194 protein-coding genes, 3 tRNA genes, 8 pseudogenes and 1 riboswitch (1 of these 206 only partly in view) are annotated in these 227,256 nt (G+C 73.2%); of the genes and pseudogenes, 92 read left to right on the top strand and 113 right to left on the bottom strand.

Annotated elements, in window-relative coordinates; all coding sequences use genetic code 11:
* On the top strand, positions 1–365 hold the 3' portion of the coding sequence (gene trxA, locus N8I86_RS32550) for a thioredoxin (RefSeq protein ID WP_073891116.1). 13 nt of this gene lie to the left of the window's left edge; only the last 365 of its 378 coding nucleotides appear in the window; the start codon falls outside the window, past its left edge; the stop codon is at positions 363–365.
* Positions 366–426: 61 nt separating this feature from the next.
* Here trxA and N8I86_RS32545 read toward each other — a convergent pair whose 3' ends face one another.
* Positions 427–1,440, bottom strand: coding sequence for a LacI family DNA-binding transcriptional regulator (locus tag N8I86_RS32545; protein WP_385326210.1), 1,014 nt, complete (start codon positions 1,438–1,440; stop codon positions 427–429).
* A 164-nt stretch (positions 1,441–1,604) separates the two neighbouring features.
* On the opposite strand from N8I86_RS32545, the gene N8I86_RS32540 reads away from it, so the two are divergent.
* On the top strand, positions 1,605–2,267 hold the full coding sequence (locus tag N8I86_RS32540) for a TetR/AcrR family transcriptional regulator (protein WP_263279384.1): 663 nt from the start codon (positions 1,605–1,607) through the stop codon (positions 2,265–2,267).
* A 188-nt stretch (positions 2,268–2,455) separates the two neighbouring features.
* Positions 2,456–3,607 (top strand): FAD-dependent oxidoreductase, encoded by a 1,152-nt coding sequence (locus N8I86_RS32535; RefSeq protein ID WP_263279383.1) that lies wholly within the window; start codon positions 2,456–2,458, stop codon positions 3,605–3,607.
* A 68-nt stretch (positions 3,608–3,675) separates the two neighbouring features.
* Here N8I86_RS32535 and N8I86_RS32530 read toward each other — a convergent pair whose 3' ends face one another.
* Entirely contained in the window at positions 3,676–4,359 is a 684-nt protein-coding gene (locus N8I86_RS32530; RefSeq protein WP_185091666.1) for a TetR/AcrR family transcriptional regulator, read from the bottom strand.
* 99 nt (positions 4,360–4,458) lie between these two features.
* Here N8I86_RS32530 and N8I86_RS32525 point away from each other — a divergent pair, with 99 nt between their 5' ends.
* The 6 genes from N8I86_RS32525 (at position 4,459) to N8I86_RS32485 (ending at position 11,473) form a co-directional block, all read left to right on the top strand.
* On the top strand, positions 4,459–5,022 hold the full coding sequence (locus N8I86_RS32525) for an NAD(P)H-dependent oxidoreductase (RefSeq protein WP_073891122.1): 564 nt from the start codon (positions 4,459–4,461) through the stop codon (positions 5,020–5,022).
* 252 nt (positions 5,023–5,274) lie between these two features.
* The gene (locus tag N8I86_RS32520; RefSeq protein WP_263279382.1) at positions 5,275–6,249 is read left to right on the top strand and encodes an alpha/beta hydrolase; all 975 of its coding nucleotides are present in this window, start codon (positions 5,275–5,277) and stop codon (positions 6,247–6,249) included.
* A 901-nt stretch (positions 6,250–7,150) separates the two neighbouring features.
* On the top strand, positions 7,151–8,575 hold the full coding sequence (locus tag N8I86_RS32500; protein WP_263279381.1) for an amidase: 1,425 nt from the start codon (positions 7,151–7,153) through the stop codon (positions 8,573–8,575).
* A 26-nt stretch (positions 8,576–8,601) separates the two neighbouring features.
* Entirely contained in the window at positions 8,602–8,820 is a 219-nt protein-coding gene (locus tag N8I86_RS32495; RefSeq protein ID WP_073891127.1) for a hypothetical protein, read from the top strand.
* A 145-nt stretch (positions 8,821–8,965) separates the two neighbouring features.
* Entirely contained in the window at positions 8,966–10,456 is a 1,491-nt protein-coding gene (locus N8I86_RS32490) for an SPFH domain-containing protein (protein WP_123440511.1), read from the top strand.
* A gap of 570 nt (positions 10,457–11,026) precedes the next feature.
* On the top strand, positions 11,027–11,473 hold the full coding sequence (locus N8I86_RS32485; RefSeq protein ID WP_263279380.1) for a type II toxin-antitoxin system PemK/MazF family toxin: 447 nt from the start codon (positions 11,027–11,029) through the stop codon (positions 11,471–11,473).
* A gap of 177 nt (positions 11,474–11,650) precedes the next feature.
* On the opposite strand, the gene N8I86_RS32480 is transcribed toward N8I86_RS32485, so the two are convergent.
* Entirely contained in the window at positions 11,651–12,481 is an 831-nt protein-coding gene (locus N8I86_RS32480) for a TIGR02452 family protein (RefSeq protein WP_263279379.1), read from the bottom strand.
* Positions 12,482–12,758: 277 nt separating this feature from the next.
* On the opposite strand from N8I86_RS32480, the gene egtA reads away from it, so the two are divergent.
* The 4 genes from egtA to egtD are packed head-to-tail and all read left to right on the top strand — an operon-like array spanning position 12,759 to position 17,171.
* The gene (egtA, locus tag N8I86_RS32475; protein WP_263279378.1) at positions 12,759–14,102 is read left to right on the top strand and encodes an ergothioneine biosynthesis glutamate--cysteine ligase EgtA; all 1,344 of its coding nucleotides are present in this window, start codon (positions 12,759–12,761) and stop codon (positions 14,100–14,102) included.
* Positions 14,099–15,436, top strand: coding sequence for an ergothioneine biosynthesis protein EgtB (gene egtB, locus N8I86_RS32470; protein WP_263279377.1), 1,338 nt, complete (start codon positions 14,099–14,101; stop codon positions 15,434–15,436). Before egtA ends, egtB begins: the two co-directional genes overlap by 4 nt.
* A complete protein-coding gene (gene egtC, locus N8I86_RS32465; protein WP_263279376.1) occupies positions 15,436–16,215 on the top strand; it encodes an ergothioneine biosynthesis protein EgtC in 780 nt (259 codons plus the stop codon). Before egtB ends, egtC begins: the two co-directional genes overlap by 1 nt.
* Positions 16,212–17,171: an L-histidine N(alpha)-methyltransferase gene (gene egtD / locus N8I86_RS32460; protein ID WP_263279375.1), complete on the top strand. Its 960-nt coding sequence runs from the start codon at positions 16,212–16,214 to the stop codon at positions 17,169–17,171. The genes egtC and egtD overlap by 4 nt, the downstream gene beginning before the upstream one ends.
* A 1-nt stretch (position 17,172) precedes the next feature.
* Here the strand turns inward: egtD and N8I86_RS32455 are convergent, their stop codons facing one another.
* On the bottom strand, positions 17,173–18,426 hold the full coding sequence (locus N8I86_RS32455; protein ID WP_073891139.1) for an extracellular solute-binding protein: 1,254 nt from the start codon (positions 18,424–18,426) through the stop codon (positions 17,173–17,175).
* Between the two features lie 211 nt (positions 18,427–18,637).
* Here N8I86_RS32455 and N8I86_RS32450 point away from each other — a divergent pair, with 211 nt between their 5' ends.
* Positions 18,638–18,850 carry a dodecin gene (locus N8I86_RS32450; RefSeq protein WP_073891141.1) on the top strand — a complete coding sequence of 71 codons (213 nt, stop codon included), beginning with the start codon at positions 18,638–18,640 and terminating at the stop codon, positions 18,848–18,850.
* Positions 18,851–18,862: 12 nt separating this feature from the next.
* On the opposite strand, the gene N8I86_RS32445 is transcribed toward N8I86_RS32450, so the two are convergent.
* A complete protein-coding gene (locus tag N8I86_RS32445; protein WP_263279374.1) occupies positions 18,863–19,354 on the bottom strand; it encodes a phosphatase domain-containing protein in 492 nt (163 codons plus the stop codon).
* Positions 19,355–19,463: 109 nt separating this feature from the next.
* Here N8I86_RS32445 and N8I86_RS32440 point away from each other — a divergent pair, with 109 nt between their 5' ends.
* From N8I86_RS32440 to N8I86_RS32430, 3 genes are all read left to right on the top strand, one after another.
* Positions 19,464–20,471 (top strand): LLM class flavin-dependent oxidoreductase, encoded by a 1,008-nt coding sequence (locus N8I86_RS32440; RefSeq protein ID WP_263279373.1) that lies wholly within the window; start codon positions 19,464–19,466, stop codon positions 20,469–20,471.
* Positions 20,472–20,569: 98 nt separating this feature from the next.
* Positions 20,570–20,758, top strand: coding sequence for an antitoxin (locus N8I86_RS32435; RefSeq protein ID WP_073891145.1), 189 nt, complete (start codon positions 20,570–20,572; stop codon positions 20,756–20,758).
* A 72-nt stretch (positions 20,759–20,830) separates the two neighbouring features.
* Positions 20,831–23,161, top strand: a complete 2,331-nt coding sequence (locus N8I86_RS32430) for an excinuclease ABC subunit UvrA (RefSeq protein WP_263279372.1) — start codon at positions 20,831–20,833, stop codon at positions 23,159–23,161.
* Between the two features lie 9 nt (positions 23,162–23,170).
* On the opposite strand, the gene N8I86_RS32425 is transcribed toward N8I86_RS32430, so the two are convergent.
* The 7 genes from N8I86_RS32425 to N8I86_RS32395 form a co-directional block, all read right to left on the bottom strand.
* Positions 23,171–23,701 (bottom strand): hypothetical protein, encoded by a 531-nt coding sequence (locus N8I86_RS32425; RefSeq protein WP_263279371.1) that lies wholly within the window; start codon positions 23,699–23,701, stop codon positions 23,171–23,173.
* A 28-nt stretch (positions 23,702–23,729) separates the two neighbouring features.
* Positions 23,730–24,290: a hypothetical protein gene (locus tag N8I86_RS32420; protein WP_263279370.1), complete on the bottom strand. Its 561-nt coding sequence runs from the start codon at positions 24,288–24,290 to the stop codon at positions 23,730–23,732.
* A 93-nt stretch (positions 24,291–24,383) separates the two neighbouring features.
* A complete protein-coding gene (locus N8I86_RS32415; RefSeq protein ID WP_263279369.1) occupies positions 24,384–25,193 on the bottom strand; it encodes a lysophospholipid acyltransferase family protein in 810 nt (269 codons plus the stop codon).
* Positions 25,193–25,957: a GNAT family N-acetyltransferase gene (locus N8I86_RS32410; protein ID WP_241840912.1), complete on the bottom strand. Its 765-nt coding sequence runs from the start codon at positions 25,955–25,957 to the stop codon at positions 25,193–25,195. The genes N8I86_RS32415 and N8I86_RS32410 overlap by 1 nt, the downstream gene beginning before the upstream one ends.
* Positions 25,958–26,261: 304 nt before the next feature.
* Positions 26,262–27,008, bottom strand: a complete 747-nt coding sequence (locus N8I86_RS32405; RefSeq protein WP_073891153.1) for a succinate dehydrogenase/fumarate reductase iron-sulfur subunit — start codon at positions 27,006–27,008, stop codon at positions 26,262–26,264.
* The gene (locus N8I86_RS32400; RefSeq protein WP_073891155.1) at positions 27,005–28,954 is read right to left on the bottom strand and encodes a fumarate reductase/succinate dehydrogenase flavoprotein subunit; all 1,950 of its coding nucleotides are present in this window, start codon (positions 28,952–28,954) and stop codon (positions 27,005–27,007) included. Before N8I86_RS32400 ends, N8I86_RS32405 begins: the two co-directional genes overlap by 4 nt.
* 1 nt (position 28,955) lies before the next feature.
* Positions 28,956–29,627, bottom strand: a complete 672-nt coding sequence (locus N8I86_RS32395; protein WP_073891156.1) for a succinate dehydrogenase — start codon at positions 29,625–29,627, stop codon at positions 28,956–28,958.
* Positions 29,628–29,746: 119 nt separating this feature from the next.
* Between N8I86_RS32395 and N8I86_RS32390 the strand changes: the two genes are divergently transcribed.
* Positions 29,747–30,631, top strand: coding sequence for a LysR family transcriptional regulator (locus N8I86_RS32390; protein ID WP_073891158.1), 885 nt, complete (start codon positions 29,747–29,749; stop codon positions 30,629–30,631).
* 206 nt (positions 30,632–30,837) lie between these two features.
* Here the strand turns inward: N8I86_RS32390 and N8I86_RS32385 are convergent, their stop codons facing one another.
* The gene (locus tag N8I86_RS32385) at positions 30,838–31,278 is read right to left on the bottom strand and encodes a hypothetical protein (protein ID WP_263279368.1); all 441 of its coding nucleotides are present in this window, start codon (positions 31,276–31,278) and stop codon (positions 30,838–30,840) included.
* Positions 31,279–32,415: 1,137 nt separating this feature from the next.
* On the opposite strand from N8I86_RS32385, the gene N8I86_RS32375 reads away from it, so the two are divergent.
* Positions 32,416–33,000 (top strand): hypothetical protein, encoded by a 585-nt coding sequence (locus tag N8I86_RS32375; protein WP_263279367.1) that lies wholly within the window; start codon positions 32,416–32,418, stop codon positions 32,998–33,000.
* A 74-nt stretch (positions 33,001–33,074) separates the two neighbouring features.
* On the opposite strand, the gene N8I86_RS32370 is transcribed toward N8I86_RS32375, so the two are convergent.
* Positions 33,075–36,866 (bottom strand): CHAT domain-containing protein, encoded by a 3,792-nt coding sequence (locus N8I86_RS32370; protein WP_263279366.1) that lies wholly within the window; start codon positions 36,864–36,866, stop codon positions 33,075–33,077.
* A 144-nt stretch (positions 36,867–37,010) separates the two neighbouring features.
* On the opposite strand from N8I86_RS32370, the gene N8I86_RS32365 reads away from it, so the two are divergent.
* Positions 37,011–37,406: a hypothetical protein gene (locus tag N8I86_RS32365; protein WP_093472782.1), complete on the top strand. Its 396-nt coding sequence runs from the start codon at positions 37,011–37,013 to the stop codon at positions 37,404–37,406.
* A complete protein-coding gene (locus N8I86_RS32360) occupies positions 37,403–38,320 on the top strand; it encodes a hypothetical protein (protein WP_123440493.1) in 918 nt (305 codons plus the stop codon). The genes N8I86_RS32365 and N8I86_RS32360 overlap by 4 nt, the downstream gene beginning before the upstream one ends.
* A gap of 60 nt (positions 38,321–38,380) precedes the next feature.
* Here the strand turns inward: N8I86_RS32360 and N8I86_RS32355 are convergent, their stop codons facing one another.
* The 4 genes from N8I86_RS32355 to N8I86_RS32340 form a co-directional block, all read right to left on the bottom strand.
* Positions 38,381–39,529 (bottom strand): tetratricopeptide repeat protein, encoded by a 1,149-nt coding sequence (locus N8I86_RS32355; RefSeq protein ID WP_263279365.1) that lies wholly within the window; start codon positions 39,527–39,529, stop codon positions 38,381–38,383.
* A gap of 90 nt (positions 39,530–39,619) precedes the next feature.
* A complete protein-coding gene (locus N8I86_RS32350) occupies positions 39,620–41,764 on the bottom strand; it encodes a putative bifunctional diguanylate cyclase/phosphodiesterase (protein WP_073891168.1) in 2,145 nt (714 codons plus the stop codon).
* Positions 41,761–42,573, bottom strand: a complete 813-nt coding sequence (locus N8I86_RS32345) for an SAM-dependent methyltransferase (protein ID WP_073891170.1) — start codon at positions 42,571–42,573, stop codon at positions 41,761–41,763. The genes N8I86_RS32350 and N8I86_RS32345 overlap by 4 nt, the downstream gene beginning before the upstream one ends.
* Positions 42,574–42,916: 343 nt before the next feature.
* The gene (locus tag N8I86_RS32340; RefSeq protein ID WP_073891172.1) at positions 42,917–43,882 is read right to left on the bottom strand and encodes an SCO0930 family lipoprotein; all 966 of its coding nucleotides are present in this window, start codon (positions 43,880–43,882) and stop codon (positions 42,917–42,919) included.
* 773 nt (positions 43,883–44,655) lie between these two features.
* Between N8I86_RS32340 and N8I86_RS32335 the strand changes: the two genes are divergently transcribed.
* Both N8I86_RS32335 and N8I86_RS32330 read left to right on the top strand, forming a co-directional pair.
* Positions 44,656–44,784 carry a hypothetical protein gene (locus N8I86_RS32335; RefSeq protein WP_256339405.1) on the top strand — a complete coding sequence of 43 codons (129 nt, stop codon included), beginning with the start codon at positions 44,656–44,658 and terminating at the stop codon, positions 44,782–44,784.
* Between the two features lie 32 nt (positions 44,785–44,816).
* Complete coding sequence (locus N8I86_RS32330; RefSeq protein WP_263279364.1) at positions 44,817–45,581, top strand: bestrophin-like domain; 765 nt, start codon at positions 44,817–44,819, stop codon at positions 45,579–45,581.
* Positions 45,582–45,704: 123 nt separating this feature from the next.
* On the opposite strand, the gene N8I86_RS32325 is transcribed toward N8I86_RS32330, so the two are convergent.
* Positions 45,705–46,676, bottom strand: coding sequence for an LPXTG cell wall anchor domain-containing protein (locus N8I86_RS32325; protein WP_263279363.1), 972 nt, complete (start codon positions 46,674–46,676; stop codon positions 45,705–45,707).
* Between the two features lie 333 nt (positions 46,677–47,009).
* Between N8I86_RS32325 and N8I86_RS32320 the strand changes: the two genes are divergently transcribed.
* Positions 47,010–47,687, top strand: coding sequence for a class F sortase (locus N8I86_RS32320; RefSeq protein WP_073891176.1), 678 nt, complete (start codon positions 47,010–47,012; stop codon positions 47,685–47,687).
* Between the two features lie 38 nt (positions 47,688–47,725).
* Here N8I86_RS32320 and N8I86_RS32315 read toward each other — a convergent pair whose 3' ends face one another.
* Positions 47,726–48,562, bottom strand: coding sequence for a polysaccharide deacetylase family protein (locus tag N8I86_RS32315; protein ID WP_263279362.1), 837 nt, complete (start codon positions 48,560–48,562; stop codon positions 47,726–47,728).
* Positions 48,563–48,652: 90 nt separating this feature from the next.
* A complete protein-coding gene (lysX, locus tag N8I86_RS32310) occupies positions 48,653–51,931 on the bottom strand; it encodes a bifunctional lysylphosphatidylglycerol synthetase/lysine--tRNA ligase LysX (protein WP_263279361.1) in 3,279 nt (1,092 codons plus the stop codon).
* A gap of 88 nt (positions 51,932–52,019) precedes the next feature.
* Here lysX and N8I86_RS32305 point away from each other — a divergent pair, with 88 nt between their 5' ends.
* Positions 52,020–52,490 (top strand): universal stress protein, encoded by a 471-nt coding sequence (locus N8I86_RS32305; protein WP_073891181.1) that lies wholly within the window; start codon positions 52,020–52,022, stop codon positions 52,488–52,490.
* A gap of 202 nt (positions 52,491–52,692) precedes the next feature.
* Positions 52,693–54,117: an amino acid permease gene (locus tag N8I86_RS32300; protein WP_073891182.1), complete on the top strand. Its 1,425-nt coding sequence runs from the start codon at positions 52,693–52,695 to the stop codon at positions 54,115–54,117.
* Here N8I86_RS32300 and N8I86_RS32295 read toward each other — a convergent pair whose 3' ends face one another.
* On the bottom strand, positions 54,118–55,311 hold the full coding sequence (locus N8I86_RS32295) for a CapA family protein (protein WP_263280185.1): 1,194 nt from the start codon (positions 55,309–55,311) through the stop codon (positions 54,118–54,120). It abuts the gene before it with no gap.
* Between the two features lie 216 nt (positions 55,312–55,527).
* On the opposite strand from N8I86_RS32295, the gene N8I86_RS32290 reads away from it, so the two are divergent.
* From N8I86_RS32290 to N8I86_RS32275, 4 genes are all read left to right on the top strand, one after another.
* The gene (locus N8I86_RS32290; protein ID WP_123440487.1) at positions 55,528–56,097 is read left to right on the top strand and encodes a sigma-70 family RNA polymerase sigma factor; all 570 of its coding nucleotides are present in this window, start codon (positions 55,528–55,530) and stop codon (positions 56,095–56,097) included.
* Between the two features lie 152 nt (positions 56,098–56,249).
* A complete protein-coding gene (locus tag N8I86_RS32285) occupies positions 56,250–56,765 on the top strand; it encodes a hypothetical protein (RefSeq protein WP_073891185.1) in 516 nt (171 codons plus the stop codon).
* 151 nt (positions 56,766–56,916) lie between these two features.
* Entirely contained in the window at positions 56,917–57,570 is a 654-nt protein-coding gene (locus N8I86_RS32280; RefSeq protein WP_263279360.1) for a zf-HC2 domain-containing protein, read from the top strand.
* Between the two features lie 78 nt (positions 57,571–57,648).
* Positions 57,649–58,233 carry a hypothetical protein gene (locus N8I86_RS32275; RefSeq protein WP_263279359.1) on the top strand — a complete coding sequence of 195 codons (585 nt, stop codon included), beginning with the start codon at positions 57,649–57,651 and terminating at the stop codon, positions 58,231–58,233.
* A gap of 8 nt (positions 58,234–58,241) precedes the next feature.
* Here the strand turns inward: N8I86_RS32275 and N8I86_RS32270 are convergent, their stop codons facing one another.
* The 3 genes from N8I86_RS32270 to N8I86_RS32260 all read right to left on the bottom strand — a co-directional run bounded on the left by N8I86_RS32270 (position 58,242) and on the right by N8I86_RS32260 (position 62,527).
* On the bottom strand, positions 58,242–59,105 hold the full coding sequence (locus N8I86_RS32270) for an Fpg/Nei family DNA glycosylase (protein ID WP_123440485.1): 864 nt from the start codon (positions 59,103–59,105) through the stop codon (positions 58,242–58,244).
* Between the two features lie 50 nt (positions 59,106–59,155).
* On the bottom strand, positions 59,156–61,222 hold the full coding sequence (locus tag N8I86_RS32265) for a SpoIIE family protein phosphatase (protein ID WP_263279358.1): 2,067 nt from the start codon (positions 61,220–61,222) through the stop codon (positions 59,156–59,158).
* 90 nt (positions 61,223–61,312) lie between these two features.
* Positions 61,313–62,527: a DUF6777 domain-containing protein gene (locus tag N8I86_RS32260; RefSeq protein ID WP_263279357.1), complete on the bottom strand. Its 1,215-nt coding sequence runs from the start codon at positions 62,525–62,527 to the stop codon at positions 61,313–61,315.
* A 127-nt stretch (positions 62,528–62,654) separates the two neighbouring features.
* Here N8I86_RS32260 and N8I86_RS32255 point away from each other — a divergent pair, with 127 nt between their 5' ends.
* On the top strand, positions 62,655–64,076 hold the full coding sequence (locus N8I86_RS32255) for a lipase maturation factor family protein (protein ID WP_263279356.1): 1,422 nt from the start codon (positions 62,655–62,657) through the stop codon (positions 64,074–64,076).
* Positions 64,077–64,110: 34 nt separating this feature from the next.
* On the opposite strand, the gene N8I86_RS32250 is transcribed toward N8I86_RS32255, so the two are convergent.
* From N8I86_RS32250 to N8I86_RS32220, 7 genes are all read right to left on the bottom strand, one after another.
* Positions 64,111–64,578 carry a DUF4231 domain-containing protein gene (locus tag N8I86_RS32250; RefSeq protein WP_073891194.1) on the bottom strand — a complete coding sequence of 156 codons (468 nt, stop codon included), beginning with the start codon at positions 64,576–64,578 and terminating at the stop codon, positions 64,111–64,113.
* A gap of 88 nt (positions 64,579–64,666) precedes the next feature.
* On the bottom strand, positions 64,667–67,690 hold the full coding sequence (locus N8I86_RS32245) for an alpha-mannosidase (RefSeq protein ID WP_263279355.1): 3,024 nt from the start codon (positions 67,688–67,690) through the stop codon (positions 64,667–64,669).
* Between the two features lie 29 nt (positions 67,691–67,719).
* Positions 67,720–69,753 carry an endo-beta-N-acetylglucosaminidase gene (locus N8I86_RS32240; protein WP_263279354.1) on the bottom strand — a complete coding sequence of 678 codons (2,034 nt, stop codon included), beginning with the start codon at positions 69,751–69,753 and terminating at the stop codon, positions 67,720–67,722.
* Positions 69,750–71,006, bottom strand: a complete 1,257-nt coding sequence (locus N8I86_RS32235; protein ID WP_263279353.1) for a glycoside hydrolase 5 family protein — start codon at positions 71,004–71,006, stop codon at positions 69,750–69,752. The genes N8I86_RS32240 and N8I86_RS32235 overlap by 4 nt, the downstream gene beginning before the upstream one ends.
* Before the next feature lie 34 nt (positions 71,007–71,040).
* A complete protein-coding gene (locus tag N8I86_RS32230) occupies positions 71,041–71,946 on the bottom strand; it encodes a carbohydrate ABC transporter permease (protein WP_263279352.1) in 906 nt (301 codons plus the stop codon).
* A complete protein-coding gene (locus N8I86_RS32225) occupies positions 71,943–72,830 on the bottom strand; it encodes a carbohydrate ABC transporter permease (RefSeq protein ID WP_123440477.1) in 888 nt (295 codons plus the stop codon). Before N8I86_RS32225 ends, N8I86_RS32230 begins: the two co-directional genes overlap by 4 nt.
* A gap of 6 nt (positions 72,831–72,836) precedes the next feature.
* Entirely contained in the window at positions 72,837–74,123 is a 1,287-nt protein-coding gene (locus tag N8I86_RS32220; RefSeq protein WP_263279351.1) for an ABC transporter substrate-binding protein, read from the bottom strand.
* A 256-nt stretch (positions 74,124–74,379) separates the two neighbouring features.
* On the opposite strand from N8I86_RS32220, the gene N8I86_RS32215 reads away from it, so the two are divergent.
* Together N8I86_RS32215 and N8I86_RS32210 are read left to right on the top strand one after the other, a co-directional pair.
* Positions 74,380–75,390 (top strand): LacI family DNA-binding transcriptional regulator, encoded by a 1,011-nt coding sequence (locus N8I86_RS32215; protein ID WP_382982964.1) that lies wholly within the window; start codon positions 74,380–74,382, stop codon positions 75,388–75,390.
* Positions 75,391–75,505: 115 nt separating this feature from the next.
* Positions 75,506–76,864, top strand: coding sequence for an amidase (locus N8I86_RS32210; protein WP_263279350.1), 1,359 nt, complete (start codon positions 75,506–75,508; stop codon positions 76,862–76,864).
* 200 nt (positions 76,865–77,064) lie between these two features.
* On the opposite strand, the gene N8I86_RS32205 is transcribed toward N8I86_RS32210, so the two are convergent.
* Positions 77,065–77,238: a hypothetical protein gene (locus tag N8I86_RS32205; RefSeq protein ID WP_123440473.1), complete on the bottom strand. Its 174-nt coding sequence runs from the start codon at positions 77,236–77,238 to the stop codon at positions 77,065–77,067.
* A 508-nt stretch (positions 77,239–77,746) separates the two neighbouring features.
* On the opposite strand from N8I86_RS32205, the gene N8I86_RS32200 reads away from it, so the two are divergent.
* Positions 77,747–78,142: a hypothetical protein gene (locus N8I86_RS32200; RefSeq protein WP_263279349.1), complete on the top strand. Its 396-nt coding sequence runs from the start codon at positions 77,747–77,749 to the stop codon at positions 78,140–78,142.
* Positions 78,143–78,228: 86 nt separating this feature from the next.
* Here the strand turns inward: N8I86_RS32200 and N8I86_RS32195 are convergent, their stop codons facing one another.
* The 6 genes from N8I86_RS32195 to N8I86_RS32170 form a co-directional block, all read right to left on the bottom strand.
* Positions 78,229–79,758 carry an SDR family NAD(P)-dependent oxidoreductase gene (locus N8I86_RS32195; RefSeq protein WP_263279348.1) on the bottom strand — a complete coding sequence of 510 codons (1,530 nt, stop codon included), beginning with the start codon at positions 79,756–79,758 and terminating at the stop codon, positions 78,229–78,231.
* A 641-nt stretch (positions 79,759–80,399) separates the two neighbouring features.
* Entirely contained in the window at positions 80,400–81,731 is a 1,332-nt protein-coding gene (locus tag N8I86_RS32190; protein WP_073891214.1) for a wax ester/triacylglycerol synthase family O-acyltransferase, read from the bottom strand.
* 148 nt (positions 81,732–81,879) lie between these two features.
* Positions 81,880–84,201: a GH92 family glycosyl hydrolase gene (locus N8I86_RS32185; protein WP_263279347.1), complete on the bottom strand. Its 2,322-nt coding sequence runs from the start codon at positions 84,199–84,201 to the stop codon at positions 81,880–81,882.
* Between the two features lie 124 nt (positions 84,202–84,325).
* The gene (gene glgC, locus N8I86_RS32180) at positions 84,326–85,546 is read right to left on the bottom strand and encodes a glucose-1-phosphate adenylyltransferase (RefSeq protein ID WP_263279346.1); all 1,221 of its coding nucleotides are present in this window, start codon (positions 85,544–85,546) and stop codon (positions 84,326–84,328) included.
* A 49-nt stretch (positions 85,547–85,595) separates the two neighbouring features.
* Positions 85,596–86,756: a glycogen synthase gene (gene glgA, locus N8I86_RS32175; RefSeq protein ID WP_263279345.1), complete on the bottom strand. Its 1,161-nt coding sequence runs from the start codon at positions 86,754–86,756 to the stop codon at positions 85,596–85,598.
* Positions 86,757–86,797: 41 nt separating this feature from the next.
* On the bottom strand, positions 86,798–87,577 hold the full coding sequence (locus tag N8I86_RS32170) for a (2Fe-2S)-binding protein (RefSeq protein ID WP_263279344.1): 780 nt from the start codon (positions 87,575–87,577) through the stop codon (positions 86,798–86,800).
* A 252-nt stretch (positions 87,578–87,829) separates the two neighbouring features.
* On the opposite strand from N8I86_RS32170, the gene N8I86_RS32165 reads away from it, so the two are divergent.
* Complete coding sequence (locus N8I86_RS32165) at positions 87,830–89,131, top strand: DMT family transporter (RefSeq protein WP_263279343.1); 1,302 nt, start codon at positions 87,830–87,832, stop codon at positions 89,129–89,131.
* Here N8I86_RS32165 and N8I86_RS32160 read toward each other — a convergent pair.
* The gene (locus tag N8I86_RS32160; RefSeq protein WP_073891224.1) at positions 89,121–90,314 is read right to left on the bottom strand and encodes a transglycosylase family protein; all 1,194 of its coding nucleotides are present in this window, start codon (positions 90,312–90,314) and stop codon (positions 89,121–89,123) included. The genes N8I86_RS32165 and N8I86_RS32160 overlap by 11 nt on opposite strands.
* Before the next feature lie 271 nt (positions 90,315–90,585).
* Between N8I86_RS32160 and gndA the strand changes: the two genes are divergently transcribed.
* On the top strand, positions 90,586–92,025 hold the full coding sequence (gndA, locus tag N8I86_RS32155) for an NADP-dependent phosphogluconate dehydrogenase (RefSeq protein WP_073891226.1): 1,440 nt from the start codon (positions 90,586–90,588) through the stop codon (positions 92,023–92,025).
* A 547-nt stretch (positions 92,026–92,572) separates the two neighbouring features.
* On the opposite strand, the gene N8I86_RS32150 is transcribed toward gndA, so the two are convergent.
* Positions 92,573–92,917 carry a GNAT family N-acetyltransferase gene (locus N8I86_RS32150; protein ID WP_073891230.1) on the bottom strand — a complete coding sequence of 115 codons (345 nt, stop codon included), beginning with the start codon at positions 92,915–92,917 and terminating at the stop codon, positions 92,573–92,575.
* Positions 92,918–92,949: 32 nt separating this feature from the next.
* Complete coding sequence (panD, locus tag N8I86_RS32145) at positions 92,950–93,369, bottom strand: aspartate 1-decarboxylase (protein ID WP_073891232.1); 420 nt, start codon at positions 93,367–93,369, stop codon at positions 92,950–92,952.
* Positions 93,370–93,624: 255 nt separating this feature from the next.
* Here panD and N8I86_RS32140 point away from each other — a divergent pair, with 255 nt between their 5' ends.
* The gene (locus N8I86_RS32140; RefSeq protein WP_073891233.1) at positions 93,625–94,038 is read left to right on the top strand and encodes an FKBP-type peptidyl-prolyl cis-trans isomerase; all 414 of its coding nucleotides are present in this window, start codon (positions 93,625–93,627) and stop codon (positions 94,036–94,038) included.
* Positions 94,039–94,081: 43 nt separating this feature from the next.
* Here the strand turns inward: N8I86_RS32140 and N8I86_RS32135 are convergent, their stop codons facing one another.
* The 4 genes from N8I86_RS32135 to N8I86_RS32120 form a co-directional block, all read right to left on the bottom strand.
* Complete coding sequence (locus N8I86_RS32135) at positions 94,082–95,053, bottom strand: antibiotic biosynthesis monooxygenase (protein ID WP_073891235.1); 972 nt, start codon at positions 95,051–95,053, stop codon at positions 94,082–94,084.
* A gap of 6 nt (positions 95,054–95,059) precedes the next feature.
* Positions 95,060–97,774 (bottom strand): molybdopterin-dependent oxidoreductase, encoded by a 2,715-nt coding sequence (locus N8I86_RS32130; protein WP_263279342.1) that lies wholly within the window; start codon positions 97,772–97,774, stop codon positions 95,060–95,062.
* A complete protein-coding gene (locus N8I86_RS32125) occupies positions 97,771–98,598 on the bottom strand; it encodes an FAD binding domain-containing protein (RefSeq protein WP_073891239.1) in 828 nt (275 codons plus the stop codon). Before N8I86_RS32125 ends, N8I86_RS32130 begins: the two co-directional genes overlap by 4 nt.
* Positions 98,599–98,936: 338 nt before the next feature.
* The gene (locus N8I86_RS32120) at positions 98,937–100,457 is read right to left on the bottom strand and encodes a catalase (protein ID WP_073892092.1); all 1,521 of its coding nucleotides are present in this window, start codon (positions 100,455–100,457) and stop codon (positions 98,937–98,939) included.
* Positions 100,458–100,773: 316 nt separating this feature from the next.
* Between N8I86_RS32120 and N8I86_RS32115 the strand changes: the two genes are divergently transcribed.
* Positions 100,774–101,364, top strand: a complete 591-nt coding sequence (locus N8I86_RS32115; protein WP_073891241.1) for a histidine phosphatase family protein — start codon at positions 100,774–100,776, stop codon at positions 101,362–101,364.
* Between the two features lie 42 nt (positions 101,365–101,406).
* Here N8I86_RS32115 and N8I86_RS32110 read toward each other — a convergent pair whose 3' ends face one another.
* The 11 genes from N8I86_RS32110 to N8I86_RS32060 form a co-directional block, all read right to left on the bottom strand.
* The gene (locus N8I86_RS32110) at positions 101,407–102,159 is read right to left on the bottom strand and encodes a CbtA family protein (protein ID WP_263279341.1); all 753 of its coding nucleotides are present in this window, start codon (positions 102,157–102,159) and stop codon (positions 101,407–101,409) included.
* A 20-nt stretch (positions 102,160–102,179) separates the two neighbouring features.
* Entirely contained in the window at positions 102,180–102,401 is a 222-nt protein-coding gene (locus N8I86_RS32105) for a CbtB domain-containing protein (RefSeq protein ID WP_073891245.1), read from the bottom strand.
* Positions 102,402–102,437: 36 nt separating this feature from the next.
* Positions 102,438–102,581: riboswitch (cobalamin riboswitch) on the bottom strand.
* Positions 102,582–102,686: 105 nt separating this feature from the next.
* A complete protein-coding gene (locus N8I86_RS32100; RefSeq protein ID WP_148088535.1) occupies positions 102,687–103,166 on the bottom strand; it encodes a hypothetical protein in 480 nt (159 codons plus the stop codon).
* Positions 103,167–103,251: 85 nt separating this feature from the next.
* Positions 103,252–105,621, bottom strand: a complete 2,370-nt coding sequence (locus N8I86_RS32095; protein ID WP_107423666.1) for a glycoside hydrolase family 65 protein — start codon at positions 105,619–105,621, stop codon at positions 103,252–103,254.
* A gap of 2 nt (positions 105,622–105,623) precedes the next feature.
* Positions 105,624–107,723, bottom strand: a complete 2,100-nt coding sequence (locus N8I86_RS32090; RefSeq protein WP_263279340.1) for a xanthine dehydrogenase family protein molybdopterin-binding subunit — start codon at positions 107,721–107,723, stop codon at positions 105,624–105,626.
* A gap of 19 nt (positions 107,724–107,742) precedes the next feature.
* Positions 107,743–108,738: an FAD binding domain-containing protein gene (locus N8I86_RS32085; RefSeq protein ID WP_123440440.1), complete on the bottom strand. Its 996-nt coding sequence runs from the start codon at positions 108,736–108,738 to the stop codon at positions 107,743–107,745.
* On the bottom strand, positions 108,735–109,274 hold the full coding sequence (locus N8I86_RS32080; protein WP_073891252.1) for a 2Fe-2S iron-sulfur cluster-binding protein: 540 nt from the start codon (positions 109,272–109,274) through the stop codon (positions 108,735–108,737). The genes N8I86_RS32085 and N8I86_RS32080 overlap by 4 nt, the downstream gene beginning before the upstream one ends.
* A gap of 72 nt (positions 109,275–109,346) precedes the next feature.
* Entirely contained in the window at positions 109,347–110,207 is an 861-nt protein-coding gene (locus N8I86_RS32075) for an SCO4651 family lipoprotein (protein ID WP_263279339.1), read from the bottom strand.
* An 87-nt stretch (positions 110,208–110,294) separates the two neighbouring features.
* Complete coding sequence (locus N8I86_RS32070; RefSeq protein WP_263279338.1) at positions 110,295–112,478, bottom strand: RICIN domain-containing protein; 2,184 nt, start codon at positions 112,476–112,478, stop codon at positions 110,295–110,297.
* 23 nt (positions 112,479–112,501) lie between these two features.
* Complete coding sequence (locus N8I86_RS32065) at positions 112,502–113,860, bottom strand: lectin (RefSeq protein ID WP_263279337.1); 1,359 nt, start codon at positions 113,858–113,860, stop codon at positions 112,502–112,504.
* A 175-nt stretch (positions 113,861–114,035) separates the two neighbouring features.
* On the bottom strand, positions 114,036–115,931 hold the full coding sequence (locus N8I86_RS32060; RefSeq protein ID WP_263280184.1) for an ABC transporter ATP-binding protein: 1,896 nt from the start codon (positions 115,929–115,931) through the stop codon (positions 114,036–114,038).
* A gap of 168 nt (positions 115,932–116,099) precedes the next feature.
* Here N8I86_RS32060 and N8I86_RS39105 point away from each other — a divergent pair.
* The 3 genes and pseudogenes from N8I86_RS39105 (at position 116,100) to N8I86_RS32040 (ending at position 118,668) form a co-directional block, all read left to right on the top strand.
* A pseudogene (locus N8I86_RS39105) lies at positions 116,100–117,073 on the top strand (lysylphosphatidylglycerol synthase transmembrane domain-containing protein).
* 97 nt (positions 117,074–117,170) lie between these two features.
* On the top strand, positions 117,171–117,935 hold the full coding sequence (locus tag N8I86_RS32045; protein WP_263279336.1) for a crotonase/enoyl-CoA hydratase family protein: 765 nt from the start codon (positions 117,171–117,173) through the stop codon (positions 117,933–117,935).
* 136 nt (positions 117,936–118,071) lie between these two features.
* Positions 118,072–118,668 (top strand): GNAT family N-acetyltransferase, encoded by a 597-nt coding sequence (locus N8I86_RS32040; RefSeq protein ID WP_263279335.1) that lies wholly within the window; start codon positions 118,072–118,074, stop codon positions 118,666–118,668.
* A gap of 74 nt (positions 118,669–118,742) precedes the next feature.
* Here the strand turns inward: N8I86_RS32040 and N8I86_RS32035 are convergent.
* The 3 genes and pseudogenes from N8I86_RS32035 to N8I86_RS32025 form a co-directional block, all read right to left on the bottom strand.
* Positions 118,743–119,705: pseudogene (locus tag N8I86_RS32035) on the bottom strand (NAD(P)/FAD-dependent oxidoreductase); the annotation flags it as partial.
* A 557-nt stretch (positions 119,706–120,262) separates the two neighbouring features.
* A complete protein-coding gene (locus tag N8I86_RS32030; protein WP_263279334.1) occupies positions 120,263–121,681 on the bottom strand; it encodes an NAD(P)/FAD-dependent oxidoreductase in 1,419 nt (472 codons plus the stop codon).
* 121 nt (positions 121,682–121,802) lie between these two features.
* Positions 121,803–123,233: an FGGY family carbohydrate kinase gene (locus N8I86_RS32025; RefSeq protein WP_263279333.1), complete on the bottom strand. Its 1,431-nt coding sequence runs from the start codon at positions 123,231–123,233 to the stop codon at positions 121,803–121,805.
* 258 nt (positions 123,234–123,491) lie between these two features.
* On the opposite strand from N8I86_RS32025, the gene N8I86_RS32020 reads away from it, so the two are divergent.
* The 3 genes from N8I86_RS32020 (at position 123,492) to N8I86_RS32010 (ending at position 127,453) form a co-directional block, all read left to right on the top strand.
* On the top strand, positions 123,492–124,484 hold the full coding sequence (locus N8I86_RS32020; RefSeq protein WP_263279332.1) for a hypothetical protein: 993 nt from the start codon (positions 123,492–123,494) through the stop codon (positions 124,482–124,484).
* Between the two features lie 126 nt (positions 124,485–124,610).
* The gene (locus N8I86_RS32015) at positions 124,611–126,143 is read left to right on the top strand and encodes an amino acid permease (RefSeq protein ID WP_073891268.1); all 1,533 of its coding nucleotides are present in this window, start codon (positions 124,611–124,613) and stop codon (positions 126,141–126,143) included.
* A gap of 185 nt (positions 126,144–126,328) precedes the next feature.
* A complete protein-coding gene (locus N8I86_RS32010; protein ID WP_263279331.1) occupies positions 126,329–127,453 on the top strand; it encodes a mechanosensitive ion channel family protein in 1,125 nt (374 codons plus the stop codon).
* Between the two features lie 47 nt (positions 127,454–127,500).
* On the opposite strand, the gene N8I86_RS32005 is transcribed toward N8I86_RS32010, so the two are convergent.
* The 10 genes and pseudogenes from N8I86_RS32005 to N8I86_RS31960 form a co-directional block, all read right to left on the bottom strand.
* Positions 127,501–128,931, bottom strand: coding sequence for an MFS transporter (locus tag N8I86_RS32005; protein ID WP_123440428.1), 1,431 nt, complete (start codon positions 128,929–128,931; stop codon positions 127,501–127,503).
* Positions 128,932–128,933: 2 nt separating this feature from the next.
* Positions 128,934–130,838, bottom strand: a complete 1,905-nt coding sequence (locus tag N8I86_RS32000; RefSeq protein ID WP_263279330.1) for a glycoside hydrolase family 15 protein — start codon at positions 130,836–130,838, stop codon at positions 128,934–128,936.
* Between the two features lie 22 nt (positions 130,839–130,860).
* Positions 130,861–131,292 carry a DUF7144 family membrane protein gene (locus N8I86_RS31995; RefSeq protein ID WP_073891275.1) on the bottom strand — a complete coding sequence of 144 codons (432 nt, stop codon included), beginning with the start codon at positions 131,290–131,292 and terminating at the stop codon, positions 130,861–130,863.
* 32 nt (positions 131,293–131,324) lie between these two features.
* Positions 131,325–131,795 (bottom strand): SHOCT domain-containing protein, encoded by a 471-nt coding sequence (locus tag N8I86_RS31990; RefSeq protein ID WP_263279329.1) that lies wholly within the window; start codon positions 131,793–131,795, stop codon positions 131,325–131,327.
* Positions 131,796–131,920: 125 nt separating this feature from the next.
* Positions 131,921–132,562, bottom strand: coding sequence for an HdeD family acid-resistance protein (locus tag N8I86_RS31985; RefSeq protein ID WP_073891279.1), 642 nt, complete (start codon positions 132,560–132,562; stop codon positions 131,921–131,923).
* A gap of 145 nt (positions 132,563–132,707) precedes the next feature.
* A complete protein-coding gene (locus N8I86_RS31980; RefSeq protein ID WP_073892104.1) occupies positions 132,708–132,905 on the bottom strand; it encodes a hypothetical protein in 198 nt (65 codons plus the stop codon).
* 125 nt (positions 132,906–133,030) lie between these two features.
* On the bottom strand, positions 133,031–133,549 hold the full coding sequence (locus N8I86_RS31975; RefSeq protein ID WP_263279328.1) for a hypothetical protein: 519 nt from the start codon (positions 133,547–133,549) through the stop codon (positions 133,031–133,033).
* Positions 133,550–136,222, bottom strand: a pseudogene (locus tag N8I86_RS31970) (LuxR C-terminal-related transcriptional regulator).
* Positions 136,223–136,339: 117 nt separating this feature from the next.
* Positions 136,340–137,545: a hypothetical protein gene (locus N8I86_RS31965; protein ID WP_263279327.1), complete on the bottom strand. Its 1,206-nt coding sequence runs from the start codon at positions 137,543–137,545 to the stop codon at positions 136,340–136,342.
* Positions 137,546–138,403: 858 nt separating this feature from the next.
* The gene (locus N8I86_RS31960; RefSeq protein WP_079192409.1) at positions 138,404–139,282 is read right to left on the bottom strand and encodes a YhjD/YihY/BrkB family envelope integrity protein; all 879 of its coding nucleotides are present in this window, start codon (positions 139,280–139,282) and stop codon (positions 138,404–138,406) included.
* A gap of 230 nt (positions 139,283–139,512) precedes the next feature.
* On the opposite strand from N8I86_RS31960, the gene N8I86_RS31955 reads away from it, so the two are divergent.
* The 4 genes from N8I86_RS31955 to N8I86_RS31940 all read left to right on the top strand — a co-directional run bounded on the left by N8I86_RS31955 (position 139,513) and on the right by N8I86_RS31940 (position 141,656).
* Positions 139,513–140,244 carry a GAP family protein gene (locus tag N8I86_RS31955; protein WP_263280183.1) on the top strand — a complete coding sequence of 244 codons (732 nt, stop codon included), beginning with the start codon at positions 139,513–139,515 and terminating at the stop codon, positions 140,242–140,244.
* A gap of 145 nt (positions 140,245–140,389) precedes the next feature.
* A complete protein-coding gene (locus N8I86_RS31950) occupies positions 140,390–140,848 on the top strand; it encodes a DUF6325 family protein (protein WP_263279326.1) in 459 nt (152 codons plus the stop codon).
* Between the two features lie 66 nt (positions 140,849–140,914).
* The gene (locus N8I86_RS31945) at positions 140,915–141,226 is read left to right on the top strand and encodes an SHOCT domain-containing protein (RefSeq protein ID WP_073891286.1); all 312 of its coding nucleotides are present in this window, start codon (positions 140,915–140,917) and stop codon (positions 141,224–141,226) included.
* A 16-nt stretch (positions 141,227–141,242) separates the two neighbouring features.
* Entirely contained in the window at positions 141,243–141,656 is a 414-nt protein-coding gene (locus tag N8I86_RS31940) for a DUF4186 domain-containing protein (protein WP_073891287.1), read from the top strand.
* Here N8I86_RS31940 and N8I86_RS31935 read toward each other — a convergent pair whose 3' ends face one another.
* The gene (locus N8I86_RS31935; protein ID WP_263279325.1) at positions 141,657–143,210 is read right to left on the bottom strand and encodes a M1 family metallopeptidase; all 1,554 of its coding nucleotides are present in this window, start codon (positions 143,208–143,210) and stop codon (positions 141,657–141,659) included. It lies immediately after the preceding gene.
* A 219-nt stretch (positions 143,211–143,429) separates the two neighbouring features.
* Here N8I86_RS31935 and N8I86_RS31930 point away from each other — a divergent pair, with 219 nt between their 5' ends.
* From N8I86_RS31930 to N8I86_RS31910, 5 genes and pseudogenes are all read left to right on the top strand, one after another.
* Positions 143,430–145,649, top strand: a complete 2,220-nt coding sequence (locus tag N8I86_RS31930) for an NADP-dependent isocitrate dehydrogenase (RefSeq protein ID WP_073891291.1) — start codon at positions 143,430–143,432, stop codon at positions 145,647–145,649.
* A gap of 230 nt (positions 145,650–145,879) precedes the next feature.
* Positions 145,880–147,199 carry a bifunctional o-acetylhomoserine/o-acetylserine sulfhydrylase gene (locus tag N8I86_RS31925; protein WP_263279324.1) on the top strand — a complete coding sequence of 440 codons (1,320 nt, stop codon included), beginning with the start codon at positions 145,880–145,882 and terminating at the stop codon, positions 147,197–147,199.
* Positions 147,200–148,335, top strand: a pseudogene (gene metX / locus N8I86_RS31920) (homoserine O-acetyltransferase MetX). It abuts the gene before it with no gap.
* Positions 148,336–148,432: 97 nt separating this feature from the next.
* On the top strand, positions 148,433–149,224 hold the full coding sequence (locus N8I86_RS31915; protein WP_263279323.1) for an N-formylglutamate amidohydrolase: 792 nt from the start codon (positions 148,433–148,435) through the stop codon (positions 149,222–149,224).
* Between the two features lie 99 nt (positions 149,225–149,323).
* On the top strand, positions 149,324–150,580 hold the full coding sequence (locus N8I86_RS31910; protein ID WP_263279322.1) for a cytochrome P450: 1,257 nt from the start codon (positions 149,324–149,326) through the stop codon (positions 150,578–150,580).
* 27 nt (positions 150,581–150,607) lie between these two features.
* On the opposite strand, the gene N8I86_RS31905 is transcribed toward N8I86_RS31910, so the two are convergent.
* The 3 genes from N8I86_RS31905 to N8I86_RS31895 are packed head-to-tail and all read right to left on the bottom strand — an operon-like array spanning position 150,608 to position 153,149.
* Positions 150,608–151,093 (bottom strand): hypothetical protein, encoded by a 486-nt coding sequence (locus tag N8I86_RS31905; RefSeq protein ID WP_123440415.1) that lies wholly within the window; start codon positions 151,091–151,093, stop codon positions 150,608–150,610.
* Positions 151,090–151,728: an RNA polymerase sigma factor gene (locus tag N8I86_RS31900; RefSeq protein ID WP_185091660.1), complete on the bottom strand. Its 639-nt coding sequence runs from the start codon at positions 151,726–151,728 to the stop codon at positions 151,090–151,092. Before N8I86_RS31900 ends, N8I86_RS31905 begins: the two co-directional genes overlap by 4 nt.
* Positions 151,725–153,149, bottom strand: coding sequence for a S8/S53 family peptidase (locus tag N8I86_RS31895; protein ID WP_263279321.1), 1,425 nt, complete (start codon positions 153,147–153,149; stop codon positions 151,725–151,727). Before N8I86_RS31895 ends, N8I86_RS31900 begins: the two co-directional genes overlap by 4 nt.
* A 76-nt stretch (positions 153,150–153,225) precedes the next feature.
* Between N8I86_RS31895 and N8I86_RS31890 the strand changes: the two are divergent.
* Positions 153,226–155,837 (top strand): annotated as a pseudogene (locus tag N8I86_RS31890) (CHAT domain-containing protein).
* A gap of 397 nt (positions 155,838–156,234) precedes the next feature.
* On the opposite strand, the gene N8I86_RS31885 reads toward N8I86_RS31890, so the two are convergent.
* The 4 genes from N8I86_RS31885 to N8I86_RS31870 form a co-directional block, all read right to left on the bottom strand.
* Positions 156,235–156,618 carry an SsgA family sporulation/cell division regulator gene (locus N8I86_RS31885; protein ID WP_263279320.1) on the bottom strand — a complete coding sequence of 128 codons (384 nt, stop codon included), beginning with the start codon at positions 156,616–156,618 and terminating at the stop codon, positions 156,235–156,237.
* A gap of 438 nt (positions 156,619–157,056) precedes the next feature.
* Positions 157,057–157,389: a hypothetical protein gene (locus tag N8I86_RS31880; protein WP_263279319.1), complete on the bottom strand. Its 333-nt coding sequence runs from the start codon at positions 157,387–157,389 to the stop codon at positions 157,057–157,059.
* A 151-nt stretch (positions 157,390–157,540) separates the two neighbouring features.
* The gene (locus N8I86_RS31875; protein ID WP_263279318.1) at positions 157,541–157,957 is read right to left on the bottom strand and encodes a hypothetical protein; all 417 of its coding nucleotides are present in this window, start codon (positions 157,955–157,957) and stop codon (positions 157,541–157,543) included.
* 298 nt (positions 157,958–158,255) lie between these two features.
* Positions 158,256–160,016 carry a LuxR family transcriptional regulator AbsR2 gene (locus N8I86_RS31870; RefSeq protein ID WP_263279317.1) on the bottom strand — a complete coding sequence of 587 codons (1,761 nt, stop codon included), beginning with the start codon at positions 160,014–160,016 and terminating at the stop codon, positions 158,256–158,258.
* Positions 160,017–160,111: 95 nt separating this feature from the next.
* Here N8I86_RS31870 and absR1 point away from each other — a divergent pair, with 95 nt between their 5' ends.
* The gene (gene absR1, locus N8I86_RS31865) at positions 160,112–161,197 is read left to right on the top strand and encodes a beta-glucuronidase AbsR1 (RefSeq protein ID WP_263279316.1); all 1,086 of its coding nucleotides are present in this window, start codon (positions 160,112–160,114) and stop codon (positions 161,195–161,197) included.
* A 213-nt stretch (positions 161,198–161,410) separates the two neighbouring features.
* On the opposite strand, the gene N8I86_RS31860 is transcribed toward absR1, so the two are convergent.
* Both N8I86_RS31860 and N8I86_RS31855 read right to left on the bottom strand, forming a co-directional pair.
* On the bottom strand, positions 161,411–162,292 hold the full coding sequence (locus N8I86_RS31860; RefSeq protein ID WP_263279315.1) for a glutathione S-transferase C-terminal domain-containing protein: 882 nt from the start codon (positions 162,290–162,292) through the stop codon (positions 161,411–161,413).
* A 76-nt stretch (positions 162,293–162,368) separates the two neighbouring features.
* Positions 162,369–162,491 carry a putative leader peptide gene (locus N8I86_RS31855; protein WP_256339413.1) on the bottom strand — a complete coding sequence of 41 codons (123 nt, stop codon included), beginning with the start codon at positions 162,489–162,491 and terminating at the stop codon, positions 162,369–162,371.
* Positions 162,492–162,653: 162 nt separating this feature from the next.
* Here N8I86_RS31855 and N8I86_RS31850 point away from each other — a divergent pair, with 162 nt between their 5' ends.
* The 7 genes from N8I86_RS31850 to N8I86_RS31820 all read left to right on the top strand — a co-directional run bounded on the left by N8I86_RS31850 (position 162,654) and on the right by N8I86_RS31820 (position 169,870).
* Positions 162,654–163,883, top strand: a complete 1,230-nt coding sequence (locus tag N8I86_RS31850) for an NAD(P)/FAD-dependent oxidoreductase (protein ID WP_263279314.1) — start codon at positions 162,654–162,656, stop codon at positions 163,881–163,883.
* Positions 163,880–164,182 (top strand): (2Fe-2S)-binding protein, encoded by a 303-nt coding sequence (locus N8I86_RS31845; protein ID WP_185091659.1) that lies wholly within the window; start codon positions 163,880–163,882, stop codon positions 164,180–164,182. The genes N8I86_RS31850 and N8I86_RS31845 overlap by 4 nt, the downstream gene beginning before the upstream one ends.
* On the top strand, positions 164,175–165,569 hold the full coding sequence (locus tag N8I86_RS31840; protein ID WP_263279313.1) for an FAD/NAD(P)-dependent oxidoreductase: 1,395 nt from the start codon (positions 164,175–164,177) through the stop codon (positions 165,567–165,569). Before N8I86_RS31845 ends, N8I86_RS31840 begins: the two co-directional genes overlap by 8 nt.
* A gap of 70 nt (positions 165,570–165,639) precedes the next feature.
* Positions 165,640–166,536: a dihydrodipicolinate synthase family protein gene (locus N8I86_RS31835; protein WP_263279312.1), complete on the top strand. Its 897-nt coding sequence runs from the start codon at positions 165,640–165,642 to the stop codon at positions 166,534–166,536.
* A gap of 15 nt (positions 166,537–166,551) precedes the next feature.
* On the top strand, positions 166,552–167,553 hold the full coding sequence (locus N8I86_RS31830) for a proline racemase family protein (protein WP_073891319.1): 1,002 nt from the start codon (positions 166,552–166,554) through the stop codon (positions 167,551–167,553).
* A gap of 21 nt (positions 167,554–167,574) precedes the next feature.
* Positions 167,575–168,261 (top strand): GntR family transcriptional regulator, encoded by a 687-nt coding sequence (locus tag N8I86_RS31825; protein ID WP_241840880.1) that lies wholly within the window; start codon positions 167,575–167,577, stop codon positions 168,259–168,261.
* Positions 168,262–168,457: 196 nt separating this feature from the next.
* The gene (locus tag N8I86_RS31820; protein ID WP_073891322.1) at positions 168,458–169,870 is read left to right on the top strand and encodes an amino acid permease; all 1,413 of its coding nucleotides are present in this window, start codon (positions 168,458–168,460) and stop codon (positions 169,868–169,870) included.
* A 53-nt stretch (positions 169,871–169,923) separates the two neighbouring features.
* Here N8I86_RS31820 and N8I86_RS31815 read toward each other — a convergent pair.
* Both N8I86_RS31815 and N8I86_RS31810 read right to left on the bottom strand, forming a co-directional pair.
* Positions 169,924–170,000, bottom strand: a tRNA-Pro gene (locus tag N8I86_RS31815).
* 45 nt (positions 170,001–170,045) lie between these two features.
* A complete protein-coding gene (locus N8I86_RS31810; protein WP_263279311.1) occupies positions 170,046–171,470 on the bottom strand; it encodes an MFS transporter in 1,425 nt (474 codons plus the stop codon).
* A 231-nt stretch (positions 171,471–171,701) separates the two neighbouring features.
* On the opposite strand from N8I86_RS31810, the gene N8I86_RS31805 reads away from it, so the two are divergent.
* Positions 171,702–172,280: a TetR/AcrR family transcriptional regulator gene (locus tag N8I86_RS31805; protein ID WP_073891325.1), complete on the top strand. Its 579-nt coding sequence runs from the start codon at positions 171,702–171,704 to the stop codon at positions 172,278–172,280.
* A gap of 46 nt (positions 172,281–172,326) precedes the next feature.
* On the opposite strand, the gene N8I86_RS31800 is transcribed toward N8I86_RS31805, so the two are convergent.
* Positions 172,327–172,842 (bottom strand): hypothetical protein, encoded by a 516-nt coding sequence (locus N8I86_RS31800; protein ID WP_073891327.1) that lies wholly within the window; start codon positions 172,840–172,842, stop codon positions 172,327–172,329.
* Positions 172,843–172,971: 129 nt separating this feature from the next.
* Between N8I86_RS31800 and N8I86_RS31795 the strand changes: the two genes are divergently transcribed.
* A complete protein-coding gene (locus N8I86_RS31795) occupies positions 172,972–173,316 on the top strand; it encodes a cupin domain-containing protein (protein ID WP_263279310.1) in 345 nt (114 codons plus the stop codon).
* On the opposite strand, the gene N8I86_RS31790 is transcribed toward N8I86_RS31795, so the two are convergent.
* Positions 173,306–174,313: a LacI family DNA-binding transcriptional regulator gene (locus tag N8I86_RS31790; protein WP_073891330.1), complete on the bottom strand. Its 1,008-nt coding sequence runs from the start codon at positions 174,311–174,313 to the stop codon at positions 173,306–173,308. The two genes, N8I86_RS31795 and N8I86_RS31790, sit on opposite strands and share 11 nt — an antisense overlap.
* A 143-nt stretch (positions 174,314–174,456) precedes the next feature.
* On the opposite strand from N8I86_RS31790, the gene N8I86_RS31785 reads away from it, so the two are divergent.
* Positions 174,457–175,617, top strand: coding sequence for a Gfo/Idh/MocA family protein (locus N8I86_RS31785; protein ID WP_073891332.1), 1,161 nt, complete (start codon positions 174,457–174,459; stop codon positions 175,615–175,617).
* Here the strand turns inward: N8I86_RS31785 and N8I86_RS31780 are convergent.
* Positions 175,581–176,189: a poly-gamma-glutamate hydrolase family protein gene (locus tag N8I86_RS31780; RefSeq protein WP_263279309.1), complete on the bottom strand. Its 609-nt coding sequence runs from the start codon at positions 176,187–176,189 to the stop codon at positions 175,581–175,583. The genes N8I86_RS31785 and N8I86_RS31780 overlap by 37 nt on opposite strands.
* Positions 176,190–176,199: 10 nt before the next feature.
* Positions 176,200–177,231, bottom strand: coding sequence for a LacI family DNA-binding transcriptional regulator (locus N8I86_RS31775; RefSeq protein ID WP_073891335.1), 1,032 nt, complete (start codon positions 177,229–177,231; stop codon positions 176,200–176,202).
* A gap of 110 nt (positions 177,232–177,341) precedes the next feature.
* Here N8I86_RS31775 and N8I86_RS31770 point away from each other — a divergent pair, with 110 nt between their 5' ends.
* The 3 genes from N8I86_RS31770 to N8I86_RS31760 all read left to right on the top strand — a co-directional run bounded on the left by N8I86_RS31770 (position 177,342) and on the right by N8I86_RS31760 (position 180,408).
* Entirely contained in the window at positions 177,342–178,508 is a 1,167-nt protein-coding gene (locus N8I86_RS31770) for a phytanoyl-CoA dioxygenase family protein (RefSeq protein WP_073891337.1), read from the top strand.
* Positions 178,509–178,511: 3 nt separating this feature from the next.
* Complete coding sequence (locus tag N8I86_RS31765; RefSeq protein WP_263279308.1) at positions 178,512–179,297, top strand: SDR family oxidoreductase; 786 nt, start codon at positions 178,512–178,514, stop codon at positions 179,295–179,297.
* A 106-nt stretch (positions 179,298–179,403) separates the two neighbouring features.
* Positions 179,404–180,408, top strand: coding sequence for a Gfo/Idh/MocA family protein (locus N8I86_RS31760; RefSeq protein ID WP_263279307.1), 1,005 nt, complete (start codon positions 179,404–179,406; stop codon positions 180,406–180,408).
* A 138-nt stretch (positions 180,409–180,546) separates the two neighbouring features.
* Here N8I86_RS31760 and N8I86_RS31755 read toward each other — a convergent pair whose 3' ends face one another.
* The 4 genes from N8I86_RS31755 to N8I86_RS31740 form a co-directional block, all read right to left on the bottom strand.
* Positions 180,547–180,747: a hypothetical protein gene (locus N8I86_RS31755; RefSeq protein WP_263279306.1), complete on the bottom strand. Its 201-nt coding sequence runs from the start codon at positions 180,745–180,747 to the stop codon at positions 180,547–180,549.
* A 139-nt stretch (positions 180,748–180,886) separates the two neighbouring features.
* The gene (locus tag N8I86_RS31750; RefSeq protein WP_263279305.1) at positions 180,887–181,798 is read right to left on the bottom strand and encodes an ATP-binding cassette domain-containing protein; all 912 of its coding nucleotides are present in this window, start codon (positions 181,796–181,798) and stop codon (positions 180,887–180,889) included.
* Between the two features lie 3 nt (positions 181,799–181,801).
* Positions 181,802–182,878, bottom strand: coding sequence for an ABC transporter permease (locus N8I86_RS31745; RefSeq protein WP_123440394.1), 1,077 nt, complete (start codon positions 182,876–182,878; stop codon positions 181,802–181,804).
* Positions 182,878–183,897, bottom strand: coding sequence for a sugar ABC transporter substrate-binding protein (locus N8I86_RS31740; RefSeq protein WP_073891346.1), 1,020 nt, complete (start codon positions 183,895–183,897; stop codon positions 182,878–182,880). Before N8I86_RS31740 ends, N8I86_RS31745 begins: the two co-directional genes overlap by 1 nt.
* 189 nt (positions 183,898–184,086) lie before the next feature.
* On the opposite strand from N8I86_RS31740, the gene N8I86_RS31735 reads away from it, so the two are divergent.
* The 5 genes from N8I86_RS31735 to N8I86_RS31715 all read left to right on the top strand — a co-directional run bounded on the left by N8I86_RS31735 (position 184,087) and on the right by N8I86_RS31715 (position 189,821).
* The gene (locus N8I86_RS31735; RefSeq protein WP_263279304.1) at positions 184,087–184,878 is read left to right on the top strand and encodes a GntR family transcriptional regulator; all 792 of its coding nucleotides are present in this window, start codon (positions 184,087–184,089) and stop codon (positions 184,876–184,878) included.
* 270 nt (positions 184,879–185,148) lie between these two features.
* Positions 185,149–186,462, top strand: a complete 1,314-nt coding sequence (locus tag N8I86_RS31730; RefSeq protein WP_263279303.1) for an ABC transporter substrate-binding protein — start codon at positions 185,149–185,151, stop codon at positions 186,460–186,462.
* A gap of 8 nt (positions 186,463–186,470) precedes the next feature.
* A complete protein-coding gene (locus tag N8I86_RS31725; RefSeq protein WP_263279302.1) occupies positions 186,471–187,448 on the top strand; it encodes a carbohydrate ABC transporter permease in 978 nt (325 codons plus the stop codon).
* Positions 187,445–188,332 carry a carbohydrate ABC transporter permease gene (locus N8I86_RS31720; protein ID WP_263279301.1) on the top strand — a complete coding sequence of 296 codons (888 nt, stop codon included), beginning with the start codon at positions 187,445–187,447 and terminating at the stop codon, positions 188,330–188,332. Before N8I86_RS31725 ends, N8I86_RS31720 begins: the two co-directional genes overlap by 4 nt.
* Before the next feature lie 109 nt (positions 188,333–188,441).
* Complete coding sequence (locus N8I86_RS31715; RefSeq protein ID WP_263279300.1) at positions 188,442–189,821, top strand: cellulase family glycosylhydrolase; 1,380 nt, start codon at positions 188,442–188,444, stop codon at positions 189,819–189,821.
* 37 nt (positions 189,822–189,858) lie between these two features.
* On the opposite strand, the gene N8I86_RS31710 is transcribed toward N8I86_RS31715, so the two are convergent.
* The 4 genes from N8I86_RS31710 to N8I86_RS31695 form a co-directional block, all read right to left on the bottom strand.
* Positions 189,859–191,331, bottom strand: a complete 1,473-nt coding sequence (locus tag N8I86_RS31710) for a sialidase family protein (protein WP_073891358.1) — start codon at positions 191,329–191,331, stop codon at positions 189,859–189,861.
* A gap of 240 nt (positions 191,332–191,571) precedes the next feature.
* Complete coding sequence (locus tag N8I86_RS31705) at positions 191,572–191,772, bottom strand: hypothetical protein (protein ID WP_260148880.1); 201 nt, start codon at positions 191,770–191,772, stop codon at positions 191,572–191,574.
* A 15-nt stretch (positions 191,773–191,787) separates the two neighbouring features.
* The gene (locus tag N8I86_RS31700) at positions 191,788–192,063 is read right to left on the bottom strand and encodes a hypothetical protein (RefSeq protein ID WP_093698146.1); all 276 of its coding nucleotides are present in this window, start codon (positions 192,061–192,063) and stop codon (positions 191,788–191,790) included.
* Between the two features lie 214 nt (positions 192,064–192,277).
* Positions 192,278–192,354: transfer RNA gene (locus N8I86_RS31695), tRNA-Pro, on the bottom strand.
* Positions 192,355–192,470: 116 nt separating this feature from the next.
* Here N8I86_RS31695 and N8I86_RS31690 point away from each other — a divergent pair.
* Together N8I86_RS31690 and cobF are read left to right on the top strand one after the other, a co-directional pair.
* Positions 192,471–192,743 (top strand): annotated as a pseudogene (locus tag N8I86_RS31690) (DUF309 domain-containing protein); the annotation flags it as partial.
* Between the two features lie 300 nt (positions 192,744–193,043).
* Entirely contained in the window at positions 193,044–193,817 is a 774-nt protein-coding gene (gene cobF / locus N8I86_RS31685) for a precorrin-6A synthase (deacetylating) (protein WP_263280181.1), read from the top strand.
* A 49-nt stretch (positions 193,818–193,866) separates the two neighbouring features.
* On the opposite strand, the gene N8I86_RS31680 is transcribed toward cobF, so the two are convergent.
* Positions 193,867–194,613, bottom strand: a complete 747-nt coding sequence (locus tag N8I86_RS31680) for a cobalt-precorrin-6A reductase (protein WP_263279299.1) — start codon at positions 194,611–194,613, stop codon at positions 193,867–193,869.
* A gap of 61 nt (positions 194,614–194,674) precedes the next feature.
* Between N8I86_RS31680 and N8I86_RS31675 the strand changes: the two genes are divergently transcribed.
* Entirely contained in the window at positions 194,675–195,454 is a 780-nt protein-coding gene (locus N8I86_RS31675) for a TIGR01458 family HAD-type hydrolase (protein ID WP_263279298.1), read from the top strand.
* Between the two features lie 35 nt (positions 195,455–195,489).
* On the opposite strand, the gene N8I86_RS31670 is transcribed toward N8I86_RS31675, so the two are convergent.
* The 3 genes from N8I86_RS31670 to N8I86_RS31660 form a co-directional block, all read right to left on the bottom strand.
* The gene (locus N8I86_RS31670) at positions 195,490–196,266 is read right to left on the bottom strand and encodes a sulfite exporter TauE/SafE family protein (RefSeq protein WP_123440388.1); all 777 of its coding nucleotides are present in this window, start codon (positions 196,264–196,266) and stop codon (positions 195,490–195,492) included.
* Positions 196,267–196,421: 155 nt separating this feature from the next.
* Entirely contained in the window at positions 196,422–197,936 is a 1,515-nt protein-coding gene (locus tag N8I86_RS31665) for a long-chain-fatty-acid--CoA ligase (protein ID WP_263279297.1), read from the bottom strand.
* A gap of 71 nt (positions 197,937–198,007) precedes the next feature.
* Positions 198,008–199,195, bottom strand: a complete 1,188-nt coding sequence (locus N8I86_RS31660; RefSeq protein ID WP_263279296.1) for a thiolase family protein — start codon at positions 199,193–199,195, stop codon at positions 198,008–198,010.
* Between the two features lie 147 nt (positions 199,196–199,342).
* On the opposite strand from N8I86_RS31660, the gene N8I86_RS31655 reads away from it, so the two are divergent.
* The 5 genes from N8I86_RS31655 (at position 199,343) to N8I86_RS31635 (ending at position 202,663) form a co-directional block, all read left to right on the top strand.
* Positions 199,343–200,152, top strand: a complete 810-nt coding sequence (locus N8I86_RS31655; RefSeq protein WP_263279295.1) for an alpha/beta hydrolase — start codon at positions 199,343–199,345, stop codon at positions 200,150–200,152.
* Positions 200,153–200,256: 104 nt separating this feature from the next.
* Positions 200,257–200,739, top strand: a complete 483-nt coding sequence (locus tag N8I86_RS31650; RefSeq protein ID WP_073891377.1) for a Dps family protein — start codon at positions 200,257–200,259, stop codon at positions 200,737–200,739.
* A 32-nt stretch (positions 200,740–200,771) separates the two neighbouring features.
* Positions 200,772–201,116 carry a DUF3140 domain-containing protein gene (locus N8I86_RS31645; RefSeq protein WP_263279294.1) on the top strand — a complete coding sequence of 115 codons (345 nt, stop codon included), beginning with the start codon at positions 200,772–200,774 and terminating at the stop codon, positions 201,114–201,116.
* A gap of 20 nt (positions 201,117–201,136) precedes the next feature.
* Positions 201,137–201,784: an endonuclease gene (locus N8I86_RS31640; RefSeq protein WP_263279293.1), complete on the top strand. Its 648-nt coding sequence runs from the start codon at positions 201,137–201,139 to the stop codon at positions 201,782–201,784.
* A gap of 66 nt (positions 201,785–201,850) precedes the next feature.
* The gene (locus tag N8I86_RS31635) at positions 201,851–202,663 is read left to right on the top strand and encodes an SAM-dependent methyltransferase (RefSeq protein ID WP_073891383.1); all 813 of its coding nucleotides are present in this window, start codon (positions 201,851–201,853) and stop codon (positions 202,661–202,663) included.
* Positions 202,664–202,739: 76 nt separating this feature from the next.
* Here N8I86_RS31635 and N8I86_RS31630 read toward each other — a convergent pair whose 3' ends face one another.
* Positions 202,740–203,960 carry an alpha/beta hydrolase family protein gene (locus N8I86_RS31630; RefSeq protein ID WP_263279292.1) on the bottom strand — a complete coding sequence of 407 codons (1,221 nt, stop codon included), beginning with the start codon at positions 203,958–203,960 and terminating at the stop codon, positions 202,740–202,742.
* A gap of 95 nt (positions 203,961–204,055) precedes the next feature.
* On the opposite strand from N8I86_RS31630, the gene N8I86_RS31625 reads away from it, so the two are divergent.
* From N8I86_RS31625 to N8I86_RS31615, 3 genes are all read left to right on the top strand, one after another.
* Complete coding sequence (locus N8I86_RS31625; RefSeq protein WP_263279291.1) at positions 204,056–204,649, top strand: TetR/AcrR family transcriptional regulator; 594 nt, start codon at positions 204,056–204,058, stop codon at positions 204,647–204,649.
* A gap of 118 nt (positions 204,650–204,767) precedes the next feature.
* A complete protein-coding gene (locus N8I86_RS31620; protein ID WP_263279290.1) occupies positions 204,768–205,250 on the top strand; it encodes an amidase domain-containing protein in 483 nt (160 codons plus the stop codon).
* Between the two features lie 40 nt (positions 205,251–205,290).
* Positions 205,291–205,758 carry a hypothetical protein gene (locus N8I86_RS31615; protein ID WP_263279289.1) on the top strand — a complete coding sequence of 156 codons (468 nt, stop codon included), beginning with the start codon at positions 205,291–205,293 and terminating at the stop codon, positions 205,756–205,758.
* A 129-nt stretch (positions 205,759–205,887) separates the two neighbouring features.
* Here N8I86_RS31615 and N8I86_RS31610 read toward each other — a convergent pair whose 3' ends face one another.
* A complete protein-coding gene (locus tag N8I86_RS31610) occupies positions 205,888–206,748 on the bottom strand; it encodes a Cof-type HAD-IIB family hydrolase (protein WP_263279288.1) in 861 nt (286 codons plus the stop codon).
* A gap of 162 nt (positions 206,749–206,910) precedes the next feature.
* Here N8I86_RS31610 and N8I86_RS31605 point away from each other — a divergent pair, with 162 nt between their 5' ends.
* The 6 genes from N8I86_RS31605 to N8I86_RS31580 all read left to right on the top strand — a co-directional run bounded on the left by N8I86_RS31605 (position 206,911) and on the right by N8I86_RS31580 (position 213,707).
* Positions 206,911–207,723, top strand: a complete 813-nt coding sequence (locus tag N8I86_RS31605) for an SAM-dependent methyltransferase (protein ID WP_263279287.1) — start codon at positions 206,911–206,913, stop codon at positions 207,721–207,723.
* A 40-nt stretch (positions 207,724–207,763) separates the two neighbouring features.
* Positions 207,764–209,167 carry a glutamine synthetase family protein gene (locus N8I86_RS31600; RefSeq protein ID WP_263279286.1) on the top strand — a complete coding sequence of 468 codons (1,404 nt, stop codon included), beginning with the start codon at positions 207,764–207,766 and terminating at the stop codon, positions 209,165–209,167.
* Positions 209,167–210,345 (top strand): amidohydrolase family protein, encoded by a 1,179-nt coding sequence (locus N8I86_RS31595; RefSeq protein ID WP_263279285.1) that lies wholly within the window; start codon positions 209,167–209,169, stop codon positions 210,343–210,345. The genes N8I86_RS31600 and N8I86_RS31595 overlap by 1 nt, the downstream gene beginning before the upstream one ends.
* A gap of 16 nt (positions 210,346–210,361) precedes the next feature.
* On the top strand, positions 210,362–210,889 hold the full coding sequence (locus N8I86_RS31590; protein WP_185091745.1) for an NUDIX hydrolase family protein: 528 nt from the start codon (positions 210,362–210,364) through the stop codon (positions 210,887–210,889).
* Between the two features lie 286 nt (positions 210,890–211,175).
* Positions 211,176–212,453 (top strand): PP2C family protein-serine/threonine phosphatase, encoded by a 1,278-nt coding sequence (locus N8I86_RS31585; RefSeq protein ID WP_263279284.1) that lies wholly within the window; start codon positions 211,176–211,178, stop codon positions 212,451–212,453.
* Positions 212,454–212,573: 120 nt separating this feature from the next.
* A complete protein-coding gene (locus N8I86_RS31580; protein ID WP_263279283.1) occupies positions 212,574–213,707 on the top strand; it encodes an MASE1 domain-containing protein in 1,134 nt (377 codons plus the stop codon).
* On the opposite strand, the gene N8I86_RS31575 is transcribed toward N8I86_RS31580, so the two are convergent.
* Positions 213,686–213,762: transfer RNA gene (locus N8I86_RS31575), tRNA-Pro, on the bottom strand. The two genes, N8I86_RS31580 and N8I86_RS31575, sit on opposite strands and share 22 nt — an antisense overlap.
* A 125-nt stretch (positions 213,763–213,887) precedes the next feature.
* Here N8I86_RS31575 and N8I86_RS31570 point away from each other — a divergent pair.
* Positions 213,888–214,595 carry a thiamine pyrophosphate-dependent enzyme gene (locus tag N8I86_RS31570; RefSeq protein ID WP_263279282.1) on the top strand — a complete coding sequence of 236 codons (708 nt, stop codon included), beginning with the start codon at positions 213,888–213,890 and terminating at the stop codon, positions 214,593–214,595.
* A 33-nt stretch (positions 214,596–214,628) separates the two neighbouring features.
* The gene (locus N8I86_RS31565; protein ID WP_263279281.1) at positions 214,629–215,555 is read left to right on the top strand and encodes a transketolase family protein; all 927 of its coding nucleotides are present in this window, start codon (positions 214,629–214,631) and stop codon (positions 215,553–215,555) included.
* Positions 215,556–216,064: 509 nt separating this feature from the next.
* On the opposite strand, the pseudogene N8I86_RS31560 reads toward N8I86_RS31565, so the two are convergent.
* The 12 genes and pseudogenes from N8I86_RS31560 to N8I86_RS39625 form a co-directional block, all read right to left on the bottom strand.
* Positions 216,065–217,362 (bottom strand): annotated as a pseudogene (locus N8I86_RS31560) (MFS transporter).
* 95 nt (positions 217,363–217,457) lie between these two features.
* Complete coding sequence (locus N8I86_RS31555) at positions 217,458–217,817, bottom strand: MmcQ/YjbR family DNA-binding protein (RefSeq protein ID WP_073891412.1); 360 nt, start codon at positions 217,815–217,817, stop codon at positions 217,458–217,460.
* Positions 217,818–217,847: 30 nt separating this feature from the next.
* On the bottom strand, positions 217,848–218,402 hold the full coding sequence (locus tag N8I86_RS31550; RefSeq protein ID WP_263279280.1) for a GNAT family N-acetyltransferase: 555 nt from the start codon (positions 218,400–218,402) through the stop codon (positions 217,848–217,850).
* Positions 218,399–218,971 carry a helix-turn-helix domain-containing protein gene (locus tag N8I86_RS31545; RefSeq protein ID WP_263279279.1) on the bottom strand — a complete coding sequence of 191 codons (573 nt, stop codon included), beginning with the start codon at positions 218,969–218,971 and terminating at the stop codon, positions 218,399–218,401. Before N8I86_RS31545 ends, N8I86_RS31550 begins: the two co-directional genes overlap by 4 nt.
* A gap of 46 nt (positions 218,972–219,017) precedes the next feature.
* Positions 219,018–219,920 carry a LysR family transcriptional regulator gene (locus N8I86_RS31540; protein ID WP_073891418.1) on the bottom strand — a complete coding sequence of 301 codons (903 nt, stop codon included), beginning with the start codon at positions 219,918–219,920 and terminating at the stop codon, positions 219,018–219,020.
* Positions 219,921–219,951: 31 nt separating this feature from the next.
* The gene (locus N8I86_RS31535) at positions 219,952–221,145 is read right to left on the bottom strand and encodes a glycine C-acetyltransferase (RefSeq protein ID WP_073891419.1); all 1,194 of its coding nucleotides are present in this window, start codon (positions 221,143–221,145) and stop codon (positions 219,952–219,954) included.
* Between the two features lie 48 nt (positions 221,146–221,193).
* A complete protein-coding gene (tdh, locus tag N8I86_RS31530; RefSeq protein WP_263279278.1) occupies positions 221,194–222,222 on the bottom strand; it encodes an L-threonine 3-dehydrogenase in 1,029 nt (342 codons plus the stop codon).
* 206 nt (positions 222,223–222,428) lie between these two features.
* Positions 222,429–223,004: a GAF domain-containing protein gene (locus N8I86_RS31525; protein ID WP_073891423.1), complete on the bottom strand. Its 576-nt coding sequence runs from the start codon at positions 223,002–223,004 to the stop codon at positions 222,429–222,431.
* A gap of 61 nt (positions 223,005–223,065) precedes the next feature.
* On the bottom strand, positions 223,066–223,665 hold the full coding sequence (locus N8I86_RS31520) for a GTP-binding protein (RefSeq protein WP_263279277.1): 600 nt from the start codon (positions 223,663–223,665) through the stop codon (positions 223,066–223,068).
* Positions 223,643–224,014 (bottom strand): DUF742 domain-containing protein, encoded by a 372-nt coding sequence (locus N8I86_RS31515; protein ID WP_073891427.1) that lies wholly within the window; start codon positions 224,012–224,014, stop codon positions 223,643–223,645. The genes N8I86_RS31520 and N8I86_RS31515 overlap by 23 nt, the downstream gene beginning before the upstream one ends.
* Before the next feature lie 2 nt (positions 224,015–224,016).
* Positions 224,017–224,451 carry a roadblock/LC7 domain-containing protein gene (locus tag N8I86_RS31510; protein WP_073891429.1) on the bottom strand — a complete coding sequence of 145 codons (435 nt, stop codon included), beginning with the start codon at positions 224,449–224,451 and terminating at the stop codon, positions 224,017–224,019.
* A 68-nt stretch (positions 224,452–224,519) separates the two neighbouring features.
* Positions 224,520–226,908 (bottom strand): annotated as a pseudogene (locus tag N8I86_RS39625) (ATP-binding protein).
* Positions 226,909–227,256 lie beyond the last annotated feature (348 nt).

Raw genomic sequence — 227,256 nt, 5'->3', positions numbered from 1 at the left:
TGGAGCTGACCAAGGAGAACTTCGACCAGACGGTCACCGAGAACGACTTCGTTCTCATCGACTTCTGGGCGTCCTGGTGCGGCCCGTGCCGCCAGTTCGCGCCCGTGTACGACAAGGCCGCCGAGGAGAACTCGGACCTGGTCTTCGGCAAGGTGGACACCGAGGCCCAGCCGGAGCTGGCCCAGGCGTTCGGCATCCAGTCGATCCCGACGCTGATGATCGTCCGGGACAAGGTCGCGATCTTCGCCCAGCCGGGCGCCCTGCCGGAGGCCGCTCTCGCGGACGTCATCGAGCAGGCCCGCAAGCTCGACATGGACGAGGTCCGCAAGAGCATCGCCGAGCAGGAGGGCGGCGCCGCCGAGTAGGCACGCGCCGTTCGTCACCGCTTGGCGGTCGTCCGGCGTGCCGCCGCCGGCGGGTCCCGGGTCAGCTGGACTCGCGCCGGACGACCGAGGCACCCAGCACCCGGTGCACCTCCGGTTCGCCGCCGGGGTCGCGTACGGCGCGGTCGACCAGTTCGGCGAGGTCGCGGCCGGAGGGCAGTTCGATGTGGACGGTGCTGAGGCGGGGCCGCAGCAGCCGGCCGAGCATCAGGTCGTCGGCGCCGATCACGGCGAGCTCCTGCGGAATGCGCACGCCCTCGTCCTGGAGCGCGCGCATCAGCAGCATCGCGTACTCGTCGTTGTAGGCGAACAGCGCGTCGAGCCCCGACTCCCGCCCTGGCACGGCGAGTCGGGCGGCCAGCCGGGCGGCCGCCTCCTCGGTGTAGGCGAGCGGCAGCTCGGTCACCGTCGCGTCCGTGCCCTTCAGTGCCTGGCGCACGCCCGCGAGCCGGGGCCGTGAGTAGGCCTCAAGGCCCGCCTCCTCGGGTACGACGACACCGATCCGGCGCCGGCCCCCTTCGTACAGGTGGGCGCCCGCGCACTGGCCGACGGCCTCGTGGTCCATGAGCAGCGCGTGGGCGCCCTCGACCCGGTCGGGGCCGAGGGTGACGACGGCCCGGGCGCCGGACCGTTTGAGGACGTGGACGCCCTGCGGGCCCAGCCCCGCACCCGGAACGAGCACGGCGACCGGCCTCAACTCGGCCCAGGCGCGGGCCGCTTCGTCCCCCTGGAGGCCGACGCTGCCGTACTGCACGACCGTGTAGTCGAGGCGGCCCAGCGCCCACTGGAGTTCGTTGAGGAACCCGCTGTAGAGCGGGCCCACCGGGATCGCCGGGGCGGGCATGAGGACCATACGGCTGTGTCCGGCGCGCAGGCTGCGGGCGGCGGCGTGGGGGACGTACCCGAGTTCCCGGGCGGCCTCGCGGACGCGCCGGCGCGTCGGCTCGCTGATGCGTACGGCGCTGGTGTTGTTGAGGACGTAGGACACGGTCGCGCGCGAGACGCCGGCCAGGCGGGCCACGTCGGCGCTCGTGGGCGTGTTCGGTATCTGCACCATGACAGAGCGCATCTTGGCAGAGGCGCGGCGGCGGGGCGCAGCCGGGGGAACGTGGTTCACCGTTGGACGAAATCGGGTCGAACGTACATTCCTCCGAACATGTTCGTCACGAACTTGTTCGTCACGAACTTGTTCGCAACGAACATGTTCGTTAACCTCCAGGCATGACCGCTGCTCCCCGTTCCCGCCGCGAACGTCCCGCCAAGGCCGCCCTGAGCAGGGAGGGCATCGTCGCCGCCGCCGTCGCGATCCTGCGCGCCGAAGGCCTGCGCAAGGTCACCATGCGGCGGCTGGCGCGGGAACTCGACACCGGACCGGCCTCGCTGTACGTCTACGTCCGCAACACGGACGAGCTGCACGCGGCGGTGCTGGACGAGCTCCTCGGCACGATCGGCCCCGCGCCGGCCGAGGGCGACTGGCGGGAGCGGCTGGAGAAGGTGCTGACCGGCTGCACCGCGATGCTCCTGGAGCACCCGAGCCTCGCCCGCTCGGCCCTGACCGCCCGCCCCAGCGGGCCGCACTACCTGCGTCTTGTCGAGACCCTGCTGGAACTGCTCCTATCGGGCGGTGTGCCCCGCGAGCAGGCGGCCTGGGGGGTCGATCTGCTGCTCCAGCACGCGATGGCGACGGCCGCGGAGCACGCCGGCGAGGAGTCCCCGGACGAGTGGCAGCCGGTGATCCGGGCTCTGCGCGAGGCGCCCGCGGACACCCATCCGCACATCGCCGCCTCCGCCGACGCGCTGCTGTCCGGCACCCCCGAGGCCCGCCTCTCCTGGGCCTTCCGGACCCTGATCCACGGCATCGAACGGACCGCCGTACCCGACTGACGACGACACCGGGAGGACCGCCGTACCCGACCGACCACGGCACCGCCCGGATCACCCCGCCTCGCCGGGCACCACTTCCGGCGGACCGCCGTGGCCCGACCGGCCACCGCATCGAACGGACCGTCGCACCCCGCCGATCACCACCTCCGGCGGACCGCCGTGCCCGACCGACCGGCCAGGAGGCCACCATGACCACCGCCCCCTCCCGCCCGCACCACCCCGTCGCCGTCGTCGGCGCCGGGCTCGGCGGGCTCACCCTCGCCCGGGTGCTGCACGTGCACGGCATCGAGGCCGCCGTCTTCGACCTGGACGCCTCGGCGGCTGCCCGCATCCAGGGCGGCATGCTGGACATCCACGACGACTCCGGGCAGCCGGCCCTGCGTGCCGCCGGGCTGTACGACGAGTTCCTGGCCCGTGTCCATGCGGGCGGCCAGGCCATGCGGGTCCTCGACCGGCACGGCACCGTCCGGCTGGCGGAGACCGACGACGGCACCGGCGGCCGCCCCGAGATCGACCGCGGTGAGCTGCGGGACCTGCTGCTCGACTCCCTCCCGGAGGGGACGGTCCGCTGGGGCGCCAAGGTGACCGGGGCGCGTCCGCTGGGCGGCGGCCGGCACGAGGTGACGCTCGCCGACGGCTCCGCCTTCACCACGGACGTGCTGGTCGGCGCGGACGGCGCCTGGTCACGCGTGCGGCCGCTGCTGTCCGCGGCCGTGCCCGCCTACACAGGCGTGTCGTTCGTCGAGGCGGACCTCTGGGACGCCGATCTGCGCCACCCGGTGAGCGCGCAGCTGGTCGGCGGCGGGATGCTGTTCGCGCTCGGCACGGGCCGCGGCTTCCTCGCCCATCGCGAGACGGACGGCAGCCTGCACGTGTACGCGGCCGTCGTGGCGCCCGAGGACTGGCTGGACGGCATCGACTTCACGGACGCCGAGGCGGCGAGGTCGGCGGTGCTGAAGGAGTTCGACGGCTGGGCGGAGAACCTGCGGGCGCTGGTCGGGGACGCGGACGGCACGCTGGTCCCGCGGCGGATGTTCGCCCTGCCGGTCGGGCACCGCTGGGACCGGGTCCCGGGGGTCACGCTGCTCGGCGACGCCGCCCACCTGATGTCGCCGTTCGCCGGCGAGGGCGCCAACCTGGCGCTGGCCGACGGTGCGGACCTCGGCCTGGCGCTGGCCGCGCACCCGGGGGACACCGAGGCCGCGCTGGCCGCCTACGAGGCCGCGATGTTCCCGCGGGCCGAGGCCTCGGCGGCGGACTCGGCGCACAGCGGAGAGCTGATGTTCCGGGCCGACGCGCCGCAGGGGCTGCTCGACATGTTCGCCGGGCGGCCGGAGTAGGCGGAGTAGGCGAACTGGGCGGACCGGACGGGTCTCCTCCGGGTCGGGGCCGGCCCGGACGACGGTCCCTAGCGGGGCGGTTCGGTGCGGGTCACCCGGGCGACCAGGTCGACCCAGCCGGTCTCCAGCCGCTCCATGGGCATACCGCACTGCCGTGTCAGATGGTGGACGAGTGCGGGGTCGAGCCAGGCCATGAGGGTGTGGGCCAGCAGCTCGCAGTCGTCGTCCGGCACGATCTGCCGGAGCAGCACCATGACGTGGCCGCGCAGCGCTCCGGAGGCGGGGTGGGAGTAGCGGCGGCACGGCTCCGGCTGGGCGGCCAGCTGGAGGTCGAGCTGCTCCGCCGAGCGGTACAGCACCGCCACGCCGAACGCCCGCAGCCGCTCCAGGGGCGAGGCTCCGGGGCCCAGCGGCGGCGGCCCGCTCATGAAGTCGGCCTGCAGCCGCGCGGCCGAGTGGTCGAGCAGGGCCGTCAGCAGTCCGGTGCGGTCGCCGAAGCGGCGGAAGACCGTGCCCTTGCCGACCTGGGCCGCGGTGGCCACCGCCTCCATGGTGACCCCGGCGACCCCCTGCTCGGCGATGAGCCGGGCGGCGGCCTCCAGGAGCCGGGCGCGGTTGCGGGCCGCGTCCGCGCGCAGGTTCGTCTCCTCGGGCGCAGCCGGACCGACGTCCAGCAGCCGGGGCGCGTCGAGGGGCTCCTGGGGCTGGGGGCAGGGCGGCAGAGGGCTGGACATGACGACAGCGTAAAGCATGGGGAAGAAAACTGGACCGTGGTCCGTTTAGGGTGGTAGAAAATTAACCGGACCACGGTCCGGATTGTGACGGCACTGTTTCAGCCCCTTGGAGTCCCCATGTCTGTTCGCATCCTCGCGCTCGTCGGCAGCCTTCGCGCCGGTTCCCACAACCGCCAGCTCGCCGAGGCGGCCGTGAAGCTCGCGCCCCAGGGCGCCGAGGTCGAGCTCTTCGAGGGCCTGGCGGACGTCCCCTTCTACAACGAGGACATCGACGTAGAGGGCAGCGTCCCGGCCGCCGCCGTGAAGCTGCGCCAGGCCGCGCAGGCCTCGGACGCCTTCCTGCTCTTCTCCCCGGAGTACAACGGCACCATCCCGGCCGTCCTGAAGAACGCCATCGACTGGCTGTCCCGCCCCTACGGCGCCGGCGCCTTCGGCGGCAAGCCCGTCGCCGTGATCGGCACCGCCTTCGGCCAGTACGGCGGCGTGTGGGCGCAGGACGACACCCGCAAGGCCGTGGGCATCGCCGGCGGCAAGGTCGTCGAGGACATCAAGCTGTCCATCCCGGGCTCCGTCACCCGCTTCGCCGAGACCCACCCGGTCGACGACGCCGAGGTCGCCGCGCAGCTGACCGAGGTGGTGGCGCGTCTGCACGGCAACGTGGGCGAGGTCGCGGCCGCCTGAGCCGTACGTTCCCCCGACGGGGCCGGAGCCTTCTGGGCTCCGGCCCCGTCCGCGTCGGGCGGCGCGCCACGACGGGCCGGACCCGGAGCGCGCCGCCGCGGGCCGGTGCCGAGGGGGCGGAAGGACCGGATGTCGTGTGCGGGGCGCGGCGTGCCGGCTCGGACGGGGTACGCGTCTGTTGCCGCGTGCAACCGTCGCGGTGTGTCGCCGGGCCGGCCGCCGTCGGCCGGACGAGTCCTCCGAGGAGAAGCCATGCCCCTGGTCCCGCCGCCGTTCGATCCGGAGCTCGCCGCCGCGCTGCGGCCGATCAAAGGGGTGGGCGGGCCGGGGTTCACCCTGGACGAGCTGGACGACGCCCGGCGGGCGGCCGGCCCGGAGCTGCTCGGACTGCTGGACCTCACCATGGACGGCGCCTTCGAGGTGGAGGACCGCACGGTGCCCGGACCGGAGGGCGCCCCGGACATCTCGCTGCTGCTGTGCCGGCCCGTCTCCCCCGCGTCCACGGCACCGCTGCCGGTGATCTACCACGTGCACGGCGGCGGCATGATGATGGGCACCAATCGGGCCGGCGTGGCCGAACCGCAGGACTGGGCGCGCGAACTGGGCGCGGTCGTGGTGTCGGTGGAGTACCGCCTCACCCCCGAACACCCCTACCCCGCGCCGGTGGAGGACGTGTACGCCGGTCTGCTGTGGACGGCGGAGCACGCGAAGGAGATCGGCGGCGACCCGGACCGGATCGTCGTCGCGGGCGCCAGCTCCGGCGGCGGCCTCACCGCGGCGCTCGCCCTGCTCACCCGGGACCGGCGGGGCCCCCGGCCGCTCGGCCAGCTGCTGATGTGCCCGATGCTCGACGACCGCAACGACACCGTCTCCAGCCACCAGATGGCGGGGCTCGGCGTCTGGGACCGCACCGCCAACGACACCGCCTGGACGGCACTGCTCGGCGACCGCCGCGGCGGCCCGGACGTCTCCCCCTACGCGGCGCCCGCCCGCGCCAGGGACCTGTCCGGGCTGCCTCCGGCCTACCTCGACGTCGGTTCCGCGGAGACCTTCCGCGACGAGGTCGTGGCCTTCGCGTCCGCCCTCTGGCAGGCCGGCGGCGCGGCCGAACTCCACGTCTGGCCGGGCGGCTTCCACGGCTTCGACTCCCTCGTCCCGGAAGCGGCGCTGTCCCGAGCGGCCCGCACAGCACGCGTGGACTGGCTCCGCAGACTGCTGACCCGCTGAACCACGTCCACGACCGGCCGCTCGGGGCAGCCGACGCCCACAAGAACCGAGCTCGGGCACTGGGTGCGCCGACAGAGCGGCGGCACGCCCGAAACCCGGCCCACCCGGGCGTACCCCACGGCTTCGACTCCCTCGTCCCCGAAGCGGCCCTGTCCCGAGCGGCCCGCACGGCACGCGTGGACTGGCTCCGCAGACTGCTGACCCGCTGAACCACGACCGCGACCGGCCGCTCGGGCAGCCGACGCCCCACAAGAACCGCGCTCGGGCACTGGGTGCGCCGACAGAGCGGCGGCACGCCCGAAACCCGGCCCACCCGGGCGTACCCCACGGCTTCGACTCCCTCGTCCCCGAAGCGGCCCTGTCCCGAGCGGCCCGCACAGCACGCGTGGACTGGCTCCGCAGACTGCTGACCCGCTGAACCACGTCCACGACCGGCCGCTCGGGCAGCCGACCCCCACAAGAACCACGCTCGGGCACTAGGGTGCGCCGACAGACCGGCGGCACGCCCGAAACCCGGCCCACCCGGGCGTACCCCACGGCTTCGACTCCCTCGTCCCCGAAGCGGCCCTGTCCCGAGCGGCCCGCACGGCACGCGTGGACTGGCTCCGCAGACTGCTGACCCGCTGAACCACGACCACGACCGGCCGCTCGGGGCAGCCGACGCCCACAAGAACCGCGCTCGGGAACTCGGTGCGCCGACAGACCGGCGGCACGGAATGGCCGCACCGATCACCGGCGCGCTCAACCGCCGTGCCGGTCCGGGAGTCCCGCGTGCCGGTGGTCCGGAGGCCGTCGACCCGCGCCGCCGAAGACACCCGTGCGAAAAGCGTGTGCCTGCCGGCCAACTGACGTTACCGTTCGGTAGACATCGTGCCCGGAGCCTCCCGGAGGTGCACCCCCCATGACGCCCGACCGTGCCGCAGGCCTCGCGGAGACCCGACGCGCCCTCGCCGACGGGGAGGTGACCTCCCGCGAAGTGGTCGAGCGGACACTCGCCCGGATCGAGGCCACCCAGCCCACCCTGAACGCCTTCCGGATCGTGCGTGCGCAGGCCGCGCTCGCCGAAGCCGACGCCGCCGACCGGCAGTTGGCGGCCGGAGACCGGAGCCCGCTGCTCGGCGTGCCGGTGGCGGTCAAGGACGACATGGACGTGGCGGGCGAGCCGACCGCGTTCGGCTGCGCGGGCGACTTCCCGCGCGTGACCACGGACGGCGAGGCGGTGCGGCGGCTGCGCGCGGCCGGTGCCGTGATCGTCGGCAAGACGAACACCTGCGAGCTGGGCCAGTGGCCGTTCACCGAGGGCCCGGCGTTCGGCGACACCCGCAACCCCTGGCACACCGGGCACACCCCGGGCGGTTCGTCGGGCGGTTCGGCCGCCGCCGTGGCCGCCGGGCTCGTACCGGCCGCCCTCGGCTCCGACGGCGCCGGCTCGGTGCGCATCCCCGCCTCCTGGACCCATCTCGTCGGCATCAAGCCGCAGCGCGGCCGCATCTCGACCTGGCCGCGCGGCGAGTCCTTCCACGGCATCACGGTCAACGGCACCCTCGCCCGTACGGTCGCCGACGCGGCCCTGCTGCTGGACGCGGCGAGCGGCAACCACGACCGGGACCCGCACCGGCCGCCCGCGCTCACCGTGTCCGACGCGGTCGGCCGCGACCCCGGCCGGCTGCGCATCGCCCTGTCCCTGAAGCCGCCGTTCACGGCCGTACCGGCCCGCCTCCAGCCGGAGGTGCGCACCCGGGTCCTGGAACTCGCCGCGCGGCTGGAGGCGTTGGGGCACACCGTCGAGGAGGCGGACCCGCCCTACGGCCAGATCGGGCTGACCTTCCTCCCGCGTGCCACCGCCGGTATCGCCGACTGGGTCCGGGAGACGCCCGACCCGGCGCTGCTGGACCCGCGCACCCGGGGCGCGGCCCGGTTCGGCCGCCTCCTCGGCGGGGCCCCGCTGCGGGCGGCCCGGCGAGCCGAGGCGGTCCTGCACCGGCGGATCGGCGCCTTCTTCGGGTCGTACGACGTGGTCCTCGCCCCGACGACGGCCGCTCCCCCGCCCGCCATCGGCGCCCTGCACAAGCTGCGCGGGTTCGCCACCGACCGCGCCATGATCGCCGCCTGCCCCTACGCCTGGCCGTGGAACGTGCTGGGCTGGCCCGGTGTCAACGTGCCCGCGGGTTTCGTCGGCGACGGCCTGCCGGTGGGCGCCCAGTTGCTCGGCCCCGCCAACAGCGAACCCCTGCTGGTCTCCGTGGCCGCGCAGTTGGAGGCGGAACTGCGCTGGCACGAGATGTGGCCGCCGCAGCGGACGGAGGCCGGCACTCCGGCCGCGTGAGCGCGTTCCGCCCTTACTCTGGGCCCATGGACGACGCGTCGTTGATCGGGCTGATGGGACGGGTGACGGGGACGGTCGGGCCCGGGCTGGTCGGCGAGGTGATCGTGCGGGTGCGCGGTGGCGCCGAGCACTTCCTCGCCCACCCGGCCGACGGCACGGCCCGGATGGAGCCGGGCACGGTGGTGATGGTGGTGGAGCACCTGCCGCCGAGGACGGTCTACGTCACGTCCGCGTACGACCGGTGAGGCACCAGGTGAGCACCCTCCGCCCCAGGTGAGAGCGGTACGCGTCAAGATTGCAACAAGAAACCGTCAGCGTCTTCTCGGGGGGTTCCGTAAGGCGCACACTCCCTTCGTTCGGTGCCGAGAGGGCACCTTTCCAAGGGGGCGTATGCCGATGGTTGTCGGCGTCGTTGCGGGGGCGGTCGTCGTTGCCGTCCTCGTGTTGATCGGTCTGTTCAAGATGATGTGGCGGGTCGCCGAGCCGAACGAGGCGCTCATCATCTCCGGGTCCAAGCACCGTACCGAGGGCATCGAGGAGGGCCTGGGATTCCGCATCGTCACCGGGCGCGGCACGCTGGTGGTGCCCGGTGTGCAGGCGGTGCGCAAGCTCTCGCTCGACCTGAACGAGACCGAGTTGCAGGTGGACTGCGTCACCCACCAGGGCATTCCGCTCAAGGTGCGGGGCGTGGTCATCTTCAAGGTGGGCGACGACTTCGTGTCGATCGCGAACGCGGCCCGCCGTTTCCTGGACCAGCAGAAGCTGATGTCCGAGCGGGTGCACAACGTCTTCGCCGGTCATCTGCGGTCCATCGTCGGCGGGTTGACGGTCGAGGACATGATCCGCGACCGGGAGAAGCTGACCGGGCAGACCCGGGCGGCCTGCGGTACGGAGATGGAGAAGCTCGGCCTGATCGTCGACTCGCTGCAGATCCACGAGATCGAGGATCCGACGGGTTACATCCAGAACCTGGCCATGCCGCACGCGGCGGCCGTGCAGCGGGACGCGCGGATCGCGCAGGCGGAGGCGAACCGGCTGGCCACCGAGGCCGAGCAGCAGTCGTTCGCGCGGATGGCCGAGGCCACCCGGGACAGCGAGATCCTGCAGGCCGGCTACCAGGCCGAGCGGGACAAGGCGGCGGCGAAGTCCCAGCAGGCCGGCCCGCTCGCCGCGGCCGCCGCCCGGCAGGAGGTGGTCGTACAGGAGACCCGGGTGGCCGAACTCGAGGCGCACCGGCGGGAGCAGCAGCTCCAGGCGGACGTCCGCAAGCCGGCGGACGCACAGGCCTACGAGAAGCGGACGCTGGCCGAGGCCGAGCGTGACGCGCGGATCTCGGCGGCGCAGGCCAAGGCGAAGGAGACGGAGCTGGCCGCCGCCGCCGAGGCGACCAGGGTGAAGGCGGCCGCGACCGCCGAGGCCGAGGCGACCAGGACCCGTGGTGCGGCGTCCGCCGACGCCACCCGGGCCACCGGTGAGGCCGAGGCCGCCGCCGCGCAGGCCAGGGGTCTGGCGGAGGCCGAGGCGACCAAGGCCCAGGGTCTGGCGGAGGCGGAGGCCATCAAGGCCCGGGCCGCCGCGCTGGCCGAGAACCAGGAGGCGGTCGTCGCCCAGCAACTCGCCGAGAGGTGGCCGGAGATCGTCCAGGCGGGCGCGTCGGCGTTCGGCAACGTGGACAACATGGTGCTGCTCAACGGCGCTGACGGCATGGGCGAGTTGTTCGCCAAGGCGCTCACCATGGGCGGCACGGGTCTGGGACTCGCGCGCAAGCTGCTGGCGACGACGGGCGACGGCAACGGGCAGGCGGTGAACGGCGCCTCGCCCTCCCTCAACGGCCAGGTTGCGCCTCCGCAGCAGCGAGTGCCCGTGGAGCACGAGGGCTGAGAAGGGGGTGTCGCGGCGCGGCCGGGGTCCCTCACCGGGGCCCCGGCCGCGCGGCGCACGGCGCCGGTCAGGCCGTGAGCAGGACGGCATCCAGCACGAGCAGGGCGACGACCTTGAAAATCTCCAGTCCCTCGCCACCGCGGTCCATGCCGGGGCGCGGGGCGCAGACGGTACGGGGCCGGCCCGGGTACGCCTCCGCCCGGCCTGCCCGGCGGACACCAGGGCGTCCAGGGGGAACCGGGCGGTGTCGGGGTGCAGGCCCCTCCGCGCGGCCGTCTCCGCGACGCCGAGCGGCGACCGCGCGACGCGCAGTACGTCCAGCACCTCACGGCGACGGGGAGGGCGCCCTGCGCTGGCTGCCGCACGGTTCCACCCGCGCCATCACCGCGGGCGGCAGCGGTCTCGCGTACCTCACGGTCCACGGCGGCCGCCCCGGCCTGCGGATCGGCCCCCGCCCCGGCACCTCGCCCGTACCGCCCGCCGACGACATGGACCCGGGGCACCCGCCCGCGTAACGGCCGGTGGCAGGGCGCCCGTTGCGTCCGCGTCGCCGGCCACTAGGGTGCCCCCGTGAGCACGTCTACCACAGAGAACGTCCCGGGCCGCCACGGCCGTCATGCCACCACGGAGGCCGACCCGCGCGAGGTCGGCCGGGTGCGCACCGAGTACTCCCCGGCCCACGACGGCGACCCGGACCCCGGGGAGATCGTGTGGACCTGGGTCCCCTTCGAGGAGAACGACGGCCGGGGCAAGGACCGCCCGGTCCTGGTCGTGGCCCGGGAGGCGGCGGGCACCTTCCTCGCCGTGCAGCTCTCCAGCAAGCGGCACGACGGCGACCGGGAGTGGGTGCCGATCGGCAGCGGCCCCTGGGACCGGTCGGGCCGGGACTCGTGGGTGGACGTGGACCGCGTCCTGCGGCTGCACGAGGAAGGCATGCGCCGCGAGGCCTGCGCGCTGGACCGGATGCGCTTCGATCTCGTCCGCCGGCGGCTGCACGAACGTTACGGCTGGACCTGACCCCGGCTCGGACCGGCGCTCCGCGCGACCACCACGGCGTCCGGGACCACGACGGCGGCCGCGACGACCACGGCGGCCGCGCCTCACGGCGTCCTGGGCCACCACGGCGTGGCCCGTCACCGCAGCACGCGCGCCCGCCCCGCCGCTTCCGCGGAGGCATCCGGACGGCGCCGCGCGCTAGGCGAACGCCCGCACGAACGCCGCCCGCACCTCCGCCCCGGGGGTCCGGTCCAGTACCCCGAACACCACGTGGTCGAAGGAGCGTGCGAACCGGGCACCGGGGCCGAGCAGCGCCCGGAAGGCGGCCGCGACCTGCGCCGGGTCGTTCTGGAAGACCCCGCAGCCCCAGGCGCCGAGCACCAGCCGCCGGTAGCCGTGCGCCGCAGCCGTCTCCAGCACCCGCTCGGCGCGCCGCGCCAGGGCGCCCGGCAGCTCGGCGGCGCGCTCGGGTGCCGTACGGCGTACCACGCCGGCGTTGGGCGCGGCCGCGGTCAGGAAGCCGGCGAGGTAGGGCTCCGGGAGCAGCCGCCCCCGGTCATCGCGGAAGACCGGGACCGCCGGTGAGTGGATCACCCGGTCCGTGTAGAACGGGTCGCGGTCGGCACGGTGGTGGTCGTAGAAGGCGCGGGCCGCCAGCAGGCAGGTGTGCAGCGCCGAGGCGCGGCACAGGGCCTCCTCCTGGGCCTGGGCGCCGTTGAGATATCCGCCGCCCGGGTTCCGCGCGGAGGCGAAGTTCAGGACGGCGACCGGGGCGCCGGCCAGCCGGCGGGCCGCCTCCAGGCTGCTCTCACCGGTGACCTCGACGAGGGTGCCGGTCCCGCGGACCGGGCCGCCCCCGGCCGGTGGCGGTTCCACGGTCACCGGCTCGGGACCGAACATCCTGGTGCCCGCCCGCGCGGCCTCGATCGCCGCCGCGAGCGGCACCTCCCGGCCGTCCGGGGCCGGGTACCGGCCCGCCGCGACGATCTTCTCCGTCTCCGTGGCGATTCCGCGCAGGCGCGCGCTCACGGCGCCACCCCCGTGGACGCCGTGCCCGCTGCCTGCGCGGACTCCCCCGTCGTGCTCATGGAGGCATCCTGAGTGATCCTGGTGATGCGGTGCAACGGAGTTTCCCACCCCCGGAACGGTCCCCGAACCCCCGCGGAAGCGGAGATGACCGATCCGGAACGCCCGGCGGGGCACTCTTGTGCGATTTGGCGCGAGGGTCTTGGGTGGGACGAGTGTCTGCCATCGGCCCACGACCCCGTGGGCCGATGGCATGGTGGAATCTCAGGAGGATCCCGACATGACCGACGCACAAAGCGACGGCGGCGACTGTACGGACCACCGCACCGCCGTCACCGAACCCGAGGTGGAGGCCCTGGTCCGGGGCATCTGCTTCAAGACGGGCCCGCCCCGCGTCCTCGGCGTGGAGCTGGAGTGGCTCGTGCACGACCTGCGGGAGCCGCGGCTCCCCGTGGCACCCGAACGACTCGAGGCGGTCTACGCCGCCCTGCGGGCCGTGGACCTGGGGTCGGCGCTCACCGTCGAACCCGGGGGCCAGCTGGAGCTGAGCTCCCTGCCCGCCGCCTCCCTGACGGAGTGCATCGGCACCGTCTCCGCCGACCTGGACGCCGTCCGCGCCGTCCTGGCCGAGGACGGTCTCGGCCTCGTCGGCATCGGCCACGAGCCCTGGCATCCACCGCGCAGGTTCCTGCACGAGCCGCGCTACGACGCCATGGAGGCCTGCCTGGACCGGAGCGGTCCGGCCGGCCGCCACATGATGTGCGCCTCGGCCTCCGTCCAGGTCTGCGTGGACGCCGGCCACGAGGAGCCGGGCCCGCTGGGCCACGCGCGCCGCTGGTGGCTGGCACACCAGCTGGGCGCGGTGCTGCTGGCCGCGTTCGCCAACTCCCCGCTGATCGGGCACCGGCCCACGGGCTGGATGTCCACCCGGCAGCTGATGTGGATGGAGATCGGCACGGGCCGGGCGGGCGGCCCCCGGCTGGACGGGGAGCCGCGGGCCATGTGGGCCCGGCACGTACTGGACTCGCCGGTGATGTGCGTCCGCGGCGACGGCGGGCCGTGGGAGGTGCCCGACGGGCTCACCTTCCGGGAGTGGACCCGGTCCCGGTCGCCCCGGCCGCCCACCCGGGCGGACCTCGACTACCACCTCACCACGCTGTTCCCGCCGGTCCGGCCGCGCGGTCATCTGGAGCTGCGCATGATCGACGCGCAGCCCGGGGACGACGGCTGGATCGTGCCGCTCGCGGTGACGGCGGCCCTGTTCGACGACCCGGAGGCGGCCGAGACCGCCTACCGGGCGGTGAAGCCGCTGGCGGAGCGGACGCTGAACCGGCCCGCGCCGCACAACCCGCTGTACACGGACGCGGCCCGGTACGGGCTCGCGGACCCGGAGCTGCGGGACACGGCGGCGGCCTGTTTCGCGGCAGCGCTGGAGGCCCTGCCCAGGACCGGCGCCACCACCGAGGTCACGGACGCCGTGGCGGCGTTCGTGGACCGCTACGTCGCCCGGGGCCGCTGCCCGGCCGACGACCTGCTGGACCGGCTGCACGACGGGGAGCCCCAGCACCGGCACGGCCCCGCCGGGGGCACGCCTCTCTCCCACGGGAAGGACATCCGCACATGACCGCCCCCGAAACCGACGCCACGACCGGCGAGATCGACTCCGAGGCCCTGCGCAAGCGGGCGCTGGCCTCGCTGATCACCGCACGCGACCGCACCACGCTGCTGACGAGCTGCGTCGACGACCCGGACCTGACCGCCCAGCACTCCCCGCTGATGTCGCCCCTGGTGTGGGACCTCGCGCACATCGGCAACCAGGAGGAGATGTGGCTCCTGCGGGCGGTCGGCGGCCGGGACGCGATGCGGCCCGAGATCGACACCCTGTACGACGCCTTCGAGCACCCCCGGGCCGAGCGGCCCTCGCTGCCGCTGCTGCCGCCCGCGGAGGCCCGGGGCTACGCGGCCGAGGTGCGCGGCCGGGCGCTCGACCTGCTGGAGGGGGCGGACTTCCACGGCAGCCGGCTGACCGAGGCCGGTTTCGCCTTCGGGATGATCGCCCAGCACGAGCAGCAGCACGACGAGACCATGCTGATCACCCATCAGCTGCGCAAGGGGCCGCAGGCCCTGACCGCCCCCGACCCCGAGCCGGTGCCGCTGTTCACCGGTCCGGTCGAAGTCCTGGTGCCGGGCGGCCCGTTCATGATGGGCACGTCCGCCGAGCCGTGGGCGCTGGACAACGAACGCCCGGCGCACATGCGGGAGGTGGCGCCGTTCTGGATCGACACGACACCGGTGACGAACGCGGCGTACCAGGCCTTCATCGCGGACGGCGGCTACGACACCGAACGCTGGTGGACGCCCGAGGGCTGGGCGCACGTCCGCAAGCACTCCCTCACCGCTCCCCTGTTCTGGCGGCGCGACGGCAACCAGTGGCTCAGGCGCCGGTTCGGCAGCACGGAACAGGTGCCGCCCGACGAGCCGGTGCTGCACGTCTGCTGGTACGAGGCGGACGCCTACGCCCGCTGGGCCGGGCGCCGGCTGCCCACCGAGACCGAGTGGGAGAAGGCCGCACGGCACGACCCGGCCACCGGGCGCTCCCGGCGCTACCCGTGGGGCGACGCCGACCCGGCGCCCGAGCACGCCAACCTGGGCCAGCGGCACCTCAGGCCGGCCCCGGCGGGCAGCTACCCGGCGGGCGAGTCCCCGCTGGGCGTGCGGCAGTTGATCGGTGACGTGTGGGAGTGGACGGCGAGCGACTTCCTGCCGTACCCGGGGTTCAGGGCGTTCCCGTACAAGGAGTACTCGGAGGTGTTCTTCGGGTCCGACTACAAGGTGCTGCGCGGCGGTTCGTTCGCCGTGGACGCGGTGGCCTGCCGGGGCACCTTCCGCAACTGGGACCACCCGATACGCCGGCAGATCTTCTCCGGGTTCCGCACCGCACGCTCGGAGACCGTCTGATGTGCCGTCACCTGGCCTATCTGGGGCCCGAGGAACCGCTCGGCCGGATCCTGACCGAGCCCCCGCACAGTCTGTTCCGCCAGTCGTGGGCACCGCGGCGGCAGCGGTACGGCACGGTCAACGCCGACGGGTTCGGGGTGGGCTGGTACGCCCGCGAGGACCCGGTCCCGGCCCGCTACCGGCGGGCCGGGCCGATCTGGGCGGACCTGTCCTTCGCCGACCTGGCCCGGGTGGTGCGTTCCGGCGCGGTGCTCGCGGCCGTACGGGACGCGACGCTCGCGGGCGCGGACGCGGAGGCCGCCGCCGCGCCCTTCGCGGCGGGCCGGTGGCTGTTCAGCCACAACGGGGCGGTCGCGGGCTGGCCGGACTCCGCGGCGTCCCTGGTCTCCGCGCTGCCCCCGGTCGATCTGCTGTCGTTCGAGGCCCGCAACGACTCGGCGTTCGTCTGGGCGCTGGTCCTGCACCGGCTGCGCAGCGGCGACGACCCCGCCCGCGCTCTCGGCGAAACGGCCCGCGCGTTCGCCGAGGCGGCCCCCGCCTCCCGCCTCAACCTGCTGCTGACGGACGGCGGGACGATCGCCGCGACCGCCTGGGGCGACACCCTCTGGTACCGGACCGAACCCGGCCGGGGCACGGTCGTCGCCTCCGAGCCGTACGACGACGACCCGCTGTGGCAGGAGGTCCCCGACCGCACCGTGCTCACCGCGAACAGCACCGGCGTGCTGCTCGCCCCGCTGGAGGACCCGGCGGCCGTCCCACCTAAGGAGCCCTGTTCGTGAGTCCCCTGCACGTCACCCGCACCCTCCCCGAGGACGCGACCGACGCCGCGCTGCGCGCGGACGTCCAGCACGGCCTCACCGCGAACCCCAAGTGGCTGCCGCCGAAGTGGTTCTACGACGCGCGCGGCAGCGAGCTGTTCGAGCAGATCACCGAACTGCCCGAGTACTACCCCACCCGTGCCGAGCGGGAGATCCTGGCCGCCCGCGCCGGGGAGATCGCCGCCGCGAGCGGTGCCCGCACCCTGATCGAACTGGGCTCGGGCTCCTCGGAGAAGACCCGCTTCCTGATCGACGCGCTCGCGCCCGGGGCGTACGTCCCGGTCGACGTCAGCGAGAGCGCCCTCACCCAGGCGGGCGAGGCGCTCATCGGTGAGCGTCCGGACCTCGAGGTCCACGCGCTGATCGCCGACTTCACCGCTCCGCTGGCCCTGCCGGCCACCCCGGGTCCCCGGCTGGTGGCCTTCCTCGGCGGCACCATCGGCAATCTGCTGCCCGCCGAACGGACCGCGTTCCTGGCCTCGGTACGCGCCCTGCTCTCCCCCGGCGACGGGCTGCTGCTCGGCACCGACCTGGTGAAGGACGAGCGGGTCCTGGTCCGGGCGTACGACGACGCGGCCGGGGTGACGGCCGCGTTCAACAAGAACGTGCTGGCCGTGGTGGACCGCGAGCTGGGCGCCGACTTCGATCCGGACGCCTTCGACCACGTGGCCCTGTGGAACGCGGAGCACGAGTGGATCGAGATGCGGCTGCGCTCCCGTACCGCGCAGACCGTGAAGGTGCCCGCGCTGAACCTCGCCGTGGACTTCGCGGCCGGCGAGGACCTGCGCACCGAGGTGTCGGCCAAGTTCCGCAGGGAGGGAGTGGCGGCTGAACTCGCCGCCCAGGGACTGGAGCTGACGCACTGGTGGACGGACGAGCAGCGGCGCTTCGCGCTGTCGCTGAGCGTGCTGCGGTGAGTCAGAGGTCCGGGGTGAGCGACTCGGTGATCTTCCGGGAGGCACGCCGGGCCTCGGTCGCCGGGTCCGCGCCCTGGAGCACCCGGGTCATGTACTCCTTGATGGGGTTGTCCGCCTCGACGTCGGCCCACTGAGGGGTGTGGGGGGTCGCCCTGCCGTGCGCCGCGCCCGCGGCCATGGCGGCGACCCCCTCCTCGTCCGCGACCGCGCCCGCCAGAGTGGTCTTGTTGGGCACGTAGTTCATGGTGCGGGCGAGTTCGGTGTCCCACTTGGCACCGGTGAGGGCGCCGACGACGGCGGTCGCGGCGAACTGGTCCCCGGTGTTCTCCGGCACGACCAGGTCGGAGCCGCCGGTGAACACGGTGCCGGGCCGGGCCGCGGTCCTGCCCGGCACCGGGAAGAAGCCGAGCTTGCCGCGCAGGTCCGGGTTCCGCCGCACGATCGCCTGGGCGAGGCCCGGCACGGCGACGATCTGCGCGACCTTGCCGGCCGCGAACACCCCTGCCTGGGGCGGGTGTTCCTCGTCGGCGTCCACGGGACCCCCGCCGAGCGCCTGGAGCCGCCGGTAGAAGTCCATCCCGCGCAGCGCGGCCGGGGTGTCCAGGGTTCCCCGCCACTCGTGGTCCTTCTCCCGGGCGAGGTCGCCGCCCTCGTCCCAGATGAACCCGGAGAGGGTGTACCAGTCCTGTCCGGCGAGGTAGATGCCCTGGTCGCCACCGGAGTCGAGCTTCTGCGTGTCGGCGAGCCATTCGTCGCGGGTGCGCGGCGGGCGGGCGATCCCGGCCTGCTCGAACAGGTCCTTGCGGTAGATGACGACGCGGTTGGCCGCGTACCAGGGGACGCCGTACTGCTTGTTGCCGTCCTTGCCGGGCTGGGCGAGGCCGGGCAGCCATTTCTCCTTGCCCCAGTCGCGCATCGACTCCAGGGTGAGGTCGGCGAGCCGGCCGCCGTCCGCGTACAGCGGCACCTGGGTGTTGCCGACCTCGATGACGTCCGGGCCGTCGCCGGAGCCGGGCTCGAGGGCCTTGCGGACCTTCTCGACGATGCCGGTCCATTCCTGGATGCGGATGTCGAGGCGCAGGTCGTCGTGGGTCTTCTCGAAGTCCTCGGTGAAGCGCTGGAGGAACTCCTTGGAGGCGCTGTCCTTCATCAGCCACACGGTGACGGTCTTCCGGTCGTGCTCGCCGGGGAGCATTCCGCAGGCGCTGACGAGGGATCCGGTGACGCAGAGGAGGGCGAGCAGGCGACGTCTCACGAGGGGTCCTGTTCTGTCTGGCAGGGGCTGCGGACAGGGCTGGGGGCCCGACGTGGGGGGACGAGCGCGGGCGCTCGTACGGGTGTGCTGGATTTTGGTATGGACCAATGCGAGGGGTCAAGGGCTACGCACGGTAGGCGTGCGATCGCCGTGCGGTCCGGGCGCGGATGGGGCACCGTGGAGTACGCCGCGACACGAGAGGAGCACCCCCATGTCGAATCACACCTACCGGGTCACCGAGATCGTCGGCACCTCGCACGAGGGCGTCGACCAGGCCATCCGCAACGGCATCGCCCGAGCCGACCAGACCCTGCGCAACCTGGACTGGTTCGAGGTGACGCAGGTGCGCGGGCAGATCGAGAACGGCCGGATCGAGCACTACCAGGTGGGCATGAAGGTCGGCTTCCGCCTCGAGGACGAGTGACCCGTCCGGACCTCAGGTGCGGCCCTCCCGCTCCTGCGCGTCCTCCAGCGCGGCCGACTTCGCGGCCCAGCGGGCCCGCACCACGTCGAACCCCGCGCGTTCCGCGTCGTCGCAGACCAACTCGTCGTCGTCGACGAGGAACCGGACCTCGCGGTCCCGGGCGAGCCGGCGCAGGGTCGCCGCCTTGGTGAACCGCGCCGGCCTGCGGTCGGCGTCGCGCCGCATGTGGAGGCGGCCCTCGGGCAGTCCCTGGGCCGCGAGCCACTCCAGGGTGTCCCGGCGGCACCGCTCGGGGCGGCCCGTGAGGTAGACGACCTCGCAGTCCCGGGCGCTCTCCAGGACCAGCGCCACCCCCTCGGCGAGGGGCGGGTCGGCGGGCGCGGCGGCGAAGAAGCCGTCCCAGTCCTTGGGCCGGCTCTCCAGGAAGTGCTGGCGGTGAGCGGTGTCGGCCAAGGTGTTGTCGAGGTCGAACACGGCGATCGGGCGCCCGCTGTCGTCGGTCATCCGGCCACCCTAGCCAGCCGCCCGGCAGCCGGGCGACGGGTCCGCCGGGTCCGCGCGCCGACCGTTCGGAACACGGGAATCCCGGGCGCTTCAGGGCGTTGAATCCTGCGTGAGCAGCACAGTGATCTCCCGGACCCGGTTCTCCGTCCTCGACCGCTCCCGCACCCGCGAGGGGCACCCGCCCGCCGAGGCGCTGCGGGACACCGTCGCACTGGCGCGGGAGGCGGAGGCACTCGGGTACCACCGCTTCTGGGTGGCCGAGCATCACGGTGTGCCCGGCGTCGCCGGTTCGGCGCCCACCGTGCTCGCCGCCGCGGTCGCCGCCGCGACGCGGACGATCCGGGTCGGCACCGGCGGGGTCATGCTGCCCAACCACCGGCCCCTGGTCGTCGCCGAGCAGTTCGGGGTGCTGGAGTCGCTGTTTCCCGGGCGGATCGACATGGGCCTCGGCCGCTCGGTGGGTTTCACGGACGGGGTGCGCAGGGCCCTCGGCCGGGACAAGGAGGACGCCGGGGACTTCGCCGCGCAGCTCGGCGAACTGCTGGAGTGGTTCGCGGGCACGTCACCGACCGGGGTGCACGCCCGCCCGTCGGAGGGCCTGCGGGTGCCGCCGTTCGTGCTGGCGATGGGCGAGGGGGCGCGGATCGCGGCCCGGGCGGGCCTGCCCATGGTCATCGGCGACCTGCGCGGCCGCGAGAAGATGCTGCGCGGCATCGACGAGTACCGCTCGCTGTTCCGCCCCTCCCCCTGGACGGCCGAGCCGTACGTGGTGGTCTCGGGCACGATCGCGGTCGCGGACACCGAGGAGGAGGCCCGGCGGCTGCTGGTCCCGGAGGCCTGGTCGATGGCGTACTCCCGGACGCACGGCACCTTTCCGCCGCTCGCCCCCGCCGAGGAGATCGAGGCCCGCACGATGACGGCGAAGGAACGGGAGTTCTACACGGCCGGTCTCTCCGGTCACCTCGCCGGCACCCGGGAGCAGGTCGCCCACGAGCTGGAGACGGTCCTGAAGGAGACCGGGGCCGCGGAGGTTCTGGTCACCACCAGCAGTCACGACCGTACGGCGCTGCTCGGCTCCTTCCGCCGGCTGGCCGCACTCTTCGCGCCGGCGGGCTGAGGCCCGAGGGCCGAGACACGGGCCCATGCGCCGAGATGCGGACCCGGCCCGCGGCGGTGACCCTGGGAGGGAAGCCGCAACCGATGAGGAGGCTTGCCATGTCCTTCATGGACAAGATCAAGGGCATGCTCAAGGGTCACGAGGGCATGGCCGACAAGGGCATCGACAAAGGCGGCGACTACGTCGACCAGCGCACCGGCAGCAAGTACCAGTCGCAGGTCGACACCGCACAGGACAAGGTGAGGGACGAGTTCGGCACCCGCCAGGACCGGCCCCCGCAGTCCTGAACCGGACGGGGGGCGGGCTAGAATCGCGGGGTTTGTCCCCGCCCCGGCAGGCCCGTACGGAGTGTCCCCCCGATGTACAGCCCCCATGACCCGTACGTCCGCGTCCGTGGTGCGCGCGAGCACAACCTCAAGGGCGTCGACGTGGACGTCCCCCGTGACGTACTGGCCGTGTTCACCGGCGTGTCCGGCTCGGGGAAGTCGTCGCTGGCCTTCGGCACGATCTACGCCGAGGCCCAGCGGCGGTACTTCGAGTCGGTCGCGCCGTACGCGCGCCGGCTGATCCACCAGGTCGGCGCGCCGAAGGTCGGCGAGGTCACCGGCCTGCCACCGGCGGTGTCGCTGCAGCAGCGCCGCTCGGCCCCCACCGCGCGCTCGTCGGTGGGCACGGTCACCAATCTCTCCAACTCCCTGCGCATGCTGTTCTCGCGCGCCGGGGACTACCCGCCGGGCGCGGACCGCCTCGATTCCGACGCGTTCTCGCCCAACACGGCGGCCGGCGCCTGCCCCGAGTGCCACGGCCTCGGCCAGGTGCACGGCACGACCGAGGAGTCGCTGGTCCCGGACCCCGCCCTGTCGATCCGCGAGGGCGCGATCGCCGCGTGGCCGGGCGCCTGGCAGGGCAAGAATTTGCGGGACATCCTCGACACACTCGGGTACGACGTCGACCGGCCGTGGCGCGAACTGCCCGCCGAGCAGCGCGAGTGGATCCTGTTCACGGACGAGCAGCCCGTGGTCACCGTCCATCCGGTCCGCGACGCCGACCGGATCCAACGGCCTTACCAGGGCACGTACATGAGTGCCCGGCGGTATGTGCTCAAGACGTTCTCGGACACCAAGTCACCGACACTGCGGGCGAGGGCGGAGCGCTTTCTGACCAGTGCGCCCTGTCCGGCCTGCGGGGGCACCCGGCTGCGGCCCGAGGCTCTGGCGGTGACCTTCGACGGCCGGACCATCGCCGAGCTGGCCGCGCTGCCGCTGGGCGACCTCGCCAGGCTGCCGGAGGGCGGCACCGAGGCGGCCCGGGTGCTCGTGGCGGACCTCAGGTCCCGGATCGCACCGGTCGTCGAACTGGGCCTCGGCTACCTCAGCCTCGCGCGCTCCACCCCCACCCTGTCGGCGGGCGAGCTGCAACGCCTGCGGCTCGCCACGCAGTTGCGCTCCGGCCTCTTCGGCGTGGTGTACGTCCTGGACGAGCCGTCGGCCGGGCTGCACCCGGCGGACACGGAGGCCCTGCTGACCGTGCTGGACCGGCTGAAGGCCGCGGGCAACTCGGTGTTCGTCGTGGAGCACCACCTGGACGTGGTGCGCGGCGCCGACTGGCTGGTGGACGTGGGGCCCGGCGCGGGCGAGCACGGCGGACGGGTGCTGTACAGCGGACCGCCGGCGGAGCTGGCGTCCGTCGAGGAGTCGGCGACGGCGGCGTTCCTCTTCGACGAGTCCCCCGGGCCGGCGCGCGAGACCCGCACGCCGCGCGGCTGGCTGCGGGTGGGCCCGGTGACCCGGCACAACCTGCGGGCGGTCACGGCCGAGTTCCCGCTCGGCGCGTTCACCGCCGTCACCGGTGTCTCCGGCTCCGGGAAGTCCACGCTGATCGGCGAGCTGACGGAGGACCTGGCGGGGGTGGACCGCCTGGTCCGGGTGGACCAGAAGCCGATCGGACGCACCCCGCGGTCCAATCTGGCCACCTACACGGGCCTGTTCGACGTCGTGCGCAAGGTGTTCGCCGCCACCGAGGAGGCACGGGCCCGCGGGTACGGCGTCGGCCGCTTCTCCTTCAACGTGGCCGGCGGGCGCTGCGAGACCTGTCAGGGCGAGGGGTTCGTCAGCGTGGAGCTGCTGTTCCTGCCGAGCACGTACGCGCCGTGCCCGGACTGCGGCGGCGCCCGCTACAACCCCGAGACGCTGCGGGTGACGTACCGGGGGCGGAACATCGCCGAGGTGCTCGGTCTGACGGTGGAGACGGCGGCGGAGTTCTTCGCGGACATCCCGGCCGCCGCCCGCAGCCTGGGCGCGCTGCTCGACGTGGGCCTCGGCTACCTGCGGCTCGGCCAGCCGGCCACCGAGCTGTCCGGCGGTGAGGCCCAGCGCATCAAGCTGGCGAGCGAGCTGCAGCGCGGCCGCCGGGGCCACACCCTGTACCTGCTGGACGAGCCGACGACCGGACTGCACCCGGCCGACGTGGAGGTGCTGCTGGAGCGGCTGCACGGGCTGGTCGACACGGGGCACACGGTCGTGGTCGTCGAGCACGACATGACGGTCGTCGCGGGCGCCGACTGGGTCGTCGACCTGGGGCCGGGCGGCGGGGACCGGGGCGGCCGTATCGTGGCGGCCGGGCCGCCGGAGCGGGTGGCCCGGGCGGAGGGCGGCGCGACGGCCCCCTACCTGGCCCGGGTCCTGCCCTGACGGGGCCGCTCAGGTGCTGAGCAGCCGGTTGAAGAAGGAGCGATAGCGGCGCAGCGCACCGCGCAGCTCCTCGGTGTCCACCTTCTCCCCCTGACCCCACTGGCCCTCCAGGTCCTTCTTGTGCTGGGCGAAGGTGGAGGCGAGGGTCTGCATGACGTCCGCGACCAGGGTGTCGGCTTCGTGCACGGCCTCGCGGGGGTCGTCCACGAACCTGCCCTGGATCTCCTGCCAGCGGTCGCGGAAGCCGCGTTCCTCGTCGTCCGTCAGCAGCTGCGGCATCTCGTCGTCCGGGGCGCCGGCGGTCCGTGCGGTCCCGGCCCCGGCCAGGGAGTCGGTACCGGTGTCCCCGGCGGCCGAGTCGCCGTCCGGGCGTTCGGCGTCGGCGGGCGCGGTGCTCTCGCCCGGGTAGACGGGGGCCCCGGTGGGGGCGCCTCCCGGTCCGCGCCGAGGCCGCCGGCGGCGGGCCGGGCGAGGTCGTCGGTGGACAGGCCACCGGTCGTGCGGTCGGTGTCCTCGTTGCTGGGCATGGGTTCCCTCCATGCGGGGATGGGGTCTGTGTCAGGCTGCGTCAGGTGCGGGAGTGCTGGGCGCGGCCCCCGCCGTCGGCCAGCAGCTCGTCGAACAGCGCCCGGTAGTGCACCATGGCGCCCCGCAGTTGCTCGGTCGTCGCGCGGCTGCGCGTGGAGAGGCCCTCCACCTCGTGCGCGGCGCGGTAGTGCTCCAGGGTGCGGCCGTGCTCGACCGAGAGGTCCCTCATCTGCTGCTCGAACCCCTCGGTGGGATAGCCGCGTTCGTGCATGAGCGAGGTCACCAGCCGGTCGGCGTCGTGCACCGCGTCCTCCGGACGGTCGACGAACTCCTGCTGGACGCCGGTCCACTCCTGTGTGTAGCGGTCCCGGGCCGCGTCGGGCAGCGGCTTGATCTCCAGCGCGTCGTGGCGCCTCTCGCGCGACCTGAGCTCCCGCTCGGCGGCGAGCCTGCTGTCGGATCCCTCGACGGTCCGCTCGTACTCCGGGCCGAAGCGCTCACGGAGATGACTGCGCCGCCTCAGCATCGAGACCGCGACGGCGACCAGGACGAGCACCACCACGATCGGGATGATGATCGCCAGAAGCGTTCCTGTTGACATGGGCACACCCTCCTCGGGGAGTAGTGATGTGCCCCGTACAAGTGCCCCTTTGGTGAGGATCTATCCATATATGGTCTTTTCTGTGGTCGGGGGTCAGGCGACCAGTGCCGTATGGGTCCAGGTGGGTTCCGCGGGGGTGCCGGGTGCCGCCGCGCGGGCCAGCGAGCGGCGGTCCGGGTGACCGGCGGCCGGGATCAGGGGGCGCACCTCCACCTCGGCCACCAGTCCGCGGGCCGTCGCGACCCGCCACAGCGAGGCGAACAGGGTGTCGTCGCCGACGAACGCCGCCGCGGTTGCCGCCCGGCCCTGCGCGGTGCGGTAGCTCAGGCGGACCGGCTGGACCGGGACCCCGGCGTCGAGGGCGGCCTGGAAGACGGCGCGGCGGAAGTGCCCCTGGGCCCGGCCGCACCAGGTGCTGCCCTCGGGGAACGCCGCGACGGCGGCACCGTCCCGCAGTGCCCCGGCGACCCGGGCGACCGTCGCGGGCAGGGCGCGCAGCCGGTCCCGCTCGATGAACAGGGCCCCGCCCCGCGCGGCCAGCCGGCCCGCCACGGGCCAGCGCCGGATCTCGGCCTTGGCCAGCATCCGGGCCGGCCGGACCGCGGCGAGCAGCGGGATGTCCAGCCAGGAGATGTGGTTGGCGACCAGCAGCACGCCTCCGTCCGGCGGGGCCGCCCCGGTGACGCGGACCTGCACGCCGATGGCGCGTACGACCGTCCGGGACCATCTCCGCACCCAGTCCGCGGGGATCCGCGCGCCGAACGGGGACAGCAGGACACCGGCCAGCAGCAGGGCCACGACGGCGGTCAGCCGCAGCACCGCGCGGGGTACGGCCGCGGCGGCACGGGCCTGCTCCACACAGGCGCCCGGGGTGCAGGGCGCGCTGGGCAGCCAGACGCTCATCAGGCCGGGACGAGGGAGAGGAAGTGCCGCAGATAGCGCGGGTTGACCCGGCGCATCGACAGCAGCACGTACAGGTCGGCGACCCCGAAGTCCGGGTCGTGCGCGGGCTCACCGCACACCCAGGCGCCGAGGCGGAGGTAGCCGCGCAGCAGGGCCGGCAGTTCGGTGCGCCCGGCCGGAGCCTCGGCGTTCGGGGTCCAGGGCAGCAGCGGCCGTACCCGGAACTCCTCGGGCGACAGGTGCTTGTCGCGCACCCGGTCCCAGGTGGCCGTGGCGAGCGCGCCGCCGTCGGCGAGCGGCACCGAGCAGCAGCCGGCCAGCCACTCGTGGCCCCGGTCGACCATGTACCGGGCTATGCCGGCCCAGATCAGGCCGATCACGGCGCCGTCGCGGTGGTCGGGGTGCACGCAGGAGCGGCCGACCTCGACCAGCCCGGAGCGGACCGGGGAGAGCGCGGAGAGGTCGAACTCGCCCTCGGAGTAGAGCCGGCCGGCGACGGCGGCCCGCTCCGGCGGGAGCAGCCGGTAGGTGCCGACGACCTCGCCGGTGCCGCCGTCCCGGATGAGCAGGTGATCGCAGTACGCGTCGAAGGCGTCCATGTCGAGGCCCGGTTCGGGGCCGTCGAGCCGGGCGCCCATCTCCCCGGCGAACACCTGGTGGCGCAGGCGCTGCGCGGCCCGGACGTCGTCCTGGTCCCGGGCGAGCGACACGAGGTATCCGGAGCCGTCGGACGGGCCGGCGAGGGCGGGGGGCGAGGCGGGCATGGCGGTCATGGGGGTCTCCTGCGCCGAGCGGATGCATGACGAGATCTGCACCTGCTTTCTTCCGCGACAGGCTGGCCTCGGCGTGACCGGCGCGGGACCCGTGGATGTGCGGCTGCTGAATGACGGACGACGCACCACGCGGCGACGGGGCGCGGTCCGCTCGCCGGAACCGTGAGGATGCCTGGTGGGACCGGGTCGAGCACCTGACCCGGTCCCACCCGCCCGCCCTGGCGGCGAACGTCTCTCCTTCGGCCGTCCGCCGGGGCTCGCTCACGGGCACCCGGGGACGGCCGTCTGGGCAGGGCTACCGCCTCACCTTGCGGTTGGCCCGCAGCCACTCCTTGTTCATGCTGGTGATCGACATCAGGGGGATGCCCTTGGGGCAGGCCGTCGCGCACTCCCCCGTCAGCGTGCAGCCGCCGAACCCCTCGGCGTCCATCTGCGCGACCATGTCCAGCACCCGGGTCTCCCGCTCCGGCGCGCCCTGGGGCAGCACATTGAGGTGGTTGACCTTGGCGGAGGTGAACAGCATCGCCGCGCCGTTGGGACAGGCGGCCACGCACGCCCCGCACCCGATGCACTCGGCGTGCTCGAACGCGAGGTCGGCGTCGGCCTTCGGCACCGGCGTGGCGTGCGCCTCGGGTGCGGAGCCGGTGGGCGCGGTGACGTACCCGCCGGCCTGGATGATCCGGTCGAAGGCGGACCGGTCCACCACGAGGTCCTTGATCACCGGGAACGCGGACGCCCGCCACGGCTCGATGTCGATGGTGTCGCCGTCCCGGAAGGACCGCATGTGCAGCTGGCAGGTGGTGGTCCGCTCGGGGCCGTGCGCGTCGCCGTTGATGACGAGCGAGCAGGCGCCGCAGATGCCCTCGCGGCAGTCGTGGTCGAAGGCGACGGGTTCCTCACCGGACAGGATGAGCCGTTCGTTGAGGACGTCCAGCATCTCCAGGAAGGACATGTCGGGCGAGACGCCGTCCACCTCGTAGGTGGACATGGCTCCTTCTGCGTCGGCGTTCTTCTGCCGCCAGACGCGCAGGGTGAGCTTCATGCGTAGCTCCGCTGGGTGGGGTGGACGTACTCGAAGACGAGGTCTTCCTTGTGCAGGACGGGCGGCTCGCCGGTGCCGGTGAACTCCCAGGCGGCCGCGTACGAGAACGCGTCGTCCCGGCGTGCCGCCTCGCCGTCCGGGGTCTGGGACTCCTCACGGAAGTGACCGCCGCAGGACTCGGCGCGGTGGAGCGCGTCGAGGCACATCAGCTCGGCCAGTTCCAGGTAGTCGACGATCCGGTTGGCCTTCTCCAGCGACTGGTTGAACTCCTCGCCGGTGCCGGGCACCTTGATGCGCCGCCAGAACTCCTCGCGGATCTGCGGGATGCGCTCCAGGGCCTTGCGCAGTCCGGCGTCGGTGCGCGCCATCCCGCAGAACTCCCACATCAGCTCGCCGAGTTCGCGATGGAAGGAGTCCGGGGTGCGGTCGCCGTCCACGGCGAGCAGCAGGTGCAGCCGGTCCTCGGTCTCGGCGAGCACCTCCTGCACCGCGGGGTGGGCGGCGGTGACGGCCTCCTGGTGCGGGTTGCGGGCCAGGTAGTCGTTGATGGTGGCCGGGAGGACGAAGTAGCCGTCGGCGAGGCCCTGCATCAGCGCGGACGCGCCGAGCCGGTTGGCGCCGTGGTCGGAGAAGTTGGCCTCGCCGATCGCGAACAGGCCGGGGACGGTGGTCTGGAGGTCGTAGTCGACCCAGAGTCCGCCCATCGTGTAGTGCACGGCCGGGTAGATGCGCATCGGCACCTCGTACGGATCCTCGTCGGTGATCCGCTGGTACATGTCGAAGAGGTTGCCGTACTTGGCCTCGACGGCCTTGCGGCCCATGCGCCGGATCGCGTCGGCGAAGTCGAGGTAGACGCCCTGTCCGCCGGGGCCGACCCCCCTGCCCTCGTCGCAGACGTTCTTCGCGGCGCGGGAGGCGATGTCACGCGGGACCAGGTTGCCGAAGGACGGGTAGATGCGCTCCAGGTAGTAGTCGCGCTCGTCCTCGGGGATGCGGTGCGGCGGCCGGTCGTCGCCCTTGGCCTTCGGTACCCAGATACGGCCGTCGTTGCGCAGCGACTCGCTCATCAGCGTCAGCTTGGACTGGTGGTCGCCGGTGCGCGGGATGCAGGTCGGGTGGATCTGGGTGAAGCAGGGGTTGGCGAAGTGGGCGCCGCGCCGGTGCGCCCGCCAGACGGCGGTCGCGTTGGAGTTCATGGCGTTGGTCGACAGGTAGAAGACGTTGCCGTAGCCGCCGCTGGCGAGGACGACGGCGTCGGCGAAGTACGTGTCGATCCTCCCGGTGATCAGGTCGCGCGCCACGATCCCGCGGGCCCGGCCGTCGACGACGATCAGGTCCAGCATCTCGGTGCGCGGGTGCATCTCCACGTTGCCCGCGGCGATCTGCCGGGACAGCGCCTGGTAGGCGCCCAGCAGCAGTTGCTGGCCCGTCTGGCCGCGGGCGTAGAAGGTGCGGGAGACCTGGACGCCGCCGAAGGAGCGGGTGTCGAGCAGGCCGCCGTACTCGCGGGCGAACGGCACGCCCTGCGCCACGCACTGGTCGATGATCTCGACGGAGATCTGCGCGAGCCGGTGCACGTTCGACTCGCGTGCCCGGAAGTCGCCGCCCTTGACGGTGTCGTAGAAGAGGCGGTGGACCGAGTCGCCGTCGTTGCGGTAGTTCTTCGCCGCGTTGATGCCGCCCTGCGCGGCGATGGAGTGGGCCCGCCGCGGGGAGTCCTGGTAGCAGAACTGGACGACGTGGTAACCCTGTTCGGCGAGCGTGGCGCCCGCCGAGCCGCCGGCGAGTCCGGTGCCCACGACGATGACCGTGTGCTTGCGCCGGTTGGCGGGGTTGACCAGCTTCGCCTCGAAGCGGCGCTTGTCCCAGCGCTCGTGGACCGGCCCGGAGGGGGCCTTGTCGTCGACGGCCGGTGTGCCGGTCGTGTAGTGGACGTAGTCGGTCATGTCAGCTCACCACTCCGGTCATCACGCCCACGGGTACGGCGATGAAGCCGGCCGTGAGCAGCAGCGCGAGGATGTCGGCGACGGCCTTGAGGGCGCGGTCGCGGGCGCGGCTGCCGACGCCCAGGGTCTGGGCGGCGCTCCAGAAGCCGTGCCGGACGTGCAGGCCGAGCGCGAGCATCGCGACGATGTAGACGGCGTTGCCGTACCAGGTGGAGAAGGTGTCCACGACGTTCTGGTACGGGTGGCCCTCCTGGAAGCCGCCCGGGTGGGCGGTGCCCGTGGTCAGGTCCAGCAGGTGCCAGACGATGAACAGGCCCAGGATGATCCCGCCCCAGCGCATGGTGCGGGTGGCGTAGCTCGCCCTCGGCTTCCTGTGCACGTACTTGGCCGGCCGCGCCTTGATGTCGCGGCGGCTGAGCTGGTAGGCGGACGTGGCGTGGGCGACCACGGCGGCGACCAGGACGACCCGGATGAGCCAGAGCGTCCACTCGTAGTGCATGAACGGTTCGCCGACGGTGCGCAGCCAGTGCGCGTAGTGGTTGAACTCGCCCGCGCCGAAGTAGATCTTCAGATTGCCGATCATGTGGGCGACCAGGTACAGCAGCATGATCACGCCACTGACGGCCATCACCGTCTTCTTGCCGACGGTGGAGTCCCACACCGTGCGCGCCATGGACGGCCGTCGGTCCGTCCGCGTTGCCAGAGCCATGGCAGTGACGCTAGGCCTCCGGAACTCGATCGGTCCAAGACATGGTCCGGCTCGTTTCCATAGGCGGAGGCTATCCTGGCTGGATGCAGTTCCAGCAGCTCCAGTATTTCGTGGCCGTCGCCGAGACCCGGCACTTCACGCGGGCCGCCGAGCTGGTCCATGTCGCGCAGCCGTCGCTCTCGCAGCAGATCAAGGCGCTGGAGCGGGAGCTGGGCGCGGATCTGTTCCAGCGCGCCCGGGGCAACATCACGCTCACCGACGCGGGCGAGGCGCTGCTGCCGCTGGCCCGGCGGATCCTGGCCGACGCGGACACCGCCCGGTACGAGGTGCAGGAGCTGGCGCAGCTGCGGCGCGGCCGGGTCCGGCTGGGGGCGACGCCGAGCCTGTGCACGGGTCTGCTGCCGGATGTGCTGCGCGCCTTCCACGACCGGTATCCCGGGATCCAGCTGCTGATCGAGGAGAGCGGCTCGCACGACCTGGTGCGGGAGCTCGCCCGGGGCGCCCTCGACCTGGCCCTGGTGGTACTGCCGCTGCCGACGCCGTCGCCCGCGCTGACCACGGTGGAGCTGCTGCGTGAGGACCTGGTGGTGGTGTCCTCGCCCGAGGCGCCTGCCCCCGGCCGGGGCGGGCGGTCCGTGCGCATCGCCGATCTGGAGGGTGAGCGGCTGGTGATGTTCCGGCACGGGTACGACCTGCGGGAGCTGACGGTGGCCGCGTGCCGCGCCGAGGGCTTCGAGCCGGACTTCGCGGTGGAGGGCGGCGAGATGGACGCGGTGCTGGGGTTCGTGCGCGCCGGCCTCGGCCTGGCCGTCGTACCCCGCATGGTCGCGACCGGGTCGGGACGCGGACTGCGCGTGACCCCGCTGGCCCGCCCCGGCCTCCACCGCACGATCGCCCTGGCCCACCGCAGCGACGTGGCTCCGCCCCGGGCGGCCCGGGAACTCCAGCGGATGCTGGTGGAACGGTGAGGCGGGACGCGCGCCGGTAAGCCGGCCGTCGCCCCCTCGGCTGCCGGTGTGGGCGCCTGCAGGGAGCCGGGCACCCGCACTCCAGCCGTGGTAATCCTGACGGGTCCCTTGATGTCCCGCGCGATGATCACGGCCTCTGGCCTGCCCCCGGACACCTCTCCCTGGAGATCGCCACTGCCAGACCGGTCAACAGCCACGACAGGAACTCAGTCCTCAGCCAGGTGAGATTCGTCAGGCCGGTCGGGCCGGGCCGACGGCGCACCGAAGCTCACACCGCCCGACATATCGCGCATGATGCCCCGGTTGCCCTGGCTGCGGCCCGAAATGTGGGCGGCGACGTTCCCTGCACCGGCGAAGAACACTGCACGCTGCGCTTCCTGATGCCATGTATCCAGCGCCGCAGCGAAGTCGGCATCCATCGCGGCCCGGGCAGTGAGCACGGCCGACAGAGCCCGCGCCTGGCGCTCATCGGCGGGATATCGCTCCAGCTCCGCTTCCCCCTCACCGGATGACGGCCCGGACACCAGGGCAGTCTGCCGCCGTGGACGGCGGACCAGCGCGGCCAAGCGATCCCACGCCTGCTCACCCGCAGTTCCAGCCGCACCACTCGCCAACGCCAACAGCAAAGCCAACGAGACCGGCTCCATGCCCCACTCCCAGGGTCCAGACAGCCCATCTTCACCGCACCGTGGCCACCAGCCCGATGAAAGGACCCTGTCCGCCGGGACTGCACGAGGACCTGGTGATCTACACCAATGACGTGGACGCCGTCCTGGAGTGGTCTCCGCATGCTTCCTCCGTCCTAGCTGAGCAAGCCAGAGGCAGGCGAGCCTGCTCGACATCAGCCTCGACGACGAGGCCCGTTTCCCGCGGCAGGTGGAAGAGGCCTACGAGTTCGCCGTCGGCCCGCCAGGCGAGCTGGGCTGACGAAGTCCACCCACAGCATCTGAGCATCGACTTCACGCACGTGGACGACGGGCGGCGGTGTGATCGTGGCGAACGGGCGGGGGACCGCGCCAGGCGAAGACGACGAGGCGGCTACTGAGCGCGTCCCTCAACTGCGATCGCACGGCCGCTTTCGCCGCGGAGGCGGCGCTACAGGAGATCAACATGACGACCGAGGAGGCCCGCTAGGGCCTGCGGGCGTTCGTGGAGTGGACCGGTTCCGGTCAGATCTGTGGGCCGCCGCGTGCCCCTGTGGCCTGAGTACGCGTACCTAGGACGGCTGGGATAGATCACGGATGGGACCTGCACGACGGGCGCCTACCATCATCCGGGGCACAATGACCGGCCAAAAAAGGGGGGGCCACGCGTGGCGTGGGAGGAGTGGGAGCAGCTCAAGACTGCGGCTGCCGAGCGGCATGGAACACGGATGCAGCTCAATCAGGTTCCGGCCGAACATCGGTGGTTCGAGCAGCGGAGTTGGCGGGGGAAGCGTCACCGGGCAGCTTCTGCACACACACGGCCCCTGGACGCGGGCCGCGACCGTGGCCGAGGGTCTGCACACCAGCACATTCAAGTCCAAGGCGGACCTGAGCCTCGCCCATGACGACATGGCCAGCGCCCTCGGAGGCCTGGCAAGTCTGGCCACTCACGGCCGTTGTCGCCTCTTGGGAGGAGCGGCTGGGCTCGGTCCGCGAGCCGTTGCCGCTCTATCTCTCGAATGAGGGGCCGACGCCTGCTCACTCCGGATATTTCGACCCCGACAGGAATCCCTCCGCGGCGAACAATATTGCCAAGATCGTCGCCGGCAGGTCAGACATCGTCACGACGGAAGACCCTCGATGAAAAAGCTCACCGCTCACCTGGCTGGAATCGCACTGGTCATCGCGGCCGCGACCGGCTGCAGCGGAAGCGATGGGGATGTGAAGGGGGACTCGAAGGTGGACATGCAGGAGGCGGCGGAGAAGGCCGACGCGCTGGTTTACCAGACCTTCCGCGCGGTCCGGCCCCCGCTCGACTGGACACATGATGCCTCGGACCACGGCAGCTGCGACGGCTCGGACGCATACGGGGACGTCACCCGCCGCGCAGTCGTCATGACCAAGGTGTCCGACGAGAGGCGCGGGGCTCTCCTCGGCGTCATCGAGCGGTACTGGAAGAAGTCGGGGCTGAAGATCACAAAGGTCATCTCCGACAAGGAGTTCCCCGAGATGTACGCCGAGACCGGTGACGGCCTGCTACGCACCGGGCTCGTTGTCGGCGGGGAAGGGCAATTCTTCCTCGACGTGCAGACCGCCTGCGTCCGCACGTCCGAGGTCAAGACGCCGGCGACTCAGGCGCGCGGACAGAGCTACTTCGGCAAGGACGTGCCGCGTCCCAACGTGACCGACCCCTTCTGGTCCTCCCGCGAACCGATCAGCCACTGAGCTCGCCACCCGACGCACCGTCTGTCTCAGCGGCAGTGTGGTGAGACAAAAAAGGACGTTCGGATGACAAGAGCTCAGACGCCCGTGTGCAGGTAGGCCGCCCAGCGGGTCGGGGTGGCCGGGTAGGCGTCGCGCATGGTGCGCTGGGCGTGGTTGAGGGCCTGGGCCGCGGCCGTGGTGTCCGGGAAGGCGGTGCCGTCCGCCGTCAGGGCCGCATAGAGCTCACGGGCCATCCCGGGGGTGTCCGGGGCGTGCCACAGGGTGCCGATGACTCCGCGGAATCCGGCCAGTTGGAAGGCCGCTGCCAGGTGCATCGGCTCGTCCGGCAGTACGGGGTGCGCCTCGGCCGTGCTGCACGCGGAGAGGATGGCCAGCGCGCCGTGTTCCAGGGGGGTGTCCTGGATGGCGGTGGCGGTCAGGGTCTCGCCGCCGCCCAGGTGCAGGCCGCCCCCGCGCAGCAGGCCGAGGTCGGTGTCGTTGTCCCCGTGGCAGGCGAAGTGGACCAGGTCGTGCTCGCGCAGCGCCGTCGTCACCGCGGCGAGATCGGCCTCCTCGCCGAGGAGCAGCGTCGAGCCGGGCAGCGCGTCGAGGACGGTACGGGCCTCCCGCTCGGCCATCGGCAGCGGCGGGCCGTGCCGGCTGTTCGGCACGGCGACCACGAGCGAACGCGGCGGCCCGCCGCCGGACGGGGTGCCGGGCGCGTCCCGCAACGAGTGGGCAAGGGCCCCCAGCGTGGTGGCGTAGGAGGGGATCACCCGGTCGATGACGGTGGGTGGGGCCTGTGCCGCTCGCGCCCGGGCCTCGGCCTCGGAGGCGGAGCGCGGGTGGCGGCCGGCCGCGTGCAGCGGCAGCCGTACCACCGGACCCACCGGGCACCACCACAACCGCGGCTTCGGGCTGCCCGGCCCGGCCGTGCCGAGCCGGGCCAGGACGGGCGAGGCGACCTCGTCCCACGACCAGTCCAGGACGTCGTGCAGCTCGGACTGCGCGGCCTGGCGTCGGTCCGGTGCCGCGCCCGCGTCCACCGCGTCCCGCAGGGCCGTCCTCAGCCTCGCGACGTGCTCGCGCACCGCCGCGTCCGTCAGCCCCGGCAGCGCGATGTGCCGCACGGGATCCGCCGGGTCTGCCGGAACGAGCAGGGCGTCGCCCCCGGAACGGTGGGCCAGGACGAACACCACCGGACAGCCCGCGGTCGCGGCGCGCAGGTCGGCCAGTGGCCGTCGGCCCGCCAGCTCGGCGAAGCGCGGGTCCGTGGCCAGGGCCCCGACGATGCGGTCCCGTTCGGCGGAGAGCCTGCGGGTCTCCGCCGCGTAACCGGGCCGCGGGTCCCAGCTGCGCGTCATGTCCGTGGTGGTGCGGCCGAAACGGTGCTGCGTGACCGCTTGGAAGTCGATCCTCGCGGCGTTCGCGAAGAAGTCCGCGGTGACCAGGCGTCTGTCGATCCGTTCCAGACGCTCGGCGGTCCTCGGGTCGGTCCTGCGCAGTTCCGCCCGGTGCCGCCACGACAGGATCTCCTGCTCGTAAAGGATCGCGCGGCCCCGCTCCAGCAGTTCCACCGCGTGCCCGGGGCGGCCGGCCTCCACGGCCGCGAGCGCGGCCTGCAGGGCCAGTTCGGGTGCCTTCCGGGCGACGCCCTTGCGAAGGGGGCCGGCGAAGGAACGCCGGGCCAGTCCCGGGACCTTCTCGAGCGCGGCTTCCAGCGCCCGCAGGGCGTGCTCGGGATCGCCCGCGGCCCGGGCGAGGACCGCGCGCTTCTCCTGTGCCTCGAACCACACACCTCTGGTGAACCGCTCGTCCTGTGCGACCTCGTCCCAGGCGGCGAGAGCCTCGGCGCGCAGCTCCGCGTCCGGGTGCGCGTCCGCCGTCAGGTCGTACAGCGCCGTCGCGGAGCGCGCGAACAGCAGCAGGCGCACGGTGTGGAACCAGTCGTCGGCCGGGGTACGGGCCGCCGCCTCCCGGGCCATGCCGACCGCGTCCACCAGGGTCGCCCGGTCACCGTTCGTCCGGTACCGCATGTGCAGCACCTGGCTGAGGGAACTGGTGAACCGGGGCACATCGTGGTGGTCGGCGGGAAGCCGGGCCAGGCCGTCCCGGTAGAGCCGCTCGGCCTCGGCCAGCCGGGCCGTGCCGTCGGCACCGCCGCCCTGGTGCATGTGGTGATTGGCCAGGTTGAGCAGCAGCTCGTGCTTGCGCGGATGGTCTTCGGGCAGCGCGTCGGCGGCCTCGCGGGCGAGGGCGAGCGCTTCGTCCGCCCGGTCCGTGTCGTTCTCGTACCGGGACAGTTCGTACAGCGCGCCGGCCAGGTTGGAGACGCGGAACGGGCGGAACGGATCCGTTCGCGGGGTCAGCGCCAGGGCCTGCCTGCGGACGTCCACCCACTCCTGCAGGAGCGTGCCGTCCGACAGGACATGGGCCACCCGCTCCACCAGCAGGGCCAGGCGCTCCAGCAGGTGGGGGGTGTCCGTCTCCTCGGGAAGGAGGGCGGACCTGGCTCGTCTGCCGTGCTCCAACGCCTCCTCGGTGAGCCGCCCGTCGGGCTCGGGGGACGCTTCCGCCGCGAGATAGAGGGTGGCTTCGGCCAGCACGGTGAGCGCCCGTCCGGCCAGCCGGTGCCCGGGCGGCAGGGCGTCGGCCGCCTGCTCGGCCCACACCCGCGCCCGGCCGGGCGTGGCGCCGTCCCCGCCCTCCAGCCAGACGTGCATCTCGGTCTGGGCGGCCAGCAGCAGAGCGCCGGGACGGTCCTCGTCGTGGCCCGGCACCGCCTCGACGAGGGCCAGCGCGGCCTTCCGCCGCTCGGTCCAGGGCGCGTCCGCGTCCTCGGCGGTCGCCCACCAGGCGCGGTGACGCTCCTCGGTCCCGGGTGCGTACGCCACCGCGGGCTCGCCCAGCACGGCGGCGACCGCCTCCGCCCCGAGCCGGGGTACGGCCTCCGCCTCCAACTGCGCCAGCCACTCCCGGTGTTCGGGGCCGCGGCGGTCCTCGGGGTGCGTGGCCCGCACCAGGTCGCTGGCCGCCGTCAGCGCGTCGGTGAGCGTCCGCGGCGCGCCGGTGGCCTCGTACCACCGGATCAGCGTGGTCACCAGGTCACGGGCGTGGTGCAGCGCGACCGGGGTGCACCGCCCGGCCGCCTCGACGGCCCGGCGCAGATCCTGGACGGCGCGCTCCAGCCCGGTAGGGTCGGCCTCGGGGTCGTACAGGGCGGTCGCGCAACGGGCCTTGATCAGCAGCCGGTTGGCGAGGTGCGGATCGTGCCGTGCCTCCTGCCGGGCCGTGGTCTCGACGGCGAGGCGGGCGGCCCGCTCGGCTTCCGCCGGCCAGGAGCGGTGGGCACCGAGGTCGCCGAGCAGCAGGAGCAGATGGGCGTGGTCGGTGAGGAGAGCGGCCCGCTCGCGCACGGACAGGCCGTTCTCCTTGAGCCACCGCCGCTGCAGGTCCAATGCCGTGTCCAGGGCGGAGAAGTCCCGCTGGTCCTCGAACCGGCCCATGAGGAAGAGGAGTTGATCGACGCGGGCCGGGCCTAGGGCGATGGGCTCCCGCTCGCCGTCCGAGGTCTCCCGGTCCCCGCGCCGTGGCCGGCGCCGGCCACGGCGCGCCGCGTCCGCCCTCCGCAGGTTCTCGCGCAGCGCGGCGGGCAGCGGCGGCAGGCCCTCCGGTACGCGGTCCAGCGCGCCCGCGAGCTGGACGGCGGCACGGAATTCCAGCAGGCCGCTCACGCCCGGGAGATGGAGGTAGCGGAACCAGCGGAGCAGGGCGAGCCGCGCGGTGCCCGCCGCGTCCGCGCCGGGCGGCGGCGGCAGCGTGGCGGGAGCCAGCGGCGGCAGGTCCCGGCCGTCACCGGTGTGCAGATACCGCTCCAGATCCTCCATCGCCCCACCCCCGTACACCCGCTGAACGATCCGCTGCCCTACTTGGTTCCCCGCCGTCCCGTGTCCACCACCGTCCGTGACCGGTACGTTGATCCCGCCGGCCACGGGAACGGCTGTGGCGCGAAGGAGTTCGAGGAGCCGTCGATGGACGAGATCGCGGAGCGGCTGGCGCGGCTGTGCGCGCAGGCGGGGGACGACGGGCTGCGGGAGCGGGCCGAGCGCTACGGCGTGGGCGAGGCGCTGACCCGGCTGGGCCAGGCCGCCCGGGCGGGCAGTCGCACCGCCGCGGTCACCGCGGACCTGGACGCCCTGGACGACGCCTTCGCCCGGCACGGCATCGACGGGCTCACGGTGGGACCGCGGGGCTTCGAGCCGCTGCGCGGCGGGCGGGCCCATCCCGTGGTCACGGTGTGGGGCTGCCCGGCCGAGGCGTCCTGCTCGCGTCTCGAACCGCAGGAGCGGCAGCGCGGGTCGCGGACCCCGCCGCCCGCGTGCGCGCTGACCGGCACCCCGCTGGTCCCCCGGAAGATCCGGCTGTGATCACGGTCCTCGCCGAACTGGGCAAGCAGATGGCGGGCCGCTGGGCGGCACTGCTCGTCCTGCCGGGTGCCTTCTACGTGTCCACGGCGGCCGTCGCCGTGCTGCTCGGCCACGGGCACGCGCTCGACCCGGGGGTGCCGGCCGCCTGGCTGGACTCCGTCGCCGCCGCTCCGGCCAGCGGCCGCCTCGGGACCGTGCTGATCGGCGCCGCCGGGTTCACGGCCGCCTCGGCCGCCGCCGGTCTGGCCGCGTCGGCGGCTGCCCAGCTCGTGGAGCGGGTGTGGTGGGCCTCCGGCGAGGAGCCCCTGCTGCGCCGGCTGGCCGCCGCCCGCGGGCGGCGCTGGCGACGGGCCGAGGAGCAGGTGGCCGCCGCGCTGCGGGAGTTCACGGCGTCCGGCGGTACCGCGCCGACGGCGCAGGCGCTGCGGGCGGCGATCGCGCGACGCGACGCGATATGCCCGGAGCCCGCTTCCCGGCCGACCTGGATGGGGGACCGTCTGTACGCCGTGGACCAGCGGGTGCACGACACCTACCACCTGGATCTGACGGCCGCCTGGCCGCGGCTGTGGCTGCTGGTGCCGGACGCGGCTCGCGCGGAGCTCTCCGAGGCGCGGGCCGGTGTCGGGGCCGGCGCCCGGCTCATGGGCTGGGGCCTGCTGTACCTGCCGCTCGCCGTGGTGTGGTGGCCCGCCGCCGTTCTCGCCGCCGGCGTCCTGATCGCCGCCCGTCACCGCGCCCGGCTCGCCGTCGGTGTGCAGGCCGACCTCGTGGAGGCGGCCGTCGACCTCTACGGCCGCGATCTGGTGGTGCGGTTGGGCATCGACTGCCCGGGCCGCCTGGGCCCGGCGGAGGGCGACGCGGCGACCAGTCTGCTCCGTAAGGACCGCACGGACCTGTCCCGTTTCGGCGACTGAGGCGCGGCGGCCACGGCACGTCTCCCCCGCCCCCTCGGCACCCTGGCGGCCCGGCCTGCCTCACGCCTCGGACGGGGTGGGCGCCGGACGGGTGTCCAGTCCGGCCGTCGTGGAGACGGTGACCCGGGGCGCGGCGGTCAGGCGGATCGAGGAGCCGGCCCGGGAGCCCAGGAGGCCGCGACGGGCCGCCGGATCCGGGGCCGGGTGGTGCGGGACGGAGCGGAGCAGACGGTCGTGCCGGGTACGGTCGCGCGCGGACATCAGCCTGCGGTCGAGCGTCAGCGACGGCGGCACGCTGAGCCGGGGCCAGTGCGCGTGGTGCACGAACACCCGTACCCGCAGCCGTCCTTCCCCCAGCTCCACGTCGGCCTCCGCCAGGTGCTCGCCCAGCGCGCCCAGCGCGTCCGCCACCTCGTCCGCCGTGGCCCGCAGGTCCTCGGCGGGGTCGTACGGCTCGGGCAGGTCCCGCGGGTCGACCACGGCGCAGAGGATGCCGAGGTCGTCGTCGCGCAGCTCGCGTCCGGCGCCCATGTCCGTGCGGGCGCCCGCGTGCACGCCGAGTGTCAGTTCGGCGCCGTAACGGCTCGCGGTCAGCGCCACGGGGAACAGGGCCGTGTAGCGCATCAGCCGGGCGCAGCCGATGAGCACCCGGCCGACCGGCCACACCGCGGAGGTGCCCAGGACCCGGACGACCTCCTCGTGCCGGCCGAGCCGGCGCAGCACGTCGGCGTAGTCCCGCCGGACGGCCTGGGTCGTGCCGTCCTCGGGGCCGAAGGTGTGCTCGCAGGCGTCGACGAACGCCGGGTACTCGTCGGCCGCGGCGGCCAGGTCGCCCTTGCGCACCAGCACGCTCAGGAAGTTGTTGGCCGCGTTCAGCGTCAGCGGGTGCGCGGGCCCCAGCATGGCGGCGCGCTCGCCGTGCACCTGGCCGAAGAGGTTCAGCGCCTCGTCCCAGCGGCGCAGGTCCCGCACCACCAGGGCGAGGTTGTTCAGGCAGGTGAGGGTGAACAGGTGGGAGGAGCCGAAGCGGCGCGCGAACCCGTCCCAGGCGAGCGCGTACTGCTCCACCGCCTCGAGCAGCTGTCCCGACTCGTGCAGGGCGCCGGCCAGATCGTGGCGGGCCGCCGTGGTCTCGAGCTCCCGGAAGCCGTGGTGTGTCTCCAACCGGGCCACCTCGGCACGTAATGCGTCGACCGAGCGATCCGTCATCCGGCCCTCCGTCCTCGGGTACGGTGCACGACGCGGTGGCGGGCGCGGTCGCGGCCCGCCCGTCGTAGTCGTACCCCGGTGGGGCGGCCGTCAGCCCGTCGCGTCCACCAGTGCCAGCTCGTGCAGCCGTTCCGGCGGTCCCGGCCGAGCGTAGTACCAGCCCTGGGCCGTGTCGCAGCCCAGTATCCGCAACTGCTCGGCCTGGGCGCCGGTTTCCACGCCCTCCACCGTCACCGCGAGGTCGAGGCTGTGGGCGAGGGAGACGATCCCCTCGACGATCTTCAGGTCGACCGGATCGGCGGGGAACTGCTGCATGCCCTGGGTGAAGGAGCGGTCCAGCTTCAGGACGCTGACCGGCAGCCGGCGGAGGTTCGCCAGGTTCGAGTAGCCGGTGCCGAAGTCGTCCAGGGCGATGTCCACGCCCATCTCCGCCAGCCGGCGCAGGGGTTTGAGCAGATCGTCGTCGGCGCCGATCAGCGCGGACTCGGTGACCTCCAGGCACAGCGCGTCCGGAGTGACACCCGCGCGTTCGAGGATGTCGACGGTGTCCTGGACCAGACCCGGATGGCTGAGCTGGCACGGGGACAGGTTGACGTTGATGCGCAGCGGCCCGGCGCCGGTGTCCGCACCGTGGCGCTCGCGCCAGGCGCGGGCCTGCCGGATGGACTCCTCCAGGACCCAGCGGCCCAGCGGCACGATCAGGCCGGTGTGTTCGGCGAGCGGGATGAAGCGGTCGGGGCCGAGCACGCCGTGCTGCGGGTGCAGCCAGCGCACCAGGGCCTCGGCACCCCGGACGCTGCCGTCGCCGAGGTGGACGAGCGGCTGGTACTCGATGAAGAACTCGCCGCGGTCCAGGGCGGTGGGCAGGGCGGTGGTGAGCCCGTGGCGGGTGATCGCGCGGGCGTCGGCCTCCGGATCGGCGAGTTCGGAGCGGTTGCCGCCCGCGGACTTGGCCCGGTACATGGTGATGTCGGCGCTGCGCAGCACCTCGGCCGCGGTCCGCTCGCCCGCCGGGCCCTCGACGATGCCGAGGCTGCCGCGGACCAGCAGGTCCCGGCCGTCGATACTGATCGGGGTGATCAGCGCGTTCATGATCCGCTCGGCGAGCTCGTCGACCTCGCGCTCGGTGCCGGGGCCGGTGGTCAGCGCCACGAACTCGTCGCCGCCGAGCCGGGCGACCATCTCGCCGGGCGCGGTCGCGCAGGACTGGAGCCGGTCGGCGACCTCCACCAGCAGCCGGTCGCCGGCCGCGTGCCCGAGGCTGTCGTTGACGGTCTTGAAGCCGTCGAGGTCGAGGTAGCACAGCCCGAAGCGCTGGCCGTCGCCGGCGCCGAGGGCCTTCTCCAGCCGCTCGAAGAACAGGGTGCGGTTGGGCAGTCCGGTGAGCGCGTCGTGCGTGGCCTCGTAGCGCAGCCTGAGGTTGAGCAGGCGCCGCTCGGTGGTGTCCTCCATGAGGGCCAGCTGGTACTGGGGTTCGCCGTCGGCGTCGCGGAGCAGGGACACCGTCAGATTGGTCCACAGCACCGTGCCGTCGGGCCGGTTGAAGGCCTTCTCCACGTGGTAGTGCTCGCGCTCGCCCCGGACGAGCTCCTCGTAGAGCCTCCACGTCTGCGGGGCGTCCTCGGGGTGGGTCCACTCCAGCACGCGCCGGCCGCGCAGCGAGTTCTCGGGCAGCCCGAACATGCGCAGCAGCGCCTCGTTGACCTGGAGGACGTTGCCGTCCAGGTCGGCGATGCCGATTCCTATGGCCGCGCCCTCGAAGACGGCGCGGAAGCGTGCCTCGCTCGCGTGCAGCGCCTCGGCCACGGCTCCCTGCGCGTGCAACGCGGCCTGGGCGATGGCCTCCTGCTCGGCGAGGGTCCGCTCGCGCAGTGCCCGGGCGAAGCCCGCGGCCATCGCGTGCTGCAACCGCGAGGAACGCACGCGCAGTTCGTCCTGCGGGCCGTCCTCGCCGCAGTACAGGACCAGGTAGGCGTCGACGCAGTCGAGGGTACGGCTGAGCGCCTCGGGGTCCGTGCAGTGGGCCGCCACCAGTGCGGCGCCGACCGCCTTGGCGGCGTCCGCGTCGAGGGCGCGGGCCCGCAGCAGCTCGCTCAACCGGCGTGCCAGGGGCAGGAGTCGTTCCTCGAACTCGACGCGGGTGAGCGACGTCGAGGTCACCGGGAAGACGGCCCGGCTCCAGATCGTCGTCAGCCGGCGCAGTCTGTCCTCCGGCCCGTCCGGTTCCGCGCTCACGCCGAACGCCCCACGCCGGCGAATCCGGAGAAGGCGAACGGATCCTCGTCCTCCGGCGCCGACTCCGGGCGCCAGTGCGGCATCTGCACCAGTCCGGGTTCCACCATGTCGTACCCCTCGAAGAACCGCGCGATCTCGTCGCGCGATCGCATGATCAGCGGGTTGCGAATGTCCTTGTACACGTCCACCGCGCCCTCGGCCCGCTCGGCGGGCAACGGGATTCCCTCGTACGAGGCATGGGTGAGGATCAGCAGGCTGCCGGGCGCGAGTGCCTCGCGCAGCTCGGCCACCGCACTGTACGGGTCGTCCGCGTCTTCCACGAAGTGAAGTATGGCAACGAGAAGGAGCGCCACTGGCCGATTCAGGTCGATCAGCCGCTCCACCCGCGGGTTCGTGAGGATCTCCTGCGGCTTGCGCAGGTCCGCCGCGACCACGTCCGCGGCGTCGTTGCCCGCGAGGACCGCCTCACTGTGCGCGACGGCGACCGGGTCGTGGTCGACGTAGACGACCCGGGCGCCCGGTACGGCCGTCTGCGCCACCTCGTGGACGTTGCCGAAGGTGGGGATGCCGGAGCCGATGTCGAGGAACTGGGTGATGCCCTCGCCGGCCGCGAACCGTACGGCCCGGCGCATGAACGCCCGGTTGGCCTGCATGATCTTCGGCAGGCCCGGTAGGTACTCCATGGCCTTGCGGGCCGCTTCCCGGTCGACCTCGAAGTTGTGCGAACCGCCCAGGTAGTAGTCGTAGATCCGCGAAACGCTCGGCACGGAGATGTCGATGCTCCGTGGTGCCCAGGCGGGACGCTCCATGTGATTCTCCAAGGCGTGGACGGCGGACGTAGGCGATCCGGTGTTCGAGCTGAGGCTACTGATCGCCCGCCAAAGGAGCGACCTGAAACGGAAATTGACCGTCCGTTCCCGGTCACTGCCTGCGGCAAGTGCCCGGACGACCCCACTGCGTGACCGTACGCCGGCATCCGCCGCCGTGTCGCCGCCCGCACGGGCCGGAGTCCGGTACGAGCACACCACACCTGTCCACCACCCCGGCTGTCCACACCCCGGAAAAACGGTCCGCCCCCTCCGTGCGGTGCGGAGGGGGCGGACCTTCGGTCGCGCGCCGGTCGGGCGGGGCGATCGACCCTGGGGAGGTGATCTAGTTGCCCGGCGCGCCGACCGGCTTGCCGTCGGGCGAGACGGCGTACCACGTGCCGCCCACGCCCTGACCGTTGGTGTCGCCGGGGGCCTTGTCCCCGGAGAAGGTGTAGATCGGCCAGCAGTTGACCGACATCTGCTCCTTGCCGTCGGAGCGGGTGAAGGGCATGAGGCCCTTCTTCTTGACGCCCTTGGTGTTGTCGGCGCTGACGGGGTCGACCGCCGGCCACTTCTCCAGGCAGGCGCCGAGGCAGTTGGAGACCGACTTCGGCCAGGCCTGGTCCTTCATGAAGCGGTAGACCGTCATGCCGTTCTTGTCGACGACGACGTTCCCCAGCTTGGCGTCCTTGCGCACGGAGAGGCCCGGCAGCGAGGACAGGGAGGCCTTCTTGCCGTTCGGGGCGAGCGCGTACCACTTGCCGCCCACGCCCTGCCCGTTGACGTCCCCGGGGTTGACGTCCTTGGCGTAGCGGTAGGCGGGCCAGCCGCCGATGGTGAGCTGCTTGCTGCCGTCGGCACGGGTGACCTCGCCGAGCAGCGCCTTGTCGATACCGGCGCCCGCGGTGGCGTCGTCGGCGGGCACCGGCGGCCAGGTGGTGGCGCAGTCGCCGTCGCAGTTCGTCTTGGGCGGGTTCGCGGTGTCCTTGTCGAACCGGTACAGGGTGAGGCCGGCGGCGTCGGTCAGCACCTTGCCCAGATCGGCGTTGTCGGACACGGTCAGCTTGCCCGCGGGGACGGCCTTGGCCCCGGAGCCGGAGGCCTGGTCGCCGTCGGCGCCGTAGCCGTTGCCCGCGCCGGTCGTGGTGCCGCTGCCCGGGTTGCCGTAGCCGTCCGCCGCGGCCGTGGCCCCGACGTTCTGGGCCGACGACGCGGGAGTGGTCGCCTTGTCCTGACCGCACGCCGTCGTCAGCGCCAGCACCGAAGCCGCCGTGGCCACCAGTGAGGCGGCCCGCCAGGAGGTCTTCATCGTCAACTCCCCATCATCGCCTGGATTTCGCAGCGCCCTGCAGTCTTGCTGCGCCGCCGCACGGCCATGGGTACGCGGCGCAGGGGCGCGAGCGTTCAACCCGGCGGGAAGTTCTTCGGGTTTTTTCTTCCGGACGCCGTGCCGCACGCCGTCGGACCGGGGCCCGTACAGGCATACGTATCGGGACAGTCGGATGCTTCGTCATGTCAAACCATTGATCGCACGATGTCCTTCCTTCGGAGCAATCCGGCCGACTTACGGCGTACGACCGCGTGTCGCAACCCATGATCTCCGTCGTGCATGGACCCGAAGTCACCCGACGCGCGCCCGTCGCAAGGGCGTTGGCCCTGCTGACGCTGACCTGGACCCTGGTGGGCTGTCCGGTCGGCAGCGCGTCGGCCGACGCCTGTGCGTACGCCTCGACGGGCCCCGAGGGCACCACGGCGGTCGCCTACGCCGGCGGCCACCACTGGCCGACACCACCGCCCTGCCCGGAGCCGACCCCGCCGCCGTGCCCGCCCACGCCCACCCCGACCCCGACGCCGCCTCCACCCCCGCCACCGCCTCCGCCGAAGCCGACGCCGAAACCGCGGCCCACCCCCGACCCGACGCCGAAGCCGAGGCCTACTCCCAGGCCGGCGCCGCCCGTCCGGCCCGCACCGGCCCCGCCGGCCGCCCGGCCGACGCCCCCTCCCCCGCCACCACCGGCCCCCGCGCCGAAGCCGAAGCCGAAACCCAGGCCGAAGCCCGCACCGCGGCCGTCGGCGACCCCGGTGAGCTACCCGGCGTACCACCCCCACCCGGTCGGCCGCCCCGCCCCCGGTCACACCACGCCGGTCACCTACGTCCTGCTCATCACCGTCCCCGCGATCGTCGCCGTCGCGGCGCTGCGCCCGCGCTGACGCGCCGGCCCGCTCACTTCTGGAGGTACCTGTTGTCGGATTGGCTTGTTCTCGTCCTCGCGATGCTGGGGGCCTGTGCCGTCGTGGTCGTCGTGACCCTCGTACGGCACAAGCGGGCCCCCGAGGACGAGGACCCCAGCGAGACCCCGGACGTCATCGAGTACATGACCATGTGGATCGGCGTCGTGTACGCCATCGTCCTGGGGCTGGCCATCGCCGGGGTGTGGGAGGCCCGCAGCGCCGCCCAGGACTACGTGCAGAACGAGGCCCAGGCGCTGCACGAGATCTCGGAGCGGGTCCGGGTCTACCCGCCGGAGGTCCGTGACCGCATCCGGGACGACGTCGACGCCTACGTCTCGTACGTCGTGCACACCGAGTGGACGGCGATGGCGGACGACGAGCAGGTCACGGACCGCGGCACCGAACTGCTCCAGAAGGTCCGCCAGGACGTGACCGACTACCAGCCCCGCAACGACTTCGAGGCGCAGGCGTACCAGCCGCTGCTGGACCAGCTGGCCACCGCCGACCAGGCCCGCAACGCACGCGCCGACTCCACCGGGCCCACCATGCCGCCGGTGGTGTGGTGGGGTCTCCTCGCGGGAGCCGTCATCACCATCGGCATGGTGTTCGCCCTGCAGATCCGGCGCACCACCCGCGAACTGGTGCTGGCCGGGCTGTTCTCGGCGACCATCGCGTTCATGCTGTTCCTCATCTGGGACCTGGACGCCCCCTACGGCCGGGGCATCGCGGTGACCGCGGATCCGTTCCTCAACCTGTTCCCGGCCATCTCGTCCTAGGTCCCCGGGCGGACGGCGGCCCGCCCGCCGCGGCAGGCCTTCGCCCCCGGCTCCCACGAGGGTCCGGGGACGAAGGCCTGCCGACAGGCGCCGCACCGTGCCGCTCGACCGGCACCGGGGCGCTCAGACGCGCTTCTCCTGGCGGCGACGCAGCACGAACGCGCCGCCGCCGACCAGGGCCATGCCGACCAGGGCGCCGCCGATGGCCATGTCCTGGGGTGCCGCGCCGGTGATCCGGCTCCCGCCGAATCCGCCCTGCACGCCGCCGAGGACGGTGAACGCGTTCGGACGGGTCAGGGTGCGGCCGTCGCAGCGGACGGTGATGTCGTACCGGCCGGGCCGGGCGTCCCGGAAGACGTTCGCCACGCCCCGTGCGGTGTCGTCGCGGAGCTGCGACAGCGGGGCGCTGCCGAAGGCCCGGGACGTCATCGTGCCGCCACGGCAGCCGTTCACGGTGACGGTGAGCCGTCCTCCGGCGGCGATCACGCTGGGGGTGGCGACGATGTTGCGTGGGCTGCCGTCGCCCCGGCCGCCGAAGTCGCCTCCCGGACCGTTGCCGAAGTCGTCGCCGCGGCCATTGCCGAAGTCGTCGCCGCGGCCGTTGCCGAAGTTGTCACCCCGGCCGTTGCCGAAGTTGTCACCCCGGCCGTTCCCGAAGTTGTCACCCCGGCCGTTCCCGAAGTTGTCACCCCGGCCGTTGCCGAAGTTGTCACCCCGGCCGTTGGAGTTGAAGTTGCCGTTGCCGCTGATGTTGCCGTTGAAGTGGCCGTCGAAGTGACCGGTGCCGTTGAAGCCGCCGTTGCCGTTACCGTTGCCGTTGAAGCCGCCGACGCCGTTGCCGTTGAAGCCGCCGAGCCCGTTGAGGGTGCCGATCCCGACATTGCCGACGCCGAGACCGCCGACGCCCACACCCCCGACGCCGACACCGCCGACACCGACACCGCCGACGCCGGTCCCCGTGCCGCCGACGACGGCTCCGGTGTCGTTGGACGGGCCGCCCCCGGCGCCCATGCCGTCCGCGACGGCCACAGGGGCGGCGAGCCCGAGCACGGCGACCGCTGCGCAGGCGGTCGCCAGAGCACGTTGGTTGCGCATGTGATCCTCCGCGGGAGGCGCCCCGGGTCCCGTCCCGAGTCGATCGGCGAGAAAACACCTCCCGCACAGACCCTCAGACGCGCGGAACACGCCCGCACGTCGAGAATGGTCCATCCCGGTGAGGCGACACGCCGGACGAAAACCACACAATCGGAAATTATCGCAGGTCACGGGCCATCAGAAAATATCTGGAAGCTGCAACTCGGATGGCGCACCGGAAAGGCCCCCCGCCACCCGTTCGCCCGTCGCCCCGTCGCCCGTCGCGCGCGCGGGACTTAGCGTTTTCCCATGCGCATGGGACGTGTCGACGGCCGCGTCGAAAGGGGATGGCGAATGTCTGCGTCCGGGCTGTCCGAGCTTGTCGCAGAGGAGGAACGGCGGAGGAAGCGCGCCCCGTGGGGCGTCATAGCGCTTGCTCTGCTGACCGGGCTGGCGCTCATCCGAAACGGCTCCGGGGAGTTCGACGTGGGTCCGCCGCAGCCCGCCTCGGCGGTGGCGCCGGACACCCGCGAGAACCAGGCTCCGGAGACCTTCGCCGCCGGGCCCGTCACGCTGGGCTTCGCGGCCGTCGACCGGGTGCGGATCCCGGCGATCCAGGTCGACGCGCCGGTGATGCCGGTCGGGCTGGACGCGAACGGCTGGGTCGCCGCGCCCCCGCCGGAGGAACCCAAGCTGGCGGGCTGGTTCACCGGCGCGGTGTCCCCCGGCGAGAAGGGGACCGCCGTCGTCGTCGGCCATGTCGACAACAAGCAGGGCCCCGCCGTGTTCTACGGTCTCGGGGCCCTGAAGAAGGGCAACCGCGTCGACATCCTGCGCAAGGACGGCAGGACCGCGGTGTTCGAGGTGTACGGCGTCGAGGTGTTCGAGAAGAGCAACTTCCCGGGCGACCGGGTCTACGGCTCGAAGGGCACCCCCGAACTCCGGGTCATCACCTGCGGCGGCGGCTTCTCGAAGCAGAGCGGCTACGACGGCAACGTCGTCGTCTTCGCCCGCCTGGTCGCGGTCACCTGAGGGACCGCGCCCGGGCGGGCCGGGTCCGCGCCGCCGGCTCAGGTGGGCCGGCGGCTCGGCACGGTGAGGTGGTACCCGGAGTCGATCAGGTAGGGCAGCCATTCCCGGATCGCGCGGACGGTCTGCGAACGGTCGCCGCCCGCGTCGTGCGAGAGCACCACGACGCCGGGGGCGGCGCCGCCCTCCACCCGGTCGATGATGGTGTCGGTGCCGGGCACCTCCCAGTCGGTGGTGTCCACGGTCCACGCCATCGGTTCCATGCCCAGCTCGGCGCCCAGCTGGAACGCGGCCCGGTTCCAGGCCCCGTAGGGCGCGCGGAACCACTGGGGACGGTCGCCGTAGGTGTCCTCGATGACGTCGCTGGTGCGCTCCATCTCGGAGCGGATCTCCTTGCGGTTCATGGTCGTCAGCAGCGGGTGCGTCCAGGTGTGGTTGCCCACCACGTGGCCCTCGTCGGCCATCCGGACGAGGAGCTCCCGGTTGTCGACGACGCACTCCCCGCACACGAAGAACATGGCCCGCACGTCGTACTTGGCGAGGGTGTCGAGGATGTGCGGGGTGTACGCCGGGTTGGGGCCGTCGTCGAAGGTCAGCACCATGCGCCGGCCGCGTCCGGAGACCTGCAGGATGGGTTCCTTGCGCACCTTGAGCTTGCGGGGCGCGGCGCGCGGCGGTCCGTACCCGGTGAGCGGCTGGAGCCGGAAGGCGGACGGCTTGAGGGCTTGACGGGCCTGCGGGCCCCCGGCGGGCGCCGCGGTTCCGGCGGTCTCCTCGCCGCCCGCCGCCAGGATGGCTCCGGCCGTGCCCGCGGCCCCCGCGGCGGCGGCGCCGGCGAGGAGCATCCGGCGTCGCGTGAACAAGTGATCCTTCTGCATGACCCATCAGTCGCCCCGCGGGGCGCCGCCGCACCGCAACGCCGTCGGTGCGGCGGCCGGAATGCACCCGTACGGCCGAGTGGGCCGGGGTCAGCGGCGGCGGACGAGCGGGAAGGGCAGCGTCTCGCGGATGGTGAGGCCGGTGAGGAACATGACGAGCCGGTCGACGCCGATGCCGAGCCCGCCGGTCGGGGGCATGGCGTACTCCAGGGCCTGGAGGAAGTCCTCGTCCAGTTCCATGGCCTCGGGGTCGCCGCCGGCGGCGAGCAGCGACTGCTCGGTGAGGCGGCGGCGCTGTTCGACCGGATCGGTCAGCTCGGAGTAGGCCGTGCCGAGTTCGGTGCCGAAGGCGACGAGGTCCCAGCGTTCGGCGAGCCGGGGGTCGGCGCGGTGCTGGCGGGTCAGCGGGGAGACGTCGGTCGGGAAGTCCTTGTAGAAGGTGGGCAGCCCGGTCCGTTCCTCGACGAGCCGTTCGTACATCTCCAGCACCACGTCACCGGGCCCGTCGTCGGCGGTGTACGGCACTCCGGTGCGGTCGCACAGCCGGTGCAGCCGCAGCAGTTCGGTGCCGGGGCCGATCTCCTCGCCGAGGGCCTCGGAGAGGGCGCCGAACACGGTCTTCACGGGCCACTGCCCGGAGATGTCGTACTCCTCGCCGCCCTTGCGGGCCACCGGGGAGCCGAAGGCGGCGGTCGCCGCGCCCTGGACGAGTTCGCGGACCAGGTCGAGCATGACGTCGTAGTCGGCGTGCGCCTGGTAGGCCTCCAGCATCGTGAACTCGGGGTTGTGCTTGTAGGAGACGCCCTCGTTGCGGAACGTGCGGCCGAGTTCGAAGACCTTCTCCAGGCCGCCGACGCACAGCCGCTTCAGGTACAGCTCGGGGGCGATGCGCAGGTACAGGTCGAGGTCGTAGGCGTTGATGTGGGTGGTGAAGGGGCGGGCGTTGGCGCCGCCGTGGATCTGCTGGAGCATCGGGGTCTCGACCTCGATGTAGCCGCGCTCCAGCAGGCCCTGGCGCAGCGCCTGCACGGCGGCGGAGCGGGCCCGGAGCACGGCGCGGGCCTCGGGGCTGGTGGCGAGGTCGAGGTAGCGGCGGCGGACCTTGGCCTCGGGGTCGGTGAGGCCGCGCCGCTTGTCGGGCAGCGGGCGCAGGCACTTGCCGGTGAGCTGCCAGGAGGTGACGAAGACGGTGGGCTCGCCCCGGTCGCTCACCCCCGCGCGGCCGGCGGCGGTGACGTGGTCGCCGATGTCGGTGTCGGCGGTGAAGCGGTCGAGTGCGGCACCGGAGTCGTCGCGGCTGAGGGCGATCTGGTGGTCGCCGGACCAGTCGCGCAGCACGGCGAAGACGATGCCGCCGAAGTCGCGGACCAGCATGACCCGTCCGGCGACGGTGACGTCCTCGCCGGGCGGGACGTCGGCGAGGGCGTGCGTCGGGGCGGGGACGCCGACCGGGTAGGGATCGGTGCCCGCGGCGCGCAGCCGGTCGAGCCGGTGGTGCCGGACGCGGACCTGGTCGGGCAGGCCCGCGTCCGGGGCGGCGGGCCCGGCCTGGTCCCCTCCGTCGAGGCCGAGCGCCGACAGGGACGGCAGCCCTTCCGTGGTGGCGGGCCGCTGCCCGGTCTTCGGGTGCCCCTTTCCCCAGAGTTTGCGCAACGACGGTACGGAGACGAAACCTTCGGCGATCCCGGAGGCCAGCCCGATGCGGGCGAGGGCCCCGGTCTCGCCGTAGCAGATGAACCGCGGGTACCACTCGGGGCGGTACTTGGCGTTGGAGCGGTACAGCGCCTCCAGTTGCCACCAGCGGGAGAAGAACAGCAGCAGCCGGCGCCAGAGCCGCAGGACGGGTCCCGCGCCGATGCGGGCGCCCTCCTCGAAGACGGACCGGAAGGCGGCGAAGTTCAGCGAGATCCGGCGGATCCCCAGTTTGGGCGCGGCGGCGCACAGTTCCGCGACCATGAACTCCATCACCCCGTTGGGCGCGGCCCGGTCACGGCGCATCAGGTCCAGGGAGACGCCGTCGCGGCCCCAGGGCACGAAGGAGAGCAGGGCGAGCAGCCGGCCGTCCTCGCCGAGGGCCTCCACGAGCAGGCAGTCGCCGTCGGCGGGGTCGCCGAGCCGGTCCAGCGCCATGGAGAAGCCGCGCTCGGTCTCGGTGTCCCGCCAGGCGTCGGCCTTGCGGACGACCTCCTCCGTCTCGTGTTCGGTGAGGGTGGCGTGGCGGCGGATGCGGGTGGTGGCGCCGGTGCGGCGGACGCGGTGCACGGCCTGCCGGGTGACGCGCATGTCCCGCCCGTTCAGGTCGAAGGCCGCCACGTGGACGATCGCCTCGTCACCGAGCTGGAGGGCGCCGAGCCCGGCACGGGCGTAGGCGCGGGCGCCGTCCTCGGAGGCGCCCATCACGGCGGGGGCCCAGGCGTGCCGGCGGGCCACGTCCAGCCAGGCCCCGACGGCGTGCGGCCAGGCCTCCGGGTCGCCGACGGGGTCGCCGCTGGCCAGGCACACCCCGGCCTCGACCCGGTAGGTGACGGCGGCCTTGCCGCTGGGTGAGAAGACGACGGCCTTGTCACGGCGGGTGGCGAAGTAGCCGAGGGAGTCGCGTTCGCCGTAGGCGGCGAGGAGGGCGCGGATGCGGGCCTCCTCGTCGTCGTGCAGGGCGGCCTCCAGGCGCTGGGAACGGAACAGCGCGGCGGCGGCGTTGAGCAGGGCGAGCGCGCCGAACAGGCCGAGCAGGAAGGTGACGCCGCGCGGCGGGCGGCCGTCGAAGGAGCTGTTCGACACCAGGCCGCCGCACACCCGGTCGGCCGCCCAGGCCAGGTGCTGGCCCGCCGGAAGGGTGCCGGGGAACAGCGAGACCAGCCCCCAGCCCACCAGGATCGCCACGAGGAGGCCGGCGACCAGCACGCCGAGGGCCCGCCGCACGGCGCCGCGGCGGGAGGCGGCGTAGAACTCCCCGCGTGCCGCCACCAGCAGGAGCAGCAGCAGCGCGCACAGGATCAGCGACGGCAGTGACTGGGAGTAGAGGCCGAGGGCCACGCCGAGGGCGTCGGTGAGGACGAGCAGGCCGAGGTAGACGACGACCAGCCACCAGGCGACCTTCTTGCGGGCGGCGGTGGCGCCGGCCAGCAGGAACAGGAAGACGGCGTAGGCGAGGTTGGCGCTGATCGGGACCAGCAGCAGGTCGAGGGCGCGGACGAGCGGGCGGAGCAGGACGCGCAGCGGGGCGATGATCGCGAGCAGGGCGCAGAGCAGGCCGAGCGCTGCGAAGAGGGCCGCGAAGGCCTCCGGCACCCAGCCGAGGCGCCCGCCCGTGGGCGGTCGTACCGGCCTCGTCGCGTCCTCGGCGGCGGCCGGCCCGGCGGTGGCGGTCATGGTTCCGACTCTAGGAAGGGCGCGGGCTGCTCGCCCGTCGAGCGGCCCGGCCCTCGGCGGGAACCACCGGTTCCGATAGCCTCGGCTTGTGACGGAGCAGCACGAACAGCACGCGCACCAGTTCGAGCGGGGCACGGACGGCCCCAAGGTCATCGTGGTCGGGGTCGACGGCTCGGACTCCTCGCTGCGCGCCGCCGCCTACGCGGGCGGTCTGGCCCGGCGGCAGCGCGCGCTGCTGGCCGTGGTGTACGTGCAGCCGGTGCTCGCGGCCGGCGCGGCGCTGGGGGCGCCGGTGGCGGAGACGACCGACGAGATCGCCGAGGACCTGGTCTCCTACATCCGCGAGGCCACCGAGCGGGTGCGGGGGATATTCGAGATCCGGTGGGAGTTCCACACCTTCCGCGGGGACCCGTACAACGGCCTGGTGAAGGCGGCCGACGAACTCAAGGCGGACGCGGTGGTGGTGGGTGCCTCGGAGCAGGCGGGACACCGGATCGTCGGCTCGGTGGCGGTGCGGCTGGTGAAGGCGGGGCGCTGGCCGGTGACGGTCGTCCCGTAGCACTGGTCGAGCGGGACCGGCCCGGATCACGCAGTATGGGAGGAATTCGGCCGCTCATCGATCGTCCGGTCGGCCTCCGGGTCGTACGGCCACGCCCGCGCCGGTGCGCCGCCGGGCCGTGCGTGGCGTCTTCCGTCCGGAGCGCCCCTGGGCCATCATGATCCGCCGTCAGCCGTTTGCCGTCGGCGAAGAGGTGAGGCGCATGGCCAGGCTCCGTCCGGGTGAGGGGATTCTCCGCCGCAAACCCATCGAGCACATCGAGGAGACCGAGATCGGCGAGGGCCCGCGTCTCGACCGGTCGCTCGGCCTCTGGCAGCTCACGGCCATCGGCGTCGGCGGCATCATCGGCGCCGGCATCTTCACGCTGGCGGGCACGGTGGCCAACGGCACGGCCGGGCCGGCCGTGCTGGTGTCGTTCCTGATCGCCGGTGTCGCCAGCGCCTGCGCCGCCCTGTCGTACGCCGAGTTCGCGGGCCTGATCCCGAAGGCCGGATCGGCGTACACGTACGGCTACGCGGTGCTCGGCGAGTTCGCGGGCTGGTTCATCGGCTGGGACCTGCTGCTGGAGTACACGGCGATCGTGGCCGTGGTGGCCATCGGTATCTCCGGCTACTTCAGCTTCCTGGTGGAGGAACTGGGCGCGGACCTGCCCGCCTGGATGCTGGGCGCGCCCGGCACCGGCAGCGGGCACCGGGTCGACCTGTTCGCGGCGGTGCTGTGCCTGCTGATCGCCTGGCTGCTGAACCTGGGCATCCGCAGCGCGGCCCGGTTCGAGACGTTCGTGGTCGCGCTGAAGGTGCTGGTGGTGCTGCTGGTGATCGGTGTGGGCGTGTTCCACATCAACACGGCGAACTACCACCCGTTCTTCCCGTTCGGCATCAGCGGGGCGTTCACCGGTGCGGCGACCGTGTTCTTCGCGGTGTTCGGCTACGACGCCATGTCGACCGCGGCCGAGGAGTCGAAGGACGCGCAGCGGCACATGCCGAAGGCGATCATCTACTCGCTGGCGATCTCGATGGTGCTGTACGTGGCGGCCTGTCTGGTGCTGACCGGCATGCAGAACTACAAGGACATCGACCCGGAGAGCGGCTTCTCCTCGGCGTTCAAGTCGGTGGGTCTGGCCGGTCTCGCGGACGTGATCGCGGTGGGCGCGATCATCGGCATCCTCACGGTGATGTTCACGTTCATGCTGGGCGTGACCCGGGTCTGGTTCTCGATGTCCCGTGACGGGCTGCTGCCCAGCTGGTTCGCCAAGACGCACCCGACGCGGCACGTGCCGACCCGGGTGACCTGGATCGTCGGCGCGGCCTCGGCGCTCATCGCCGGGTTCCTGCCGATCGGCGAGGCGGCCGAGCTGACCAACATCGGCATCCTGCTGGCGTTCGTGGTGGTGTGCGTGGCGGTGATCGTGCTGCGCTACCGGCAGCCCGACCTGCCGCGTTCCTTCCGCACCCCGTGGATGCCGTTCGTGCCCGCGCTGGGTGTCGTCTTCTCGATCTGGCTGATCACGTTCCTCCAGTGGCAGACCTGGGTGCGGTTCGCCCTGTGGTTCGTGGTCGGCTGCGTGGTCTACTTCGGCTACTCCTACCGGCGTTCGGCGCTGGCCCGGCAGCGGCCGGCCGAGTGATCACTGCCCCATGACGAGGCCGTCCGCGGCCGCTCCGCGGCTGAGGACGACGCCCTTGATCCGGTCGCGCACCCCGTCCAGCTCGGCACCCTGGGCGATCGCCCGGTTCACGTCGAGGACGCGGCCGGCGTCGACGTCGTACACCTGCGGGACGAACTCGGCCCGGGTCACCCGCCAGCGGCCGCCCGGGGCCGCCGGCGGGGCGAAGGTGAAGCGGCCCATGGTGGACTCGTTGCCGCGCCGGTCCTGGACGCCCTTGCCGTCGAACATCTCGCCGGCGATCTGGTCACCCATGCCGTAGACCACCCAGGTTCCGTTGACCTTCTCGTACGCCTGCGGGACGTGGGCGTGGCCGCCGAGGATCAGGTCGATGTCCGGGCGGCCGCCCGTCGCCGCGGCGGTGAGCTTCCGGGCCAGGTCGAGCTGCGGCCGGTCGGGGGCGTCCTGCCATTCGGTGCCCCACTGCACGGAGACCACGACCACGTCGGCGCCGGCCCTGCGGGCACCGCGGGCGTCGGCGATCATGCGGTTGGCGTCGATCGTCTTCAGGGCCCAGGGCTGTCCGGCGGGCAGCGGGGTCCCGTTCGTGCCGAAGGTGTACGACAGGTGGGCGACCCTCGCCCCGCCGGCCCGGTGGACCGCGACGGAGCGGGACTCGGCCTCGGTGCGGGCGGTACCTGCGTGCCGCAGGCCGGCGGCGTCCAGGGCGTCGAGAGTCCGCCGGATGCCGGCGGCGCCGTCGTCCAGGGAGTGGTCCGAGGCGGTGGCGCAGCCGTCGTAGCCGGTCACGGCGAGGGCCTGGGCGATCTGCGGCGGTGACTTGAACCTCGGGGAGCCGGAGTAGGCGCCGTCGGCGCCGTAGACGGTCGTCAGGTGACACAGCGCCAGATCGGCGCGGGAGACGTCCGGTTCGATCCCGGAGAGCATCGGTCGGAAGTCGTAGCCGTTGCCGCCGGCGTCGAACGAGGCGCGTTCGACGACCGAGGTGTGCGGCAGGATGTCGCCGGAGGCGACCAGGGTGAAGCCGCGGGCCGCCCGGGCGGACGGTGCCGGGGCGGCTGGTGCCGGGGCGGCTGGTGCCGGGGCGGCGGGTGCCGGACGGGCGGTCTGCTCCCGCTCCTGGTTCTGGCAGGCGGCCGCCGCCGCGAGGAGGGCGGTCAGGGCCAGGGCCACCTGTTGTCTGCGTCCGATCATCAGCTTCACCCCTGGATCCTCTTATTTACAGACCAAGCCATGACGGGCATATGGGTACGAAGCTGGCCCTCCGCGTAAACGGTTCGGGCACTCTCGTTAGCCCGTCCGGGGCTCCGCCGGGCCGTTCGCCGACCGTTCGCCGACCCGATCGACCGTCCGTCGCAGAGCGGTGCGCGCCCCCTTTCCCGGGGCGGCGCCCTGCGCTGGCATACGGCCATGACGGCCGGAACCTCAGTGATCCGCGGGACGACGACACCGACCCACGGGACGACGACCGCCGAGCACGAGCTGGCCGCGCTCCAGCGCGAGCACGGCGGGCCCCTCTTCGCCCTGCTGCTCCGCCTGTGCGACGGGGACCGGCAGCGCGCCGAGGACCTCGCCCAGGAGACCCTGGTGCGCGCCTGGCAGCACCCCGAGGCACTGCACGCGGACGCCTTCGACTCCGTACGGCCCTGGCTGCTGACCGTGGCGCGGCGGCTCGCGATCGACGCGCGGCGGGCCCGGCAGGCCCGGCCGCCCGAGGTCGGCGACGCCGTCCCGGAGGACGCCCGGGTGACCGCCGACCACGCCGAGCGGGCCGCCGCCGTGCTGGACGTCCGGGAGGCTGTGAAGACACTCACTCCCGAGCACCGTGACGTCCTCGTACTCGTGTACTTCCGCGGGGCCAGTGTGGCGGAAGCGGCGCGGACCCTGGGTATTCCACCCGGTACCGTGAAATCTCGCGCGTTCTACGCGCTCCGCGCCCTGCGCCGGGTCCTTCCGGGTTATGCGGCCGACCTGCACTGAAACCGGGAGCCGGGTCAAACCTCGGTAAAGCGCCTTGCTGTGGGCCCCGTTCGGGCAATGGGCTGTCCTCATCCGCGTTCCGGGCGGCGGCGGGGACCGCGATCCCGAGAGGCTCGGGCGACGCGCACGTACCGGAGGAAGGGCAGGAAGGGATGCTGCACAGAGGTCACGAGAGCACGGACGGTACAGGCGGCGGTGAACTGACCGTCCCCATGGCCTGGTTGTACGCCGAGTACATCGCCGACGAGTTGCTGCGCACCGGGGATCTGATGCCGCCGACGTCCTTCGAGTTCCGGGCCGGGCGGGACGCGCTGGCGCTGACCGTCTTCCTGTCCGACACCGACGGGGAGCTGTCCGGCATCCGGGTGATCTCCCAGCTGGAGAACTGGCTGTCGCTGACCGCCTACGACCAGCCGTGGCAGGACTGGGTACGCGCGCGCATGGCCGAGCTGACCGCCGGGGACGCCGGGCCCGGCACGCCCTCGCCGGATCTCGCCCTCGCGGCGGAGGCCTGGCGCTGGCTGGAGGAGACCGAGCTGCTCGCGCCGGACCTGGACGCCGTGCCGGGCGGTCCGGCGGTGTTCGGCGAGGACGACGGGCCGAAGGTGTGGACACCGGCCTGGCGGCTCGGGCTGCCCCTCGGGCACCTCGCGATCCACCTCTTCTGAACCGTCCGGAATTCACACCAATCCGCGGGCCTCGCCGCTCCGAATCTCTTGTCCGGGATTCTGTGCGTGGCTTGAGTGATTCGGCTGTCGGCTGCGTACGGGTGGGAGCAAGGAGTAACCCCACCCATACCCTTCGGCACGAGGATTCGGCATGAGGTCCCTGGAACGGCATCGCGACGTCGGCGCGTACGCGCTCGGCGTGCTGGACGAGGCGGAGGCCTTCCGCTTCGAGGACCACCTCATGGAGTGCCCCCGGTGCGCGGCACAGGTGACCGAGTTCGGGCCCACGGCCCGGCAGCTGTTGCTCTACCGCCGGGCGACGCCGCGCTTCGTGCACCCCATGACGCAGCCCGGTCCGCGACTGCTGGACCGGCTGCTCGGTGACATCTCGCACCGCCGCCGCTCACGCCGGCGCCGGGCGCTGTACGGGCTGGCCGCCTCGGTGGTGCTGGCCGTGGCCGGATCCGGGATCGTGGCCTTCTCCGGCCACGCGCAGCCGACCGCGCGCGTCACGGCGGCGACCGACCCGCGGACCGGGGTGTGGGCCCGGGTGACCACCGAGGACGAGGACTGGGGCAGCGATCTGCGGCTGGAGGTGAAGGACGGGTCGGGCTCGCACGTCTGCCGGCTCGTCGCGATCGGCCACGACGGCACCGAACAGGTCGTCGCCGGCTGGGCCAATCCGGCGAACGGGACCCACCCCACGACCACCCTCGGCGCCGCCCAGATGCACCCGGACGAGATCGCCCGCTACGAGGTCCGCACGACGGACGGCGCACGGCTGGTCACCCTGGAGCCACGATAACGTCACGGGGACTTGACCGGAGATCAACCTTAGGTGAGCCTTACCTCAGTTTTACTCTGAGTCCACCAGGAGATCTCCGTGCCCGCGTCACCACGTCCCGAGCCGTCCGCGTCCCCCCAGGGGGCGCCCGCCCCGCGGGTGAACCTGTACGACACCTGGTGGACGGTCGCGGCGGCGGCGGTCGTCGTCAGTCTCGGACTGTGGGCCTGCGCGTGGGTCTCGCTGCACGTGCGCGTCGACGCCACCCTGCACACCGCCGCCCTCTTCGTGCACCTCGCCTCACTGGTGCTCGGCTTCGGAGCCGTCCTGTCGGCCGACTACCAGGCCCTGCTGTGGCTGACCGGCCGGTGCACCCTGCATGACGCCCTGAACGCGGCGAACCGACTGCACGTCCCCATCTGGGCGGGTCTCGCGGGCCTCGTCGCCAGCGGCGTGCTCCTCCATCCCGACCTCGGGTCCCCCCTCACCCGGGTCAAGCTCGGCCTGGTCCTCGCCCTCACCCTCAACGGCCTCCAGGCCGGTCTGCTCGGCCGCCGCATGGCCGGGCAGCGGACCGCGACCGTCGGCGGCCGGCTGCTCGGGTGGGCGACCGGCACGGCACTCGTGTCACAGATCTGCTGGTGGGGTGCCGTGGCGATCGGCTTCCGGAACAGCCAGCGCTGACCCGCCCCTCACTTCAGCAGGCGGGAGAGGCGGCGGTCCGCCAGGGGTTTGCCGCCCGTCTGGCAGGTGGGGCAGTACTGCAGCGAGGAATCGCTGAAGGAGACCTCGCGGATGGTGTCCCCGCAGACCGGGCAGGGCTCGCCGGTGCGGCCGTGCACCCGCAGACCGCTCTTCTTCTCGGCCTTCAGGCGCCCGGCGGCCACTCCGCGGGAGCGTTCGACCGCCTCGGTGAGCGTGGTGCGCAGCGCCTCGTAGAGGTGGTGGGTCTCGTCCGGGGTGAGCGAGGCCGCCAGCTTGAACGGCGACATCTTCGCGGCGTGCAGGATCTCGTCGCTGTAGGCGTTGCCGACGCCGGCGATCAGGGACTGGTCCCGCAGCGCCCCCTTGAGCTGCCGTCGCTCGTCCTTCAGGAGGGCGGCGAAGCGGGCCTCGTCGAAGTCGTCGGCGAGCGGGTCCGGGCCGAGCCGGGCGACACCCGGGACCTCCCCCGGGTCACGGACGACGTACACCGCGAGGCGTTTCTGGGTGCCTGCCTCGGTGAGGTCGAAGCCCTCGCCGGTCTCCAGCGCCACGCGGAGCGCGAGGGGTCCCTTGCCCGGCTTGGGCGGACCGTCGGGCAGCCGGTCCTTCCACTGCAGCCAGCCCGCGCGGGCGAGGTGGGTGACCAGATGCAGCCCGCCGTCCGTCTCCAGGTCGAGGAACTTGCCGTACCGGCGCACGGCCGTCACCTCGGCGCCCTCCAGGGCGGTGACCGGCGGGTCGTACGTCTTCAGGACGCTGATGGCGACGGGCAGCACCCGCACCACCCGGCGGCCGACCAGGTGCTCGGTGAGGAAGTCCGTCAGCGCTTCTACCTCGGGCAGTTCCGGCATACGTCAAGAGTGCCATCCGGCACCGACGACGCCAGGCGCGCCGCCGCCCCTCAGGGCACCTGGAACTCGCACCACACCGCCTTGCCGCCGCCGCGCGCCTCCACGCCCCAGACGTCGGCGAACCGGTCGACGAGGAGCAGGCCGCGGCCGGAGACGCCGTCCTCCCCGGCCTCGCGGCGGCGCGGCAGGGCGCTGGAGGCGTCCTCCACCTCGATGCGGAGCCTGCGGCCGGCACCCTCCAGGGCCCGCAGCGTGACGATGGCCGCCCCCTCGGTGTGCATCAGCGCGTTGGTGATCAGCTCGTCAGCGACCAGCTCGACCTCGTCGGCGCGGTCGTGGGCGCCCCAGGAGCGGACGGCGGCGCGGATCATGTGGCGGGCCTGGGTGAGGGCCTCGGGGTCGCCGGGTGCCACGTGCTGCTGGAGCCTGCCGCCCGCCCGGGGGGCCTCCGGGACGCGGCGGCGCAGCAGGAGCAGGGCGACGTCGTCCTCCCCGCCCTGCCGCTCGGCCATCCGGATCAGCAGGTCGGCGAGGGCGCGCACGTCGTCCGGGCCGTCCGCGATGAGGTCCGTGAGGCCGCGCATGCCGTCGTCGAGGTCGGCGCCCGGCCGTTCGACGAGCCCGTCGGTGCACAGCAGCAGGGTGTGGCCGGGATCGAGTTCGAGGGTGCAGACCGGGTACTCCAGGCGGCCGAAGTCGGCGGACAGGCCGAGCGGCAGCCCGCCCGGGACGGGGACGCGCCGGCAGGTGCCGTCGGCGTCCCGGAGCAGCGGGTCGATGTGCCCGGCGCGGACCGCCTGGACGACTCCGGTGGACAGGTCGGCCTCCGCGTAGAGGCAGGTGGCGAAGCGGTCGGTGTCCAGTTCGTGGAGGAAGACCGAGGCGCGGGCCATCACGGTGGCCGGGGGGTGGCCCTCGGCGGCGTAGGCGCGCAGCACGATCCGCAGCTGCCCCATCACCGCCGCCGCGTGCGTGTCGTGTCCCTGGACGTCGCCGATGACCGCGCCGACGCGGCCGCCGGGCAGCGGGATCAGGTCGTACCAGTCGCCGCCGATGTCCCGGCCCACCGCCGCCGACCGGTAGCGGACGGCGACGTCGGCGCCGCGCACGCTGGGGATGGTGCGGGGCAGCATGGCCTGCTGGAGCCCCTGGGCCACGTCCTTGTCCTGCTCGTAGAGCATGGCCCGCATGAGGCTCTGGCCGATGGTGCTGCCGAGCGCGACCAGCACGGCCCGCTCCTCGTCCGAGAAGCCGCGCCGGTCGTCGTAGAGCAGGCCCATGGCCCCGATCGGGCGGGCCTGGGCGATCAGGGGCAGATAGGCGGCGGAGGTGATGTGCAGGTCGGTGAGGTGGGGCCAGAGGATCGGGTAGTGGTCGGCGAACTCCTCCGCCGACTCGATGAACCGCGGGACGAGCGTGCGGACGACCTCGCTCATCGGGTACGGCTCGTCCGTCCGGGTGACGCGGGTGCCGGGGACGAAGCTGTCGGCCGGGCCCTCCGCGACCAGCCGGATGCGGCCCGCCTCCACCAGGCCCATGACCAGGCTGGCGGCGCCGAGGTTCTCGATGCCGTGGGTGTCCTTGAGGATGTCGATGACGTCCTGGACGCTGCGGGCGTGGGCGAGGGCGGCGGAGACGACCTGGACGATGTTGGTCTGCTGGCGGAAGGCCTCGTCCTGGGCGGCCCGCAGGCTCCGGGCGGCGCTGTCGGCGAGTTCCTGGGTGGCGTCGCGGACGATGCCGACGACCCGGCGCGGGCGGCCGCTGCCGTCGCGCCGGATGTAGCCCTGGGTGTGGGTCCAGCGCGGGGTGCCGTCGCGGCAGCGGATGCGGAAGTAGGCGCCGTAGTTCTCGCTGCCGTCCTTGATGGCCCGGGCGACCACCGAGTCGAGCCGGGCGGCCTCCGGCGGCGGCACCCGCTGGCTCAGCGATTCGGGGCGCCCGTCGTACTCCTCGGGCAGCAGGTCGAACACCTCGAAGGCCTGGGCGTCCATGTGGAAGAGACCGGCGTCCAGGTCCCAGTCGAAGCTGCCCATGTGGTTGAGCGCGAGAATCGGGTCCGGATGGGCGGGCCAGTCCTCCGGGAGTGACAGAGCACCCGCTCCCCGATCAGCCATGCGCCCACCTTGCCAGGATTCGCCCGATTATTCGACTTGATCGGCTTCCCCGGCGGGGCCGGCCGCCACCTCCGGGTCACGGCGGCGGGCTCAGCCGTCCTGCGCGTCCGCGGAGGGGCCAGGGCCGACTTCCGTCGGGTTCGGTGCGTCCGGTGCGTCCGGCGGGCCGTCGGCCTCCGGTACGGCGTCCTCCAGCGGGTCCGGGACGTCCTCCGGGATCAGCCCGCCGCCGTCGGGCGGATCCGGGAGCTCCGGGACGGTGCTCGGCCCGACCTCGTCGAGCGGGTCCGACGGGGGGACACGGACGGCCGGCGCCTTCGGGAGGGCCGGCAGGCCCGGTTCCGGCGACATTGCGGTGCCGTCCGCGGGCGCGGCGCGTCCGTCCGTCCGGGCCGCGGCGGAGGGCGGTGGCGCGCTCGGCCCGCCGCTCGCGCTAGGCCGTCCGGTGTCCGGCGTCCGCGCGCCGGTGGCTCCCTGCTGCGCCGGGTCGGCGGGCGCGGTGGCGGCCGCCCCGGCAGGCGCGGGGACGACGCGGTCGTGGCGGACGTCCGGACCGGTCCGGCGCTCGATCCAGGTGCGTCCGTCGGCGTCGAGGAGCGTGAGGCTGGCGACTGCGCGGGGTGCCGGGGTCACCACGACCACCTGGTTCGGTTCGTAGGTGGACCAGGCGGAGCCGCTGACGCCGACGCCGCGGGCCGACCCCGGCGGCCCGAGCGGGTTGCCGCAGGCGCAGCGGACGCGGGGCACGCCCCGGTCGTCCACGAGGACGGCGGTGCCGGCCTGCAGCACGGACTGGTACCGGACCGCCTGCCCGTCGCGGTAGCCGTGGTTCGTGACGCGGGTGTCGGCGCGGAGCACGACCGGGGTCAGACTCCGCAGATGCCGGGGCACCTGCGACCGGGTGACGTTCAGGGCGGTGGCGAAGGCCTCGCCGCGGGCCGGGTCCGCCGCCAGGTAGCCGATCTGCCGCTCGACGTCGCAGCCGGCCACGTGCACGGCACCACGGTAGAGCCCGGGCGTCGCCCCGGACAGGGTCCGCGTCGGGCGCAGCGGCGCGAGGGCCCGTTCGGAGAGCGTCACCGACTGCGACGCCGCCGCGGTGGTGGGCGACGGCGGGGTCGGCGGCGGCGCGGCGACGGCGGCCGTCGAGTCGGTGAAGGGCTCGGCACCCCGGGCCGCGGCGGGCTCGAGGAAGAGCTCTTCACCCGTCTGGGCCTCCTTGACGCCCATGCCGGCGCAGCCTGTCACGAGCAGCGCCACCAAGAGCACGCAGGCCATGCCGATGGTTCGCGTGGGTATCCGCACCGCATACTCCGCATCACTGTGGGTAATTCGGGACTATTGTCTGCATTGCACTCGTTTGACTGGCAACTCGGGGAACGCCTGGCCGCGAAGAAGGAACGCCTGGCCGCGAAGAAGGGCGCGCACCGCCGTGGACTGGTTCACCGCACCCGACTACTGGTGGAGCCGGCTGGTCCTCCAGCGAGGTCTGGCCGCGCTGTACCTCGTCGCGTTCCTGACGGCGGCGCTCCAGTTCCGGGCGCTCCTCGGGGAGCGCGGCATGCTGCCGATCCCCCGCTTCGTGGCGCGGGTGCCCTTCCGGCGGGCCCCGAGCCTGTTCCAGTGGCGCTACTCGGACGGCCTCTTCGCGGCCTGTGCCTGGGCGGGCTGCGCGGTGTCGGCGGCCCTGCTCGCCGGGGCGGACTCCGAACTGCCGCTGTGGGCGGGGATCCTGCTGTGGCTGGTGCCCTGGGCGCTGTACCTGTCGATCGTCAACGTGGGCCAGACCTGGTATGCGTTCGGCTGGGAGTCACTGCTGCTGGAGACGGGTTTCCTGGCCGCGTTCCTCGGCAACGACGACGTCGCGCCGCCCGTGGTCGTGCTGTTCCTGCTGCGCTGGATCCTGTTCCGGGTGGAGTTCGGCGCCGGGCTGATCAAGCTGAGGGGCGACGCCTGCTGGCGGAAGCTGACCTGTCTGGACTACCACCACGAGACGCAGCCGATGCCGGGCCCGCTGAGCTGGTTCTTCCACCATCTGCCCAGGCCCGTGCACCGGGTCGAGGTGGCCGCCAACCATCTGACCCAACTGGTCGTGCCGGTCCTGCTGTTCACCCCGCAGCCGGTCGCCTCGGCCGCGGCGGCCCTGATGATCGTCACCCAGCTGTGGCTGGTGCTGTCCGGCAACTTCTCCTGGCTGAACTGGGTCACGATCGTGCTGGCCCTGTCCGCGCTGCGGCTGCCGGGAACCGCCCCGTCCGTGCCGCCGGCGCCGCTGTGGTACGAGGTCCTGCTGCTCGCGGTCGCCGCGCTGCTGCTCTTCCTGAGCTACCACCCGGTGACGAACATGGTCTCCCGCCGTCAGGTCATGAACCGCTCCTTCGACCCGCTCCACCTGGTGAACACCTACGGCGCCTTCGGCAGTGTCAGCCGGGTGCGCTACGAGGTGGTGGTGGAGGGCACGCTGGACGACGGGCCCCGCGAGGACGCGGACTGGCGGGAGTACGCGTTCCGCGGGAAGCCGGGTGATCCACGGCGCTGGCCGCGCCAGTTCGCGCCCTACCACCTGCGCCTGGACTGGCTGATGTGGTTCGCGGCGCTGTCGCCCGCGTACGCCGGGGACTGGTTCGGCGCTCTGGTGGAGCGGCTACTGGAGAACGACCGGGACACCCTGCGGCTGCTGCGCCACTCCCCCTTCCCGCCGGGGACGCCACCCCGCTACGTCCGGGCCCGTCTCTTCCGCTACCGCTACACCAGCCTGCGGGAGCTGCGGGAGACGGGCGCGTGCTGGGAGCGGACCTATGTGCGCGAGTACCTGCCGCCCACACGGCTGGCGGGCGCGGCTCGGCGGCCGTAGACGCGCAGGGCACGTGCCCGCGTGCGGGATGCGGTCACGCGCCCACCGACGGCAGTGGCGGTTCGGTGCGCCCTCCCTGCGCCTCGGACCAGGCGCGCAGTTCGTTCGCGCCGACCTCCTCCACCACCGTCTGCAGGGCCTGGCGGGCCGCCGCGTCGCGTGCGGATTCGGGCAGGAGCAGATAGCGGTCGAGGGCCCGGCGCAGCGACTCCCGGGCCTGTGCGGCGAGCACCCAGCGCGAGCCGGCGCCGTACAGCTGGCGCATGCCGGTGAAGAAGACGGCGCCGCCCGCGATCAGCGCGGTCAGCCAGGCCGGGGCGTGCAGACCCGCGGCCACGACCGTCACCGAGGTGGTGAGGAGAGCGCCGAGTTCGGTGCCGTGGTGCAGCCGCCTGGCCCGGGTGCAGGTCCGCGTGTAGAACGCCAACTCCCGCCGGGCGAGGGCGAGCAGGGGATCCGGTTCGGCCGCCCAGGTGGTGTCGGGGACCCTTCTTCGTCTCATCGGCACATCATCGTGGCTGTGCCGGTGCCGGGGAAAGCCGCGACGCCGGCCGGGGACAGCCGCGCCGGGCGCCCCGGCCGGCGCGGCCTCACGCCCTGCGCAGCCGCAGGGTCATCAGCTCGAACGGCCGCAGCGCCACCGTGATCCGGTCGCCGTCGCGCACCGGCGGTTCCCCGTCACCGCCCGGGCGTTCCAGCAGGTCCGTCACCGTGACGTCCGCGATCCCGAAGCCGGCCGTGAGCGTGGCCCGGACCCGGCCGCCGTGCGCCTCGTGGAAGCGGACCACCACGTCGCCGCTGCCGTCGTCGGCCAGCTTCACGGCCGTGACCACGACCGCGTCGTCGTCCACGGCGATCAGCGGGGCGACCTCGCGGGCGCCGGTCGTGCGCCGCTCCGGCAGGTTGATCCGCCAGCCCTCGCGGACCGCGTCCGCGATCGCCGCGCCGGGCACCAGCGCGTGCCGGAACCGGTGCACGCCCTGGTCGGTCTCGGGATCGGGGAAGCGCGGGGCGCGCAGCAGGGAGACCCGCACGGTGGTCGTCGTCCCGCGGTCCCCGCCGGACCGCACGCCACGGGTCACGTCGTGGCCGTACGTCGAGTCGTTGACGACGGCGACGCCCCAGCCCGGCTCCTCCAGGTGCACGAAGCGGTGGTTGCAGGCCTCGAACTTGGCGGACTCCCACGAGGTGTTGGTGTGCGTGGGCCGGAAGGCGTGCCCGAACTGCGTCTCGGACGCGTACCGTTCGGCGTGCAGGTCGAGCGGGAACGCCAGCTTCAGGAACTTCTCCGTCTCGTGCCAGTCGACCTCGGTGTCCAGCACCAGCCGCTTCTCCCCCGGCGGCAGCGACAGCACCTGGGTGACCCGGGAGTCCCCGAAGGACCGCACGACCCGCACCGACTCCCCGTCCTCGCCGGCCGTGACCGAGTCGGCGTCCGTGAGGTCGGTGACGGTGTTGCGGTAGAAGGAGTCGACGTCCCAGGCGTCCCACATGTTCGGGAAGTCCGGATGCAGCTGGAGGAGGCCGGCGACCCTGCCGGGGGCGACCGTCTCGCGGCCGGCGGCGAGGTCGTACGCGGAGACGACCAGACCGCGGCCGTCGACGGTGATCCGGAGCAGTCCGTTGTCCAGCACGTGACCGCCGTCCGGGCCCGCCGTGAGGGTCGTCCGGTGCCGCCCGGCCGGGGCCGTCGCGGCCCCGCCCGCCGGGACGCCGTGGCGGGCGTGCGGGGCCGCGTTGAAGATCAGCGCGGTGGTGCCCTCCCCGGCCAGCGCGCGCTGGGCGCCCTCGACGACCGCGGTCAGCTCGGCGGCGACACGCTCGTAGGTCGCCCGCGCCTCCCGGTGCACCCAGGCGATGGACGAGCCGGGCAGGATGTCGTGGAACTGGTGCAGCAGGACCGTCTTCCAGATCCGGTCCAGCTCCTCGTAGGGGTAGGGGAAACCGGTGCGCACGGCCGCGGTGGCCGCCCACAGCTCGGCCTCGCGCAGCAGGTGCTCGCTGCGCCGGTTGCCCTGCTTGGTCTTGGCCTGGCTGGTGAGGGTCGCCCGGTGCAGTTCGAGGTACAGCTCGCCGACCCAGACGGGCGGCTCGGGGTACTCCGCCTCGGCCTTCTCGAAGAAGGCGCGGGGCGTCTCCCAGACGACGGTGGCCGACCCTTCGAGGTCCCGCAGCCGGGCCGCCTTGGCGACCATCTCCCGGGTGGTGCCGCCGCCCCCGTCGCCCCAGCCGGTGGGCGCGAGCGAGTGCCGGGCCCTCCCCTTGTCCTTGAAGTTCCGTGCCGCGTGGGCGATCTCCGCGCCCTTCATGGAGCAGTTGTAGGTGTCGACGGGCGGGAAGTGCGTGAAGATCCGCGTGCCGTCGATGCCTTCCCAGAGGAACGTGTGGTGCGGGAACTTGTTGGTCTGGGACCACGAGATCTTCTGCGTCAGCAGCCACTTGGCGCCCGCCGCCCTGATGATCTGCGGCAGGCCGGCCGCGAAGCCGAAGGTGTCGGGCAGCCAGGCCTCCTCGTTCTCGACGCCGAACTCGTCGAGGAAGAACCGCTTCCCGTGCACGAACTGCCGGGCCATCGCCTCCGAACCGGGCATGTTGGTGTCCGACTCCACCCACATCCCGCCGGCCGGCACGAACCGCCCCTCGGCCACGGCCTTCTTCACCCGCGCCCACACCTCGGGCCGGTGCTCCTTCACCCAGGCCCACTGCTGCGCCTGGGACATGGCGAAGACGAACTCCGGCTCGTCCTCGATCAGCGCGGTCATGTTGGAGGTCGTGCGGGCCACCTTGCGGACCGTCTCGCGCAGCGGCCACAGCCACGCCGAGTCGATGTGCGCGTGCCCGACCGCGCTGATCCGGTGCGCGGACGGCACGGCGGGCGCCGACAGCACACCCGTGAGCTGTTCCCGGGCGCGTTCCGCCGTGCCGTTCACGTCCTGGAGGTCCACGGCGTCCAGGGCCCGTTCGACGGCGCGCAGGATGTCGTGGCGGCGCGCGGAGTCCACGGGCAGCTCGGCCATCAGCTCGCCGAGCACCTCCAGGTCGAGCACCAGCCGCCACACCGTCTCGTCGAACACGGCGAGGTCCATGCGGGTGAGCGTGTACTGCGGCTCGGTCCCGGCGGTGTCCTTGTCCCCGAGCGCGGTCGGCCGGAAGGGGTGGTAGTCGAGGACGACCGGGTTGGAGGCGGCCTCGACGTGCAGGCGCACCTCCTCGCCGCCCTCGACGGGCGCGCCGATCCTGACCCACTGGTTGCGGGGGTTGAGGCCCTTCACGGGGGTGCCGTCGGGCCGGTAGACCAGGCCCTCGCACTGGAAGCCGGGCATGTTCTCGTCGAAGCCGAGGTCCAGCAGGGCCTCGACGGTCCGGCCGGCCCAGGCCTCGGGCACGGTCCCGGTCACCCGGAACCAGCTCGTCCCCCAGGGAGCACCCCACCGGGCGCCCACGGCGATCGGCTCGGGCTCGGCGGCGAGCCCCTCCGCGACCGGTACGGGCTCGCCGGGCGCGTGCCACACCGCGACCTCCAGCGGCACGGACTCGGGGTACACGGCGGGGCGGAGGCGTTCGTCGAGGACGCGCCGGAGGCGGGCTTCCACCAGTGTGCGGTCGTCATGCATGCGGGGTGCTCCCTGCGGGGTCCGGGTGGTTACCAGGGGTGGGTGACGGTCACGGGGGCCGAGGCGTTGTAGAGCTCCCCCACGGCGCGCAGTTCGAACCGTGCCGCCTTCTCCTGCTGCTCGGGCTCCAGTGCGGCGGCGAAGAAGGCGCACTGGCCGGTGGCGCCGAGGAAGCGGCGGGTGCCGTCGGGGAGGAGACGGTGGAGGGTGTAGTGGCGGACGGTGCCGGGGGCGGCGTGCCAGGCGAGGCGGAGATCGCCGCCGTTCGCGGCGGTGACGCGGGCACCGGAGGGGGCGGAGGGCGTGGTGACCGTGTCGCGGACGGCGATCCCGCCCAGTCGCCAGCGCACCGGTCCGGCACCGGCGGTGAGCCGGACGCCGAGGGCGTGGACGGTGCCGGACAGCCCGGTGAGCGCAAGGCGCGCGGTCTGCCAGCCGTTGACCGTCTTCACGCGGCAGGCCTCGTTGTCCGGGTTCACCGGCAGGTAGGTGTACGGCGGTGCCGTCCCCGCCGTCGTCGGTTCGCCCGTCGCCACCGCCAGTTCGACGTTCACCTTTCCAGCCTCGCCGCGGTACGTCAGCTCGACAACGGTGTTCACGGCGATCGGCAGCCGGGTCGCGTAGAGATCCACCTCCGCCGGTCCGTCCAGCGCGCCGGCGACCAGCACGCTGTTCCCGCCCCGCCAGGCGTCGGCGAAGTCGAAGGAGACGGCGGGGCGCTGCCCGGACGTCCGGACCACCCAGCGCCGTGCGGGCAGCCGGTCCTGGAGCCCGAGGTGGTTCCAGGGCCGGTCGGAGGTGACGGCCCCCTCCTCGTACCAGCGCAGCCCGTGCCCGGTGTTGAAGACGCTCGCGAACGGCAGCGAGGTCACCGTCGACCGGTCGGCCACCGAGACCGCGGGCGCCCGCCACGGGTCAGCCGGGTCCGGCCGGGACGGATCGAGGGACCGCCCGCTCCAGAACCGGTCGTCGGCCGCGTGGAAGTCCTCGGGGGCGCGTCGGTCGGCGGGCAGGTGGTTGCGGGTCCACTCGGGCCGGTAGAAGCCGATCGAGGTGGTGTGGGTCTTCCCGGCGGGCACCATGGCGTCCCAGTCCACCGGGGTGCCGGACCCGTTCGACTCGACGTCGACGCCCGCCCACAGCGCGTACCGGCCGCGGCCGAGGCGGTCGGCCCTCGTGCCTGATGCGGCGAGGGTGCCCGCGCTCCACCGGAAGTCGACGAACATGTCGTCGGCCGCCTGGAAGAACGCCTCGTTCTGGCTGTTCAGGGCGCCCTGCCAGCTGACCGTGCCGTTCACGGTCATGGCGTCGTACCAGGTCACACGCTGTCCCCGGGCCGCCGCGAGGGTCTTCAGCTCCTGGACGAAGCCGAGCATGGCCGAGCCGAGCGCGGTGTTGCCGCCGCCTGTCTCGGCGTTGACGAACCAGCCGTCGAAGCCGTACGCCGCCGCCACCGCGACCAGCCGGTCGGCGAGCGGACAGTGGCCGCTCGCGTCCTTCCGGACCAGGTCGCGGGTCCACTGGAGCTGCCCGCCGTAGGCCACCGGGGGCAGGAAGACGTTGCCGAGCACGGGGACGCCGTGCCGGTGGGCGGCGTCCACGACGGGCGCGTTGGGCGCCAGGATCAGGCCCTCGCCCGCCGAACCGCCCCAGAAGACCAGCTCGTCGAGGTACGACCAGTGGGTGAGGGCGTAGTGGTCGGCGGTGGCCGCGCCCTGGGAGGGGTTGGCGGAGGTGGGCCCGAAGGAGACCAGGGCCTGGACCCGGGCCTGGCCGGTGCGTGCGGTGGTGTTCGCCGGGGTCGGCGTGAAGCGGGGCGCGAGCGGCACGGACGCGGCGTTGAACGCGAGGTCGGCGTCGTCGGCGGCGCGCCAGTTCCTCAGGCTGCGCCAGGTGACGCCGGGGCCGGGGCTGCCGGCGGGGAACGAGTCCGGGTACCAGTAGGAGGCGTACGGCGGGGTCGCGGCGCCGCTGCGCGGGGCCGCGGCGGCGACCTCGGGCAGCGCGGGTGCGAGGGCCGCCGCGGTGGCGGCGACGAGGACGGTGCGTCTGGTGGGGTTCACGAGCGGGTGCCTCCTTGTGGGGTGGGGAGTACCTGGTCGGGAGTGACGACTTCGGTGATGCCGCGCGCGGCGAGGTGTTCCTTGTCGTCGGCGCGGGTGTCCAGCACGGTGGTGGGCCGGGCGCCGTCGGCGGCCAGCCGGAAGTACGCGTCGAAGACCGGGCCGCCGGGGGCGCAGCGGGAGCGGTGGGCCGGGTCGGCGGGGACGACGAGGGCCGTCGCGCGTACGGCGGGCGGGGTGTGTGTCCACCGGGCCGCGTCGCCGAGGACCCGGGCGATGTCCTTCGGCCGCCGCTCGGCGGTCAGCAGCCCCAGGGAGTATTCGAGTGCGGGGAAGTCGGCGAGGTCGCGCGGGACGTCGTAGGAGCACCACCAGGTGATGCCCCACAGGTCGGGGCAGTCGAGGACGTTCGCGACCGTGGCCTCGGCGAAGGCGGCCGCGTGCTCGGCGGGGACCAGGGGGGCGGGGGCGCCGACCTCCTGGAGCCACACCGGCCGGTGCGGCGCGTCGGCCCAGGCCTTGCTCAGCTCGACGAGGTAGGCGGCGTGGTGCTCGGCCGGCACGGAGGTGCGGCCGTGCCGCTGTGCGGTGCCGTTGAAGACCCAGGAGTGCACGGCGGTGACGTCGCCGAGCCGGGCGGAGTGGCCGGGGGTGAAGGGCTGGTCGTCCTGGTACCAGGCGGCGTCGTAGGAGGCGTGCAGATGGATCCGGCCGGGGGCGCCTTCGGCACAGGCGGCGAGCATCCGCAGCAGCCACCGCTCGGCCTCCTCGGCCGTGATGCGGTCCGGGTCCGGGTGCGGTCCGGCGGCGAACTGGTTGACCTCGTTGCCCACGGTCATGCCGAGGAAGGCCGGCCGGTCGGCGAGGGCGGCGGCCAGGGTGCGCAGATAGGCGGCCTGTCCGTCGATCACGTCCGGGTCGGTGAAGAGGTTGCGGCGGTGCCAGGTGCGGGTCCAGGCGGGCAGGAAGTCGAAGCTGCTCAAGTGCCCCTGCAGGCCGTCCACGTTGACGTCCAGACCACGCTCGGCCGCCGCGTCGGCGAGGGCCACGAGCTGCTCGACGGCGCGCGGGCGGATCAGGGTGCGGTTGGGCTGGAAGTACGGCCACAGCGGGAAGACGCGGATGTGGTCGAGGCCCAGTGCGGCGACGGCGTCGAGGTCGGCGCGCACGGAGTCGAGGTCGAAGTCGAGCCAGTGGTGGAACCACCCGACGCTCGGGGTGTAGTTGACGCCGAAGCGCACGGCAGGGGGCATGGATGTCCTAGGTCCTCGCGGGTCGGTACGGCGGTCAGCCCTTGACGGCGCCCTCGCCGACCCCGCGGAAGAAGTACCGTTGGAGGCAGGCGAAGAGGGCGATGAGCGGTGCCACGGCGATCACGGTGCCGGCGGCGACGAGCCGCTCGTCGTTGGCGAAGGTGCCGTGCAGGTAGTTGAGGCCGATGGTGAGGGTGAACCGGGACGGATCGCTGAGCACGATGAGCGGCCACAGGAAGTCGTCCCAGGCGCCCATGAACGCGAAGATCGCGACGACGGCGAGGGTGCCCTTCACCGACGGCAGCGCGATGCGCACGAACCGCTGCCAGACGTTGGCGCCGTCGACGTAGGCGGCCTCCTCGATCTCGTAGGGCAGGTTGCGGAAGGCGTTGCGCATCACCAGCACGTTCATCGCGCCGACGGCGCCCGGCAGGACCACCCCGACGAGGGTGTTGTTCAGACCGAGTTCGCGCATGGTGGTGAACTGGGCGATGACGATGCCCTCGACGGGCACGAGCATCGCCAGCACGAAGACGATCGTGGTCGCGCGCCGGCCGCGGTAGCGCAGCCGGGCCAGGGCGTAGCCGGCGAGCGCCGAACCGACGCAGTTCGTCACGACGTTCGCGGTGGCGACCTTCAGGGAGTTCAGCGCGTAGTCCCAGACGGGGATGATGTCGGCGACCCGCGCGTAGTTGTGCCCGGTGGGGTGGTCGGGCAGGAACGTGGGCGGTGAGCTGTAGATGTCCTCGGTGGGGCCCTTGAGTGAGGTGGACAGCTGCCAGAGGAACGGGCCGACGGTCAGGGCGAGGACGGCGAGCAGCAGCAGATAGCGCAGGGCCAGTTCGCCGGTCCGGATGCGCCGGCCGTGCTCGTCGCTCACGCGCGGTTCCCCGGCCGCGGCGGCGGGCCGCTCGGGCCGTACCTTCTCCAGCACGCTCACGACTCCTCCCTCCGGTCGGCGCGCAGCACGAGCAGCATCAGGGCGACGGTGACGGCGAAGACGACGACGGAGAGCGCGGAGGCGTAGCCGACGCGGCCGGTGAGGCCGGTGCCGGTGCGCTGCACGAGCATGACGAGGGTGGTGTCCTCGCCGGCCGGGCCGCCGCTGGGCCCGGCCATCAGGTACACCTCGGAGAACACCTTGAAGGCGGCGACCGAGGAGAGCGCGGCGACCAGCACCATCGTGGAGCGCACGGCCGGCACGGTGACCGACAGGAAGCGGCGCACCGGTCCGGCGCCGTCCACGGCGGCGGCCTCGTGCAGTTCGCGCGGTACGTTCGCGAGCGCCGCGAGATAGATGATCATGTAGTAGCCGAGGCCCTTCCACACCGTGACGGCCATCGCGCCGAGCAGCAGCAGCCACTGGTCGCTGAGGAAGCCGACCCGGCCGATGCCGACCGTCTCCAGCAGCGAGTTCACGAGCCCGCGTTCGTCCAGCAGCCACACCCAGATCAGCCCGACCACGACGATCGAGGCGACGACCGGGGTGTAGAAGGCGGAGCGGAAGAAGGTGATGCCGGGGATGTTCTTCTGCACCAGCAGGGCGAGCAGCAGCGGCAGGACGACGAGGGCGGGGACGACGCCGACGACGTACAGGGTGCTGTTGCGCAGTCCGGTCCAGAACATGTCGTCGTGGAGCAGTTCGCGGAAGTTGGCGAGGCCCACGAAGTGGCCGGGGACGAGGGTGCGGCGGTCGGTGAAGGAGTTCACCAGGGTGGAGACGAACGGGTAGAGCACGAAGGCGCCGGTGATCAGCAGGCCGGGGGCGGCGAACAGCCAGGGGCTGAGGGGGAGCTGGCGCTTGACGCGGAGGGGCGCGGCCATGGCGGGTCAGCCCTGCTGGAGCAGCCGGTCGGCGGCGGCGACAGCGTTGTCGAGGGCCGCCTTGGGGCTCTCCTTGCCCTGGAGCGCCTTGGCGACCTCGTTGCGCAGCTCGGTCTTCATCTGGTCGCTGAACAGCACGGGCGTGTAGTTGACCGCGTTTTTCAGGGACTTGGCGGCGGCGGTGCGCACCCTGGTCTCGTCGGTGCCGTCGTTCTTGGTGAAGTACGGGTCGTCGAGGGAGCCGGCGGTGCTCGGGAAGATGGCCACCTTCTTCGCGAAGGACATCTGGTTCCGCGCGTCGGTGACGAAGTGCGCGAAGGCGACCGCGGCCGGGGTGTGCTCGGTGCGGGAGTTGACCATCACGCCCATGACGTACATGTTGACGTGGCCGGTGCTGGTGATCTGGTCGGTGATGCCGATGTTCCGGTACAGGCCGGGCGCGTTCTTCTTGAAGTTGCCGAGGTCGAGGGCGCTGCCGGGGTTCATGGCGACGGCGCCGGTGAGGAACTTCTTGCCGGAGGACTCGGGGGTCGCGGTCAGTGCCTGCGGGTCGAGGGCCTTGGCGTCGTACAGCTCCTTGTACTTGGTGAGCAGCTTCACGCCCTTTGCGTCGTTGAAGGCGAACCCGGTGCCCTGCTCGTTCATGAGCGGGACGCCGTAGCGGCCGAAGTCCTCGATGGTGGGCACGTTGGCGAGGGTGGCGACCTTGCCGTCGCTCTTCTCCGCCATCCGCAGTGCGTCCGCGAAGAGTTCGTCGTACGTCCTCGGCGGCTGCTCGGGGTCGAGTCCGGCCTTGGTGAACAGGGCCTTGTTGTAGAAGAGCGGGCCGGTGTTCAGGTACCAGGGGAAGGCGTACGTGCCGCTCAGACCGGGCACCTGGTGGCCGGCCCAGGCGCCCGGCAGGTACTCGGAGCGGTACTTGGCGGCGGACTTGTCCAGGTCGAGGGCGAGACCGGCCTTGGCGAGCGGGGCGACCAGGTCCGGGGAGACGTTGACGACGTCGGGCAGGGTGCCGCCGGCGGCGTCGGCGCTGAGCTTGTCGGGGTAGCCCTCGGCGGGCTGGTCGACCCACTTGACGTGGGTGCCCGGGTACTTGTGCTCGAAGTCGGCGATGACGCCCTCGAAGTACGACTTGAAGTTCGCGCGCAGGTTCCAGGTCTGGAAGGTGATGTCGCCCTCCACCTTGCCGGAGGCGTCGGTCGAGCCGCTTCCGTCGTCGCCGGAGCCGCAGGCGCTGAGCGGCAGGACGAGGGCGACGGCAGCGGCGGCGAGGGCTCTGCGGGACATGGGCACGGTGACACGGCTCCCTTGCTGCGTCTGGCGGTTGGTGGCGCCGACGACCCTGCACGGGGTTTTCCGGGGAAGTCAATGAGTTCGCCGCAGCTAAAGAAATCCGTCCCTCATTAGTGCAGGTCAGCGGAGTTCGGCCGAAATCTTGCCAGCAATCGCTAATGCGCTTTAGGGTCTTGACACTCAAGCGCATTAGCGAAACCGTCGGGGAGAAGGGGGAATCGTGCCGGACAGACGGTCGCCCGCACGTCGGCCCACGATGAAGGACATCGCCCGGCGGGCCGGGGTGTCCGAGAGCGCCGTGTCCTTCGCGCTCAACGGCCGCCCAGGTGTCTCCGAGAGCACCCGCGCCCGGGTCCGGCGGGTGGCCGAGCAGCTCGGCTGGCGTCCCAGCACGGCGGCGCGGCAGTTGTCGGGCGAGGGCACGGCGACCGTCGGTTTCGTCCTCGCCCGCCCCGCGCACACCCTGGGCGTCGACTCGTTCTTCCTCCAGCTGGTGTCGGGCATCCAGGAGGTGCTCGCCGAACGCCATCTCGGCCTGCTCTTCCAGGTGGCGGAGGACGTGGGCGAGGAGTGCGCGGTGTACCGGCGCTGGTGGGCGGAGCACCGGGTGGACGGCGTCCTGGTCGCCGACCCGCGCGCGCAGGACCCCCGCCCCGGCCTCCTCGACGAACTCGGCCTGCCCGCGGTGGTCATCGGGGGCGCACCCGACGTACGCCACCCCGGTCTGTCCACGGTGTGGGCGGACGACGGGGGCGCGATGGCCTCCGTCGTCGACGAGCTGACGGCACTGGGCCACCGAAGGATCGTGCACATCGCCGGCCTGCCCGAACTGGCCCACACCCAGCGGCGGATCGCCACCCTGCGCGCGGAGGCGGACCGCCGCGGCCTCACCGAGGTCCGCTCGGTGACCACGGACTACTCCGACGCACAGGGCGCGGCGGTCACCCACCGGGTCCTCGGCGGCTCCCCCGCGCCGACGGCGCTGATCTACGACAACGACGTGATGGCCGTGGCCGGCGTGGCCGCCGCCGTCGAACTGGGCCTGCGCGTCCCGCAGGACGTCTCGGTCGTCTCCTGGGAGGACTCGGCCCTGTGCCGCATGGTCACTCCCCGGCTCTCCGCCCTGTCCCGCGACAGCGCGGCGTTCGGTCGCACGGCGGCCCGGGAACTGCTGGCCCTGCTGGACGGCGATCCGGCCCGCTCGGTGGGCGTACCGGTCCCCCGGGTCACGGGCCGGGGCAGTACGAGCGCCGCACGGCCCGGCTGACGGAACCGTGCCGCCGGGGTCGGACCCCTCGACGTACCGCTGCCGACCCGGCACAGTTCTTCCTGCGCCATGATTCGTACCGGCGAGTAGCCGATGAGCGACCGAGGGAGTGCCCGTGGGGAAGTGGGCCGGGCGGAGCGCCGCCGAGATCGCCGCCGCCGTACGCGGGAAGCAGGTGACACCGCGGGAGGTGGTGGCCGAGCACCTCGCGCGGATCGAGCGGCTCGACGGCAGGATCGAGGCGTTCCGCGCCGTCCGCGCGCAGGCGGCGCTCGCGGAGGCCGACGAGGTGGGCTCGCGTGCCGATCTGGCCGAACTGCCCCTGGCCGGCGTGCCGGTGGCCGTGAAGGACAACCTCGCGGTGCGCGGCGAGGCCCGTCGCAACGGTTCCGCCGCCACCCCGGACGCCCCGGCCGACGAGGACCATGTCACCGTGGCCCGGTTGCGGGCGGCCGGCGCGGTGGTCGTGGGCCTGACGAACGTGCCCGAGCTGTGTGTCTTCGGCACCACGGAGGGCGTGTACGGCATCGCCCGCAACCCGTGGGACCCCACGCGCACGGCGGGCGGCTCCTCGGGCGGCAGCGCGGCGGCGGTGGCCGCGGGACTCGTGCCGCTCGCGCTCGGCAACGACGGCATGGGTTCGCTGCGCATCCCGGCGGCGAACTGCGGACTGGTCACGCTGAAGGCGGGCCACGGAGTGGTGCCGGCGGGGATCGGCAACGGCGACTGGTTCGGCATGTCGGAGAACGGCCCGCTGGCCACGACGGTCGAGGACCTGCGGCTGATGTACGGCGTCCTCGCGGGTACCGAGCCGGAGCGCGCGGCGCAGCCGCCCCGGCTGCGGATCGCCGCCGCCGTGCGCAGCCCGCTCGCCGGGGTCGGCGTGAGCAGGCCGTATACGACCGCGGTCCGGGAGGCGGCCGGGCTGCTGACCCGTGCCGGGCACCGGGTGCGGCGGGCCGAGCCGCCGTATCCGCTGGATCTGGGGGTGACCGCGGTACGGCACTGGACGGCCGGTACGGCGGTGGACGCCGAGGGCCTGGACCGGGCGCGGCTGGCCCGGCGCACCCGGGTGCACGCGGCGGTGGGCCGGCGTTTCGTGGCTTCGGTCCGTTCGGGTGACGGCCGGGAGCGGCTGCGGGCCCGGCTGGCGCCGTTCTTCGCCGAGCACGACGTCCTGCTGACCCCGTCGCTGGCGCGGCGCTCGCCGCAGGCCGGTCCCTGGCACGAGCGGGGGTGGCTGCGCAATGTCCTCGCGAACACGGCGTACTCGCCGTTCACCCCGCCGTGGAACCTCACCGGCTGGCCCGCGATGTCCCTCCCCTTCGGTTCCCTGCCCTCGGGTGCGCCCTGCGCGGTGCAGCTCGTGGGCCGTCCGGGTTCGGAGTCCGTCCTGCTGGACCTTGCGGAGGAGCTGGAGCGGCTGCGCCCGTGGCAGCGCACGGCGCCCCTGGCGGAGCAGGCGGGAGGGTGAGGCGGGCACGCGGTCGAGGCCGGCCGGGCCGGTGACCGCCGCCGTCTCCTCGGCGGTACGGGTGTCCCGGCGGCCGTGCGGATCGGGTCCCGCAGATGCCGGAGCCGCGGCCGTACGGCGGCCGCGGCTTTCCTGATCGGCATGGGCGCGAGTTTGCCGCGCCCATCCCGTGGGCGATCGCGAAGGGTCCGGCGCCGGCGTCAGTCCACGCTGGGCAGGATGTGGGGTTCGGCGAGGTCGTCCTCGTAGCCCGCGAGGCGGATCGGGGCGGAACGGGCCCAGACGTCGAGGCTGCCGAGTTCTCCGGGCCGCCGGCCCGCGCGCTCCGGGCGTTCCGCCGGGCGCTGCTCGCGATTCGTCTTCTCCGGTGTCACCGCGCACTCCTTATGTGTCGGGTCACCCTCGGGGCGTACCGGACAGTCCGCACTCCGGAGCCGGACGCCCGCTCAGGTCTGGATGGAAGGCCAGTTCGGGCGCGGTGGCGCCGGTACCTCGTGTCAGAGCAGGCCGCTGTGAACCGGCTCGCCCCGGGACGGACGGTGGGTGTGGGTGGGACCCGTACTGCTGTCCGTCCGCTCCAGATTAACCAAATGAGCGGACCTCCGCTCGATAGGGAGTGCAAACAAGATGTAACTTGTGCGTGTCGATTGATCCCTCAATGGCCCTCAATATGCGGCTATTTGTCACGAACCGCATCAGGTACGCAACAGAGCGAATCACCCACTCGGCTTACTCGGCCGAACACCTCTTCGATCCCGGGCCTCGGATCCGGTACGCCCATCCGGCCGGGCGCGGCGCAGTTCAAGTGCCGTTGGCCGGGCCGCAAGCTCGCCATGGTCTGCTGGCGTGCGGGCAACGGCTGTCTCGCGGAAGGACTGACGCATGGAGCTGCGCAGCGTCGAGGAGCTGATGGATCTGCTGTACGCCGGCCGGCACCAGCACGCGCTGCGGACCGCCGCGCTGCTCCGCCGCGGCCGGCCCGCCGACAAGGAGCTCCAGGTGGCCGGGCTGGTGCGGGGCATCGGTCCGGTGCCGGCCCCCGGCGACGAGCGGGCACGGGCCCGGGGCGCCGCCGAGGCCGTGCGGTCCCTGCTCGGCGAGCGTGTGTTCCGGCTGGTGCGCGGGGACGCGGGCGCCACCGAGGACGATGTGCTGCGCCTGCGCCAGGCGGTCGAGGAGAGCCGGACGGTCGGCTTCGACGCGGGCGTGCTGGAGGACTGGCGCACGGTGCTGGAACTGGTGGCGGCCCGCAACTCCCGCCTGCGTACGGTGGATTGACGGACGGCCCGCCGGGTGGGCGGGCCGCCGGCTTCCCGGCCCGCCCGGCGGATCACGCCTGGCGGATCACGCCCGTATGGCCGTGGTCACCACTTGCCGGGCGCGTAGTCCTTCAGGAAGACGCCGTAGACGTCCTCGCCCGCCTCGCCGCGCACGATCGGGTCGTAGACGCGGGCGGCACCGTCGACCAGGTCGAGGGGGGCGTGGAAACCGGCCTCGGCGAGGCGCAGCTTGTCGTAGTGGGGGCGCTCGTCGGTGATCCAGCCGGTGTCGACCGAGGTCATGAGGATGCCGTCGGCCTGGAACATCTCGTCGGCGCTGGTCCGCGTCACCATGTTCATCGCCGCCTTGGCGGCGTTGGTGTTCGGGTGGCCCGCGCCCTTGTAGCCGCGGCCGAACACGCCCTCCATGGCGGAGACGTTCACGACGTACGCCCGGCCGCTCGCCGCCTTCTTCGCGGCCTCGGCCATGGCCGGGCGGAGCTTGCTGATCAGGATGAACGGCGACGTGTAGTTGCACAGCTGGGTCTCGAGCAGCTCCACCGGGGAGATCTGGTCGATCGTCTGCACCCAGGTGTTGCTCTCGACGACGTCCGGGACCAGCCCGCCCGCGTCGATGGCGGTGCCGTCGAGGTGCCGGGCGACGCTGGCGTTGCCCGCGACCAGGGCGAGGTCGGCGACCTTCTGCGCGTCGAGACCGCTGGCGCCGAGGGGCAGGGCGGCCAGCCCGTCGACCGCGCCCGAGTTGAACGCGCCGATGACGTGGTGGGCGGGCAGCTCACCGGCCGGCAGCGGGGCGCTCTCGCCCTCGACCAGGGCGGCGTACGCCGAGGGCAGGCGGCGTACGGTCTGCGTCGCGTTGTTGATCAGGATGTCCAGCGGTCCCGCCTCGGTGACCTGGTCGGCCAGGGCGACGGCCTGGGCCGGGTCGCGCAGGTCGATGCCGACGACCTCCAGGCGGTGCATCCAGTCCGCCGAGTCGTCCATCGCCTTGAAGCGCCGGATGGCGTCCTTGGGGAACCGCGTGGTGACGGTGGTGTGCGCGCCGTCCCGCAGCAGGCGCAGCGCGATGTACATGCCGATCTTGGCCCGGCCGCCGGTGAGCAGGGCGCGCTTGCCGGTGAGGTCGGCGCCGGCGTCGCGCTTGGCCCGGTTGACGCCGGCGCAGTCCGGACAGAGCTGGTGGTAGAAGTAGTCGACCTCCACGTACCGGCCCTTGCAGGTGTAGCAGGAGCGCGGGCGCTGGAGTATGCCGGCGATCCGGCCGGCCTCGATCTTGGAGGAGGGCAGGATGCCCTCGGTCTCGTCGTCGATGCGCTCGGCGGAACCGGTGGCGGTGGCCTCGGTGACGGCGCGGTCGTGCGCGGTCTTGGCGGCGCGGCGCTCCTGGCGGCGGCGCTGCTTGACCGTGCGGTAGATGTGCGAGGTGGCGCGGCGCACCGCGATCGCGTCGGGGTGGTCGACGTCGATCCGGTCGAGCTCCTCCAGCACGCTCAGGCAGACGGCGAGCCGCTCCGGGTCGATACCGGGGCCGTGCACCATCTCGTCCATGGAGGCGTCCGTGGGGACGTCCATGGGGACCTCCATGGACGCAGACCCGTCCTCTGTCACCGTCATCGCGCTGCCGCTTCCGTGATCACCTGCGCAGCGCTCCGACTCGCGCCCGCTTTCGAACGGGGAATTTTACGGAGCGGTACCGCCTCCGGCCAAACCCGCCCGCTCCCCGGGACGCCCCCACCCCCGTCCACCCCTCCGACGCCGCCCCCGAGCCCGTTCCGCCGCGGCCCCCCGCCCGGCACCCTGGGCATCCCGGCTCGGCCCGGCAGCGAGAGCCGGATCTCACCGACGACGGCGGTCCCCTCGCGCCCCGTGGACGCCGGGTGCGCACGTCCCGGTGGGGTCGCCGCCGGCACCCGGCCGCGGCCGGCAGACCGGCTGTGCCCCCAGGCCGGCACCCCCAGGCGCGCGCCGCCACGACCCGCCCGGGCAGCGACCACCGGGTTTCACCGGCCGACGACGGTCCGGGCCCACCGCGATGCCCACTCGCGCACCCTCGGCGCCGGGTGCGGGCACTTCCCCGCGGGTCACCGGCGGCGCCCCGCCCCTCGCGGGCGGGGCGCCCACCCGGCGCAGCCCGGCGCCCCGTGCCTCCCGCGCCCGGTGCTCACCGGCCGCCGCGACGCGCGGTCCCGGACCTTCCTGGGGCCCCCTCGGCCCCCGCCGGCAAGGGCCCCACACATCCGCGCCGGACGGAGTACCTACGCGTCGCAGGCGATCAGGAGCGATTCCACCTCGTCCGACACCGCCCGCGCGAACACGTCCAGGTCCGGCACCGCCTTCGCGTCGGCGACCAGGCCGTAGTGGACGTGGCCGCGGTACGTCGAGATGGCGACCGCCAGCGACTGCCCGGGCGCCAGCGGGGCCAGCGGGTAGACCTCGGTCAGGTCGTGCCCGCCGAGCCGGAGCCCGAGGCCGGGCAGCGGCACGCTGGTGACCAGGATGTCGAACCACAGCCGGGCGGCCTGGCCGACGAGCGGTCCGCCCAGCCGGTGGGCGAACGCCGGCACGTGGTCGGCCAGCAGGGCGACGGCCCCGGCACCCCGGTTGGGGCCCGCGTCCTTGTTGCGCACCATCGCCGTACGCACGGCGGCGAGGCGGGCGAGCGGATCGGGGTCGTCGACCGGAAGCGGTATCAGGTACCCGGAGAGCCGGTTGCCCTGTGGGTGGGCGGTGCGCGGGCGGCGCCGGGAGACGGGGATGAGGGCGCGCGGCGCCACCCCCTCGCTGCCGTCGCCGCGCTCGTCCAGCCACCGGCGCAGCGCACCGGCGACGACCGCGATGAGGACGTCGTTGACGGTCCCGCCGACGCTCTTGCGCACCCGGTGCACGTCGTCGATGTCGAGGACGACCCCGGCGGTCCGGCGGGTGCCGCTCGGCGCGGAGGTCAGCGCGGAGGACGGGCGCATCCCGAACGTGGACCGGGCCAGCGAGGCGCCGATGTCCAGGGCCCGGCCCACGTCCGAGAGCGCTCCCCTGACCAGCTCGGGGACACGGCCGGGCAGCGCCCGCACGTCCGGCAGCAGACCGCGCGGCGGCTCGGCGGCGCGGGGCGCGGAGTACGGGAGGTCGACCGGGTCCAGCACGCCGGCGGCGAGCTTCAGGGCGCGCAGCCCGTCGGCGAGGGCGTGGTGGAACTTGAACAGCACCGCGAAGGACACCCCGTCCTCGCCGGGCAGCACATGGGCCTCCCACGGCGGCCGGTCACGCTCCAGCGGGCGCTCCATCAGCCGTCCGGCGGCCTCGTGGAAGTCCGCGGTCGGGGCGTGCAGCCTGACGTGGTGGAGCGGGTCGAAGTCCGGGTCGGGCTCGCGGGCCGCGCCGCCGAAGGCGAGCGGCTGCCAGACGTCGCGGATGCGCATGCGCAGGCCCGGTACGGCGGCGGCGCGCGCCGCGAGCAGATCGGCGGCGTGGGCGCCGGCCGTGGGCGAGTGCGCGCCGAAGACGCCGAGCGCACCGAGGTGCATCGGATGCCGTTCGGACTCCATGTTCCAGAACGCCAGGTCGAGGGGAGCGAGCAGATGGGAAGTCAAGGGCTTGCCTCGCGCGTCGACGTAGGGGTGGATCTGCAGTCAATCTCCGTGAGCCGATTACGGTCAAGTACGATCAGGCTACGCACAGTTAACAGCAGATTAAGTCCCGCCACCGCCGAAAGAGGCGGGACCCAAGTGACAGGGGAGGTCACCTCAACACGGGTTGCGCCGCCTCGGGTGACGTACCCCACTCCGACGGGCGCGGGCCGACCGTGAACGCGAGCGAGCGCAGGGTGCGCAGCCCGGCCGTCGTCAGATAGGTCCGTGTGTGCGTCCGCCCGTCGGTGCGGACGGTCTGGATGTACCGGTCGGCGGCGGAGGTGCCGGGCGCGGCTACGGTCAGCCCGCCGCTCGGCCAGTAGCGCCGGTCCAGGCTGAGACGGACACGGTCGAAGACCGGGGTGGACAGGCCCCAGGTGTCGTAGCCCGGCTGGATCGGGAAGAGGCCGATGGACGACAGCACGTTCCAGGCGGACATGGTGCCGAGGTCGTCGTTGCCGGTCATGCCGGTGGGCGTGTCCGTGAACAGGGTCAGCGCCGCGTGCACCACGTCCGTGGTCTTCCAGGGCTGGCCGGTGGCCAGGTAGGTGTACGGCGCGATCAGGTCGGGCTCGTTCTGCGGGTTGTACTTGTCCGCGTTGTAGTACGCGTACGGGTCGCCGTGCACCCAGACCTCGCGGGCGGTCCGCCCGGGGTCGGCGAGCAGCCGGTCGTAGGCGAAGAAGGAGTCCAGCCGCTCGTTGGCCGCGCGCTTGCCGCCGATCAGGCCGACCATGCCGGGCAGGTCCTGCGGGACGAGCCACTGGTACTGCCAGGCGGTGCCCTCGTGGAAGCCGGTGCCGCGGGCCGGGTCGGGCGAGCCGGTGAAGGCGCCGGCGGCGTCGCGGGCGCGGAAGAACCCGGTGGCGGGGTCGAAGACGTTGCGGTAGTTCCGGGACCGGGCGGCGTACCGGGCGGCGTCGCCGTGGTGTCCGAGACCGCGGGCCATCTGGGCGAGCATGGCGTCGGAGAGCGCGTACTCGAGGGTGACCGAGGCGCCGTGGTGGTAGTCGGAGTCCCCCATCTTGGCGTACGGCCTGCCCTTGACGTACGGGGCGAACCCCTGCGCGAGGTACTCGGCGTTGGCCTCGCGGCCGACGCCCATGTACTGGGCGGGCGGCACGCCGTCGGCGTTCTTGCGCAGCGCGCGGTAGGCCCGCTCCTCGAAGCCCCGGAGCAGCCCCAGATGGTAGGCCGTGGTCAGGAACGGGGTGACCGGGTCGCCGCTCATGATGTTCGTCTCGACGGGGCCGTAGCCCCACTTGGGCAGCCAGCCGCCGTCCTCGTCGACCGCGACCAGCGACCGCGCCATGTCCCGTGTCTCGCGCGGCGCGAGGAGGCCGAGCAGCTGGACCTGGGTGCGGTAGGTGTCCCACAGCGACCAGTTCTGGTAGTACGTGAACCCGTCGGCGCGATGGGTACGGCGGTCCCAGCCGGTGTAGCGGCCGTCGGCGTCGCTGCCGACGTTGGGCGCGAGGAACGTCCGGTACAGCGAGGAGTAGAAGGTGCGGCGCAGGGTGGGCGTGCCGCCCTCGACGCGGACGTCGGCGAGCCTGCGCTCCCACTCCTCGCGGGCCCGGGCGCGCACGGCGTCGAAGCTCCGGCCGCCCTCGGCGCGCAGATTGGTCGCGGCGCCGCGCGCGTCGACGTACGACAGCGAGGTGGTCGCCTCGACGGTGCGGTCCCGGGTGGTGTCGAAGCGGAGGTAGGCGCCGCCGTGCCCGCTGCGGGCGCCCGGGGTGACGGTGGAGCCGTCCCAGGTGCCGTACGCGGTGAAGGGCCGGTCGAAGCGGGTGATCGTGTAGACGGTGTAGGGGCCGGTGTCCCGGCAGAATCCGTGGCCGGTGATCTCGGTGCGCACCGTGCGGTCGTCGAGGATCTCCACCGTGCTCGCGACCGGCTTGTGCAGCGACTGGGCCGCGTTCAGCAGGACGTTGGCCTTGTCGGTGGCGGGGAACGTGTAACGCTGCACACCGGTGCGGGCGGTGGCGGTCAGTTCGGCGCGGACGCCGGAGGCGAGCCCGACGCCGTAATAGCCGGGGCTCGCCTGCTCGTCCGTGTGCGAGAACCGGGCGGCGTACCGGGCGTAGTCCGTCTGCGTGACGTCACCGGTCGTGGGCAGCACCGGCAGGTCACCACCGATGCGGCAGCCGACGCCCGAGAGATGGACCAGCGAGAACCCGCGGATACGGTTCTGCGTGTAGTCGTAGCCGGTGCTGTGCCCGGTGTCCGGGGAGAGCTGCACCATGCCGAAGGGCACGGCCGCGCCGGGGAAGGTGTTGCCCTCGTTCTGGCTCCCGATCAGGGGGTTGACCAGGTCGGTGAGGTGGCCGTCGGTCCGCTCGGCGGCGCGTGCGGCGGGGGTGGCGATCAGCGCGGACGCCGCCATCACCCCCGCCATGCACAGCCGTGTGCGCCGGGTCCCTCTCATGTCGGATGACCTCCGCAGGTTCGACATCGTTGCCTGCATCCTGAGGGGCGGAGGGCGCAAATCCGGGCATTCTGAAGGGATTACACGAAACGCGTCGCGGCGGCGGGGCGGGCGCCCCGGGCGGCTAGGGGACCCGCTGGCCCTTGCCCAGCGCGATGACCCCGCACTTGGAGACGGTGTACAGCTCGGCGTCCCGCTCCGGGTTGACGCCGATCGTCGCGCCGGGCGGGACCTCGACGTTCTTGTCCAGTACGGCGCCGCGGACGACCGCGCCCCGGCCGATGCGGACGTTGTCGTGGAGGACCGATCCCTGCACGACCGCGCCCGGGTCGACCCGGACGCCCGGTGAGAGCACCGAGCGGGTGACCTGACCGCGGATCAGGCAGCCCGCGCTGATGATGGACTCGCTCGCGATGCCGCCCGCGTTGAAGCGTGCCGGGGAGAGCTGGTAGGAGTGCGTGTAGATGGGCCACTGCCGGTTGTAGAGGTTGAAGGCGGGCCGCTCGGCGATCAGGTCCATGTGCGCCTCGTAGTAGGCGTCGAGGGTGCCGACGTCCCGCCAGTAGCCCTGGTCGCGTGTCGTCTCGCCGGGCACGTGGTTGTCGCTGAAGTCGTACAACTGGGCGTCGCCGCGCGCGGTGAGCTGGGGCAGGATCGAGCCGCCCATGTCGTGCACGGACTCGCTGTCCTCGGCGTCCCGGTGCAGGGCCTCGACGAGGGCCTTGGTGGTGAAGACGTAGTTGCCCATCGAGGCGAACACGCACTCGGGGTCGTCCGCCAGTCCGGGCGGGTCGGCCGGCTTCTCCAGGAAGCGCTGGACCGCGCGACCGTCCGAGCCCGGGGTGATCACGCCGAAGGACGAGGACTCCGCGCGCGGCACCCGGATGCCGGCCACCGTCACCCCCGCCCCGCCCTCGATGTGCTGGCGGAGCATCTGCCGGGGGTCCATCCGGTAGACGTGGTCGGCGCCGAACACGGCTACGTACTCGGGCTGTTCGTCGTGGACCAGGTTCAGGGACTGCAGGATCGCGTCGGCGCTGCCCAGGTACCAGCGCGGGCCGAGCCGCTGCTGGGCCGGGACCGGCGTGACGTAGTTGCCGAGCAGACTGGACATCCGCCAGGTGGTGGTGATGTGCCGGTCCAGCGAGTGCGACTTGTACTGGGTGAGCACACAGATCCGCAGCACGTCGGCGTTGACGAGATTGGACAGGACGAAGTCGACCAGACGGTACGTCCCGCCGAAGGTGACGGCCGGTTTGGCGCGGTCCGCGGTGAGCGGCATCAGCCGCTTCCCCTCCCCGCCCGCCAGCACGATCCCGAGAACCGAAGGCCCACCACGACGCATGGCGTCTCCCCTCACCCTGGATATCCATGGATGCCCCGAGCGGGCCGGACTAAGCCTGCTTGAGGATCTCCTCGTACAGCCCGGCCGTGCGCCGGGCCACCGCGTCCCAGCCGAACTCGCCGACGGCGCGCTCCCGTCCGGCCTCCCCCATCCGCCCGGCCGCGTCCCGGTCCGCGAGCACGGTGTCCAGTGCCCGGGCGAGGCCCGCCTCGAACGTGCTGGCGTCGTCGGCCGGTTCCACCAGGAGGCCGGTACGGCCGTCGTCCACGACCTCGGGGATTCCGCCGACCCGGGAGGCGACGACCGGGGTGCCGCAGGCCATCGCCTCCAGATTGACGATGCCGAGCGGTTCGTACACCGACGGGCAGACGAACACGGCGGCGTGCGTGAGGAGTTGGATGACCTCGGGACGGGGCAGCATCTGCGGGATCCAGAACACGCCCTCGCGGACCCGGCTCAGTTCCTCGTACAGCTCGCGGAACTCCCGGTCGATCTCCGGGGTGTCCGGCGCCCCCGCGCACAGGACCACCTGGGCCCCCGCGTCGATCTCCCGTACGGCACGCAGCAGATGGGGCACGCCCTTCTGCCGGGTGATCCGGCCGACGAACAGCACGTACGGCCGCGCGGGGTCGATGCCGTGCCGGGTGAGGGCGTCGGTGCCGTGGTCGGGGCGGTAGAGCCGGGTGTCGATGCCGTTGTGCACGACGTGGACCCGGGCCGGGTCGAGCGCCGGGTAGCAGGCGAGGATGTCCTCGCGCATGGCGCCCGAGACGGCGATCACCGCGTCGGCGGCCTCGATCGCGGTGCGCTCGGCCCAGCCGGACAGCGCGTACCCGCCGCCCAGTTGCTCCGCCTTCCACGGCCGCAGCGGCTCCAGCGAGTGCGCGGTGACGACGTGCGGGACGCCGTACAGCAGCTTGGCGAGATGGCCGGCGAGGTTGGCGTACCAGGTGTGCGAGTGGACGAGGTCGCGGCCTTCGAGGGCGGCGGCGATGGAGAGGTCCACGGAGAAGGTGCGCAGCGCGTCGTTGGAGCCGTCGAGGACGGACCAGGGCCGGTGCCGTACGACGCCCACGCCGCGGCCCTCGCCCCAGCTGTGCACCTCCAGGTCCACCAGGGAGGCCAACTCCCGTGCGAGGAACTCGACATGGACACCGGCGCCGCCGTACACGTCCGGGGGGTACTCCCGGGTCAGCAGTCCCACTCGCACCCGACAACCCCCTGGTCTCGGTGACACGTTCCCTTTCATGGTCACCCAGATGCGGCCCCTGGGGAAGAGCGCGGCGGCCGGGCGAAGCAGCAGTCGCCGCACACCCCGCCGCCCGGGACCCGGTAGTACAGGCAGCAGCTGCGGCGGCGGAAGGCGGTGCCGGCGCGGGTGCCGGTGGGGCGCAGGAGGGGGTGGGCGAAGAGTTCGTCCGTCAGGCCCCGGGCCCGTGCCGCGACGTCGGTACGGCCGTGGGCGCGGGCCCAGCGCCCCAGTTCCCGGGCCGCCCCGGCGAGCGCGGAGCCCGCGTTGCCCCACAGCAGGCCGGCCGCGACGCCGTGGCGCGCCCTCAGGGCGGCGGCCAGCGGCTCCAGATGGCCGTGCAGCACGGTGGCGGCGACGGTGGCCGCGTCACCGGGCAGCGGGCGCAGTTCGGCGAGCCACAGGTCGTCGGGGGCGGACGCGAGGGGATCCCAGTGGAGCAGTCCCGGATCGAGGTCGGGCACCTGGCCGTACAGGACGGCGCAGCCGAGGGACACCGACCACAGCCGGGCGGCCAGCCCCTGCTGGGCGATGGAGGCGGCCACCCGCGGCTCCGGGGTGCGCAGCCGGTCCGCGACCGTCGCGACGCGCAGCGCCAGCGCATCGGGGTGCGCGGCCGGGGCCGCCGGTGCGTAGACCTCGGCGAGGGTCGGCAGCCGTCGGGTGCCCGGTGTTCCGGTGGCTTCGGCCGGTCCGGTGGCTCCGGCCGTCCGCGGGACGGTCCGCAGGACGGAGAAGCCGCCGAGCAGGCGGAGGGCGGCGAGTTCGGGGTCGAGGTCCACGACAGGTACTGCTACCAGGTACGGTCGCGGGTCCGCCGCGCGGGTCTCCACCCCGTGTCGCCCGCCCAGGGGATGATCGGACGGCTGGTGTACTCCATCGGCAGTAGGACCCATTGCGTGCTCAGGGACGACGACGGGAAGCCCTCGGGCGGGCAGAGTGTTGGTCATGGAAGCCGACCGTCCGCAGCGCCGGGCTCCGCGTCCGCGTCTCACGCGGGGCCGGGGCCCCCGCCCCACGCAGGGGAGACGCCGATGAGCGCCCTCGCGTTGTCCGTGCTCCTGTCGTTCGTGTCCGCCCTCGCGTACGCGGGCGGAGCGATCGTGCAGGAGCGTGTCGCGGTGTCCTCCCCCGACAGCGCGTACCTGCCGCTGCGCCGGACCGGCTGGTGGGGGGCGCTGGCGCTGAACGGCCTCGGCGGCGTCCTGCACGTCGTCGCGCTGGCCTACGGCCCGCTCAGCCTGGTGCAGCCGCTGGGCGCGCTGACCATCGTCTTCGCGCTGCCCATGGCCACGCTGTTCGTCGGCCGCCGGGCCGGATCGACCGCCTGGCGCGGTGCCCTGATGGCCACGGCCGGCCTCGCCGGCCTGCTGTCCCTGGTCGGGGTCTCCGACGTGCACTCCCTCGACGCCGCCCAGCGGGTGGCCGTCGCCCTGATCACGGGCGGGGCCGTGGTGGCCCTGATGTGCGCCGGACTCGCCGCGCACCGGCACCCCGCGGTGCGCAGCGTGCTGCTCGCCGTCGCCTCGGGCACGGCGTTCGGCATGTCGTCGGTGTTCACCAAGACCGTCGCCGTGGACTGGACCCGTGGCATCGGACTGGGCGAGCTGTCCTCCCTCGCGGTGATCGGCCTGTTCGCCACGGCCGGGGTGATGCTGTCGCAGACCTCCTACCGGGGCGGCGGCCTGGCCGCGCCGCTGGCCACGCTGACCGTCGTCAACCCGGTGCTGGCGGCCGCGGTGGGCATCCTGATGTTCGGCGAGACGTTCCGCTACGGCAGCACGGGCACGGTGCTGGCGCTGGGCTGCGGTGTGGTGGCGGCGGGCGGCCTGATCCTGCTGACGTCCGAGCGTCTGGAGACGCCCTCGTCGGCGCAGTCCGTGGGAACGCCTTCGGTACCGGAGACGGCCGCACTGCCCACGGGCCCGGAGACCGCCGCGGTGCCCTCGGTGCCGAAGTCCGCTTCCGCCGAGCCGGCCGCTTCCGCCGCCGTGCATGCCGCTCCCGTCCCCGCTCCCCTCACCGTCCCGCCGCAGCGGTCGGCGGGCGAGGTGGTGGCCGGCCCCCGTGAACCGGGCGAACCGGTTCTGGTCCAGCAGGTCGAGCCGGCCGGGGCACTGCCGGGCGAGCCGGCCGGACTCCGGTGGACCGAGCCCGTCGACCCCGTCTTTCGGGAACTGCTGCTGCCCGGCCCGGGTCCCGGCGACGGGACGGCGGACGCCAACGGCGGCGGACCGCCGGCCGGCGGCCTGCCCCCGGTGCTGTGGACGGCGCCCCTCGGTATCTACGTGCCGCGGCCGGCGACGGGCCGGAGCCGCACGCGCGTCAGATCCTGACGCCGCCGGCCCGCAGATAGGCGAGCGGGTCGATGTCCGAGCCGAAGCCGGGGCCGGTGCGCACCTCGAAGTGCAGGTGCGGGCCGGTGACGTTGCCCGTGGATCCGGAGCGGCCGATGCGCCGGCCCGCGGTGACGTGCTGACCGGCCCGCACGGAGATCGCGGACAGGTGGGCGTACTGGGTGTAGCGGCCGTCGGTGTGCCGGAGCACCACCTGGTAGCCGTAGGAACCGCCCCATCCCGCGGACACGACCTGCCCCGCCTCGGCCGCCTGCACGGAGGTACCGGTCGGTACGAGGAAGTCGACGCCGGTGTGGTACCCCTTCGACCAGTGGGAGCCCGCCACGTGGTACCCGGTGCCGATGGACGCGTGCACCGGCGCGACCAGCCCGTGCCCGCCCGGCGTGTGGTGCGCGGGTTCCTTCTTCTCCGACGGCGGCTTGGTCTTCGTCTTCGGCTTCGGTGAAGGGCCCTTGCGCTTCGGCGGCTTGGCCGGGGTGTGGCTGTCGGGCGCCGTGGGCGTGGGGTGCAGGTCGAGCCGCTGACCCGGCATGATCAGGTCGGGGTCGGCGCCGATCGTCGTCCGGTTGTCGGCGTACAACTGCCGCCATCCGCCCCGGACGTGGTGGTCGCCGGCGATGCCGGAGAGGGTGTCGCCGTGCACGACCGTGTACATCTCGGCACGGCCCGCGCGGGACTGCGGGGTGGTCTGCGGCTGTACGTCCCGCACGGAGTGGCCCTGGGCCGAGCCGCTGCGCGCCGGGTGCGCGGTGGTGCTCTCCGTGTGGACGTCCGGCTCCGGGCCGCCCCGGGTCAGTCCGGCCCGAACCGAGCACACCGGCCAGGCGCCCGGCCCCTGCCCGTCGAGCACCTTCTCGGCGACGGCGATCTGCGCGTCCCGGGACGCCAGGTCCGCGCGCGGCGCGTACCGGGTGCCGCCGTAGGCCTCCCAGGTGGACTGGGTGAACTGCAGCCCGCCGTAGTAGCCGTTGCCGGTGTTGATGCTCCAGTTGCCGCTGGACTCGCAGGCGGCGACCTTGTTCCAGGTGGCCGCGTCGGCGGCGTCCGCCGTGCCGGCGGCGACCAGCGGGATCGCGAGTCCGGCGCCGCCGGCCGTGACAGTGAGTGAGGCGCGGTTGATCCTGTTCGGCTGGTACCGGCGGTGCCGGCCGCGTACGGCCATGTCCGAAATCCCCTCGGCATGCGTCAGGAGGGGCAAAAGTAAGCGCGGCGAACAGGCCATGACAAGACAGAAATTCAGCCGCGCATCCCTGCCAAGTGGCCGGTAACGGCCGCTCCTTGGACGGGATCACGAAAGACTGAGGCACTGGGCGCCGTCGCCGCGTAATCAAGCGTGGCGGGTCGGATGTGCGCTCGCCGTACCGGCACGTCAGGATGGGCGAGGGCCCCTACTTACGGAGCCGTAGTCACGAGGCAGCTTAGGAGCAGGCGGTATGAGCACTTCAGCGCAGATCGGCGTCACGGGACTCGCGGTCATGGGACGCAACCTCGCCCGTAACTTCGCGCGCAACGGCTACACCGTCGCCGTGCACAACCGTACGGCGACACGGACGAAGGCGCTGGTGGAGGAGTTCGGGAGCGAGGGCGACTTCATCGGGACCGAGACCGCCGAGGAGTTCGTGGCGGCGCTGGAACGCCCGCGCCGACTGGTGATCATGGTCAAGGCGGGCGAGCCGACGGACGCGGTGATCCGCGAGTTCGCGCCGCTCCTGGAGCCCGGCGACATGATCATCGACGGTGGCAACGCGCACTTCGCGGACACCCGGCGCCGGGAGCGGGAGCTGCGCGAGCGGGGCATCCACTTCGTCGGCACGGGTGTCTCCGGCGGTGAGGAGGGCGCCCTGCACGGGCCGAGCATCATGCCGGGCGGGTCGAAGGAGTCGTACGAAAGCCTCGGCCCGATGCTGGAGAAGATCTCCGCGAAGGCCAAGGACGGCGCCCCCTGTGTCACGCACTGTGGTCCCGACGGTGCCGGACACTTCGTGAAGATGGTCCACAACGGCATCGAGTACGCCGACATGCAGCTGATCGGCGAGGCCTACCAGCTGCTGCGCGACGTCGCCGGGTACTCGCCCGCGCAGATCGCGGACATCTTCCGCACCTGGAACACGGGCCGGCTGGACTCGTACCTGATCGAGATCACCGCCGAGGTGCTGTCCCACGTGGACGCGGCGACCGGCAAGCCGTTCGTGGACGTCGTGGTCGACCAGGCCGAGCAGAAGGGCACCGGCCGCTGGACCGTCCAGATCGCCCTCGACCTGGGTGTTCCGGTGTCCGGCATCGCCGAGGCGGTCTTCGCGCGCTCCCTGTCGGGCCACGCGGCGCTGCGGGAGGCCTCGCGGGACCTCGCCGGGCCCACGGCGTCCCCGCTGAGCGAGTCGGAGGCGGCGGCCTTCGCGGACCGGGTCGAGCAGGCGCTGTACGCGTCCAAGATCGTGTCGTACACCCAGGGCTTCCACGAGATCAGCGCGGGCAGCGAGGAGTACGGCTGGGACATCGACCTCGGTCAGGTGGCGTCCATCTGGCGCGGTGGCTGCATCATCCGCGCGGCCTTCCTCGACCGCATCCGCGCCGCGTACGACGCCCGCGCCGAGCTGCCGAGCCTGCTGTCGGACGAGACGTTCGCCCGGGAGATCGCCGAGGCGCAGGACGACTGGCGCGAGGTGATCATCGCGGCGACCCGGCAGGGCGTGCCGACGCCGGGCTTCGCGGCGGCGCTCGCGTACTACGACGCCCTGCGCGCGGAACGGCTGCCCGCGGCGCTCACCCAGGGCCAGCGTGACTTCTTCGGCGCGCACACGTACCGCCGCGTGGACCGCGACGGCACGTTCCACACCCTGTGGGGCGGGGACCGGTCGGAGGTCACGGCGTAGGGAGCGGGGATCGGTTCCGCCGCCGACGGCCGGGGGTACGGCAAGCGCCGCACCCCGGCCACGGCGACGGAGTCCCCGGCCGACGGCGCCCCCGCCCTCGCGGGGCGTCAGGTGAGTGGTGGGCCCGGTTCCGGGCTCGGTACCGGTTCGGGGCCCGGTGGGATCGGGGACGGTGAGGGCTCCGGCGGGCCCGGGGCCGGTGGTGCCGGCGGCGGGGTCGGGTCGGGGCCCGGTGCGGGGGGCGTGGGTTCCGGGCCGGGGCCCGGCGGTGTGGGCTGGGGGCCCGGCTCCGGCGGCGGCACGGGGCTGGGGTACGGGTCCGGCGGTGTCGGGCCCGGACCGGGTACCGGTCCCGGCGGTGCGGGGTCGGGGTACGGATTCGTCATCGTGTCCTCCGGGCAGTCGCCGTACGTCGCCTCTGGACTACTCCCCCGCCTACCCGGCACCCGCTCGGCCACTCACCCGGGGGCAGCACGCCCGGTCACCGACTCGCATCCGCTCGCACGGCCGGGGTCCGCCGGGGTCCGCCGGGGTCCTGGGTGCGCTCTCAGAACTTCCCGGGGTGGGCCCGCAGCCAGTCCTTCGCCGCCGCCAGCAGCCGGGGGTCGGCCTGGCCGGCCACGTCGGGGTGGCGTTCGGCCCACTTGACGACGTACGGGCAGAGCGGGGCCACGGGGACGCCCTCGCGCTCGGCGACGGCGTACAGCTCGCGGGCGAGTGAACCGGCGATGCCCTTGCCCTCGTGGGCGGGCTCGACGATCGTGTGGACCGGGACCAGGGCGCGCGCCGGCGACTCCAGGACGAAGTACTCGATACGGCCGACGACTTCACCGTCGCCGACGGCCTCCAGGCGGCCCGCCGCCCGGTCGTCGCGAATCTCGATCTCGCTCATGGGCACGCACGCTCCTGGTCCTGGTCCGCCGCTCAGGCCCCTACGGCCTGCGGGCTGCGCTGCTGGTCGGAGCCGGGTACCGGCTCGGACGGGTCGGCGCCGAGGGACACGATCCGGTTGCCGGCGTCGACATGCACGACCCGCGGCCGCAACTGCCGTGCCTCGGCGTCGCTGACCTGAGCGTAACTGATGATGATCACCAGATCGCCGGGGTGCACGAGGTGGGCGGCGGCCCCGTTGATCCCGATCACCCCGGAACCGCGCTCGCCCTCGATGACGTACGTCTCCAGCCGGGCGCCGTTGGTGATGTCGACGATGTGCACCAGCTCGCCGGGCAGCAGGTCGGCGGCGTCGAGCAGATCCGCGTCGATGGTCACCGATCCCACGTAGTGCAGGTCGGCCTGGGTGACGGTGGCACGGTGGATCTTGGACTTGAACATGGTACGGAACACGGAGAAACTCCCGATCTGTCTGCTCCCTGCCTGCGCTTTCGCAGGTCAAGGGCTGTCTCCACACCTTACAACCAGTCGCTTGCCCGGAGGGTTCTCCCCATGTTCTGCGAGGCTCGTACTGATTCACTCGTGGCCGCTGGATCCGGTGTGCTCCGAGGACCGGCATTCTCGGTAGCGTGGCCATCTGCTGCATGGAGTGTCCATGTGTCCGGCCGGTCCGGGCAACGGCTTCCGACGGAGAGTGATGAGGCTGCGATGAGTGAACCGACGAAGCCCGAGGTGGACGTTCCGGAGGGTGACGCTCCTACCGAGCTCACCGTCCGGGACCTGATCGTCGGGGACGGGGCCGAGGTGAAGCCGGGCATGGTGGTCAGGGTTCACTACGTCGGGGTGACCTTCGAGTCCGGGAAGGAGTTCGATTCCTCCTGGGACCGGAGCCGTCCGTTCAAGTTCGCCCTGGGCAGTGGCAAGGTCATCAAGGGCTGGGACCGGGGGGTGAGGGGGATGAAGGTCGGCGGTCGGCGCGAGATCATCGTTCCCCCGCGTCTCGGCTACGGCAAGCAGTCGCCCTCACCGTTGATCCCGGCGGGCTCGACCCTGGTCTTCGTGGTGGACCTGCTGGACTCGTACTCCAGCACAGCCGGGTGGAGCAACGCCCAGCACCCCTGACCGCTCCTCCTCCACGACGCATGCAGAGGGGGCGGGGCGCGCGTCAGGGCAGTGTCCACCAGCGGACCGTGACGAGGTAGAAGACGAGGGCCCAGAACGCCATCGCGACGGCGACGATGCCGAGGCCACGGAGGTTGGTTCTGCTCGCCGACTCGTGCGGGGGTGGCCGCAGCCAGCGCCCGAGCAGCGGGTTCACGTAGTAGGGCATGGTCAGGAAGCTCATGAGGAGACTCGACAGCAGGTTGCCCACGAGCAGGCCGATCCAGAGCGGCAGGTGCAGGGGGGACAGGGCGAGCGTCAGCAGCACGACCGTCGGGTACAGGCCGACCCAGATGGCCAGGGAGGTCCTGGTCTCGGAGGGTGGCGGCGCCTCCTCGCCGGCGCCGTCGAAGGCGAACCAGCTGCCGAAGGAGTTGTCGATCGTGTGCAGCCGGTAGGCGCTGAACTTCTCCCCCTCGGCGAGGATCTCCCGGCGTTGCGGCGACGTCAGCCAGGCGTCGAGGTGCTCGGCGCTGTCGTAGCGGTACAGCGTGGTCCACTCCTCCTGGAGCCCCTCGACGGGGCGGAAGAGCTCGGTCCCGCGGAACCCCTCGAACTTGCTCTCCTCCTGGACCATGCGCTGCTGCCAGTCGAGGAAGTCGTCGACCTGGTCCGGCGGGACGCGGTGGGTGACCACCACGGTGACCAGCGGATCCGGTGACCGGGTGCCGCTGCTCACCACCTGCTGGGTCGCGGGGCCGTCGAAGTACCGGGCGCCGACGTCGAGATACGTCTGCCGGGTGCGGCTGTTGATCCATGCCTGCAGGTGCGCCACCGAGTCGAACCGGTACACGACCACCCAGTCCGATTGCAGCGGTGTCGGCGGGGAGATCTCGGCGCCGAGGAAACCCGGGTAGCGGGCGGCCGCCGCGTTGAGGTTCTCCTGCCACGTCTCGAACTCCCGCTCCATGCCTGGCAGGACCTTCTGGCCGATGATCGCCGTCGCCGCGGCGGCCACGTTCCTTCCGGCGCTCATGGTGGCTCAGCCCGCCGGCACCGACTGCTCCGCGGGGAGCCGGCCGTAGATGCGTTCCGGGGTCAGCGGCAGTGCCCGGTAGCGGACGCCCGTCGCGTCGTGCACCGCGTTCGCGAGCGCCGGGGCCACCGGGTTGATGCAGCACTCCGCCATGCCCTTCGCCCGCACGGGCCCCACCGAGTCCGTCGAGCCGACCAGCAGGACCTCGGTGCGGGGGACGTCGGCGAAGGCGGGGATGCGGTAGTTGCGGAGGTTCGGGTTGGTCATGACGCCGTCGTGGACATGGTGGTTCTCGGTCAGCGCGAAGCCGATCCCCTGGGCGACACCGCCCTCCACCTGCCCGCGTACCTGCGCCGGGTTGATGATCACTCCGGCGTCCGCCGCGTGCACGCTGTACAGGATGCGCACCTCGCCCGTCACGCGGTGCACGGCGACCCGGAATCCCTGCGTGTTGGAGGTGACGCTGCGGGGCGAGCCGTAGGCCTTGCGCGCTGCGGTGAAGCGGATCCCGCGGCGGCGGGCCAGCGCGACGAGCTCGGCCAGCGGCACCCGCCGGTCCCCGCACCGGACCGCGTCGTCGTCCATCGCGCACATCACGACGTGGACACCCGTGTGCGCGGCGGCGAACTCCAGGATGCGGTCGCGCACGGCGCCGGCCGCCCGCAGGACGGCGTTGCCCGCGACGAAGAGGCCGGCGCTCGCGAAGGCACCGGTGTCGAATCCCGTGCGGTCGGTGTCGGACTGCACCAGGCGGATCCGCGAGGGGGTCGTACCCAGCTGGTCTGCCGCGATCTGGACATGGGCCGTGGAGGTTCCCTCCCCGAACTCGACGGTGCCGACCGCCACTTCGTAGCGGAGGTCGTCCCCGAGCGTGACCCAGGCCTCGGAGAGGTGCTCCGTGGGGGGTGCGGTCTCGTGCAGCGAACTCGCCACGCCGTTCCCGACGAGCCACTCGGGGCCGGGGGGCGGCCGGTCGGCCGCCCGGGCCAGGGCGTCACCCACGAGGTCGATGCACGCGGCGAGTCCGTCCTCGGTGAAGATCACGTCGTCGGGGCCGTCGTGCAGGGCGACCAAGGGCTCCCCGGGCCGCACGATGTTGCGGCGGCGCAGTTCCAGCGGATCGAGGTGGAGGGCTCGGGCCAGTTCGTCCATCGCCGACTCCACCGCGAACGCCGGCTGGGTCATCCCGTAGCCGCGCAGCGCCCCGCTCGGCACGGTGTTGGTGTAGACGGACCAGGCGTCGTACTTCTTGTTCGGGCAGCGGTAGATCATGACGGCCGCTCCGCCCGCGTACAGCGTTTCGCCGCCGTGGTTGCCGTAGGCCCCGGTGTTCGACACGTTGCGCACCTGGAACGCGGTGAGCGTGCCGTCCGCCTTCGCACCGAGCTTGACCGTCAGGGTCATCGGATGCCGCGGCGAGGCCGTGGTGAACTCCTCCTCGCGGGTGTACTCGAGACAGGTGGGCCGCCCGGTGTCCAGGGTGGCGAGGGCGACCAGGTCCTCGGCGATCACCTCCTGCTTGCCGCCGAAACCGCCGCCGACACGCTTGCAGAACACCCTCAGCTGGTCCGGGCGCAGGGCGAACAGGTACTCCAGCTTGACCTTGGCGATCGACGGTGACTGCGAGCTGGTGCGGACGGTCAGCCGGCCGTCCTCCATCCAGGCGACGGCTCCGTGGGTCTCCAGATGGGCGTGCTGCACCCGCGGCGAGAAGTAGGTGCCCTCGTGGACCACGTCGGCGGCGGCGAATCCCGCGTCGACGTCGCCGATGTGCGCGTGGAGTTCGAGGAGGACGTTGTGGCCGGGGTCGCGGACGAACGGGTCGTGGGAGCCGTGCAGTTGGGGTGCGCCGTCGGCCATCGCGGCCTCCGGTTCGAACACCGCCGGCAGCACCTCGTACGCGACGCCGAGACGCCGGCAGCCCTCCTCCGCCGCCCCGACGGTGTCGGCCAGGACCGCCGCGACGCGCTGTCCCACGAAGCGGACCGTGTCGTCGAGGATGCAGGTGTCGTCCGGGTCGACCAGGTGATCGGTGTGGATCGCCGTGGTGAACCGTCTGCGGGGTACGTCCTCCCAGGTGTAGACCCGGTGCACCCCCGGCACCGCCAGGGCGGCGCTCCGGTCGACCGACAGGATCCTGGCGTGCGCGTGCGGCGAGTGCAGCACCTTGAGGTGCAGCATCCCGTCGATGTGGGTGTCCATGGTGAACTCGGCGCGGCCGGTCACCACGTCGTGGCCCGCGGGCGCGCCGACGCTCGTGCCGACGGCCTTGCCCGGTGCCGCCGTCTCCACGGCGCCGAGGCCCTTCACGGCGTCCTCGATCGCCCGGTATCCGGTGCAGCGGCAGAGGTTGCCCTTCAACGCCCGTGGCAGGTCCGCCTTCTGCTCCTCGGTGAGGGCCGCCGACGTCATGATCATCCCCGCGGTGCAGAAACCGCACTGGAAGCCGGGGGCGTCCTCGAACTGCCGTTGCATCGGATGCGGGGCGCCGGGCCGGCCGAGGCCCTCGATGGTGGTCACCTCGCGGCCGTCGGCGCGGAACGCGGGGGTGACGCAGCTGTGCACGGGTGTGCCGTCCAGCCACACCGTGCAGGCGCCGCAGTCGCCCGCGTCGCACCCCTTCTTGACGCCGAAGTGGCCGAGTTCGCGCAGGAAGGTGCGCAGGCACTGGCCGGGGGCCGGCTCCCGGTCGAACTCCCTGCCGTTGACGACGTAGCTCATGCCAGGTCCCCAGCCGTGAGTTCGCGGCGGATCTCTTCGGCGAAGTACCGTGTCAGGTGGCGGCGGTGGTCGGGGGTCCCGTTGGGATCGGCGAACCAGAGGCCGGCCGGCACGGCGTCGATGCTCTGCCGCAGGGTCCGGGCGTCGGGCAGGGAGTCGAAGGCGAAGCGGACCGGTCGCGTGGTGCCCGCGGTGACGGTGAGCAGCAGGTCGTTCGCTCCCGGCCGTTGGGTGCCGACGAGGAAGACCGTGGAACGGCCGAGCCGGGTCAGCGTGAACCGGCGGTGCGCGGTGCGTTTGCGCAGCGCCCGCTCCGGGACGGTGACGCGCCGGAGGATCTCCCCGGGGCCGAGGACGTTCCGGTGGTCGCCCGTGACGAAGTCGAGGGCGTCCACGCAGCGCACGGAACCGTCGGGCGCCCACAGTTCGTATCGCGCCTCCAGGGCGACCGTCAGTGTGATCATCGGGCCGGCGGGCAGGGACATGCAGATGTTGCCGCCGACGGTCGCCGCGTTCCAGACCTTGAACGAGGACAGGAACGCCTCACAGCTCTTGCGGAAGAGGATGCCCGCGGTCCAGCGGCGCGGCCACGGGTGGGCGTACAGGTGCTGGACCGTGCAGGTGGCGCCGATCTCCAGGCCCTCGTCCGTGGTGACGAGGGGTTCCCAGCGCAGGGCCGTCAGGTCGATCAGCCGTCGCAGGCCGGGCTGCTCCGTGGAGTAGAGCCACGTGCCGCCCGCGAGCCAGGCGTCGCCCTCGCGCCAGTCGGTGCCCGGCCGCTCGGAAGGTCGCCGGACGACTTCGGTGATGGTGGTGAGGTCCATGGCAGCCGGCCTACGGGTGAACGGACCGCGGAGCCGACGACCGGCCCCTCGGCACTGCCGGATCCTCCTGCCCGATCGAGCAGACCGCGGCCGCCTTCCCGCACCGTGCGGGGCGGCTCGGCCGCGCGGATCCCGCGACTGGCATTTTATCGCGGTCCGCGGCTGAGGGCTCGTGCAGGAGCGGCCGAGAGGAGCTTCACCGCTCCGGAGAGTCACCGTCGTGGGCCGGACCCGCTGGTCTCTCGCTCGGTGCGACGGCGGCCGCCCCAGGGCGGGAGACCCTGGGGCGGCCGTCTTCGGGCACGGCGGGCGGCGCGCCGGGGCGCGCCGGGAGGTGGTCAGGCCTTGTGCTGCATCGAGCTCCGGGCGGGGTTGGCCTGTTCGGCGGCCTTGGGGTCCTTCTCGTCCGCCTTGGCCCGTACGCCGTCGGCGATGCGCTTGCCGATGGTCTCGTCGATGTTCGACCAGTAGGTGAAGGCACGTTCCAGGACGGGTTCGCTGACGCCGTTCAGGAGGTGCCCCACGACGTTGTCGACCAGGCGGTCGCGGGCCGCGTCGTCCAGGACCTCGCGCACCAGGGTGCCGGGCTGCCCCCAGTCGTCGTCCTCCGGGTGGGAGACGTAGGCCGCGCGGGTGATCTCGCCGTCGGCGGTCCAGCTCGGCGGGGAGCCGTAGCGCTCGGTGTCCGCCGCGGGGCCGCCCTTGGAGTTCGGCGCGTACACCGGGTCGGTCGTGTTCCGGTACGCCATCGCCCCGTCCTTGGAGTACGTGTGGACGTCGACGACCGGGGCGTTCACCGGCAGCTGCTGGTAGTTGGCCCCGATGCGGTACCGGTGGGCGTCCGCGTAGGAGAACAGCCGGGCCAGCAGCATCCGGTCCGGGCTCGGCCCGATACCGGGGACGAGGTTGTTCGGCTGGAAGGCCGCCTGCTCGATCTGGGCGTGGTTGTCGGTGGGGTTGCGGTCCAGCGTCATGCGCCCGACCTGGATGAGCGGATAGTCGCCGTGCGGCCACACCTTGGTGAGGTCGAACGGGTTGAACCGGTAGGACGCGGCCTCCTCGTACGGCATGACCTGCACGTACAGGGTCCAGCTGGGGAAGTCGCCGTCCCTGATGTGCTCGAAGAGATCACGGGTGTGGTAGTCCGTGTCGGCGGCGGCCATCTGGTCGGCCTCGTCCTGGGTGAAGCACTCGATGCCCTGGTCCGTCTTGAAGTGGTACTTCACCCAGAACCGCTCGCCGGCCGCGTTGATCCACATGTAGGTGTGCGAGGTGTAGCCGTTCATGTGGCGCCAGGTCCGCGGCACGCCCCGGTCTCCCATCAGCCAGGTGACCTGGTGCGCGGACTCCGGGGAGAGGGTCCAGAAGTCCCACTGCATGTCGTGGTCGCGCAGGTTGTTGTCGGCGCGGCGCTTCTGGGACCGGATGAAGTGCTGGAACTTCATCGGGTCCTTGACGAAGAACACCGGGGTGTTGTTGCCGACCATGTCGTAGTTGCCCTCGCTGGTGTAGAACTTCACCGCGAAGCCGCGCGGGTCGCGCCAGGTGTCCGGGCTACCGCGCTCACCGGCGACGGTCGAGAAGCGGGCGACCAGGTCGGTGCGCGTGCCGGGCTGGAAGACCGCCGCCTTGGTGTAGGCGCTGACGTCGTGGGTCACCTCGAAATGACCGAAGGCGCCGCTTCCCTTGGCGTGCGGCTGGCGCTCGGGAATCCTCTCCCGGTTGAACTGCGCCATCTGCTCGATCAGATACGCGTCCTGGAGCAGGATCGGCCCTCCGGGGCCGACGGTGAGCGAGTGTTCGTCACTCTCCACGGGTGCGCCCGAATCGGAGGTGGTGGCGGGGCGGATCTCCGTCATGAGGCTGCCTTTCGTCGTGCGCCGGCGGCGGCGCGGCGGCTCCTGGGCGCCGGTCTCCCACCAGCGGGGCGGCACTCGCCTCCCTGCGCTGTCCTTCCCGCGCACGCGCGGGAGCGGTCCCGGCCGGCACCTGGTTCCCCGGATCGCGTGACCCACGGAGAGCGGACTAAACACCCTCGTCGGGATGTAGTGCGGGGTGCGGGACGGGGCGCCCGCCTTCTCGGGGCGGGTGTTAGGTTCGCGGCGGACCGCCGGGCCACTCCCGGTACCCGGTGCCGGCCCGCGCACCCGGTGAAGCAGCAGGAGGAACAGGCACGTGACCAGCCGCGTCACCCTCGTCTCGCCCGCGACGAGCCCGTCGATGCGCAGGGCCCGCTTCGACGACGGCGACTCGCTCGACGAGGCCGGGGCGGCCGGCGCCCGCTCCGCCGCCGGGTGCCTGCGCGCTCCCGGCCGGGTGCTGACCTCGCCCAGCGTGCGCTGCCGGGAGACGGCCGGGGCGCTGGGCCTCGTCGGTGCGCGGGACTCCGCGCCGGCGGGTCTGGACGCGGGCCGCTGGCGGGGCCGCACCCTGGAGGAGGTGGGGGCCGCCGAACCGGAGGCCGTGGGCCGCTGGCTCACCGACGCCGGATCCGCGCCCCACGGTGGCGAGTCGGTACGGGAGATGTGCGAACGGGTCGGGCGGTGGCTGGACGCCGTACAGGGGACGGACGGCCGCACCCTCGCCGTGGTCGAGCCGGAGGTCGTACGGGCCGCGGTCGTGCACGTCCTCGGTCTGCCCGCGGACGCCTTCTGGCGGCTGGACGTGCCGCCGTTGACGGCGACGGAACTGAGCGGCCGGGCCGGACGGTGGAATCTGCGGCTCGGCCGGCCGCTGACCGGACAGGACGCGGCCGCCGCCCCCTGAGCCGGGCGGTCGCCGTGGCTCAGGAGGCCGCCTCCGGGACCGTCAGTGCGGGGCGGGAACCGTCCGCCCCGAAGACGCCTTCGCCGGCCGGGGGTTCAGCTGCCGCTCGGCCAACTCGCCGAAGAGCAGGCCGAATGAGGCCCACAGGACGGTCTGGATGGCCAGGGTGGAGAGCCGGAACCGCCACAGCAGGCGGGCCGGGAAGTGCGCGGGCAGTTCGTTGACGGCGGGCAGGAAGGCGTAGGCGAGCCCGATGACCACGACGAAGGCGGCCATCGCGGCGACGGTCGCCCACCAGTTGCCCAGACGGGGCGCGAGACGCTTGCCGAGGATGGTGGCGCCCACCGCGAGGAGCACGCTGAGGGCCATCATCAGGAAGAACAGGGTGGTCCGCTTGCCGATGGTCTCGGGCTGACCGACGGACGGCGGGTTGGCCGGGTACTTCAGGAACGGTACGACGTACACGGCGACCAGCGCGCAGCCGGACAGCAGCAGCGCGGTCGCCCGCGGGCTGAACCGGCCGACACGGCCGAGCGCGAAGGAGTACGCGAGCGCGGCGATGCCGCCGAAGGCGACCCCGTAGACGAGGACACCCGTGGCGAGGCCGGCGGTGGCCTGCAGGGAGCGGGAGACGACTTCCATCTCGTGCTCGTGCGCGTGGGCGTCCTCGAAGGCGATCGCCTGGTCGACGCTCGGCTCACCGAGGAGGTAGGCCACGACGAGGGCGAGCACGCCGGCCACGAGGCCGGCGAGCATGCCCCGCACGAGAAGGTTTCTTACCGTTGCGGAGTTCATGGTGCGCGGAGTCCCTCGCGTCAGTGGCAGGGGAAGCCGAGCAGGTGGCGGGCGTCGTGCACCCACTCGTGGACGTCGGTGCCGTTGAACACGGAGGTGGCGCCCTGTTCGGCGCCGACGAAGTAGAGCAGGACGAGCATCAGGACGCCGAAGAAGACCGCCCAGGGTGCTATCGCCTTCAGCGGCAGCGTGGCGGGAACGGCGGGGGTGGTGGCTGTCGGCTGAGCGACGGTCTGCGCCATGGCAGGACCTCCTCTGGGAGTTCGCGTCCCATCTCGGTGGTGCACAGGACGACGGCCACGGGTCTGACTCGGCGGACCACCCCGAGGGGTGTCCCGCATACAGTGGCGCGACCGTGCCGGATTCCCACCGGCTTCCGTCTCGCCGTCGTCGATATCGGACAGACCGTACCGCGAGACGCGTGCGCGGCCAAGACCGCGTCCACAGTCGTGATCTTCCTCTCGTGACGGTACGTCAGTTCCGGGTCTCAGGGGGAAGCCGTGGGGCGGCCGTTCCGTCCGGCGCGCCTATGGCGCCACGGGGTCGCCGTCTCCCAGTTGCAGCCACCACACGTCGTCGTGGTCGCGGCTGATCCCCAGGGTCTGCCGCCGGCCGTCGCCGAAGCGGAGTTCCACACCGGCCAGGTCCGGTACGGCCGGATCCCGCACGATCGCCTCGGCCGCTCCGCCGGCGTGCGCGCGGTAGCGGTCGACCAGGTCGCGCGCGGCCCGGTCGCGTCCGGTGTACCAGGGGGCGCCCAGGTCGGCCAGGCCGTCGGCGTCACCGGCCCTCAGGCGCTGGACGTACACCTCGAGGAGCAGCCGGGCCTCGTCCGCGACCTCCCCGGCCTCGGGATAGCGGGACTTCTCGGGACGCACGGTGAGGTGCACCGCCGGTCCGCCGCTCAGGGCGTACGGGGCGGGATCGCGGACCAGCCACCAGGTGAGCACCGTCGTCACCAGGACGGCCGGGGCCACGGCCGTCGCCCAGAGGTTTCGTCTTCTCATGCGGTGGATCCATGCCTTACAGGGACCTGACAATACGCAGAGGATATCCACAGGTTCCGGGGCTCCTTCACGCATGGGCGAGGGACTACTCCGGAAGCACGAGCCGGGCCGTCTCCCCCGGCCGGACCCCGACCGCCAGGTCCCGCAGACGGAGGTCGATGGGGCCGCGGCCGGAGGCCGGTACGGCGATCTCCAGCAGGCCGCTGCGCAGGCGCAGGTGGACGCCCCAGTGGCCGTGGTAGCGGATGGCGAAGCCGTAGGAGGAGAGTTCGGGCAGCGGGACGGGGTCGAGGCGCAGGGCGCCGCCCCGGGTCTCCAGGCCGGTCAGCCCGCGCTGGACGAGGTCGAGCGTGCCGGCCATGGCGCCGAGGTGGATGCCCTCCCCGGTGGTGCCGCCCTGGAGGTCGGCGATGTCGCCGCGCAGCGCCTCCTGGACGAAGGCCCAGGCGTCGGTGCGGCGGGCCCGGGCCAGGATCCAGCCGTGGACCAGGCCGCTGAGGGTGGAGCCGTGACTGGTGCGGTGCAGGTAGTGGTCCACGGTCGCGGTCCAGGTCCGCTCGTCCAGCGGGTAGCCCAACCGGTCGAACAGGGAGCGTAGTTCGGGTGGGGCGAAGAGGTAGCCGAGCATCAGCACGTCGGCCTGCTTGGACGCCTTGTACCGGTTGACGGTGTCGCCCTCCGCCTCCAGGATCCGGTCCAGGCGGCGGATGTCGCCGTACCGTTTCCGGTAGCCGTCCCAGTCCAGCTCGGCGAGGCCGGCGTACCCCTCGAACTGGCTGATCACCCCGTCGTGGAAGGGGACGTGCAGGGTGCGCGAGACCTCCTCCCAGCGGGCGGGCTCGTCCTCGGCCAGGCCGACGGCCTCGGTGAGTTCGCGGCGGCGTGGCTCGGGCAGGGCGCGCAGCAGCTCCAGCGCGCGGTCGAGCACCCAGGCGGCGGTGACGTTGGTGTACGCGTTGTCGTCCAGGCCCGGCCGGCTCGCGCCGGGATAGGCGTCGTGGTACTCGTCGGGGCCGACCACGCCACGGATGCGGTACCGGCCGAGGTGGGGGTCGTAGCCGGCGGAGTCCGCCCAGAAACGGGCGATCTGGAGCAGCATCTCGGCGCCCTCGCCGTGCAGGAAGTCGAGGTCGCCGGTCGCCTCCCAGTACTGCCACACGTTGTACGCGACGGCCGAGCCCACGTGGTGCTGGAGCCGGGAGTGGTCGGGCAGCCAGCGGCCGGAGCGCGGGTTGAGGTGGAGCTGCTGGGTCTCCTCGCGGCCGTCGCTGCCGCTCTGCCAGGGATACCGCGCGCCGCGCCGGCCGAGTTCGTGGGCGGCGTGGCAGGCGGCGTCCAGCCGGCGGTGGCGGTAGCGCAGCAGGGCGCGGGAGACCTCGGGCAGGTGCAGGTTGAGGTAGGGCAGGACGAAGAGTTCGTCCCAGAAGACGTGTCCGCGGTAGGCCTCGCCGTGCAGTCCGCGCGCGGGGACGCCGACGTCGAGGTCGGCGGTGTGCGGGGAGAGGGTCTGCAGCAGGTGGAACAGGTGCAGGCGCAGGATGCTGCCCGCCTCGCCGGGCACCTCCAGCGCGGTGCGCCGCCACAGCTGGTCCCAGGCCGCCGCGTGTGTCTCCAGCAGTTCGTCGAAGCCGGGCGCGTCCCGGACCCGGTCGACCGCGGCACGGAGCGGGTCGCCGATGGCGGGGTCGCGGGAGGTGTGCAGCGCGACGGTCTTGTCCAGGGTGACGGTACGGCCGGGCGGCAGGCGCAACCGGACGCGCTGGACCGCCCGTCGGCCTTCGCCGGCGTGGGTGACCGGGGCGTCGGCGGTCAGCCGGGCGGCGAGTTCGAAGCTGATGTCCGAGGTGCGGGTGCGGCAGCGCAGCCAGACCGTGCCGGACGCGGCGGTGCCGGTGTGGACGTGGGTGAGGTGCCTGCCGTCGAGGTCCCGGTAGCGGGCCACACCGGAGTTGGTGACCTCGCCGTCGATCGCGGACTCGACCTCCAGCTCGACGGTGTCGCCCTCGACGGTGAACTCGGTGCGCAGGGCGGCGAGATGGGGGTCGTGCAGATGGACGAGGCGCAGCTGGCGCACGTGCAGCGAGCCGCCGGCCGGAAGGGCGTAGCGGGTACGGCGTTCCAGCAGGCCGGGGTCGAGGTGGAGCACCTGGTGGTGGTCGGTGACCGGGTCGGTGTCCGGGGTGAGCCAGTGGGCGCCGGCCGGGCGGAAGCGCAGCGGCAGCCAGTTGGGCAGGTTGACCATGTCCTCGTTCTCGACCCGCCGCCCGGCGACGTCGGAGGTGAGCCGGTCGTAGCAGCCGGCGGCGTAGGTGCCGGGGTGGTGGACGGCGTCGGCGGTGCACTCGGGCAGCGCTCCGCGGGTCGCGAAGTAGCCGTTGCCGAGGGTGCACAGGGACTCCCGCAGCCGCTCCTCCTCGGGCCGGTAGCCGTCGTACTCCCAGGCCGGGCCCGTCACCGTCACCCCTCGGACAGCAGGGCGGTGAGGATCCGGTCCGGGGTGAGGGGCAGTTCGCGGAAGCGGATCCCGGTGGCGTGGTGGACGGCGTTGCCGATGGCGGCGGCGGTGCCGACGATACCGATCTCGCCGATGCCCTTGCTGCCCATGGGGTTGAGGTGGGGGTCGTCCTCGTCGAGCCAGTCGGCCTCGATGTCGGGGACATCGGCGTGGGCGGGCACGTGGTAGGCGGCGAGGTCGGCCTCCGTGAAGTCGCCGAACGCGCCGTCCACGGTGCTGTGTTCGGTGAGGGCCATGCCCAGGCCCATGGTCATGGCGCCGGTGAACTGGGAGCGTGCGGTGCGGGCGTTGAGGATCCGGCCGGCCGCGAAGATCCCGAGGAGCCGGCGTACGCGGACCTCGCCGGTGACGGTGTCGACGGCGGTCTCGGCGAAGTGGGCGCCGAAGGCGTGCCGGGCGTAGGGGCTGTCGGCGTCGGCCTTCCCGCTGGTGTCGGCGCGGACCTCGATGCCCTCGACGGGCAGCGGTCCGGTGTGGGCGGCCAGCCGGGAGGCCAGTTCGGCGCACGCCTCGTGCACGGCCCAGCCCCAGGAGGCGCTGCCCATGGAGCCGCCGGCGACCCAGGCCGGCGGCAGGTCGCTGTGCCCGATGTCGGTGCGGACGCGGTCCAGGGGCACGTCGAGGACGTCGGCGGCGATCTGGGCGAGGACGGTACGGGCCCCGGTGCCGATGTCGGTCGCGTTGATGCGGACGGCGAAGGTGCCGTCGGGGAGGGCGTGGGCGGTCGCGGTGGCGGGGACGGCCATGGTGGGGTAGGTGGCCGCGGCGACGCCGGTGCCGATGAGCAGCGGGCCCTCGCGGCGGTTGCCCGGGCGCGGGTCGCGGTCGGCCCAGCCGAAGCGGCGGGCGCCCTCGCGCAGGCATTCGGCGAGGTGCCGGCTGCTGAAGGGTTTGCCGCTGCCGGGCTCGCGGTCGGGTTCGTTGCGCAGGCGCAGTTCCACGGGGTCCATGCCGAGCGCGTCGGCGAGTTCGTCCATGGCCGATTCGAGGGCGTACATGCCGGGCGCCTCGCCGGGGGCCCGCATCCAGGACGGGCTGGGCACGTCGAGCGGGACGACCCGGTGGGAGCTGAGCAGGTGGGGGGTGGCGTACATGATCCGGGAGGGCACGGCGGCCTGCTCCACGAACTCCTTCACCCGGGAGGTGTGGGTGGTCACCTCGTGCAGCAGGGCGGTGAGCCGGCCGTCGGGGCTCGCGCCGAGCCGCAGCCGCTGGATCGTGGGGGCGCGGTGGCCGACGGCGGTGGGCAGGTGGCGGCGGGGAAGGGCGAGGGTGACGGGGCGGCCGGTGCGCCGGGCGGCCATGGCGGCGAGGACGACGTCGGGGCGCGGGGTGCCCTTGGAGCCGAAGCCGCCGCCGACGTGTTCGGAGACGACGGTGACGGAGTCCTCGGGCAGCTCGAACAGCTGGGCGAGGACGGAGCGGACGACCGTCCCGCCCTGGGTGGAGGTCCAGACGGTGAGCCGGTCGCCGTCCCAGTGCGCGGTGCTGGCGTGCGGCTCCATGGGGTGGTTGTGCAGCGGCGGCACGCGGTAGAGGGCTTCGACGCGGACGTCGGCGCCGGCGAAGGCGCCTTCCGGGTCGCCCTGCCGGACGCGGCCCGGGTAGCCGCCGTTGGCCTCCTCCGGCTCGTAGCCGTCCGGGTGGTCGAGGGTGAGTTCGGTGTCGTGCGGTGTGGTCCGGTACCGGACGCCGACCGCGCGGGCGGCGGCGCGTGCGGCCTCCGGGGTGTCGGCGACGGCGAGGGCCACGCACCAGCCGCGGTGCGGCACGTCCGGGTTCTGGAGGACGGCCAGCGTGGCGTCCTCCGGCTCGGCGAGGCGCGGCGCGTCGCCGGGGGTGAGGACGGCGAGGACACCGGGCAGGGCGAGCGCGGCGGAGGTGTCGACGGCGGTGACCCGGCCGCGGGCGACGGCGGCGGGCACGGGCCAGGCGTACGCGCGGCCGGGCAGGGTGTACTCGGCGGCGTAGCGGGCGGCGCCGGAGACCTTCTGGCGTCCTTCCCGGCGTTCGGCGGGAGCACCCAGCACGGTGCCGGTCATGAGGTCCTCCTGTGACGGCTCAGGCCACCGCGGGCGTCGGGGCGAGACGGTTCAGGACGTCCAGGGCGAGGTTGCGCGCCAGCGGCACTTTGTAGGCGTTGTCCCGCAGGGGTTCGGCGTGGGCGAGTTCGAGGGCCACGGCGCCTTCGAAGGCGTCGGGGCCGGCGGGGGCGCCCAGCAGGGCCAGTTCGGTGTGCCTCGCCCGCCAGGGCCGGTGGGCGAGCCCGCCGAACGCGACGCCCACCTGGTCGACGACGCCGTCCGCGACCCGCAGCACGACGGCCACGGAGGCGAGGGCGAAGGCGTACGACGCCCGGTCGCGGGCCTTGCGGTAGGCGGAGGGGACGCCGGCCGTGGCGGCGGGCAGCAGCACTCCGGTGATCAGTTCGCCGGGACGGATCCAGGTGTCGCGTTCGGGGTGCTCGCCGGGCAGCCGGTAGAAGTCGGCGACGGGTACGCGCCGGCTGCCGTCGGGGCCGTACAGCTCGATCTGCGCGTCGAGGGCGGCGAGCGCGACGGCCATGTCGGACGGGTGGGTGGCGATGCAGCTGTCGGAGTGGCCGAGGACCGCGTGGTCGCGGTGGACGCCGTCGCGGGCGGCGCAGCCGGTGCCAGGCTCCCGCTTGTTGCAGGGTTTGTCGAGGTCCTGGAAGTAGGGGCAGCGGGTGCGCTGGAGCAGGTTGCCGCCCGTGGTGGCGGCGTTGCGCAGCTGGCCCGAGGCGCCGGCCAGCAGGGCCTGGGACAGGACGGGGTAGCGGTCGCGGACGCGGGGGTCGGCGGCGAGGTCGCTGTTGCGGACCGTGGCGCCGGCGCGCAGGGAGCCGTCGGGCAGCTCCTCGACGCGGTCCAGCGGCAGCCGGCCCACGTCGATGAGGGCCGTGGGGCGTTCCACGCCGAGTTTCATCAGGTCGACCAGGTTGGTGCCGCCGGCGAGGTAGTGGGCGCCGGGGTGGGTGGCGTAGGCCTCGACGGCCTCCTGGAGGCTGCCGGGCCTGACGTAGGCGAAGCCGTTCACGGGATCACGTCCTCCACCGCCTCGACGATGCGGGGATAGGCGCCGCACCGGCACAGGTTGCCGCTCATGCGCTCGCGGATCTCGGCCCGGTCCAGCCGGACGGGCCGGCCGGAGGGCGCGTCGGGGTCGGTCACGTGGGAGGGGTGGCCGGCCGCGGCCTCGGCGAGCATGCCGAGGGCGGAGCAGATCTGGCCGGGGGTGCAGTATCCGCACTGGAAGGCGTCCCGGTCGAGGAACGCCCGCTGGAGCGGGTGCGGCTCCTCGCCCTCTCCGCCGAGGCCCTCGACGGTGGTGACCTCGCTGCCGTCGAGGGTGACCGCGAGCAGCAGACAGCTGTTCAGGCGGCGCCCGTCGACCAGGACGGTGCAGGCACCGCACTGGCCGTGGTCGCAGCCCTTCTTGGAGCCCGTGAGGTCCAGGTCCTCGCGCAGCAGGTCCAGCAGGACGCGCCGGTGGTCGACGGACACGGTGTGCGGTTTTCCGTTCACCCGGAGAGTGATCTCCGAGCGGTGGCCGGGCTCGTGTGTGCTGGTCATGGCAGGAATGACCTCCCGACGGACGGTGCTGCCGTGCGTTCCGCGTATCCAGGTCTCGGCGGCTCACACGTCTCAGCCGTCACCGGTGCCGGACGCGGCGAGCCGGTCGGTGACGTCGGCGGTGTCCCGGGCGGGTGGCGCGGTGACGTGGACGTCGGTCCCGTAGTCCGCGAATCGCAGCACGGTCGTGCTGGTCACCTGGGCGTTCTCGTGGCCGGGCGTCCGCTGCTTCAGCGGGTGCAGGGCGAGCCGGACGCTCTCCTGGCGCAGCCTGCCCTGCCCGTCGAGCCACAGGTCGAGGGGCAGGGAGGACTTTCCGACCTGCCGCCGCAGCTCCTGTGCGCGTCCGGCGTCGCCGCGGGTGAGGGCGGAGACGGGTACGGAGACGCGGTAGTGGGTGGTGCGGGTGCCGTCGAGGGTGCTGGTGCCGAGGCGGGTGACGTTCCCGGTGCCCACCCGCTGGAGGTAGCGGACCGGTTCGGCGGGGTCGGTGACCGAGGACCGCCCGGTGGCGCCCTTCCCGGCGAGCCGCCGGAGGTCGATCTTCATCCAGGTCTTTCCGCCGGGTACGGCACCGCGGTCCTTGCCCGACGGCTTCTGGTAGACGACGCCGTCGACCACGCGCTGCTCGACGGTGGTGCCCTGGGAGGTCAGGGTGACCCGGCTGGTGCCGTCCTTCAGGCCGGCCACGCCGCTGCCGTGTGCCGTCAGGGAGCGGCCGTCGGCGACGACCTTGCTGGTGACGGTCATCCGCGCGGTGTCCGCGGCCAGCGTCCTGCGGTAGGCGTCCTGGACCGCGCGGACGGGCGGGGACGCGCTCGGGCCTGTCTGCGCGTCCCCGCCCCCGCCGGAGCCGTCCTCGCTGCCGCAGCCGGTCAGTCCGGCGGCGAGGACGAGGACGGCCGCGGTGCTTGCGATCCGGGTGTTCGACACGGTGGGGTCTCCTGGCGGGTCGGGTCGTTCCGGACGTGACTGACCCGGACCCGGTTTCCCACTCCCGTGCGGCTCACGCCCGCCGGATCACGGGTAGCGGACGAGATTCGCCACGTTCGTACCGGAGTTGGAGGGCCCTCCCGTGGTGTTGACGACATGGCTGATGGTGCCGGTGCCGCCGAGGGAGACGGTCACCATGCTGGTGAAGCGGACGTCGGGCCGGTTCGGTGCCTCGATGGCGCGGGCGGCCGTGACGGACGGGTTGACGTTGAAGTAGCAGTAGCTGCCGAGTCCGTAGGCCTGGTGGCTGGTGACGGAGTCGGCGACCTTGTAGGCGGCGTAGCCCTGGGTGGATCCGTTCATCCAGGCGGACTGGTTCGGCGGGTCGTACGGCATCTCGTTCTGGAAGAAGTAGGTGCGGCCGCCGTTGCCGTTCCAGATCGTCTGGTACTTCTGGAAGTGCTCGACGAACAGCCCGTACATCGTCACGTCGTCGCCGTTGACGACGAGCCCGGTGTCGGCGGTGTTGCTGGTCCAGCCGACGCCGCTGCCGTGGTCGGCGCGCCAGATCCACATGTGGTCGCCGATGACGTCGTCGCTGTTGACGACGAGGCTGGTGGCCGCCTTGCCGACGCCCGCGCCGCCGATGCGGAAGTAGACGTCGTGCAGGGAGGTCGGGTCGGCCGCGTGGGAGGCGGTGGAGCCGGCCGGCCCGACCTCGACGAGGGTCTTCGAGCTGGTGGTGCCGGCGTCGAAGAGCAAGCCCGCGATCTTGACGCCGTCCACGTCGGCGACGGTCATGGCGGTGATGCCGTTGTCCGGGACGAAGGTGGCGAGCCCGAGCCCGAGGACGACCGTGTCGGGGCGGGTCACCTTCAGCGTCCGGTCGAGGTGGTAGACGCCGGGGGTGACCAGCAGGTTCTGTCCGGCGGCGAGGGCCGCGTCGATCTGTGCGGCGGTGGCGCCGGGCTTGACGACGTAGAACTGGCTCAGCGGCAGCGAGGTGCCGGCCGGGCTGCCGCCCGCCCAGCTGGTGGCCGTGGAGTCGGTGCGGGTGGACGGCACGAACACCTGGTACTTCCCCGCGCCGTCGACGTACAGGAACGGCTTCTCCCGGGTGACGGGGCTCCGCGCGACGGTGGTGTACGGCGGGTTGGGGAAGCCGGTGCCCGGGACGCCCTGGCTGCCGACGAAGACCATGTTCCAGTTCGAGCCGGTCCAGCCGCCGAGCTGCGAGTTGCGGGTCAGCCACTGCTGCTGGCTGCCGGAGTCGACCTGCCCGTCGATCCTGCTGTCGGCGAGGTAGCCGCCGGAGGACCAGCCGCCGTCGTCGAGTGCGAGGTTGCCGCGCAGATGCATGCGCCGGTAGGCGGCAGCCTGCGAGACCGCCCAGCGGTCGCCGCCGTTCCTCGGGGTGACGGACAGGTTCTCGGCGCCGCGCCAGAAGTTCTGGGTGGCGTTGCCCTGGAACCAGTCGGCCTCCGCGTGCACGGCTCCGTTCACGTTGACGGCGTCCGGGGTCAGACCGAGGCCGAGGACCTGGGTGTAGAAGCCGACGTTGACGTCCGCGCTGTAGGTGCCGGGCTTGAACAGGACGGCTTGGCGCTGGGAGCCGAACTGGTTGGTCTCCTGCTGCTTGAAGATCGAGTCGAGCCTGCTCTGGATGGTGGCCGCGGACATCGACGGGTCGAACAGGGCCACGTTGGGACCGAGGTCGGGGTCGTCGGAGTTCTGGGTCACCGGGGTCACCTGGAAGCGCTGGGCGGCGGTGCCGTTGCAGGTGTACTGGACGAACTGCACGCTGTCGGCGGTGGACGCGGCGGGGTCGTCCAGGCACTTGCCGCTGTTGCGGTTGACGAAGTGGAAGGCGCCGCCGCCGTCGTCCACGGGCAGCCACTGCTGGTTGGCGCCGCCGCCGTAACTCCACAGGTGCACTTGGGCGTTGTCGGCGGTGGAGACGTCGGAGACGTCCACGACCTGGCCGGTGTCGTTGCGGTTGTCGATGCGGACGTAGCCGTCGCTCGTGGCGGTGAGGCGCCACTGCTGGGCCGTGGTGCCGTTGCACGCGTACTGCTGCACGGCGGTGCCGTTGGCGGTGGCGGCGGCGCGGGCGTCGAGACACTTGCCGCTCGCGGCGTTCACGACGGTGACGAATCCGGTGGGAAGGGCGGCGGCCCGGGCGGGCGCCGGAGCGCCGGTCAGCAGGGCGGCTGCCGCCGCGGTGACCAGCGCGGCCGCGGTGGCACCGCGGCGGCGGGAGGGGCGAGGCACGGGGGTCTCCTGGGGGGACGGGGTCAGCCGGTGTAGCCGGCGAAGACGCGGGTGTAGTCCCAGGCGGACTGGGAGACGCCGGAGCAACTGTCGGCGGGGCCGCCGGTGCACGGACGGTCGCGGTTGGCGGACCAGAAGGTGAGCCGGGCCAGGTGGTGCTGCTGGGCGTAGGCCAGGATGGTCCGGAAGTCGTTCACCGTGACGGTCTCGTTGTCGTCGGTGACGCCGTTCATGGACGAGATGCCCATGTCCCGGTAGGCCTGGTCGTCGCTGTAGTGGTAGGCGTTCTTCAGCGCGTTCTTCAGCCCTTCGGCGGCCCGCGTGGTGAGGTTGCCCATGTTCTGTCCGGCGCCGCCGAAGTCGAACGGCATGATGGCCCAGGCGTCGACGGTCAGCCCGGAGGCGGCGGCCCGGTCGATGAGGCCGGTGTCGGGGCCGCTCTGCCCGGTGCCGATGGTGATGTACACCTTCAGACCGGGGTTGTTCGCCTTCACGGTCTTCAGCGCGTCCACGGTCCGCTGCTGCACGGTGGGGTTGCCGTAGGCGTCGGCCTCCAGGTCGATGTCGATGGCCTTCAGTCCGTACGCGTCGACGACCTTCTGGTAGGCGGCGGCGAGTTCGCCCGCGCTGGAGCAGGAGCTCTCCAGCTTGTTGCCGCTGTATCCGCCGAAGGACGGGATGACGTCACCGCCGTTCGCCCGCACCGTGGTGACCGTCTGCTGGTCCACCCCGCCGGTCAGCGGGCGGCTGCCGTCCCACTGCGGGTTGCAGTAGCCGTTGCTGAGCACGAAGGCGAGGGTGAACCACTTCACGCCCGTGGCCCGGGTGATGGTCGTGGGGCTCGGCGGGCTGCCCCAGCCGTTGTACAGGTACGGCGCGACGGCCATCGGCGCGGACGGGGTGGTGCCGCCGCCCGCCGCGGGGGCGTTCCACTTCTGGTTGGCGCCGCCGCCGCAGCTCCAGATCTGGACGCGGGTGCCGTTCGCGGAGCTGTTGCCGGTGACGTCCAGGCACTTGTCCGCCTGCGGGTTGACGATGTCGTGGGCGGCGGTGACGGTCCACTTCTGGTTCGGGCCGCCGGTACACGACCACAGCTGCGCCTTGGCCCCGTCGGCGGTCGAATTGCCGGTGACGTCGAGGCACTTGCCGAGGGCGCGGATCGTGCCGTCGCTGCCGACGGTCCACTGCTGGGCGCCGGTGCCGTTGCAGTCGTAGAGCTGGACGGGCGTGCCGTCGGCGGAGCTCGCGCCCGCGACGTCCAGGCACTTGCCGGCCAGGCCGGTGACGGCACCGGTGGCGGCCTGGGCGGGAGCGGCGGCGAACAGCCCCGCCGAGAGGGTCAGGACGGCGAGCGATGCCGCCGCCGGGAGAGTTCTGGCCATGCGCGGGTACGGCCTTTCGCGTGGGGGGCGACGGATGCGGCAGGCAACTCCCCTCGGGTGAAGGGGAGTTGCCTGCCGTCCATAGGCTTTGATTAAGGCGTGAAACTAAAGGTACGGACCACTGCCGTCAAGAGCCCCGGCAACAAAGCCACCGCACCCGGTGAAGCCCCCCGCCTCACACCACCGGCACCTCAGCCACCGCCGGTCCCTCCGGGTCCCGTTCCGTGAACTGGGTGCGGTGCAGTTCCGCGTAGCGGCCGTCCGCCGCCAGCAGCTCCTCGTGCGTGCCCTGTTCGACGATCCGTCCGGCCTCCACGACCAGGATGCGGTCGGCGGACCGGACCGTGGAGAGGCGGTGGGCGATCACCACGGCGGTGCGGCCCTCCAGGGCCTCGGCGAGCGCTTCCTGGACGGCCGCCTCGGAGGTGTTGTCCAGGTGGGCGGTGGCCTCGTCGAGGATGACCACGCGCTGGCGGGCCAGCAGCAGCCGGGCGATGGTCATGCGCTGGCGCTCACCGCCCGAGAGCCGGTAGCCGCGCTCGCCGACGACGGTGTCCAGGCCGTCGGGCAGGGACCGTACGACCTCATCCAGGCGGGCGCGGCCCAGCGCGTCCCACAGTTCCCCGTCGGTGGCGCCCGGTTGGGCCAGCAGCAGGTTGGCGCGGACGGTGTCGTGGAAGAGGTGGCCGTCCTGGGTGACCATGCCGAGGGTGGCCCGCAGGGACGCGGCGGTCACGTCGCGCACGTCCACCCCGCCGATGCGGACGGCGCCCGCGTCGACGTCGTACAGGCGCGGCAGCAGCTGCGCGATGGTGGACTTCCCGGCGCCCGAGGAGCCGACCAGGGCGACGGTGTGGCCGGGTTCGGCGCGGAAGGAGATGCCGTGCAGGACCTCGGAGCCGCCGCGGCTGTCGAGGGTGGCGACCTCCTCCAGGGAGGCGAGGGAGACCTGGTCGGCGGCCGGGTAGGAGAAGCGGACGTTCTCGAACTCGACGGCGACCGGGCCGGCGGGTACCTCGCGGGCGTCCGGCTTCTCCTCGATGAGCGGTTTCAGGTCCAGCACCTCGAAGACCCGCTCGAAGCTGACGAGGGCGCTCATCACCTCGACCCGGGCCCCGGCGAGCGCGGTCAGCGGGGCGTAGAGCCGGGTCAGCAGCAGGGCGAGGGACACCACGGCGCCCGCCTCCAGGGTGCCGCGCAGCGCGAACCAGCCGCCGAGGCCGTAGACGAGGGCGAGGGCGAGTGCGGAGACCAGGGTGAGGGAGGTGATGAAGACCGACTGGGCGGTCGCGGTACGCACCCCGATGTCCCGCACCCGGGCGGCCCGGGCGGCGAACTCCGCGGACTCCTCCTCCGGCCGCCCGAACAGCTTGACCAGCGTGGCGCCGGGGGCGGAGAACCGCTCGGTCATGCGGGTGCCCATGGCCGCGTTGAGCGCGGCGGCCTCCCGCTGCATCCGGGCCATCCGGCTGCCCATGCGCCGGGCGGGGAGCACGAACACCGGCAGCAGGACCAGCGCGAGCAGGGTGATCTGCCAGGACAGGGTGAGCATCACGGCGAGGGTGAGCACCAGGGTGACGAGGTTGCTGACGACGCCGGAGAGGGTGTTGGCGAAGGCCCGCTGGGCGCCGATCACGTCGTTGTTGAGACGACTGACCAGCGCTCCCGTACGCGTACGTGTGAAGAACGCGACGGGCATGCGCTGCACATGATCGAACACAGCCGTGCGGAGGTCGAGGATGAGCCCCTCCCCGAGCGTCGCCGACAGGCGGCGGCCGAGGATGCCGAGTCCGGCCTCGGCGAGGGCGACGACCGCGATCAGCAGGGACAGCCGGACGATCCTGCCGGAGTCGTGCCCCGCCACGATCGCGTCGACGACATGGCCGGCGAGTACGGGGGTGGCCACGGCGAGCAGTGCGGTCACCACCCCGAGCATGACGAACCGGACGATGCCGGCGCGGTGTGGGCGGGCGAAGGCGGCGATGCGGCGCAGGGTGGCGCGGGCGAGGGGACGGCGGTCCGCCTGCGCGTTCATCACGCTGTGCAGCTGCGTCCATGCGGTGGTCTCCATGCTCATGGAAGAGAACGTAGAACCTCAACCATCGTTGAGGTCAATGTCCGCGCCGTTTCACCCCTGCCGGCGTCCCCTCGACCGAAGGCCCCGATGACCGCAGCCTGTAAGCCGCCGTCCCCGATTCCGCCACCCGCCGTTGGGACGGCGGGGAAAACCTCTGGGGATGTGACAGCCGTCCCGCTCCCCCCGCTCTCCGGTGGACGACTCCCCCGTCGCGTCCCCGTCCGCCAGGTGCTGTGCCTGGTCCCGCTCGTGCTCGTCGCCGTGGCGGCCGTACGGCACCGTTCGGTGCTCGCCGAGGGCTTCGGGCAGCTGCGCGCCGCGTCCTGGCCGTGGCTGCTCGCCGCGGCCGCCGCGACCTGCCTGACCTGGGTGGCCGCCGCGTTCACCCGGCAGGGTGCGGTGGTGCAGCCGCTGCCGAAGGGCCGGCTGCTGGCCACTCAGTTCGCGGCGGGCGCCGCCAACCATCTGCTGCCCACCGGGCTCGGGGCGGGCGCCGTGAACCTTCGGTTCATGACCGTGTGCGGGGTGCCGCTGGCCCGTTCCTCGGCCGCCCTCGCGCTGTACCTGATGGCCGAGTGCGTGGGCCGGCTCGGTCTGCTGGCCGTACTGCTGGTCGCCTTCCCGGACGCGTTGCGGCTCGGCACGCTGCTGCCCGACGGCTCGCTGCTCCCGCTGCTGCTGGGCGTCGCCGGCCTGCTGGTCGCGGCGGCGGCCGTCGTACTGCTGGTACGACGGCTGCGCACCCGGCTGGCCGCGTTCGCGCGAGAAGCCCTCGGCGAGGCGAGGTCGGTGCACACGCGTCCGGCGCGCGCCCTGGCCCTGTGGGGCGGCTCGCTGGCCTTCCCGGCGCTCCAGGCGCCGGTCTCGCCGCCGTCGGCCAGGCGCTGCGGCTGCCGGTGCCGCCCGCGCACATGGCGCTGGCGTACCTCGCGGCCACGGTCGCGGTCGCCATGGTGCCCACGCCGGGCGGGCTGGGTTCGGTCGAGGCGGCGCTGATCGTGGCGCTGGTCGCGGTCGGCGGCCCCGCCGCGGTCGCCACGGCGGTGGTGCTGGCCTACCGGATCATCACGGTGTGGGTGCCGCTGGTGCCGGGGGCACTGACGCTGGGCGCGCTGGTGCGGCTGAAGGTCATCTGAGACTCCCGCCGACCGGCACTTGCTGAGAAGCTACCGGCAGGTCACCAGCGCCGGCGGTCCGTTCGGGGACCCCGGGACCGCCCGAGGAGGTCGCCGCATGCCGGTCCGGATCGAACGGCGGGAGTACGTCACCACGGTCGTCCTCTCCCGGCCCGAGGCACGCAACGCGGTGGACGGCCCGACGGCCGTCGAACTCGCCGACGCCTTCCGCGCCTTCGAGGAGGACGACGGCGCCCGGGTGGCGGTGCTGTGGGGCGAGGGCGGCACGTTCTGCGCGGGTGCCGACCTGAAGGCGATCGGCACGGAGCGCGGCAACCGGGTCGCCGAGGACGGTGACGGACCGATGGGCCCGACCCGGATGCGGCTGTCGAAACCGGTGGTCGCCGCCGTCGCGGGGCACGCGGTCGCGGGCGGTCTGGAACTCGCCCTCTGGTGCGATCTGCGGGTCGCGGAGGAGGACGCGGTGTTCGGGGTGTACTGCCGCCGGTGGGGCGTTCCGCTGATCGACGGCGGTACGGTACGGCTGCCCCGGCTCATCGGCACCAGCCGGGCCATGGACATGATCCTCACCGGCCGGCCGGTACCGGCCCGCGAGGCCTACGAGACGGGGCTCGCCAACCGGCTGGTGCCGACCGGGAGCGCCCGCGCCGAGGCGGAGGCGCTCGCGGCGGAGATCGCCCGGTTCCCGCAGGCCTGCCTGCGCAGTGACCGCCGGTCGGTCCTGGAGCAGGAGGGGCTGACGGAGGAGGCGGCCCTGCGCGGCGAGCTCCGGCACGGCACGGGGCTGCTGGCGCAGAGCACGGAGGGCGCGGCCCGGTTCGCCTCGGGCGCGGGCCGCCACGGCTCGTTCACGGACGGGTGAGCCGCGGCTCGGGGGCGGCTGGGGGGGCGGCTCGGCCGCCGTCCGGTGCGCCCCCGGGATCCGCGGCCCGCAGCCCTTCGCACCCCCCGGAAAAACACGATTCCGGCCACCGGACCCCTTGTTGTTCAATGACCGGATGACGCCCGACACTCCGACCCTCCACGCGTCCGCACACGGCCTCGGTCTGCGCCTGCGCCGATGGGACGCCGCCGTCGAGACCGATGTCGAGACGTTCCTCCGCGGCTGTTCCGACCCGGAATTCCGGCGCTGGAACACCCCGCTGCGCCCGATCGGCGATCTCGCGGCCGCCCGCGCGACCCTGCGGAGCAAGACCGAGGCGGCCGAGGCCGGAACCGGTGCCGCGTTCTGCGTGGCGGACGCGGACACCGGTACGGCACTCGGGCACATCGGCGTCAGCCGGATCGACCACGCGATGCGGTCGGCCTCCGTCGGCTACTGGGTGCTGCCGGAGGCGCGCGGCCGGGGTGTCGCGGCGCGCGCCCTCACGCTGGCCGCCCGCTGGGTGTTCACCGATCTGCGCCTGCATCGCCTGGAGCTCGACCACGCGGTCGGCCACGAGGTGTCGTGCAAGGTCGCCGAACGGTGCGGATTCCGCTACGAGGGGACGCTGCGCGGGGCGATGTGGGAGGAGGGTCGCCGTGACGCCTTCCGCGACTGCCACCTCCACGCCCGTCTCGCGACGGACCCGGAGCCGTGGCGGGCGCGGGAGTAGGTGTCGCGTCCTCCGCGGTGCGGCGTTGGCCCCTCCTCAGGCACCGGTCCGGCCGGGCCCCCTCAAGCCCGCTCCGGCGGTGCCGACGCGGCCAGGAAGGCCAGGACGGCCGCCGCCACCCGGGCGCCCTCGCTCGCCGCCGCACCGGCGCGTGCCGCCGGGTGCAGGAGGGTGCCGGCGGCGAACACTCCGGGGCGCGAGGTGTGCAGGGAGCCGTCGACGGCCGGGCCGCGGGTGCCGGGGTCCAGGGCGAGACCGCCGCGGCGGGCCAGTTCGTGCTCGGGGACGAAGTCGCCGGTGAACACCACGGTGTCGCAGGGCAGTACGGCGCCGCGCCCGTCACCGTGGCGGACGCGCACGCCGGACAGGCGCCCGCGGCCCAGGAGTTCGGTCACGGTGGTCTCCGTCAGCAGCGGAACACCGTGGCGCAGCAGGGCCGACCGGGCGCGGGTACGGCTCGTCCGGACGCGCGGGTGTTCCGTGACCAGGGCGACGACCTGGGCGCCGGCCGCGCGCACGGTGTCGGCCGCCGCGTAGGACACGTCCTCGGCACCGACCACGACCGCACGGCTGCCGATGTGCTGCCCGAACAGGTGCACCGCCTGCTGGAGTTCACCGGTGGTGCAGACCCCGGCGGGCCGGGTGCCGGGCACCAGCCGGGCGGCACGGGGGCGCTCACGGGCACCGGTGGCCAGGATCACCGCCCGTGCCTCGACCGTCTCGGGGCCGCCTGGACCGACCGTGCACAGCACCGGTCCCGCACTCCCCCAGTCCAGCGCCGAGACCCCGGTCCGTACGGCGGCGCCGGCCCGTTCGGCCGCCTCCGCCAGCAGGCGGGCGTACCGGGGACCGGTCAGCGGGCGGAGCCAGGTGCCGAAGCCGCCGTGGACGCAGTAGCGGGGGACTCCCCCGGGCCGGGCCTCCCGCTCCAGTACCTCCACCCGCCCGGCCCCGGCGGCGGCCAGCCGTGCGGCGGCCGTGAGTCCCGCCGGCCCGGCGCCGACCACGAGGACGTCGACGCGCCGGGGCACCGCCAGGGATCGTGCGGGCACGGTCACAGTAATGACGCCCTGAACGGCATCGCTCGCTGACGCCCTCTCCTCCCCGGCCGCCGCGCCCCCGGCGGTACCGACCTCCCTGGCCCGCTCTTCGCCCCTGGCCACGGGCTCCGCCTCAAGGCCCGCCCCGATCCCGGTGGCACCGGCCACTACGGCCCCACCGTTGCCGCCAACCACGGGCTCCATCTCAACTCCCGCCACGCTCCTCGCGGCATCGCCCCCTACGGCCCCACCCTCACCACCGGCCACGGACTCCGTCCGACCGCACACCTCGGCCACGTCCCCCTCGCTCGCTACGGCCCCGCGCCCGACGCCCGCCACGGACCCCGAGCCGTCGCCAGCCGACGCCCCCGGCTCACCGCCCGCCACGGACCCGACGTCACCGCTCGTCGGGGGTCCGGCCCCGTCGGCCGCCATGTCTCGCGTACCGGCGTTCCCGACCGAGGCGGCGCCCACCGGCCCGGCGGGAGCGGCCGCCGCCTGTCCGGCCGTATCGCCGGTCACGGCATCCGCACCGGACCGCGCGTCACCCCCCGTCATGGGGCACACCCCGCACCCGTTCCCCGTTCGAACAGTTCGCGCACCGCGGCCCCGCAGTAGTGCCCCTGGCAGTGGCCCGCCCGGGCGCGGGTGCGGCGGCGCAGGCCCTCCAGGGTGCGCGGCGGGATCGTGGCGGCGAGGGCGTCGCGGATCTCGCCGCGGGAGACGCGTTCGCAGTGGCAGACGACGACGCCGTACTCCGGGTCCGAGGCGACGAGTTCGGGCCGCAGGCAGGGGCGTGGGACGGCCCGGCCGAGGTGAGGCATGGTGACCGGGTCCGGTGCGCGGACCGGTCCGGGGTCGAGGCCGCAGTCGCCCAGCAGACCGGCGACGTGGGCGGCGATCGCCAGGGAGGCGGTCAGGCCGGTGGAGCGGATGCCGCCGACGGTGACGTACGCCTGCCCGGGATGCGCGGTGATCCGGTAGTCCTCGTGCCCGGTGGCCGCGCGCAGCCCGGCGTAGACGGCGGTGACCTCCTCGTCGAGCAGGGCGGGCAGGATGCGGCGGCCCATCTCCCGGAGCCGGGCGAGCCCTTCGGCGGTCGACTCGGTGGCCCGTCGGTCGGACAGGTCCTCGGCGGTGGGCCCGAGCAGGACGTTGCCGTGGACGGTGGGGGCGACGAGGACGCCCTTGCCGAGCGCGGTCGGCACCGGCAGCAGGATGTGCCGGACGAGCGGGCGGGCGAACCTGTCGTAGACGAGGAGCTGGCCGCGGCGCGGGGTGACGGTGAAGTCCTCGTGGCCGAGGAGGCGGTCCAGGGTGTCGGCGTGCAGACCGGCCGCGTTGACCAGGTACCGGGTGCGCAGGACGCCCCGGGTGGTGATCAGGCGGTGGCCGTCGGCCGTCCGTTCCACCTTCCGCACGGCGGTGCCGAGGTGCAGGTCGGTGCCGGCCCGGACCGCCTGGGTCGCGTACGCCAGGGTCGTCGTCCACGGGCAGATGACGCTCTCCCGGGGGACGAGCAGCGCGCCGAGCGCACCGGCGCCGAGGTGGGGTTCGCGGGCGTACAGCTCCGCGGAGGTCAGCAGGCGGGTGTCGGTGCAGGCGTTGCGCTCGGCCTTCGCGGCCAGCCGGGGCAGGGCGGCCAGTTGCTCCTCGTCCCACGCGACCAGCAGGGCGCCGGTCCGCTCGACGGGGATGCCGGACTCGGCCGCGTAGGCACCGAGCAGCCGGTGGCCCTCGCGGACCAGCCGGGCCTCCAGGGTGCCGGGGGTCGCGTCGAACCCGGTGTGCAGGATGGCCGTGTTGGCCTTGGAGGTGCCCTGGCCGACGTCGTCCTGCGCCTCCACGAGGGCGACGCGCAGCCGAGGGTGGTGGGCGAGCCGGCGGGCGACGGCGCAGCCGACGACTCCGGCGCCGACGATCGCGACGTCGTAGGTGTGCGTGGGCAGCGGTCCTTCCGCGGTGACCGTCACGAGCACCTCGCCGGTACGACGACTGTCACGAGCACCTCACCGGTACGACGACTGTCACGAGCACCTCACCGGCACGAGCCTCGCGCTTCACGTGTCTCTCACCGTCACGTGTCTCTCGCCGTCACGAGCCGAGCAGGGCGGCCACGGCCGTGCGGAATCCGGCCCGGCGTTCGGCGGCCAGGTCCGCCGGGATGCGCGGCTCGTACACGGCGGCGGGCTTCGGGTCGGGCAGGGCGTCCTCTACGGCGAGGGCGGGGTCCGCGCCGAGCCGGGCGAGGGCGGCGGCGCCGAGCGCGGTGGCGTCGGGCAGAGCGGACACCTCGACGGGGCGTTGCAGCAGGTCGGCCTGGGTCTGCATGAGCAGGGCCGAGCGGGTCAGGCCGCCGTCCACACGGAGCAGGTCCAGGGGTGCGCCGAGGTCGGTCGCGGCGGCCTCGGCGAGTTCGGCGACCTGGGCGGCGATGCCCTCGCACAGGGCGCGCACCAGGTGCCCCGGAGTGGTGTCGAGCCCCAGTCCGGTGAGGGAGCCGCGCAGGTCGCCGCGCCACCAGGGCGCGGCGAGTCCGGCGAGCGCGGGGACGAAGGTGACGCCGCCGCTGTCCGGGACGGTGCCGCCGACCGGGTCGAGGTCGGCGGCCGAGGAGAGCACGCCGAGGTCGGTGAGCCAGCGGACGGCGGACGCGGCGGTGTACACCTGGCCGTCGAGGCAGTAGCTGGTGCGTCCGGCGAGCCGCCAGGCGACGCAGCTGACCAGTCCGGAGGTGCCGCGCCGGGGGGCCTCGCCGGTGTGGGCGAGCAGGAACGCGCCGGTGCCGTACGTGCACTTGGCGGTGCCGGGGGCGGTGACGCGCTGGGCGAGCAGGGCGGCCTGCTGGTCGACGATCAGGCCGGTGAGCGGGATCTCGGGGCCGAACGCCGTGGTGGTGCCGACCGGTCCGGCGGCGTCGGTCACGTCGGGGAACCGTTCTCCGGCCAGGCCGTAGAGGTCGAGGGCGCGCGGGGACCACTCGGCGCGGTCCAGGTCGAGGAGCTGGGTGCGGCCCGCGGTGGCGGCATCGGTGGCCCAGGCGCCGGTGAGACGGTGGACGAGCCAGGCGTCGGAGGTGGTGACCACTCCCTCGCGGGTGAGGTGGCGGCGGATCCAGGCCATCTTCGGCGCGGCGAAGTACGGGTCGAGGGGCAGGCCGGTCAGGTGCCGCAACTCGTCGGCGTGATCACGGAGTTCGTCGCAGACGCTCTCGGCGCGGCGGTCCTGCCACACCAGGGCGTCGGTCAGCGGGCGTCCGGTGGCCGGGTCCCAGGCGAGGACGGTCTCGCCCTGGTTGGCCAGGCCCAGCGCGACGACGTCCTCCCCGGCCTCGGCCAGCGCGCTGCGGCCCGCGTCGACGACCGAGTCGTACAGCTGGACCGGGTCCACCTCGACCAGGCCGCCGGGCAGGTGACGGGGGCGCACTTCGGCGAAGCCGGTGCCGAGGACGCCGCGTTCCGGGCAGACCACCAGGGCCTTGGTGCCGGAGGTGCCCTGGTCGACGGCGAGCACCGGACCCGTCATCGCTCCCTCTCCCGTACGCCGGTCTGGAAGATCACCGCGTCAGCCTGCCGTCTCGCCGCGTCCCGCGTCAAGGGAGTCCGGACGCGGGTCAACTGGCGTGCTTGAAAGTTGAGTTGACAACAATGGCCCCTGCGGAACCTCCGCCTCTATAGTGACCGCCGACCACCACGCGACACTTCGATCACCGCCCAGGGGAGGGCTGTTGCTACGTCACCCCGCCACCTCGCCCGTGCGCCAGTGGCAGGGGGCCGACGGCTGATGGCCAGAGAAGGAGTCCGCCCCTCCTACGACCCCGCCGGCCCCGACAACGCCCTGCGCGGCGCACTCCAGGACTTGCGCACCGGACGCTGGATGGCCATGCGGACCCTGCTCGCGGACACCGCGCAGGGATGGCAGTGGACCCAGCGCACCCAGGTCCTCGCGGCGGCCGCCGCCGGTACCGACGTGGTGCGGGCCTGGCTCACCGAGGAGCCGGGCAGCGTCCACGCGGCGGTGATGCACGGCCGGGTCTCGGTGGAGCGGGCCCTGCGGGCGCAGCGCGAACGGCACCGCCGTACCCACGAGTTGTGGATCGAGGCGTGGGACGCGGCCCAGTCCGCCTCCCGCACCGCCCCGCAGGACCCGGTGCCCTGGGTGTGCCTGCTGGCGCTGGCCCAGCTCGACCCGGAACAGCGCTGGGAGGAGCACCGGGCCGCCGCACCCGAGCCGATGCTGCCCCCGGGGCCCTGGGGGCTGCTGGCCGAGGCCGGCAAGCGCGACCCGTACAACCGCGAGGCGTACCACCGGATGCTGCAGTTCCTCTACGCGCGTGGCGGCACCGGCCGGCTCGCGGAGGCCGCCGCCTTCGCGCAGTGGGCGACCGGGCAGGCACCGCCCGGCTCCGCGCTGCATCTGCTGCCCCTGTACGTCCGCGTGGAGCGCTACCGCCGGGAGGGCGGGCACGACGCGGCCCTGGACCTGCACTGGGTGGCGGAGGAGGCGGCCCGCGAGTCGCGGCGCGCCCTGGAGTCCTGGTTCGCGCACACCCGGGCCGCCGAACGCTCGCCGCTGGACCTCAACCACCTGGCCCACGCGCTGTGGGGCTCCTTGCAGTTCCTCGACGCGGCGCGGGTGTTCGAGGAGATCGGCCCGTACTTCACTCCCCCGCCCTGGGTGCACCGCACGCCCGGCCGCGACCGCGCCGTCGACGTCTTCGTACAGGCCCGGGACCGCTGCCGGGCCGCCGCCGACGGCTCCGCGCCGCGCCACTGAACGCTCATCTCTCGCCACTGAACGCTCACCTCACGCCACCGAACGCTCGCCCCGCGCCGCTGGACGCTCCACCCGACCGAACGCTCCACCCCGTCAAGTCCCCCTTGATCCCCCGGAGGTTCCCCCATGTCCCGCACCCCCGATCCCGTGCCCTCCCCGGGCCTGCCGCAGCAGGACGAGGAGCAGCGGCTGCGCGAACTCGGCTACCGGCCGGTGCTGGCCCGCCGCATGGGCGGCTTCGGCAACTTCGCGATCAGCTTCTCGGTGATCTCGATCCTGTCCGGCTGCATGACCCTGTACGGCTTCGGCCTGAACACCGGCGGTCCCGCCGTGATGCTGTGGGGCTGGGCCGGCGTGGGCCTGTTCGTGCTGTGCGTGGGCCTGTCCCTCGCCGAGGTCACGAGCGCCTACCCGACCTCCGGCGCCCTCTACTACATGGCCGACCGGCTCGGCGGGCGCCGCTGGGGCTGGTACACGGGCTGGCTGAACCTGCTCGGCCTGCTCGGCGCGATCGCCGGCATCGACTACGGAGCCGCCCTGTTCACCGGGGCGTTCGCCAACCTCCAGTGGGGCTTCGAGCCGACGCCGGGGAGGACGATGCTGATCTTCTGCGCGATCCTCCTGCTGCACGCCACACTGAACCTGTTCGGGGTGCGGCTGGTCAGCCTGCTCAACTCGATCAGCGTGTGGTGGCACCTGGCGGGCGTGGCGCTGATCGTCGGCGCCCTCGCGATCGTCCCGGACCACCACCAGTCGCCGTCCTTCGTGTTCACGAAGTTCGTCGATCAGACCGGCTGGGACAACCCGCTGTACGTGGCGGCGATCGGTCTGCTGCTCGCGCAGTACACCTTCTCCGGCTACGACGCCTCCGCCCATCTGTCGGAGGAGACGTCCAACGCGTCGGTGTCGGCGGCCCGCGGCATCGTGCGGTCCATCTGGGTGTCCTGGATCGCCGGCTTCGTGCTGCTGGCCGGCCTCACGTTCGCCATCCAGGACTACGACGCCACACGCACCACACAGACCGGCGTGCCGCCCGCGCAGATCCTGCTCGACGGCCTGGGCACCGACGGGGCCAGTGCGCTCCTCCTGGTCGTGATCGTCGCCCAGTTGTTCTGCGGGAACGCCGAGGTCGCCGCGGCCAGCCGGATGGTGTTCGCGTTCAGCCGTGACGGCGCGCTGCCCGGCTCGCACCTGTGGCGCAGGGTGAGCGGCCGCACGCAGACCCCGGTGGCCGCCGTCTGGCTGGCTGTCGTCGTGGCCTGCCTCCTCGCCCTGCCGTCCCTGTACTCGGCGACCGCGTACAACGCCGTGACCGCCATCAACGTCATCGGCATCACCCCCGCCTACGCCATCCCGGTCCTGCTGCGGCTGCGCGCCGGTGACAGGTTCCGGCCCGGGCCCTGGAACCTGGGCAGATGGAGCAGGCCGATCGGGTGGATCGCGGTGGTGTGGGTGGCGTGTGTGACCGTCCTGTTCTGCCTGCCGCAGGCGTCACCGGTGACGGTCGACACGATGAACTACGCGTCGGTGGCGCTCGCGGCCGTGCTGATCCTGGCCAGCGTCTGGTGGTACGTGGCACGCCGGTCGTACGGCACGCCCACAACGGCCGCCTACGGCAGCGACCGTGACCAGGCCGAACTCGCGGAGGGCATCGTCTAGCGGCCTGCCCGCGGCGCCGGTCCGGGTGCGAACCGGCGTGCCGGATACGGCAGGATGAGCGAGCGCGTGGGCCGCCGGTGGACGGTGGGCCCCGCGATCGCACATCCCGGACATCGAGCAGGTGACAACGTGACGAAGCTTCACAACGGGCTCTCCGCAGCCGCATCGCGACCCGGAGGTGACCGGTGAACCGCGCACTGACCCTGGACGACCTCGTCCTCGCCGGCATCGCCCTGGCGGCGGGCCTGTTGCTCGCCTTCCTGTCGCGCACGCTGCTGCGCTGGCTCGCCAAGCACGCCAAGCGCACCCGGTGGAGCGGCGACGACGTCATCGTGGACACGCTCCGTTCGGTGGTGCCCTGGGCGCTCGTCGCCGGCGGCCTGGCGGCGGCAGCGGCGGTGCTGCCGCTGACCAGGACCGTCCAGCACCACACCGACCAGGTGCTGCAGGTGTGGCTGATCTTCGTGGTGACCGTGTCCGCGGCCCGGGTGGTCGCCGGACTGGTCCGTACGGTCACCCAGTCCCGTTCGGGTGTGGCGGGCTCGGCGACCATCTTCGTCAACATCACGCGCGTGCTGGTGCTGGCGATCGGCTTCCTGGTGGTGCTCCAGACGCTGGGCATCTCGATAGCGCCCCTGCTGACCGCCCTGGGCGTGGGCGGTCTGGCCGTGGCCCTCGCCCTGCAGGACACGCTCGCGAACCTCTTCGCGGGCATCCACATCCTCGCCTCCAAGACCGTCCAGCCGGGCGACTACATCCGGCTGAGCAGCGGCGAGGAGGGCTATGTCATCGACATCAACTGGCGCCAGACGACGGTCCGCCAGCTCTCCAACAACCTGGTGGTCATCCCCAACGGCCAGCTGGCGAAGGAGAACATGACCAACTTCACCCGGCCCGAGCAGCAGCTGACCGTGCTGGTGCAGGTCGGGGTGAGCTACGACTCCGACCTCGAACACGTCGAGCGGGTGACGACGGAGGTGGTCGCGGACGTCATGAAGGACGTCTCGGGCGCCGTCCCGGACCACGAACCCGCCGTGCGCTTCCACACCTTCGGCGACTCCCGCATCGGCTTCACGGTCATCCTCGGCGTGGGCGAGTTCAGCGACCAGTACCGGATCAAGCACGAGTTCATCAAGCGTCTGCACCGGCGTTACCGCGAGGAGGGCATCCGCATCCCGTCGCCCACCCGCACGGTGGCCCTGCAGCAGGGCTCGGTGGTCATCCCGCAGCAGCGCGCCGGGGAGGACGTGTTGCCGGGCGCCGCACGGGCCGAGCAGGGACGCAACGGCGGTGGCCCCACAGCACCCTGACGACGGCTCCGGTCCGCGCGATCGCCGTCCGGCGGGACGCGCCCGCCCTAGGTCCGCTTCCTCGGCGTGCTGGCGGGTGTGTCACCGGCCGGTGCCGTGGCGTCCGGTGTGCGCGGCAGCAGGGCGGCCGCGGCGAGGCCGCCGAGGCCGATCACCCCGAGGGTGATCATCGCGGCGGCGTAGGCGCCCTTCGAGAGCCCGGAGACGAGGATCGTGCCGGCGATGGCCGTGCCGAAGGACGATCCGAGGTTGGACACACTGCGGGACAGGCCCGAGATCTCGCCCTGTCGCTCCTCCGGGAAGCTGGACTGCACGACGTTCACCGACGGGGTCAGCATGACGCCGAGGCCGAGCCCGATGAGGACGAGACCGGGGACGAAGGCCCAGGCGGAGGAGAAGCTCCCCGCCAGGGCGACCAGCACGGCCACCCCCGCGACGGACGCCACGAAGCCCGTCATGATCAGCGTCCGCTGGGGGTACCGCCGGGCCAGCCGCTCGGCGGACAGCGACGTCAGGAGGAGTCCCAGGGTCGCCGCCGTGAAGATCACTCCGGTCTGGATGGCGTCGTAGCCGCGCACCACCTGGAGGTAGGCGGCCACCGTGAAGGACGTGCCCATGAGGATCAGCCACTGGACGTTCTGGGTGACCAGGCCGAGGTTCGACGTGCGGTTGCGGAACAGCCCCAGGGACAGCAGCGGTTCCTGACCGGCCCGCTCCTTGGCGCCCATCGAGCGCAGGAACCAGGCGAGGACGAACACGCCCAGCCCGATCAGGACGATCGTCAGCCAGATGTTGTTGTCCGCCGCCAGGATGCCCATGACCACCAGGACCAGGCCCACCGCGGACAGCACGGCTCCGGTGGTGTCGAAGGACCGGTCCGGGTCCGGGGGCAGGGGGTCCTCGATGTGGCGGCTCAGCCACACGATCACGGCGATCACGAGGGCCTGGAACACGAAGGCCGCACGCCAGCTGATGCCCGTGGTGATGAGTCCGCCGATCAGCGGTCCCGCGGCGGCCCCGATGCCGCCCAGCGCCATGATGATCCCGAACGCCCGGGCGCGCGAGGTCAGGTCGGGGTACAGCAGCGTGGTGAGGATGTAGACGGGCGGGATGAGCAGGGCCGTGCCGATTCCTTCGAGGATCGAGTTGCCCAGGATCAGGACGCCGAGCCCCGGGGCGGCGGCGCTGAGCAGCGCGCCGACGGCGTAGACGACCAGTCCGGTGACGAAGCAGCGTTTGCGGCCGTAGCGGTCGGTGAGCTTGCCGCCGGGTATCATCAGCGCGGCCATGACCAGCAGGAAGACCGTGATGGCGACCTGCACGCCCTGGACCGTGGTGTCGAGGTCCCGGCTGATGTCGTTGATCATCACGTTCATGTTGGAGCCGGCGAAGCTGCAGATGAACTGGGCGAGCGCCAGCGCGGCGAGGACCCGCCGCTGCCCCGGCGGCGCCTGCGCGGATCCTGCCGAGCCGGCCATGGTCAGTTGCCTTCCTCGGCGTCCTCCGGGGGTACCGTCAGGCCGTGGATCAGAGGGTGACGGGTCCCTCCGGTGTCGGGCACCGTGCCCTCACGGCCCATCTCCTCGTCGAGCGCCATCGCCGCGGTGATCAGCGAGAGATGGGTGAACGCCTGCGGGAAGTTGCCGAGTTGCTCCCCCGACGGCCCGATCTCCTCGGCGAACAGGCCGACGTGGTTGGCGTACGTGAGCATCTTGTCGAAGGCGTGCCGTGCCTGGTGGATGCGCCCGGTGCGGGCGAGCGCCTCCACGTAGAGGAAGCTGCACAGGTTGAACGTGCCCTCGCTGCCCCGCAGTCCGTCGGGTGAGGCGGCGGGGTTGTAGCGGTAGACGAGGCTGTCGCTGACCAGTTCCTCGTCCATCGCGTCGAGGGTGCTGATCCAGTCGGGGTCCCGTGCGGAGAGGAACCCGACCCGCGGCATCAGCAGCAGCGACGCGTCCAGGACGTCGGTGTCGAAGTGCTGGACGAACGCTTTCCGTTTGGGGTCGAAGCCCTGCTCGACGATCTGCTCGAACACGGCGTCCCGGGCCGCCGTCCAGCGGGCCACGTCGGCCGGCCGGGAGAAGGCGGTGGCCACCCGGATGCCCCGGTCGAAGGCCACCCAGGTCATCAGCCGGCTGTAGGTGAAGTTCTGCCGGCCTCCCCGGGTCTCCCAGATGCCCTCGTCGGGCCGGTCCCAGTGGTCGGTCAGCCAGTCCAGGACACCGGCCAGCGCCCGCCAGCCCCGTATGGCGCCGATGTCCCCGCCCACCGCCAGGGCGTCGGAGGCCTCGCCGTAGATGTCCAGCTGGAGCTGGTCGGCGGCCGCGTTGCCGTTGCGCACCGGGCGTGAACCCCGGTAGCCCTCCAGGTGGTCGAGGTTCTCCTCGGTCAGGTGGGGGTCGCCGTCGACCCGGTACATGATCTGCAAGGGGTCCCCGGAGGCGGTTTTGCCGGCCTCGACCCGCTCGCGCAGCCAGCGCCGGAACGCGAAGGCCTCGGCCTCGAAACCCAGGTCGATCAGAGCGCCCACGGACAGCGAGGCGTCCCGGATCCAGGTGTAGCGGTAGTCCCAGTTGCGCTCGCCGCCGACCTGCTCGGGCAGGCCCATGGTGGCCGCGGCGACGGGTGCGCCGGACGGCGCGTACGTGAGCAGCTTGAGGGTGATCGCCGACCGGTTCACCATCTCCTGCCAGCGACCGCGGTAGGTGCAGGCGCGCAGCCACGACAGCCAGAAGTCGCGGCACTTCTCGACGTCCTCGGCGACGGCGGCCAGGGAGGGCGCCGGCGGGGGCGGGCCCCCGGCGTCGGAGGTGGTCAGGACGACAACGGCGGCCTGACCCGCGGAGAGGGTGAAACGGGCGGTGACGTCGTCGCCGTCCGGGTGCAGGCGGATCCCGGTGCTGGACTGCACGTGCAGGTCGGTGCCCGGGCCGTGCAGCACGGCCGCGTGGGCGTCGGCGAGTTCGAGTGTGTGCGGGGCCCGCCCGTAGTCGAAGCGGGGCCGGCAGGCGAAGGCGAACGGCAGACTCCCCCGGACGACCCGGGCGACCCTGATCAGGGTGTGCCGGTCGGTGGGCGTCGGGGCGGCGACGGGTGGCATGAAGTCCGCCACCTCTCCGACGCCCCCGGGCCCCATGAACCGGGTGATCAGGATCGCCGTGTCGGACAGGTACAGCTGCCGGACCGTCATCCCGTCGCCGTCCGGGTGCTCGGCCGCCAGGTGGCAGTGGCCCCCTCGCTCGCTGTCCAGCAGTGAGGCGAAGACGCTGGGCGAGTCGAAGCGGGGGGCGCACCACCAGTCGACGGTTCCGCCGGACGACACCAGGGCCGCCGTCTGGAGGTCGCCCACCATTCCGTGTTCCGCGATGGGCGGGTACCGGTCCATCGGTCGCTCTCCTGCCCCGGCCCTACGGACCGGTGATCGAGTCGTCCCTCTTGACCACGCAGAGGGCCCAGATGATGAAGCCGGACATCGCGATCATCACGACCGACCACACCGGGTAGTACGGCAGTGAGAGGAAGTTGGCGATGATGACCAGTCCCGCGATGCCCACGCCGGCCACGCGTGCCCACGTCGCCGGTCCGAACAGCCCGACGCTGACGGCCACCGCGATCACACCCAGGACCAGGTGGATCCAGCCCCAGCTGGTGAGGTCGAACTTGAAGACGTAGTTGGGGGTCGTGACGAAGACGTTGTCCTGTGCGATCGCCATGATGCCCCGGAAGACACTGAGCAGCCCGGCGATCATGAGCATGACGCCCGCGAAGGCCGTGAGGCCGCCGGCCCACTGCTGCTTCGCCGTGCCGGTCTCCGTGTGTGCGCGAGGTGTCGTGGTCATGTGGTGCTCTCCTTCGTGTGCGGGGAACGTGCTCAGTGCCCGGAGGTCGTGGGAATCGAGTCGGAGCTCCGGGCCGCTTGGGTGTCGCTGAGGACCAGCTCCTTCGCCCGGCGGAACTCGTCCTCGCTGATGTCACCGCGCGAGCGCATCTGGGAGAGCTTGGCGAGCTCGTCGGCGCTGCTCGTCCGGCCCGTGCCGCCCTGCGCGGTCTCCTTGATGTAGGAGTCGAAGGCCTCCTGCTGGGCCCGTGCCTGCTCCACCTCACGCTTGCCCATGCCCTTGCCGCGGGCGATGAGGTAGATGAAGACGCCCAGGAAGGGCAGTACGCAGACGAAGATCGTCCAGCCGGCCTTGGCCCAGCCGTTCAGGTCGTCGTCGCGGAAGATGTCGACGATGATCCGGAACAGCAGGACGAACCACAGGATCCACAGGAAGAACACCAACATCGTCCAGAAGGCGCTCAGCAGCGGATAGTCGTACGCGAGGTAGGTCTGCGCGCTCATGTCTCTCCTCCGTCCGGGGCGCCGGCGCATCGGCTTCGCCGAACCGGTCACCACCGTTTTCAGCGTGCACACGGCGAGCTGGGGCGCGCCTCACCCGAGGCGGGTGAGCGTCCGGCTCGCGGGGATCAGCCGGCCGGGCCGGTGGTGTCCGGCCGCGTGCCGCTCCGGCGCAGCGCGGCCCGCCACGCGAAGGCGGCCACAAGCTCCACCAGGCCCAGCAGGACCAGCCACAGTCCGAGCAGCCGGGTCAGCGCCCGTGCCGACTCGGAGGGCAGGACCAGCACGACGATCCCGGCGAGGATGCCGAGCAGGGCGGCGCCGAGGACGACACCGCGGTGCGGCAGGTCCTTGGCGGCGATCGCCGTGTAGAGGGTGAGGATGCCGGACGCCAGCCAGGCGAGCCCGACCACCAGCGAGAGCGCGGTGATGGTCTGCAGGGGGTTGCGCAGGCACAGCACGCCCGCGAGGACGAACACCACCGCGAGCAGCAGTCCGGTCACCCTCTCGTCCTCCCGCGCGAACGCCGTCACGAACCGGATCGCGCCGGTGACGAGCAGGTAGAGGCCGATGATGACGGCGAGGACGTGCAGCGTCTCGTCCGGCCAGACGAGGATCAGCACGCCCGGGACCAGGGTCGCGATCGCCGAGGCGAGGATCCAGGTCCAGGAACGGGCGACGGCCGTCACGGCTTCGGCGGGGCCCGCGGCCGCCCCGCCGGAAAGGTACGGCTCTCCGGTCCGCGGCGCCTGTCCACGCGACTCGGTCATGGCTCCTCCTCGCGCGGTCCGGCCAGGCCGCCTCCGGAACTCCGGCGGGGCGGCTCACGGCCCCTCACCCCCTGAGCATCGCAAGGGCGCCACGTCGGCGGATCACCCCTCGCGGGTGAGCGCCCGGTACGGGCACCGGCCGTGGTCACTCGGGCAGTTGCCGCATCTCCACGACGCGCAGTCCCAGTGACTGGCAGCGGGTCAGCAGCCCGTACAGCTGCGCCTCGTCGATGATGCGGCCGAACAGCACTGTCTGACCGGACATCATCACGTGATCCAGTTCCGGGAACGCCTCGGTGAGCGTCTTCGACATGTGCCCATCGACACGGATCTCGTAGCGCATCTGCCGCTCTCCCGCCACGGGCCGGCTGCGGTCTCCCCAGTGATGCTGCTGCATCCGTCCGCCCCTGGCCTCACCCGGCACAGGTGACTCGGTCCCCGTGATCAGTGCGTCAGTGCGTCAGTGCGTCAGTGCGTCAGTGCGAGCTTGAAGGCGATGATCGCCAGGCCGAGCAGCAGATTGATCGCGGCGGTGCCCGTCACCAGGGGCCAGGACGCCCCCGCCTTCCGTGCGCCGACCGCGGACCAGCCCACCTGACCCGCCACGGCCACGGCGAGCGCCAGCCAGCCGGCCCCCTCGACGTCCAGTCCGAGCAGCGGGCTGACGGCCACCGCGACGGCCGGGGGTACGGCCGCCTCGACGATCGGCCATTCCTCGCGGCACACCCCGAGGACCGTCGGCCGGTCCAGCGGCCGTTGGGCGAGTCGGGCGCCGAACAGCTGGGCGTGCACGTGGCCGACCCAGAAGACGAGGCCGGTGAGGAGCAGCAGGAGCACCAGTTGCAGCCGGGGGAACCGTCCCAGGCCGCCGGCGCCGATCACCACCGAGGCGGCGAGCATCGAGCCGTAGACGGCGCCCGTGTAGTCGGCGTGGGCGTGGCCCGGCGAAGACGGGTCCCGCTTCGTGGCGTGCTCGGCCCGGGACATTCAGATCAGGCCGTGGTCCCGGGCCCGCCGCACCGCTTCGGCGCGCCCGTTCACCCCGAGTTTGCGGTAGACGCTCTTGAGGTGCGTCTTCACCGTGTTGACCGAGACGTACAGGTCGGCGGCTATCTCCTCGGTGGACATCATCTCGGCCAGCCTGCCCACGACCTCGCGCTCGCGTCCGCTGAGTTCCTCGACCACCACGGGCGCGGGCTCCGCGGGCCGGGCGGCCCCGCCGTGCGGCGCGGGAGCCGCCGGGACGAGAGCCAGCCCGCGGCCAGGCCCTGCAGGGACGGCCCGTCGAGCAGGCGGCGCAGGTCGGGCCCGGCTTCGAGGAAGGGGCGCCGCAGCCGCTCCCGCCGGGCCTCCACCAGCGCCCGGGCGAGCAGTTTGCGCGCGGTGGTGTCGTCTCCCGCCCGCTGCGCGGCCGAGGCCCGCACGAGCGCGGCCCGGACGGTCACCCCGGGGCCGGTACGGCCCTGCAGGCGGGTGCGGTCGAGCAGGGCGACGGCTCCGTCGGGGTCACCGGCGGCCCAGCGGGCCCAGGCGATCTCCGCCGCGTAGGCGGGGTCGCCGTCGCAGGCGAGGTCGTCGAGCACCTTGAGGGCGCTGTCCGGGCGGCCCTCGGCCAGATGGGCGGCGGAGACGATCACCGCCGTACGGGCCTCGGCCCAGGGCGAGACCACGGCCGCCGGTGTCGCGGGCTCGGCCGCCGCCGCGGCGGCCCGGGGCTCCCCGCGCCAGCAGCAGCCGTGCCGTCGCGAGCGACCGGGCGGCGGCCGTCACCGGGTCCGGCGGGGCTCCCGCGTCGGCCGCCTCCTCCAGGTAGGCCCGGGCCTGGTCGAGTTCGCCGCGGTCGACGCAGAGAGCGGCCAGTACCAGCTGGGCGAGGCCGGGGCCGGACGGGCTCGGGCGGCGCAGGCCGAACTTCTCCCCTTCGTTCAGAGCGGCCAGCGCCTTGCGTTCGGCCCGGCCGAGCCAGCCGTCCAGATGGTCGATCAGGGCCAGCTGGCCGAAGGCGTCCTCCCGGGGCAGCGCCGTCGACACCCCGCTCGGGCAGCCGCCGGCCTCGGACAGGACGGCGCGCGCCTCGTCGAAGTGACCCGCCCACAGCCGGGCCGAGCCCAGATGGGTCAGCAGCAGGGCGACGACCTCGGGGTGCTTCTCCAGCAGCTCGGCGGGGACCTCCCCGCGGAGCCGCTCCACCGTCGTCGCGGCCCGCTCGGCCATGCCGGGCGAACCGGTCAGCCGGGCCGCGAGCGTCTCCAGCAGTACGCAGCTCAGCCGGCCCGCCGCGTCGGACGGCTCCGAGGCGAGCAGGTCCTCGGCCCGGCGCAGGTGGACCAGGCCGCGCTCGATGTCGCGGTCGGACAGGTCGCGTGCGGCGCGCACCAGGTCCGCCGCGGCGCTCGTGGCCTCGGGTCCCATCCGGGAGAACAGCTCGGCGAGGTCGCTCGCCCGCAGGCCGGTGAACAGCTGCCCGATCGCCAGGTCGTCGACGAGGGCACGGGCGGTGAAGTTCCAGTCGCCCGCGGCGGCGCCGTGGGCCAGTGCCTGCGGCAGCGAGCCGGAGGCGCGCAGCCAGCGCGCGGCCCGCCGGTGCAGTTCGGTCTCCAGCCCCGGCGAGCGGACCCGCAGATGGGCCCGGAGGATCTCGCCGAAGAGCGGGTGCAGGCGGTACCAGGTGTGCCCGAGGTCCTCCACGAACGCGTTCTGGCCGTGCAGCGCGGCGAGGACGGGTTCGCCGTCGTCGCGGCCGGTCAGCTCCGCCACCAGCTCGGGGCAGAACCGCTCCACGACGCTGACCCGCAGCAGGACGTCCTGCGAGCGGGCCGTCTGGCGCTTGAGCACCTCGGCGAGGAGGAAGTCGGCGATGGTGCTCCGGCCCGCCTCGAAGTCCTTCAGGTACGCCTCCGGGTCCGGGCTCTGCTGGGCGGCCAGGGCGCACAGGCGGAGCCCGGCGGCCCAGCCCCGGGTGCGTTCCACGAGGGCGCCCATGGCTTCCTCGGGGAGCCGCAGTCCGTGCAGTTCCAGGAGCGCGGCGGCCTCCCCGGGGGTGAGGGCCAGTTCTGCGTCGCGTATCTCGGTCATGGTGCCGGCGGCCCGGTAGCGGTGCAGCGGCAGCAGCGGCTCCGTGCGGGTGACGAGGATCAGGCGCAGTCCCTGCCCGGCGTGGTGCAGGACGAACTCGAGCTGTTCGGCGATGCGCGCGGAGGGCACCCGGTCGAACTCGTCGAGCACGAGCAGGACCGGCTCCGGGAGCCCGCTCAGTTCGTCGGCGAGACGGGCGAGCAGCTTGCGGTCGACGCGGCTCGCGTCCGCCGGGCAGCCGAGGTCGTCGGGCAGCGGTACGTCCGCGGCGCGCAGGGCCTGCAGCACGTAGGCCCAGAACATGCCGCAGCCCTGGTCGCCGTCCTCGTTGGTGAACCAGGCGACCGGTCGTCGGAGCCGGTCGGCCCAGTCGGCGACGAGCAGGGTCTTCCCGGCGCCCGCCGAGCCGTTGACCATCGTCAGCGGTGTGCCGAGGGCCTGGTCCAGGTGTTCGGCGAGCCGTGGGCGGCGCAGGAAGGTGGCCGGCCTGGCCGGCGGGGCGAACCGTGTCTGGAGAAACGGCTCGCCGAGGGGATCGACATACGTGACGGCCGGCCCCCTTGAGGATTCGTGCCGCGCAGTCACGGGGTCACCGTCCCTGTCCTTCCGCCATGGAGAGCGCTCCACACGATCAGCATCTCAGCCTTCGCGCCGGCGCGCAGTTCGCGCGCGGAGCGGGACCGTGTGCGGCGGATGCCTTCGTCAGAGCCGGTCCGCGGGCTTCCCGCGAGCCGCGTCGAGCTGGACCCGGCCGCCCGCCGCCAGCAGGGCGAGGACCGCCAGGACGGCCAGCAGCACGAGGACCAGCACGACGACGGTGAGCACCGTCGGGTGGTTCCAGAGCGCGAACACGAGCGCGACGATCAGCAGGGCGGCCAGGGTGAGCGCGCGGCGGTGCGCCAGCGTCCACGCGCCGGCCCGTCCGGTGCCGACGTGCCGGGCGTCCGCCCAGCGCGCCGCGGAGTCCGCCGTACGGTCGGACGCCCCGCGGACGGCCACGGGCAGCCGCCCGGGCCCGACGAGGTAGGCGCCCAGCGCGATGACGACGCCCAGCACGATCGCCGTGCGCAGGCTGACCCGCAGGAAGCGGAGCAGGGTGTCGAAGACGGCACTGGCGGCGGCCTTGGACTGCACCTGGGGCGGCAGGTGGTCGAGGTAGTAGTCCCGGACGACGATCAGGGCGACGGCCACCACCAGGCAGGCGAACGCGGCGCCGAGGGCGGTACGGGCCAGTGCGCGGCGCCGCCGGTGGGCGAGCAGCACCCCGGCGACGCCGAGGAGGACGACGATCACCGGGAACCAGTTGCCGATGACGTCGAGGAGGTGGGCGCCCTTGCGGAACTTGCCGAGCTGGTCGGACTGGAAGAGCACGAGTTGCTTGTCGACCTGCGGGATCTTGTCGGCGGGTTTCAGGCCGGCGTCGACCAGCTCCTGCTTGACCTTGTCGACGGCGGTGCCCACGTCCAGGGTGACCGTGCCGCCGTTGATCCCGACCGCTCCGCGTCCCTCGCCGGTCAGGGCGTGCACGACGGCGTTGTGGGCGGCCCGGTTGGCGGTCGTCCACACGGTGGCGAAGGCGTCGCTGTCGACGACGCGGGTGGCGACCTTGGTCACGGCCTGGTTCACCGCGGAGTCGAGCTGCGGCCCCAGTCCTCGGACCGCGTCGGCGGCGCGCGGCGGCAGTCCCTGTTTCTGCAGCCAGTCGGCGATGTCACCGACGGCCTGCCGGCCGTTCACCTTGGTGCCCACGGCCTCGGTGATCCGGTGGACGGCCGCGTCCTGCACGGCGGGGTCCGTGGCGAGGGGCGCGACGGTGGCCACGTAGCGGTCGGTGTCGAGGGCGATGTTCTCCACCCAGACGGCGAGGAGCGCGACCGGTACGAGGATGCAGGTCAGCACGATGAGCACGGCCGACGCGACGCTGCGCGCGATACGGCCGGGGCCGTGGCCCGCGGCCGGCCCGTCCCGGCCCGGCGTACGCGGGCCGGACGCCGCCGGCCCGGTCCCCGGCTTCGAGGCCGACGGACCGGATCCCGGTTTCGAGGCCGACGGACCGGATCCCGGCCCGGTTCCGGCCGCCCCGGCCCCGGACGGCCCAGCTGCGGACGGCGCATCTCCGGACGGCCCAGCTCCGGAAGCTCCGGCCCCGGACGCCCCGGACGACCCGGACGACCCGACTCCGGACGGCTCGGCCCCAGACGCCGCGGACGCCCCGACTCCGGACGGCTCGGCCCCAGACGCCCCGGACGCCCCGACTCCGGACGGCTCGGCCCCGGGGCGCTCAGGTCCGGACGGCTCGGCTCCGGAAGCCCCGGCCCCGGACGTCCCGGCTCCGGTCGGCTCAGGTCCGGACGACCCAGCCCCGGAAGCCCCGGCCCCGGACGGCTCAGGTGCGGACGCCCCGGCCCGGGACGGCCCAGTGCCGGACGGCTCAGGTCGGGACGGCCCGGCCCCAGACGCCCCGGCCCCAGACGCCCCGGCCCCAGACGCCCCAGCCCCGGACGGCTCGGAGCCCGGCGTGGACGGGCCCGACGGCGAGGGTCCCGACGCCGACGGGCCCGACGCCGAGTCCGACGCCGACGGTCCCGGTGTGGGCTGCTCGGGGTCCGGTGCGGAGGGCTCGGGCGGTTCGGTCACGGGGGCCTCCCGGCGCGGTGGCTGCCTGGAACACTCCCATTCCGTCAGCCCCGTCCGCGTTCCGCGCGCTGGGAAGACCGGACGGGCGATCCGGCACCCTCCGCGGGTGCGCCCGCACGGACGGACGGCTCACGGTCCCGGCGGCTCGCGGTCCCGCTGCGGCGGCGGGCTGCCCAGACGCCCGGCCAGGAAGGGTTCCTGCGCGAGGACGGCGCCCACGCTGACACTGACGGTGGCGGCGACGCAGACCACGATCAGCCAGGACAGCAGCACGAACACGGAACCGACGGGACCGTACTCCGCGAGCGCCCGGTTGAGCGCCTTCGGCATGTACAGGTGCGCGGAGATCGCCAGGGCGGTGAGCGCGGCGGCCGCGAGGACGGAACCGGGCAGCAGGGGCTTCCAGCCGACCAGGCCGCCGAGCAGCAGGTGCTGGGTCCACCACCACAGGCCCACCTGGGTCACGAACGCGAGCGGGGTGCCCAGCCAGGCGCCCACCCCGAAGCCGTCACGGACCGGTCCCTGGAGGACCAGCACGCAGATCCACAGCAGCAGCCAGGCCAGCCACCGCCACGGGGCGATCCTCGTCCCGGCGCGGGGGATCTCCCACGCGCGTTTGCACAGGCGTTGCATCGCCCGGCTGACGGCCGTGGCCGAGAGCAGCACCATCAGCCCGCCCACCACCCCGGTGGCCTGCTGGAGTCCGGCCGCGGCCGGCTGGAAGACCTGGTCGAGTTCCTTGCTCGCGGCGCCCGTCAGCCCGAACACCGCCTTCAGGGAGTCGAGCATCTGCCGGCGCACCGCTTCGGGGGCGTAGGCCGCCACGACGAAGAGCAGGGGGACGGCCGTCAGGAAGCACTGTGCGGCGATGCGGGTGGCGGAGTCGAAGATGTTCACCGTCACCATGCGGTCGGCGAGGTGCGTGACGACCGGGAACCGGGTCTCCGCCCGCCGGTGCGCCGCCTTCGCCCGGGCGACGAGCCGCTGGGTGCGGCCGCCCTCCGTCATCGGGGTTCCGGCGCCGCGGTGCGGCGGTGCGCCGGGCGCCCGTCCGCTGACGGCACCCGCCCCGTGCTCGGCATGGCATCGCTCCCTTCGCTTGGTCCAGCGTGCGGTGCGAGTCCGCCGACGGCACCCCGGAGAGCTCCCCCGGCCGGTGCGGGGGGGGCGCCGTTCACGAGATGTCGACCCAGGTGCTCCCGCCTACGCTCGTGGTGTCCCGACACGATGGGGTCGCCATGGTGCTCGACCTGCTGCTCATCGCCCTGGCCATCACGCTCGACCCACTGCCCGTCATGGCGTTCGTGCTGGTGGTGGCGTCGGCGAACGGCGTGTGGAAAGGGCTGGTGTTCATCCTCGGCTGGCTGGCCTGCTTCGTCGCGGTGATCGCGCTCGTCCTGGGCCTGACCGGCGGGCAGCCGCCACCGCCCAGGTCCCCGCCCTCGACGGCCGCCCTCGCGGCCAAGCTGCTCATCGGGGTGTCGCTCGTCGTCTACGGCGAGCGCAGGCGCAGGCGCCGGCTCGCCGGCGCTCGTGCCCGGACCGGCGGGAAGGGGACCGCGCCCGCGGCCGGCCGGGACCCGGCCGCCGGAGTGTCCACACCGTCCACGGCGCGGGAGCGGACCGCGGACATGAGCTCCCGGATGGACCGCAGCACGGTGTGGTCCGCCGCCGGACTCGCCGTGCTGCTGCAGCCCTGGGGCATGGTGGCGGCCGGCGCGACGACCGTGGTGGAGGCCGACGCCTCGCACCTGGCGACCTGGCTCGCCCTGTTCGGTTTCTGTCTGCTCGCCACCGCGAGTCTGCTCGCCGTCGAGCTCTACGTGGTGTTCAGCCCGACCAGGGCGAAGGCGCGTCTGCTGCGCCTGCGCGCGTGGCTCGACGGACACAAGGAACAGGCCCTGGTGACCATCTGCCTCGTGCTCGGGTTCTGGCTGGTGGGCAAGAGCATCTTCCAGCTCACCGCGTGACGGACGCGGACACGGAGTGCGGGTCCCCGCGCCGCATGCTGGACTGGTAGGGCAACAGAGGGGATGGCGACCGTCGGCCGCGAACACTGCCCGTGGGGGCAGCCGAGCGGCGGTCCCGGCCGCATCCGGCTCCGAAGGAGTGGTCATGGACAGCGTCGAAGACATGGGGCCCGTCGACTACTTGGTCATCGAGTTCCCCGGCAACCGGATGACGGGCGAGGCGTTCCCGCTGCTGGTCGATCTCGCCGAGCGTGGCATCGTCCGGATCATCGACCTCGCCTTCGTCCGCAAGGAGACCGACGGCTCCGTGGTCGGCCTGGAGTGGAAGGAGCTCGGCGGCGAGATCGACCTCTCCGTCTTCGAGGGCGCCTCGTCCGGTGTGCTGGACGAGACCGACCTGGCGGAGGCCGCGGCCGCCCTCGACCCCGGCAACTCGGCCGCGGTGCTCGTCTACGAGAACCTGTGGGCCGCTCCCCTGGCCGCGGCGCTCCGGCGCAGCGGGGCCCAGCTCGTCGCGAGCGGCCGCATTCCGGTGCAGGCCCTGCTGGCGGCGCTGGACGCCACCGAGGAGACGGTGCCGCCCGGCGGCTCCACGGCGGCCTGACAACGATCCCGACCGCCGGGCCGCCGTCGCACGGCCCGGCGCACCGACACCTGGGAGGTGACCGACATGCCCGGACTGCTTCGGGGTGTCGCCCGCACGGCCGTGGTCGCCGGAACCGCCACCGCCGTATCGAACCGCGTCTCGCGGCGTCAGGCCGGCCGGTGGGCGCAGCAGGACTACGAGCAGCAGCAACAGCAGTACGCGCAGGCGCAGTACGCCCAGCCGCAGGCGCCGCCCCCGCCGCCCGCGTCCCAGACCGCACCCGCCGACGAGATGACCGGCAAGATCGAGCAGCTCAAGCAGCTGGCCGATCTGAAGGCCCAGGGTGTCCTGACGGACGCGGAGTTCGAGGACCAGAAGCGCCGGCTGCTGGCGTGAGCCGGGAGGGCGTCCGATGGCCGGCGAGAACGGGCGCCGTGCGCCGGACGCCCTGGACCGGCGGCTCGACGCCCTGGCCCGGCAGCCGTTCCGGGCCCGCTTCCACCTGCGCGGACCGGAACGGGCGACCGCCGCGCTGAAGGGACCGGCGACGCTCCGCTGGCATGCGTACGACCTGGTCACCGCCCGGCTGGCGGCCGCCGAGCCGCGCAACGACGGCAAGCAGACGCCGTACCGGGGGCACCCGGTGTTCGTCGCCCAGCACGCGACCGCCACCTGCTGCCGCGGCTGTCTGGAGCGCTGGCACCACATCCCCAAGGGGCGGGAGCTGACCCGGGCGGAGCTGGTGTACGTCGTCGACGTCATCTGCCGGTGGATCGAGCGCGAGACGGCGGGCGGGGCCGGTGGCGGCCCCGCCCGCCACGGCTGATCAGAGCGTGGCCGAGTTGTCGTGGTAGTGCCCGCCGCGCTTGCTGTGCGGTGCGGCGAAGGACGACGGCGGCGCGACGGGGTTCACCGTCCAGTCGGGGTGGCCGGGCATGCGCGGGGTCTTCGTCCCGTACAGCCAGTCCCGCAGGAAACCGGACTGGTCCTGGCCGGACACCTCCGTGGCCACGGCGATGTAGTCCTCCGTCGACGCCGCCGAGCCGCGGAAGCGCTCCAGGAAGGCACGCTCGACGGCGCTGAAGACGTCGTCGCCGACGAGCTGCCGGAAGGCGTACAGGACGAGGACGCCGCCGAGGTAGCGCTGGCTGTCGAAGAGGTTGACCGCGTCGGGGGCGGCCACCGGGCCGGAGTCGTGGCGCCACTGGTCGCCGCGGGCGTAGGTGTCCTTCATCCGGGCCTCCATGCTGGTGAGGCCCAGGGAGTCCGCCCAGCCGCGCTCGTAGCGGTAGAGCAGCCCGTAGAAGTCGGCGTGGCCCTCGTTCAGCCAGAGGTCGGCCCAGGTGGCGGGGCTGACGAGGTTCCCGAACCAGGAGTGGACCAGCTCGTGCATCATGTGCGAGCCGATGTTCTTCTCCGGCTGGAGCAGGAAGTTCGGCTTGTACAGGGTGAGGGTCTGGGTCTCCAGGCCGGTGAAGTCGAAGGCCTTCGGGTCGTCGGAGTTGCACGGCAGCAGGCCGTACGTCTCGAACGGGAAGGCGCCGAGGCGGTCCTCCAGCCAGCCCACCAGGCCGGGCGTGAGGGCGAGGGCCGGCTCCAGGGCGGCGGCGCGGGCAGTGGGGACGACGTCGCGCAGGGGCAGTCCGTGCGGTCCCTCCCGGTCCTTGATCACGTAGTCGCCGACGGTGATCTGGACGAGTTCGGTGGCGATCGGGGAGGCCGACCGGTACGTGTACGCGGTGCGGTCGTCGGCCAGGTCCTCGGTGCAGGTGAGCAGGCCGCTCGCGACCGCGCGCAGTCCCTTCGGAACGGTCAGGCGGAAGGAGAAGGCGGCCTTGTCCGAGGGGTGGTCGTTGCACGGGAAGACGGTGTGCGCGGAGTTCGGCTGGGGGCAGATCGCGAAGCCGTCGGGGGTGGGCACCCACGCGGTGTGCGCGAGGGCGCGGCGCGGGTCGGCGGAGTAGCCGACGCGGACGGTCACGGACGCCCCGTCGGGCAGCGGCCCGGCGGGGGTGATCCGCAGCTTCTCGTCCGCCTGCTCCCAGGTGGCGTCGCAGCCGGCGACGCGCAGGGAGCGTATGTCCAGGCCGAGGGCGTCGAGGGAGAAGCGGCTCAGCGCCCGCGTGGTGCGGATCCGCAGGGTGGCGGTGGCCTCGACGAGCTTGGTCGTGGGGTCGTAGGCCAGGTCGAGGTGGTACGACGACACGCGGTAGCCGTCGTTGCCGAGGGCGGGGAAGACGGGGTCGCCGAGGGTCTCCGGGCCCGGTTCCGCCGTGCGCGTGCGCCCGGCCGCGCGCGCCGGGGAGTCCAGGCTCAGCGCGGTCGCCGTACCGATCATCAGCGCGGCCGCGGGGGCCGTCACTCGGGTGCGATATCTCATGGTCCGCTTTCGCTCGGGCGGCCGGGGGGTCAGGTCCGGCCGCCGGTGAGTGGTCGATCGCCCGTGGTCGGCGGGTGATCGCTTGTCATGACCGCGGAAGCATGGATTCGGTTGCGGCGGCGCGGCGCGATTTTTCCGGCCGGGACCCCTGTCGAGCCGGGACCCATCACGAGATATCTTGATGTCGAGCAATGTTGCAGACGTGGAGCGGAGCACCCGGTGACTGACTCGACCATCATCTACACCTACACAGACGAGGCCCCGGCCCTGGCGACGCATTCGTTCCTGCCGGTGATCCAGGCGTACGCCTCGCAGGCCGGTGTGCCCGTGACCACCCGGGACATCTCGCTGGCCGGGCGCATCATCGCCGTCTTCCCGGAGTACCTGAACGAGGACCAGCGCGTCCCGGACGCGCTGAGCGAGCTGGGCGAGCTGGCCAAGACCCCCGCGGCCAACATCATCAAGCTGCCGAACATCTCGGCGTCCATCCCGCAGCTGAAGGCCGCCGTCGCCGAGCTCCAGGGCAAGGGCTACGCGCTGCCGGACTACCCGGACGACCCGAAGACCGACGAGGAGCGCGAGATCCGCGCCCGCTACGACAAGGTCAAGGGCTCCGCCGTCAACCCGGTGCTGCGTGAGGGCAACTCCGACCGCCGCGCCCCCGCCTCGGTGAAGAACTACGCCAAGACCCACCCGCACCGCATGGGCGCCTGGACCTCCGAGTCCAAGACCGATGTCGCGACGATGGGCGTGGACGACTTCCGCTCCACCGAGAAGTCCGTGGTGATCGCCGAGGACGGCGCGCTGCGCATCGAGCTGGTCGGCGACGACGGCTCCACCACCGTGCTGCGCGAGTCGGTACCGGTCCTCGCCGGCGAGGTCGTCGACGCCTCCGTGATGCGCACCGCCGCGCTGCGCGAGTTCCTGACCGCGCAGGTCGCCCGGGCCAAGGAGGAGGGCGTCCTGTTCTCCGTGCACCTGAAGGCCACGATGATGAAGGTCTCCGACCCGATCATCTTCGGCCACGTGGTGCGCGCCTTCTTCCCGAAGACGTTCGCGAAGTACGCCGAGACCTTCGCCTCCGCCGGCCTCACCCCGAACGACGGCCTCGGCGGCATCCTCAAGGGCCTGGAGAACCTGCCCGAGGGCGCCGAGATCAAGGCCTCCTTCGAGGCCGAGATCGCCGAGGGCCCGGCGCTCGCCATGGTCGACTCCGACAAGGGCATCACCAACCTGCACGTCCCGTCGGACGTCATCATCGACGCCTCCATGCCGGCGATGATCCGCACCTCGGGTCACATGTGGGGCCCGGACGGCCAGGAGCACGACGCCCTCGCCGTCATCCCGGACTCCTCCTACGCCGGTGTCTACCAGGCCGTGATCGACGACTGCCGGGCCAACGGCGCCTTCGACCCGTCCACCATGGGCACCGTGCCGAACGTCGGTCTGATGGCGCAGAAGGCCGAGGAGTACGGCTCCCACGACAAGACCTTCGAGATCCCGGTGACCGGCACCGTCCGCGTGGTCGACGCGTCCGGCGAGGCCCTGATCGAGCAGGCCGTCTCGGCCGGCGACGTCTTCCGCGCCTGCCAGACCAAGGACGCGCCGATCCGCGACTGGGTCAAGCTCGCCGTCACCCGCGCCCGCGCCACCGGTGACCCGGCGGTGTTCTGGCTGGACGAGGGCCGCGCCCACGACGCCAACCTGATCGCCAAGGTCCGCGCGTACCTGGCCGAGCACGACACCGAGGGCCTGGACATCCGGATCCTCTCCCCCGTCGAGGCCACCAAGCTGTCGGTGGAGCGCATCCGCCGCGGCGAGAACACCATCTCGGTCACCGGCAACGTGCTGCGCGACTACCTGACCGACCTGTTCCCGATCCTGGAGCTGGGCACCAGCGCCAAGATGCTGTCGGTCGTCCCGCTGATGGCGGGCGGCGGCCTGTTCGAGACGGGCGCCGGCGGTTCCGCGCCGAAGCACGTCCAGCAGCTGGTCAAGGAGAACTACCTGCGCTGGGACTCCCTCGGCGAGTTCTTCGCCCTGGTGCCCTCCTTCGAGCAGTACGCCGAGGCCACGGGCAACGCCCGCGCCAAGGTCCTCGCCGACACCCTCGACCGCGCCACGGCGACCTTCCTCAACGAGGACAAGTCCCCGACCCGTCGCGTCGGCGGCATCGACAACCGCGGCAGCCACTTCTACCTGTCCCTGTACTGGGCGCAGGAGCTGGCCAAGCAGACCGACGACGCCGACCTGGCGAAGGCGTTCGCGCCGTTCGCCGAGTCCCTCGCGGCCGGCGAGCAGGCGATCGTGGAGGAGCTGAACGCGGTGCAGGGCTCCCCCGTCGACATCGGCGGCTACTACCAGGTCGACAAGGCCAAGGCGGACGCGATCATGCGCCCGTCGGCCACCTGGAACGAGACGCTGGCGTCGCTGGGCTAGTCCCCGCGCCCCCGCGGCAGCCCCTCGTGGCTCCCGCGTTGCTCGCGTGACGTGAGCCGCCGCCCCGGCCGGTACCCCCGGCCGGGGCGGCGTCGTGTGTGGGGGGCATTGCGGCGGCATGTCGTACGTGACGTCCTCATGTCACCTTTCGTGCAGGCCTGTTCGGCCCTGTCCGCGCGTGCTTGTCTCGTCGCACGTCACCGCCCTCCCGCGCACGAGGAGCACGCCGCATGAGCACGCAGCCCGACACCGCCGACAGCGCCGCCTGGTCGTTCGAGACCAGGCAGGTCCACGCCGGGGCGGTACCCGATCCGACGACCGGCGCCCGGGCCACACCGATCTACCAGACGACGTCCTTCGTCTTCCAGGACACCCGGCACGCGGCCGACCTGTTCTCGCTGGCCGAGCCGGGCAACATCTACACCCGCATCCACAACCCGACCCAGGACGTGTTCGAGCAGCGGATCGCCGCGCTGGAGGGCGGGGTGGCCGCGGTGGCGCTGGCCTCCGGGCAGGCCGCGGAGACCCTGGCGATCCTGACCCTGGCGGGCGCCGGCGACCACGTCGTCTCCAGTGCCTCCCTGTACGGCGGCACGTACAACCTGTTCCGGCACACCCTGCCCCGGTTCGGCGTCGAGGTGTCCTTCGTGGACGACCCGGACGACGTGGAGGCCTGGCGGGCGGCGATCCGGCCGAACACCAAGGCCCTGTTCGCCGAGTCGCTGGGCAACCCGCGCGGCGACGTCCTCGACGTGCGGGCGGTGGCCGACGTCGCCCATGCGGCGGGCCTGCCCCTGATCGTGGACAACACCGTGCCGACGCCCTATCTGCTGCGGCCCCTGGAGCACGGCGCGGACATCGTCGTGCACTCGGCGACCAAGTTCCTCGGCGGGCACGGCACGGCCGTCGCGGGCGTGGTCGTGGACGGCGGCACCTTCGATTTCGGGGCGCACGCCGACCGCTTCCCGGACTTCACCGAACCCGATCCCAGCTACCACGGCCTGCGGTACTGGCCGGCGCTCGGTCCGGGCGCGTTCGCCGTCAAGCTGCGGGTGCAGCTGCTGCGCGACCTCGGCCCGGCGCTCTCCCCGCACTCGGCGTTCCTGCTGCTCCAGGGCGTGGAGACGCTGAGCCTGCGGATCGAGCGGCACACCGCCAACGCCCAGGCGCTCGCCGAGTGGCTGGAGGGCCGCGACGAGGTCGCCGTCGTCCACTACGCGGGTCTGGAGTCCAGCAAGTGGTACGAGGCGGGGCGGACGTACCTGCCGCGCGGGGCCGGCGCGATCGTCTCCTTCGAGCTGCGCGGCGGGGTCGAGGCGGGCAAGCGCTTCGTGGACGCCGTGGAGCTGTTCAGTCATCTGGCGAACATCGGTGACGTGCGCAGCCTGATCATCCATCCGGCGTCCACCACGCACAGCCAGCTGGACGAGGAGCAGCTGGCGGCGACCGGCACCGCGCCCGGTCTGGTGCGGCTGTCGGTGGGCATCGAGAACCTGGCCGACCTCAAGGCGGACCTGGAGGCCGGTTTCCGCGCGGCCAAGGGCGCGTAGGTGAGCACGGCCGGGGCCGCCGTCCCGGCGGCCACCGGCGCCTGGCGGGAGGGGACCCGCCCGGGCGGCGGCAGTGGTACGCCGCGGAGAAACCGCTGCCGCTGGAGGCGGGCGGTGAACTGCCGGGCGTGCGGCTGGCGTTCGAGACCTGGGGGCGGCTCGCGCCCGACCGGTCCAACGCGGTCCTGGTGCTGCACGCCCTCACCGGGGACAGCCATGTCCACGGTCCGGCCGGCCCGGGCCATCCCACGCCGGGCTGGTGGGACGCGCTGGTCGGACCGGGCCGGGCGCTGGACACCGACCGCTGGTTCGTGGTCGCGCCCAACGTGCTCGGCGGCTGCCAGGGCAGCACCGGCCCCGCCTCCGCGCGTCCGGGCGGCGACCGGGCCTGGGGCGGGGCCTTCCCGTTCCTCACCCAGCGGGACCAGGTCGCGGCGGAGGCCGGGCTGGCGGACGCGCTCGGCATCGACCGGTGGGCGCTGGTCGCCGGCGGCTCGATGGGCGGGATGCGGGCCGTGGAGTGGGCCGTGTCGTACCCGGAGCGGACCGGCGCGCTGCTGCTGCTCGCCACGACGGCGGCGGCCAGCGCGGAGCAGATCGCCTGGGCGGACATCCAGCTGCACGCGGTCCGCGGCGATCCGCACTGGCAGGGCGGCGACTACCACGGCAGCGGCCGGGGACCGCACGCGGGCCTCGGCCTGGCCCGCCGGCTCGCCCATGTCACCTACCGCAGCGAGCCGGAGCTCGGGGCACGCTTCGGCCGGCTCCCGCAGGGCTCGGAGGACCCGTGGCGCGGCGGCCGGTACCGGGTGGAGTCGTATCTCGACCACCACGCCGCCAAGCTGGTCCGCCGCTTCGACGCGGCCAGTTACGCCGTCCTGACCGAGGCGATGAACGCGCACGACGTCGGCCGGGACCGGGGTGGCACGCGCGCGGCCCTCGCCCGGGTGACCGCGCGCACCCTGGTGGCCGGCGTCGACTCCGACCGGCTGTACCCCCTCGCCCAGCAGCGGGAGCTGGCCGCGCTGATCCCGGGCGCGGACCGGCCGCGGGTGGTGGAGTCGCCGTACGGGCACGACGGCTTCCTGATCGAGACGGAGCAGGTGGCCCCGATGGTGCGGGAACTGCTGGCCTGAGTCCCGGACTCGGCCGGCCCCGCCCGCCTCCCGTCCGGCGCCGATGTGTCACCTTGATCGTGCACCACACCCCCGACAACGCCCCCCGGAGCAGCCCGTGACCCGGACCGTCCCGTCGTTCGAACTCCTTCCCGGCGCCGCCGAGTCGCCGGTGCTGCTGCACGTGCCGCATTCGGCGCGGGCCGTCCCGGCAAAGGTGCGCGCCGGGATCGTGCTGGACGACGCCGGGCTGGAGCGGGAGCTGGACCACATCACGGACGCGCACACCGCCGAGCTCGCCGAGCGGGCGGCCGCCCTGGCAGGGGTCACCCCCTGGCGGTTCGTGAACCGGCTGTCGCGGCTGGTGGTGGATCCGGAGCGGTTCCCGGACGAGCGGGAGGAGATGCTCGCCGTGGGCATGGGCGCCGTGTACACGCGGACCACGCACCGCGCCGAGCTGCGGGGCGCCGGCACCGATCCCGGACCGCTGCTGGACCGGTACTTCCGGCCGTACGCGCACGCCATGACCGAGGCGGTCGCGGACCGGCTGGCCGCGACCGGCCGGGCGGTGATCGTCGACGTGCACTCGTATCCGGCAGAGCCGCTGCCCTACGAACTGCACGCGGCCGGACCGCGCCCGCCGGTGTGCCTGGGCACGGACGCCTTCCACACCCCCGCCGAGCTGACCGAGGCCGCGCGCAAGGCCTTCGCCGGATGCGGGGAGACGGGACTGGACAGCCCGTTCGCCGGGACGTACGTACCGCTGGAGTTCCACGGCCGCGACGCGCGCGTCGGCGCGCTCATGGTGGAGATCCGGCGGGACACCTACATGGCGGAGCCCGGCGGGCCGGCCGGGCCGGGACTCGAACGGCTCGCCGCGGCACTGGCGGCACTCGTGGACGCCGTCTGAGCCACCGGCCGCCCCGGCCCGGGCCCCCGCCCTGACCCGGCCCACCGGCTGGAAAACTCCGGCAGGACTGCGCGCGGGGCCCGGCGCAGGGTGGAAGGCATGACGACCGTGGAGACCACGCTCACCGGACCGCCCCCGGAACCGGACCGGGACCCGGTACCGGCCGCGCAGCCGCCCGTACGGGACTGGCCCGCGTGCGACCTGGACGGGACGGCGTTCGACCCGGTCCTCGCCGGTTTCATGCGCGAGGGCCCGCTGACCCGGATCCGCCTGCCGCACGGCGAGGGCTGGGCGTGGCTGGCGACCCGCTACGAGGACGTCCGGCTGATCACGAACGATCCGCGGTTCGGCCGGGCCGAGGTGACCCGCCGTCAGGTCACGCGGATGGCACCGAACTTCGCGCCCCGGCCGGGCTCCCTGGCCTGGGCCGACCAGCCCGACCACAACCGGCTGCGCAAGGCCGTCGCCGGCGCCTTCACGGTCAGCGCCGCCAAGCGGCTGCGGCCCCGGGCGCAGGCCGTCCTGGACGAACTGGTGGACGGCGTGCTCGCGGACGGCCCGCCCGCCGACCTGGTCGAGCGGGTGCTGGAGCCGTTCCCGCTCACGGTCGTCAGCGAGGTGATGGGCGTGCCCGCCGCCGACCGGGAGCGGGTGCACGCCTGGACCCGGCAGATCATCTCCACCTCCGGCGGGCCCGAGGCCGCGGGCCGGGCCAAGACCGGCCTGTACGGCTGGATCACCGCCACCGTGCGGGCCCGGGCCCACAGCACCGACGAGGACGTGTACGCCCTGCTCGGCCGTGCCGTGCTGCGCGGGGAGATCGCCGAGGAGGAGGCCGTCGGACTCGCCGGGCCGTTGCAGATCGGCGGCGAGGCCGTCACCCACAACTGCGGGCAGATGCTGTACCTGATGCTCACCCGGCCGGAGCTGATGGAGCGGATGCGGACGCGCCCCGCGGCACGCGGCCCCGTGCTGGACGAGCTGCTGCGCCACATCCCGCACCGCAGCAGCGTCGGACTCGCCCGGATCGCGCGGGAGGACGTCGAGGTCGCCGGCCGGCTGATCGCCGCGGGCGAGCCGGTGTACGTCTCCTACCTCGCCGCCAACCGCGACCCGGCCGTCTTCCCCGACCCCGACCGCATCGATCCGGACCGGGACCCGAACCCGCACCTGGCGTTCGGCAACGGCCCGCACTACTGCACCGGCGCGGTCCTCGCCCGGCTCCAGACCGAGCTGCTGGTGGACACCCTGCTGGACCGGCTGCCCGGGCTACGGCTCGCCGTACCGCCGACGGAGGTGCGGTGGCGGCAGAAGACGATGATCCGGGGACCGCGGACGCTCCCGGTCACCTGGTGAGCGGGCGGGCCGGCCGGGCGCGCCCGGTCAGGCCCGCAGCCACTCCGTGACGATCACCTCCGCGCCGGTGCGCAGCCGCAGCGCGAACGGTCCGGACGGCGGGGTGTCGCTGGTGAACCGGCCGAGGGTGTCGACCGTGACCCGGGTCGCGGTCTGCGGGCCGCCGAGCACCTCGATGCTCGCCGAACGCGGCGGCAGCACCTGGCCGATCAGGCCGTCGTCGGTGACCTCCACGTCGACGGTCACCTCCCCCGCGCGGAACGTCAGCATCCGCGGCACGTCCGTGACGCCCCGCACCGGCAGCGCGTCCATGAGCGAGTCGAAGGTCAGCTCGGCGATCCGGGCGTCGAGGTCGTGCAGGGCGTAGGCGTCCACGGCGAGCCGGCGCAGGGCGTCGGGCACCGGGTCCAGGACGACGGCCGCCTGCCGCAGCTCCTCCTCCAGCAGCGCGTCCTCGAACTCGCTCCCCCCGGAGCCCTCGTGGGGCGTGTCGTGCCCGTCGTGTCCGGTCATGCCGCACCCCGTGCGTCCATCCGGGCCCGCAGCCGGCGCAGGCAGCGCTGGCGCAGCGGTCCGATACTGCCGACCGCGATGCCGAGCGCGGCCGAGATCTCCACGTAGCTGGGCGGCGGGGAGGCAACCAGCACCCGCAGCAACTGACGGCAGCGGTCGCCCAGTTGGTCCAGCTCCTGCCACAGCCGGCGGACCCGTTCGGCCCGGTCCGCCGCCTCCTCGGAGTCGATCAGCGTCTGCTCCGGTGTCCGGTCCTCGCTGGCCCGGTCCAGGACCAGCGGATCGTCGGTCACGGTCAGCCGGGCCAGTCCCCTGAGCACCTTCAGGCACTCGTGGCGGGCCGTACTGGCCAGCCAGGAACCGGCCTTGTCGGGCTCCCGGATCCGGCTCAGGTGCTGGGCGAAGCGGAACCACACGGTCTGGTAGACCTCGTGCCCGTCCGCGTCCGAGAGCCGGTGCGCGCGCACCACCGACCACACCAGCGGGCTGAGCCCTTCCACCAGCGCCTTCCAGGCCGCGGCGTCCCCGTCGACGGCGGACCGGACCAGCGCGCCGACCTCTGTTCGGTCCACGGCTCCACCCCTCGTGTACGGGAGGTCATCGTACGCCGTGGAACGGAGGGTTCCGGCCGTCATGCGGGCAGCGCGGGGGCCGGGGACGCGACGGGACGCCAGGTGGACGGGCGGAGGGCCGGGACGTGCGCCCCGCGCACCTCGACCCGGTCGGTGGTGTCCGCGAGCAGCCGGGCGCCCGCCGTGCGCGGGTCGCGCTGCCCGTACGCCGACATCAGGGCGGCGACCAGGCCGGCGACGACGGGAGTCGCGAAGGAGGTGCCGCTCCACTGGGCGAGCCCTTCGAACATCACCTGGTCCGGCTTGCCCCCGGTGCTCTCCCGCCCCTCGCTCAGCACACCGGTGTGACGCGGGAACTGGCAGGTGCAGGCGTAGCCGTGGCCGTAGCGGCAGGTGTCGTAGGTCGAGTGCTGGTAGAGATACGGGACGGGGGTGTCGAAGCCGGTGAGGGCGCTGGTGAGGCGCTCCCCGGGGGCGTAGGCGCGCACCCAGGGCCCGTGGTTGCTGAAGCACGCCTCGGCCTCGCCGTCCGCGCGCAGGGCCCCGACCGACAGCACGCTGCCCGCGTACTCGGGCAGGGAGGCGTAGGCGGCGGGCCAGAACGGTGTGGCGCTGCCGTTGTTGCCGGCGGCGGCGACCAGCAGCGTGTGCCGCTCGCGCAACTCCCGCATGAAGGCGTCCAGTCCGATCAGTCCGTCGGTGCCCTCGGTGGGCGTGCCCGCGGACAGGCTGATGACATCGGGCCAGCCGTCCCGGTCCACCGCCTCGAAGAGCTTGTGCCCGAACTCGGACTCCAGGACGGCACCCGCGTCGTTCAGGGTGCCCAGGACGCTGATGTCGGTGTTGGGCGCGACGGCCGCGAGGACGCCGGCGATGAACGTGCCGTGGCCGACGTACTGGTGGAGTACGCCGTCGCCGTCGGTCTCGGTCAGCTGGGGGTCGCCCGTGGTGTGCGCGAGGAGCGGGTAGGAGCGGTGGTCGTGCACGAGCCCGGTGTCGATCACGAGGACGCGGACGGCGGTCTCCGGGTCGTGGACGCCGTCCGCGGCACCGGGGTTGGCGGGCTCGGAGCGCGGGACGGGCACGGGTTCGTCGCCGGGGCAGGCGTTGACCGCGATGTGCACCACGTGGTTGCGGCTGACCAGCCGGCGGCCCCCGCGGTCCTCCGCCGCGCGCAGGGCGCGCAGGGCGTGCGGCACGGGGTCGTCGCCCTCGGCCGGGTCGCCCACCCGGATGCGGGTGACCCCGGTGCGGTTGGTCTCCGGGCCGGTGCGGCGCACGTGCTCGGGCAGCAGCCCCCGGGTCTCGGTGAAGTGGGCGCGCACCGTGTCCTCGACGATGCGGGCCTCCTCGCCGTCGCGGGCGAGGACGACACCCTTCTCGTAGAGGTAGTGGGCGTCCTCGTCCGGGCCCAGGGCCAGCCGTACGCCGGGCATCGAGCGCTGGATGTGGTCGAACTGCTCGTGGAAACGCTGTGGTGCCATGCCGTGTCCTCCCCCTCGAGGCGGTGTCCGACAGTGAGAGTCGCGGGACCGCCGATTGATACAGCAGGCCACTACCATGCGAGGCGTGACGGCGGGAAGCGAGTCGGTCCTCGAACTGCTGCCCCTGGTCTTCGCCGACCCGGGCGAGGCCAGGGTGCGCGCCGAGCGGGTGCTGGACACCGCCGCGCCACCGCTGCACGCCAGCGTCGCCCACCAGGTACTGGGCATCTGGCAGCGGGACTTCGGCGACCTGCGCATCGCGTTGCGGCATCTGCGGCGGGCCCGGGACCTGGCCGCGCGCGCGGAGTCGGCCGACCGGGAGGCCGATGTGCTCGCGACGCTGGGGGTCGCACTGGTGCACGCGGGGCGCACGCGACAGGGGCTCGCGTCCTTCGAGCGGGGTGTCGCACGGGGCACCGGGCACACCCGGGCCCGGGTGCTGTTCCGGCGGGCGTACGTGTGGTGGGTGCTGGGGCACCACCGGGAGGCGCTGGAGGACGTCCGGCGGGCCCTGCCCGTGCTGCGCCAGCTCGGCGACGACATCTGGACCGCGCGGGCGCTGACCCTGCGGGCGACCGTGCATCTGGCGCTCGGCGCGGTGGACCGGGCGGTCGCGGACTTCACGGCGGCGGAGCGGCTGTGGGACACCACCGGCCAGGAGCACGACAAGGCGGACGCCGTGGAGAGCCGGGGGCTCGCCGCGTTCCGGTCCGGGGACATCCCGGCGGCGCTGCGGCTGCTGGACGAGGCCGAGGAGCGGTACGCGAAACTCGGCACCCCCACCTACATGCTGTCCGAGCGGCGCTGCGAGGTGCTGATGGCGGCGGGGCTCGCGCCGGAGGCGCTGGCCGAGGCGGACGCGGCGACGGCGTTGCTGGACCGGATCGGCGGCCAGTCCACCCGCAAGGCCGAGTTGCTGCTCGCCGCGGCCCGGGCCGCGCGGTCGGCCGGGGACGCGCACACCGCGATAGCGCGCGCCGCCGTCGCCGTACGGCTGTTCGCGGCGCAGCGGCGGATGTGGTGGGAGACCCATGCGCGGCTGGTGCTGATCGAGGCGCGGGTGGCGGCCGGGCGCCGGTCGGGGCGCATGGTCGCGGACGCGGCGGCGGTCGCCGAGCGGCTGGCCTCCTTCGGTTCGCCGGCCGCGCCCGAGGCGTCCCTGCTGGCGGGCCGGATCGCGCTGGCGCTGGGCTGGACGGAGGACGCGGAACGGCACCTGTCGGTGGCCGCGCGCAGCCGGCACGGCGGTGCGCCGACGGCTCGGGTGACCGGCTGGGCGGCGCAGGCGCTCAGGGCGCGGGCGGCCGGTTCCCGGCGGGGGTGCTGGAGGCCTGCCGGCGCGGCCTGGACGTGCTCGACGACCACCGGATGACGCTGGGCGCCTCCGAGCTGCAAGCCCACGCGACCGCGCAGGGAGCCGAACTCGCGGCGCTCGCCCAGGAGATGGGCCTCGCCCAGGGCGACCCGCGGCGGCTGCTGGTGTGGAGCGAGCGCTGGCGGGCGACCGTGCTGTCGGCGCCGCCGACCCAGCCGCCCGCGGATCCGGCCCTGCTGAGCGGTCTGACGGCGTACCGGGAGATCGCGGCCCGCGCGGAGGGCGCCCGGATGGACGGCCGTCCGGTGCCCGCGCTGGAGCGTGAACAGCGGCGCCTGGAGCGGGAGATCCGCTCCCGCACCCGTCACATGCGCGGGGCCGCGCCGGGCAGCGGGGACCGTTTCGACGTGGCCCGGCTGCTGGACCGGCTCGATGACGCCCGGCTGGTGGAACTGGCCGTGGTGGACGGCCGGGTGCACGTCCTGCTGTGCGGGCAGGGCAGGGTACGGCGGTTCGACGGCGGTCCGCTGGCGGAGGCGGTCGCCGAGGCCGAGTACGTGCAGGCCGGGCTCCGGCGGCTCGCGCACCCCGGGGCGGACGCGCGGCTGCCTCTCGTGGAGGCGGCGGGAGCGCGCCTTCAGGAACTGCTGCTGGGTCGGGCCGCGGCGCACCTCGGTCCGGGTCCCGTGGTGATCGTGCCGCCGGGGGCGCTGCACCGCGTGCCGTGGGCGCTGCTGCCCGCGCTGCGGGACCGGGTGCTCAGCGTGTCCCCGTCGGCCGGCAGCTGGCTGCGCGCCCGGGAGACGGAGCCGCCGCCGGACGGCCGGGCGGTGCTGGTGCGCGGCCCGGGGCTCGCGACCGGTGGTGCCGAGGTGGTGGAGCTGGCGGACCGGTACGGCGGGGCGACGGTGCTGGAGGGCGACGCGGCGCAGGTGCCGCGGGTGCTGGCGGAACTCGACGGCGCGGGGCTCGCGCACCTCGCGGCGCACGGCACCTTCCGCGCGGACAGTCCCCTGTTCTCCGCGCTGCGCATGGCCGACGGTCCGCTGATCGTGCACGACTTCGAGCGCCTCGCGCGCAGCCCCTACCGGATCATCCTCTCCAGTTGCGACACGGCCCGTCTGGCCTCGGTCGGCGCGGACGAACTCCTCGGTCTGGTCACCGCGTTGCTGCCACTCGGCACGGCCGGGGTGGTGGCGAGCAGCGCACCGGTCAACGACGCGGCGGTGGTGCCGCTGATGCTGGCCCTGCACAAGGGCCTCGGAGCGGGCCTGTCCCTGGCCGAGGCCCTGCGCGACGCCCGCGCCGCCCTCCCCGGCGACGCGGTGCACCAGGCGACGGGCTGGGCCTTCGCCGCGTTCGGCGCGGCGTGAGAGTGCGGCGGGAGGGTGCGGCGGGAGAGTACGGAGTGCGAGTGTGGCGGGAGAGTACGGCGTGCGAGTGTGGCCTGGGGTGCGGCGGGAGAGTGCTCCGGCGGGGCGTGCGAGATCATCGACGCCCAGGCCGTTTCCTTCGGATCATCGGATCGCTGGTTGGTGTGTGTCGTTGACTGACGCCCAGTGGGCCCGCAACGTGCCGTTGTTGCCGGATCGGACACCGAAGCCCCTTCTGGCCCCGTTGACCGCGAGAAGGACAACCGTCATCGCAGGGGCGAGTCGGCGGTGGCCTTCAGCGCGGACTCGTCGATGCCGACGATCTGGTCGGCCACACCGGGAATGTGCTTGGCCCGGATGTTCCGGTAGGCGGTGAGCGCCTCCTTGCTCTTGGCGTTCAGCCCTGCGAGAGCAGGAACGTCAGTTCGGCGTCCCAGTCGATGCGTCCGGATTCGGCGCCTCGTGGCACCAGCGTCTCCGTGTTCTCCAGGAAGGATCTGATGTCCTGCACGGGAACCTCGAGCAAGGCGATGCCTCCGGAGGACCCGAGGGTGATGTACATCGCCTCGTCACCGCATCCGACGGCCGGCCAGACACGGATGTCTCCTTCGCCTGCGGAAACCTTCAGGCCATCGATCAGAAGGTCACGGCCCAAGACCCATTCGACCGACTCGTCACCATGGATGAAGAAGGCGGCACGGACGACATAGGGATCGTTGGGCTCGTAGCGCAGACGCATGCACAGCGGCATTGAGTAGTCGCGCGAGATGACGAGCTGCACGGCCACCTCCCGTACCACGGCCTTCAAGGACTTCATCGACTTTCACTCCAAGGCGCCTCTGCCCCGGCCACACCCCGCCGCCCGGGTGGCGGCGAACAGGCGGTGAAGGGAGAGGCGTGACAGCAGGGCCAGGGGAACGGACGCGTAGTTCGCACCGTCGCGGCAGCTGGGCGGTGTGAGCCTGCGACACCCGATGGGTACCTGCAGGGGGCGGCGCGGGACAGGACACGAGGTTGGCGGCCTGCCGGCGGCCAGGGGCCGCTTAGCCCTGACCGGTGAGTGCGCCCCTGCGCCGCATGGATCAGGGCGACGGGAAGGGCCTTCCCCCGGCCACAGCCAGACCCTGCCGGACCAGTCACCGTGGTTCCGATCGCTGTGGCCCCAGTCCGGGCCGACGCGCTTCGAGCGGTTCCGGTCGTGGCGGTTCCCGTCTCGGTTCTACCTGCCGGACCAGCCACGGCCCTCACCCTCCCAGCGGTAGAAGTGACCACCGCGGTAGAAAAGACCGTCGCAGTCGTGCCGGATCGAGTGGGTGCCGCGGTCGTCCGGGTGCCAGCCACGGACCTCGTCGCAGGAGTAGCCCTGCTCGAGCAGGTAACCCACTCCGTGGTCCCAGTGCTGGTCGGCGGCCTTGACGCTGACAGCAGGGTGGTGTGCCTGTGCCAGCGCAGGAGTCACTGCCGAGGCGGAGCCCCCGGCACTGAGAACGGCGAGTCCCGCGGCCGCCACGGAGGAAGCAGTTATGGCGATGCGCGTCGTGAACTTCTTCATGGTCTTCCCTTCCCGGTCGACGCACCGACCGGTTGCACTGGCAGACGATGTGCAGCGCCTGGCGTGGTCCGAGTCAGATGTTCCATACACCGTATGGAACATCTCCGTAATGAATACCATACGCCGTACGGAAGTGTCGAAGTGGCGTGGGTCACCGACACTCCTGGAGCTGATGAGGCAAGAGGCGCCGTTCCTCTACCTGGCCGCGCGGCCCCAGCCCCGCTCGTAGCGCCAGAACGTTCACTCCCGGACCCCGCTGCCTGCCCGGTACCGGGACGTTGCGCAGACCGCGCAGGGATCTCGCGGACCTCTGCGGATAGTGGTCGAGGATGCGGTCCAGGGCCGCCAGTCGCTCGGTTTCGCTTTCCTCTCCCAGCACGCGCTCCCTGGCGAACTCGTGCACGAGGTCGTGCCAGGTGGGCCGGCCGTGCTCGGTGTCGCGCAGGAGATGGACGAGCTGAGCGAGCCCGAGGAGATCGGCCGTCCGGAACTCGTCGAGTCCCGCACCGGCGGCCGCCGCGGCGATCGAGCGCCCGGTGCCCGCCATCAGGCCGAGTGAACGGAACACCCGCTTCGCCTCGTCCGGCAGCGATTCGTACGAGAGGTCGAGCGCGCCGCGGACGGCGACGCTGGGGTGATCGACGCGATCGCGTTCAAGTACCGCACCGGGACGCCGTGGATGGATCTGCCCGAACGCTTCAGGTCGTGGAAGGGCGCCCACAACCGGCTGCGGATGTGGGCGGCCGACGGCACTTGGGTGAAGGTTTTCACCGCCCTGCCGGCCGAGGCTGACGCCGAGGGCGATCCGGAGTGGGTCGTCGCGGTCGACTCCACGTTCGTGCGGCCGCTGGCCTTCTGGAAAGGCCCTAGGCCGACTTGGCGGCCGCCGCGTCCACCAGCCACGGCAGCGCCCCCCGGTCCCCCGAACCGAGCCGCGTGTACGCGCCGTACAGATGGTTCCCGACGGTCCGCACCGACAGGGTCAGGCGCTCCGCGATCTCCCGGTTGCTCAGCCCCGCGGCGGCGAGGGTGACGATCTGGCGCTGCCGCACGGTGAGTTCGCCGAGGACGAGTCCGGACAGCGCCGGTGTGCGGGCTCCCTCGCAGCGGCGGGCGAGCGCGACCGCACGCGTGCGCGAGAGGCGCGCGGCGCTCGGATCGCGATGCGCCCGCACGGCCTGCGCGTACGCCTCCGCCGCGAACAGCAGGAACCCGCGTTCCCGCAGCGCCCCGGCGGCCCGGTCCAGCGCGGGCCCGTCACCGCGGGCGAGCGCCTCGGCGTGCCGGGCGAGGACACTCCCGGCCGGCAACCGCCGGGCAGCCGGCCCGGGTTCACCGAGGCGCACGGCCTCGTAGGGCCCGAACACGTCGCTCTCGTCCGGGTCGCGGGTCCTGCTGCGGCCACCGCCGTCGATCGCCGCTTCCGTCATCTCCTGTTCGGCCAGCAGCAGTTCCCCGCGGCAGCCGGCGTCGTCCGGCGCCTGGCGCAGCCCCTCGCGGGCCCAGGCCGCCGCCTCCCGCACCGCCCCGCCCAGCCGCGCGTACCGGGCCCGTACGGCGGCGTACCCGGCCGGGAGCCGGGCGCCCTCCGCCACCAGCCACTCCCCTACCGGCGCGGGCACGGGCCGGACGTCCAGCTCCCGGATCCGCCGTGCGAGTGTGCGCTGTTCGGCGTCGAGTGCGCCGCCGTACCCGTCCGCGCCGCGGGACAGGCGGCGGGCGCGGAGCCGGCCGGCCGAGGCACGCAGGGCCGGGCCGTGCAGGGGGTGGGCGAGCGTGACGGCGCCGTCGTCGCCGACCTCGATCAGGGCGTCCGCCTCCAGTCGTTCGAGAACGTCCAGGTCGAGGCCGTCCAGGGGCAGCGGCAGGGGTTCGGCGAAGGCGAGGCGTTCCAGGGTGTCGCGGTCGCCGGGTCCGGGGCGCTCCAGCACCGGTGCCAGGCGCTCGCGGACGGCCGGGGTGACCGGCAGCGCGCCCCGCCAGGCCCGCTCACCGGTGCCCGGCAGGGGGACCAGCCGTCCGGTGGCGTCGAGCGCGGTCACCAGGTCGCGCAGCAGACGGAGATCGCCCCGGCACACGCGGTGCAGCCGGCCCACCGTGAGGGGTTCCAGTCCAGTGCCGGCGAGCAGCCCGGCGGTGTCCTCGCGGGGCAGCGGGGCGAGGGCGAGACGGGGCAGCAGCTCCCCGGTCCACAGCCGGGACACCGCGGCCGGTGCGGCCGTGTCGTCGACGGCGGCCACGACCAGCCGGGTGCGCCCGTGCACGGCGAGCTGGTGGACGACGGCGGCGGAGGCCTCGTCGAGCAGGTGGGCGTCGTCCACGACGAGCAGGCGTACACCGGACAGGAGCTGGACCGCGCGGTGCGGGGAGACGGTGTCGGGCAGCAGGTGCGCGAGCGCGGCGAAGGGGAGTTCCCGGGCCTCGGGGGTGCCGGTGACCCGGAGATGGTCCGTGCCCCGCAGCGCCTCCTCGATCAGCCGGGTCTTGCCGTGGCCCGGCGGCCCGGTCACCACGATCCCGTGCCGTCCGCCGGCCGACGCCCCGCGGACCAGCTCCAGTTCGTCCTCCCGGCCGGTGAACGGCCAGGGCGTCTCGGGGGTCCGCGGGTCCTGCTCGAAAGTCCTCACCTCATCGGGAGCGCCCGTACTCGGTTCTGATACAGGGGGAGTTGAGTAGCCCCCGACTCAGGCGCCCGGTGCCGGTGGGCGGGCAGTCTTGCCGCATGACCCGACGCCTCTGCTCGCTACCGCGGCAGCCGGCCCCGTCCTTCGCGGCGGGGCTGACGGCCGAGCGGCAGGGCGCGCTGCTCGCGGGGCGGCGGATGTGGGTCAACGGCACGGTCCTGCACTACTGCTTCCTCGACACCGCTACCGACGCCTCGGTGATCCCGGTTCCCGGGACCGCGGAACTGCGCCGGGTGCCGTGGGGCGGCGGCGCGGGGCAGCGGGACGTGGTGCGCGAGTGCTTCCGCGAGTGGCAGGGCCTCGGTATCGGCGTGACCTTCGCCGAGGTCGGCGACCGGCGGGAGGCGGAACTGCGGATCGGCTTCCAGGCCGGTGCGGGTTCCTGGTCGGCGGTGGGGCGGGGGGCCCTGTCGGTCGGCCGTGGCGAGCGCACCATGAATTTCGGCTGGGACGTGACCGCGCCGGGGGAGCGCGGGACCGTCCTGCACCAGATCGGGCACGCGCTCGGTCTGGTGCACGAGCACCAGAGCCCGTTCGCCGGGCTCCACTGGGACGACGAGGCCGTGTACGCCGAGCTGGCGGGTCCGCCGAACTTCTGGAGCAGGCAGACGACGTACGCGAACGTGTTGCGGACGCTGGACGCCGGCGAGGCGAGCGGCTCGGTGTGGGACCCGCAGTCGGTCATGGCGCTGCCCTTCGGGCCGGGGCTCGTGCTGGAGCCGGAGCAGTACCGAGGGGGGCTGCATCCGTCCGGCACACCGTCGCCGGCCGACAAGGAGCTGGTGCTGCGCTGGTACCCGCCGGCGGAGCCGGCCGGTCCGGCCCCGCTGGTGCCGTTCCGGTCGGTGCCGCTGGGTCTCGGCCCGGCGGACCAGGCCGACTTCGTGGTCGAACCGCCGGAGACCCGCGACTACACCGTGGGGACCTTCGGCGACGCCGACACCGTGCTCGTGGTCTTCGAGGAGCGTGACGGGGAAGCGCGCTATCTCGCGGGGCACGACGACGGCGGCGGCCCGGACAACGCCGTTGTCGGGGTACGGCTCGTCAGGGGCCGCCGCTACTTCGTCCGGGTCCGCCTGTACTCCGGCTGGGGTGCGGGCGAGACCGCGGTCATGTGCTGGTGAGGGGGGCGGACCAGGGGGGACCAGGGTCCGGCGCCGGGGGAACGGTCGCGGACGTCACCCACGGGGGAGGTGACGTCCGCGGCCACGCCGCCGTGCGGCGCGGGTCAGGACGCGTGCCGGCGGGCGGGGGGGGGAGCCCGTGTCCGGGAAAGTAAGGCAGTCGGCCGCTGGTTGGTCGCGGCCGTCCGCGAAGTGGACCCGCGGGACCCGTTCTCACCTGCGGGAAGTGTCCGGGGCGTCGGCCGCGTGGCCGGCCCAGTCCAGGATCTGGACGGCCGCTCCGGCCGCCTCCAGGCCCTGGCAACGGCCGTGGTGGCGGCGGGAGATGCCGTCGAGGTCCACATGGCGGCCGAAGGCGGGACGGGCGGCCAGGCGGCGGGCATAGGCCCACAGGGCGTGGTGGCCGGCGATCCGGTGGACCGCGGAGGCGTCGAGGTGGCAGCGGTGGACGGTGTCGAGCTGCACCAGGGTCACCCACAGTTCCACGTCGGCCGCGGTGAGCCGGTCGTCGACCAGGTACTCCGCGTCGAGCAGCCGCCGCTCCAGCCGGCCGAGGGTGCCGATCAGGACCTCCAGGGCGGCGGCCCGTTCGGCGGGGTCCGTCCCGGCCCGTCCGGCGCTCTGGGCGGCCTCCTCGATGCCCTCGGTGCACATCCGCTCGACGGCCTCGATCACGGACTCCGTTCCGCACGGGTACAGGCAGGTGTCGCCGTCGTACGCGAAGCGGTCGAGGTCGCGCAGGATGTCGCGGGCGTGGGTGCTGACGATGCGTCCGGACCAGTCGTCGCTGAGCACGGGCGCGACGGCGGGGCCGGTGTAGTGGTGGGCGCTCGCCTCGTACAGCGGCAGCAGCGCCGCGTGGCCGCCGTCGGGACGGTCGGGGACCGCGGGCAGCACGGTGACGGGACAACTGCCGTCCAGGGCCAGGAGGCTGTGGCCGACGGCCAGGCGCAGCCCGTCGGGACAGGCGGTCGAGAGATGGAGCCGGTAGCGGTGCGGCACGGCGTAGTGGCCGCTGCGGGCGTCCCGGCCGATCCGGCCGCGGAAGGCGCTGGCGCCGCGGTTGACGTCGGCGGCGAGCGGGCTGGTGGACATGCGTCTCCCCTGGTCGTCCGGCGTGCGGAAGGGCGCACCGGCGGGCGCTTCGTGCGGTGCGGGTGAGGTGCCCGGCTCAGTGCCGGCCGCTGATGGCGCTGCAGACGCGCAGCAGATCGATGTGGAGGCGGGAGGTGAGCAGGGGGGCGCGGAACGGCGTGCGGCCTGCTCGGCCGGTGACCGTTTCGAGGCGCGCCATGATTTCCTACCTGTTCACTAGGATTCCCTCCCTGGAGTGTCGATCGGGCTCCGTACGGCGTCAAGGGGGCGTCCACGCCTGGGACTCGGGGCGTGTCGACGCGGCGGCCGGGAAGGGGCGCGGGGACTCCCCAGCAAGAGGGACATGTGACATAGTACTGATGTGGCGAAGCGACTGACCTGCGATGTCGTGGTCGTCGGAGCCGGAATGGTGGGCGCGGCCTGTGCACTGTACGCCGCGCGCGCCGGCCTCGACGTTCGGGTGGTGGACCGGGGGGCGGTGGCCGGCGGCACCACCGGCGCCGGCGAGGGCAACCTGCTCGTCTCCGACAAGGAACCGGGTCCGGAGCTCGAACTGGCTCTGCTGTCCGCCGGGTTGTGGACCGAGCTGGCGGAGGAGCTGGGCCGGGCGATCGAGTACGAGCCGAAGGGCGGCCTCGTGGTCGCGTCGACACCGGACGCCCTGTCGGCGCTGGCCGCCTTCGCCGCGGGCCAGCGGGCCGCCGGCGTCACGGCCGAGCCGGTCGCACCGGATGAACTGCTCACCCTGGAGCCTCACTTGGCCCCCGGCCTGGCGGGCGGAGTGCTCTACCCGCAGGACGCCCAGGTGATGCCCGCACTGGCCGCCGCCCATCTGCTGCGCGCCTCCGGTGCCGCCGTGCACACCGGCCACACGGTGACCGGTGTGCTGCGCGCGGCGGACGGCCCGGTGCGCGGCGTCCGGACCGACCGGGGCGACATCCACGCGTCCGCGGTGGTCAACGCGGCCGGCACCTGGGGCGCCGACCTCGCCTCGCTGGCGGGTGTCCGGCTGCCGGTGCTCCCCCGGCGCGGCTTCGTCCTGGTCACCGAGCCGCTGCCGCGGACGGTGCGGCACAAGGTGTACGCCGCCGACTACGTGGCCGACGTGGCCAGCGACTCCGCGGCTCTGCGCGCCTCACCGGTGGTGGAGGGCACGGCAGCGGGACCCGTCCTGATCGGTGCCACCCGCGAACGGGTCGGCTTCGACCGCTCGTTGTCGCTCCCTGCCGTGCGGGCGCTCGCGGCCGGGGCGATCGGCCTGTTCCCCTTCCTGGCACGGGTGCACGCCCAGCGGACCTACGCGGGTTTCCGGCCGTATCTGCCCGACCACCTCCCGGCGATCGGACCGGACCCCCGGGCGCCCGGACTGTTCCACGCCTGCGGGCACGAGGGCGCCGGCATCGGACTGGCCCCCGGTACCGGGCAGTTGATCGCACACGCGCTCACCGGCGGGGTGACCGGACAGGACATCGCACCGTTCCGGCCGGAGCGGTTCGAGGACGCCCGGTTCGAGGACGACGGGTACGAGGACGACGCGTTCAAGGACGACGCGTTCAAGGACGAGTTCGACGACGGAGGCGAGGCCCGGTGAATCCGATGGAGCTGACCCGGGCACGGCCGGGCGAGGCCTTCACCGTGACGTTCGACGGACGGCCCCTGCCCGCGCTGCCGGGCCAGACGATCGCGGCGGCGCTGTGGTCGGCGGGTGTGACGGCCTGGCGCAGTACGCGGGGCACCGGAGCGCCGCGCGGGGTGTTCTGCGGGATCGGCGTGTGCTTCGACTGCCTGGTCACCGTCGACGGCCGCCCGAACAGGCGGGCCTGTCTGGTGCCCGTACGCCCGGGACAGCTGATCCGCAGCCAGGAGGGGACGGGCCACGACAATGACTGAACACCCTCGTCTCGCCGTGATCGGCGCGGGTCCGGCCGGGCTCGCCGCGGCCCTGGCGGCGGCCGCCCGGGGCGTCCAGGTGACCCTCCTGGACGCGGCCGGCCAGGCGGGCGGCCAGTTCTACCGGCAGCCCGCCCCGGCTCTCGGCGCCCGCCGGCCGCAGGCCCTGCACCACCAGTGGCGCACCTGGGAACGGCTGCGGGACGGACTCGACCGGCACCGGGCCGCGGGACGCGTCACCCACCTGACGGAACATCATGTGTGGTGCGTGCGGCGCGACTCCGGTCCGGCGGCGATCACCGTGCACGCGCTGCTCGGTCCGGATCAGGACGAGGGGATCACCGTCCGCGCCGACGCCGTGCTGCTCGCCACCGGAAGCTACGAACGCGTACTGCCGTTCCCCGGCTGGACGCTGCCCGGGGTCGTCACTGCGGGCGGTGCTCAGGCCATGCTCAAGGGCGGCCTGGTGCTGCCCGGCCGTACGGCGGTCGTCGCCGGAACCGGCCCGCTGCTGCTCCCCGTGGCCACCGGGCTCGCCGCGGCGGGCGCCCGGGTGGCCGCGCTGGCCGAGTCCGCCGCCCCCGGGGCCCTGCTGCGCCGGGCGCCCGCCCTGGCCGCACACCCCGGGAAGCTCGCCGAGGGCGCGGGCTACGCGGCCCGGCTGCTGCGGCACGGCGTACGGGTGCTGCCCCGGCACACGGTGGTCGAGGCGCACGGCACCGGCCGGCTGGAGGCGGTCACCGTGGCCGCGCTCGGCCGGGACGGGCGGACCAGGCAGGGCAGTGCCCGTCGCATCCCCTGCGACACCCTCGCCGTCGGTCACGGCCTGCTGCCGCACACCGACCTCGCGGAGACCCTCGGCTGCACCCTGTCCGGCACGGACGTACGGGTCGACGACGAGCAGCGCACCGATGTGCCCGGGGTCTGGGCGGCCGGTGAGACCACCGGCGTCGGCGGAGCGGCCCTCGCGCTCGCCGAGGGCGAGGTCGCCGGCCGCTCGGTCGCGGCCCGGCTGCACGGCACGGTCCCCGACCCGCGCCGCTGGGCCGCCGCCCGGGCCAGAAGCCGGCTGCGTTCGTTCGCCGCCGCCCTGGACGCGGTGTACGCGCCGCCGGCGGGCTGGGCCCGGGAGGTCCCGGACGACACGGTCGTGTGCCGCTGCGAGGAGGTCACCGCCGGTGAGGTCCGCGCGGCCGCGGACACGCTCGGCGCCTCCGACCAGCGCACCGTGAAGCTGCTCACCCGGGCCGGAATGGGCTGGTGCCAGGGCCGGATGTGCGCACCCGCGGTGGCCGCCCTCACCGGCTGCCCGCTCGCACCGGGACGCCGGCCGTTCGCACGGCCGGTACCGCTCGGCGTCCTGGCCGCACTGCCCGAGGCGGACTGACACCCCGGCGCCGTACGGGACGGCACGGACTTCCAGTGGTATGTCACACCTTACGAAAGGGAGACGACGCATGACACAGACCCGGCACCGCCCCTGGCACGGCATCCTCGTGGCCACCGCGCTCCCCCTGCGCGACGACCTCTCCGTCGACCACGACCGTTACGCCGAGCACTGCGCCTGGCTGGTCGCGAACGGCTGCGACGGTGTCGTACCGAACGGCTCGCTCGGCGAGTACCAGGTGCTCGCCCCGGAGGAACGCGCCCGGGTGGTCAAGACCGCCGTGTCCGCGATCGGCGGTGACCGGGTGATGCCGGGCGTCGCCGCGTACGGCTCGGCGGAGGCGCGCCGGTGGGCCGAGCAGGCCGCCGAGGCCGGATGCGCCTCGGTGATGCTGCTGCCGCCCAACGCCTACCGGGCCGACGAGCGGTCCGTGCTCGCCCACTACGCGGAGGTCGCCCGGACGGGCCTGCCGGTGGTGGCGTACAACAATCCGGTCGACACCAAGGTCGACCTGGTGCCCGAACTCCTCGCCCGGCTGCACGCCGAGGGGCACGTCCACGCGGTCAAGGAGTTCTCGGGCGACGTCCGCCGGGCCTACCGCATCGCCGAACTCGCCCCGGATCTGGACCTGCTGGTCGGCGCCGACGACGTCCTGCTGGAGCTGGCCGTGGCGGGCGCCAAGGGCTGGGTGGCCGGCTACCCGAACGCGCTCCCCCGCGCCTCGGCGGAGCTGTACCGTGCCGCGGTGTCCGGCGACCTCACCACCGCGCTCCCCCTCTACCGGCAGCTGCACCCACTGCTGCGCTGGGACTCACGGGTCGAGTTCGTGCAGGCGATCAAACTGTCCATGGACGTCGTCGGGCGGTACGGGGGCCCGGTGCGCCCGCCGCGCGTACCGTTGGCGCCGGAGCAGCAGGCCGCGGTCCGGGCGGCCACCGAGAAGGCCGTCGCCGCGGGGCTCGTCTGACAAGGAGACCGGTCAGTGCGCAGCACACTCGTCCTGCACGCCGTCGACTCGCACACCGAGGGCATGCCGACCCGCGTGATCACCGGCGGGATCGGCACCGTACCCGGTGCGACCATGAACGAGCGACGGCTGTACTTCCGTGAACACCGCGACCACATCAAGCGGTTGCTGATGAACGAGCCGCGCGGCCACTCCGCGATGAGCGGCGCGATCCTCCAGCCGCCGAGCCGCCCCGACTGCGACTGGGGCGTGATCTACATCGAGGTCTCCGGCTACCTGCCGATGTGCGGGCACGGCACGATCGGGGTGGCCACCGTGCTGGTGGAGACCGGCATGGTGGAGGTGGTGGAGCCGGTCACCACCGTCCGGCTCGACACCCCGGCGGGGGTGGTGGTGGCCGAGGTGGCCGTCCAGGACGGCGCCGCGCGGCACGTGACCCTGCGGAACGTGCCGTCGTACGCCGTCGCCCTGGACCGCGAGATCACCCTGCCCGACGGCCGCACGGTCACCTACGACCTCGCGTACGGCGGCAACTTCTACGCGATCCTCCCCCTCGACGCCTTCGGGCTGCCCTTCGACCGCTCCCGCAAGGACGACATCCTCGCCGCCGGCCTGTCCCTGATGAGGGCCGTCAACGCGGAGGCGGAACCGGTGCACCCCGAGGACCCCTCCATCCGCGGCTGCCACCACGTCCACCTCCTGGCCCCCGGCGCCACCGCCCGGCACTCCCGGCACGCGATGGCCATCCATCCGGGCTGGTTCGACCGCTCCCCGTGCGGTACGGGTACCAGCGCGCGCATGGCGCAACTGCACGCGCGCGGTGAACTCCCCCTGCACACCGAGTTCGTGAACGAGTCGTTCATCGGCACGCACTTCACCGGGCGGCTGCTCGGCACGACGGAGGTGGCCGGGATCCCGGCCGTGCTGCCCAGCTTCACCGGCCGCGCGTGGATCACCGGCACCGCCCAGTACCTGCTGGATCCCACCGACCCCTTCCCGGAGGGGTTCGTCCTCTAGACTCATCCGGTGATGCGTGACATGGCACAGGATGCGACGGCCGCCGACCTGCCCGCGCTCCCCCGGCTCGGCGGCCGGCGGAGCAGCTTTCGCGAGCGGGTGGCCGACGCGCTGCGCGCCGCGCTGGTCGCGGGCGAGCTGCGGCCCGGCGAGGTCTACTCGGCGCCGTCGCTCGCCGCCCGCTTCGGCGTCTCCGCGACGCCGGTGCGGGAGGCGATGCTGGACCTGGCCAAGGAGGGCCTGGTCGACACCGTGCCCAACAAGGGTTTCCGGGTCACCGCCGTGTCGGACAGGCAGCTCGACGAGTACACGCACATCCGCGCGCTGATCGAGATCCCCACCGTGGTCGAGCTCGCGCGTACGGCGGACCGCGTCTCGCTGGAGGCGCTGCGGCCCGCGGCCCGGGAGATCGTCACCGCCGCCGTGGCCGGCGACCTGATCGCCTACGTCGAGGCGGACACCCGCTTCCACCTGGGTCTGCTGGCGCTCGCGGGCAACGCCCACCTCGTGGAGGTCGTCGCCGACCTGCGCAAACGGTCACGCCTCTACGGGCTCACCGCGCTGGTGGAGGCGGGCCGGCTGCTGGCCTCCGCCGAGGAGCACCTGGAACTCCTCGACGCGCTGCTGGAGCGCGACGCACAGGCCGTGCGCGAGATCATGACCCGGCACCTGGGGCACGTCCGCGGCCTCTGGGCGTCGGCCGACTGATCCCCCGCCCGCCGCACCGCGTCTCACCTAGGCCGGACATCTCACGGCGCCGAGGCCGCCGTACGACGCTATTTGCGTGATCCGGCGGCCTCCACGGGACAAGGAACGGCGATTTTGCGCCAGATCGGGGCATCCCCGACCATGGGCCCGTCCCGGCGATCCCGGGAACGTCAGTTCCACGAGAGGCGCACCACGCATGCACAGCACCGGAACCGTCTCGGCTCCGGCCTCCGCGGAGACCCACGCGGTCCCCGGCGGGGACCCGCACGGCGACACCGGCCGGCACGCCCGCCGGTTCGGCCTGCCCGTCGCCACCGCCCTGGTGATGGGCAACATCATCGGCGGCGGCATCTTCCTGCTCCCCGCCTCCATCGCCCCGTACGGCACGGTCAGCCTGGTCGCCTTCGGCGTCCTCACCGTCGGCGCCATCGCGCTGGCCCTGGTGTTCGGCCGGCTCGCCGCACGCGACCCCCGCACCGGCGGCCCGTACGTGTACGCCCGCGAGGCCTTCGGCGACTTCGCCGGCTTCCTCGCCGCGTGGTCGTACTGGATCACCACCTGGGTGTCCAACGCCGCACTCGCCGTGGCCGCCGTCGGCTACCTCGACGTGCTGATCCCGGTGGGCGGCCACGCCTGGACCGCGTGCCTGGCCGCCCTCGCGCTGCAGTGGCTGCCCGCACTCGCCAACTTCGCCGGCACCCGCTACGTCGGCGCCGTCCAACTGGTGTCCACGGTGCTGAAGTTCGTGCCGCTGCTGCTCGTCGCCGTGGGCGGACTGTTCTTCTTCGACCCCTCGCGGCTCGGGCCGTTCAACTCCAGCGGGCACGGCGCGATCGGCGCGGTGTCCGCCTCGGCGGCCCTGCTGCTCTTCTCCTACCTCGGCGTGGAGTCGGCCGCCGTCAGCGCGGGCGAGGTCGAGAACGCCCGCCGGAACGTGGGGCGCGCCACCGTCATCGGCACCGCGGGTGCCGCGCTGGTCTACCTGCTGGGCACGCTGTCCGTCTTCGGCACGGTCGCGCACGACCGCCTGGTGAACTCCACGGCGCCGTTCTCGGACGCCGTGAACACGATGTTCGGCGGCACCTGGGGCGGTACGGCGGTCGCGCTGGCCGCGCTGGTGTCGATGACCGGCTGCCTGAACGGCTGGACGCTGCTGAGCGCTCAGACCCCCTACGCCGCCGCCAAGGACGGTCTGTTCCCGGCCGCGTTCGCGCGGCGCCGGCGGGGCGTGCCGACGGTGGGCGTCGCTGTCACGGTCGTCCTGTCCTCCCTGCTCACCGCGTACAACTACCTGTCGGGCTCGGGGAAGGTCTTCGAGGTCCTGGTGCTCGTCACCACGTTCACCGCGACCGTGCCGTACCTGCTGGCGACGGCCGCGCAACTGTTCCATCTGGTGTCCGGGGACCGCCCGGTCGACCGGGGCCGGCTGCTGCGGGACTCCGTGATCACCGCGGTGGCCGCGGTCTTCTCCATCTGGCTGATGGCGGGCGCCGGTTACGCGGCGGTCTACCAGGGCGTGCTGTTCCTGTTCGTCGGCATCCTGGTCTACGCGGTGATGGCGGCCCGCCGCCGTCGCCAGGAGACGGCGGCCGTCACCGCCGGGGAATGACGGAAGGCCGTCTCCTCGTCCATGAGAAAACGGCCTTCGACCCGCGATGAAGCTGGTCGGGACGACAGGATTTGAACCTGCGACCCCTTGACCCCCAGTCAAGTGCGCTACCAAGCTGCGCCACGTCCCGCCGCGGTCCCCCACGGGGTGTCCCGTGTGATCACGCAGGTCAACCCTACCGCACCCGGGCCGGTGCGCGTGTCGACTCGGCAGGGGTGCGCACGGTACGGCCGGGACGGCGGGCCGGGACGAGGAGGGCGGCGCCGGCCGCGGCCAGCAGGAGGACGGCGAGCAGGGCCCAGGCGTGGGTGTAGCCGGACTCGTACGGCAGGCCGGAGGGCTGGAGCCGGCCGGTCACCAGCACACTGGTGAGCGCGGCGCCGATGGAGCCGCCGATGGTGCGGATGTTGGCGTTCATGCCGGTCGCGGCACCGGTCTGCTCCGGCGGGACGCTGCCCACCACGAGATTGGCCATCGAGGCGAAGGCCAGCCCGATGCCGAGCCCGAACAGGCCCGCGACGACGGCGATCTGCCACTGCTCGTCGTGCCGGAGGGCGAGCAGGCCGCAGGCCACGGCGCCGAGCGCGGCACCCGTGGTGAGCAGGGCCTTCGCGCCCACGCGGGGTTCCAGGCGGCCGGAGAGGACACCGGAGAGGAACATCGCGACGAGCATCGGCAGCATGAGCAGACCCGACGCGGTGACGCTCGCGCCGAAGCCGTAGCCCGCCGCGGAGGGCGTCTGGACGAAGCCGGGCAGGAAGGACCAGATCGCGTACATGCCCGCGCCGAAGAGCAGGGCGGCCGTGTTGGTGGTCCACACGGCGGGCAGCCGCATCACACGCAGGTCGATCAGCGGACTGCGGGAACGGGCCTCGGCCGTGAGCCACAGGGCGAACAGGACGACGGCGGCGGCGAACAGGCCGAGCACCTCGGGCGAGCCCCAGCCCCAGCGCGTGGCCTGGCTCAGCGGCAGCAGCAGGGCCACCAGCCAGCCGGAGAGCAGGAAGGCCCCGGCCCAACTGACCTTCCCTTCCGCCCGCTTGGGGGACTCGGGGACGTAGCGCGCGGCGATGAGGACGGTCGCGGCGACGATCGCGACCGGTATCCAGAACAGCCACCGGTAGTCGAGCGCGGAGACGATCGGCCCGGCGGCCACGATGCCGACGCCACCGCCCGCGGCGATCACCGCGGAGAGGTTGCTGATGCTGCCGGGGACCTCGGCGGCGGCGAACTCGTCCCGGATGATGCCGAAGGAGAGCGGGAACAGGGCGCCGCCGACGCCCTGGACGATCCGGGCGACGATGAGGACGCCGATGTTCGGGGCCAGCGCGGCGACGAGACAGCCCGCGAGGACCGTCACCAGGACCGCTACGAGGGTGCGCTTCTTGCCGGTGAGGTCGCCGACCCGGCCGAGGATCGGGGTGAAGACCGAGGCGGACAGCAGGTAGGCCGTCATCACCCAGGTCGCGGTGGACTGGGAGGTGTGCAGGGCGTGCTGGACGGTCGGCAGGGCCGGCGCGATCAGCGACTGGAGCATGGAGAACACGCCGGCACCGGTCGCGAGGACCGCGAAGGTGAGGCGGGTGGACGTGCGGGGCATGGAGGAGCCTCTCCGGAATGCGTGACGCGGAGGGTGCGAAGGTCTGACGGCGGGCCCGTGCGGGCCCGCGGGGAAGGGGTGCGGCGGGCAGGCGCCGGGACGCGTCCGTCCACGGCGGAGCCACCTCCGCACTGCTAAAGTGGAGGTACCCCTCCACTCTAACGGAGGTACCCCTCCGGTTCAAGATGCGGAGGTTGACCTCCGTTTCGAGCCCACCCCCGGGAGGCAGAAGTGACGGCCACGCCGTTCCCCGTCGGCGAGATCGTGGCGACCCGCCGGCCGCACCGCAAGGACGCGGCACGCAACTACGACGCCCTGCTCGCCGCCGCCCGCGAGGCGTTCGCGGAGCACGGCTCGGACGCCTCGCTGGAGGACGTCGCCCGCCGCGCGGGCGTCGGCATCGGCACCCTGTACCGGAACTTCCCCACCCGCCGGGACCTCTTCGAGAGCGTCTACGCGGACGAGGTGAACACCCTGTGCCGGGCCGCGGTCGAACTCGCCGGCGGTGAGCCCTGGGAGGCGCTGACCGCCTGGCTGGACCGGTTCGCCGGCTACATGGTCACCAAGCGGGCGGTGCGCGAGGCCCTGAACAACGAGTCGGACATCTTCACGGCCTGCCGCGACTCCATGTACGCCGCCGGCGGCCCGCTGCTGGAGCGTGCCCAGCGGGCGGGCGTGGCGCGGACGGACATGGACTTCGGCGATCTGCTCCGGATGGTCGCCGGGATCATGGCGACGGCGTTCGACGACGACGCCCAGCGCGACCGGGTCCTCGCCATCGCGCTGGACGGGGTGCGCACCGCCCGCTGAGCCGGGCGGCCCGGCCCCCGCTCCCGCCGGGCGCCCGGGCGGCGGCCTACTTGATCAGCGCGTTCGCCACCACCACGACCAGCCCGAGGAGCGCGTCCCCGAGGCCCACCAGCACGGCGCCGGGCCAGCCGCGGGCCGCCCAGCGGGCCGTGACCAGGCCGAGCACGAACAGGATGAGGATGTTGAGGACGAACGCCGCGTACTCGACGCCCTTCGCGGGCCACCACTTCCACCACGCGCCCACGAGCAGGAGGACCGTCGGCAGCACGGCCGCCACGAGCGGCCACTCGTCGCGCAGGGCCAGCAGGATGTCCCAGCGGCGGTGCGGGCCCCGCTCGGCGATGTAGTGGGCGTACCCGTGGGCGAGGGCGGAGGCGCCCGCGGTCACCAGCACCCACGCGGCGTCGTAGCCGCGGACCGCGGCGGAGGTGTGCCCGTACTGGGTGAGCGCCGCGACCATCGAGCTGGCGAGGACGGCGCCGTACACCCCGCCGAACAGGACCATCTCGCGCGTGCCGTGCTGCCGGGGCGGTGCCGCGCCGGGCGCCGTGACGTCGGACATGCCTCCCACGATCACCCGCGGCCCGGCCCTCTGCCAGTCAGCGCGCCCGACGAAGTGTCCTCCGACCAGGCCCGATGCCGCACACACTGTCCACGGCGGCGGGGTGCGCCCGCTCGTTAGGGTCGGCCCATGACGCACAGCTTCGCGCTCCACATCCCCGACGCCGATCTCGAACCCGAACCCCTCGACCCGGAGCAGATCGTCTCCGGTACCCCGGAGGTGACTGGCAAGGTGGTCTGGGAGTCCCCGGACGGCAGGCAGATCCGCGGGATCTGGCAGATCACCCCGGGCGTGGTCACGGACACCGAGGCGGACGAGCTGTTCGTGGTGGTCAGCGGGTCGGCGACGATCGAGGTCGAGGGCGGCCCCACGCTGACGGTGGGCCCGGGCGACATGGCGGTGCTCCGCGCGGGCGACCGTACGACGTGGACCGTGCACGAGACCCTGCGCAAGGCGTACGCGATCAACCTGTGAGGCGGCCGGCCGGCTCCCCGGTCGTGCCCCGGACCTCCAGGGTCGGTACGGCGAGGTGCACGCGCCCCTCGCCGTCCGGCCGCTCGAAGCGGTCCAGCAGGCAGCGGGCGGCGCGCCGGCCCATCTCGTGCGGGGCGGTGTCCACGGTGGTCAGCCAGAGGTGGCGCAGCCGCGAGATGCCGGTGTTGTCGTAGCCGGCCACCGACAGGTCGCGCGGCACCCGCAGGCCCAGTTCGGCGGCCGCCGAGAGCGCGCCGATCGCGGCCATGTCGTTGACGCAGAAGAGCGCCGTGGGCCGGTCGGCGCGGCCGAGCAGCCGGACGGTCCCCCGGTACCCGCCCTCCTCGGTGAGGTCGCCGGCCTCGACGAGCGGCTCGGCGCCGTGGGCTCGCATCGCCGCCTCGAAGCCGCGCCTGCGCAGCGCGCCGACGGCGCCGTGGCCCGCGAGGTGCGCGATCCTGCGGTGGCCGAGGCCGAGCAGGTGCTCGGTGGCTAGCCGGGCACCCCGTTCGTCGTCCCCGGCCACGAGGTCCACGCCGGGCGCCGGGTGCTCGCGGGCGCCCGCCACGACCACGGGCAGGCGCCGCGCGAGGGTGCCGAGCGCGCCCGCGTCCGGGACCGTGCCGACCACCACCAGCCCGTCGACGCCGAGGTCCAGGAAGGGCTCGGCGAGGTCGTGCCCCAGCCGCCGGTTCAGGCGGGCGTCGGCGAGGAGCATGTGCAGCCCCGCCGTGTGCAGCAGCGAGTTCAGACCGTCCAGGAGCTCCACGAACCAGGGGTTGCGCAGATCGTCGAGGAGAACGCCGACCGTGCGGGTGCGCTGCTCGCTCAGGCTGCGGGCGGCCGCGTTGGGCCGGTAGCCCAGCTCGTCTACGGCCCGCAGGACGGCGTCCCGCCTCCCGGCGCTCACCGGGCCGGAGCCGCGCAGCACCAGGGAGACCAGCGACTTCGACACTCCCGCGCGCTCGGCCACGTCGCGGATCGTCGGAGGTCTCATGGATGGACCGTTCCATGGACCGGTCCGGCTGTCAAAGGCCGTGGGGCCGCTTACCAGGAACGAAAGCGTCCTGCTTGACAGCCGATCCATGTCCGGACATGGTGACCGGGACAGGAGATGGACCGGTCCAACGAGGGGCTGTCATGGTGGATGCGCTCGGTGTCGCCGTCGTCGGGTTCGGCTGGATGGGCCGGGTGCACACCCAGGCCTACGCCCGGCTCCCGCACCACTACCCCCGGCTGCCGCTGCGCCCGCGGCTGGTCACGGTCGCCGAGGAGGTGCCGGGGCGCGCCGAGGAGGCGGCCGAGCGGTTCGGGTTCGCGTCCGCCACCCGCGACTGGCGCGAGGTGGCCGCCGACCCGCGTGTCCGGGCGGTCAGCGTCACCGCGCCGAACTTCCTGCACCGGGAGATCGGCGTGGCGATGGCCGAGGCCGGAAAGCACGTCTGGATCGAGAAACCGGTGGGCCTGGACGCGGCGGACGCCCGCGCCGTCGCGGACGCGGTCGCGACGGCGGGCGTGCAGGGGGCGGTCGGTTTCAACTACCGCAACGCGCCCGCCGTGGAAGCCGCCCGCGACCTGATCGCCGCAGGCGGGATCGGCACGGTCACCCATGTGCGCATCCGGCTGTTCAGCGATTACGCGGCCCACCCGGACGGCGCCCTGACCTGGCGGTACGAGCGGGCGCGCGGGGGCAGCGGAGTGCTCGGGGACCTGGCCTCGCACGGCGCCGACCTGGCCCGCTTCCTGCTCGGTGACATCGCCTCCCTCACCGCCGACACCGCGGTCTTCGTCCCCGAGCGGGCCCGCCCGGCCGGCGCCACCGCCGGTCACGCCCTCGCGTCCGGCGGGGAGCGCGGCCCGGTCGAGAACGAGGACTACGTGGGCTGCCTGCTGCGTTTCGTCTCCGGCGCCCGAGGGGTGCTGGAGGCCTGCCGGGTCTCGGTCGGCGAGCAGAACTCCTACGGCTTCGCGGTGCACGGCACCCGGGGCGCGGTGTTCTGGGACTTCCGCCGGATGAACGAGCTGCGCACCAGCCTCGGCACCACCTACCAGGACCAGCCGGTCAGCACGCAGTACGTCGGACCGGGCGCCGGCGAGTTCGCCGCGTTCCAGCCGGGCGCGGCCAACGCGATGGGGTACGACGACCTGAAGGTCATCGAGGCGTACCGCTTCGTCCGGTCCGTCGCCGAGGGCACACCGTACGGCGCCACCCTGGCCGACGCGGTGCGCAGTGCGGCCGTGCTGGACGCGATGGCGCGGTCCGCTCAGAGCGGGTCCTGGGTGGACGTCGAAGCGAGCTGAGCGAGCCGCCGGACACCGGCGGCGAGCGCGTCGGCCACCGGCCGCGGGGGTGTGTCGGCCGCTCCGGTGGTCCGGGCCGTGAGCGGCAGTTCCACCTGGACCCCGCCCAGGCGGGTGAGGTTGACCGGGTTCCTGGGATGCAGCCCGCGCAGCGCGGCCGGGATCGCCGCCAGGTCCGCGACCGCCCGGAACCCTGGTGCGAGGACGCGCAGTTCCTCGGCCAGGAGGTGCGCGGCCTCGCGGTTGCCGCCGCCCAGGAAGAGGGTCCGCGGTGCGTGCGGCCGCATGTGGCCGTGGAGCGAGACCGTGAGGGCGACCCGGTCGAGGAACTCGCGCAGCAGCGCGCAGTGGTCCGCCGCCATCCGCGGGGACGGGATGTGCCGGGGCCGCGGCACTCCCGGCTGGGTGAAGACCAGGCTGGTGGCTCCGCACCACCGGGCCACCAGGTCCGCCAGCTCGGCGGTGCCGCCCTCGTTGCTGCCGTGCAGCGCGAGCAGCCCGACCGCGCCGCCCGGCACGAGGGTCGCGGTCAGCGGTACGCCCTCGATCTCCACGTGTTCGGTCCGGCTCACCCGATCCCCTTCAGTCGTCCCGCCGCGCGGGCAGGTTGTACGGCGTGACGACCTGGATGGCGGTCGGCAGCGCCGGACCGGCCGGGGGCAGCGCGCCGTGCGCGCGCATGACGTGCCGACAGGCCTCGCGCATGTCCTGGCGCAGGTCGTGGTGGAGGACGGCGGACAGCCGGTGCTCGCGCAGCAGACGGGTGTTGTCGTGGTCGAGGTCGTGGGCGACGAACACGGCGCATTCGCGGCCGAGATCCGCGAAGGCCCGCAGGGTGGCGTCGTTGCCGCCGCCGATGGAGTACACGGCCCGGATCTCCGCGTCGCGCTCCAGGGCGGCGCGGACGAGGTCGTACTGCGTGGCGTCCAGGCCCTGGCCCTCGGCGATCTCGACCAGGGTCCGCTGCGGGTGCCGGGCCCGCATCACGCTGCGGAAGCCCATCTCCCGCTCCTCCTCGTTGCGGAAGAAGCCGCTGCTGAGGCTGGTGAGGACGTGGCCGGGCCGGTCGCCGAGCCACTGGCCCGTCAGATACGCGGCGGTCGCGCCGGCCGCCCGGTCGTCGATACCGACGTAGGCCAGCCGGCCGCTCGTGGGCAGGTCGGTGACGAGGGTGACGACGGGGATGCCGGCGGCGGTGAGCCGGCCGACGGCCGCGGTGACCTCCGGGACGTCCGGCGCCTTGAGGATCACGCCCTGCGAGCCGCGCCGGGCGATCCGGTCCAGCGTTCCGGCCTGCTCGGCGGCCGGGCCGGTCTCGCGGAAGTGGAAGCGGGAGCGCAGCACCGCCGGGTGCAGGGAGGGCAGTTCGGCCTCCAGGGCGGCGCGTACGGCGGTGGTGAACCGCTCCGGCGCCTGCACCACGATGTCGACCATGAAGGTACGGCCGGACAGCCGGACCTGGGTGCGCTGGCGGTCTAGGTCGGCGATCGCCCGGCGCACCTCCTGCGCGGTGCTCTCGCGCACCCCTCCCCGGTGGTTGAGCACCCGGTCCACGGTGGCCTCGCTCAGGCCCGCCTGCCGCGCGATCTCCCGGAGGGGGAACGGGTGTCCCATGGACCGGCTCCTTGAGGGGTTTTTGACGGGTGTCTGCTGGTTGTTCGAGGGGTTTGTACTGACAAGAATGACAGGACCGCGCCGATCCCGTGCCCGAAAGCAGGACGCCGATGTCCCTCAGCTCCGCCCCCGGCCGCGCCCGGCTCTGCGAACAGGACTGCGATCTCGACGTCTTCCGCACGCTCGTCGGCCGTACGACGCGTCTCGCGGACCATCCGCACGCCTCCTCGGTGACGGAGAACGTCCTCGTCTACGAGGGCGAGCGCCTGCGTACGGCCGGCGACCGGGACGCGCTGCGGGCCGAGCTGGTGCGGGCGCTCGCCGACGGCCCCGGGATCGTCGTCGTCCGGGGCGCCTTCCCGGACCCCGCCGTCGTGGACGGGGTCACGGCGGTCTTCGAGGCGCTGATCGCCGGGCAGCGGGCCTCCGGCACGAGCGCCGGCGACCACTTCGCGCGGCCGGGCGCCAACGACCGGGTGTGGAACGCGCTGGAGAAGACGGCCCTGTACGACCCGGAGGCGTTCGCCGCGTACTACGCGAACGAGGTGCTGGCCCTCGTGTCGACGGCCTGGCTCGGCCCCGGCTACCAGGTCACCTCGCAGGTCAACGTGGTCAACCCGGGCGGCGCCGGCCAGACCGCGCACCGGGACTACCACCTCGGTTTCCTGAGCAACGCGGCGGCGGCCGCCTACCCCGCCCATGTGCACCGCCTCTCCCCGGTGCTCACGCTCCAGGGGGCGGTCGCCCACTGCGACATGCCGGTGGAGTCGGGGCCGACGCGGTACCTGCCGTACTCGCAGACGTACGAGCCGGGCTATCTGGCCTGGCGGCTGCCCGCGTTCCAGGAGTACTTCGAGGCGCACCAGGTGCAGCTCCCGCTCGCCAAGGGTGACGCGGCCTTCTTCAACCCGGCGCTCTTCCACGCCGCCGGGACGAACCGGACGGCCGACGTGCGGCGCACGGCCAACCTCCTCCAGATCTCCTCCGCCTTCGGGCGCGCGATGGAGACGGTGGACCGGGAGGCGGTGGCCGGCGCGGTGTTCCCGGTGCTGCTGCGGCACCGGTCCCGGGGCGCGGCGCGGGAGTGGCTCGACAACGTCGTCGCGGCGAGCGCCGAGGGCTACCCCTTCCCCACCGACCTCGACAGCGATCCGCCGGTCGACGGGACGGCCCCGTCGTCGCAGGCGGACCTGCTGCGGCGCGCGGTGCGCGAGGAGTGGACGCCGGAGCGGCTCCGCGAGGCTCTGCGGGCCGCCGCCGGACGCCGGAGGAACTGAACCATGGGGCTGAACGGACTCCTCCGGGAGAAGGTCGTCCTGGTCAACGGCGGCAGCCAGGGGGTGGGTGCCGCGATCGCGCGGGCCGCCGTCCGGGAGGGTGCCGTGGTGGCGGTGGGCGCGCGCCGGCCCGGACCGGGCGAGGCCCTGGTGGCCGAGCTGGCGGACGCCGGCGGCGAGGCGCGGTACGTGCGGGCCGATCTGGCGGACGCCGGGCAGGCGAAGGCGTCGGTGGCCGAGGTGGTGGCCGCGTACGGCCGGATCGACTGCCTGGTGAACGCGGCGGGGCTGACCTCCCGGGGGACGCTGCTGGACACCACGCCGGAGCTGTTCGACGAGCACATCGCGGTCAACCTCCGGGGACCGTTCTTCGCGATGCAGGCCGCGGTCGCCGACATGCTGGCCCGCGAGGCGCCCGGCACGATCGTCAACGTGATCACCTCCTCGGCGCACGGCGGGCAGCCGTTCCTGGCACCGTACGTGGCCGCCAAGGCGGGCCTGATGGGCTTGACCAGGAACGTCGCGCACGCACATCGCTGGGACCGGATCCGGGTCAACGGCCTGAACATCGGCTGGACGGCGACGGAGGGCGAGGACGCCACCCAGCGCGCCTTCCACGGCGCGGGCGACGACTGGCAGGAGCGGGCCGCGGAGCGGCTGCCGATGGGCAGGCTCGGCCGGCCGGACGAGATCGCGGACTTCGTGGTCCTGCTGCTGTCCGACCGGTCGGGCGTGGTCACCGGCTCGGTGATCGACTGGGACCAGAACGTGCTCGGCGGGCTGGACTGAGACGTGCCGGCCCGCCCGCCGTCGCGGGGTGGGCCCGGCGGACGAACGGGGCCGGGACCGGACCCCGGCGGCGGACCTCACCCACCAAGTAGGAAGCAGCGAAGCAATGCGCATCGGAATCCTCGGCCTGGGCCGCATCGGCGCCTTCCACGCCGAGACCCTCTCGGAACTGGACGCCGTCGACTCGCTCGTCGTCGCCGATCCGTTCGCGGACGCCGCCAAGGCCGCCGCCGAGCGGTTCGGGGCCGAGGTGGCGGACTCGCCGGAGGCACTCCTCTCGGCCGGTGTCGACGGCCTGGTCGTGGCGGCCGCCACGGGCGCCCATCCCGCGCTGATCCGCGCCGGTGTCGAGGCGGGCGTGCCGGTCTTCTGCGAGAAGCCGGTGGCGCGGACCATGGCCGAGGGTGTCGGAGTGCTGGCGGCCGTGCGCGGCAGCGGTGTCCCGATCCAGATCGGCTACAACCGCCGCTTCGACGCGGGCTTCACCGCCGCGCGGGCCGCCGTGCGGGCGGGCGAGCTGGGCACGCTGCACACGGTCCGGTCCACCACCCTGGACCCGGCTCCGCCGCCGGCCGCGTACGTCGCCGCGTCCGGCGGGATCTTCCGGGACTGCTCCGTGCACGACTTCGACATCATCCGCTGGGTGACGGGGCGTGAGGTGACCGAGGTGTACGCGGCCGGCGGCAACCGCGGCGCCGACTACATCGCGGCGGCGGGCGACGCGGACACCGTCGGCGCGGTCCTCACCCTGGACGACGGCACCCTCGCGGTGGTCTCCAACTCCCGTCACAACGGCCGGGGTTACGACGTGCGGATGGAACTGCACGGCTTCCGGGACTCGATCGCCGTGGGCCTGGACGGTCAGCTGCCGCTCCGCTCCGTCGAGCCCGGGGTGAGCTTCCCGGCAGGTACCCCGCACGACTTCTTCATGGACCGGTTCGCCGCCGCCTACCGCGCCGAACTGACCGCGTTCACCGAGGTCGTGGCGGGGACCCGGCCCTCGCCCTGCACGATCGAGGACGCCCTGGAGGCGGGCTGGATCGCCGAGGCCTGCACCCTGTCGCTGCGCGAGCACCGGCCGGTGAGCCTCGCGGAGGTGCGGGAGGGCTGAGAGGGCGGTGCGGCGCCGGGACACCCGGCGCCGCACTCTCGTCCCGACCGCAGGACCGGATCAGCCACAGGACCAGATCAGCCACAGGACCGGCCCAAGCACCGGGCCGGCCCGGCCCGGCCCGGCCGCGGGAGCGGATCAGCCGCAGTAGCGGATCAGCCACTCGTCCGGGTTGTAGGTGTCGCGGGCCGGGTCCGGCACGGTGGCGGGCTTCGTCTCGATCGTGTCCTCCGGCCGTATCCGCTCGGGCAGTGTGCCGAAGCGGTGGGCGCGCCAGGCCGCCGCGTCGGTGGTGGCCGTGTCCTGGGCGTTCTGCCGGGGCTCGGTGCGCTGCGTCATCTCGTCCTCCCGTCTGCGCGGGCATCCCCCGTCGTCCTTCACAACGCCCGCGTGCCCCCGCTTGGTTCCCGTACGCCTGCCGGCCGAATCCCCTGCGGTTGCGCAGGAACCGCGGGGGATCCGGCCGGCGGGCGCGGGGTCAGGACGTGCCCTCGGGGGACTTCGCCACCGGCGCGGTCAGGTCGCCCTCCTCGGGCAGCTCCTCCACGTCGACGCCGCGCACCTGGGACAGTTCGTGCTTGAGCGCGGCCAGTTCGGCGCCGCCCGCCATGTGGTTGGTCAGCTCCTCCAGCCCGACCTCGGCGCGGTCGGCGGACAGTTCGAGGGTGCCGAGGCGCAGCACGCTGAAGTGGTCGCCGACCATGTAGGCGTGGTGGGGGTTGTGGGTGATGAAGATGACGCCGAGTCCGCGTTCACGGGCCGCGGCGATGTACTTCAGGACCACTCCGGACTGCTTGACGCCGAGGGCGGCCGTCGGCTCGTCGAGGATGAGGACGCGGGCGCCGAAGTAGACGGCGCGGGCGATCGCCACGCTCTGCCGCTGACCGCCGGAGAGGGTGCCGATGGGCTGTTCCAGGTCGTTCAGGACGATGCCCATGTTGCGCAGTTCCTCGTCGGCCGTCCGCTTCATGCGGGCGATGTCGAGGCGGCGCACGGGCCAGGGTCCCCTGGTCATCTCGGAGCCGAGGAAGAAGTTCCGCCACACCGGCATCAGCGGGACGGTGGCCAGGTCCTGGTAGACGGTGGCGATGCCCTTGTCCAGGGCCTCGCGCGGGGAGGTGAACCGCACCGGCGCGCCGTCGACCAGGAACTCACCCTCGGTGTGCTGGTGCAGACCCGAGATGATCTTGATGAGGGTGGACTTGCCGGCGCCGTTGTCGCCGAGGACGCAGGTCACCCGGCCTGCGTGCACCGTCAGGTCGACGCCGTGCAGCGCGCGGACGTTGCCGTAGGACTTGCCCGCTCCGCGCAGCTCGACCAGGGGGCCATCCCCCTCGGGCGGAGCGTCCTTCAGGACGGCGCCGTGGGTTCCGGTCGTCTTGTCAGTCATCGGTCACCTCCGGGTCGCCGTGCGCTGGACCCATAGATTGATCAGGACGGCGCCGAGCAGCATCACGCCGAGGAACGCCTTGAACCAGTCGGGGTTCCAGCCTGCGTAGACGATGCCCTGCTGGACCATGCCGAACATGAAGGCACCGAAGACCGGCCCGATCGCCGAGCCGTAGCCGCCGGTGAGCAGACAGCCGCCGATGACGGCCGCGGCGATGTAGATGAGCTCCTGGCCGACGCCCTCGCCCGACTGCACGGTGTTGAACGAGAACAGGTTGTGCATGCCGACGAACCAGGCGCCGAAGCCGACCAGCATGAACAGCGTGATCTTGGTGAACCTGACCGGGACGCCGACCGCGCGGGCGCTGTCCTTGTTCCCGCCGACGGCGAAGATCCAGTTGCCGTACTTGGTGCGCAGCAGCACCCAGCTGGCCAGGGCGGCGAAGACCAGCCACCAGACCACGGTGATCTGCACTTCGACCCCGCCGACGTCGAAGGACGACGCGAAGATCTTCTTGGCCTGGTCGAAGCCCTGCATGTCGCTGATGTCGTCGGTGGCGACATTGCCGGTGACCGACTTGGTCACGGCGAGGTTCACGCCCTGGAGGATCAGGAAGGTGCCGAGGGTGACCAGGAAGCTGGGCAGTCCGGTCTTCACCACCATCCAGCCGTTGAAGGCGCCGACCGCGAGGGAGGCGGCCAGGGCGACGATCACGCCGGTCCACACGTTCAGGGTCAGCTGGTAGCTGAGCATGCTCGCGGTGAGCGCCGAGGTGATCACCGCGACACCGGCCGACAGGTCGAACTCGCCGCCGATCATCAGCAGGGCCACGGGCAGGGCCATGATCCCGATGGTCGAGGACTGGTAGAGGATCGTGGCCATCGAGCTGCCCTGGCGGACCGAGGGCGCGACGATCAGGAAGAAGACCAAGACGGCGGCGGCGCCGAGGAAGACGCCCACCTCTGGCCGGGCCAGCAGCCGGAGCACCAGGGGGCGCCGGGTGGTACGGCCGTCGCTCTGCTCGGGGCCGGGCGCCGGCGGTGTCCCCACCGCCGGCTCGGCGTGCTGGGCCATGCTCATCACCGGGTGCCCTTCGCGGCGAACTCGGAGACCTTGTCGACGTTGGACTTGTCGACGAAGGCCGGGCCGGTCAGCACCGGCTGCTCGCCGCCGCCGCTGTAGTTGCCGTTGTTCTTGTAGAGCCACAGGGAGTCGACCGCCAGATAGCCCTGGAGGTAGGGCTGCTGGTCGACCGCGAACTCGATGGTTCCCTTCTGTACGGCCTTGACCAGGTCTTTGTTGAGGTCGAACGTGGCGACCTTCGCCTTGCTGCCCGCGTCGCCCACCGACTGCACCGCGGTGAGGGCGAACGGCGCGCCGAGCGCGACGACGGTGTCGATGGACTTGTCCTGCTTGAGCTTCGCCGTGATGGTCGACTTCACGGACGGCATGTCGGTGCCGTTCACGTACAGGGTCTCAGTGGTGCCCTTGAACGTCTTCTTCACGCCGTCGCAGCGCTGGGTGAGGCCGACGTTGCCCTGCTCCTGGATCACACAGACGATCTTCTTGGCGCCGTTGGTGTTGAGCTTGTTGCCGACCGCCTCGCCGGACACGCTCTCGTCCTGTCCGAAGAACTCCAGCAGGCCCAGCTTCTTCCAGTCGCTCAGACCGGAGTTCAGTCCGACGACCGGTATGCCGGCCTGCCGCGCCTTGCCGATGACGTTCTTCATGGCGTCCGGCTTGGCCAGGGTGATCGCGATCCCGTCGACCTTCTGGTCGATGGCGTTCTGCACCAGGTTGGCCTGGGTGCCCGCGTTCGGGTCGGCGGAGTAGATCAGCTTGACGTTGTCCTTGGCCGCTGCGGCCTCCGCGCCCTTGCGGACGGTGTCCCAGAAGGTGTCACCGGGTGCCTGGTGGGTGACCAGCGCGACGGTCATCCGGGGGGTGTCGGCCTTGCCCGCGGAGGCGTTCGCCGCTCCTTCCTCGGCCTTCTTGCCGCCGGAGCTGCTGGAGCAGCCGGCGAGGGTGAGGGCTGCCGCGGCGGCCACAGCCACAACGGGGGCCAGCCTGCGGGAGCGGGAGCGAGAAGAGCGGTCCATCTTTCCTTGCACCTCACTGTGCGTCGGGGGAGGGACGCCTGCGCTTGGGCACGCCGTGCGTTGGGACGGGATCCAAGTCCCTGACGGGCTCGCTGTCAATACTTTGTTAAGACATCATTTCACGAGCAGGTCCGAATGTACGTACAAACGATTGACACCGTCGCCCGTCGGCCCCTACACCTGAGAGGCATGAGCCCAGTACACCGCACCCCGCAGCGAACGGCACCGGGTGATCACGCACTCTCCTCACTCCCCCTCCTCCTGGACCGCACGAGCCCCGTCCCGCTGTACCACCAGCTCGCCCGGCAACTGGAGTCGGCCATCGAGCAGGGGGCGCTCGCCCCGGGGAACCTGCTCGGCAACGAGGTGGACCTGTCGGTGCGGCTCGGGCTGTCCCGGCCCACCGTGCGCCAGGCGATCCGGTCCCTGGTGGACAAGGGGCTGCTGGTGCGCCGTCGCGGGGTCGGCACCCAGGTGGTGCACAGCAAGGTCAGGCGTCCGCTGGAACTCAGCAGCCTCTACGACGACCTGGAGGCCGCCGGCCAACGGCCGACCACCCGGGTGCTGCGCAACGAACGGATCCCGGCGGCCGCCGACGTGGCGGCGGCCCTCGCCGTGCCGGAGGGCGCGGAGGTGACCGTGCTGGAGCGGTTGCGCCGCACCCGCGGCCGCCCGGTGGCGTTCCTGTGCAACTACCTGCCCGCGCCCCTGCTCGAACTCCCCACGGAACGGCTGGAGTCGACGGGGCTGTACCGGATGCTGCGGTCCGCCGGCCTGACCCTGCACAGCGCCCGGCAGTCGGTGGGCGCCCGCGGCGCCACCGCCGGGGAGGCCGCCCTGCTGGACGAGGCGGAGGGCGCGGCCCTGCTCACCATGGAGCGCACGGCCTACGACGACACCGGCCGAGCGGTGGAGTACGGCAGCCACGTCTACCGGGCGTCCCACTACGCCTTCGAGTTCCAGCTGCTGGTCAGACCCTGAACCGGAATCCCCCGCTTTCACACAGCCCCCACGGCCGCCCGTGCCGTGGGGGCCTCTTCGTTCCCGGCGCGGCGAACACGCAGGTAACGGTGACGATTACGTTTCGGGCAAGAGACCCCCCAAGGCGACCGCGCCTATTGACGCATGAGCGGACATGGGGCTGTTATTACGCCCACGATGTTCGGTCGAGTTGGTTTCTGAGCGGTTTCGGCGACCTTTCGGTGATCAACTCAACCCCTTGACCGGACCCTGCATTCCTCAGGAGCCGCCATGCGCCTCTCCCCCTCAGGTTCTTCCGTCCCGGGTCCCGGCCGCCGCGCGTTGCTGCGCGGAGCGGGTGGTGCCGCCCTGCTGGCCGGTGCCGGCATACCCCTGCTGTCCGCCTGCGGAAGCAGCGGTTCGGGCTCCGACCCGAAGACCGTCACCGTGGGCTCCAACGCCTCCGACGCGGTGCCGAAGAAGGCCTTCGAGAGTGTCTACGCGGCCTTCAGGAAGCAGTCCGGCATCACCGTCGATGTCAACACGAAGGACCACAACACCTTCCAGGAGCAGATCAACTCGTATCTGCAGGGCACGCCGGACGACGTGTTCAACTGGTTCGCCGGCTACCGCATGCAGTTCTTCGCGGCGAAGAAGCTGGCCACGCCCATCGACGACGTCTGGGCGAAGATCGGGGACAACTTCCCCGAGGCGATGAAGAAGCTCAGCAAGGGCGAGGACGGCAAGTACTACTTCGTGCCGATGACGACGTACCCGTGGGCGGTCTTCTACCGCAAGAGCGTCTTCCAGCAGCACGGCTACGAAGTCCCCGCCACCTGGGACGACTTCGTCGCCCTGCTGAAGCGGATGAAGAAGGACGGCCTGGTCCCGCTGGCCTTCGGCGACAAGGACGCCTGGCCGGCGATGGGCACCTTCGACCAGATCAACTTCCGCCTGAACGGCTACGACTTCCACGTCCAGCTGATGGCCGGGAAGGCCTCCTGGACCGACGCCAAGGTCAAGGCCGTCTTCGACCACTGGACCGAGATCCTCCCCTACCACCAGGACGGCTTCATGGGCCGCACCTGGCAGGACGCCGCGCAGACCCTGGTCGCGAAGCAGGCCGGCATGTACGTCCTCGGCTCGTTCGTGGCGCAGCAGTTCACCGACAAGGCCGCCCTGGACGACCTCGACTTCTTCCCCTTCCCGGAGCTGAACTCCGCGTACGGCCAGGACACGGTCGAGGCACCGACCGACGGCTTCATGGTGAGCAAGTCCCCGAAGAACCACGCGGGCGTGGTCAAGCTGCTGGAGTACCTCGGCTCCCCGGCGGCCGAGGAGCTCTACCTGAAGACCGACCCGAGCGTGGTCGCCGCCGCCGGCAAGGCCGACACGTCGTCGTACTCGGCGCTCCAGAAGAAGGCGTTCGAGATGATCGGCGGCGCCAAGAGCCTTACCCAGTTCATGGACCGCGACAGCCGGCCCGACTTCACCTCCACGGTGATGCAGCCCGGCCTGCAGAAGTTCCTCCAGAACCCCAAGGGCGTGGACAGCCTGCTGTCGTCCATCGAGCGCCAGAAGAAGACGATCTTCGCCTCCGCATGAGCAGCCCCATGACGACCGACACGACGACGAAGAGCCCGGAGGCGGCGCCGCCGCCTCCGGGCACCGCGCCTGCGAGGAAGCGGGGCACGAACGGCCAACAGCGCCTGCTGACCCGCCGTGACCGCATCACGCTCGCCGTGATGGCGGGCGTGCCCACGATCCTGCACGTGGCCCTCGTATGGGTCACCGCGATCGCCTCGATCCTCCTCGCCTTCACCACCTGGGACGGCATCGGGTTCGACTCGATCAGATGGGTGGGCCTGGACAACTTCCACCAACTCTTCAGCGACAACCCGCAGTTCTGGCCCGCCGTCCAGCACAACGTCATCTGGTTCGTGGCCCTCATCCTGGTCCCGACGCCGTTCGGCCTCTTCCTGGCGGTGCAGCTGGACAAGCGGATCCGCTTCAGCCGGGTCTACCAGACCGCGTTCTTCCTGCCGGTCGTCATCTCCATGGCCTGCATCGGGTTCGTCTGGCAGCTCGTCTACAACCCGGACACGGGCCTGATCAACAGCATCATCGGCGCCAACAAGCCCGGCCACTACATCGACTGGATCGGCGATCCGAAGCTCAACCTGTGGGCGGTCCTGATCGCCGCGTCCTGGCGGCACACCGGCTACATGATGATCCTCTACCTGGCCGGACTGAAGAGCGTGGACCCGTCGCTGCGCGAGGCCTCCGCGCTGGACGGCGCCAACGAGTGGCAGACGTTCAAGAGCGTCATCTTCCCCACCCTGCGCCCGACCAACACCGTCGTCCTCGTCGTCACCATCATCGAGGCGCTGCGCGCCTTCGACCTGGTCTTCGTCTTCAACAAGGGTGCCCAGGGCACCGAGTTGCTGTCGATCCTGGTCACCAACAACATCATCGGCGAGTCCAGCCGCATCGGTTACGGCTCCGCCATCGCCGTCGTCCTGCTGGTGATCTCGCTCGCGGTGATCATCCCCTATCTGATCGCCACCTTCCGGAAGGAGCGGCGGGCATGAGCGGCACCACCGTCCCGTCGAAGCGGCGCGCCCCGATCCGCCCGGCCCGCGTCCTGCTGCACGTCTTCCTCGCGGGCACCGCCCTCGCCTGGCTCGCGCCCCTGCTGTGGGCGGTGTTCTCCGCGCTGCGCCCGTACAGCGAGACCAGCGCGAAGGGTTACGTCTCCTGGCCGGACACGCTGAACTTCGACAATTTCACCCACGCGTTCGAGCAGTCGGACATGACGCACTACTTCGGCAACACGTTGATCATCGCGATCCCGGCCGTGCTGCTGACCCTGTTCCTGTCCTCCTGCGTCGCCTTCTACGTCAGCCGATTCGACTTCCGGGTCAACCTGGCGCTGCTGCTGGTCTTCACGGCCGGCAACCTGCTCCCGCAGCAGGTCATCATCACCCCGCTGTACCGGCTGTACCTGCTCACCGATCTGCCGGGGGTCACGGCGAGCGGCAAGCTGTACGACTCCGCCCTCGGCCTGGTCCTCATCCATGTGGCGTTCCAGTCCGGGTTCTGCGCGTTCGTGCTGAGCAACTACATGCGCTCGCTGCCCCACGAACTGACCGAGGCCGCGCTGGTCGACGGCGCGTCGGTGTGGCGACTGTACTGGCAGATCACCCTGCCGCTGTGCAAGCCGGCGATGGCTGCCCTCGCGACCCTGCTGTCGATCTGGATCTACAACGACTTCTTCTGGGCGCTGGTGCTGATCTCGACCGGTGAGAACATGCCGATCACCTCGGCCCTGAACAACCTCTCCGGCCAGTACTTCACCGACCCCAACCTGGTCGCCGCGGGTGCCCTGCTGACCGCGATCCCGACGCTGGTCGTCTACTTCGTGCTCCAGCGCCAGTTCGTCAGCGGCCTGACCCTGGGCTCCAGCAAGGGCTGAGCCGACACCGGTTCCTGCAACAGGCTTCTGATGCACGGCACTTGAAGAGTGCGGCGGCGGCTGGTGGGATGCGCGGCACGAACGGACACCGCCGGACCGGAGGTTCACCGTGCTGCGAGCGTCACTGACGGCCGCCGCGGTCGTCGCCGCGCTGCTCGTCCCCGCCACCGCCCACGCCTCACCGAAGACCCCGGAGGCCGAGCCGGGAATCCCCCCGCTCACCGACCGGCAGGGGCGGGTCCTCACCCTGCGCGGCTGGAACATCGAGGACAAGACGCACCGGGGCGAGGAGGCCCTGACCGGCATCACCGAGCGTCATCTGCGCGACATGCGGGCCGAGGGCTTCGACTTCGCCCGGCTGCTGGTCTTCTGGGACGACCTGGAGCCGAGGCCGGGACAGTACAGCCGGAGCTACCTGCACAGGATCGGGCGCATCCTGAACTGGGCCGACCGGTACGGCGTGAAGGTCGTGATCGACGCCCACCAGGACGTCTTCGGCCCGGCCTTCGGCCACCGCGGCATCCCCGAGTGGGCGACCCGGACCGACGGACTGCCGTTCACCGCGCATCCGGACGACTGGTTCGCCGAGTACTTCGAGCCCGCCGTGCAGCGCGCCTTCACCCACCTCTACGAGGACCGGGACCTGCGCGCCGCCCAGGTACGGATGTGGCGGGTCCTCGCCGCCCGCTTCGCCCGCCACCCGGCCGTGCTCGGCTACGACCTGATCAACGAGCCGATGGGTGAGGCGCGTCCGGGCGAGGACCTGGCGACGGCGGCCCGCCGCGTCGAACGCGATCAGCTGACCCCCATGTACAACCGTCTCGCCGACGCGGTGCGTTCGGCCGACCGGGACGCCTGGGTGTTCGTGGAGCCCACGCCGATCGTCGGCGAGGGCGTACCGACCGGCCTCGGCCGGGTCGACGACCCGCGCGTCGTGTACGCGCCGCACTTCTACGACTCCGCGATGGAGGCGGGCTCCGACTACGACCCCGGCGCCGGCTGGATCGAGGCGTACCAGCGGGCCGTCACCGCGTACCCGAAGCGGTACCGGGTGCCGGTCGTCGTCGGCGAGTGGGGGCCGCTCGACAGCACCCTGCCGCACATGAACCGCTTCTACCGGGACGCCATGGCCTCCCTGGGCCGTTACGCCGCCGGCTGGGCGGGCTATGTCTGGTGCTACGGCGGCGGATACTGCGCGGTCGACGACACCGGTGCCTTCCGGCCCAACAAGGAGCTGACCGCGGAGCCGTACGCGGAGAGCGTCGCGGGCACCGACGTGTCCGCCGCGTACGACGCCGGGCGGGGTGTGTACCGGCTGGCCTACCGTGCGTTCCCGCGCGGCTCGCGGGTGTCCGTGCTCTCCGTGCCGCCGGGCGCCTGGCGGATCAGGGCCGGTGGCCGCGCGGCCGTCGTACGCGGACCGGACGGACGGGCCCGGGTCCTGGCCGTCCCCGGCAGCCGGGTGACGGTCACCGTCGAGCGCGGCTGACGCGGGGCGGCACCCGGGCCGCACGGGCTCCGCACCGTCACCCGGTGCGGAACCTGCCGGAGTACACGTCCGTACGGTTCCGCGGTGTGCCGGAGTGGGTCTCGGTGAGCACCGCCCGCACCCCCTTGCCGTCCGCCACCAGACCTTGGTAGTCGCCGAGGAAGTAGCCCCCGGCGAACGGCGCCTGCAGCCAGTCGAAGACCCGTGAGATCCGCCGTTCGGTCCGGCGTCCCGGGTCGCCGTGCGGCAGGGTGGCCAGCTGGTAGGCGGTGGGCAGGGTGGTGGTGTCGCCCGGCCTGAGGAAGCGGAGGTCGTAGTAGGTGAGCGCGACCGTGCCGCGCTCGTCGACCGCGATCGACGGCGAGAACGCCGGCACCTCCCGCGGGCTGATCAGCTCGGGACTCCCCCAGGTGCGTCCGCCGTCGGTGGAGCGCACCAGCTGGACGGAGTCGAACCTGCCGCCGGAGAAGTCCGAGCCCTCGTAGGCCATGTACAGCGTGCCCGTCCTGGGGTCGATCGCCGGGCTGGGCAGGGTCGCGGCGGCGCGCAGCGGCTTGCCGGGGTCGTTGGGGTCGACCTCCGGTACGGAGGTGTCCCGGGCCACGGTGACCGGGGCGCTCCAGGTCTGTCCGGCGTCGGTCGAGGTGACCACCGCGTAGTGGGCTTCGAGGACGGTGCTCAGGTCGTCGGCGAGGGTGATCCGGTCGAAGAAGTCGTAAAGGGTGCCGGTGCGCCGGTCGACGACGATCAGATGGCCGATGGTCTGGGTGTTGGGCACGGCGCTGGTGTCGACGAACCGCCGGGCCGCGCTCCAGGTGCGGCCGCCGTCGCGGGTGACGGAGAGGTAGCCCGGCCCGTCGAGGGAGCTGGGGCCGGGCGGGTCGTTGTCGAGGCGGTCCCAGACCTGGTAGGCCGTGCCCTTGCGGATCGGATCGGCGGTGATCGAGGGCTTGTCGTTGAAGAACGGCTGCTCGTCGACGTGGGTGGTGGTGAGGTTGCGCCAGGTGCGGCCCCCGTCGCGGGACGTGGCGGCCAGGAGGGCGCTGCGGGTGCTCCTCGTGAAGTCGACGCCCTCTCCGCCGGCGTAGACGGTGCCGTCCGGTCCGGTGCTCACCCACGGGTCGGTGGCCCGTTCGTAGTCCGCGCCGCCGGGGGCGCACAGGCTGAACGGCAGCGTGCTCCGGTGGAAGGTGCGGCCGTCCTTGGTCCAGGACGCCGCCAGGCCGCGGGCGCCACCGTCGTTCCAGCGGTCCTGCTGGAACACGGTGACCACGCGCCTCGTGTCGCGCGGATCGACGGACAGGTACGGCTCGACCTCGGTGCCCGGGTAGACGACGCTGGCGGCGTCTCTCGCGCCGATGGTGCAGCGCGCGTACGGGTCGCCCTGGGCCACCCTGACCAGGGGGGAGCCGCCGGCGTTCGCGTCCGCCGCGGCGGGAGGAGCGCCGGTGGCGGTGACGAGCAGGAGCGCGGCGGTGGTGACGGCGGTCAGGGGCGCGAGGACGCGCATGCGGGATCTCCTCCGGGCCGGCGGGGGTGCGGGGCCGCCGTCGTCGGGGCGGCCGAGGGCGCGGAGGTGTACCGGAACTCAGGAGTGGGACGACTCCGCCTGATCCTTCTCGGCGCCGGGGCCGAAGCCCTTGATGGGCCGAACGGCGGAGCCCTCCCCGGAGGCGTGGGCGGGCACGGCGGAGCCGACCGGCGGTGTACCGCCGGTCGGCTCCTCGGCCGTGCGACTTCTACGGGAAGATCACGTGATCGACTGCGTGGTCCCGTCGGGCAGCGCGCAGACGTAGCCGGCGTAGGGGCGTGCCGTGACCTGTCCGCCGGCGGCCGTGCACTCGTCCCTGGTCATGTTCGGGGACGAGGCGGCCGCGGCGCCGACCGCGCCGAGCGCGCTGATGCCGGCGAGTGTGGCCGCGGCCAGGGCGAGGCCCAGAATCCTTCGCATGCGCATGACTTCCTCCTATCGCGGTTCGTGGGCCGCCGCCCGGCAGGCACCGTTCGCGGCGCCGCCCGCCACCCCGGCCCCGGTCAGCCCGGTCACACAGCCCTGCAGGTCTCCGACCACGCCTCGGCCGCAGGCCGCGGTGACGGAGTCGGAGGCGGTGGCACCGGCCTGCGTGGCCATCTGCGTGCAGGCGGGGATGTCCGCCCGGGCCGCGGGGGCGGTGAGGACGGCACCGCCGAGGGTGAGGGCCAGTGCGGCGAGGACACCGGCTGTGCGGGTCGGACTGCGCATGGGCAACCACCTGCTCTCCAGGCGTCGTTGTCGCGCCTCCCCGGCCGGAGACGATGCCCCCGTACCGGGCGGGACGCACGCGGACCTCTGCTCGCGGCCCGTCACTTAAGCGTCGCACCCTCTCCCCCGCCCGTCCTGCGGGCGTCCCGGGCCCGGACGCACGGAAGACCGTCCTCCCCCTCAGGAGAGAACGGCCTCCGACCTGCGAAAAGCATGGTCGGGACGACAGGATTTGAACCTGCGACCCCTTGACCCCCAGTCAAGTGCGCTACCAAGCTGCGCCACGTCCCGATGCGCTCACTCGCGGTGACCCGCGTGATCGCGCGAACAGAACTTTACCCCACGTCCGGGGGTGCGCCGAAGAGGGCCTCGCGGGACGTTGCGGGGCGCCGGGGGACAATCGGCGTATGACCAGTGAGGGCGGTGCCCGCGCCAGGGACCGGGACGAGGACGGGCGGGCCCGCAACGCGCGGCCCCGGGACGGACTGGGCCGGCCGCTGCCGCACGGCGCCGACGGCGTGGCCCGGCAGCCGGAGGGTGTCGTACGGGCGCCGCTGGAGACGGTCGCGGAGGCGCAGGCGCTGCTGGACGCGGGCCGGCCGTTCCACGCGCACGAGGTGTTCGAGGACGCCTGGAAGTCGGGCCCGCAGGACGAGCGGACCCTGTGGCGGGGGCTGGCCCAGCTGGCGGTGGGGCTCACGCACGCGGCACGCGGGAACACCGTCGGCGGGGCGCGCCTGCTGCGACGGGGCGCGGGCGCGGTCGAGGAGTGGGAGTCACAGCGGGGCGAGGACCGGCCGTACGGGCTGGATCTCGCCGGGCTCGCCCGCTGGGCGCGGGAGCTGGCCGGACGCGTGGCCGGGGGACCGGGCCGGTGGACGCCCGCGACGAGGCGCCCCGGCTCGGGTGGCGCGAGCCCCGCTGACCGGGCCCGCCGAGGCGGTGAGCGGCTCGTCATGAGCATGCGGCAGACTCGGGGCGTGCGAAAGATTCATGTCATCGGTATCGGCGCGGGCGACCCCGACCAGCTGACCCTGCAGGCGGTCAAGGCACTGCGGAGCACGGACGTGTTCTTCCTGCTGGACAAGGGCGAGGTGAAGAACGACCTGACCCAGCTCCGCCGGGACATCCTGGACGCACATCTGGCCGAGGGGTCGTACCGCCTGGTGGAGGCCCGGGATCCGGAGCGGGACCGCAAGGCCGGCGGGGCGGCGTACTCGCCCGCCGTGGAGGACTGGCGCAGTGCGCGCGCCGGGATCTACGAGCGGCTGATCGCCGAGGAGCTGGGCGAGGACGGCACCGGCGCGTTCCTGGTGTGGGGGGATCCCGCGCTGTACGACAGCACGCTGGGGATCCTCCAGGACGTGCTGGCGGCCGGCCGGGTGGCCTTCGCGTACGACGTGGTGCCCGGCATCAGCAGTGTCTCCTCGCTGGTGGCCCGGCACCGCACGGGTCTGAACCGGGTGGCCCGGCCGGTGCAGATCACCACCGGTCGGCGGCTGTCCGAGGGCTTCCCGCCGGGGGTGGACGACGTGGTCGTGATGCTGGACGCCCACCAGGCGTTCCGGCGGTACGCCGACGAGGACATGGACATCTACTGGGGGGCCTACATCGGCACCCCGGACGAGATCCTCGTCTCCGGCCCGATCGCCGAGGCCGGACCCCGCATCGAGCGGCTGCGTGCCGAGGCCCGCGAACGCAAGGGCTGGATCATGGACACCTATCTGCTCCGCAGGAACACCACGGAGGACTGACCGCGTCGCGCGCGGCCGGGACCGCACCGCGCTCCCCCGGGCCCGGTCGTCATCCCGGGGTGAGCCCCAGCGCCGTCAGGGCGGCCGGGACGTCGGCCGCCGTGCGCACGCCGGAGGGGAGGGCGGGACGGCGTACGACGAGCACGGGCAGGCGGAGGTCCCGGGCCGCCGTGAGTTTCGCGGACGTCGCCTCGCCTCCGCTGTCCTTCGTGACCAGGACGTCGATCCGGTGGGCGCGGAGCAGTTCCGTCTCGTCGGCCACCGTGAACGGGCCGCGGGCCAGGATCACTTCGGCGTCCGGGGGCAGCGGCGGTCCGGGCGGGTCGACCGACCGGACGACGAAGTGCCGGTCCGTCAGAGGGGCGAAGGCCGCGAGGCCCAGGCGTCCGGTGCTGAGGAAGACCCGGCGGCCGAAACTTGGCAGCGCCCGGGCGGCCGCGTCGAGGGAGGGGACGGAGGTCCAGTCGTCGCCGGGGCCGGCACACCAGCCGGGGCGGCGCAGGACGACCGCGGGGACCCCGGTGGCCGCCGCCGCCCGGGCCGCGTTGGCCGTGATCGTCCCGGCGAACGGATGGGTGGCGTCGACCAGGGCGTCCACCCGGTGGGCGCGCAGCCAGTCGGCGAGGCCCTCGGCGCCGCCGAAGCCGCCGGTCCGGACCTCGCCCGCCAGCGCGCCCGGCCGGGCGACGCGGCCGGCCAGCGAGGTGGTGACCCGGACGCCGGGGCGGGCGGCGAGTTCCGCGGCGAGACGGCGGGCCTCGGTGGTGCCGCCGAGGATCAGGACGTGCGGGGGCATGGGGGTGAGCGTACCGAGGTGGTGCGGCGCGTTCCGCCGCCCGGGTCGCTACGGTCGGGCCATGGAATCCGTGCGTGCCGTACTGATCGACATCGACGGTGTCCTCACCGTCTCGTGGCGGCCGCTGCCGGGCGCGGTGGAGGCGCTGGAGCGGATCCGCGCTGCGGGTCTCGACGTGGCCCTGGTGACCAACACGACCTCGCGCACGCGCGCGGCGATCGCCGGGACCCTGTCGGCGGCCGGTTTCGCGGTGGACGCCGACGACGTCCTCACCGCGCCCGCCGCCACGGCCGCGTACCTCGCCGAGCACTTTCCGGGCGCGCGCTGCGCGCTGCTCAACAGCGGGGACATCGGGGAGGACCTGGGAGACATCGCGGTGGTCGACGACCGTCCCGACGTGGTCGTCCTCGGCGGGGCCGGACCGGAGTTCGACTACGCGGCGCTGAACCGCGCCTTCGGCCAACTCCAGCGGGGAGCCGAACTGGTCGCCATGCACCGCAACCTGTACTGGCGGACCGACGCCGGGCTGCAACTGGACTCGGGTGCCTTCCTGGTGGGGCTGGAGAGGGCCGCGCGGGTGGAGGCGACGATCACGGGCAAGCCGTCGCGGGCGTTCTTCGAGGCGGCGCTGGCCCGGATGGGCAGGAGCGCCGCGAACGCCCTGATGGTGGGCGACGACATCGAGTCGGACGTGCTCGGCGCGCAGCGGGCCGGGCTCACGGGGGTGCTGGTGCGGACCGGCAAGTACCAGCGGGAGACGCACGAGCGGGCGAGCGGCACCCCGGACCACGTCGTGGACTCCATCGCGGACCTCCCGGCGCTGCTGGGGCTGACACCGTGAGGTCCCGGGTCGAGCCGACGCCGTGAACCCGCGCCTCAGCGGAGCAGCAGTTGCACCCCGCCCACGACGGTCGCCGCGATCACGAGCTGTTCGAAAAGTCGTTGGTTGATCCTGTTCACAGCCCATTTGCCGAACAACGCTCCGGGCACGACGAACACCGCGAGCGCGGCGTCGAGGAACAGCGAGCGTCCGTCGATGAGCCCCAGGCCCACGCTGAACGGCACCTTCGACACGTTCACGATGAGGAAGAAGAACGCCGAGGTTCCCAGGAAGCCCAACTTCCGGAATCCGGCGGACAACAGGTACATCGACATCACCGGGCCGCCCGCGTTGGCGACCATCGTGGTGAACCCGCCGAGCACGCCGTAGGAGCGGGCCTTCATCCGGCCCGCCCGGGTGGAGACCTCGTCCGGCGCGTCCGCTGTCGCCTCCTCGCGGCGCCGGCGCCACACGGTGACGCCGGCCATCAGCAGCAGGATCGCGCCGATCGAGGTCCGGACGATCCCGTCGCCGGCCCGCGCCAGGAACAGCGTGCCGGCCACCACGCCCACCGCGACGGCCGGGAACAGCCGCCACAGCGTGGGCCAGTGGGCGTGCCGCCGGTAGGTGAGGACGGCGAGCACGTCGCCGACGATCAGGACCGGCAGCAGCACGCCGGTGGAGGCGCGGGCGGGCAGGACGGCCGCGAAGATCGCGAGGCTGACCGTGTTGGCCCCGCTGACCGCGGTCTTGGAGAAGCCGACCAGGAGGGCCGCGAAGGCGAGGGCGGCGAACCCCCAGCCGGAGAGGTGCCAGAGCGTCATCGTGTTCATGCGGGAACCGATGCTATGTCCGGACAAGCCTCCGGCGTAAGCACTGTCTCGCCAGATGACACCTGCCACGGAGCCTGCCGCGCCGGCACCGCCCGCGCGGCCCCGGCCGCGCGCGGCCCCGCCCGCGCCGCTCCTGTCGCGCCGGCCCCCGCCCGCTACGCGCGGTCCGCGTACTGTGCCCGCAGCTCCCGCTTCAGCACCTTCATGCTCGGGCCCAGCGGCATCGCGTCCGTGATCTCCACCCGGCGCGGGTACTTGTGCCGCCCGAGGTGCTCCTTGGACCACTCGCTGATCGCGGCCGCGTCCGGGGCGGTGCCCGGCGCGGGTACGACGACGGCGCACACCTCCTCGCCGTGCAGTTCGTCGGGCAGGCCGATGACGGCGACCTGGGCGATGCCGGGGTGGCGCATCAGGACCTCCTCGACCTCCCTCGGATACACGTTGTAGCCGCCGCGGATGATGACGTCCTTCTTGCGGTCGACGATGCGCAGGAAGCCGTCCTCGTCCTTGGTGCCGAGGTCGCCGGTGCGGAACCATCCGTCGACCACGGCCTCGGCGGTGGCCTCCGGGCGGCCGAGGTAGCCGGAGAAGACGTTGTGGCCGCGGATGACGACCTCGCCGAGTTCGCCGGCCGGGAGCAGTTCCACGCGGTCCTCGGCCTCGGCGCGGGCGATCTCCGCGTCGATGCCCCACAGGGGGTGCCCGATGGTGCCGGGCCGGGTGCCGAACACGGGCTGGTTGACGGTGGCCGTCGGCGAGGTCTCCGACAGCCCGTACCCCTCGTAGACCCGCGCGCCGAACGCGGCCTCGAACCGCTCCAGTACGGCGACGGGCAGGGAGGCCCCGCCCGAGACGCACACGCGCAGCTCCGGCAGCGCGGGCGCGTCGGCGGCCGCGGCGGCGAGGGCGACGAACATCGTCGGCACGCCGTGGAAGGTGTTCACGCCCTCCTTCACCATCAGCTCGATGGCACGGGCCGCGTCGAATCGGGGCAGCAGGACCAGCGTGGCGCCCGCCCGCCAGGTGGAGTTGAGCGAGACGGTCTGGCCGAAGGCGTGGAACAGGGGCAGCGCGCCGAGGGCGATGTCGTCGGCGCGGATGTCGTTGGCGTCGAAGGCGTTGACCGTCGCGTTCATCACCAGGTTGAAGTGGCTGAGCACGGCTCCCTTGGGGACGCCGGTCGTACCGCTGGTGTAGAAGACCACCGCCGGGTCGTCGGCGGCCCGGGTGACGTACGAGGCGAGGGGCTCGGCGTCGGCCGCGAGCTGCGCGAACTCCTCGCCCAGGGTGATCACCCGGACCCCGGTGGCGGCGGCAGCGACCCGGCCCGTCTCCGCCTGCGCCGGGTGGACGAGCAGCAGTGCGGCCCCGCTGTCCCGCAGGACGTGCTCGACCTCGCCGGCCGACAGCAGCAGGTGCACGGGGACGACGACACCACCGGCCGCCGCGACGGCGTAGTAGGCGACGGGGAACTCGGCGGTGTTGGGTGCCATCAGGGCGACGCGGTCGCCCGGCCGTACGCCGAGGCCGGCGAGCGCGCCCGCGCGGGCCAGCGCCCGGCGCCACACCTCGGCGAAGGTGAGCCGCAGTTCGCCCTCGACGAGCGCGGTGCTGCCGGGGCGGCGCCGGGCGTTCTCGGCGAGGATGGCGGCGACGGACAGGGTTGCCATGGAGTGCTGCTCCGTTTCTTGCTGCGGCTCGTGCGACCGGCCCCGGTGCGGGGCGCCCCCGTGGGGTGGATCTAGTGCCGTTCGACCAGCACCGCGCTCCCCTGGCCCACGCCGACGCACATCGTGGCCAGCCCGCGCTCCGCGCCCGTGCGGCGCATGCGGTGGAGCAGGGTGGTCAGGATGCGGGCGCCCGAGCAGCCGAGGGGGTGACCGAGGGCGATGGCGCCCCCGCTGGGGTTCACCAGGTCGGGGTCGATGCCGAGCTGGTCGACGCAGGCGAGCGCCTGTGCGGCGAACGCCTCGTTGAACTCGGCCTCCTGGAGGTCGCCGACGGTCCAGCCGGCCCGGGCCAGCGCCTTGCGGGTGGCGGGGACCGGCCCGATGCCCATCACGTCGGGGTGGACCCCGGCGGAGGCGCCCGCGACATAGCGCCCGAGGGATTCGAGGCCGAGGTCGTTCAGGGCCTCCTCGCTGACGAGGAGCAGTCCGGCGGCGCCGTCGTTCATCGGTGAGGCGTTGCCTGCGGTGACCGTGCCGCCCGGGCGGAAGACCGGCTTCAGGCGGGCCAGCTTCTCCAGCGAGGTGTCCTCGCGGACGCACTCGTCCTGCTCGACGACGACGCCGTCCGGGCGCTCGACGGGCAGGAGTTCGTCGTCGAAGTGGCCGTCCTTGCGTGCGGCGGCGGCCAGCCGGTGGCTGCGCAGCGCGAACTCGTCCTGCCGCTCGCGCGGGACGCCGTAGCGCCCGGCCACCTCCTCGGCGGTCTCGCCCATCGCCAGCAGGCCGTGCAGGTCCTTCATGGCGGGGTTGACCAGGCGCCAGCCGAGCCGGGTGTCGTGGGTCTCGATCCTGTGCGGCAGGGCCTCGTCGGGGCGGGGCAGTACGAAGGGCGCGCGGCTCATGGACTCGGAGCCTCCGGCGACCACGACGTCGGCCTCGCCCGCGGCGATCGTCCGCGCGGCGGTGGTGACCGCTTCGAGTCCGGAGGCGCACAGCCGGTTGACGGTGGCGCCGGGCACGGACTCGGGCAGCCCCGCGAGCAGGGCGGCCATCCGGGCGACGTTGCGGTTGTCCTCGCCGGCCTGGTTGGCCGCGCCCCAGTAGACGTCGTCGATCCGGGCGGGATCGAGGGCGGGGACGTCGGCCACCAGGTGGCGGATCACGGTCGCCGCGAGATCGTCGGGCCGGACGGCGGACAGGGCTCCGCGCAGCTTTCCGATGGGGGTGCGGCGGGCGGCCGCGAAGTGGACGGGACGCACGGCTATGACTCCTGACCTACGGCGCTGTGGATCAGCCGGGACGGCGACGGCACTACTTAATTAGCACTGCTAGTTTTGGACTATAGACCTCCGCCCGGCCCCCTGGGAAGATCTCCCGAGGCCTGCACCCCGGCAGCTGGAGGAGACATGCCCCACGTCCGCGAGCACGCCCTCGACGGCACCCGCGGGACCGTCGCCGTGACCGAGTGGCCGCACCCGGCGCCGCGCTTCCTGGCGCTCCTCGTGCACGGGTACGGCGAGCACGCCGGCCGGTACGCCGGGCTCGCCGCGCTGCTCCCCGGGCACGGGGCGGCCGTGTACGCGCCCGACCACATGGGACACGGCAGGTCCGCCGGCGAGCGGGTCGTGATCGAGGACTTCGAGGACGTGGTCACGGATGTGCACGCCGTCGCCGAGCTGGCCCGGGCCGCGCACCCCGGGCTGCCGCTCGTGCTGGTCGGCCACTCCATGGGCGGTCTGATCGCAGCGCGCTTCGCCCAGCGGTACGGCCACGAGCTGACCGCTTTGGTGCTGTCCGGGCCGGTGATCGGCGCCTGGGAGCTGCCGGGGCGGCTGCTCGCCCTGGACGAGATCCCGGACGTCCCGATCAGCCCGGGCGCGCTCTCCCGGGACCCGGCGGTGGGCGCCGCGTACGCCGCCGACCCGCTGGTCTGGCACGGCCCGATGAAGCGGCCCACGCTGGAGGCGTTCGTGCGGACCCTGGAGACCGTCGCGAAGGGCGGGGACGTGGGCCCGCTGCCGCTGCTGTGGCTGCACGGGGACGACGACCGGCTGGTGCCGCTGCCCGGCAGCCGGGTCGGCGTGGAGCGGCTGAGCGGTGGCCGGGCGGCCGAGCGGATCTTCCCGGGAGCCCGGCACGAGGTGTTCAACGAGACGAACCGGGAGCAGGTCCTCGCCGAGGTGCTGGCCTTCCTCGACCCGCTGCTGCCCCGCTGATCAGGGCCGTTTGGCAGGCCCGGCGCGGGGCACCCGCCCTTTCGGACGTGATCGCACATCTTCGACGTGATCGCACATCTGTGAGGAAAGGGGACGCACGCACCATGACCGTGGTCAAGAGCACGCTGCCCGCAGAGGCGCTCGGCGTCACCGGGACCGCCCTGCAGGACACCCTCGTGGACCTGCTCGGACTGTCGCTGGTGGGCAAGCAGGCGCACTGGAACATCGTGGGTCCGCGGTTCCGCTCGATCCACCTCCAGCTGGACGAGGTCGTCGCGACGGCCCGCGCCCACTCGGACACGGTGGCCGAGCGTGCCGCCGCGCTGGGCGTGTCGCCGGACGGCCGGCCCGAGACCATCGCCGCGGCCTTCGCGCTGTCCGGGACCAAGGACGGCTGGCTGCGCGACACGGAGGTCGTGGAGCTGATGGTGTCGACGCTGGGGACGGCGGTCGGCCGGCTGCGCGAGCGCATCGAGGCGACGGAGAAGGCCGATCCGGTCACCCAGGACCTGCTGATCGCCATCACCGCGGACCTGGAGAAGCAGCACTGGATGTTCCAGGCCGAGAACCACGACACCGCCGGCTAGTACGCCCGCCCTCGGTACGGAAGGGGAAACCCATGGCCGACGCCCTCGAACTCGACGCGCTGTGGACGGACTTCCACCGCGTGGTCAACATGACCTCGGCGGAACTCGCGGCCTGGCTGAAGGTCCGGGACGCCGCCGAGGAGACCGAGCCGCTGCCCGAGCAGGCCGGCACGCCGACCGGGCAGCGCGTCCTCGCGATCCTCCAGAAGCGCCGCACCGATCTCACCGACGACGACGTCCGCGTGATGTACGAGGTCGTCGACACGGTCGGGGACCTCGTGGACATGGAGAACGAGCCCGAGCCGGAGACCGCGCCGGAGGACACGCGCCGACGGCACCGGCTGATGACACTCGGCCACGACCCGCTCAAGCCGTAGACCGTGCCCCGCCCCAGGCCATGAACCACGACGAACGGGTCCTGCACGAGCTGGTGTCCGAGTACGGGCGGACGTACGCCGACGAGGCGGGCATCCGTCTGAAGGACACCCCGCAGCCGCTGTACCGGCTGCTCGTGCTGGCCCTGCTGCTCAGTGCCAGGATCCGGGCCTCGGTCGCGGTCGCCGCCGCCCGGGCCCTGCACGAGGACCGTCTCGACAGCCCCCGCCGCATGGCCGGCGCCGACTGGCAGCGGCGGGTGGACGCGCTCGGCCGCGGCGGCTACCGGCGCTACGACGAGCGCACGGCCGCTCAGCTCGGCGACGGCGCCGAGCTGCTGCTGGACCGCTGGGGCGGGGACCTGCGCCGGCTGCACGAGGAGGCGGGCGGCGACACCGGTGAACTGCGGCGGCTGCTCCAGGAGGAGCCCGGCGTGGGGCCCGCCGGCGCCGACATCTTCCTGCGGGAGGCACAGCGCGTGTGGCCGGAACTCGCGCCCTACCTCGACGCCAAGGCCCTGTCGGGGGCCGAACGGCTCGGCCTGCCGAAGGACCCCGACCGGCTGACCGACCTCGCCGGGAACACCGAACCCGCGGTCCTGGCCGCCGCGTTGGTGCGGGCCGCGCTGGACAAGCAGGTGGCCGAAGACTGTCTCCGCCGCGCGTCATGATCGTGTCAGACTGCTGCTCGCACGTCCCGGAGTGACCGCCGGGACAAGCCGAGCGGAGGAGACAGGGTGACGGGGACCGAGGCGGCCGCACAGCACATCGACACCAGCCGGCCGCATCCGGCCAGGGTGTACGACTGGTTCCTCGGCGGCAAGGACAACTACCCCGTCGACGAGGAACTGGGGCGCCGGATCCACGCGATCGACGCGGGTGCCGGCCGGGCCGCGCGGGCCAACCGCGCGTTCATGCGACGGGCCGTGCGCACCCTCGCCGAGGACGGCGTACGCCAGTTCCTGGACATCGGCACCGGTATCCCGACCGAGCCCAATCTGCACCAGATCGCCCAGTCCGCGGCACCGGACGCGCGGGTGGTCTACGTCGACAACGACCCGATCGTGCTGGCCCACGCGAACGCGCTGCTGCGGGGCACCCCCGAGGGCGTGACGGAGTACGTGCAGGCCGACGCCCGCGACCCGGGCACGATCCTCGAACGCGCCGCGGCCGTACTGGACTTCGGCCGGCCGGTCGCCCTCTCCCTCGTCGCCCTGCTGCATTTCGTCGCCGACGAGGACGGCGCCCACGACCTGGTGGCCACCCTGCTGGCGGCGCTGGCACCCGGGAGCTGCCTGGTGCTGTCGACGATGACGGCCGACTTCGAACCGGAGAACGTGCGAAGGGGCATCGCCGCCTACGCGGCCGGCGGAGTGACCCTGGTGGCACGCTCACGGGACGAAGTGGGCACCTTCTTCGAGGGACTCGACCTGCTGCCCCCGGGCATCACCTCGGTCTCCGACTGGCGCCCCGAGGACCGCCCGGACGGCGACGGCCCCGTCTCCCTGTACGGCGCGGTGGGCCGCAAGCCCACGGGCCGACCGGCGTAGGCGTACGGCCTCCTCGCCTCCTCGCCCTCCCGCCCTCGTCGAGAAGCGCCCGTCGCGAGACCGGGCCGCGGCCTGCTCAGACCGTGGCGGCGAGGGTGTCGTCGAGCCAGTCGTAGATGCGGGCGATGGACAGCCGCATGGCTCCCGGGTGGCAGTGGGCGCCGGCGCCTTCCTCCGCGGTGAACGTCATCAGGGTCCTGGGGCAGGTCAGGTGGTCGTAGAGCTGCTCCGGCTGGCCCTTGAAGAACATGTCCTCCTCGGCGTCGCAGACCAGGGTGGGGCACTGGATCCGTTCGGCTGTGCCGTCTTGGAGGGTGTAGTCGAGGTAGGAGGCGTTGAAGGCGCGGGGGGTGTCCACGCCCATGACGTACATGCCGTGGTTGATCGCCCAGCGGGCGATCGGGTCCCTGGTCATGATCTGCTCGAGGGCGGCGTCCAGTTCCGGGGCGGCCTGCGCACGCAGGAGCCGTTCGGCCTCCTCGCGGGTGCCGGGGATGTTGCGGACGGAGGTCTGGCCGAGGTCGTAGAGACCGTCGACGGCGATCAGCGCGGCCAGCCGGTGCTCGAACGCGGCGGCCCGGGGGGCGAGGATGCCGCCCATGCTGAGTCCGAGGAGCGCGACACGGCCGTCGTCGACCTCGGGGAGGGTCTCGGTGAAGTCCACGACGGGGGTGATGACGTTCTCCCAGTCCGGGCGGAAGACCAGGCCCTCGTGGTGGCGTGGGCCGGGCATGCCGGGACCGTCGAAGGCCAGCACGTTGTAGCCGCGTTCGACGCCGGCCATCGCCCCGAAGAAGTGCAACTCCTCCGCGGTGCCGTCGAAACCGTTGTGCATGATCAGGGTCGGCCGCGGTGTCCCCGAGTCGTCGACCCGGTAGAGGTAGCCGGGCAGGGTGGTGTCCTCGTAGGGGATCTCGACCGGCTCGATGACCGGGGTGAACAGCGCCGCCGCCGCCCTGAAGCAGGCCACGGAGCGGTCGTAGGCGTGGTCGTGACGCGGGTCGCAGGGCTGACCGTGCAGGAAGAACTCCGCCGACCGGTAGTAGTTCGACGCCCGCAGGAACCCGTCCCGGGCACTCACTCGGTGACCGGCCGCCAGCGCCTTCTCCGCCTCCCCGGACACACGGTCCGCGGTCGCCAGCCACTCGACGTACCAGCTGTCGTAGTCGCCCTCGACGATGCGTTCGCCGGTGGAGACGACCTCGCCGAAGTCCGCGCCGCCGTAGGCGATGTGGCTCATCGACCGCAGGGTCTCGTACCAGAACTGGATGTTGTTGGGGAACAGCAGCTGCTTCATCGCACACCCTCCTCGGCAAGCACAGATTTGTGCTTACCGAGGACTGTAGACCCTCCGATGCCCCAGAAGCAAATATCTGTGCTTACGATGGAGGTGTGACTCAGAAGCCGGCGTCCCCACGCACCCGCAAAAGCCCCGAACAGGTCCGCGCGGCCGTCCATCAGGCGATCATCGACCTGCTCTGCGACCCGGAGGGCGAAGACCTCAACATCCCCGCGATCGCGCAGCGCGCCGGCGTCAACCACACCAGCGTCTACCGGCGTTGGGGCAGCCTCGACGCGCTCCTTGCCGACATGGTCACCACCCGGCTCGAACGCGACTCACCCCTGAACGACACCGGCACCCTGCGCGGCGACCTCCTCGCCTGGGCGGAAGCCAGCGTCGCGAACATCCGCACCCGTGAAGGACGCGCCCTCGTACGCGCTGTCGTCCTGTCCATGCCGCACAGCGCCCAGGCCCAGGCCGGGCGCGCACAGCAGTTCCAGCGCCGGATGCGCTCCATCGAGCAGATCCGCGAGCGGGCGACGGCCCGGGGCGAGAACCCGCCGCCCCTGGAGCAGATCCTCGACCAGCTCGTCGCACCGTTCTACATCCGGGCCATCTTCGGCATCGACCCGCCGGCCGACGGCTACCCCGAACTCCTCGTCGACAGGCTGCTCGGCAGCGGGGGCGAAGGGGGCACGGGCTGAGCGGCGCGGCTCCGGGCTTGGTTGGCCGGTCGGTGAGGCAGGCGAGTGCGGTGAACCTTCGGCGCCGGGGCCCACGTCTTCCTGCGCGACCGTCCCCTCATGCCCAGCAGAACAGACCGTGGACCACAGCCAGGCCACACCCGGGCGGGCCCACTCCGACCACCCCACGGGTGCCGGCGCCGTCAAGCCCGCCGCCACCGCCGCGTACAGCTACCACCAGATGATTGCCTACGCGGACAAGTACTGGGACCACCACAACTCCGCGTACCGCACCTACGGTGGCAACGACTGCACGAACTTCCTGTCGCAGATCATGCTCGCCGGTGGCTGGAAGCCCGCGGGCGGATCCATCATCCAGCGAACCAGCAACAAGTACTCCAAGCGCACCAAGTCAGTGCGCAACGTCTACGACCTGCTGGCTTCGGACGTCCTCCAGGCCGACTGGAACCGCAACAACGTCGTCGACCACTCGATGTTCGTCACGAAGAAGTACCGGGGCGCTCCCTACCTCACCTACCACACCTCCGACACTCACAACAAAAGCGTGAAGAAGATCATCTCTGACCATCCGCACACCTGGTGGTACGCGCACCGCACATGACAGGCTGCTGCCCCCCTCACAGGACAAGAGAGGTTCTGCCGTGAACCGACGCCGCATCGCCGTCGCCGCGCTCGCGTTACTCGCCCTCTCCGGCTGTTCGTCGGAGAAGGCCGACAAGGCCGAAGCCAAGCCGACCGCTTCGCGGGCCGACGGTGCACGCCAGGCCGTCGACAGTTACATCTCCGCTCTCAACGCCCGCAGTGCCACCGACCTGATCCGGATCGGCGGCGTGAAGGACGAGGCCTGGTCGAGACGAGAAGCAGCGAAGATCCTCGCAGCCAAGGGCGGACGAGGATGGAAGGTCAGCAACCTGGACATCGAGCACGACATGGGCCCGAACACCGGAAGTGCCCACCTCTCCGCCACGGACAGGGCCGGCAAGGCGATGACCGACACCTTCACGGTGACCCGGGACAAGGGAACGTGGCACCTCATGGTCTTCTCCGGGCAGCCCCACCCGCCCGGGAAGACCCCTGCGTCGACCGCGCAACCGACCAGCTCCTCGTAGGCGAGGACACCTGCGTCTCTGTGCAGGACAGTGCGACGCGACCTCCTGGTGATCCTGGGAAGTGGGTACTCCTCGTGCGGACGCCCCGACACCGCCCGGCCGCCGCACCCGCACCCGCACCCGCACCCGCTACAGGCCGAGCACGCGGGTGATCGTCCGCAGCACCCCGGCGTCGTTGTTGGAGGGGGCCAGGTGGCGGGCCCGGTGGACGACTTCGGGGTGGGCGTTGGCCATGGCGAACGACCACTCGGCGGCGTCGAGCATCTCCAGGTCGTTGAGGTAGTCGCCGAAGACCATGGTCTGCGCGGGGGTGATGCCGAGCGCCGTCTGGAGACCCCGCAGCGCCGCGCCCTTGTCGGCGGTGCGGTTCATGACGTCCACCCAGTGCTCGCCGGAGACGACGACCTTGTGCGTGGCGGCCAACGGGGCGAGCGCCGGGGCGGTGGAGCGCTCGGCGGGCCCGAAGTCGAACACCGCGACCTTGATCACGTCGTCGTCGACGGCGGTGACGTCCTCCACGATCCGGTGCTCGACGTAGTACTTGCGCACCTCGGCCAGGAACGCCTCGTCGGTCCGCTCGACGTACGCCGACCGCTTGCCGCAGACCACGGCACCGGCGTCAACCCCGTCCGCGACGAGCCGCCGTACCGTCCGGACCACCCCGGCCGCCGCGGACCCCGCCAGCGGGTCGGAGCTGAGCTCCACGCCGTCGCGGACCACGTACGTGCCGTTCTCCGCGATGAACACCATGCCCTCGGCGACGTCCGCGAACTGCCGGGCCAGCGTGGCGTACTGGCGGCCGCTCGCGGGGCTGAACAGCACTCCGCGCCGGCGCAGCTCGGCGAGCATCGGCCAGAGCCCGTCGGGTATCCGCTGGGCGTCGTCCAGCAGCGTGCCGTCCATGTCGGTGACGATCAGCCGGATGTCGGCGGCCCCGGCGGGCAGGCCGGGTGCGTCGAGGAGGGGCGTGGGCACGGGCGTCGCGGACATGTCCTGCTTCCGGTCGGGTGAGGGTACGCCGACCAGTGTCGCTCACCGCCCGGAACGCCCCTCGGGCACCCCGAACCGCTCACGGTGCGCGGTTTCCCGCGACAGCGCGATCACCTGGCGGCACAATGACGGCGGACGACCGCGACGGCGAAGGGCGGCGACGTGACCGAAGGCCATCCCCCGGCGGCCGGGCCGGCGGCCCTGAACACCTCCGTGGCGCACAACGCCCGGGTGTGGAACTACTGGATCGGCGGCAAGGACCACTACGAGGTCGACCAGCGGGTCGGTGAGCACGTCGCGGGCATGTTCCCGGTGATCCGGGCGGTGGCCCGCGCGGACCGGGACTTCCTCGGGCGGGCGGTGCGGTACCTGGCCGGTGAGTGCGGCATCCGGCAGTTCCTGGACGTGGGCACGGGCCTGCCGACCGTGGACAACACGCACGAGATGGCCCAGCGGATCGCCCCCGAGTCGAGGATCGTGTACGTCGACAACGACCCGATCGTGCTCGTGCACGCCCGTTCGCTGCTCACCAGCTCCCCCGAGGGCGTCACCGACTACATCGACGCGGACGTGCGCGATCCGGAGGGCATCGTGCAGCGGGCCGGTGACACCCTGGACCTGGGCCGGCCGGTGGCGGTGATACTGCTGGGCATCCTGAACTTCGTGCTGGACGCCGGCGAGGCCCGGGACATCGTGCGGCGGCTCATGGCGGAGGTGCCCTCGGGCAGCCACCTGGTGCTCACCCATCCGACGTACGACGGCGACGTGGGCGGCGAGGGGAACGTCGCCGCGATGGAGTTCTGGAACGCGAACGCCACCCCGCCGATCACCGCCCGCGGCCGGGCGGAGATCGCCGCGTTCCTCGACGGCCTGGAGCCGGTCGAGCCGGGTCTGGTGCCGTGCTCGCAGTGGCGTCCGGAGTCCGCGGCCGCCGCACCGGTGCCGCAGTTCGGCGCGGTGGCCCGGAAACCCTGACTCCGGCCGTGTGCCCCGCCCGGCCCGCCGAGGAGGACGTATGACGACTTTCGCCGACCCCGTGCCCGGCGGCCGCCCCGGCGATCTGCGCCGGGTCGCCGCGCTCACCGCGGACCTGGCCGCGCGGGACGTGCGCGGCGTCGTGCTGGCCTACGTGGACACCGCGGGCGTCTGCCGCGTCAAGACGATCCCGACGGCCCGGCTGGAGGCGGCCGTGTCCTGGGGCGTGGGCATGTCCCCCGTGTTCGACACGTTCCTCGCCGGCGACTCGATCGTCACGACCGACGTGCTCGGCTCCCCCGACGGCGACCTCAGGCTCTACCCGGACCTCGACCAGCTCGTGGCACTGGCCGCGCAGCCCGGCTGGGCGTGGGCGCCGGTGGACCGGATCACCCAGGAGGGCGACCGGCACCCCGGCTGCGCCCGGACCTTCCTGCGCCGGATCGTCACGGACGCCGCCGAACGGCACGGCCTGACGTTCAAGGCGGCCGTCGAGATCGAGTGGGCGATGGGGCTGGACTCGGCGCCCGCCGGCGCGTTCGTGCCGGCCGTCTCCGGTCCGGCCTACGGCGCGATCCGCCAGGTGGAGCTGAGCGACTGCACCGCCGACCTGCTGACCGCCCTCGCCGCGCAGGACGTGGACGTCGACCAGCTGCATCCCGAGTACGCGGCCGGGCAGTTCGAGGTCTCGGTGGGTGCCCTCGACCCGGTGGCGGCCGCCGACCGCAGCGTCCTCGTGCGCCAGACGATCCGGGCGGTCGCCGGACGGCACGGCCTGCGGGTGTCGTTCGCGCCCGCGGTGCTCGCCGAGGGCGTCGGCAACGGCGGCCATCTGCACCTGTCCTGCTGGCGCGACGGGGTCAACCTGCACGCGGACGGCGACCGCCGGTACGGCATGACGGCCGAGGCGGAGTCCTTCGCGGCGGGGGTGCTCGCCCGCCTCCCCGCGCTGACGGCGGTCACCGCGCCCAGCCCGGCCAGCTACCTGCGGCTCCAACCCTCCCAGTGGGCGGGGGTGTTCACCGCGTGGGGCCGCGAGACGCGGGAGGCCGCGCTGCGGGTGATCACCGGCACGGCCGGCCGCCGGGACCAGGACGCCAATCTGGAGGTCAAACCCGTCGACCTGGCCGCCAATCCGTACCTCGCGCTCGGCTGTGTGATCGCCGCGGGTCTGGACGGCATGGGCGCGGGAACGTCCCTGCCGGAGGAGATCACCGGCGATCCGGCCCGGTACGGCCCGGACGAGGCGGCGGCCCTGGGTGTGCGGCGGCTGCCGCGGTCGCTGCCGCAGGCCGTCGAGGAGTTCCGCGCGGACCCGGTGCTGCGGGAGGCGCTGGGCCCCGTCCTCGCGGACGCGGTGACCGCCGTACGCCTCGGCGAGGCGGCGGCCGTGTCCGGCCTGGACGACGCCGGGGTCGCGGCCGCCTACCGGTGGACGTACTGATGACCGCCGTGTCCGGCCCGGTCTCCGAGGCCCTCGCCGAGCTGCCCCTGGTCGACCACCACTGCCACGGGGCGGTGACCGCGGACCTGACCGGCGGGGAGTTCGCGTCGCTCATCACCGAGGGCGAGGCCTGGCCGGGTGTGTCGCCCTTCGACAGCCCCGTCGGCGTGGCCGTCCGCCGGCACTGCGCGCCCCTGCTGGACCTCCCGCGGCACGCGCCCCCCGCCGACTACGTGGCCCGGCGCGCGGAGCTGGGCTGGCAGGAGGTCAACCGGCGCTTTTTGACGGCGGCCGGCGCGGAGGTGTTCTGCGTGGACACCGGCTACGCCCCGCACCCGGTCACCTCCCCGGCCGAACTGGGCCGCGCGGCGGGCGCCGCCGCCTGCGAGGTCGTACGGCTGGAGCGGATCGCCGAGGCGGTGGCCGCGCGCGGTGTGGAGGCGGACGGGTACGCGGCCGCCTTCCGCGGCGCCGCCGAGGAGGCCGTGCGCCGGCCGGGCGTGGTGGCGGTGAAGTCGGTGGCCGCCTACCGCACCGGTTTCGCCTTCGACCCGGCCCCTCCCACCGGCGCCGAGGTCACGGAGGCCGCCGCCGGCTGGCTCACGCGCGGCGGCCGGCTCGCCGACCCGGTGCTGGTACGGCACCTGCTGTGGACCGCCGTCGAGCTGGGCCTGCCCCTGCAGCTGCACACCGGGTTCGGCGACGCGGACGTCACGCTGCACCGCGCGGACCCCGCCCTCCTCACCGACTGGCTGCGCCTGACGTCCGGCACCGTCCCGGTCCTCCTGCTGCACTGCTGGCCGTACCACCGTCAGGCCGCCTACCTGTCCGCGGTGTTCGCCCACGTGCACCTGGACGTGGGCCTCGCCCTGCACTACTCGGGGCCGGCCCGCTGCCGGGCGGTACTGGAGGAGGCGCTGGAGATCACCCCGTTCCGCAAACTGCTGTACAGCTCCGACGCCTATGGTGTGGCCGAGTTCCACCACCTGGGTGCCCTGTCGTTCCGGCGGGGGCTCGCCGCTCTGCTGCAGGCCCGGGTGGACGCCGACGAGCTGAGCCTGGCCGACGCCCTGCGGATCGCGGCCTGGGCGGGCCGCGACAACGCCCGCCGACTCTACGGACCGCCCGTATCCGAACCGGCCCGCGACCCCAGCGGGCGCCCCACCCGGAAAGTATGATCAAGCAATGTCTGACATGACCGAGACCACGCCCGGCTGGCTGACCACGGACGAGCTGGAGATGGCCAGGGCCCGGATGCCGATCCTGTACGTCGAGGCCGTACCCGTGCGGGTCGACGACAGCGGCGAAGTGACCAGCATCGGACTGCTGCTGCGCATCGGCCCCGACGGAACGGTCAGCCGGACCCTCGTCTCCGGGCGCGTCCTGCACCACGAGCGGGTCCGCGACGCGCTGTTGCGCCACCTGGAGAAGGACCTCGGTCCGGTCGCCCTGCCCCGCGTCCCGGCCTCCCTCCAGCCGTTCACCGTCGCCGAGTACTTCCCTACGGCGGGCATCACGCCGTACCACGACTCGCGCCAGCACGCCGTGTCCCTGGCCTACGTCGTGCCGGTGACCGGCGACTGCCGCCCCCGGCAGGACGCGCTGGACCTCGTCTGGTTCAGCCCGCAGGAGGCCGCCTCCGCGGCCGTGCAGGGCGAGATGCCGGGCGGCCACGGGGTGCTGCTGAAGCAGGCGCTCGCCCATGTCGGCGTGGCCATCTGACCGCGGTACGACGGTTCCCCGGCGGCTGCTGACGCCCCTCGGCGGCCGCGATGCCACAATCGAAGAACGACCGTGCCAGGCCGTGATCCCGCTCCGGACCGGAGCCGTGTCAGGAGGCCGGAATGTACCGCTCGACCGAGGGGCTGCCCGAGCGGATCCGTCGTGACCGGCGAGCGGACCGGACCCGGGACCGGGCCTGCCGGGCGCTCGTGCCCGCGAAAGAGCCGTGATGGCGGGAGCGCGGGAGGGGAGACGGCCGCGGGAGCCCGCTCTCCCGGACCTGCACGTGCGCCTGCGTTCCGAGCTGGGCCGGATCGACGACACGCTGCGCATGCTGGTGGCCTCCATGGACCGCCTGCAGGGCCTGCTGGACGCCGTGGTGGCCATCTCCCGCGAGGTGGAACTGCCCGCGGTGCTGCACCGCATCGTGACCACCGCCATGGACCTGGTCGGCGCCCGCTACGGCGCGCTGGGCGTGCTCAGCGAGTCCGGGGAGCGGCTGGAGCAGTTCATCTCGGCCGGCCTGTCCGAGCAGGAGCGCCTCGAACTGGCCGAGATCGGGCTGCCCCGGGGTCTCGGTGTACTCGGCCACCTGATCCGCTACCCCGAGCCCCTGCGGATCGAGGAGATCCGGGCCCACCCGTCCTCCGTGGGGTTCCCGCCCGGCCATCCCCATCTGCGCACCCTGCTCGGCGTGGCCATCAGCGTGCGCGGCGAGATCTACGGCGACCTCTACCTCTCCGAGCGCCACGACGGACAGCCCTTCGACGTCCATGACGAGAACGTCGTCATCGCCCTGGCGAGCGCCGCCGCGATCGCCATCGAGAACGTCCGCCTGTTCGAACGGGTGCGTGTCGGGGCGGAGCAGTTCCAGCGGCTGCTGCTGCCCAGCCTGCCCGACCTGCGGCCGTTCACCGCCGCCGCCATCTACCGGCCCGCCGCCGAGCCCAGCCAGCTCGGCGGCGACTGGTACGACGCCATCCCGCTGTCCGACAACGTGGTGGCGGTCGTCATCGGCGACGTGGTCGGGCACGATCTGCGAGCGGCGGCCGCCATGGCGTCCACCCGCAACATGCTGCGCGCGCTGCTGTTCGACCAGACCATCGCGCCCGGCGCCGTCCTCAGCCGGCTCGACCGGGCCCTGGAGGCGATCACCAACAACCCGGTGACGACCACCACCCTGGCTCGGATCGAGCCCGAGGGGCCGGACTGGCGGTTCAACTGGAGCACCGCGGGCCATGTCCCGCCCCTGCTGATCACCCGGGACCACCGGGCGAGGTTCCTGCTCGCCGAGCCCGGACTGCCGCTCGGCGTGGACACCGAGCAGCCCCGCCCCGACCACTCGCGCCTGCTGCCCCCCGGGGCCACGGTGGTCTTCTTCACCGACGGACTGATCGAGCACCCGGGCCATGCCATCGACGAGAGCCTGGGCGCGCTCGGGGACATCGCCGCCAAGCACGCCGATCTGCCCCTGCCGGAGTTCGTGCAGGCGCTCGCCGATCACCACCCGAGCGACGGCCACGACGACATGGCCATCCTCGCGCTGCGCACGCCGGGCCCCTGAGCCGCGCTCGCCGGGCCGTCGGCGCCCACTGCGGGGTGCCGCCCGCTCCGGTGGCGTGGAGGTTCCGCCGGATCCGGCGGATGATGGGCGACGGGGCGATGTCGACACGGAGGTCGCCCGATGACGGACGTGCGGCATGAGCGGCTCCGGCGCAGCGGCCTGGCCGGCCTGGAGATCTGCGTCATCGCCGCCCTGTACTTCGGCTCCGCCGAGCTGGGGCTGCTGCAGCAGCTGGTGCGCAGCCAGGTCACCCCGCTGTGGCCGCCGAGCGGGATCGCGGTGGCGAGCCTGCTGCTGCGCGGAAGGCGCGTGTGGCCGGGTGTGGCGCTCGGCGCGTTCCTGGCCAACATCGGTCTCGGGCCGTCGCTCCCGGCCGTCCTCGCGATCACGGCGGGGAACACCCTGGCGCCGGTCTGCTCCTGCCTGTTGCTCCGGCGGGCCGGGTTCCGCAACGAACTGGAGCGGCTGCGGGACGTCCTCGGCCTGATCTTCCTGGGCGCGTTCACCGGGATGCTGGTCAGCGCGACGACGGGCACGACGACCCTGCTCGTCTCCGGGGCACTGAGCACCGCCGGCTTCTGGCCGACCTGGTCGGTGTGGTGGACCGGCGACGCCATGGGCGTCCTGGTGGTCACACCGGTGCTGCTCGTGCTCAGCTCGGCGCGGTGGCCGAGGAACGTGCGCACGTCCCGGTGGGTGGAGGCGGGGCTGCTCGTGGTGGCCACCGCCGCCGTGGGGTTCGTGGAGACGGGGCGGGCACCGCTGCTCTTCCTCGGATTCCCGCTGCTGGTCTGGGCGGCGTTCCGGTTCCAGCTGGCGGGGGCGGCGCCGTGCGCGCTGGCCGTGTCGACGTTCGCGATCGTCGCCGCCGCGCGGAGGACCGGTCCGTTCGCCGGGCACGACCTGCTCACCAACATGATCACCCTGCAGGCGTTCAACGGCGCCGCCGCGCTGACCGCGCTGCTGCTCGGGGCCGTCGTCAGCGAGCGGAACCGGAACCAGCGGGAGATCGTGGACGCCTGCACGCAGATCGCCGGCATGGTGTCCAGGATCACCGCCGGGGACCGCCACCTGGTCAAACCCGACGAACGCGGCGCACCCGAGGGACCGGGTGGCACGGGTGGCGTCGGTGGACCGGACGGAGCGGACGGAGCGGACGGAGCGGACGGGGAGGACAGCACAAAGGCCGCCTCCTCGTCGACGAGAAGACGGCCTCCGACCGGCCACAGAGCTGGTCGGGACGACAGGATTTGAACCTGCGACCCCTTGACCCCCAGTCAAGTGCGCTACCAAGCTGCGCCACGTCCCGGTGCGGTTTGACCTGGGGTTTCCCCGGTCGAAACGCGCAGGGAAACCATACCGCACTCGGCTCCGTGGTCGCGCGTCCCTTTCACCGTTGACCTCGACCTTGGTTGAGGTTGCACGATCGACGGCATGACGACGACGGCGGACGAGACCCGCACCCATGGCTACGACGACCTGGCCGGCCTGATGGGCCTGATGACCGGCGACGAGAAGCACGGCCCGGCGGCCACCTCCACGCTCGACGTGCTCTGGGTGCTGTACGACCGGGTGCTCCGCATCTCCCCGGAGCGGCTGGACGATCCGCACCGGGACCGGTTCCTGCTGAGCAAGGGGCACGGGCCCATGGCGTACTACGCCGTGCTGGCCGCGAAGGGGTTCGTGCCCGTCGAGTGGCTGCCCGGCTTCGGGTCGTACGACTCCCCGCTCGGACACCACCCGGACCGCGTGCTGGTGCCGGGAGCCGAGATCGGCAGCGGGTCCCTCGGGCACGGCCTGCCGATCGCCGTGGGCAGCGCGCTGGGGCTGCGGGCGCAGGGGCTGCCCGGCCCGGCGGTGTGGGTGCTGATCGGGGACGCCGAGCTGGACGAGGGCAGCAACCACGAGGCGATCGCCTTCGCCGGACCCGCCGGGCTGGAGCGGCTGCACACCGTCGTGATCGACAACTCCTCCGCCAGCCACGCGCTGCCCGGCGGCATCGCCGCCCGGTTCGCGGCCGCCGGGTGGTCCACGGTGACCGTGGACGGACGCGACCACGAGGCCCTGTACGCCGCGTTCACGGCTCCGCACCCGGGGCGGCCGCACGTGGTCGTGGCCCGCGTCGAGCCGAAGAACGCCTGACCCTCCCTCGCTCTCCGGAAAGGGCACACCTCCATGGACACCATGCGTGACCGATTCGCCCCGGTCGTCTCCCGGCTGCTGGACGAGGACCCGCGGGTCGCGGTCGTCCTCGCCGAGATCGGCGCGGACGGCTTCCGCGCGGCCGAGCGCCGGCATCCCGGCCGGGTGATCAACGTCGGCATCCGCGAGCAGCTGCTGGTCGGGGCGGCCGCGGGACTGGCGCTCACCGGGCTGCGGCCGGTGGTGCACACCTTCGCCAGCTTCCTCGTGGAGCGGCCGTTCGAGCAGGTCAAGCTGGATCTGGGGCACCAGGACGCGGGGGCGGTGCTGGTGAGCGCGGCGGCCTCCTACGACTGGCCGGCCGGCGGCCTGACCCACATGGCGCCGGGCGACGTGGCCCTCCTGGACACGCTGGACGGCTGGACCGTGCACGTGCCCGGGCATCCCGACGAGGCGGAGACGCTGCTGCGCCACGCGGTCGCCGCGGGCGACGACAAGGTGTACGTACGGCTGTCCGTGCAGGCGAACCGGGAGGGGCGGGCGGTCGACGGGAAGCGTTTCGTGCCGGTCCGCGAGGGCCGCTCGGGCGTGGTCGTCGCCGTCGGCCCGATGCTGGACGCGGTCCTCGCCGCCACGGAGGGCCTGGACATGACCGTGCTGTACGCGACGACCGTACGGCCCTTCGACGGCGAGGGGCTGCGCCGGGCGACGGGGGCGGCGGGTACGGACGTCGTGCTGGTCGAGCCGTACCTCGCGGGCACGTCGACGGCGGCGGCGACCGAGGCCCTGTCCGACGTGCCGCACCGGGTGCTCGGGCTCGGTGTCGGCCGCCGTGAACTGCGCCGCTACGGAACCGTGGAGCAGCACACGGCCGCTCACGGCCTCGACCCGCGCGGCTTGCGCGAACGCATCGGCGGCTTCCTCGACGCGGGACGCCGACAGGCGGCGGCACGGGCGTGAGGCGGGTGCCCCGGGGACGGACACGGCCGGACGCGGCGGGCGGGGGCCGGGGCGGGACGGGTCCGGCCTGCCCCTAGGGCTTCCGGGATCGCGGGATGGGGAGGGCCTGCCCCCCTACGGTTCCCGGGCTCGCGGGACCTGGGCGACGGCCCGGGCACGGACACGGCCCGACGCGGCGGGCTGAGCCCGAGGCGGGACGGGCCCGGCCTGCCCACTACGGCTTGCCCACTACGGCTTCCGGGATCGCGGGACGGGTCGGGACGGCCCTCTACGACTTCTGGGATCGCGGGACCCGGGCGACGGCCCGGGGACGGACACGGCCCGACGCGGCAGACGGAGCCCGAGGCGGGACGGGCCCGGCCTGCCCACTACGGCTTCCGGGATCGCGGGACGGGCCCGGCCGGCCCGGGGACGGACGCGGCCCGACGCGGCGGGCTGAGCCCAGGGCGGGACGGTTCCGGGTTGCCCCCAGGGATTTCGGGGATCGCGGGACGGGTCCGGCCGGCCCCTTACGGCTTCCGGGGTCGCGGGGTCGGGGTGTCGGTCCGGAGCAGGTCGCGTATCGGTGGGATCGCGAGCAGGGCCGCCGCGACGGCCAGGCTCACCACCGCGGCGGCCAGCAGGACGTGGCCGGCGCCGAGCGCGCCCGCGGCCGGGCCGGCGAGGGCCTGGCCGACCGGCATCATCGCGAGGGAGCCGGCCACGTCGTAGGCGTGGATGCGGTTGAGGACGTCGGACGGGACCTGGGTCTGCACGCTGGTCGCCCACATCACGCCCCAGAACGACATCCCGGCACCGGCGACGGCCGCCCCGGCCGCCATGGCCGGCACGCCGAGCCCGGCCCCCACGGCCGCCGGGAAGCCGAAGAAGGCGAACAGGGACACCGCGCCCGCCCGGAGCATGCGGCGCGGGCGCAGCCGCAGGGCCAGCAGGCCACCGACGACCGTGCCCGCCCCCAGGGCGGAGTTGACCAGGCCGTAGGCGCGCGGGCCGTGCTGCTGGACGATCTCGGTGGCCACCAGCGGGACGGTCGGCCCCCAGACGGCGATCATGTACACGCACCAGACGGCGATCACCCCCCACAGCCAGGTCCGTGACCGGAACTCCCGCCAGCCCTGGACGAGATCGCCGCGGAAGGCGCGCATGCCCCGGCCGGTGGCGGCGCGCGCGCCGCGGGGAGCGGCGGCAGCCGCAGCAGGAGCAGGCACAGCGCGCTGATCGCGTAGGTGGCCGCGTGCCCGGCGAACACCCCGCCCGGTGAGGCGAGGCCGACCAGGACTCCGGCGACGGCCGGGCCGGCCAGCTGGGCGGCCGACTCGGCGATGCGGACGGCGCCGTTCGCACCCTGGACGTCGGCCGCGAGCCGGGGGACGGTGCTGGCCACACCGGGCTGGAAGACGGCACCGGCGACACCGTTGACGAAGCCGATGGCGCAGATCTGCCACAGCACCACATGGCCGGCGAAGAACAGGCCGGCGGCGAGCGACTGCGTGCCGAGCCGGACGAGGTCGGCGCCGATCATCAGCCTGCGGGTGCTGAACCGGTCGGCGACGACACCGCCGAGGACGACCAGTCCGGCGAAGGCCGCGGCCGTCGAGGCCATGGCGAGACCGACCGCGCCCGCCCCGTACCCGTGCTCCAGCAGTCCGGCGGCGAGGGCGACGGGCAGCATCGTGTCACCGAGGCGGGCCGCGGCCCGGGCCACGAAGAACAGGGCGAAGTCCCGTGACCACACGGCGGGTTCGCCGGGCGCGCCGCGGTGCACGCCCCGGGCGGTGATGTCCTGCCGTGCGTCCGTTCCGGTCATCGCCGCCGTGCCCCTCCCTGCCGACCCGCCGGTGCCCCGCACCGCTTGCGCCGCGCGGGATCATGCCACGCCGGGACCGCGTCCACGGAGTATTTTCAGTCCGCGGACGGCATCCCCAACTCCGGGTGGGCGTCGAGCAGTCGGGACGGCGCCGCCTGCCGCCAGGAGTCAGCGAGGATGTCCCGCAGTTCGTCCTCGTCCTCCAGCGCGGCGAGTCTCGCTCTCACCCAGGCGAACTGGGCCTCGTGATCGGCGATCCAGAACTTGCCCGGCTCGGCGAGGACGAGTTCGTCGCGTTCCTCCTTGGGGCAGCGCACGGCGATGGAGGTCTCGTCCTCCGGCAGCGTCGCGAACATCTTCCCGGCCACCCGGAACGTGGGCATGCTCCAGGCGACCTTCTCCGTGGTGTCCGGCAGGGAGAGGGCGATACGGCGTACGTCTTCGGCATCCGGCATGCCACGCACCGTAGCCCCTGCCACTGACAGTCACCCGGTCGCGGCGCTCGCCCGCGGGGGCGCCGGAGCGGCCGGGCGCTTGAAGTACAGGGTGGTGCCGCGCAGTTCGCCGTCCGGGCTCAGGGCGTAGTCGGGGATGGTGCCGGCCTCGGTCCAGCCGGCCGAGCGGTACAGGTGCTCGGCGGGGCTCCCGGTCTCGGTGTCGAGGTGCAGCAGGGTGATGCCGTCGGCCGCGGCCGCGTGCTCGGCGGTGGCGAGGAGGCGCCGGCCGAGGCCCTGCCCGCGCGCGGAGCGGTGCACCATCAGCTTCACGAGTTCCGCGCGGTGGCGGCTGTTGGGCTTGTCGGGGCGGGCGAGGGAGACGGTGCCGGCCACCCGCCCGGTGCCGTCGACGGCCACCCACACGGCGAGCCGGCCCGCTGCCGCCTCGGCCGCGCGCTCCCGCCACCAGGCGGCGGCCTCCGCGCGCGTGAGCGGTGCGAGGAAGCCGACGGAGGCCCCGCCGGCCACGGTGTCGGCCAGCAGCGCGGCGAGTTCCGCCGCCCCGTCCCGCAGCTCCGCTCCGGTCCAGCGCAGTACCTTCACGGCCGCACCACCGCCAGCACGTACCGGGTCGCGCCCGGTCCGGCGCACCGGAATCGGGTCGGGCCGTGGACCCGCATCCGCAGGCAGTCGCCGGCGTCGAGGTGGTGGGTGCGCTCCCCGTCGGTCACCTCCAGGGCTCCGTCCAGCAACCACAGGTGCTGTTCGAGGCCGGGTACGGGCGGGCGGTCGTAGGCGATGTCGGCGCCCGGGGCGAGCCGGCCCTCGACCAGTTCGCCGCGCAGTCCGGCGTGCGGCGGGGAAACGGCCCGCCGGACGAATCCCGAGGCACGGTCCTCCCACACCTGCTGCTCGGCGGCCCGCACGAGCGGCGCCGGTCCCGCCTCGACCTCGCTGAGCAGCTGGGACATGGTGCGGCCGTAGACGTGGCACAGGCGGTTGAGCACGGCCGCGGTGGCGCTGGTCTCGGCGCGTTCGGCTCGCGAGAGGGTGGAGCGGCTCACGCCGCTGCGCTCCGCCAGCTCGCCCAGCGACCAGCCGTGCTGGGCGCGCAGGGCGGCCAGCCGGACACCGATGCGGACGTCGACCGCGTCCGGATCCTCGCTTCTCATGTGCGGGACGCTATCCCGGATGTGAGACGGGCGGGTTACGGAAGGCTCACGCCTGCGCGGCCTCTCCGAGGGCCTCCAGCACCGGGCGGATCAGCGGGTGCCCCTCGGCTCCCCGGCGTACGGCGGCGAAGACGCGGCGGGTCGGGGCCTCCCCGTCGACCGGGCGGACGACCACGCCCGTGAGGTCCATGCCGCGCAGCGCGGAGCGCGGTACGAGCGCCACACCGGCGTCGGCCGAAGCGAGGGCGACGACGGCGCGGAAGTCGTCGGAGGAGTGCTCCAGCCGGGGCTGGAAGCCGGCGCTCTCGCAGGCGAGCACGACCACGTCGTGGCAGGGGTTGCCGGGGTAGGGCCCGATCCACGGGTCCTTCGCCAGCTCGGCCAGGGGCACCTCGGCGTGGTCCGCGAGGCGGTGGCCGACCGGCACGACGGCGTCGAACGGCTCTGCGTACAGCGGGACATGGGTGAGCCGGGGGTCGTCGGCCGACGGGGCGCCCCGGTACTCCACGGCGACCGCCACGTCGACCTGGCGGTCCAGCACCATCGGCAGGCTGGCGTCTCCCTCGGCGTCCTGGACCCGGATGCTTATGCCGGGTGCGCGCGACGCGAGACGGGCCACGGCCGGGGCCACCACCTGGGCGATGCCCGTCGCGAAGGCGGCCACGGTGACCGTGCCCGCCTCGCCCGAGCCGTACGCGGCCAGCTCCGCCTCGGCCCGCTCCAGCTGGGCGAGGACCGCGTTGGTGTGGCTGAGCAGGATCTCGCCGGCCGGGGTGAGCCGTACGCCCTTGGCGCCGCGCTCGACCAGGCGATGGCCGGTTTCCTGCTCCAGGGCCGTGAGCTGCTGGGAGACCGCCGAGGGGGTGAGGTAGAGGGCGGCGGCCGCCGCGGTGACCGTGCGGTGGTCGGCCACCGCACGGAGGATGTGGAGCCGCCGTGCCTCGATCATGCCCCCGATTATTCCAGGGCGTCCGCCCTGGTCAGCCCTCCAGCTCGGCACGGGCCGCGACGAAGGCGTCGACGGCGCGGTCCACGTCGGCCGTGGAGTGCGCGGCGGACAGCTGGACGCGGATGCGGGCCTGGCCCTGCGGGACGACCGGGTAGGAGAAGCCGATGACGTACACCCCGCGCTCCAGCAGGAGTTCGGCCATACGGCCCGCCTTGGACGCGTCGCCGATCATGACCGGGGCGATGGCGTGGTCGCCGGGGAGGATGTCGAAGCCCTCCTCGGTCATCCGGCGGCGGAACAGCGCGGTGTTCTCGGTGAGCCGGACCCGCAGGTCGTCGGCGGACTCCAGCAGGTCCAGGACCTTCAGGGAGGCGGCGGCGATCACCGGGGCGAGGGTGTTGGAGAACAGGTACGGGCGGGAGCGCTGGCGCAGCAGGGCGACGATCTCGGCGCGGGCGGCGACGTAGCCGCCGGAGGCACCGCCGAGGGCCTTGCCGAGGGTGCCGGTGATGATGTCCACGCGGTCCATGACGCCGTGCAGCTCGGGCGTGCCGCGGCCGGAGGGGCCGACGAAGCCCACGGCGTGCGAGTCGTCGACCATGACCATGGCGTCGTAGCGGTCGGCGAGGTCGCAGATCTCGCGCAGCGGGGCGACGTAGCCGTCCATGGAGAACACGCCGTCGGTGACGATCAGCCGGCGCCGGGCGTCGGACGCCTCCTTGAGCTTCGCCTCCAGGTCCGCGAGGTCGCGGTTGGCGTAGCGGAAGCGGCGGGCCTTGGACAGGCGGATGCCGTCGATGATGGAGGCGTGGTTGAGGGCGTCGGAGATCACCGCGTCCTCCTCGCCGAGCAGCGTCTCGAAGACACCGCCGTTGGCGTCGAAGCAGGAGGAGTAGAGGATCGTGTCCTCCTGGCCGAGGAAGGCGGACAGCCGCGCCTCCAGCTCCTTGTGCACTTCCTGGGTGCCGCAGATGAAGCGGACGGAGGCCATGCCGTAGCCCCAGCGGTCCAGCGCCTCGTGGGCGGCGGCGACCACCTCGGGGTGGTCCGCGAGGCCGAGGTAGTTGTTGGCGCAGAAGTTGAGGACCTCGCCGGGGCGGCCGCCCGCGGTGACGTTGACGGTCGCGGACTGCGGGCTGCCGATGACCCGCTCGGGCTTGTGCAGGCCGGCGGCGCGGATCTCGTCGAGGGTGGCGCGCAGGTCGTCGCGGACGGTGTCGAACATGGGGGCTCCTGAAAGTGCTGGCGGGTGACGGGGTGCGCGGGCCGCGGCTCAGACGGTCCAGTCGAGGATGATCTTGCCGCCCTTGCCGCTCGCGGCGTCGGCGAAGGCGGCCTCGAAGTCGCGGTAGCCGTACCGGCCGGTGATCACCGGGGCGAGGTCCAGGCCGCCCTCCAGCAGCACCGACATCGCGTACCAGGTCTCGAACATCTCGCGGCCGTAGATGCCCTTGATGGTGATCATCGAGGTGACGACGCGGGACCAGTCGACCGGGAAATCCTCGGCCGGCAGGCCGAGCATGGCGATCCGGCCGCCGTGCGTCATGTTGGCGATCATGTCGCGCATGGCCTCGGGACGGCCGGACATCTCCAGGCCGATGTCGAAGCCCTCGCGCAGCCCCAGTTCCCGCTGCCCGTCGGCGATCGTCGTCTCCGCGACGTTCAGCGCGAGGCTGGCGCCGATCTTGCGGGCCAGCTCCAGGCGCTCCTCGCTGACGTCGGTGACGACGACGTTGCGGGCGCCGGCGTGCCGGGCCACCGCGGCGGCCATCAGACCGATCGGTCCCGCGCCGGTGATCAGGACGTCCTCGCCGACCAGCGGGAAGGACAGGGCGGTGTGCACGGCGTTGCCGAACGGGTCGAAGATCGCGGCGACGTCGAGGTCGACGGGGACCCGGTGCACCCACACGTTGGACGCGGGCAGGGCGACGTACTCGGCGAACGCGCCGTCGCGGCCGACGCCGAGGCCGACGGTGGCCCGGCACAGGTGCCGGCGTCCGGCCAGGCAGTTGCGGCACTTGCCGCACACCAGATGGCCCTCGCCGCTCACCCGGTCGCCGATGCGGATCTCGCTCACGTCGCGCCCGACCTCGACGACCTGCCCGACGAACTCGTGACCGAGCACGAGCGGGGTGCTGATCGCCTGCTGCGCCCAGCCGTCCCAGGCCCGGATGTGCAGGTCGGTGCCGCAGATACCGGTCCGCATGACCTTGATCAGCACGTCACCGGGCCCGATGGCGGGCTCCGGGACGTCCGTCAGCCAGAGTCCCGGCTCCGCCTTCTCCTTGACCAGCGCCTTCACGCGTACGGCTCCTGTGGGTGAGGCCCGGGCGGCGGGCATGCGAAGAAGCCCGCACCGGGTCAGAGGGGTGGAATCACCCTGCAATCTGCCGTATGCGCGGGCGGGGGTCCATCGAGCTTTTCTTAACCGGCGCCTCAGCTTTCCTACACGCCCCGCGCGTGCCCCCGCGCGAGCCCGCTCGCATCCCGCGCGCGAAGGCCCCCGCTTCAGAGCGGCAGGCCGTCCGCGGCGCTGCGTTCGAGGCGTACGACGAGGTCGGCGGCGACTGCCTTGATGGTCTCCAGGCCCTCTCTGCCCCAGATTCGGGGCGCGGTGTCGGCGGCGCACACGGTGCCGAGCGCCATGCCGGAGCTGTCGATGAGGGGGGCGCCGAGATAGGAGTGGATGCCGTAGTCGTCGACCACCGGGTTGCCGGCGAACCGCGGGTAGTCGCGGACGTCCTCCAGCACCAGAGCCTTTCGGCGGACGACCACATGGGGGCAGAACCCGTGGTCGCGCGGCAGGACCCGGCCCAGTTCGGCCCGGGTGCCGTCCTCCCGGAGGACCGGGGCGACGACGGGGGCGCTCAGGCCCGCGAAGAACTGGTGGTCCTCGCCGACGAAGTTGACCATGGCGTACGGCGCGCCGGTGAGCCGGCCGAGGTGCTCGGCGAACACGTCGAGCGCGGGGGCGGGCCGGTCCGCGAGGCCGAGGCGGCGCAGCCGGTCGACCCGGGCGGGGGCCTCCCTGTCCTCGGGGGTGAGCAGCAGCCCCCGGACCGGCCGGGGCGGCTCGTAGCTCATGGCCGGGCTCCGTCGCAGTGGGCGTACCTCATATAGGGGCTCCGTGGGCGGTAGGGCGGAATCACATGTGGGCGCCACGGGTGGGCGCGGGCTCCGGGGTGTGGGCGAGGAGATGGCGTACCAGGGTGAGCAGGGTCTGCACGCCGGAGCTGGAGATCCGGGCGTCGCAGCGGACGACGGGGACGTCCGGGTCGAGGTCGATGGCGGCCCGTACCTCCTCGGGGTCGTAGCGGTGGCCGCCGTCGAACTCGTTGACGGCGACGATGAAGGCGAGGCCGCGCTCCTCGAAGAAGTCCACGGCGGCGAAGCAGTCCTGCAGCCGGCGGGTGTCGGCGAGGATCACCGCGCCGAGCGCGCCCTCGGACAGCTCGTCCCACATGAACCAGAACCGCTCCTGCCCCGGCGTGCCGAACAGGTACAGCACGTGCTCCGGATCGAGGGTGATCCGGCCGAAGTCCATCGCGACGGTCGTCTCCATCTTGTTCTCGATGCCGTCGAGATTGTCGGTGGCGGCGCCGACCGTGGTGAGCAGCTCCTCCGTGCTGAGCGGTGCGATCTCGCTGACCGCGCCCACGAAGGTCGTCTTGCCGACCCCGAACCCGCCCGCCACCAGGATCTTGAGCGCGGTGGGGAACGGGTCAGAGCTGTCGTCGTAGTCCATCGAGCACTGCCTCCAGCAGAGACCGGTCAGTGGGTGTGTGGTGGAAGGCGGGCGGCTTGGTGGTCAGCGCACCGCAGTCGACCAGGTCCGAGAGCAGCACCTTGGTGACCACGGCGGGCAGCTTCAGCTGCGCGGCGACCTCGGCGACCGAGACGGGCGCCCGGCACAGGTCGAGGGCCTGTGCGTGCTCGGGCCCGAGGTAGCCGAGCGGGGTCACCCCCGTGGACATCACCTGGGACATCAGGTCGAGGGCGATGCTCGGCTCGGTCCGGCCGTTGCTGACCGTGAAGGGGCGCACCAGCCGTCCGGCCGCCTCGTCCAGCCAGGGCCCGTCGCCGGCTGCGGCCACGCTCAAGGCCTCGTCGCCGAGGGTTCGACGGCATGCTGCCGGGGGGCGGTGACCAGGTACGGGCGGACGCTCTTGACCAGCATCGCCATCTCGTAGCCGAGGACGGCGGCGTCGGCCTCGCGGCCGGCGAGCACCGCGAGGCAGGTGCCGGAGCCCGCGGTGGTGACGAACAGCAGGGTCGAGGCGAGTTCGACGACGACCTGGCGGACGTCGCCGCCGTCGCCGAACCGGACGCCCGCGCTGCGGCCCAGCGAGTACAGCCCGGAGGCGAGGGCCGCCATGTGGTCGGCACTGTCCGGGTCCAGACCGTGCACGGACTTGACCAGTCCGTCGCAGGACAGCAGCACCGCGCTGCTGGTGTGGGGTACGCGCTGCACGAGGCCGCTCAGCAGCCAGTCGAGGTCGGAGGCGTGGGCGGTCGGCGCATCGCTCGCCATGGTGGATCGACTCCTTGGGGTACGAATTCTGCGGGAGCGCTGGTGGGGGGCACAGGTACTCGGGGCGGTCAGCCGGCCGGGGCGCTCCCATCGGCCCGGCCGGTGCCACGGGTGCCGTCGAACGCGGGCTCGTGGGCACGCGCGGGCGGTATCGAGGCGGGGGTGGTGCGGCCCGGCGACGTGCAGTCCGGGTGCTTGTGGTCCTGGTGCTCGTGGTCCGGGTGGGTGGGGTCCGCCGGGGCGTGGCCCGCGGGTGTGTGGCCGGCGGCCGTGTGGTCGTGGGACGTGGCGCCAGGGGCCATGTGGTTCTCGGCCATGTGGTCCTGGGACATGTGGTGCTGGGCCATGTGAGGGGGCGCCATGTGGCCCCGTGACATGTGGTCCGCGTCCTGGTGTTCGCTGACGCCGTGTTCGGGGCGCGCACGCGTGAGCTCGGTGGACTGCGCGGGGGCGGACTGCAAGTGCCCGTCCGCCATCTGCGCGGCGTCCGGGGAGAACGAGACCATGGGGAACCGGCCCGTCGCGGCCGCGTCCGCGTGCGACGACTGCTGGACGGCGGGCCTGCCGTACGGGGACTCCGCGACGGCCGCCTCCCCGTACACCGGCTGGGCGTGGGGAGACTCGTCGTGGCCGGTCTCCCTGGGCTGCTGGGCCTCGGCGAGTCCGATCCCGCGCTGGAAGGCGGCCATCAGCCCGGGGTCGTGGCCCGCGTCGGTGTCGGCCGTCTGGCGTGGTGCGGGGCCGCCGCGCAGCTGGGGCACGAGGTGCTCCTGGGCGCGGCGCCTGGGCAGCCGGGGCTTGTCCAGGGTGTCGGGCACGGACTCGCTGCGCGGGGTGGGCAGGATGCCCGCGTGCGCCTCGACCGTCGACCGGTCCTCGGCGCTGACGCCGGGCACGGCCTCGGCCGGATTGGGCCGCGTGGCACGGGCGCCGCGCACGGGGAGGGGCGCGGGACCGTCTCCGGTGCGCGCGTCCTCACCGCCACTGGCCGCGCGTGGCACAGCTCCGGTGCCCGAGTCCCGCGCGGGGCCGCGCTGGGCATGCCGTCGGCGCCCGGTGCCCGGGGCCGCTGCGGCCGCTGGTCCGGCGGCCGCGTCCGGCACGGGCCGGCCGTGGGCCTCGGCTCCGGCGGGCAGGGCCGTGGCCTGTGAAGGCGCCGGCAGGGGGCTTGTGCCCGTTGCGGCGCCGCCGTGACGGCGGCGTGCCGCGGCGGCGGTACGGCCTCCCCGGCGCCGTCCGCGAGCGCCGTCGGCGCCGTTCCCAGCAGCGCCTGCGGGACGACGAGTACGGCCTGGACACCGCCGTAGATGTTGCTCTGGAGTCGTACGGTGATGCCGTGCCGGCGGGCGAGCTGGGACACGACGTAGAGGCCGATGCGTCCGTCGGCCAGCAGGCTGGCGACGTTCACCTGGTCGGGGTCGGCGAGCAGGGTGTTCATCCGGTGCTGCTCGGCGACGGGCATGCCGAGTCCACGGTCCTCGACCTCCACGGCCAGCCCGGAGGTCACGAGGTTGGCGCGGAGCAGCACCTGGGTCTGCGGGGCGGAGAACACCGTGGCGTTCTCCACGAGTTCGGCGAGCAGGTGGATGACGTCGGCGACGGCGTGGCCGCGCAGCTCGCCGTCGATCGGCGGGACGAGCTTCACCCGGGAGTACTGCTCGACCTCGGCGATGGCGGAGCGCAGCACCTCGGTCATGGACACCGGGTTGCTCCACTGGCGCCGGGAGACGGCACCGCCGAGCACGGCGAGGTTCTCGGCGTGCCTGCGGATGCGGGTCGCCAGGTGATCGACGTGGAAGAGGCCCTTGAGCAGGTCCGGGTCCTCGATCTCGTTCTCCAGCTCGTCGAGGATGGAGATCTCCCGGTGCACCAGGGACTGCAGCCGGCGCGCGAGGTTGACGAAGACCTCGAGCTTCTGCTCGCTGCCCGCCTGGCTGGAGAGCTGGGCGGCGCGCACGACGGCGGTGACGGCGCCGTCGTGCGCGCGGGCCAGATCGGCGGCCAGCAGGTCGAAGTCGTCCGCGTCCGGCGGCGGGCGGCGGCGCGGGGTGAGCTGTGGCGGGGCCCTCCCTGGCGCAGCGCGTCGACCAGGGCGTCCAGGTCGGTCTCGCCGCGCGCGGCGGTGCGGCGCAGGGAGTCCACCCGGTCGGACACCGACCGGGCGGCGCGATCGGCGGCCACGGCGGCGATCAGGATGCCGGCGACGGCCACGGAGACGGCTCCCGCCAGCACGGCCCACAGGGTGGGACCCGTGTGCACGCCCCCGGAGCGGATGCTGAACAGCACGGCGGCGGTGGCGCTGAGCGCGACCGCGAGCGGCGGCAGCACGGCCAGCCGCATGAGCTGGGGCCGTATGTGCGTCTCGGGCAGTGCGGGAGCGGGTCTGGCGACCGGCCGCCCGTGCCTGCCGCCCTCGCGGCGGTCGGCGCGGGTGGCCGGTGCTCGGAGGTGAGACATCTGCGTCCTCGTACTGGTCCGTCGGGCGTGTGTTCCGCACTCGGTGCGTGGGTGCGGGCATGCGTGCGGGCATGCGTCGTCGCGATGTCGGGCCGACAGGACCGTTGTGCCCGGCCCCGGCGCGTCCGACGGACACTCACAGTAGTTGCCTGCGCATCATGTGCGGTGGGCAGTTGACAAAGTCCTGCGCAGAGCGTCCCGCTCTGGTATGAAGCCTCGTACGACAGACCGATAACCGTGCCGAGAGCCCTCCGGCGACCCGAAACCAATCGATAAGACCTGGTCAAAAGCGGTCAGCAGGAGACGAGGGGCGAGGGCGCCCCAGGCTGCCCGCCCCGCGCCGACGAC

The sequence above is a fragment of the Streptomyces albidicamelliae genome, from assembly GCF_025642175.1.
In the GTDB taxonomy this organism is placed as follows: Bacteria; Actinomycetota; Actinomycetes; order Streptomycetales; family Streptomycetaceae; genus Streptomyces; species Streptomyces albidocamelliae.
This window is presented reverse-complemented; position numbering and strand designations above follow the sequence as displayed.

What these genes read in the sequence shown, in the direction of transcription:
- N8I86_RS32545 (WP_385326210.1), bottom strand. Translation starts at nt 1,440, where the DNA reads ATGGTGCAGATACCGAACACGCCCACGAGCGCCGACGTGGCCCGCCTG.
- N8I86_RS32540 (WP_263279384.1), top strand. Translation starts at nt 1,605, where the DNA reads ATGACCGCTGCTCCCCGTTCCCGCCGCGAACGTCCCGCCAAGGCCGCC.
- N8I86_RS32535 (WP_263279383.1), top strand. Translation starts at nt 2,456, where the DNA reads ATGACCACCGCCCCCTCCCGCCCGCACCACCCCGTCGCCGTCGTCGGC.
- N8I86_RS32530 (WP_185091666.1), bottom strand. Translation starts at nt 4,359, where the DNA reads ATGCTTTACGCTGTCGTCATGTCCAGCCCTCTGCCGCCCTGCCCCCAG.
- N8I86_RS32525 (WP_073891122.1), top strand. Translation starts at nt 4,459, where the DNA reads ATGTCTGTTCGCATCCTCGCGCTCGTCGGCAGCCTTCGCGCCGGTTCC.
- N8I86_RS32520 (WP_263279382.1), top strand. Translation starts at nt 5,275, where the DNA reads ATGCCCCTGGTCCCGCCGCCGTTCGATCCGGAGCTCGCCGCCGCGCTG.
- N8I86_RS32500 (WP_263279381.1), top strand. Translation starts at nt 7,151, where the DNA reads ATGACGCCCGACCGTGCCGCAGGCCTCGCGGAGACCCGACGCGCCCTC.
- N8I86_RS32495 (WP_073891127.1), top strand. Translation starts at nt 8,602, where the DNA reads ATGGACGACGCGTCGTTGATCGGGCTGATGGGACGGGTGACGGGGACG.
- N8I86_RS32490 (WP_123440511.1), top strand. Translation starts at nt 8,966, where the DNA reads ATGCCGATGGTTGTCGGCGTCGTTGCGGGGGCGGTCGTCGTTGCCGTC.
- egtA (WP_263279378.1), top strand. Translation starts at nt 12,759, where the DNA reads ATGACCGACGCACAAAGCGACGGCGGCGACTGTACGGACCACCGCACC.
- egtB (WP_263279377.1), top strand. Translation starts at nt 14,099, where the DNA reads ATGACCGCCCCCGAAACCGACGCCACGACCGGCGAGATCGACTCCGAG.
- egtC (WP_263279376.1), top strand. Translation starts at nt 15,436, where the DNA reads ATGTGCCGTCACCTGGCCTATCTGGGGCCCGAGGAACCGCTCGGCCGG.
- N8I86_RS32450 (WP_073891141.1), top strand. Translation starts at nt 18,638, where the DNA reads ATGTCGAATCACACCTACCGGGTCACCGAGATCGTCGGCACCTCGCAC.
- N8I86_RS32445 (WP_263279374.1), bottom strand. Translation starts at nt 19,354, where the DNA reads ATGACCGACGACAGCGGGCGCCCGATCGCCGTGTTCGACCTCGACAAC.
- N8I86_RS32435 (WP_073891145.1), top strand. Translation starts at nt 20,570, where the DNA reads ATGTCCTTCATGGACAAGATCAAGGGCATGCTCAAGGGTCACGAGGGC.
- N8I86_RS32430 (WP_263279372.1), top strand. Translation starts at nt 20,831, where the DNA reads ATGTACAGCCCCCATGACCCGTACGTCCGCGTCCGTGGTGCGCGCGAG.
- N8I86_RS32425 (WP_263279371.1), bottom strand. Translation starts at nt 23,701, where the DNA reads ATGGAGGGAACCCATGCCCAGCAACGAGGACACCGACCGCACGACCGG.
- N8I86_RS32420 (WP_263279370.1), bottom strand. Translation starts at nt 24,290, where the DNA reads ATGTCAACAGGAACGCTTCTGGCGATCATCATCCCGATCGTGGTGGTG.
- N8I86_RS32415 (WP_263279369.1), bottom strand. Translation starts at nt 25,193, where the DNA reads ATGAGCGTCTGGCTGCCCAGCGCGCCCTGCACCCCGGGCGCCTGTGTG.
- N8I86_RS32410 (WP_241840912.1), bottom strand. Translation starts at nt 25,957, where the DNA reads ATGCCCGCCTCGCCCCCCGCCCTCGCCGGCCCGTCCGACGGCTCCGGA.
- N8I86_RS32405 (WP_073891153.1), bottom strand. Translation starts at nt 27,008, where the DNA reads ATGAAGCTCACCCTGCGCGTCTGGCGGCAGAAGAACGCCGACGCAGAA.
- N8I86_RS32400 (WP_073891155.1), bottom strand. Translation starts at nt 28,954, where the DNA reads ATGACCGACTACGTCCACTACACGACCGGCACACCGGCCGTCGACGAC.
- N8I86_RS32395 (WP_073891156.1), bottom strand. Translation starts at nt 29,627, where the DNA reads ATGGCGCGCACGGTGTGGGACTCCACCGTCGGCAAGAAGACGGTGATG.
- N8I86_RS32390 (WP_073891158.1), top strand. Translation starts at nt 29,747, where the DNA reads ATGCAGTTCCAGCAGCTCCAGTATTTCGTGGCCGTCGCCGAGACCCGG.
- N8I86_RS32385 (WP_263279368.1), bottom strand. Translation starts at nt 31,278, where the DNA reads ATGGAGCCGGTCTCGTTGGCTTTGCTGTTGGCGTTGGCGAGTGGTGCG.
- N8I86_RS32375 (WP_263279367.1), top strand. Translation starts at nt 32,416, where the DNA reads ATGAAAAAGCTCACCGCTCACCTGGCTGGAATCGCACTGGTCATCGCG.
- N8I86_RS32370 (WP_263279366.1), bottom strand. Translation starts at nt 36,866, where the DNA reads ATGGAGGATCTGGAGCGGTATCTGCACACCGGTGACGGCCGGGACCTG.
- N8I86_RS32365 (WP_093472782.1), top strand. Translation starts at nt 37,011, where the DNA reads ATGGACGAGATCGCGGAGCGGCTGGCGCGGCTGTGCGCGCAGGCGGGG.
- N8I86_RS32355 (WP_263279365.1), bottom strand. Translation starts at nt 39,529, where the DNA reads ATGACGGATCGCTCGGTCGACGCATTACGTGCCGAGGTGGCCCGGTTG.
- N8I86_RS32345 (WP_073891170.1), bottom strand. Translation starts at nt 42,573, where the DNA reads ATGGAGCGTCCCGCCTGGGCACCACGGAGCATCGACATCTCCGTGCCG.
- N8I86_RS32340 (WP_073891172.1), bottom strand. Translation starts at nt 43,882, where the DNA reads ATGAAGACCTCCTGGCGGGCCGCCTCACTGGTGGCCACGGCGGCTTCG.
- N8I86_RS32325 (WP_263279363.1), bottom strand. Translation starts at nt 46,676, where the DNA reads ATGCGCAACCAACGTGCTCTGGCGACCGCCTGCGCAGCGGTCGCCGTG.
- N8I86_RS32320 (WP_073891176.1), top strand. Translation starts at nt 47,010, where the DNA reads ATGTCTGCGTCCGGGCTGTCCGAGCTTGTCGCAGAGGAGGAACGGCGG.
- N8I86_RS32315 (WP_263279362.1), bottom strand. Translation starts at nt 48,562, where the DNA reads ATGCAGAAGGATCACTTGTTCACGCGACGCCGGATGCTCCTCGCCGGC.
- lysX (WP_263279361.1), bottom strand. Translation starts at nt 51,931, where the DNA reads ATGACCGCCACCGCCGGGCCGGCCGCCGCCGAGGACGCGACGAGGCCG.
- N8I86_RS32300 (WP_073891182.1), top strand. Translation starts at nt 52,693, where the DNA reads ATGGCCAGGCTCCGTCCGGGTGAGGGGATTCTCCGCCGCAAACCCATC.
- N8I86_RS32295 (WP_263280185.1), bottom strand. Translation starts at nt 55,311, where the DNA reads ATGATCGGACGCAGACAACAGGTGGCCCTGGCCCTGACCGCCCTCCTC.
- N8I86_RS32290 (WP_123440487.1), top strand. Translation starts at nt 55,528, where the DNA reads ATGACGGCCGGAACCTCAGTGATCCGCGGGACGACGACACCGACCCAC.
- N8I86_RS32285 (WP_073891185.1), top strand. Translation starts at nt 56,250, where the DNA reads ATGCTGCACAGAGGTCACGAGAGCACGGACGGTACAGGCGGCGGTGAA.
- N8I86_RS32280 (WP_263279360.1), top strand. Translation starts at nt 56,917, where the DNA reads ATGAGGTCCCTGGAACGGCATCGCGACGTCGGCGCGTACGCGCTCGGC.
- N8I86_RS32270 (WP_123440485.1), bottom strand. Translation starts at nt 59,105, where the DNA reads ATGCCGGAACTGCCCGAGGTAGAAGCGCTGACGGACTTCCTCACCGAG.
- N8I86_RS32265 (WP_263279358.1), bottom strand. Translation starts at nt 61,222, where the DNA reads ATGGCTGATCGGGGAGCGGGTGCTCTGTCACTCCCGGAGGACTGGCCC.
- N8I86_RS32250 (WP_073891194.1), bottom strand. Translation starts at nt 64,578, where the DNA reads ATGAGACGAAGAAGGGTCCCCGACACCACCTGGGCGGCCGAACCGGAT.
- N8I86_RS32245 (WP_263279355.1), bottom strand. Translation starts at nt 67,690, where the DNA reads ATGCATGACGACCGCACACTGGTGGAAGCCCGCCTCCGGCGCGTCCTC.
- N8I86_RS32235 (WP_263279353.1), bottom strand. Translation starts at nt 71,006, where the DNA reads ATGCCCCCTGCCGTGCGCTTCGGCGTCAACTACACCCCGAGCGTCGGG.
- N8I86_RS32225 (WP_123440477.1), bottom strand. Translation starts at nt 72,830, where the DNA reads ATGGCCGCGCCCCTCCGCGTCAAGCGCCAGCTCCCCCTCAGCCCCTGG.
- N8I86_RS32215 (WP_382982964.1), top strand. Translation starts at nt 74,380, where the DNA reads ATGAAGGACATCGCCCGGCGGGCCGGGGTGTCCGAGAGCGCCGTGTCC.
- N8I86_RS32200 (WP_263279349.1), top strand. Translation starts at nt 77,747, where the DNA reads ATGGAGCTGCGCAGCGTCGAGGAGCTGATGGATCTGCTGTACGCCGGC.
- N8I86_RS32195 (WP_263279348.1), bottom strand. Translation starts at nt 79,758, where the DNA reads ATGACGGTGACAGAGGACGGGTCTGCGTCCATGGAGGTCCCCATGGAC.
- N8I86_RS32185 (WP_263279347.1), bottom strand. Translation starts at nt 84,201, where the DNA reads ATGAGAGGGACCCGGCGCACACGGCTGTGCATGGCGGGGGTGATGGCG.
- glgC (WP_263279346.1), bottom strand. Translation starts at nt 85,546, where the DNA reads ATGCGTCGTGGTGGGCCTTCGGTTCTCGGGATCGTGCTGGCGGGCGGG.
- N8I86_RS32165 (WP_263279343.1), top strand. Translation starts at nt 87,830, where the DNA reads ATGAGCGCCCTCGCGTTGTCCGTGCTCCTGTCGTTCGTGTCCGCCCTC.
- N8I86_RS32160 (WP_073891224.1), bottom strand. Translation starts at nt 90,314, where the DNA reads ATGGCCGTACGCGGCCGGCACCGCCGGTACCAGCCGAACAGGATCAAC.
- gndA (WP_073891226.1), top strand. Translation starts at nt 90,586, where the DNA reads ATGAGCACTTCAGCGCAGATCGGCGTCACGGGACTCGCGGTCATGGGA.
- N8I86_RS32150 (WP_073891230.1), bottom strand. Translation starts at nt 92,917, where the DNA reads ATGAGCGAGATCGAGATTCGCGACGACCGGGCGGCGGGCCGCCTGGAG.
- N8I86_RS32140 (WP_073891233.1), top strand. Translation starts at nt 93,625, where the DNA reads ATGAGTGAACCGACGAAGCCCGAGGTGGACGTTCCGGAGGGTGACGCT.
- N8I86_RS32135 (WP_073891235.1), bottom strand. Translation starts at nt 95,053, where the DNA reads ATGAGCGCCGGAAGGAACGTGGCCGCCGCGGCGACGGCGATCATCGGC.
- N8I86_RS32130 (WP_263279342.1), bottom strand. Translation starts at nt 97,774, where the DNA reads ATGAGCTACGTCGTCAACGGCAGGGAGTTCGACCGGGAGCCGGCCCCC.
- N8I86_RS32125 (WP_073891239.1), bottom strand. Translation starts at nt 98,598, where the DNA reads ATGGACCTCACCACCATCACCGAAGTCGTCCGGCGACCTTCCGAGCGG.
- N8I86_RS32120 (WP_073892092.1), bottom strand. Translation starts at nt 100,457, where the DNA reads ATGACGGAGATCCGCCCCGCCACCACCTCCGATTCGGGCGCACCCGTG.
- N8I86_RS32110 (WP_263279341.1), bottom strand. Translation starts at nt 102,159, where the DNA reads ATGAACTCCGCAACGGTAAGAAACCTTCTCGTGCGGGGCATGCTCGCC.
- N8I86_RS32105 (WP_073891245.1), bottom strand. Translation starts at nt 102,401, where the DNA reads ATGGCGCAGACCGTCGCTCAGCCGACAGCCACCACCCCCGCCGTTCCC.
- N8I86_RS32100 (WP_148088535.1), bottom strand. Translation starts at nt 103,166, where the DNA reads ATGAGAAGACGAAACCTCTGGGCGACGGCCGTGGCCCCGGCCGTCCTG.
- N8I86_RS32090 (WP_263279340.1), bottom strand. Translation starts at nt 107,723, where the DNA reads ATGACCGGCACCGTGCTGGGTGCTCCCGCCGAACGCCGGGAAGGACGC.
- N8I86_RS32080 (WP_073891252.1), bottom strand. Translation starts at nt 109,274, where the DNA reads ATGACCAGCACACACGAGCCCGGCCACCGCTCGGAGATCACTCTCCGG.
- N8I86_RS32065 (WP_263279337.1), bottom strand. Translation starts at nt 113,860, where the DNA reads ATGGCCAGAACTCTCCCGGCGGCGGCATCGCTCGCCGTCCTGACCCTC.
- N8I86_RS32060 (WP_263280184.1), bottom strand. Translation starts at nt 115,931, where the DNA reads ATGGAGACCACCGCATGGACGCAGCTGCACAGCGTGATGAACGCGCAG.
- N8I86_RS32045 (WP_263279336.1), top strand. Translation starts at nt 117,171, where the DNA reads ATGCCGGTCCGGATCGAACGGCGGGAGTACGTCACCACGGTCGTCCTC.
- N8I86_RS32040 (WP_263279335.1), top strand. Translation starts at nt 118,072, where the DNA reads ATGACGCCCGACACTCCGACCCTCCACGCGTCCGCACACGGCCTCGGT.
- N8I86_RS32025 (WP_263279333.1), bottom strand. Translation starts at nt 123,233, where the DNA reads ATGACGGGTCCGGTGCTCGCCGTCGACCAGGGCACCTCCGGCACCAAG.
- N8I86_RS32020 (WP_263279332.1), top strand. Translation starts at nt 123,492, where the DNA reads ATGGCCAGAGAAGGAGTCCGCCCCTCCTACGACCCCGCCGGCCCCGAC.
- N8I86_RS32015 (WP_073891268.1), top strand. Translation starts at nt 124,611, where the DNA reads ATGTCCCGCACCCCCGATCCCGTGCCCTCCCCGGGCCTGCCGCAGCAG.
- N8I86_RS32005 (WP_123440428.1), bottom strand. Translation starts at nt 128,931, where the DNA reads ATGGCCGGCTCGGCAGGATCCGCGCAGGCGCCGCCGGGGCAGCGGCGG.
- N8I86_RS32000 (WP_263279330.1), bottom strand. Translation starts at nt 130,838, where the DNA reads ATGGACCGGTACCCGCCCATCGCGGAACACGGAATGGTGGGCGACCTC.
- N8I86_RS31995 (WP_073891275.1), bottom strand. Translation starts at nt 131,292, where the DNA reads ATGACCACGACACCTCGCGCACACACGGAGACCGGCACGGCGAAGCAG.
- N8I86_RS31990 (WP_263279329.1), bottom strand. Translation starts at nt 131,795, where the DNA reads ATGAGCGCGCAGACCTACCTCGCGTACGACTATCCGCTGCTGAGCGCC.
- N8I86_RS31985 (WP_073891279.1), bottom strand. Translation starts at nt 132,562, where the DNA reads ATGACCGAGTCGCGTGGACAGGCGCCGCGGACCGGAGAGCCGTACCTT.
- N8I86_RS31980 (WP_073892104.1), bottom strand. Translation starts at nt 132,905, where the DNA reads ATGCGCTACGAGATCCGTGTCGATGGGCACATGTCGAAGACGCTCACC.
- N8I86_RS31975 (WP_263279328.1), bottom strand. Translation starts at nt 133,549, where the DNA reads ATGTCCCGGGCCGAGCACGCCACGAAGCGGGACCCGTCTTCGCCGGGC.
- N8I86_RS31960 (WP_079192409.1), bottom strand. Translation starts at nt 139,282, where the DNA reads ATGACGGAGGGCGGCCGCACCCAGCGGCTCGTCGCCCGGGCGAAGGCG.
- N8I86_RS31955 (WP_263280183.1), top strand. Translation starts at nt 139,513, where the DNA reads ATGGTGCTCGACCTGCTGCTCATCGCCCTGGCCATCACGCTCGACCCA.
- N8I86_RS31950 (WP_263279326.1), top strand. Translation starts at nt 140,390, where the DNA reads ATGGACAGCGTCGAAGACATGGGGCCCGTCGACTACTTGGTCATCGAG.
- N8I86_RS31945 (WP_073891286.1), top strand. Translation starts at nt 140,915, where the DNA reads ATGCCCGGACTGCTTCGGGGTGTCGCCCGCACGGCCGTGGTCGCCGGA.
- N8I86_RS31940 (WP_073891287.1), top strand. Translation starts at nt 141,243, where the DNA reads ATGGCCGGCGAGAACGGGCGCCGTGCGCCGGACGCCCTGGACCGGCGG.
- N8I86_RS31935 (WP_263279325.1), bottom strand. Translation starts at nt 143,210, where the DNA reads ATGAGATATCGCACCCGAGTGACGGCCCCCGCGGCCGCGCTGATGATC.
- N8I86_RS31925 (WP_263279324.1), top strand. Translation starts at nt 145,880, where the DNA reads ATGAGCACGCAGCCCGACACCGCCGACAGCGCCGCCTGGTCGTTCGAG.
- N8I86_RS31910 (WP_263279322.1), top strand. Translation starts at nt 149,324, where the DNA reads ATGACGACCGTGGAGACCACGCTCACCGGACCGCCCCCGGAACCGGAC.
- N8I86_RS31905 (WP_123440415.1), bottom strand. Translation starts at nt 151,093, where the DNA reads ATGACCGGACACGACGGGCACGACACGCCCCACGAGGGCTCCGGGGGG.
- N8I86_RS31900 (WP_185091660.1), bottom strand. Translation starts at nt 151,728, where the DNA reads ATGACGGCCGGAACCCTCCGTTCCACGGCGTACGATGACCTCCCGTAC.
- N8I86_RS31895 (WP_263279321.1), bottom strand. Translation starts at nt 153,149, where the DNA reads ATGGCACCACAGCGTTTCCACGAGCAGTTCGACCACATCCAGCGCTCG.
- N8I86_RS31880 (WP_263279319.1), bottom strand. Translation starts at nt 157,389, where the DNA reads ATGAAGAAGTTCACGACGCGCATCGCCATAACTGCTTCCTCCGTGGCG.
- absR1 (WP_263279316.1), top strand. Translation starts at nt 160,112, where the DNA reads ATGACCCGACGCCTCTGCTCGCTACCGCGGCAGCCGGCCCCGTCCTTC.
- N8I86_RS31860 (WP_263279315.1), bottom strand. Translation starts at nt 162,292, where the DNA reads ATGTCCACCAGCCCGCTCGCCGCCGACGTCAACCGCGGCGCCAGCGCC.
- N8I86_RS31855 (WP_256339413.1), bottom strand. Translation starts at nt 162,491, where the DNA reads ATGGCGCGCCTCGAAACGGTCACCGGCCGAGCAGGCCGCACGCCGTTC.
- N8I86_RS31840 (WP_263279313.1), top strand. Translation starts at nt 164,175, where the DNA reads ATGACTGAACACCCTCGTCTCGCCGTGATCGGCGCGGGTCCGGCCGGG.
- N8I86_RS31835 (WP_263279312.1), top strand. Translation starts at nt 165,640, where the DNA reads ATGACACAGACCCGGCACCGCCCCTGGCACGGCATCCTCGTGGCCACC.
- N8I86_RS31825 (WP_241840880.1), top strand. Translation starts at nt 167,575, where the DNA reads ATGGCACAGGATGCGACGGCCGCCGACCTGCCCGCGCTCCCCCGGCTC.
- N8I86_RS31820 (WP_073891322.1), top strand. Translation starts at nt 168,458, where the DNA reads ATGCACAGCACCGGAACCGTCTCGGCTCCGGCCTCCGCGGAGACCCAC.
- N8I86_RS31810 (WP_263279311.1), bottom strand. Translation starts at nt 171,470, where the DNA reads ATGCCCCGCACGTCCACCCGCCTCACCTTCGCGGTCCTCGCGACCGGT.
- N8I86_RS31800 (WP_073891327.1), bottom strand. Translation starts at nt 172,842, where the DNA reads ATGTCCGACGTCACGGCGCCCGGCGCGGCACCGCCCCGGCAGCACGGC.
- N8I86_RS31795 (WP_263279310.1), top strand. Translation starts at nt 172,972, where the DNA reads ATGACGCACAGCTTCGCGCTCCACATCCCCGACGCCGATCTCGAACCC.
- N8I86_RS31790 (WP_073891330.1), bottom strand. Translation starts at nt 174,313, where the DNA reads ATGAGACCTCCGACGATCCGCGACGTGGCCGAGCGCGCGGGAGTGTCG.
- N8I86_RS31785 (WP_073891332.1), top strand. Translation starts at nt 174,457, where the DNA reads ATGGTGGATGCGCTCGGTGTCGCCGTCGTCGGGTTCGGCTGGATGGGC.
- N8I86_RS31775 (WP_073891335.1), bottom strand. Translation starts at nt 177,231, where the DNA reads ATGGGACACCCGTTCCCCCTCCGGGAGATCGCGCGGCAGGCGGGCCTG.
- N8I86_RS31770 (WP_073891337.1), top strand. Translation starts at nt 177,342, where the DNA reads ATGTCCCTCAGCTCCGCCCCCGGCCGCGCCCGGCTCTGCGAACAGGAC.
- N8I86_RS31765 (WP_263279308.1), top strand. Translation starts at nt 178,512, where the DNA reads ATGGGGCTGAACGGACTCCTCCGGGAGAAGGTCGTCCTGGTCAACGGC.
- N8I86_RS31760 (WP_263279307.1), top strand. Translation starts at nt 179,404, where the DNA reads ATGCGCATCGGAATCCTCGGCCTGGGCCGCATCGGCGCCTTCCACGCC.
- N8I86_RS31755 (WP_263279306.1), bottom strand. Translation starts at nt 180,747, where the DNA reads ATGACGCAGCGCACCGAGCCCCGGCAGAACGCCCAGGACACGGCCACC.
- N8I86_RS31750 (WP_263279305.1), bottom strand. Translation starts at nt 181,798, where the DNA reads ATGACTGACAAGACGACCGGAACCCACGGCGCCGTCCTGAAGGACGCT.
- N8I86_RS31745 (WP_123440394.1), bottom strand. Translation starts at nt 182,878, where the DNA reads ATGAGCATGGCCCAGCACGCCGAGCCGGCGGTGGGGACACCGCCGGCG.
- N8I86_RS31740 (WP_073891346.1), bottom strand. Translation starts at nt 183,897, where the DNA reads ATGGACCGCTCTTCTCGCTCCCGCTCCCGCAGGCTGGCCCCCGTTGTG.
- N8I86_RS31735 (WP_263279304.1), top strand. Translation starts at nt 184,087, where the DNA reads ATGAGCCCAGTACACCGCACCCCGCAGCGAACGGCACCGGGTGATCAC.
- N8I86_RS31730 (WP_263279303.1), top strand. Translation starts at nt 185,149, where the DNA reads ATGCGCCTCTCCCCCTCAGGTTCTTCCGTCCCGGGTCCCGGCCGCCGC.
- N8I86_RS31725 (WP_263279302.1), top strand. Translation starts at nt 186,471, where the DNA reads ATGACGACCGACACGACGACGAAGAGCCCGGAGGCGGCGCCGCCGCCT.
- N8I86_RS31720 (WP_263279301.1), top strand. Translation starts at nt 187,445, where the DNA reads ATGAGCGGCACCACCGTCCCGTCGAAGCGGCGCGCCCCGATCCGCCCG.
- N8I86_RS31710 (WP_073891358.1), bottom strand. Translation starts at nt 191,331, where the DNA reads ATGCGCGTCCTCGCGCCCCTGACCGCCGTCACCACCGCCGCGCTCCTG.
- N8I86_RS31705 (WP_260148880.1), bottom strand. Translation starts at nt 191,772, where the DNA reads ATGCGAAGGATTCTGGGCCTCGCCCTGGCCGCGGCCACACTCGCCGGC.
- N8I86_RS31700 (WP_093698146.1), bottom strand. Translation starts at nt 192,063, where the DNA reads ATGCGCAGTCCGACCCGCACAGCCGGTGTCCTCGCCGCACTGGCCCTC.
- N8I86_RS31680 (WP_263279299.1), bottom strand. Translation starts at nt 194,613, where the DNA reads ATGCCCCCGCACGTCCTGATCCTCGGCGGCACCACCGAGGCCCGCCGT.
- N8I86_RS31675 (WP_263279298.1), top strand. Translation starts at nt 194,675, where the DNA reads ATGGAATCCGTGCGTGCCGTACTGATCGACATCGACGGTGTCCTCACC.
- N8I86_RS31670 (WP_123440388.1), bottom strand. Translation starts at nt 196,266, where the DNA reads ATGAACACGATGACGCTCTGGCACCTCTCCGGCTGGGGGTTCGCCGCC.
- N8I86_RS31665 (WP_263279297.1), bottom strand. Translation starts at nt 197,936, where the DNA reads ATGGCAACCCTGTCCGTCGCCGCCATCCTCGCCGAGAACGCCCGGCGC.
- N8I86_RS31655 (WP_263279295.1), top strand. Translation starts at nt 199,343, where the DNA reads ATGCCCCACGTCCGCGAGCACGCCCTCGACGGCACCCGCGGGACCGTC.
- N8I86_RS31650 (WP_073891377.1), top strand. Translation starts at nt 200,257, where the DNA reads ATGACCGTGGTCAAGAGCACGCTGCCCGCAGAGGCGCTCGGCGTCACC.
- N8I86_RS31645 (WP_263279294.1), top strand. Translation starts at nt 200,772, where the DNA reads ATGGCCGACGCCCTCGAACTCGACGCGCTGTGGACGGACTTCCACCGC.
- N8I86_RS31640 (WP_263279293.1), top strand. Translation starts at nt 201,137, where the DNA reads ATGAACCACGACGAACGGGTCCTGCACGAGCTGGTGTCCGAGTACGGG.
- N8I86_RS31630 (WP_263279292.1), bottom strand. Translation starts at nt 203,960, where the DNA reads ATGAAGCAGCTGCTGTTCCCCAACAACATCCAGTTCTGGTACGAGACC.
- N8I86_RS31610 (WP_263279288.1), bottom strand. Translation starts at nt 206,748, where the DNA reads ATGTCCGCGACGCCCGTGCCCACGCCCCTCCTCGACGCACCCGGCCTG.
- N8I86_RS31600 (WP_263279286.1), top strand. Translation starts at nt 207,764, where the DNA reads ATGACGACTTTCGCCGACCCCGTGCCCGGCGGCCGCCCCGGCGATCTG.
- N8I86_RS31595 (WP_263279285.1), top strand. Translation starts at nt 209,167, where the DNA reads ATGACCGCCGTGTCCGGCCCGGTCTCCGAGGCCCTCGCCGAGCTGCCC.
- N8I86_RS31590 (WP_185091745.1), top strand. Translation starts at nt 210,362, where the DNA reads ATGACCGAGACCACGCCCGGCTGGCTGACCACGGACGAGCTGGAGATG.
- N8I86_RS31580 (WP_263279283.1), top strand. Translation starts at nt 212,574, where the DNA reads ATGACGGACGTGCGGCATGAGCGGCTCCGGCGCAGCGGCCTGGCCGGC.
- N8I86_RS31570 (WP_263279282.1), top strand. Translation starts at nt 213,888, where the DNA reads ATGACGACGACGGCGGACGAGACCCGCACCCATGGCTACGACGACCTG.
- N8I86_RS31565 (WP_263279281.1), top strand. Translation starts at nt 214,629, where the DNA reads ATGGACACCATGCGTGACCGATTCGCCCCGGTCGTCTCCCGGCTGCTG.
- N8I86_RS31555 (WP_073891412.1), bottom strand. Translation starts at nt 217,817, where the DNA reads ATGCCGGATGCCGAAGACGTACGCCGTATCGCCCTCTCCCTGCCGGAC.
- N8I86_RS31545 (WP_263279279.1), bottom strand. Translation starts at nt 218,971, where the DNA reads ATGAGAAGCGAGGATCCGGACGCGGTCGACGTCCGCATCGGTGTCCGG.
- N8I86_RS31540 (WP_073891418.1), bottom strand. Translation starts at nt 219,920, where the DNA reads ATGATCGAGGCACGGCGGCTCCACATCCTCCGTGCGGTGGCCGACCAC.
- N8I86_RS31535 (WP_073891419.1), bottom strand. Translation starts at nt 221,145, where the DNA reads ATGTTCGACACCGTCCGCGACGACCTGCGCGCCACCCTCGACGAGATC.
- N8I86_RS31525 (WP_073891423.1), bottom strand. Translation starts at nt 223,004, where the DNA reads ATGAGCTACGAGCCGCCCCGGCCGGTCCGGGGGCTGCTGCTCACCCCC.
- N8I86_RS31520 (WP_263279277.1), bottom strand. Translation starts at nt 223,665, where the DNA reads ATGGACTACGACGACAGCTCTGACCCGTTCCCCACCGCGCTCAAGATC.
- N8I86_RS31510 (WP_073891429.1), bottom strand. Translation starts at nt 224,451, where the DNA reads ATGGCGAGCGATGCGCCGACCGCCCACGCCTCCGACCTCGACTGGCTG.